The sequence below is a fragment of the Chryseobacterium edaphi genome, assembly GCF_025628985.1.
GTDB classification, from domain to species: Bacteria; Bacteroidota; Bacteroidia; order Flavobacteriales; family Weeksellaceae; genus Chryseobacterium; species Chryseobacterium edaphi.
Genome location: NZ_JAOTEM010000003.1, coordinates 1 through 230686, shown reverse-complemented (window position 1 = coordinate 230686; position 230686 = coordinate 1). Strand labels below are relative to the sequence as shown.

Sequence of the window (230686 nt, the reverse complement as noted above, 5' to 3'; positions counted from 1 at the left end):
CTAAAAGAGATAATTTTATGTTTTCTTTAGACTGCTAATGTACTTTACGGTTTTATTACCGATGTACAATTTTCAATGAAGTAAGGGAATGAGTGATAAGAAAAAAATTGTCTTTTTATAGTTCCAGGAACTTTAGAACCAGTTATTATTTTAAGATTATTATGTCCACCGGATTTGAGATTATAAACAAAAAATATTTCTTCTCCATTATCAGTTAACTTATCAATTTTATTAAAACCTTGTAATGATATATAAATAGATTTTCTTGAATACATTTTTCTTTTACATTATTTTTTGCAACTACCAAAACAGTATCTAACTGGATTGCATAACTCAACAAGTTGTAATTATCCAACTTTTCAGTTTTAAATAATCTTATTGGCGGGTTTTTGACTTTAGTGTCAGAATTGAAATTTGCACATGATAGAACAGTTGTCCAAATTAATACGAATAGCACAGGTTTAATATTCATGAGAATCAGAATTTCATTTTTGAATTACTAAATCTTCAGCAATACAATGTCCATATTCTTACAGAAAATATTTAGTTATATATTATCTCTACATGCGCATTCATGATGCTCATTAATGTATTCGATGGTAGTTTTGCAAATCTTTTCCAAAATATCAATATTGATATCAGATAACTTTTTTACATAAATACAGGCTTTGCCCATTTTGAATTTTCCTAATTCATCCAATAATGGTTTGCTCTCTTCGGTTGGCGAATAGACATATAATGAAAATTCTGCTTTGCGTGGCGAAAACCCAATAATTGGCATATCACCTTCATGTCCGCTTGCATATTTGTAGTGGTAACTGCCAAATCCTATAATAGTTGGTCCCCACATTTTTGGTTCAAATCCTGACCACCCAGTCATCAGTTTTATAAGCTGGAAACTGTCTGCTTTCTTCTGCTCATTTTCAACATAAGAATTAATGAAATCTGTGACTTTGACTTCTGTTTCGGTGGTTTTATTTGCTTTAGCAATGATTATTCATTTTAATTCAAATTTTTTTTAATCAATCTTCAATGGCTTCAATGCCTTGTTCTTTCAGTCTTTCCAAATGATCTCTCATCATTTTAAGTTGTTCAGGTGAATGTCCTTGCCAATCTTTCACTTCTCCTACGACTTTGAAAGGATGTTGCGAACGGTAAGATTTTGTAGGATTTCCCGGGAACTTTTTATCAGTTACATTGGGATCATCTTCTATTGCTCCTGTAGGTTCTACAATGTAGATTTTTTCTTTTCCGTCTCCGAAAGCCAATTCTGCCCCCCAAGTTGCCGCATCCAGAGTCTCGGAAAGATAAATGTATTTTGATTTTCTCTTGGTACCGTAGTTTGAAACGAAGCCGACTTCGATGAGGTCACCTATTTTTAAATCTGCTTTTGTGCCGTGATAGTAGATGGATGTGTGTTGATCTGTAGTTTTCATAACTTGAAATTTTTACTTGAAATATTGTTTTCAGTAGCGCAAAACTTAATTCAGATAAAATTAACAAAAAAACCGCTCTGCAAAACAGAACGGTTTCTAAATTAATAGAATAAGTTATATGGTGACTCCGTAAGCTTCGGTAAAAGCATTTTCGGCGTAGGAAAATGATGCATAAGCAAAACCTCCATCACCCCAAGAATCGTCCCAACTATTTCTTATAATCAATCTTTCCTCAGTATATCCTACAATTGCCACTGCATGACCACCTCTTGTATTACTGGGATCATAAGCATCAAGATTTCCATTTGTTTGTGTTGCATTATCCCAAGTTGCATCAACATCTAATCGCACTAAGATGGGTCCATTGCCATCCGCAATCCAGTTTTTCCATATGCTTACACGATCAGTAATTCCATTAACCAGATTAAAATAATTGGCTATTTTAAAACGCGAAGCCAAAGCATAAAAAGTATTTTCACTGTCATCATACATTAATCTGCTGTTGAAAGGAAGATCAGAATCTTTTACACAGCCATATTTTCTTGCAATGTCTAAGGCTGCCTTTAAACTTGTTCCAGCTTCTTCGATAAATGTTGTAGGTCTGTCTGTGAAGACATCAGTTTCTTTCGAAGCCATCCAGATAAATCTTACAGACAGAAGCTCATCTTTAGTGATAAATTTATTATTTACAAAATGCCATCTTAAAAGGCTGTCTGCCAAAGCCCAACCTAAGCAAGATCCTGTACTTCCTTGATTATTAACTTGCCACCAGCTTTCCCGGAGATCAACACTTGCCGGAATTTGAACTGCATTTACAAAACCGGTTGTCATCGCATCCTTAAATGAAAAATCATTTTGAACATCTTTAGAAGGTAGGCAATTAAGAATGCGATTCGTCTGTTTTTGTTTTGTTTTCATGATTTTGTTTTTTTTGGGGTTATTTTGTTTCATCAAAGTTATTACGTTCAAGATTCCACGTCAATTACTCGTTTGTGTAATTTTTCAGGCAAAAAAACCGTTCTGCAAAACAGAACGGTTAATGTTATAATTAAGAAACCTTTTCTATTCAATCATAAAAGAAAAAACTTCTCTCTTGATCAGAAAGTTCGCACACTGATAAAAGCTGTATCATTTTAAAGATCTGTATAAAGTTGAATTTATCTTAGTATTCATCTTCATCTTACTCTTCGTTATAAAAAAAAGATTGAGGATCAAATAAAAAGCAGTGATCCGAATAATTTTATTGAAATCTAATAAGCTTTGCCTCCAGATATGGTGAGGACGTGTTCAGATTTTATAGAAGGACAGCATCTACCATCATTTTCAGCATATTCGAGTTTTTCCACATGAATTTTTCCATTACTTATTTTATCAAAACCAAACAGGTAATCAGGTTCGTATCCGGCAATTACTTTGACAGTAGTTCCGGTGTTTTGATAGAGTGACAGACCTTGCCCTACAATTGCGTTGCCACCATCCTTTGATGCCAACGAAAAGTATATGGCAACATCTTCAATGCCGTCACCGGTAAAGTCACCGGTATATGACTGTTGTAGATCTAAAATCGCATCATGAGATTTGAGAATATTTGGTAAATATTTTCTGAATTGATCTTCTGCAATTTTGACAGCATCATTTGTCGAATAATAATTTTTATTTGATTCAACTTTTTTCAGATCCAATTCTTTTTCTTTCAGCATCAGCTCTTTCTCTTTTAATTGTAATTCCTTTTCTTTTTGACTGTTTTTTGGGTTGTTACAGCCTGCAAAAGTAACTACGATCAACGCCAATGAAATAAAACTATACTTTGTTCCCATGTCTTATGATTTGGTAGATGTTTGTGTTTAAAGTTTTTTACTTCTTAACGTAAAGTTAAAAATTTTATTTAGGCAAAAATAATTTTACAATCGCATCATTTACACAACTGTCTCAAATTTGTAAAATTTAATTAAAGATCATTCTTTCCATTACGACATAAATTTCCACAAAAGAAAAACTTGAATTTAGTTGTCTGAAGTATATTATTATCTGTATCAACAACCGCCTTTATTGGGAATACGTTTAAAAATCACTTTACGATCCCGTTCCAAAGATCCGCAAGAAATGATAGGATAAGAATACTTCGGTGCGTGAGCTACATAACGGCTTTTTAAAATTATTTTGTCGTTCACTTTGAGGCTTCGCAATTGTTCAAGCTGATATTTTTCTGCATCAAATGTTACAATGTAATCGTCATCATTAATTTTGACCATAACGCCAAAACCCAATTTTGATCCTGGCGGAAGAGAAAGTGAGGTCACCATTCCTTCCATATTGGTATAATTTGTAATGTGCTTCCAAATTTTAGCTTCAGCAGCATACACTTTTTTACCTCTGGGAGATTCTTCCCATTCTTTGAACTTTTTACCACTAGGAGTAGCTTCCCATTTTTTCATTTCGGCATTCCTTTCTGCAGAAGACATTTGCTTTTGGGGTTGCTCCTTTTGAGTTTCAGTTTCAGTTTTGATTTTGCGATTAGCGAATACCAGTCCACTCACCACAATCAGTGGTAGCATCAGCGCAAAAATTACTTTTTTCATAATTTTTTGGATTTTAAATTAAATTTAGATTCTTTTGATACGTCAAATCTGATAAGACCTGCTTTTATTTTTCATAGGCTGATTAAAGTTGACTTAGCGAAAATACTCTGATATTTTACGGATTTTGGGATTTGAATTGTAAATAAAATTGTAAACTTTGTAAATAATAACTTGACACTATGTATTTTAGTCAAAATCTCCTTTCAGGAAAGCGAAAATACCTGTTCGGAGTAATAATACTCTCTTTTATCTTTGTCGTCTGTGCTGCTTTCAATACTGACGACAAAAACGACTTTAACTTTGCCAAAAGGGAAGTATTGCTGCGCAAAATAGGACATGAATTACTTTTACAATCCGGCGACCGCAATTCAAGGGTGTTACCTGTAAAAAAGATTTCAGAAAATGAATACCAAATAAGTTTTGAGAACGAACTTACTTTTCAGCCCGACTCATTGGTGAATCTTACGAAACGTGTGTTGGCAAAAGATCCGCTTGCAAATGATTATATTGTGAATGTTCTGAACTGTGGCAACTCCAGCATAGCTTATGGATATTCTGTCTCAAAGGATAAAAAAGATGATATTGTAGCCTGTTTTGGTCGGCAACAGCCAAAAGCATGTTATGTTATTGATATTAAATTCAAACCTGCAGGACTAAACAATTTAAAGAATGGATATCTTTTGGGTGGGATGTCTTTTTTAGCTTTTATCAGTTTTATTTTTTTAAGATCTAAATCTAAATCTAAATCTAAATCTAAATCTAAATCTGAAAAGTCACAAAAAGTTTTACCTGAAAGTCAGCAAACTGATCTGTTTACTTTGGGTTCGGTATTGTTTGATGCCAAAAACAGAAAGCTCATCATCGATGAAACAATAATTGATCTTACCACAACCGAAAACCGTGTATTAATCATTTTTGCATCTTCTCCAAATGAAATCATCGAGAGAAGCCGACTGCAAAAGGAAATCTGGGAAGATGACGGTGTGATTGTAGGAAGAAGTCTCGATATGTTCATCTCAAAACTCAGAAAAAAACTGGAAATTGATCCGAATATTAAGATTGTTGTGATCCGTGGAAAAGGGTATAGGCTGGAAGTTGGCGCTTAACAAAAATATTTGGCTTTTAATGTTTTTCAGATGTCACTATCAACAATATTCTGGATATTCATCAAATTTGAAATATACTGTAAAGTACTGAAATATAGTAAATTGTACTTGATCGCCTCTTCGAAGTGATTGATTGCCTCTTCGAACTGGTTGATCGGCTCTTCGAAGTGGTTGATTGCCTCTTCGAAGTGGTTGAACGCTTCTTCGAAACACTTGCACGCCTTAACGAAACCCTTGAACGCCTCAACGTAATGCTTGATTGACTCTCCGAAGAAGTTGACAACTTAAACGAATGAGTTGAAAGTTATGTTGAAATGATTGTAGGTCTTATCGAAAAGGTTTTTCTTGGTTTCTTGCTATTTATGACATTTAGGAAGAGACTTTTGTAGCTGTAAAGTCACGGATTACAAATCTGCAACATCGGAGTTTATTTAGCAGAAAGCACTTCTTCGCTAATATCTGCAACCTGAATGCTTTTAATAGATGATTTGGTTGAGGATGCTGTACTTCCGCCTATGATGTATAATTTATTGTTATATATTTCCGCAGCAGCATGTCGTCTGGGAATCATATTGGATGATAACTGATGCAACGTATTGGTTTCTGTATCAAAGTAAGCCAGAAATGATTGATTATTATAACCGCCTGCAATAAAAATCTTATTACCAGATACGGCTAATGAATGACCCGATATCGCAGCAGGCATCGTATATTGCTCAGTCCACTGATTTTTGTTGAGATCAAATACGTTGACCAAGCGGGATGATGTACCGTTAAAACCACCAATAACATAAAGCTTATCATTCACAATTTTGCCCCTTGTTTCTCTGGCTGTTGGCATATTTGGTAATGGATGCCATGTGTCTGAAGCAATATCATAATATTGGAATCTGTCAGAAAATACAGTGATTGCAGCATTGTTTAACCCACTTCCGCCGAAAGTATATATTTTTCCGTTATGAATGGTGGAACCTGCATTTCCTGTATAGGCGCGATTAACAGCTCCCTTCGTTTTTTTATGAGTTTCAAGATCTATAATTTCAAGATGGCTGTTTCCCCAACCATTAAAAATATAAATTTTATTATCGTATGTCTCCGAATTGGCAAATCTTTTAGGAACCAGACTAGAGTTGATAACACTCCAGCGGTTATCTTTAATGCTGTATTTCTCAATAAAATTAGCATAACCATCAGTATCTTTATAACCATTGCTCACATAGATATTGTCACCTGCAATGGAACTGCTTATTGCGCCTCTGCGAACAGACATATCCGAAAGATGTTTAAAATTTAAGGTTTGTGCATTGCTTAAACATAAACCGAAAAGTGAAAGGAGGAATGATTTTGTTTTCAATGGTGGTGAGGTTTGGTTTAATTGATTTTCTGTGTGGTGAAATATGTTTTAAATATAGGGAAAAGTCACGGACTGGAAATTTAGGACATCGGGTTTTCTTTGAAATTTTGACACGAATGCCTGATATTTTTTTTTCTTACTGTAATTATTTAAAAATGAAAACCACTCTTTGGAAGCGGTTTTTTGTTGTTTATGGCTCAAAGTCAGGAGACTTTGCGTAGCGGGGAATTATTTTTCCATTATTTTATGAATCTTTTTTGTTAATTCCACTAAATGTTCATCAATTTCATTTTCAGACATTTTAGAAAATGGCTGAGATGGATTATTTAATGATTGATAACTACCTAATTTGGATTTCTCAAAATAGCAAACTTTTAAAATTATAGGTAATATAACTGTTCCCTTATTCTTTGCATTTTCTAAAATTGGAGGAATTTCCTCCTTATTTATAAAATTTGATGATAAAAAATCAGTTGAAATTAAGAATATAGCAATTCCAGCTTCTTCAAGTGATTGCCTAATTTCTTCTTTCCAAACATCTCCGACCTCTAATTTATTATCATCCCAAACCTCTATATCGATTTCTAAATGATTTTTTAAAACACTTAGGTGATTTCTAACTTTATCAAGCCAAATTGAATCTTTGTGTGAATAACTAATAAATACTTTATTTTTCTTTACAATCTTTTTCATAGTTACTATGTCAGGTTTGTTATGATTTTGAAAAATAAAATCATAATTAAAATCATTAAAATAATTTATAGCGTTCCCCTTTATAGCACATAATTGTTGATATGTTGTGTCAACGTCAAAACTAGTAATAGTTGGGGAAAAAGCGTATAAGCAAATTAACGATTTTGGAATAAAATAAAACTCAGGAAAATAACTTAATGGTAATCCACTAATCCAAAATTTCCGTAAGTTTTTGAGATTAATAAGATTGTTTTCAATTTTATTAATTTTGTTATGACTTATGTTTAATTCTCGTAAATTTTGCAAGCTATAAATTTCTTGAGAAATTTTGGAAATTTTATTATGGGAGATATGTAAGCTTGTTAATTTATTGAGATTTTTTATCTGAATTGGAATTGTCTTAATTCTATTATGATTAAGGTTTAAAATTTTTAAATTTTTAAGAGAACAAATTTTAGCGTAAAAATTTGAAATGCTATTTCCAGATAAATCTAACGTTTGAAGCTTTTTTAGCTTTTCGATTTCTTGAGGAATAACTTTTATATTATTATTTCTTAAAATTAATTTTCGCAGATTTTTTAATTCAAAAATTTCACGCGGAATTTTATCTAAATTCCGATTTGATAAATCAATTTTTGTTGCATTTAAATTTAAAATTTGATTCATTAAAATTAATGTTTAAATTTACAATTCCTTAGGAGGAAAGGATGAAGAAGGGTGATTAGTAGTGGCAGGTCCACAAATTTAATTAAACTTTTTTGCTTCGGCAACCTCACTAAAATAAACTTAAGTTTGTAGTCCCGAGCCGCTGAAGAAGCACTCGGGATTTTTTAGTTAATAGTCTTAGTAAATAATCTACTTTATTTCATATTATTTTTGAATTTTCTCTGACAGACTTTTGATTATATCAACTAAATTTTCAGAAAAATTAGGATCATATGTTTTGGTATCCATTTCATAAAATGAAGATGATTTATCTATATTCCAATTTTGAAATATTTCTGTAATTTCTTTATACGATGATATTTTATCTCCAAAAGCTTTTATGAAGAATTCTCCAAAAGAAATTGCATGTATTCTATCTGAATTCCTAAGAGATTCATGCATAAAAGATTTACCTAAAGTAAAAGTATATTTTGAACAAGCTATTAGTAAGCCTATAATAATTATACTTTTAACAAGAATAATTATTAAATTAGTTAAAGGAAAAGATTTGTCAGCGTTTAAAATATTTTGAGTTTCTGAAAATTTGTATAATCCGTCAATAGAAAAATAAACCCCTGCGGTTAAAGATATAAAACCAGCTAAATAACAGCTATATGCAACATATTTGTTATGTCTTTCTCTAATAGTTAAATTTTTCGTAGCCTCTTTAATGTAATCGGCAGCTTTGGATTCTATCAGTTGTATTTTTTTCTTTCTTTCCTCATCCTTAACAAGCTTATTGTTTTGAAAACTAACTATCGAAGTATCTATCTTTTCAATTGTTAGATCTAAATTATTATCATCTAATCTCAAACAATAAATATCTTTTATAAAATCAGGCACTTCAAAATTACCTTTAATTACGGGAATTAGAAATTTATCATTATCTCCGATAAGCGCTCTCGTAGTTCCAATTTCACTTATTACATACTTCGAATTCAAACTGTTTTCGGTAATTAACACCAATACACCATCTGAATTTTTTAGCTCATTTAATAAATCAGTTCTCCAGTCCCTTCCAACTTTCATAGCGGTTGAGTCCATGACAATTTCATGACCTTTATCAATTAGTTTTTTTGATATTTGTAAAATTAAATCTGTGTCTTGATGTTGATATGAAAGATAGATTTTTGCCATATAATTTAAATATTATTTTTATTTTAAACTTTTACTAATGTAAGATATTTAATCTGTATTTTCTTAGGAAACTACCTATCTAAAAAAACTAAAACCGCTCAGAAAAATCTGAACGGTTTTAAAATTTATATTGTCTCAGCGACACGCTGCTACATCATTCCTGGCATTCCACCTCCCATTGGCATAGCAGGTTCTGCGCTCTTAATTTCAGTGATGACACACTCAGTTGTTAATAGCATTCCAGAAACTGAAGCTGCGTTTTCAAGAGCAACTCTTGTTACTTTCGTAGGGTCGATGATTCCTGCTTCAAGCATGTTTACATACTCGTCAGTTTTAGCATTGTATCCGAAGTCTCCGCTGCCTTCAGCAACTTTAGCTACGATTACAGAACCTTCACCTCCTGCGTTAGCAACGATTTGTCTCAATGGCTCTTCGATCGCTCTTTTTACGATTCTGATCCCTGTAGTTTCGTCAGCATTAATTCCTTCAAGGTTTGCTAAAGCAGAGATTGCTCTTACAAAAGCAACACCACCACCTGCAACGATACCTTCTTCAACAGCTGCTCTCGTAGCGTTCAATGCATCGTCAACTCTGTCTTTTTTCTCTTTCATTTCAACTTCAGAAGCTGCACCTACGTAAAGTACGGCAACACCACCGGCTAATTTAGCCAATCTCTCCTGTAGTTTTTCTCTGTCGTAGTCAGAAGTAGTAGTTTCCATCTGAGCTTTGATCTGGTTTACTCTACCCTTGATCTTGCTTTCTTCACCACCACCGTTTACGATTGTTGTGTTGTCTTTGTCGATAGATACTTTTTCAGCAGTTCCCAACATATCAAGAGATACGTTTTCCATTGTGAAACCTTGCTCTTCAGAAATTACCTGTCCACCAGTTAAGATTGCGATATCTTCCAACATTGCTTTTCTTCTGTCACCAAATCCTGGAGCTTTTACAGCAGCAATTTTAAGAGATCCTCTTAATTTGTTTACTACTAAAGTTGCTAAAGCTTCACCTTCAACTTCTTCAGAAATAATCAATAAAGATTTTCCGCTTTGTGCGATTGGCTCAAGAACAGGAAGCAATTCTTTCATTGAAGAGATTTTTTTCTCAACTAAAAGAATGTATGGGTTTTCTAATTCAACGGTCATTTTTTCAGGGTTCGTCACGAAATATGGAGACTGGTAACCTCTGTCAAACTGCATACCTTCTACAACGTCAACTGTTGTATCGATACCTTTTGCTTCTTCTACAGTGATTACACCTTCTTTCCCAACTTTTCCGAAAGCTTCAGCGATCAAAGATCCGATTGTTTCGTCGTTGTTTGCAGAAACTGAAGCAACCTGCTTTACCATTTCTGTAGAATCTCCAACCTGCTTAGATTGTTCTTTTAGGTTAGCAACAACAGCAGTTACTGCTTTGTCGATCCCTCTTTTTAAATCCATTGGATTTGCACCAGCAGCTACATTCTTAAGACCTTCTCTTACGATAGCCTGTGCCAAAACAGTAGCGGTAGTAGTACCATCTCCTGCAATATCATTGGTTTTGGAAGCAACTTCTTTTACCATTTGCGCTCCCATGTTTTCTACTCTGTCTTCAAGTTCGATTTCTTTTGCTACAGAAACACCGTCTTTAGTTACGTGAGGTGCACCGAAAGATTTTTCGATTACTACGTTTCTACCTTTTGGTCCTAAAGTTACTTTTACTGCATTAGCCAATGCATCAACTCCTCTTTTTAGAGCGTCTCTTGACTCGATATCGAATTTTATTTCTTTTGCCATTTCCTGATGTATTATTGTATTATGTACAATGTAAAATGTACTTTTTGATTTTTAAATTTGATTAGTGATTGCTAAAATACTTTGTACTTTGTACATCGTACTTTTTACAAATCTTACCCGATTACTCCTAAAAGATCAGACTCCTTTACAATTAGGAAATCTTTTCCGTCTAATTTTAATTCAGAACCTGAATATTTTCCATAAAGAACTTTGTCACCTACTTTTACAGTGGTAGGCTCGTCTACTTTTCCTGGACCTACTGCTACTACTGTACCTTCCTGAGGTTTTTCTTTAGCTGTATCCGGGATAATAATACCTGAAGCTGTTTTAGTTTCTGCAGCGATAGGCTCGATAAGCACTCTGTCTGCTAAGGGTTTAAAGTTTACTGACATAATATTTTATTTTTTAATTATTTCTGTGTTGTAATTCTCTAAATCTATGCCATAGGCTTTAATTGGATGAAATGGCAGATTTTTATTCTTAAGATGAAATTTTGGCACTTTTTTATTTTTGATTTTAAGAAATTTGTATATTTGACTCAAAATAACAAATGATGAAATACAAAGTTTTACTGCTCGTGTTATGTCCGCTTATGTTTAGTTCTCAAGTCGGTATCAACACATCTGACCCAAAAGGTATTTTTCACATAGATGGTGGAAAAGATAATTCTTCAACTCCAACTCTTACACAACAATTAAATGACTTTACTGTAAAATCAGATGCAAAGGTTGGGATTGGAACTAATAATCCTACAGAAATGCTTACCATGATTGGCCAAGGAGATGCCGACATAGACATTGCTCTTTTCTCGGGGAGCAATACCGCCCAATCCATAGCATATCATAACATGATGTTTGGAGGAACACCTTTTTTTCCTACAACTGTTGGAAATGGAAGATCAATCGCAGCATTTGAAGGATATGCGTACAATGTTTTTGCTACCGAGCCAAATCTATTGGGGTCTTTCGTGGTAAGAACAGGCAGAACCGGAGGTGGCGAGGTTTGGTTTGGAACTTCACCGACCAATACAAGTAATTATGATAATCATTACAACAGTTCAATTGACAAAAATGGAAATTTTGCCGTTGGAATAGATCCTACTGTAAGAACCGCCAAAACAAAACTTGAAGTGAATGGTGTGATAAGCTCAACGCCTCAGACATTAAACGTAAATGGAGATAATATTACGAGTACGGTTGTAAATGTAAATCCTGCAAATAACGATGATGATTTTTTACTGCCAAATCCGACTTCTGCACCGGGAGCGATTATTTTTGTGAGAAATATTTCCAGCTCAAATACTGCAGAAATTATCACTCCTGTCGGGAATATAATTAATGCATCTAATGTAGGAGGAGCAAGTAATTTTTACATGGTAGGCTTAGATAATCATTCTTCCAAAACCAAAACATTGATGTTCATCAGTGACGGGTCAAATTGGACAGTATTTAAACCAGGCAATTAATCAGAAAATAATTATCATTCGTGAATTTCATGGATGATAATTATTTTATCTAACTATTAAAATTTTGGCAGAAAAAAAGCTTCCAATTTTCAGGAAGCTTTTTTTTATTTTCTGCATTTTTGCTCGTATTCGTCAAGAAGATCTTTATAAGGCATACTTGCATATTCATAGTCAATTTTCATAGCATCAAAACCTTCACCTCTGCTTTTAGCTAGTTTTCTCAGTTCTTTTTTCTTTTCGTAGCCTTCTTTTCTCGAAGTTTTTACATCATCTTCGAATTGCTTTATTCGGGCATCCAGATTTTCTGCAAATGGAGCGCAATCTTTGGTAACTTCATAGATCGCCTTCTTCAGTTTGTCATCAACTTTACCTAAGTTGAAGAAATTAACTCTATTAAGATCTATCACAATATAGCCATACTCTTCGTCGGCTTTTTTCATGTAAGGAAGATAAATGTTGTTTGTGTATCTGTTATTTTGCGTAAAAACGATGTTGATTCCATATAAGTTGGTTTTTCCTTCCTGATCCAAAGGTAAAACTACTGTTTTTTTGACATCTATAATTTCGCCTTTTACATTAATGGTTTTGAGCTTCATTTTATCATAAACAAGTTTCTCAGAGCCATCTTTCCCGAGGATGACAATCCTTTTGAGATCATTAATGCTTATTTTTTCAACGACAGATGACTGTTCTTCTTTAAATTTAAATTCATCAATCTCAAACCTTAGTTTTTTCTCAATATTTCCAAGCAGCAACATATCTGCATCAACGAATTTCGGATTCTGAAAACTTTGTAAAAATCCGGTTTTAATATCTCCATTTTCCATGATTATTTCGGCAGGAACAGATGCTTTTTTACCGAAGTAAACATCTTCCTGAGAGAATATCAGGACTGAAAATAAAACACAAAATAGACCGATTAGTTTTTTCATTAAATTAGAATATTGATTTTACTTTTTACCGGCTTGCATCGGATTTACTTTTCCGTTTGCACCACCTCTTACCGGACCATCTTGTTTCTGTTTGAAAACCTGGAATTTTGAAGTTTCAGCATTTCCGCCGTCGTTACTCCAAAAGTTATTTGATGTATCAATATCTGCTGTTTCCTTCAATGGATCTAGCTGTATTGATTTTAATTTTTTATCGAAATAATAAGTTTTAGAAACTTTTTGTTCGTTTTGTCTCCAGATCTGAGCAGAAGATTTGTCTTTTAATTTTGTTCCGTCCTCGAAAGTGAATTCAAGAATAACCGGCATTACTAAACCTCCTTTGTTGCTGAAATCAATTTGATAAGCTGTCATGTTTTTAAATTTTTCTCTGTCTTTATTGTCCAGATTGGTTGCGCCGTCAGATTTAGAAACATATTCTTTATTGGCATCCACTTTTTCCTGACCTCTGTCGTATCGGTAATAAAAATCCTGAAGATCTTTATCTTTTTCTACCGCAAAAGTGATGCTCTTATCTTCTCTGTTTCTGATTTTAGAAATGTCTTCAAACTCATTTTGCAAAGGTTTGTCAACTTTATATTTTGTTTCTGATGCAGCTTTAGGAACAGCGTCGAAATCAGGATTAGCGATCGTAACTTTATCAATAGCAATATCTACAGGATCAGTTCCGTAAAACCAACCTCTCCAGAACCAATCTAAATCTTCACCGCTTGCATCTTCCATTGTTCTGAATAGATCTGCAGGTTCAGGATGTTTGAATGCCCATCTTTTTGAATAAGTTTTAAATGCTTTATCGAAAAGTTCTCTTCCCATGATCGTTTCACGAAGAATATTCAAACCCGTTGCAGGTTTAGAATAAGCATTAGGACCAAACTGAATGATGTTTTCAGAATTACTCATGATCGGTTCCAACTGGTCTTTTGGAAGTTTCATGTAATCAACGATCGTCCACGCCGGACCACGTTTTGACGGGAATTTATTGTCCCATTTTTCTTCCGTTAAATATTCTGTAAAAGTATTTAAACCTTCATCCATCCAGCTCCATTGTCTTTCGTCTGAATTGATGATCATCGGGAAGAAATTGTGCCCAACTTCATGAATAACAACACCGATCATTCCGTTTTTTGTTCCCTCAGAATAAGTTCCGTCTTTTTCTGTTCTTCCGAAGTTAAAACAGATCATCGGATATTCCATGCCGTTTGCAGCCTCTACAGATTGAGCAACAGGATAAGGATACGGAATCGTAAATTCCGAATATGTTTTTATCGTATGAGCAACCGCTTTGGTTGAATATTTTTTGTACAACGCATAAGCTTCTTTCGGGTAGAAACTCATTGCCATTACTTTATTGTTGTTTTCAGGAATTGTAACACCCATTCCGTCCCAGACAAATTTTCTCGAAGCCGCCCATGCAAAATCTCTCACATCTTTCGCTTCAAAAACCCAAGTTTTTCTTTGTTTTGAATGATTTTTTTCAGCCTTTTTAGCCTCATCTAAAGTCACAATTTCTACAGGCTCGTTTGAGGTTAGAGCTTTCTTATATCTTGATAATTGGTCAGAAGTTAAAACTTGTTCGTAATTTTTACATTCTCCGGTTCCGCCAATGACGTGATCTGCAGGAACGTTCATAGAGACTTTATAATTTCCAAAAACTAAAGCAAATTCGCCTCTTCCGGTGAACTGATGATTTTGCCAACCGTGGAAATCACTGTAAACGCACATTCTCGGGAACCATTGCGTGATAGTATAAACATCGTTTCCGTCTTCGGCAAAGTTTTCATAGCCGCCACGACCACCCATTTTCATTCTGTTGGGAATGTTGTAGTTCCAATCTATTTTAAAAATAAATTGCTCTCCTTTTTTCAGAACTTTTGGCAAATCAATACGCATCATCGTTTTATTGACAGTATATTTCAGAGGATTTCCCGAAAAATCTGTCACTTTTTCCAGATTGACACCGTATCCATTATCTTTTGCAGGTAGATCACTGGTCTTCAGCTGCTGATCGTTAGTAGATTTCGGAAGGGTAGAAGAGAAGGCAAAATCTGCTTTCTTGACAGTTGATTGCTGATTTTCGTCCAACTGAAGCCAGATATAATCCAATTCATCAGGTGAATTGTTGTAATAAGTAACTGTTTCAGAACCTTTAAGGTTTCTTTTATCTTCATCCAGATAAGCTGTGATGTCATAATCGGCTCTGTTTTGCCAATAAGCGTGACCGGGAGATCCGGAAGCTGTTCTGTAAACATTTGGAGTTGGCAAAATGGTGCCCAATTGTTCAAATCTGTTTCCGTGGTTGCTACCGGGATTATTTTGAATGTTTTGAGCGGATAAACCTATATATAGAAATACCGAAAGTGCAGTTACTTTTAGTTTCATGTGTAAAAATTTAAGAATTTTCAAATATAATAATAAGTAGTTGAAAACTTCGAAAAGTTTCATGTGGAGATTTAATTTTTATTTAATTTCATCACATATATTATTTATGTTTAGATTTAAAAATCAACCACAGCTATTTCAAGTTTTTAAAAAGGAATTCTCTCTAATGTCATTTTTAAAGCTAAAGCAAAAACTCCTGATGAAACGAAAAGAATCCAGTCTTTCTTGTTGACTTTAAAAAGATTAAGTAAAATAAAAAGAACAATAAGTATTGCAAAAACAATTACAATCTGTCCTAACTCCAAACCAATATTGAAACCCAAAAGCGGAACGGCAATGCTCTGACTTTTTGCGATCATCACTCTGGCCGTATTGGCAAAGCCTAGTCCGTGAATCAGTCCGAAGAATAGTGCTGAATAATAGTGTGTTTTATCTTGGGTCTGCTTTTTATTTTTCATTAAGATGTTTCCCAACGCGGTCAAAACAATCGTCAAAGGAATTAAAAATTCAATCCAATTTGAAGGTAATCTTACAATATCTATGATGCTTAAAGCCAAAGTTACAGAATGACCAATGGTAAATGCAGTAACAAGAATCAGAATTTTTTTCCATTCTTTGAAAGTGTAAATAGCTATCAATGCCAAAACAAAAAGCTGATGATCAAGTGCATCCAGCGAAATAATATGTTCCCAGCCGAGTTTCAGATAGAAAAGAAAATCCTGCATTTTTTAAATTTTTTTGAAATGCGATGATACAAAATTTATTTTAACTTTGTTGAAAATTAAAGTGATGACTTATATTTTAGAACTTGAAAACAAAGACGATTTACCTAAAGTAAAAAAGCTTTTGGAGCAAATAAAAGGTGCACGTGTTTTTGAAAGCGATGAAGATGAGATTCCAAACGAAATCTATGAAGCTTTAGATCGGTATGCAGATTCTATAAAAGAGGAAGATTGTATTTCTTCCGAAGAATTTTTTGCGAATGCTAGAAAAAAGGTATGCGAGTTATATTCACGAAAGTAGCAGAAAATTCTTATGAGAGAGTTTTGCAGTTTCTTTCTGAAACGTGGACAGAAAAAGAAATTGAAATCTTCGTAAGTGATACGGAAAATATTATTAATCAATTGGAAAAAGGTAAATATTTGATGTTTCAAAAATCACCATTTAAAAGCAGAAGTGCATTAATAGGAAAAAAGCACATTAGAGTTTTTTTCAAAAAAGAAGGAAGAAATTTAATAAAAGTTCTTTTGTTTTTTGACATGCGACAAGATCCAATTAAAATCCTTCAAATTTTAAAATGAAAAAGATAATTCTGGTTTTTTCGATTCTTTTCTTTCTTTTTTCTTTTACTGAAAGGAAACATCCTTATCACGTTGGTTCCTTAGAAATCAACTACAATTCAAAATCAAAAACATTTGAAATTACCGGACGTTTTTTTCTTGATGATCTTGAAAATGGTTTGGGAGAAAAATACGGAAGACCTTTTCATTTTAATGATGAAATATATAAAACTCAGCTCAATATCGCTCTGAAAAATTATTGTACAGAATATTTTAAGCTAAAAGCCAATAATCAATTTGTAAAAGTTAAATATGTCGGTTATGAGGAAGATAGCGAATCTGTGAATGTTTTTTTAGAATCAGAAGTTGTAAATAATCCAAAAAAAGTTGAGGCTGCCGTAAGTTTTCTATATAATTTATATGATGATCAAATCAATATCGTTCACATCATTGTCAATGGAAACCGGAAAAGTGAAAAGCTAAATTATCCGAATCGATATTTATTTCAACAGTTTTAATCTGATTATTTCTGAAGTTGAAGCAATGCATTTTCTGCTTTTGCATGTGCTAGAAGGTCAGGAAAGAAATTGTCATAGCATTTTTGCAAAACATCTTTATTGTCTAGAAATGCCTCAAATACAGGAATATCTTTTTCTAAATATTTAGCTTTATTCAAAACATTTCTCATGCTAAATTTAATATTCTGATCATGTCGGTAATTGTACAGCCAGTTATCCTGTTCCATTCTCGTGAGCATATATCTAAAATTATCCGGTAGATATTTGTAATTCTCATGGAGAACACGATATACTTTCAATGAATGGTCTTTCCAGCCTTTCAATGAATTCAAATGCAGATCATTAGCAACAAAATAATCCAGAGAAACATCCACAAAAGCTCCTGCGTACAATCTTACGAGCGGACTAAAAACTTTTTTCGCCTCATGAATTGCCGGATGAGAATCTGTAAAAGTATCAATCGCACGGTGAAGAGTAATCCCGTCCTGAATGTCTTTCGGGAAAGAATACCGGTCTTTGTTTCGGATGAAATCTTCGAGAAACTGCCCGACAATTTGTCCGTCATTGAAAGTGAGAAAAGAATGAGCGAGAAAGTTCATACTGCAAGTTAAGGCTATAAATTAAAATCCTCCGAATAAATTTAAACTATTCGAAGGACTTTGATGTTATTTTAATAAAAATTTATTTAATGATAAACTTTTTACTTCCTACGAAAGAATTCTTATCAGTATAAACATTCAGAAAATAATCTCCTGAAGGAAGCCCACGAAGATTGATGGTTTTTTTATCAGAGGTAAGAACAATTTGACCTAAAGTATTAATCACTTTAAAAGTGTATTGCTCATCATTTTTGATCCAGATATTGATCTCATCTTTTGTCGGATTTGGGAAGATTGTGAAATCTTTGATGTCTTTATAAAAACTTTCGGTTGTATTGAGCAAAACGGTTGGTGTAAACTGAGCTATAACACAAGCAAAACGTGCAAAACCAAAAGCTTCATTAGACGGATTTGGGTTTCCAATAGCAATTCCTGTCGGTTCAGAATTATAATTTACATTGGGGTTTGCCCATCTGTTAACTCTTGTGCAACCAATTCCTGCTGCAGCGCATTCATCATTATATGCCATTATTGTTCTCCAACGTTGAGAATTTGTACTTGAAGTTCCTAAAGTTACAGCAGTCTGATTGCTGTATCCGTGATGATGTTCGCAGGGAGCAGTTGACTGACTTACAAACCAATCATGATTAAGACCCATATTGTGACCCATTTCGTGAGCCAAAGTGTAGTTCGAAACTACACAACTGTAAATAGAAACCGTAAATGCCGAATTTGCAGAATAATTGGTAGGATTTGAATTTAAATAACCAAGTCCACACGTATTTGTAGGAGTTGAAGTAACAAGAGCACAGAGATCTGCACCGTAAGTTGATCGCAATGTATGTACTTCGTCCATTATACCATCGGTGCTGCTTCTGAAACTTGCAAGATCTGTACTTATATTTCCGGTTTCTGTATAAGAAATTTCACCTGCGTAAACCAAATTAATAGTTACGTTGGTAACTCCTGAATTTTGAAGTGAATTGTTGAAATTGGTAATGGCCGTCGCAATAAATGAGTTACTTTGAGCAATGCCTCCCCAAGCAATTCTTGCTGCATTGGTATAAACCACTAAAACATCAATCGTTGTTGCCGAACAAAAAGGAGTACTGCTTAAGCATACATTTGAATTTACTTTCTGACTGATTGCCGATTCATTTAAAATGTAATCATTTTTAGAATCCTGATTGGCAAGACCACCTTCATTGACTACAGAAACTGCAAAAACACCATTTCCGGTTTGATGAAAAATTATTTTCTCCCCATTATTTGAAGCGTACATTCCTGTAACGATGTTATCATATTGAGAAAAAACCAATTCAGATTTTGGCTCATTTTCTATGGTATAAGTAGATGATTCGCTTTTATTGCTGTAAGAAGATGATTTTGAAAACTTAGCTTTTATTTCCTTATTGTTGGGTAAAACTATCTGAAGATCAGATTTCAGATCAAAAGAAGGCTGTGAATAATATTTTGTCAAAATATAAGTGGAGCCAAGGTTTGTGCTTATTTTTTGCTGACTATTGAGATTGTTGTCGCTTATCTGATTCTGAAAAATCTTATTCTGAGCGAAGAGTAAACTTGTGCAGAGAATAAAAAGAACTGTAAATCTGTTTTTCACGTTTGATCTGGTTAAAGGTTATTCATACACAAATATATACAATTGGGCTCGAAATTTTAAGATTTTTTTAAGACTAAAATAATCGCTCGTGAAAATCCTCAACTTTACTTACTTCCTCAATTTTAATTCCGAATTTTTTCTTCGGAAGTTTATTTAAATTTGAAATAAAAATCTTTTCATAACCCAATTTTTCAGCTTCAGTAATACGCTGTTCAACCTGTGCAATAGGACGGATTTCTCCACTCAAACCGATTTCTCCTGCAAAACAGTAATGTTCTGAAATTGCTATGTCTTCATTTGAAGAAAGAATCGACGCTACAACCGCCAAATCCAAAGCCGGATCATCAGTTTTGATTCCGCCAGTAATATTTAAGAAAACATCTTTTGCGCCTAACTGAAAACCTGCTCTTTTTTCAAGCACAGCCAAAAGCATATTCAGTCTTTTTGAATCAAAACCTGTACAGCTTCTTTGTGGAGTTCCATAAACTGCTGTACTTACCAAAGCCTGAATTTCCAAAAGCATTGGTCGGTTTCCTTCTAGAGTTACTGCAACAGAATTTCCGGATAATTCTTCAAATTTTTTAGTGATTAAAATTTCTGACGGGTTTTTTATTTCTTTTAAACCTTGCGAAACCATTTCGTAAATTCCGATTTCTGCGGTTGATCCGAAACGGTTTTTGTTAGCTCTCAATAATCTGAAAAGATGATTTCTATCTCCGTCAAAATTTAGAACAACGTCGACCATATGCTCCAAAACTTTTGGTCCGGCAATTTGACCGTCTTTGGTAATGTGACCGACTAAAAATACAGGAACATTATATTCTTTGGCATATTTAATAATCTCATTGGAACATTCACGGATTTGCGAAACTGTTCCTGGTGAACTTTCGATCAGTTGCGACTGTAGGGTTTGAATAGAATCGATAATAACAAAATCCGGCTCAAGTTTTTTAGCTTCATGAAGAATTTTTTCTAAAGAAGTTTCCGTGTATAAAAAACAGTTCGGATTTTTTATATCTGCTAAACGATCGGCTCTCATTTTTATCTGAGAAGCACTTTCTTCCCCGGAAACATAGAAAACTTTTTTCTTCATCTTTAATGCAAGTTGAAGGAGTAAGGTTGACTTTCCGATTCCGGGCTCACCGCCGATTAAAGTAACCGAACCCAAAACAATTCCGCCTCCCAAAACACGGTTGAGTTCATCGGAAGGAGTTTTGATACGAGGTTCTTCGATTGCTTCAACTTCAATAATGTTGATGACGCTTTGTTTGGTTTTTGAAGGAGATAAACTTTTTTGCGGAGTTTTTTCTACAATTTCTTCTACCAAAGTATTCCATTCGCCACAGTTTTTACACTGTCCCATCCATTGTGAATACTGCGATCCGCAGTTTTGACAGAAATATGCTGTTCTCAGTTTTGCCATGCCGTAAAATTAAAAAAAATATGTGTCAATTTTTCAGAACTTATCATAGGTCAATGATTCTTAATGAAACTACAACTAAATTTGCATATATAAATAATTAACAAAATGAAAAAAATAATACTAAGTTTTGTATTCGCTTTTGTAAGCATGATCACTTTTGCACAATCTACTTGGACGGTAGATCCTATGCATTCATCTGTGAATTTCAATATCAAACATATGGGAATCAGTTTTGTGCAAGGTAGGTTTGATAAATTTGACGGAACGGTTTCTACTCCGGGAGCGAATTTAGATAATGCAAAATTTAACTTCACGGTACAAACTGAATCCATCAATACAGGAGTTGAGCCAAGAGACAAGCATTTGAAAAGCGCAGATTTCTTTGATGCTGCTCAATTTCCAACGATGAAGTTTGAAAGCACTTCTTTATTAAAAGGAAAAAACAGTGCTTATACTATAAAAGGCAAACTGACTATAAAAGACGTTACAAAAGAAGTAAGCATTCCGGTAACTTTCGGTGGGGTTACAAAAAACCAACAAGGAAAAGAAGTTGCAGGTTTGCAGGCAAAATTTACGGTTAACCGTTTAGATTACAATATTAAATATGATCCAACTGGAGCGGGTGTTGCAAAAGATGTTGAGGTTGTATTGTTTTTTGAATTAGTGAAATAATAATTTTCATATATATAATTTGGTTTAGTAAAGGTTTCTCAGTTTTGGGAAACCTTTTTTAATTTTTAACATTAAATCTTAATTTCAGTGTTCTAAATTATTTATGTAGAGTAAATCAAGGTAGGTTTTTTCTAAGCTTTTATATTCGCATTTCCAATCTGCTTTAGTTTTTTCAATTTTTTCAACCTTAAAATCTAAAATTTCAATTTCTTCGAGATTATCTACTGTGTTTCTATCTTCAATGTGGTCAAAATATTCTGCGTACCAAACATTTAAATACTTATTAGAAATCTCAATATATAATTGTTCGCCAATTAGACTTTTAAAAAGCAAATGGTAATTTAAAATATTTTCTTTAAAATAGATAAAAATACCTTCATAATAATCATGATCACGATCTGTAAAATAAATATTTAAGCTGTTGTTTCTCCAAATTGGTAGGTTGTCAAATTTTAGTAATAACCCGTTTGTAGGTAAAAGTTCAACCTTTTTCAGATAGACAAGTTTATTAAGGATTTCCATTATTGAAAATTTAATTACTAAAATACGCAATCAAATTCAGTTACAAAATTGCTTTGCTTTTGTTTTTCCCCTAACTTTGCACAAACCTAATCTAATGAGTAAAAAGAATACAAAGTACATCTTTGTGACAGGAGGTGTAACTTCATCTTTGGGAAAAGGAATCGTTTCTGCTTCTTTGGGACTATTGTTAAAATCACGCGGATTTAATGTAACGATCCAAAAACTTGATCCTTACATCAATATCGACCCGGGAACGCTGAACCCTTATGAACACGGAGAATGCTATGTAACCGAAGATGGTGCTGAAACGGATCTGGATTTAGGACATTACGAGCGTTATCTTGACTCTCCGACTTCTCAAAACAACAACGTTACCACAGGAAAAATCTACCAGACTGTAATCGAAAAAGAAAGAAAAGGAGACTTCCTTGGAAAAACGGTTCAGGTAATTCCTCACATTACCAACGAAATTAAACGAAGAATTAAAATTCTTTCTAAACAGAACTACGACATCATCATTACTGAGATTGGTGGAACTGTAGGAGATATTGAATCTTTACCTTACATCGAAACTGTACGTCAGTTGAAATGGGAATTGGGTGAGAAAAATTCTATGGTGATTCACCTGACTTTATTGCCATATTTGGCTTCGAGTGGAGAATTAAAAACAAAACCTTCGCAACATTCCGTTCGTCAGTTAATGGAAAGCGGAATTATGGCAGATGTTTTGGTTTGCAGAACGGAACATAAAATTCCGAAAGATCAGAGAGCAAAACTGGCTCAGTTCTGTAACGTTCCTTTAGATAATGTGATTGAGTGCAAAGATTTGGAAACAATCTATGAAGTTCCAATGTATCTTCAAAAACAGAACTTTGATGATGTGGTTCTTAAAGGATTGGATCTTAAAAGTGATAAAGAAGCTGATCTTAAAGACTGGAAAACTTTTGTGAAGAAATTCCAGAATCCAAAAAGAACAGTAGAAATCGCATTGGTTGGAAAATATATTTCTCTTCAGGATTCTTATATTTCAATTGCAGAAGCTTTCAAGCATGCAGGAGCAGATATTGAGACAGAAGTAAAAATCAGATGGGTTTACAGTGGTGATTTAACCAAAGAAAATATCAAAGAAAGTTTAGAAGGAGTTTGTGGTATCTTGGTTGCTCCAGGTTTTGGTGACAGAGGTATTGAAGGAAAAATTCTTACTGCTCAATATGCAAGAGAAAATAAAGTTCCAATGTTGGGAATTTGTTTGGGAATGCAGATCATGACCATAGAATTTGCTAGAAATGTTTTGGGTTATACCAAATCCAATTCAATGGAATTTGATACATCAACAGAACATCCTGTAATTTCTTTAATGGAAGAACAGAAAAATGTAGTTGATAAAGGAGGTACAATGCGTCTTGGAGCATGGAAATGTGCTGTGAAAAACGGCTCGAAATTACATGAAATCTACGGAAGCAAACATATTTCTGAAAGACACCGCCACCGTTACGAATTCAACAGTGATTACATTGAAGAATTTGAAGATAATGGTTTCCTTGCAACAGGTACAAACCCGGAAACAGGTTTGGTAGAGGCTTTAGAAATGCCGGATCACCCATTCTATGTTGGTGTACAATACCACCCGGAATACAAAAGTACGGTTGCAACACCACATCCGTTATTCAGAGCTTTCATAAAGGCTTGTGAAAAGGAAATAAAGTAATTAAAACCAAACATACGATATAAGATGTATTAAGCATCAGGTTTATTTTACCCGATGCTTAATTTTTTAACCATAATATTGTTTCTTCCAAGACTTTTTGCCATTGACTTTCATTTTCTTTTGTAATATTATTAGTTTTTTCAAAATTATGATTGAGAAGTGGGTAAACTTTAAAATTGAAATTTTCCTTATTTTCTTCAATTAATCTTAATCTCATAATATCATTAGTAAAACTAACTCCAATATCATTTGTTCCATAAGCAATTAAAGTTGGGATTTTTATTTTTTCAATCTCATTTATAATGCTTGGGAAAGTGAATGTTTTGTATGATTTTAATGATAAATCTTCGTAGGTGTCTTTAAATTTGTAATTGTTTTTTAACTCACTGAAAGACGTATATTCTTTTTCTATTTCATTTTGAAATGAACTGTCTTGTTTAGAAATTTCCTGATATCTTAATTGGTTGACGCTTTCTTCATATCGACCTAAAAGATTTACTGATAAGATTGCTATTTTTTTTATTTTCTTTTTCCGGATATTTGCAGCAACTCTCCCTCCTTGAGAATGTCCGATTACATAAATGTTTTTAATTCTTTTATCTTTGGAGTATTTTGTTATGAGAAAATTGACCTCATTTGATAAGTAGTCTAAGGTGTTTAATTTCATATAATTAGATAAAGTTTTTTCATCGTCAAACTGAAAATTATCATCTAAATCTTTGAAATGCGTATAAACAGGAATTTTTGGTTTAGAAATGATAACAAAAATATTCTCTTTTGATATTTCTTTTAAATTAAAAGGTAATAATAGAAATTTTCCGTTATCATCTTCTGAAATTAGTGGGGAAGGATAGGAACCCTGTAAAAAAAAGATTAAATCTTTTTTTTCTTTTACAAATGGCATAGTAACTTCTAAAAAATTAATAATATGGTTCTTAGTATTGTAACTTTTGTGAAGATAAATTAAAGAGTCAATTTCATATTTTTTTTCCAATTTTTGAGCATTCATATGGTTTATAAATACTAAAAATAAAATGCTAAAAACTTTCCAAGTACTTATTTTCATTATATGTTTTTTTATTATTCTCTATATCTTCTAATACTTCATCAACGTTTATGGGTTGCAAATTAAGATCTCTATCAGTTTCTTTTGCAATAATATTCTGAACATGGCAAACTAATTTGACAATATCCTGACAGTAAACAGATTCATTATTAAACCCGTTTTTATTACTATATCTATTAATCAAATATCCTCCTGCACAAATGTCTTCCAAAATGCAATCTTTACAAGTTTGTGACAAACGATGGTGTGCAAAATAATATAATTCTGCCAAAGGAATATTTTTTATAGAATCTAAAGCATCATTTTTTATATTGTAATCTGATTTTGTTATTCCTGATTTACAAACTCTCAAAGTGTCATTTGTTTCTATATCTCCATTTGTTTCAATAATCATAGTTCCTCCAAATCCTTTCCCCATAATGTCATTTCCATCAGGAATTGCAAGTATCAGTTTTATCAAGGTAGAGAATAAAGGAATTTCTGGCTTATCATTATCTTTATCAAAAAACCATAAATCAAACATTTCTGTGAGCCATTTACCGATTTTTCCTCTTGTATCATTTAAAAGAATAGTATCGTGGTTTTCATCTGGAAATAGTAGATTAGCATAGTTTACATTTAATGATCTCAAATGAGAGTAAGTATCTATAGGAGTATCTTCTACATTAATTACAGAAAGTATTCCGGCATTTCCAATTATTTCATTGCAAAGATCAATGCCGTTTTTTATCTCGTTATAAGATGATTTATTATTGTGATAAACTCGATATCTAGAATTAGTAGCTTCGGTAGTATCCATACTTATTCCAATACTAATGTCTAATTCGAATAATGCTTGGGTAAATTCTTTATCAAGTAATGTTCCATTTGTTTGCATGACAAAGTTGATAGTTTTTCCTGTAGCAAAAAAAAATTCTTCGTAAGTTCTTATGAAATCCTTATAATATTCTATTCCTGCTAATAAGGGTTCTCCACCATGAAAAACAATTGTGTAAAGATTGATATTGTATTTATTCATATAATCCAATATTCTTTTAAGTAAAATATGGTTTAGCTCAATTGAGAAAATTTTGGGTTTATTTTTATATGTTTCATCGCCCTTATTGTATACATAACAATATGAGCAGTTTAGATTACATCTACTTGCAACTTTAAGAACAATTGTGTTTATTTTCATTTAAATAATATAAAAGCGTTCATTTTCTGAACGCTTAATTGAATTTTAATAATTGACTAAGATTAGCTCTATTTAGGAGCTCTTAGTTTTGCATAAGTTGTTTTTCTATTGTAAGAAGTACTTTCAGCGTAGTTCTTATACATAGAACTTTCATCTGAAAAGTCATCTTCATATTGATCGTCAGATTGTAATAAGCCTCCATTGATTGTAATCATCTGATTATTAGATAAAACTTTTAATGCGTTCTCAATAGCTTGAGAGTTTCCTTTAGTTGCGAAATAATTTGCTTTGTTCTTTTTCATAAAAAAAATTAAGATTAGAAGGCAAATATATGTTTATAATTCTAATTAAAGAGATAAATAAAAGTGAGGTAATTGGCTCGTTGTCTTGATTTTGAGATGGTTTATTTGAGTAATAAATTATAATTTAGAATATCTTACACGTATTGATTTATTATTTTATTTTTAACAATTAGTGAAAGTTAAATATAGAATGATTCTAAGTAAAATCTCATTTGACACGTCAAATAATTTGAGAGATGTAAAAGGCAAAGTTTTGATAAAAAAACAGTATTTTTGTCCACTCAAAAAGCATGGCATTGCTATGTTTGTTTAAATTTAGAAAATTTTAATTAAAATAAAATGCAACAGAACAACGGACTCGATAAAAGCCAGATTATTAGTTTTGCAGTTTTATGTTTGGTACTCTTCGGATTTATGTTTTATTTCCAGAATAAACAGCAGAAGGAAGAAGCCATAACAGCTCAAAAACAGAAAACTGAACAGGCGAAAAACCCTGTAAAACCAACTCCGGCAGCCAATATCAATCCCAATGTAACTCCGAATTCAATTCAGACCGCAAATCTTGCTAACAACCAATTGAAACTTGAGTTTTCAAGTTTAGGAGGGCAGGTTTCAAAAGTGGAGCTTTTAAAATACAAAGCTTATGATCATAAAACCGATAAGGCAGATCTTCCTCTTAATCTGATCACTAAAAATAATTCAAACTATGGTTTTCAGTTTAAAGATAAAACAGGGAAAACAATCAATACGAAAGATTTGGTTTTCTCTCCCGTTGTGAACGGAAACATAGCTACTTTAACTGCCAATTTTAACGGAGCAGCAATTCAGTTTATTTACACTTTAAATAACAATCCAAGAGCAGAACTGAAAGATCAGTATACTTTAGATTTTAAAGTAAAAACTCAAGGTTTAGCAAAAATCACCTCAGATACCAAAGCAGATTTTATTTGGGATTACCAAGTTCGGAATCTTGAAAAAGGTAGAGCCCAAGAGCAGTCTCACTCTGAGTTTTCTTATGCTTTTGATAATTACGACAAGTACGAGTATGATGGTAGAACTACAATGGATGAGCCAGAAGAAACGATTAACTGGATTGGTGTAAAACAACAGTTCTTTGCTTCTGTCATTGAGTCTAAAACAGGTTTTACTCAAAGTAAAGGAAATCAGGAAGCTTTTGAAGAAGGGGAATATTTGAAAAAACTGAATTACGAAGGTTTTGTTCAAATGCAAGGAAGTGAATTGAATCAAGACTTTACCTGGTATTTTATGCCTTTGGATTTACCGTTACTAAAAACTTATGATAAAAACTTTGACGAGATTTTACCATTGGGTTGGTCGTTTATCGGAGGGATGAACCGTTATTTCTTCATGCCAATGTACAATCTTATTGCATCATGGGGAATTACAGCGGGTTGGGTGATTTTCTTAATGACAATTATCGTTAAATTGATTTTATCGCCAATTATGTACAAGCAACATAAGTTGAGTGCGATGATGAAAGTTATACGTCCGGAGATTGATGAAGCAACTGCAAAGTTCAAGGACGCAGATCCGATGAAAAAGCAACAGGCAACAATGGAAATCTACCGAAAAGCAGGAGTAAATCAGATGGCGGGATGTTTACCGGCATTAGTTCAGATTCCTATTTTCTATGCATTGTTCAGATTCTTCCCGAACTTTATTGATTTGAGAGGACAAGGATTTTGGTTTGCAAAAGATCTTACTGCTTATGATGATTTAATTAAATTGCCATTTAAAGTTCCTTTCTTAGGAGATCATTTAAGTGTATTTGCGATTGCTTGTACGATTGTAATCTTAATCTATACCGTAATGACTTCAGGAAATATGCAGCAGCCTCAACAAGAAGGAATGCCGAATATGAAGGTATTGATGTATATTTTCCCAATCACTTTCTTATTCTTCCTGAATACTTCAGCGTCAGGTTTATCTTGGTATTATTTTGTTTCGAATGCGATTAATATTTTAATCATTTTAGTCATAAAATATGTGATTTTAGATGAAAAGAAAATTCATGCACAGATTCAGGCTAACAAAGAGAAGCCAAAAACAGAAGGTAAGTTCCAAAAACGAATGAGAGAGATGATGGAGAAAGCTCAGGAACAACAAAAAACGCAGGAGCCAAGAGGTAAAAAGAAGTAAAAATATCTGATAACGAAAAAGAGAAGCAAATTATTGCTTCTCTTTTTTATGGTAATGTGGTCAAAAATAGTTGGTGTTTTAAATTTTATAATTCACACCTTAGTTTAATTAATCATATTTTAATCTGAAAGATTGTCTGTGATATTTTGTTGAACCGTGCTTTATCAGGGCTTTCTGGTGTTTTTTTGTTGCGTAACCGAAGTTGGTGTTCCATCCATATTCAGGATGTTCTTCATGCAACTCAATCATTAATCTGTCTCTGTAATTTTTAGCTAAAATCGAAGCTGCTGCAATCGATAAAATCTTAGAATCACCTTTAATAATACATTGATGTGGAATGTAATTATAAGGATGAAATTTATTTCCGTCAACTAAAATTAGTTCTGGGCGTATTGTCAATTTATCTAAAGCCTGATGCATTGCATGAATACTGGCATTCAGTATATTATGTTGATCAATAAATGTGGGAGGTAATTCGGCAATCGCATAACTTTTTACATTTTCTTTAATATAAAAATCAAGCTCCAATCTCGTTTTAAAATTTAATTTTTTTGAATCATTTACTAAGTTCTGTTCAAAATTTTCATCAAGAATGACTGCAGCTGCTACAACCGGTCCACTTAGGCATCCTCTTCCCACCTCGTCGCAACCAGCTTCAATATAAAAATTCGACCATTTTTTTAATAATTCCATAAAAATTAGCATGTTTAAAGTGTCAAAATTATAAAAAATAAAATTATTCTAAATCTAAAAATAATATATTTTTTTAACAGTTTTTTAAGGAAATTTTTCACAACTTTGCTCACACAAAATTAATGTATAAATTATGAAGAAATTGACAACGGGTGTTTTAACTTTAGTATTATCTTCATCCTTAGTAGTCGTAAATGCTCAGGAGACGAAAAAAGATACAGTTAGAACACAGAATATTGAAGAAGTAGTTGTTACTGGTGCTCTTGGTATAAAAAAGAAGCAAGATGCAGTAATTGGTAGTAATGCAGTTATTAAAACAGATGAGCTTAAAAAAGCGGGAAATCCAAATGCTGTACTAGCATTAACTGGAAAGGTTTCTGGATTACAGATTAATGTTCCTAACAGTAGCGTAAACTCTCAGGCAACTATTAATCTTCGTGGTCAGAGATCAATTACAGGTGACAATGGCGCGCTTGTTGTAATTGATGGGGCTATTTCAACTGTTGCAATTTTCCAGCAATTGCCACCTGAAGTTATAGAAAGTGTGAATATTATCAAAGGACAACAAGGTGCTGCATTATATGGTTCCCAAGGTAGTAATGGAGCGATTATTGTAACAACAAAAAAAGGAAGTAATTCAGAAAAGATTACATTTACATTAAGTTCTAATATAGATTTTTCATCAATTTATAAGCTACCTAAAGTTCAACAAAGATATGGACAGGGATGGGTAGGTGAACCTGATTTTGATCCTACAGATTATAATGGTACCAATTTTGTTCCTTACGAGAATGGTAGCTGGGGTCCGGAGTATTCTAATCCTGCTATAGCGGGTCAAATTTTACCAATTGGTTTACCTCAGGCTGATGGTAGTTTTATAACTGGCGCTTATGCTCCTATAAAAGATAATTTCAAAAAGTTCTTTAAGACAGGTGTTTTGTACCAAAATGGTATATCGATGAATGTTGGAGGTAGAGATTCTTATGCATTTTTATCACTGAATAGAGTACAGAATGATTTCGTAGTAGATCAGGATCAATTGAAAAGAAATAATATTCTCTTTAAAGCAGGAAAAAAGCTGGGCGATTTTAGGATTGATGGTGTTTTTAATTTAATAGATCAGCGTACTTCTGAAACTGATCCTAACCTTTATAATGAATTATTGAATACACCTACAAACGTAGATGTTACTAAATTTTCTCATTCTGGAGCAATGGGTGCTTGGACGGTATATGGTCATAATGCTAACCCATATTGGCAAATAGAAAATGTAAGATATGATAATAAATCTACAACTTTTGTAGGTAATTTAAAAGCTGAATATGAAATTAATAAAAACATAAGTGTTTCTTATTTAGCAAATATGCGTACTCTTTCTACTTTGGGAGAAAGCCATAACAATGGTTTTTTATATTCTCAAAATAAATGGGCAAATTCAGGAACATTTTTGGATGGTTTAAATCCAACTGATTTTGGTACTGAAGACATAATATCTAATTATTATAAGAGTATAGGTAAAACGTTTGATTATTATGGTGATTTATTAGTTAATTTTAATTATGATTTAACGAATGATATCAATATGAAGTTAAACGTTGGTTTTAATAATACTGATGTTAGCACTTCAGTTGTTACACAAGGTGGTAGTAATTTGCAAATACCAGGTTTCTATCATATTAATAATGTTCAGAATCTTGATACAACCAGTAATTTGGCAAATACACAGTCTAGAAGAAGAACTGTAGCAGGTTTAGCAAACTTAGATTTATCTTATAAAGATTATTTATATGTAAACTCTACATTTAGATACGAAGGAAATTCTGCGACAGCGACTAGACCTACTGGTACTGATGAGTTCAGAACTAAATCTCTTCCTTATTATTCTGTTGGAGCGTCATTTGTACCTACAAAAGCATTTGATGTTTTAAAAAATAATGATGTACTAAATTATGCTAAGATCTCCGTTGGATATACAAAAGTAGGAAGTGCTGCTGCGATTCCAACATATGGAACCGATGAAGTTACAGGTTTAATACCTGCAGGTTTCCCTTTTAACGTATCCTCATTTGCAATAAATAGAAATCCTACAGATCCAGATATTAAACCTGAATTTACTTATTCTAAAGAAGCATCTATACAGTTAGGATTCTTTAAAGATAGAATTTCGTTAGGGGCTGCTGTTTATGATTTAAAGGTAACTGATCTTATTACAAGAAAAACTACTTCTTCTGCTGCTGGTATTTCTACTTTTTTGGGAAATGTTGGAGATATGACTAATAAAGGACAAGAATTCGATCTAGAAATAGTGCCTTTCAGATCTAAAGATTTTGAATGGAAACTAAGTAGTTCTTATTCATCTTATAAATCTAAAGTTACAGCACTTGATGGTGGTGTAGATAGAGTTTCGTTGTTAGCTTATGCTCCTTATGGTGTATATGCTAAAGTTGGTGAGGATTTCCCTTTAATTATGGGGACTACATATCAAAGAGATGACCAAGGTAGAGTGATTGTAGGCGCTAACGGTATTCCTTTAGTAAATTCTGATTTGCAAGTTCTTGGTAAAGTAAATCCTGATTATATTTTAGGTTTTAGTACATCGTTCAGATACAAAGGTTTTACACTTTCTGGTACCGCAGATTATCGTACAGGAAATAGTTTTGTAGCTACGGTTAAGAATGGTATGTCGCAAAATGGTCAGTTAGAAGAATCTGCCAATTTCGATAGATCTCAAGGTTATATCGTGCCTAACTCTGTACAATTAGTTGGTGGAGCTTATGTTACAAATACTACTCCAGTTAATGGTGTAGCAAATTATTCAAGTGTTGTTAATTATTTTGGGGCAAGTTATCCTGCAGTAGGTGAAAACTATATAGTAGATGGTACCGCTCTTAAAATAAGGGAGATTGCCTTAAGCTATACTCTTCCGAAATCTTTATTACAAAATACTTTTGTAAATAGTATGTCTTTTGGTATTTATGCAAGAAATCCTTTTGTTTGGTATGCAGATTCTAATGCAAACTATGCAGATCCTGAAACTACAAGTAATTCTGGTGCTATTAATAAACAACCAGGTCAAGCCTTGGGTACAGGTGGTCCAAATGCTAATGGTATAGCCCAAACTGGGCAGTACCCTACTACTAGAACTTACGGCTTTAGTTTTAGTGCAACCTTTTAAAATTTAAAAATTATGAATAAAATTAAAAGTACAATACTTATATTATCTCTTTCTTTGGGAGTGGTATCTTGTAATGATTATTTAGATATAAACGAAAATCCAAATTCTGCACATATTGAAAATGTTGCACCTAAACTTATTTTCCCGGGTGCTGCCGTTTCTATTCATGCAGTACAAACTGCCGGTGCAGGCTCTATGATGGAACTTGGTGGCACAATGATGAATAGCTGGGCTCTTAATAGCTATTCTTTTACTAGTGGATTTTTTGGAAGAGAATTTACTCTTAATACAGTAGATGGTTCTTTCTATTCAGGTATTTGGTCTACTATATACCTGCAATGTGCGAATTTTAAGCTGATAGAAGATTATAATAATTCAGATCATGCACAAGATAATTATGTTGCTATGGCTAAAATTATGAAGGCTTTTTATATGCAATATATTGTAGATCTTTATGGAGATTCTCCTTATTCTGAAGCTTTCATGAGAGGTTTTAATACTACTCCTAAATATGATGATGATAAGAATATTTATAAAGCTCTAATTTCAGATTTAGATGCTTCAATTGCTCTAATTAATAGTGCTAATTCTAATGCAATTGCACCAGGTGGAGAAGATGTAGTTTTCACTGGTGATATGAATAAGTGGAAAAATTTTGCAAGAACAATCAAATTAAGAATGCTATTAAGAATGTCTAATGTTACTGGTGAGATGGCAACATACAGAGATTCTAAATTGGCAGATTTTAATGGTACTCCTGTTACAGATTTTAATATCGTTAATGTAGTAGTTAATCCTGGTTATAGCAATGCTAATGATGATAAAATGAATCCATTTGTTGCTTCGTACAGAGCAAATTCTGCTGGCTCTACTGCCGCAAGGTACAACTGGATAACAGCATCTGAACATATGGCAATAGCTTTAAATGGTAATAGAGTAGGTAGTGTAACTTCATATTCATCTCTTCCAAGTGATGCTAAATTTAATGGTATTGTAGATCCTAGAAGTTCTAGATTATTTAGTTCAGTAACTTACCAAGGAGTAGCTCAGGTTAAGGGTACAAGACAAGGAGCTTTGCCAGGAGAGCCTGGTGCTCCATTAGATTTGACTACTGTTTCTAAATTTGCTAATGCTACTTTTGCTGGTAGTTTGCCTGGTTCGACAATAGCTCAAACTATTTCATCTTCTAATACTAGAGGTGGTATGATAATGTCTTTAGCAGAGACCAAGTTTTTACTTGCTGAAGCGGCTCTAAGGTATCCAGCAATTTTTGGAGGAGATGTACAAGCAAATAGTTATTTCAATGATGCTATAGATGCCTCTGCGTCATGGCTTGGTGCAACAATAGGTACTTATAAAACAACTATTGCAACTAGAACTGGTTTAGGATGGACAGGCTCATTTAATAACAAATTAGAAGCTATTATGACTCAAAAGTGGATTGGGTTAACCAATGTATCTCCTGTAGAGTCTTATATAGACTATTTAAGAACAGGGTATCCTTTTACTCCTATGGCGGTTACTGCAGCTGTTGCTAATAAACCATATCGTTTAATGTATCCTTCAACTGAAACTGCAGCAAACTCTGCTAATGTACCTAATATTACCAGCCAACAGTTGTTTGTTAAAAACCAATACACTCCATTCTGGAATCAAAATTAATCTATTCAGCTTAGATTAATTATATTACAAACCGCCTTCGGGCGGTTTTTTTATTTCCGTATATTTGTATTTCAAATTAGAATAATGAATATTAAAAATATCATAGAACAAAAACTGGCAGAGGTTATCCTTAATGTCTACCAGCTTAAAGATATACAACTCGAAATTCAGGAGAATAAGACTGAGTTTGAAGGTGATTTTACGATCGTTACTTTTCCTTTAGTGAAACAGTTGAAAAAAAATCCTGAAAGTATTGGAGTTGAAATGGGTGAGGCTTTGACAGAACAAACCGAATTGCTTGAAAGTTTCAAAGTAATTAAAGGTTTTTTAAATGTAAAAGTTAAAAATCAGTTTTTTGTTGATCAGTTTAAAACTGTTGCAGACCAGTTTTCAAATATCGAAAAGAAAAACGAAACGGTTATGGTTGAGTATTCTTCACCCAATACCAATAAACCACTCCATTTAGGACACGTAAGAAACAATTTGTTAGGTTTTTCTGTGGCTCAGATTCTTGAGGAAGCCGGTTATGATGTGATCAAAAGTCAGATTATCAACGACAGAGGAATTCATATTTGTAAGTCAATGTTGGCTTGGGAGAAATTTGGTCAAGGTGAAACTCCGGAAACGGATCATGTGAAAGGTGATAAGTTTGTCGGAAATTATTATGTCAAATTTGATCAGGAATATAAAAGAGAAATTGGCGAGTTAATTGAGCAGGGACTTTCAGAAGATCAGGCTAAAAAAGATGCTCCTTTGATGAAAGAAGCTCAACAAATGCTTCTTGATTGGGAAAATGGTGACGAAAAAGTAAGAAGTCTTTGGAACGAAATGAACTCATGGGTTTACGAAGGTTTCGGTGAAACTTACAAAAGATTGGGGGTGAATTTCGATCAGGTTCAGTATGAAAGCAATACTTATATTTTAGGAAAAGATCTTATTCAGGAAGGTTTGGAAAAGGGCGTTTTGTATCAGAAAGAGGACGGTTCTGTATGGTGTGATTTGACGGATGAAGGTTTAGATCAGAAACTTTTGCTTCGTTCAGACGGAACTTCTGTCTATATGACTCAGGATTTGGGAACGGCTGTACAGCGTTTTAAAGAAAATAATCTTCAGAAACTAATTTACACCGTAGGAAACGAACAGGATTATCACTTCCAGGTATTATTTAAAATTTTAAAGAAACTGGGTTATGAATGGGCAGATCATTTATTCCATTTGTCATATGGAATGGTGGAACTTCCGAATGGAAAAATGAAATCTCGTGAAGGAACTGTTGTAGACGCAGATGAATTGATGCAGGAAATGTATGTAGAAGCAAAAATAAAAGCAACAGAGCAAGGAAGATTAGAAGGTCTTTCAGAGGAAGTAAAAGAAGTATCTTATGAAATTATTGGTCAGGCTGCATTGAAATATTTTATGCTGAAAGTTGATCCGAAGAAAAAAATGCTTTTCAATCCAGAAGAAAGTATCGATTTTAATGGAAATACAGGACCGTTTATTTTATATACCTATGCTCGTATTCAGTCATTATTGAGTAAAGCAAATTACTCAAATAGAGAAATTGCTAAAGTTGAATTAAATGAATATGAAAAGGAAGTAATTATGCAATTGGCAAATTATAAATCTGTTGTTGAAAAATCTGCAGAGAGTTTAAGTCCCGCTTTGGTTGCAAACTATCTCTATGATTTGGTTAAGTCTTACAATTCTTTCTATCAAAACAACCCGATTTTGATTCAGGAAGACGAGAATATTAAGCAATATCGTTTAAATTTATCTGATTTGACTGCGAAGACTATCCAAAAGTCATTACGATTATTGGGAATTGAAACCGTAAACAGAATGTAAAAATTAAAGCCTCTTGAAAAATTTTCAGGAGGCTTTTTTTATAGTAAATTTAAGTGGTGGCATCTTTTTGCTGACTGTCTCTATACAATTTTGCACTGCTCCATTTGGCATGTTTTGAAGGGATAATCTTATATCCTTTTTTCAGGGTATATACTTTCGTAAATTCAGCTCCAAAAAAGACCAGCATACACGAATAGTTGATCCACATCATTATTAAAATCACCGTTCCTGCTGTTCCAAATGCTGAAGTAGGTTTAAATTGCCCAAAGTAAAGACTTAGTAAAAATTTACCTAACGTAAATAATGCTGCCGTCGACAATGCGCCTTTCCAAACTGATTTCCAACTGATTTCTACATCGGGAAGTACTTTAAACATTAAGGCAAAAAGCACAACAACAATTCCGAAACCGATGGCGAAATTGATAAGTTCTACAATGATATAAGTTTCCAAACCAAAATATCTGGTAATGAAATCATTAAATAAACCAATCAAGGAAGATAAAACCATCGTGATCATTAATAAGAATCCTAAAATCAGGATCATTCCTAAAGAATTGGCTCTGTCTAAAAGAAATTTAACCAAAGCTTTTTTGGGTGCAGCTTCCACATCCCAGAGATTATTCAAAGATTTCTGCAATTGGAAAAATAGAGTGGTGGAACCATATACTAATGAACCGATACCTACGATTTTCATGAAAATATTTTCTTTGTCAATCAACGCTCCGGCAATCATATCCTGAATGCTTTTTGCAACATCCTGTCCCATCAATCCGCTTATTTGCGAACTGATTTGTCCACGAATTGCTTCTTCACCAAACACATATCCTGCAATCCAGATAATTATAATCAGCAAACCCGGAATCGAGAAAATTGCATAGTACGCTAAACTCGCCGAGTCGTTGGATGCAGAAGAATTATTCCATTCTGTGTAGGTTTCTTTGACGGTTTCCCAGAAAAATTTTAGTTCTTTTAGCATAAATTCGAATTTAATAGATGTGATTTGATTGTGATTAATATTTTCTTCAATGTGAGATTAAGAAATAAAATTGTTAAACGATTTAACGCAAAGATTATTCCTTAAATGGAATATTGTGAATCTAAAGAAAAATAAATTTGCTTATGAAAGATTAAACAGCCGCTTTATAGATTTTGGCTAAAGCCAATCCGATTATTTAAATAAAAAAAACGGACTAAAGCCCGTTCCCATTGATGTGTAAATCTTTAATATTGTTAAAAGTAAGGCAATCTGCCATTAGAATGGATATCCGATGGCAATATTCAAGATCAGATTGTCTTTTCTCCAGTTTGAATCCCCAAAGTTAATTCTGTCAAGAACCCATCGGTCACTTTTTTCGTAGTAAGGAACTCTCAGAGGCATTGCGAGATCAAGTCTCATAATTAGAATTGAAAAATCTAGTCTCAAACCAACTCCGGCTCCTACAGCAACTTCACTTAAAAAATCTTTAGAAAATTTTCCGCCTGGTCTTGTATTGACACCGTTTTCATCAAGATCATCATTGATTAACCAGATATTTCCAGCATCCACAAACGCAGCGACATTTAAGAATTTGTAAAGATTAGCACGATATTCTGCGTTCAGTTCCAATTTGATATCACCTGCCTGATCAAATACAAAACCACCATTCTGTTGTTGCGGTCTCGGATCATAACTTCCGGGTCCCAAAGTTCTTGCACGGAAAGCTCTGATACTGTTACTTCCCCCTACAAAAAACTGTCTTGAAAACGGAATATATTCTGAATTTCCATAAGGCAAGGCAACTCCGGCAATGAATCTTGAAGCAAAAGATGTTTTTTCTGTAAACTTATGATAGAATCTTAAATCATTTTCAATCTTTGCGTACTGACTGAAAGGAACTCCAAATATTGATTTTTCTTTTCCTTCTTTTACATTAGCTCCGGTTACAAGTCCGGTAATATTTCCTGCCAAATCAAGCATTCCTTTATAATAGAATGTGTTTTTTCGGGGAAGCATTGTGGTGGAATAGGTGTAAGAATAAGTTGGGCCAAAAATAAGTTGCGGTGTAACCACTCTCTCTAAATAAGGGTTTTGTGGATATTTTGCTTCATATTTTGGTGTTACATTTGCCGGATCGATTAATGAAACATCAATCAATTTAAGTTCATGTTCTTTTCTTACATTTTCTTTCCACTGATATCCGAATGATGCATTGAATGTGTTTAAAGTATACAAAGTTGTACGGTTCTGGAATTCATATCCAATCTGAATATTGGTTCTCGGAACAAACGCACTCGACGAATTAAAATTGAACGGTGCGACAATTCTTGGAATTGACAACTGCGCATTTGCACCAGCTCTGAAAATATTTTCTGCATCTGCAGGACCACCGATCTGAACATCGAAAGCACCATAAACAGAAGCTTTAAACTGCTCTGCACCGCGGAAGAAGTTTCTTTGGGTCCAGTTTAAATTTAATTCGCTTCCTGCATAATTTGCAGAATTGGTTCTTCCCAAAGCTTCCAAACGTAAAGATTGTAATTCTCTTGGAGTCAAAATATAATACGCATCAAACTTATGATTTATAGAATCTGAAACTACAAATTCATTTTTTACAAATTTAAAAACACCTAAGCTAATCAGTCGGTTCAGTGATAAATTATGATCTTTTCTGTTGTAAATGTCTCCCTTGTCGAAATACAAAGCACGGTCGAACATTCTCGGTTTAAATTTCTTTTTAGGATCAACTACATAAATATCGTTGTACTCGTAACCTTTCAGAGAATCAGGATTCATCGGGATCTTATACAATCCTTTTTTGGCATCACGAAGATTGTAATTAGGAAAAACAACTACTTTATCAATCGTAAATTGTTCCCTGGCCAGTTTCGGAGTGTTGTCTTTTAGTTTAACAATCATCTCAACTTTATGATCTTTACTTACCGTACTGTCTGCCTGAACGATAATATTGTCGGGATTGAAATAATAAAAACCTTTGTCTTTTAAGCCATCATCAATTCGCTGTCTTTCAGATTTGATGACATCAAGGTCAAAAGGATTTCCTGCTTTTAATAAAGTTTTTTCCTTTAAATTCTGAATTTCCCGATTAACAAGAGAAGAATCCTGAACAAAATTCACATTACTGATTAAATATTGCGCTCCAGGATTTAAAGTGTAAATTACTCTCGCTTTTTTATTTTTTGAAACGGTATCGTACTTTGCTTTGGCGTTGAAATAACCTTTGTTTTCAGAATAATTGACAATAATATCTTTGTTAAATTCTCTGTCGACATCACCTAATAAAACAGGCTCCTCACCAAATTTATATTTCAGCCAATATCTTAAACCCTTTTCTTTTTTCGGTTCTTTTGTAACATTGTAAGCGTAAAGTTTTGGTCTTAAACCAAGAAACGATGAATTTGGTTTTGGCGTTAAATTTTCTTCAAGCGCGGCTTTCAGTTCGTTCTTTTTCTTTTTGGGAAGTGTATCATTTTCAATCTTTACTTCTGCTCCTGTATAAAGCATTTGTCCTTCCTTCAGAAATTTGGTATTGCTACACGAGACAGCCGCAGCAGTGATTCCCGACGCTAGAAAATATTTACAGTATATATTAAATTTGCTTTTCATTTGTAGATTTAGATTTGTTTTTTTTCAAATGGATCGTCAATATTGTATGTTTAAAAAATGTTAATGACGATTTCATTTACTTAAATTCTACGACTTGGTTATTTAGTTTTTTCTTATTCTCTCTGTTTTCCTTATTTCGATTATTTCTAGACTTTCTGAAAATATCTCTGAACTTGTCATAATCTAAGGTGATGATAAATCCAACTCCCGTTTCTACGATCTGACCTTGTAATGCAACCTGATAATCATTTTTACGGTAAGCACGAAGCATATATCTTCCGTCTCTTGAAAGGCTGTAATCTACAGTTACATCACCTGCAATATTGGTCGTATTCTCATTTTGTCTGGCTTCACCTTCCAATCCAAAATTACTTCCAACCGAAACTTTTAGACGATCATTCAGTAATTTTTTACTTAAACCAATGTTAAGATCAGTTCTGGTATTTTGAGTTCCGGTAGAGTAGTCTTCGGTAGATTCCAGATCAAAATTTAAATCAACGCCTTTTATTAAATCAGAAGCTAAATTATTCAACTGTTGAGAAAGAATTTTACTTACACTTTGTCTTGCCATCGTCTCTGCAGAAACTCCTGAGTTACTTTGGAAAGGATTTTCACCAATAAATCGGTTTAATAAAAGTAAAGCAAAAACCTGCTTGTTCATCTCGTTCGGATCTTGTCTTAATTGAGCGAGTTTTCCGTCAATGGTTTCTGTAACCGCAGACGAAACTGCATTGTTTTTCTCATCTGTTGTAATGTCAAAAGTAATTTCAGGCTTCAACAATTCACCTTTCAGAATCAATAATGTATTAAACGGAATTCTCTGTTTGTATTGATTCAAATCTGCATCACCAACTTGTTGCTCGATCAAATCAATTGGAGCGGTTTCGGTTTTATAAATTGCCGTAATATCAAGATTGGCAGTTGTTGGTTCACCTGTCCAGGTAATGGTACTTCCTTTTTGGATGTCAAATTTTCTTTTCAGAACGCTTACAGACATTTCATAACTACCTTTTTCAACCTGATAAACACCTACTAAAGTTGTTTTTCCGGAAGGATCGATTCCACCTGTCAAATCAGCTTGTCCTTGCAGTTTCACAAAATCTCCGGCTGCTTTATCAATCACGATTGACATTTTTGCTTCTTTATCCACTTCGATATTCACGTTCACATCCATTCCTTTGATCGGTGTTTGCGTGTCGATAGAATCTGCTTTAATGGTTTTATTTAAAGCAATTTGATCCTGATCAATAAATTCTACAATCCCGTCTCTTTCCTGCAATGATGGACTTGATTGAGGCAGAACAAATGTAAAGTCGGTGTCTTTAGAAATTGCTAGTTTTCCGTCAACTTTTGGAAGATCAAGATTTCCACGTACCTGTAATGCTGCATCAATAGAAAGAATTCCATAGAGCATTGCATCGTTCGATTTCTCAGAATTCACCACTTTAAAATCTTTGGCGTTCACATCAAGATTAAATGCAAAATCTCTGTAAGTCTGTGTCAGAATCTGTCCGTCAATTTTTAAAGAATTTCCATCTTTGTCATTGATTTTGAAGTCGTCTAATTCAATTCCTCTTCTCGTAAAGTCAATTTCATCATTGATCTTTCTGAAATCACTTCCTGTCTGAGAAATCATCAATCCGACATTATTCATTTTGATTGTACCTAAAATGCTCGGCGCAGTCGTCGTTCCTGTAACTTTCAGATTGCCGGAAAGATAACCTTCCGTATTTGTAATCGCATTCATAGAAAAGCCTTGCAGCGTTTTCATCTGAAGCTGATTCATGGCTAAATCCAGATTGAAAGTACTTGCTGAAGTATTATAATTTCCTGTGATTTTTACATCATTATTGTTTCCAGAAAGTGCAATATCAGCGTTCAGAAGATTGGCTGACTGATTATTAACTTTTATGGCCAAATTCCCGACCGGACTTCCGTAAACGATCAGGTCAGAAACATTGATGTCTGAAGTGAAAGTCATTTTTTTAGTTAAATCTCTCAGTTGCGCCGTTCCATTAATTGTTCCTTTTGCTAAAAGTGAATCTTTTTTAATGATTTCGGTAATTGTTTCAATTTTAAAATCTTTTAATGAAACATTTAAAGGACTGCTTGGAGAACTGCTTTCAGACTGCAAAGAAATCTCGGCTCCTGCATTCGAAAGAGTAAAATTATCTGCAACAATTCCCTGACTGAAAATCTGGATCTTGTTATTTTCGGCGACCGTCCAATCCATATAATTTAGTTTTAAACCATTTGGATTTAATGAAATTTCGGTAATGTCATTCATCGATTTTGCGTTTCCGGCAATCAAAAACTGGGTGACATCTTTATCGTCTTTTGTGGTGATGTTGTAATTGATGATATTGTTGGCAACATCTCCGTTGATATTGACTTTATTTAAAGCAAAACTTTCACTTTTTAAAGCTGCAACACTCAGATCATATTGCAAAGCCTGATTTTCATTGGTTATTTTTAGAGATGTGCTTTCAAGTGTATTGGTTCCATACAAAACCTGTGGAATTTGTGCGTCAACCAAAATTTGCTGAGAATCTGCATTATAATTTCCATTGATATTAATGGTTTCAAAACTTTTCAATTCGGGAACAAATTTTCTGATCAAATCATCATTTTTGATTTTTGCATTGAAAGTGAAAAATTGTCCTGCATCAATCTTCTGAGTTTTCCCCGGCTTCTGAAATTGATAATATTGATTGATGGTTTTCTGTAAAGCTCCGAAGATTTGGGTCAGTTTGTATTTTCCGTTCAGTTCAACATCTGCAATCTGAGAATTGAATTTGATCTTCGTAGAATCCGCAGTAGAAACTGCTACTAAGTTAACTTCCTGAATCGGATAAACTTCTTTGGTATCTGAAATGGCGAAATCTTTAAGATTCAGATATCCGTTTAAATTATCAGGATCAAGACTTTTAAAATCACCGTCAATTGCTCCTGCAATGATCATTGGTGATTTGTAGAATCCTAATTTATTTAAATCTAATTTATTGATATTTCCATTAACTTTTACGGTCGGATTTTTGTCGTCATAAACTCCTGAAGCTGTCAGTTGTAAATTGGCATTCGGATCTTTTGAATTAAGAATTACATTATATGCTCCGCGGTTGATTTTCCCTACCAGATTCATGTTTTGATAACGGTAACCTTTGTAAGTTGCAGATTGTACAAAACCTTTAAGATTGGCATTGGCATTTTTAAAGTCAAAACTTTCTCCTTTCGCTGAAATCTGAGCAGTAACTGATCCTAAATCTTTATTCTGAATGATTTTTCCGATCTGTAAATTCTGAAGATTGGCTTTTACATCATACAATTCACGGTTTTTTCTCCGCATGTCGACCTTCGCAATAATTCCGGCATTTCCAAGAGTTGAAGTAAGGCGTAAATTGGTGTCAACAACTTTTGTTGTTCCTTTTGCGGTTCCTTTTATGGTAAAGAATGATGGTAAAGTGATATTTTTAGGAATCGTATTTTTCGGAACTAAATTATAAATCGTCTTTGCAGATGAAGAAACTTCTGCAATTTTTAAATCATAATACAGATTATCAGGATTCATTGCATTTTTAATTCGTCCTGAAGCCGCAACTTTCAATTGATCCAACCCTGAAACTTTCAGATTCTGAATAGCAAGATCATTAATTGTTCCTTTCAAAATCGCATTCACATTCAAAGTCGCATTCGGATATTTATTGAACGGCGCGGTATTTCGCAAGGTCGGAACCAAATTTAAAATATCTGAAAACCCGATTTTAGAATCACGGATGTCTGCAGAGATTTTCACACCTCCAGGATTTGCAGAAAGCTGTTCGATTGAGTTGTAATTAAGAATAATTTCGTCTCTTAAAACCGTTTTCGGAGTCTGTAAATAAAGATTTTTCAGATAAGCTTGTTCTGCTTCATACACAAAATCAGTATTGAATTTCTGAACATTCAAACCTCTTGCTTCCTGAATCTCGGCAGATTTTACACTTCCCGCAAAACCATTGTTTTCCATTTTGAAGTTTCGAACATCAAGATTTAATTTAGCAAAATTTAAATGGTTAAAATCCATTCCGCTTTTTGTTGGAGCAACTGCGGTGTTGTTGTACGCGACTTTTACATCATCAAAAATCAGTTTTCCTAAAAGAACTTTCATCGCTTTTTCCTTCGCTGAATTTGGTGATGTTGACTTTTCAGGTTTTGTATCTTTAGGATTTGCATTTGCAGTCGGAAGATACAGATTGGCATTAATATTTGCACCTGTCAGATAAACATTTCCGACATTGTAAGATTTATTCTCAAGATCAAGATCATTAATATTGGTGCTCAGTTCTTTAAAAAGAACTTTAGCAAATGTTTTGGTATTGTCGTCACCATAATCAATGTTGAAATTGGTCAGTTTAATTCCGCTTAAGCCCAATTTCATTGGTTTTTTCTGATTAAGAGAATCTACTTTCTGCTCAACATTATCTGCAACTTCTTCTATGAAATCCTGTTTCAGTTTTAATTTTAATCCATCAAGATTAATATCATTAACTGCATAAGAATTATTTTGTAGATCAAACGTTTTTACTCTAGTGTCGAAAGAATTGAAATAAACCTTGATGTCATTTTTTGATTGTTGATCATTGAAGGTCAAACCAATATCTTTCAGTTTAATTTTATCTAAAGAAATAATAAAAGGCTTCGATGTACTTTCTTCTTTGTCTGAAGTTGCGAATGCATCAATGATATAATCAAAATTGAATTTTCCGTCAGGTTTTCTCACGACATTCGCTCTTACACCTTCAAGATCAACCGACGTAATATCCGCTTTTGATTTGATTAGTTTCCACATATCTAAACCAACATCAAACTTTCTTACGGCTAAAAGGGTGTCGATATTCTGACCTTTCAAATACAAATTTTCCATAACAAGACTGTTTGGAAAGCCGATGTAAACTTTTTCAAGACTTACTTTTGTTTTGATCTTTTTCTCAAGATAAACGACAAGTTTATCTTTAACGTAATTCTGAACAGCAGGAATTCTCAGACTGAAAATAGCGAGAATTATAATAACCAGTATCGAAATAATAGTTATAATGATACCTTTAACGATTTTTTTAAAGTTTATTTTTTTTTTCAATTTTCTACGATTTAGAATAACATAAATAATTACTTGTAAGGACGATAGATATTGAGCCTATCTTAATTATAAGTGCTTATATGTTAAGTTTTATCAATTGAAAAATAAGAATATAGGAATGTTTTCATGATTATCTTTTTATGATTTAGTTTAAAAGAAAAACTTTTGATAAAAAATACCTGCAATATGTTTGCCAACCCGCATAAAATCATGTTAAATTCAATAAAATTAAGAGATTAAATCTGCTATGAGAGGTTAAATTATTTCAAATATTAGGATTTAAATACTTTAACCGCTGATGAATTTTTTCACCTAGTATTAATGTGGGTCAAATAAGGATTTGATTGAAGATAACTGGGCAATTATCTGTATTCAGAATATTGTTGTTAATTTAAAGCATAAGACTTTTACGTAAGCAGATTTGCTTTTGTTACCAAGAGAATTTTTTTGGGAAATTTGATTAAAAGTTTTGGAATAAAACTTCAAGTTTGAAAGATTGATGAGATAAAAAAACCATCCTCAGAAAAGGATGGTTTGTAGACCCACAGGGATTCGAACCCCGGATAACGGTACCAAAAACCGGTGTGTTACCACTACACTATGGGTCTGTTTTATTTTGGTGGTGCAAATTTACAGTTTTTTTATTCATTTGCAAGAAATTGTTGATAAAGTTTAAATCGCAACATAATATAAGTGATCAAACTTAAACTTTTACAGAGATTTTTATAAAACAAAAACCATCCTTAAAAAAGGATGGTTTGTAGACCCACAGGGATTCGAACCCCGGATAACGGTACCAAAAACCGGTGTGTTACCACTACACTATAGGTCTGTTTTATTTTGGTGATGCAAATTTACAGTTTTTTTATTTACTTGCAAATCGTTTTTTATTTTTTTTTAAATTTACATGATATTTTTAGCAGCGTAACCATGGTGATTGACTTCAATAATCTCGAAATTAATAATTTACATTCTCAGACAGAATTTGAAAAAAAAGTATTTTTTTTTTTAGAAGAATGGTTATCGGATTCAGAGAAGGTAAATGTTCAAACATCAGGATCGACCGGTATTCCGAAAATTTTTGAAATTGAGAAACAGAAAATGTTGAACTCTGCAAAGATGACCTGTGATTTTTTAGGATTAAGTGAAAATGATAAAGCATTGATCTGTCTTCCTGTAGAATATATTTCAGGGAAAATGATGATTGTAAGATCTTTTGAAAGAAGGTTGAAATTGATTGTTAAAAATCCATCTTTGGAATCTTTAAAAGATTTAGATGAAACTATCGATTTCTGTGCGATGACTCCTTTGCAGGTTGAAAATTCTTTGAACAAAATCCATTTGATTAAAAATCTGATTATCGGTGGTGCAGCAGTTTCGGAATCTTTAAAATCAAAAATTATTGAAGTGCTCAAGCTTTCTGACTCCCAAACTAAAATCTACGAAACGTACGGAATGTCGGAAACGCTTTCTCATATTGCCTTGAAAGAAATTTATCCTCACCAGAATGATTATTTCACAGCTTTTGAAAATGTTTCTATATCAAAAGATGAAAGAGGCTGTCTGAAAATTTCAGCACCAGATCTAAATTCTGAAATTCTGCAAACTAATGATTTAGTCGAAATTAGCAATGACAATCGATTTAGGTTTTTAGGGAGAATTGATAATGTCATCAATTCAGGAGGTGCAAAAATCTTTCCCGAAGAACTCGAAGATTTGGTGAAAAAAGAAATTCCGAATGAAGTTGTTTTTTTAGGATTAAAAGATGAAAGTTTGGGACAGAAATTGATTGCTGTCATTGAAGGTGAAAAATCAGACGATTTAATTAAAAAAATAAGTGAAATTCAGTTTGAAAAAAGTTTTCACAAACCAAAAGAAATTATCTTTGTTGAGGAAATTCCACGAACTCCAAATGGGAAAATAAGCAGAATAGAACTTTTGAAGATGATTGATAATAATTAATTTTTTTAAAGTTGAACTCGCGAACCACCCCGTCTCAATTTTCCAAAGAAAATTGAATCAACCCTCCAAGGGAGGGAAATTTGAACATTGAATAACACTATGAAAGATTTCACAAAAGAGCTCAATTTCAAAACTTCTCGCAGTAGCGGAGCAGGAGGTCAGAATGTGAATAAAGTAGAAACCTCCGTAACTGTAACATGGAAAGTTGATGATTCTGAATTTTTTAACGAAAGACAGAAGAGTTTAATCAGAGAAAAACTTAAAAACAGAATCAATCTTGAGGGATTTTTATTTCTAAGTGTTTCAGAAAGCAGAACGCAGTTTCAAAATAAAAAAATTGCTATCGAAAAAATTCTTGATTTGGTAGATAAATCTTTATTTATTCCAAAATTTAGAGCGAAGACAAAACCTACAAGATCTTCGGTAGAAAAACGGATTCAGCAGAAGAAACAAAATTCAGATAAAAAAGAAAACAGACGTTTCAAGTTTTAATTCTCTGCATTTGGAAAAAAATGTATTTTTGCGGAAAATTAATGATAATGTTTAAAAAACTTTTACTTACGGGAGCATTCGCAATCCCATTCTTTTTCTCAGCACAGGAAACTTCAGAATCCAGAATTTCAGTAATACCTTCGGTTGGTTACGCATGGCGTCTTGCAAAAATGCCTGAAGGAATTTCAAAAGAATCAAGAGATTACATCAAAGGTTTAAAAAGTGGAGTAGATGTAAGTGTTTCTGCTTATTATCACCTTAAAAGCAACAGCGCAGTTGGTTTGAAATATTCAACTTATTTAGCGTCAAGTGATGGAAGAATTGTTGTACAAGGCTCAAATGGTCAAGTTGTTTCGGGATTTGTAAGTACGAAAGATAATATCACTTTTGTTGGTCCGGCTTACATGTTTTCAAATTTCAAAGAAGATACAAAACATAAATTATTTTATGACATTGCTTTGGGCGTGATTACTTACACTACCAAAACCGGTTCTATTACAGGGAAAGGCTCTAACCTTGGTTTGGAAGCCAATTTTGCTTATCAATATGCACTTACTAATCATATTTTTATAGGTCCTAAATTGGGTCTTACTGGTGGAACATTGAGCAAGATGAAATACAATGGTACAACGGTAGATTTCGGTGAGGAAGAAAGAGAAGGATTAAGTAGACTTTCTTTGAGCGCAGCGGCAACTTTCCATTTTTAAATTTTATCTTTGTAAAAAATTAGAAAAATGAGCAAACCGATTACTGAGTTCATAGAAAAATATTATCTGCACTTCAATGCAGCAGCTTTGGTAGACGCATCAAAAGGATATGTTGCGCATCTTAAAGAAGGTGGAAAAATGATGATCACTTTGGCCGGAGCAATGTCTACCGCTGAATTGGGGAAAATTTTAGCTGAAATGATCCGTCAGGACAAAGTTGATTTCATTTCTTGTACAGGAGCAAACCTTGAAGAAGATTTGATGAATTTGGTGGCGCATTCTCACTACGAAAGAGTTCCTCACTACAGAGATTTGACAGCTCAGGACGAATGGGATTTGTTGGAAAGAGGTCTGAACAGAGTTACAGATACCTGTATTCCTGAAGAAGAAGCTTTTAGAAGATTGCAGAAACACATCGTTGAGATCTGGAAAGATGCTGAAGCAAAAGGTGAGAGATATTTTCCGCATGAATTTATGTATAAAATGATTCTTTCTGGTGTTCTTGAGCAGTATTACGAAATTCCTAGAGAAAACTCCTGGATGATCGCTGCAGCAGAGAAAAATCTTCCGATTGTTGTTCCGGGATGGGAAGATTCTACCATGGGAAACATTTTTGCTTCATATTGCATAAAAGGTGAATTGACGGCAACAACAATGAAGTCAGGAATCGAGTACATGACGTATTTGGCAGATTGGTACACTAAAAACTCAGCAGGAAAAGGAGTTGGATTCTTCCAGATTGGTGGAGGTATTGCAGGAGATTTCCCGATTTGCGTTGTTCCGATGTTGTACCAAGATATGGAAATGCACGACATTCCGTTCTGGTCATATTTCTGTCAGATTTCAGATTCTACTACTTCTTACGGTTCGTATTCAGGAGCTGTTCCGAATGAGAAAATTACTTGGGGAAAATTGGATATTACGACACCGAAATTTATCGTTGAAAGTGATGCTACGATTTGTGCACCTTTGATGTTCTCTTATATTTTAGAAAATTAATAAAGTATAAAACTGGAGTCTTAAGCTCTGATATATAAAAAACGTTCCAAATCTTGGGACGTTTTTTTTGACTAAAATTCATTAGTTGACCGCTGTATTGTCGGTAGAAAATATTTATTCTGATAAAATTAAAAATTAATCCATTGAATTAATCAGTACAAAATATCTGTACGCTAAAATTGCTTTCTGAAATTTTGTTAATTTCAAAGGATCTTTAACACTCAATTTTGGTAAAACTTTTTTGTTGATTTTATTTAAAAATCTGAAAACTGACTTTTTCATAATTTTAGATTTTGGTAGAGTGAATGATTCAAAAATTATGCAAACAAAAAATTATAATTTAAATATAAAAAAAAATTGTCCGCTATTTAACGGACAACTAATTTTGCTTATTGCTTATTGCTTATTGCTTATTGCTTATTGCTTATTGCTTACGAGTTTCCATACATATTCGATTCTCCACCATCAATTGCGATTACCTGTCCCGAAACATATCCGTTTTCATCACTTAAAAGATAAGCAACTAAATTTCCGACATCTTTTGGATCACCCAATTTTCTCGTAGGATTTCTTGATGCATATTCAGTTTCTGCCGCTTTCGGATCGCTTGGATTCACCTGTTTAAAAGCTTCTGCAACCATCGGTGTCAAAATTGCACCCGGTGCAATGGCATTTGTCAGAATATTATCTTTTCCGTATTCCAAAGCTGCATTTTTGGTCATTCCGGCTACAGCATGTTTTGTTGCAACATAAGCAGTTTGATTTAAAACTCCTCTGATTCCGCCAACGGAAGCTACGTTTACAATTCTACCGCTTCCATTTTTCTGCATTTCAGGAATTGCATACTTCATTCCGTAGTAAACTCCCAAAAGATTGATGTCGATTACTTTTTTGAAAACGTCAATATCATATTCAACCAACGGAGCCTGTTTTCCTTCGATTCCCGCATTATTATACAATCCGTCAACTTTTCCAAACTCTTTTACAGTTTGATCGACATAGTTTTTTACATTTTCTTCTACCGAAACATCTGCCGTTACCGTAAGAAATTTACTTTCAGGATATTTCGACTGTAAATCAGTTTTGGCTTTTTCAAGTGCTTCAGCGTTAAAATCTACAAGTGTAAGATCTGCACCTTTTGAAGCTAAAGCATCGGCAGCAGCCAGTCCTAATCCCATTGCAGCACCTGTAACGATCACTGCTTTTCCTTTAAAATTTGACATATTATTTTGTTATATATTCAATGCTTCAATTTACAACAATGATGCCTTTTAAATATTAATATATTATAAATTTGTGTTAAACTTCGCAAAATTGTTTTTAAAACTCTTATGAAATCTTGTCAAGATTGTCTAATAACGTTGATGGTAAATTAATGAAACGATTGAGAAATTTGTTAAATTTGGATTATTCAAATCAATAAAATGAACGAACTTTTCAAACAACAGGTCTGGGAAATATCTAAACTTATTCCTAAAGGCAGAGTTTCTTCTTACGGAGCGATAGCAAAAGCCGTTGGATTTCCTAATCATTCGCGCCATGTAGGAAAAGCAATGGGCGGTTGTCCGAAAGACGTTCCGGCGCATCGTGTGATTTCGAGTTCGGGAACTCTGTCAGTTCCGGAATTTCAGGAAAGACTCGAAGCAGAAGGAATTGAAGTAGAAAATTTCAGAATTAAAAACTTCAAAACACTTTTTTGGAACCCTTTGGAAGAATTGTAAGCATTAAGATTGTTAAAATATTCAATTAACTTTTTCGCAAGAAATACTCAATACTAAAAATTGACAGTTGAGTCTTTAAAAAGAACTGTTCGGTGATTTAAATTTTCAAAAAGCAGTTTTCAGTACCTATCTTTACTTCATAATAATAAAAACAACTACTATGAAAGCTAAAGCTGTTATCACTTTTTTATGTATTATTCTTATACAATTTTTTCAAGCTCAGATTGATGATAAATTTTACCAGCCAAGTAAAGAATTAAAGCCTATTGAAAGTTTAAAATATGAAGAAATTGCATTACCTGTTGAGAAGGATACTATTACTGCAATTGTTCTGAAGCCTAATTCTGCTAAACCAAAAGCAACGATTTTATTTTTTCACGGTGCAGGAGGGAATGTTTCTACTTATATATTTATGATCAAACCTTTAGTCGATAACGGTTTTCAGGTTGTTATGGTAGATTTCAGAGGTTATGGAAAGTCAACCGGAACACCTACTCACATCAATATCGCAGAGGACGGACAAAAGTTCTTTGATTTTGTAACCAAAAGAAAAGACGTGAAAAACACAAAAATAATTATTTATGGAGCTTCTTTGGGATCTCAGATTTCAGCACATTTAGCGAGAGCCAATAAAGATAAAATTTCAGGTCTAGTAATTGACGGTGGAATGTCTTCATTCGCAGATATTGCAGCAGTATTTGCTCCTCAATTCAAAGACGCCCTTGCCGAAATGCTGTCATCTGTCTATGCTGCAAAAGAAGATGTGAAATATACAGAAGGTCTTCCGAAACTGTTTGTGTATAGTAAAAATGATAAAACGATTCCTTTTTCTCAAGGAGAAGAACTTTACAAAAATGCTTCTGAGCCGAAACAATTTTTCGAGTTTTCATTTGATCATCTTGAAGCAGTAAATGAAAAACCGGCAGAACTTTTAAAAGCAATTGAGGGTTTGATTAAGTAAATTACTATTACAATATATTGAAAATAGTTTCGGCGGAGCCAAAGGCTCCGCCGAAACTATTTAAGTATTCAACCTTCAAGACCTCAAAGCCTTGAAGGTTTGTTTAATAAAAAAATTACTTCTCAAGTTGCTTATAGCTTCTCTGAATAAAATCTGTCAAATCTTTTCCTTTCAACAAATTCTGAGAAAGTTTAGCTAAATCTAAAGCATATTTAATCTGAGAACTTTTCTCTTCAGCATTTTCATTAGCCAGAATTTTAGTAGCAAACTCACTGTTAGAGTTCACCACCAAATTATACATTTCCGGGAAACCGCCCATTCCAAACATTCCGCCACCGCCGGTTGCCTGCATGTCTTTCATTCTACGCATGAATTCAGGTTGAGTGATTGTGAAAGGAGCATCAGTGCTGTCTAAATCTTCCAACTGAACGGTGAATTTTTTATCATTAATTGACTCTTCAACACTTTTCTTTAAAGCTTCCTTTTCAGTTTCATTTAATTTAGAAATCGCAGGCTCGTCTTTTTTAATCAGATTATTGATGTGATCTGCATCGACTCTTGCAAACGAAATTTTCTCTTTTGAAGTTTCTAATTTCTGAATTAAATGCGGAACAATCGGAGAATCTAAAAGAATAACTTCGTAACCTTTGTCTTTCGCAGACTGAATGTAAGAATGCTGCTCATCAGCATTGGTAGCATAAAGAATAATTAAATTTCCATCTTTATCAGTTTGAGAAGGTTTGATTTTTTCTTCCAGTTCATTCCAAAGGAAATACTTTCCGTCAGTTGTTGGGTACAATGCAAATTTGTCAGATTTTTCGAAGAATTTGTCTTCAGAAATCATTCCGTATTCAATAACGATTTTAATGTCGTTCCATTTTTTATTGTAATCTTCACGGTTTTCATTGATCAGAGAAACCATTTTATCGGCAACTTTCTTCGTGATGTAAGAAGAAATTTTCTTCACAGCCCCGTCAGCTTGCAAATAAGAACGGGAAACATTCAATGGAATATCCGGAGAATCGATCACACCTCTCAACAACATCAAAAAGTCAGGAACAATACCTTTCACCTCATCAGTGACATACACCTGATTTTGGTACAATTGAATTTTATCTTTTTCGATGTTTAAATTGTTCGCCAATTTTGGAAAGAACAAAACTCCTGTTAAATTAAATGGATAATCAACATTCAAATGAATATTAAACAAAGGCTCTTCAAACTGCATTGGGTACAATTCATGATAGAAAGCTTTATAATCTTCATCTTTCAATTCGTTTGGAGCTTTCGTCCAGGCCGGAGTTGGATTATTGACGATATTGTCAATTTCAACAGTTTCTGCCACTGCATCTTCTGCAGATCCTTCCGGTAAAGGAAGCGTTTCAGTTTTTGTTCCGAATTTGATAGGAACAGGCATGAATTTGTTGTATTTCATCAACAGTTCACGGATTCTACTTTCTTCTAAAAATTCTGTAGAATCTTCTGCTATGTGAAGGATAATTTCCGTTCCTCTGTCAGTTTTGTCAGTAGTTTCTTCTAAAGTAAATTCCGGACTTCCGTCGCAAATCCAACGAACTGCAGGATTTTCATCACGATAAGATTTGGTAAGGATCTCAACTTTTTCAGCCACCATAAAAGCGGAGTAGAAGCCTAAACCAAAGTGCCCGATAATACCTGAATCTTTAGCCGAATCTTTATACTTGTCCAAAAATTCTTCAGCTCCGGAAAAAGCTACCTGATTGATGTATTTTTCAACTTCTTCAGCAGTCATTCCCAAACCTTGGTCGATGATGTGAAGTTTCTTATTTTCCTTATCAATTCTTACTTCGATTTTCGGATTTCCGTAGTCTACTTTTGCTTCACCGATATTGGTTAAGTGCTTTAATTTCAAAGTTGCATCAGTTGCATTTGAAATTAATTCTCTTAAAAATATTTCGTGGTCGCTGTATAAAAATTTCTTAATCAACGGAAAAATATTTTCCACCGAAACATTGATATTTCCTTTTGTCATTTTATTTTATTTTTAAATTTGATTTTCAAATCTCAAAAAAAATACCATCGATCGGAAAGTGACAGATTGGCATTTTTATCAATTTATTTTTCTTAAATTATATGTATTGAAACAAAAAAGACAGCTTCTAAAAAAAGCTGTCTTTTCAATTTTATATTTCAGAAATTATTTCTTGTTGTTGATAATCTCTTCTTTTACTTTACCTTCAAGCTCTTCGGCTAATTCAGGATTGTCTTTTAACAAATCTCTTACACCGTCACGACCTTGTCCTAATTTAGTGTCACCGTAGCTAAACCAAGATCCGCTTTTCTTTACGATTCCCAAATCAACCGCAGTATCTAAGATTTCACCCGTTTTAGAAACACCTTCACCGTACATAATGTCAAATTCTGCCATTTTGAAAGGTGGTGCTACTTTGTTTTTTACAATTTTCACTTTTACACGGCTACCAACAGCTTCATCACCATTTTTGATTGGTGCGCTTGCTTTTCTGATGTCTACTCTTACCGAAGCGTAAAACTTCAATGCATTACCACCGGTTGTAGTTTCAGGATTTCCAAACATTACACCAATTTTTTCTCTCAACTGGTTGATGAAAATCACGGTACATTTTGTTCTTGAAATTGTAGCAGTTAGTTTTCTCAAAGCCTGAGACATCAATCTTGCGTGAAGACCCATTTTAGAATCTCCCATTTCACCTTCAATCTCTGCTTTTGGAGTCAATGCGGCAACCGAGTCAATTACTACAATATCAATTGCTCCTGAACGAATCAGGTTGTCAGCAATTTCTAAAGCCTGTTCACCGTTATCCGGTTGAGAAATGATCAGGTTTTCAAGATCGATTCCTAATTTTCCTGCATAACCTCTGTCAAAAGCGTGCTCAGCATCAATGAAAGCAGCGATTCCACCCGCTTTTTGCGCTTCTGCGATTGCATGTAAAGTTAAAGTTGTTTTACCTGAAGATTCAGGTCCGTAGATCTCGATAATTCTTCCTCTCGGATAGCCGCCAACTCCTAAAGCTATGTCTAATCCTAAAGATCCTGAAGGAATAACTTCGATGGTAGTGTCGATTGCACTATCTCCCAACGTCATTACAGTTCCTTTTCCGTATGTTTTATCTAATTTGTCAAGCACCAATGCAAGTGCTTTTTTCTTATCATCTATGTTGCTCATATCGTATTAAAATAATTTATCAAAATTACATAATTTAAATTTCAAAAGCTAATAATATTTGTTGATGGAATTTGTTTTTAACGTTAAAAAATGATAAAATTTTTACATTCAAAATTAAATTGAAGAAAGAGGTTATTGATTAAATTAATTAATGAAAATTAGAATTCTGGGTAATTCTCAAATAGTCTTTCAGTACTTTCATCTGATCTTTATTTCCTTTTTTGATGCGGTTTTCCCGACTTACAGAATTGTCGTAAATTTTATTGAGGAATCTTTTAATGTAAGGAAAACCATTGCGAAATGATACTTTAGGAATCTGAAGTCTTTTGCAAACCTCATCATCAAGAAGATACCAAGTACAGCAAATGTGTAGGTATCTCAAATTTTTTCTCTGAAATTCAAATTTTAAAATAGGATTTTCCAGCGATTCGTTGAGTAAAGAGTGCGCAAGTAAAACAGAATCCTGATCTGATGAAGGCTGAATGGAAGTCCATAAATAAAAATATTCTGTTGCCTGTTTTTTATCGTTAGGTAAAAGTTCTTCAGGAATTCCCAAAAGATAACCCACATATTTCCAAAGGTGAAAATGTCCTTTTTCTTCATCCTCAGAAAACGTGTTTCCTAGTTTGTGAAGACTATGTAGGAAAACCAAACTGAAACCAATATATGTTGCCATCATGTCCCAGGAATTAATCGGTTCACCCCAATTTTCTGTGTCCCAGTTTTTATAATGTTTTTTGATGGAAAGTCTTGCGTAAGAATGAATAAGTCTTGTTTTGATGGCAAATTCATAGCCTTTTTGATGAATTACCAAAGCATCGTATCTTGTTACATTTACCCAAAAATCCAGAGTTTCTGAAAGTCTTTTTACGGCACCTTTTTTAAGAGCTTCTGTAACAATGAGCGGTTTGTTGAGATAAGCGTAATCGTAACCTCCAATAAGACAATAATCGCGCAGTGAAATAAGAGAATCGAGATTTCCGCGCATACAGAGTTCAGCACCTTTTTTCAGTAAATTATAATCTAGCCAATCAGGAATAGTTTGTGTTTGCCGGAATAACTTTTTTACACTTCCTGGAGCTTCATCATTTTCTGAAACGCCATTGCGAATATAGTTTTCAATTTCTCTTGAAGCTTCGCTGTATTTTTTGGTGAAATAGACTTCTTTTACAACTTCATCCCCAATCTCATCCACATGATAAAAGTATTTTGAAAATTTGTCAAAGTCTTTAAAACTCACTTCAGCACCCGAAAAATCAATCAGTTGTTTTCCGTTTCCGTTTGCCCAAAAATCTTTGAAATGTTGTGATTCTTTAAATCTTGGTTGTAATACTGTCCTTTCCATGTGATCATAAAAGTACAAGTTTTGCGCCGAAATTCTTTGTGAGATTTGTCAGCTAAATATTTTGACCGATAAAATTTTAGATTTAATTAAATGATAATTTTTTGAAATGACTTTATTTAATGCTGTCTTTTTTACTAAATAAGGAATCATCCTCAATCTTAGCTTCACCAATAATAAATTGATTGTTTTCCGGAATAGTGTCTTCCTCGATCTTAATTTTACCCATAAGAGGTGGTCTTTCTGTTCCAGATTTTGAACAGCCTGTTAATAATAAAACCAAAGAAAAAATAGTTAATGTAATTCTACTGTTGCGGTAATTAGTAGGAATATTCTTGAAGAATTTATTTTTTAAATTTAAAATTTTTGAATCTTCAGTTTGTAATTGATCATTATAAAATCTGCCGCAAATTTTTTCATTTTTCTTTTCTTCTATAATCTTAATGATTTCATGATGTTTCTTTTGAGTAAAATCGATCACACATTTGTCACAAACCGAACAAAATTTTCCTTTTTCGTGAAAGGACATTGATTCCCATCTTTCAGAACAGGGACTTGGAATTTGTAAGTTTTTCATCAATAATATTTAAGATAAATGTATTAAAAAAACCGTTTCAAAAAATGAAACGGTTTAGATTTATTTAAAAATTTTAGATTTAAGCTAAAACTTCTTTTACTTTGTTTGCAGCTTCTTCTAAAGTAATTGCAGAGTGTACCGGTAAACCAGACTCGTCAATTAATCTTTTAGCTTCTACAGCATTAGTTCCCTGTAATCTTACGATCAATGGAACAGGAAGGCTTCCCATTGCGTGGTAAGCGTCTACAACACCTTGAGCAACTCTGTCGCATCTTACGATACCTCCGAAGATATTGATCAAGATTGCTTTCACATTCTGATCTCTCAAGATAATTTCAAAAGCAGTCTGTACTCTTGCAGCATCTGCAGTACCTCCAACGTCCAGGAAGTTAGCCGGGTTACCTCCAGATAATTTGATGATATCCATAGTAGCCATTGCGAGACCAGCTCCGTTTACCATACAAGCAACGTTACCGTCAAGCTTTACGAAGTTAAGACCAGCTTCACCAGCTTCAACATCCAATGGATCTTCTTCTCTTGTATCTCTGAGTTCAGCCAAATCTTTGTGACGGAATAATGAGTTCCCATCCAAAGTTACTTTAGCATCTACAGCGATAATTTTGTTGTCAGAAGTTTTCAAAACCGGGTTGATTTCGAATAAAGAAGCATCAATTCCTACATATGCATTGTATAAAGAAGTGATGAATTTTGTGAATTCTTTGAACGCATTTCCTTCAAGACCTAAGTTGAAAGCAATTTTTCTAGCTTGGAAACCCTGAAGACCCAAAGTAGGATCGATCAATTCGTTGTGGATCAAGTGAGGTGTTACTTCAGCAACGTGCTCGATGTCCATACCACCTTCAGTAGAATATACGATTGTATTTTTACCTTCAGCTCTGTCTAAAAGAATAGAAACATAAAATTCTTTAGTTTCAGATTCTCCAGGATAATATACATCCTCTGCTACCAATACAGAATTTACCAATTTACCTTCAGCAGAAGTCTGAGGCGTAATCAATTGCATTCCGATGATGTTTTGAGCGTTTTCTTTCAACTTATCCATGTTCGGAGAAAACTTTACACCGCCACCTTTACCACGACCACCTGCGTGAATTTGTGCTTTTACAACCCAAGCCTGAGCTCCGGTTTCAGCAGTAAGTTTTTCAGCAGCAGCTACAGCTTCGTCTACATTATTAGCTACGAAACCACGTTGTATTGCTACTCCGTACTTTGATAAAATCTCTTTTGATTGATACTCGTGAAGATTCATATTATTTTTATTATTATATTTTAATTTTTAAAGGTTGACAAATTTAATAAAAAGACACGGAAGTTCAAGATTATTAGGATAAAAATTAAAAGTCTATTCGTCTTTTTGCATATTCTGACGATGAATGCTTAAACATTAGCGAAGTTTTTTATAAAAATTGAGTTTAAACCAGATAAGTCAGACTTAGTTTTTTTTGACCATTTAGGAAATTTTAGGTGTTGAGTTTTACTAAGAAAGATCAGGTAGATTTTTTAAGCGTTCTGCTTAAAACGAAGCTCAACTTAATTATTCTAAACTTCTTAATAAACCTTAATGGTTCAATTTTTAAATTATTCTTCAGATAATTTCTCCGATTGTGATCCAATAAACGGAATTTTCGGAGCCATAAAATAACCTGTTAAACTCGCAAAAAGTATAGGAACGAAATACGTAAAACCTGTTAAAGTTCCCAAAATAATAGTTGTGCTCATCGGCGTTCTCGTAACACACGCATTAATGGCCGCCATACAGCTAACAATCGCTAAAGTCTTATCAACGTTCGGAAATAAATGATGAATAATCAATCCTAAAGTAGTTCCCACGAAGAACAACGGGATTATAAAACCACCTCTCCAGCCGGAAGTTACGGTAATCGCAATTGCTAAAATTTTGAAAATTAAAATGATGATTAAAAAATTGAGTGTGTAGCTTCCATTAATCAGTTCATTCACTTCGTGATGCCCGAAATATCTTGTCAAAGGAAAATAGAATGCTATAATTCCTAACAAAATTCCGCCCACCAAAGTTTTAATGTAAATTGGAAATTTTCTGTACTCGAAAGCTTTTTTGAAAAATTTAACCACAAAAATAAAGATCCACCCAAACAAAGTTCCTACAATTCCAAAAGCGGTTGCATAAGCAAAATCGTAAACTCCAGTGTAATGATAAGCCTTCAAATCCCAGGTTGCACCGATTCCTAAATGGATAATCAAAGCAAACATCAGGTAGCTGAAACAGCTTGCCACCAAAGCAGGAATAATCGCTCTGTAATATTCTACTGCGTGTTTGTGATGAAGAATTTCCAAAGAAAACAGACTTCCGCCCAGTGGTGCGCCGAAAAGTGCAGTAAAACCTGAAGCCATTCCTGCAATACTTAAAGAACGCAATTCTTCACCTTTCAATCTGAACAATTTCCCCAAATATGTTCCTGTGGAGCCGGTTACCTGAACCAAAGGTGCTTCCGGACCCAAGCTTCCTCCCGACGCTACACAAAAAAGTGACGACAAAATCATGGATGGATTATTTTTCGGCTCGAGTTTTCCTTTGTTGAATCTGATGTTGTTGACGATCAAATGTATTTCTCCCGGATCGCCAATAAAATGAATGACCAAACCCGCCAGAAGACCAGAGATTGCCATCGTTGGAATCACCATCCAACCTTGGAACTGATGTAAAAACTCCGTGAAATGTTCCAGCAAAATCCAGTACAATCCGGCAATAATTCCACCGACTAATCCTGTAATTGCCCACATAAAAAAAGTACGGCTGAATACAAACGGATTGAATCTGATGGGTTGATCTAATAGATTGAAAGTCCGTACTAAGCGACGTCGTCTGTTGATTTTCATTTTAAATTATTTTAAAATTACGATCATCATTTGTTATAATATGTTTGTGTTAAAATTTAGTACTTATCCAAATTCTTTTGAAATATTAAGGTATTAAAGGTTTAAGTTTTTAAGAATCAATTTATTGATTTAAGGATTTCGCTTAACTTTTACTTTAGTAAATCTTAAAAAATAGTTTTCTTTTGATTATTAAAAACTCAACCTTCTAATGGTTTAAAATGCTTAATATGTATTAAATTCGATTTCTCACAAAATAAAAAATCAGCACTCCCCAACTCAAGATCATCAATAATCCACCCAGTGGAGTAATCGGGCCTAAAAATTTCAGGTTTGCTCCCAAATAATCCTGTAAACTCAAACCATAGATACTAAAAGAGAACAACATCGTTCCTACAATCATCAATATGGAAATCCATTTTTGAGATGAAGTATCAAATTTTAAAATGTAACCTGCAATCAGCAAGAAAAATGCTGCGTACATTTGGTATCTTACTCCGGTTTCAAAACTTTCCAGTCTTTCTACAGATAAAATTTTCTTTAAAGCGTGTGCTCCGAAGGCGCCTAAAATTACGGATAACATTCCGAAAGCGGCTCCGAAGACTAAAGTAATTGTTTTCATTTTATAGATTTAATTAAACAGATTTAAGCGAACTGTTGTTATTTATAATTTAAGATCTTAAATATTAATGATACGGCTCCAATTCCGATAAAAACCCATGCGAATTTTCTATTCTGAGCAAGTCTTGGATCTTTAGTCAGCTTCAGAAAAACTCCGAAAGCCAACATAAAAGCTGCGACAATAATTCCAAACATTATTGAGCTCTCAATCTGTTAAACTCATTAATTACTTCATGATGTGTCACCGTTTTATCTTTAAAGTATGTCACAAAATGCTGCTTTTCTTCTTCGGTTGCTCCCATTTGATTTAAAATATTAAATAAATGCATTTTCATATGACCTTTCTGTATTCCTGTCGTAACCAAAGATCTTAGTGCCCCAAAATTCTGAGCCAGTCCTGAAACCGCCAAAATACTCATCAATTCCTGAGCAGATGGTTTTCCGAGAAGTGCTAAAGAAAATTTAACCAAAGGATGTAAATTGGTCAAACCGCCAACAACTCCTACTGAAATAGGAAGATCAATCCAAAATCTGAAAATTCCGTTGTCTGTTGTACAATGTGTCAAAGAAGAATATCTTCCATCTTTTGCTGCGTAAGCGTGTGCGCAAGCTTCGGTCGCTCTAAAGTCGTTTCCGGTTGCAATCACAACGGCGTCGACTCCGTTCATTATTCCCTTGTTATGTGTTGTCGCACGGAAAGGTTCGATCTCAGCAATCGTAACGGCTTGTTTAAACTTTCTTGCAAATTCTTCGTTTGAAATTCCGCTGTCGTCTTTCAGATCTTCAATTTTACAAGAAACTTCCGCTCTTACGATGCAATCCGGAGTAAAATTGGAAAGAATATTCATGACAACCTGCAAAGAATCTTTTTCTTCCTGTGTGAAATCTTGCTCCAAAGAAATTTCTTCTTTTAAAGTTTTACCAAATTGCTCAAGGCAAGAATTGATAAAGTTGGCTCCCATAGAATCTACAGTATCAAAACTTGCTTTCAACTGATAATAATTAGGCATTTCAGCGGTTTTGTCAACGAGTTTTATTTCTAAAATTCCGCCGCCACGATTTCTCATGTTTGCCGTAATGCTTTCTGTAGCTTCAAACAATTTTTTCTTTAATTTAAAATTAAAAAAATGCTGAAGTTTATGAGATTCTGTATTGAAAATGAAATGGGTGTGACCTAATTTTTCTGTATTAATGATCGTGGTTTTAAAACCTCCTTTATCAATCCAGAATTTGGCTGCTTTTGAAGCTGCTGCCACAACTGAACTTTCTTCAACCGCCATTGGTAGAGCAAATAATTTTCCGTCAATTAAAAAATTAGGAGCAATTCCGTAAGGCATATAAAAATTGGAAATTGTATTTTCAGAAAACTCATCATGAAGTTTCTGAAGATCTGCATTATCGTTCCAATATTGATTGAGTATATTTTGATAATCTGAGTTTCCGTCTAGATATTCATTGACAAGCCAGTCAATTTTCCCCTTTTTGGTTAATTTAGAAAAACCTTCGATCGGTGTGTGATTCATAGAGTAATTTTTAATTTTTTAAATATGATAATAATCGACCGTTTACGACTACACGCATAATTTAATGACCGTAAATATAGTAAATTTGTTACTGTCTTTTGTGGATAAGTTGGTTTAAAAAAGAGTGATATTTCTCAATTTTGGACTTATTTTTGAACATCAAAAATGATTCAAACCGCAAACGTCACCAAACTTTTTAAACACATTAGTCATAGCAGTTTTTTGATTCATTGCTAAAATAAGAACACATTAGTTTGTGAAAATCTTGGATTTTCTCTAATGTGATCTGAATATTTCAAGTATTTAAATTTAATCTGATATAGCTTATGTGTTTGAAAACCTTTAATCAAGTAAATATAAATTATGAATTTTGACCGTCTGAAAGAAAAACTGGAAATCCTTGCCGATGCCGCAAAGTATGATGTGTCATGTTCGTCAAGTGGAGGTTCCAGAAAAAATAAAAAAGGTGCTTTGGGAGATAGTTCTGCAAGTGGAATTTGTCATACCTATACCGAAGATGGGCGATGTGTTTCTCTGCTTAAAGTTCTTCTGACCAATCACTGTATTTACGATTGTGCGTATTGTGTTTCACGAAGTTCAAATGATATTAAAAGAGCTGCATTTACGGTTGAAGAAGTGGTGGATTTAACGATCAATTTTTACCGCAGAAATTATATTGAAGGTTTATTTTTAAGTTCGGGAATTTTCAAAAATGCAGATACAACCATGGAACGTTTGGTGCGTGTCGCAAAAAAGCTCCGTCTGGAAGAAAATTTTAACGGATATATTCATTTAAAATCAATTCCCGGTGCAAGTGATATTCTTATGAAGGAAGCGGCTTTATATGCAGATCGATTGTCTATCAATATTGAAATTCCGACTGAAAGTGGTTTGAAATTATTGGCTCCGGAAAAAAACCGACAGGATATGCTCAATCCAATGAAATATATTCAGAGCGGAATTACCCAATATAAAGAAGAAAAGAAAATCTTTAGAAAAGTACCGAAATTTGCACCTGCAGGGCAATCTACGCAGATGATTGTCGGCGCAACTAATGAAAATGATTTACAGATCATCAAAGTTGCCGATCATTTTTATAAAAATTATAATCTTAAAAGAGTTTATTATTCCGGTTACGTTCCGGTTTTAGAAGATAACAGATTACCTGCTTTGACAACGGCAGTTCCGATGCTTCGGGAAAACCGTTTGTATCAGTCGGATTGGCTGATGCGTTTCTATGGATTTAAAGCAGATGAAATTCTAGATCCGCAAATGCCGTTTTTAGATTTAGAAGTTGATCCGAAATTAAGTTGGGTGCTTCGACATCTTGATCAGTTTCCGATCAATCTTCAGAGTGCGGATTATCAGATGATTCTGAGAATTCCAGGAATCGGTGTGAAAACTGCAAAAAAAATTGTTTCAGCGAGACGTTTTCAGGTTCTGACAATTGAAAATTTACAAAAATTAGGCGCAGCTGTAAATCGTGCTAAATATTTTATTGATTTTAATGCAGGAAATGTTTTTCTGAGACATCTGACAGATTTCAATCTGAAAAAACTCTTGATTGGCGGAAGTACTTCTAAATTTCAGGATCAGTTTTCGCAACAATTGACTCTATTTTAAAATTAAATTATCCATATATGCTAAATTTAGACATTGTTTATTAACTTTGTTCTAAAGATTAAAAAATGAATGTTAGTTTCACAAAAAAACAAGTAGATTATATTTCTGAGCAGATAGAATCTGGTGATTTTCAGAATGCTAGTGAGGTGGTACGAGATGCTATACGTCTTCACGAATATTATCGTCATAAAGTGATTGAAGGTCTGAAAGTTGAAGTTGAAAAGGGTTGGGACGGCTTATCAAGTAACCGATCCATAAAAGATATTCTTCGTTCGAAAAAAGAGGAGATGAAAAGCAACAATGACTAGAAGGAGCTATATTCTTTCTGAATTTGCGGATAAAGATCTGGAAGATATTTTTGATTATACTAGACTTAATTTCGGATTCGACCAAGCGGAAAAATATCTACTGGAAATTGAAGATGTTTTTCAAAATTTAGTTGAAAATCCTGAATCCGGCAGAAGAAGGAATGAAATAAAAGAAGGTTTATACAGTTTCCCAAAAGACAATCATGTTATATTTTACCGAATTCTGGATTTACATATTCGAATTGTGAGGGTGCTTCACGGAAGCAGAGATATTCCGAAAATTTTTTAGAAAAATTTGAACAAACTTTCGGAGTAATCATTCTTCATGATTTTTATTTTAAACACATAGAACGAATATTTTCACGAATAAAACAAACTATAATATTGTTTATTTTACAGCTTAATCATTCAAACTAATACTCTACAACTCTCAAACCCTCAAACTTTATAATTCCAACCCAAAATGACTACTTTACTTTACGACGGAAGTTTCGACGGACTTTTTACTGCGATATTCGAAGTTTTCGAGTATAAGTATAAAGATGTAGAAATTGTAAGTAAGGTAAGATTTCATCAGGAAAATATCTTTGCTAAAATTCATGAAGTGATTACTCAGGAAGCAAAATCGGAAAGAGTTTTAAATAAATTGGAAGAAAACATCGGGAAATCGGGGATTCATGAATTGATGAAAGTCTTTTTATCGGAAGAACCGGATTTAGAGCAAATCATTTTGTCTGCAGTAAAACAATCCATTCAATATCCTAAAGAAAATATTCTCCAAAATTATGCAGATCAGGATATTTTAAGAATAGCGAAAATCTGTAAATCTGTAAGCCGCGAACGACACAGGATGACAGCTTTTGTAAGGTTTGAGAAAATGCAGGATGAGGTTTTCTTTGCTAAAATCGATCCGGATTTCAATGTACTGCCATTAATTAGAAAACATTTCAAAGACCGTTATCAGGATCAAAAATGGATGATTTATGACTTACGAAGAAACTACGGACTTCTCTACGATCTCGAAACCTGCGATTTCTTTTATCCTGAAGAAAAACTTGATTTAAATAAATACCAAGAGAAGTTTCATAATGAAGAAAATCAATATCAAAAACTTTGGCAAAGGTATTTTTTCAAAACCAATATTGTTGAAAGGAAAAATTTAAAATTGCACATTCAACATGTTCCTAAAAGATATTGGAAGTATTTAACGGAAAAGAATTGGTAAAATATAGCTTTGAGTTTCATAAATGTAAAAGGTAAATTATTTCTCAAACAATTTGCTTTTAATTTACAGGATACTAAAGGATGAAAAGTATTGTAAAGATACTGCCGTTATCTGAACTTGTTTTTGTAAATTTGTGTTTGAAATTTTTTACTAAATGAAAGAAAGTGCTGTAAAAAAAATTGCAGTTCTTACTTCGGGAGGTGACTCTCCGGGGATGAACGCAGCATTAAGAGCGGTTGTAAGAACTGCCAATTATTATAATATCGAATGTTATGGAGTGAGAGAAGGCTACAATGGTCTTATTCACGATGATTTCCTTAAAATGGGACCTCGTTCTGTAAAAAATATAATCAACCAGGGTGGAACTATTCTAAAATCTGCCAGATCAAAAGAGTTTATGACCAAAGAAGGTCGCCAGAAAGCTTATGACAATTGCATAAAATACGGAATTGAAGCGTTGGTGTGCATTGGTGGAGACGGAACTTTCACGGGAGCTAAAATCTTTAATGAAGAATTCGGAATCAGAGTAATCGGTGTTCCGGGGACGATTGATAATGATATCTTTGGGACAGACAACACGATTGGTTACGACACGGCTTTAAACACCGCAATGGATGCTATTGATAAAATTCGTGATACAGCAACTTCTCACAACAGAGTTTTCTTTGTTGAGGTTATGGGTCGTGACGCAGGTTTTATTGCATTGAACAGTGGATTGGCAACCGGAGCTTTGGATATTCTGATTCCTGAGAAAAAAGACAGTATGGATGAGTTGTTTGCCAACTTCAGAAATGCCGAAAAAACAGGAAAAGCATCAAGTATTGTAGTTGTTGCAGAAGGAGAAAAACTTGCAAATATCTACGAATTGGCCGAACAGACGAAAGTTGAGTTTCCTGATTACGACATCCGAGTAGCGATATTGGGTCACATTCAGAGAGGAGGTTCACCAAGTTGCGCCGACAGAGTTTTGGCAAGCAGATTGGGTTATGGTGCTGTAGTAGGATTGATGGAAGGACAAAATAATGTGATGGCCGGAATGCGTTCCAACGATATTGTATATACAGAAATCGAAGAAGCCATCAAAAAGCACAACGAAATCAATAAAGATCTGTTACTGATTTCAGAAATTTTAGCAATCTAATATTTTATATAATTAAATAAATCAAAACAATTATGTCAACAATTAAAGTAGGTATTAACGGGTTTGGTAGAATCGGTCGTCTTGTTTTCAGAGCAATGACTGAAAGAGACAACATCGAAGTCGTTGGTATCAATGACCTTATCAATGCAGAATACATGGCTTACATGTTAAAGTATGATTCTGTACATGGTATTTTCCCGGGAGAAGTTTCTGTAGAAGGTAACGATCTTGTGGTAAATGGTAAAAAAATCAGAGTTACTGCAGAGAGAGATCCAAATAACTTAAAGTGGAATGAGATCGGTGCTGATTACATCGTAGAATCTACTGGTTTATTTTTAGATAAAGAAAGTGCAACAGCACACATCAACGCTGGTGCAAAGAAAGTAATTCTTTCTGCTCCTTCTAAAGATGATACGCCAATGTTTGTAATGGGTGTAAACCACAAAGAATTGACTGACGATATCAAAATATTATCAAATGCATCTTGTACGACTAACTGTTTAGCTCCTTTAGCTAAAGTAATTCACGATAACTTCGGAATCGTAGAAGGTTTGATGACTACTGTACATGCTACAACTGCAACTCAGAAAACTGTTGACGGACCGTCTGCAAAAGACTGGAGAGGTGGTAGAGCTGCTTTAAACAATATTATTCCTTCTTCTACGGGTGCTGCAAAAGCAGTAGGAAAAGTAATTCCTTCATTGAACGGAAAATTAACAGGTATGTCTTTCAGAGTACCAACTGTTGACGTTTCTGTGGTAGATTTAACAGTAAGAATCGAAAAAGCTGCTTCTTATGACGAAATCTGTGCTGTAATCAAAGCTGCTTCTGAAGGTGAATTGAAAGGTATTCTTGGATACACTGAAGATGCTGTAGTTTCTCAGGATTTCATCGGAGATAAGAGAACTTCAATCTTCGATAAAGACGCTGGAATTATGCTTTCTCCTAACTTTGTGAAATTAGTTTCTTGGTATGACAACGAAATGGGTTACTCAAACAAGTTAGTTGATATGTTGATTCATGCTTCTTCTTTATCTAACTAATAAAGAATTTAGTTTTAAATATGAAACCTTCCTTTTTGGAAGGTTTTTTGTTTTTGTATAAATTGAAATTTATAAATCAGTATTTTCTTTCAGAGGTTCAAGTGTTCCGTTATTGGTAATATTAATACTTGTCGGAGTTACCAAAGGAATTCCGTTTTCATCGAGACTGCTTTTTATTTTCATTAAAATATCACTCTTCACATGTCCAAGATTTTCGCCAACTTTCATCCAGAATTTCACTTGAAGATTGAAAACTCCCTGTTTCAGATTGGTAAATATTACTTCTACTTTATCCTGTTTATCAATATATTCCTGACTTAAAATAACCTGATTGATACTTTCCTGTGCTTTTACAATATCTTCATCCGCAGGAATTTCAAAATCCAAAATAATTCTTCGCTGAGGTGAAGCTGTAATATTATAAAAAGGGGCATTAAAAATTACCTGATTTGGAATATAGGCTTTTTTTCCGTCGTCAGTAATTAGTTTTGTTGTCAAAAAACCAATATCCTGAACCGTTCCGGAGTGATTTCCGATTGATATATAATCTCCGACTTTAAATGCCTTGTCGATTCCGATTAGCATTCCCGAAAATATACTTGAAACTAAATCCTTCAGAGCCACACCCGCAATCACACCTGCAACTCCTAAACTTCCGATAAATTTCCAAAGAAAACCGCTGAATCCCATGATCTCCAAAGCAATGAATGATCCCATCACTATAATAATGAATTTGAAAATTCCTATAATAGTAATGACAGATCCCTCTCTTTTACTTTGAGGGAAAAGCTTATGCATTATTTTTACGGCAAGTATACTCAGGTATTTACTGGTAAATAAGAAAAATAGAAAGACTGCAATTCCCACAACAAGCTTTGGAGTGAGTCTTGCAAAAGCGATGTACCAGTTTTGTAAAACTTTATATACTGTATCAACATAACTTAAACCGTAATCCATAAAAGTATTTTAAAATTTTAAATTAATTTCTAAGCAAAAATTTTGCCAGTAACAAAAAGTCTATTAAATTTGTAGACTAATAAGAACAAAATATTATGTCAATCAAACTAGGAGATACCGCACCCAACTTTCAGGCAGACTCTACTGCCGGAAATATTGATTTTTATGAATATCTAGGAGATTCGTGGGGAATTTTATTTTCTCACCCCGCAGATTATACTCCGGTTTGTACTACTGAATTAGGTTATACCTCAAAACTTAAATCAGAGTTTGACCAAAGAGACACAAAGGTAATCGCTTTAAGCGTTGATAGAGTAGAAGATCATAAAAATTGGATCAAAGATATCAACGAAACTCAGAATACAGATGTTCAGTTTCCGATTATTGCTGATAAAGATAAAAAAGTTTCGGAGCTGTATGATTTTATTCATCCGAATGCTTCTCTCACTGCAACTGTTCGCTCATTATTAATTATTGATCCTGCTAAAAAAGTGAGATTGATTATTACTTATCCGGCTTCAACAGGAAGAAATTTTAATGAAATTCTAAGAGTTTTAGACTCATTGCAGTTGGTAGATTCTCACAAAATCGCGACTCCTGCAAATTGGAACGATGGTGATGATGTGATTATTCCGCCATCGATTACAACTGAAGATGCCAGAAATATTTTCCCGAAAGGAGTCAACGAGATCAAACCATATTTACGTTATACACCTCAACCCAACAAGTAGGCTTAGATTTTTTATTTATTATATATAGTTTAGTTTTAATTTGAAAAAGCGGCTAGGAAATTTTTCCGAGCCGCTTTTGTATGTTGTATGAAATAATTAATTATTTCACATCGTTAGCAATTGCTTTTGCTTTAGATGATGGTAAATAAATACTGAAACCAACATTAAAGCTGATCTGAGAAGTTAATCCTTCATTTCCAAAACCTGTAACGCCGTTGTATTTTACTAAACCTTCAACACCAATGTTTGGAGTAATAAAGTAAGAATAACCAGGACCTACACCAAAATCAAGACCTGTCGTAGAAATTCCGTTTTCAACATTGAATCCTCCAACACCTAAGTTACCTTCTAAGAAGAATCTACCGTGGTTCAAAACATTATCAATACCTTTTTCACCTGGTGAAACGTAATAACGTCCTAAAGCTCCAACTCCGTAATCAAATTGTGTTGATGCTCCTGCACCCGGCTTAGAGAATCCTAAAGTAACGTAACCTCCTAATGCAACGTTATCTTTAATAAAATATGCAGCTCTTGGCTGAAGTTTGATATCGTAACCTGCTCCTGTATTTAAACCAAAGTTGCTAGAAAGTAAGCTACTACCTACCATCCAGTTTCCTTCTTGAATTTGTGCATTTGCTGTAGCCGTCAATCCTGCAACAGCTAATATTCCTGTAAAAATTAGCTTTTTCATAAGTTTAAAATTTAATGTTTATTATTTAATAAACGAGTAAATTCAATAAATGTGCCACGAAAGATATTTAAAAGCAATTTTATGAATACGTGATAAATATCAGAATATAAGATTTAAACTAAAATTATTACAGATATTATAATTAAATGAATAATAGTATAATGGAAATTACCAATCCTGCAATCGCAAATTTTATTCCTCTTTTGAAGGCTTTGGTCTTAGGATTAAACATCCAGAAACTCGAGATCACAAAGAAGAAAAGTGCAAAACCAAAAAATGCATTAAGTGGCGATAATGTATCTTTCGATTGTGATTTGTGAAGCTTCGTCATTTTATCCAACACAAAAGGAAGTTCTTTTTTAGTATATTTTGCCTGTCCTGTTGCCGCATTATATGTTCCTTGTTTGAATTTTAAAATATCACCTTCTCTTTTTTCGACTTCAAAGTTTTTTATCTTCAGTTCTTTACCAAGTTCTTTTTCTGAAAGATTTACTGCAATTTTTTTATCGATTTTGTTTTCTTTTTTTAAGAAGTCTGTATCTCTATAAATTAAAAGCACACCACTTATTGCATAAACTGCCATAATTCCGGCCAGAAAAAAGCCCAAATAACGGTGTGTGATTCTCATAAAACTTCTTGTATCCTTGATCTTATCCATATATTATTTGTTATCGTTTTAAAATTTCAAAAGTGGAAACTGCAAAAATGCAACTTCCACTTTGAATTGAGAAATTATTAATGTTATAAAATTCTAAAGTCTGTATGTTAATGTGAAGTAGTAATTTCTTGGTGTAATAGGATTTACAGAATAGTTTTCGTGCACGTTGTAGTTGACTACATCAAACAGGTTACCCACTTTTCCTTGTAATGAGAATTTTTTCCAGTCGTATCCTAAAGATAAAGAAACGGTTGTGTAATCTTTTAATTCAAAACTTCTGCTAACATCTTTTCTGGTGATATTTGTGGATTTTGAATCATTCCAACCCGCAATTCTATCTCCGATATAGTAAACTCCGATTCCTGCTTTTAATCCTGGAACGTAGTTTGTGAATTTATAAAATACTGATGCATTGGCTGTAGTTGCAGGTGTTCTTACCAATCTTTGTTTTTCTACATATCCTTTTTCCGGTGTATCTAAATAAACTGAATTGTTGTAGGAAAAGCCTCCAATGATCGAAATATTTTCGTTAGGATTTCCTGTAACGTCCACTTCAAAACCACGGCTTCTCATTTTTCCTGCGAATTCCTTTAAGTTTGTATCAGGCGTTTGTACGGAACCTGTATTATCAACATAGAAAAAATTCTGATAAAAGTTATGATATAAAATCTGATATAGAGTGACGTTGACAGCCAAAGCATTGTTCCAGATATTTTTCTTAGCGCCTATTTCATATTGATCTACAGTGGTAGGTTTTATTCCCTGTTTAGGCAAATCATTTACTCTGCTTCTTACTTGTGCTAATGTTCCGGTAGTATTTAAGTTAGCGATCTGATCAGACATATAACCTGCATTGGTTGCAAACGAATTGGTGTATGTTGCAAATGCCGAAAAATTATCATTTGGCATATACACGAATCCCACTTTTGGTGAGAAAGCATTGTCTGAGGTAGATGAGCCTAAAACTTCAGATTTTTCGTTTGCCGTAAAACGGGTTAAAATACTTGGCATATTTTCAATGTATGACCAACGAAGTCCTGCAAGTACTTTAAATTCTTTTGTTAAACTAATAAAATCCTGAGCATAGACACCAATTCTTCTTGCTGTTGTCCTTGTTTTGGTATTTAAGTTTGAGTCAGGCATTGCTAAACTTCCATTATCCCAAGAACTTGGGTCATCCAAATATAATATGTTGGTTGGTGCTTGTAGCAAATTATAAGCATTTGCGTCTGACTGACCATAATCTGCATCTGCACCGATCAATACTTTATGACTGATTTTTCCTGTATTGAATTCTCCGTTTACATTCACCTGTACAGAACCATAATTTTGTTCATTATAAGTTTTGTTCAATGGTGTATTCCAGGATAATCTTGTAGCAGCTGCATTTGCATATGCCCATTGTACACGTTCTGTTGAGAAATAATCTTTAGTGTAATTTTGATATGATGTAGAAGCATTAAATGTCCATTTATCATTGATTTGATGATTAAATGTTACATTCGTTGAAGCTTGTTGAACGTTTTGATATTGCCAGTCGGTACCAAAAAATGTATTTCTGGGTAACCAGTCAATAAGCGAGTAGCTTTGATCTCTGTCGGTAATTGATCCAATACCAAAGTCTGGAGTCAGGTCATTTTTAAGATAATCAGCTTCAACAATCAATTGAGATTTTTCTCCTAAATTGAATAAAAATGAAGGATTAAAATAATATTTTTCAGACTTTACAACATCTCTGAAACTTTCAGCATATTCGTAAGTTCCGTTAATTCTGAAAGCAACATTTTTTGAAATCGGTCCGTAAACATCAACCATTGGCTTGTAAGAATTCCAGCTTCCTGCGTTCATTCCGACACTTCCTCCAAAATTAAATTTAGGCTTTTTTGTTACTAAATTAATGATTCCTCCCGCTGCAGCATTTCCGTAAAGCATTGCAGTAGCTCCTTTCAAAACTTCTACTCTTTCCAGACCGGTGACTTCAGGGAAAACTCCGCTGTTAACTCTTGCTCCGTTTTTATAGATATTATCGTTTCCAAAAATAAAACCACGACCTCCGAAACTGTCCTGAGAACCTCCTCTTGCGGAAGTAAGATACACTCCGTTGACATTCTGAAGAACATCACTCAATTGTTTTGCCTGTTGCTGCTCGATAATCTCATGGGTAACAATAGAAATCGCCTGTGGATTTTCCATAACCGTAAGATTCGATTTTGTCGTTGCTGGCTTTGCAGTATTCGGATTTCCAGTTTTGTGAAGGTTTACATCTTCAATACTTTGAATTCTGATGGTGTCAGATTCGGAAGTTTTTTTCGTTTGTGCACTTACAGATGTTGTAATTGCCAAAAGACTTAACGAGATTAGAGTTCTCTTCATTTTACTTTATTTGGAATGGATTTAAATAATACCGCAAAAGTAAGTAATAGTCTTTTGTTATTTAGAATTAATAAAAATAAATATTCTGATTTTTATCATATACAAAACATAAACTAATATTGGTATTAATGCTGTAATCTGTGAAAAAGAATTTTTTATAAATATATTTGTTTAAAATTAAAAATATGCAATTGGTAAAAGTGGGTCTTTGCGCCTTTGGAATGAGTGGAAAAATTTTTCATGCGCCATTTTTAAATGAACATCCCGGATTTTTTATGTCGGCGATTGTTGAAAGGTCTAAAGAAGAATCAAAAGAAAAATATCCGGATGCTATAATTTATCGTTCAGTAGAAGAAATGCTTCAGAATTCAGATATTGATGTGGTTGTTGTCAATACTCCGGTTCAGACCCATTTTGAATATGCAAAAATGGCTTTGGAAGCAGGAAAAAATATCATTGTAGAAAAACCGTTCACAGTAAATGTTGCAGAAGCTGAAGAATTGGTAAGATTGGCTGAATCTAAAAATCTTTTTCTAAGTGTTTATCAAAACAGAAGATTTGATCGTGATTATCTTCAGGTACAGAAAATTATTTCAGAAGGAAAATTGGGAAATATCAAAGAAGTTGAAATCCGTTTTGACCGATTCAGAACTGAGCCAAGTGCAAAACAACATAAAGAAAATCCCGAATTAAACGGTTCAGGATCAGTTCATGATTTAGGTTCGCATCTGGTAGATCAGGCAACGCAATTTTTTGGTTTTCCTGAAAAACTTTTTGCAGACATATTTTCGATGAAAGGAGAGGAGTTTGCCAATGATTATTTTGAAATTTTACTTTATTATAAAAATGATTTAAGAGTAAGATTAAAATCATCAGTATTCACAAAAGAAGATCATTTTGCCTACAAAATTTTCGGAGATAAAGGAAGCTTTTTGCAAGAACGAACCGATGATCAGGAAAACGAATTGGCAACTGGAGCAATTCCAATTTATGGAAAAGACTGGATGAAACCATTGACGGAATCTGACGGAATTTTAATTTATTCAAATGAAAATTCTAAATCTGAAAGAGTTTTAACCTCAAGCAAACCGGGAAATTATATGAACTATTACCAGCAAATCTATGAGCATATTGTTTTTGGGTATGCTTTACCTTCTTTAGGAAATGAAGTCGTTCAAAACATGAAAATCATCGAAGCAGCTCTGGAAAGTTCTAAAAAAGGAAAAGTTTTAGACTTAAATTAAAAAAAATATGAAAAAAAGAACTTCAAGTTTTACAGTGATCGGTCTTTTGTTTGTAGGAATAGGTCTGACTTTGGTCAATGACAATATGTATCTGAAATATGGTTTTCTTATTTTGGGAACAGCTTTTCTATTGTACAGTATTTCTACAATGATTAAAAATAAATAATTCTTTATGACATCATAAAAAAATAGCTGTTCGGAAATCAAACAGCTATTTTTTTTATAATTAAATTTTGATTAGTCCTGAAGTTCAAGCCATCTCATTTCATGATTTTCGAGTTTTTCAGAAAGACTTTCCAGTTCTGCAGAGAGTTTTGCAATTTTCTCGTATTCTGTTTCGTTGTTTAGTTGCTCTAATATTGCAGCTCTTTTTCCCTCAAATTCAGGAATTTCTTTTTCAATAGTTTCCAATTCGCGCTGTTCTTTGAAAGATAGTTTTTTCTTAGTTGGAAGTGGTATGCTTTGAGATGGGACAACAGCTTCTGCTTTTATAGAAACTTCAGTTTTTTGGTTAGTTGTTTCCTGCTTCTTGCTTCCATCTTCTGACTTTTTATTTCCATCTTCCATCTTCTTATTTTCTCTGTATTCTGAGAAATTTCCGATAAAATCTTTTATTTTTCCTTCACCTTCAAAAGCTAAAATATGGTCAACAATTCTGTCCATAAAATATCTGTCGTGGGAAACGATAATCAAACTTCCCTGAAAGTTTAAAAGGAAATTTTCCAAAACCGTCAAAGTAGGAAGGTCAAGATCGTTTGTAGGCTCATCGAAAATCAAAAAGTTCGGATTTTGATACAGAATATACATCAAATGCAGTCTTCTTTTTTCTCCACCAGAAAGTTTAGAAATCGGCGAATATTGCGTTTGGTCATCAAATAAAAACAATCTTAAAAACTGCGATGCCGAAATTGTTTTTCCGTTCGCTAAAGGAAAGTTTTCAGAAATATCTTTGATGAAATCAATTACTCGTTCTTCCTCTTTATATTTTAAACCTTTCTGAGAAAAATATCCGAATTTGATCGTCTCTCCCGTTTCAATTTCTCCGGAATCTTTCGGCTCAAACCCTTGAATAATATTTAATAAAGTAGATTTTCCAGCTCCGTTTTTTCCTACAATTCCAACTTTTTCACCTCTTTGAAATGAATAACTGAAATCTTTTAGTAATAATTTATCACCGTAACTTTTAGAAATATCTTTCAGCTCAAGAATTTTGTTACCCAATCTTTTCATTTCAAAATCAAGTTCCAAAGTTTCTTTTCGGGTATCGGTTTTGGCTACTTTTTCAGTTTCGTAGAAGTCGTCCTGTCGAGATTTCGATTTGGTAGTTCTCGCTTTCGGCTGTCTGCGCATCCATTCCAATTCTTTTCTGTAAAGATTTTGTGCTTTGTCGATGGTCGAGTTCATATTATCCTCACGAATCATCTTGTTTTCAAGATAAGTAGCATAAGAACCATTGTGGAAATACAGATTCTGATCTTCCATTTCCCAGATAATTCCACAGACTGCATCAAGAAAATAACGGTCGTGAGTTACAAGAAGAAGGGTGATTTTTGCTTTATTTAAATAGCTTTCAAGCCATTCTACCATTTCCACATCAAGGTGGTTGGTTGGCTCATCCATAATCAGAAGTGTGTGACGATGTTCTGCTCTGGTTTCTGTTAAAAGTTTAGCCAATGCAACACGTTTTATTTGTCCACCGGAAAGCATTCCCATTTTGGCGGTCAAGTCTGTAATTTTAAGCTGAGAAAGAATCTGGCTCATTTCATTTTCAAGATCCCATGCTTTGTGAATCTCCATTTCAGCTAATGCAGTTTCCATTTCATCCGGATTTCCCGACAGCAATGCGTGATGATATTTTTTCAAAGCCAAAATGGGAGCAGAATCTAAAGTCATCATAAATTCTTCAATCGTCAGATCAGATTCAAAATCAATTTCCTGATCAAACAAAACCACTTGGATGTCTTTATTAATGATCACAGAGCCGCTGTCTGCAATTTCTTTTCCCATTAAAATTTTCAGCAGAGTAGATTTTCCGCTTCCGTTTTTGGCAACAATGGCAATTTTGTCGCCTTCATTGATGTTGAAAGAAATGTTTTTAAATAAAGTTTTTATCCCGTAAGATTTTGTAAGATTCTCTGCCGCAACGTAATTCATTGATATCCAAATTTTGTGGTGCAAAAATACGAAATATTAAACCTTTTAAGTGATAAATATATAAACGTAAACTTTTTTAATGTAGATTTGAAAACATAAACAAAAAACTAAAATTATGATACAAATTAACTTTTTAGCAATATTATTTGCTGCATTAGTGCCTTTATTGACGGGATTTATTTGGTATAACCCAAAGGTTTTCGGAAAAATTTGGATGAGAGAAGCTGGATTGTCTGAAGATAAAATGAGAGGTGCAAATATGGGATTGATCATCATTTCGTCAATTGTTTTGTCAATTCTGATGGGATTCTTTTTACAGTTTGTTACTATTCATCAGTTTGGAGCAGTAGGAATGGTAGGAGGTGATCCTGATTTGGCAAAACCGTCATTCACTGCATTTATGCACGATTACGGAACTGCTTACAGATCTTTTGGTCATGGTGCTTTGCATTCGTTTATCACAGGAGTTTTCTTTGTGCTTCCTTTAATTTCAATCAATGCCATGTTTGAGAGAAAATCCTGGAAATATGCATTGATTAATGCTGCATATTGGACGTTTACAATTACTATTATGGGAGGAATTATATGCGGTTGGTATGCAATAGATGGTTTCAATTGGGTAACTCAAAAATAAAAAATTTCAAATCTAAATTATAAGGCTACATTTGTGGCCTTTTTTATGTCTTACACTTTCAAAAAATATCAATCTTCGTCACAAATTCCTTCTAATTGGAATGATGTCATCGGACAGCATAATATTATGTTGTCAAAAGAGTATTTCAGGACTTTAGAAACTTCATGTCCCGAAAATATGAAGTGTTTTTACGTGGCATTTTTCTCAGCCGATGAATTGATTGGGGGCGCTTTGTTTCAATATCTAAATTTTATTCAGCATAAAACTTTTCAGAAGGATGAAGCTTTTTGTGACGTGAAAAATTTTGTTGCAAAAAAATTTACTAAAAATGTGATGATTCTGGGAAACAATATGTTAACCGGACAAAACGGATTTTATTTTGATGCCTCGAAAATTACTATTGATCATGTAATTCCGATTTTGGATGAAGCTGTTCAGGAAATGCAGAAGCAGGAAGGTAAAACTTCATTGATTATTTATAAAGATTATCAGGCGAGTTTTGTTAAATATTTTCAGGGAAGAAATCATAAATCATTTTTCAGATTTTCCGTTCAGCCGAATATGATTTTAAGATTAAAAGAAGATTGGCTCACTTTCGAAGATTATCTCAACGCTTTTTCAACTAAATACAGAACAAGGGCCAAATCTGCAAAGAAAAAAATAATCGGAATTGAAAAATCTGAAATGAATTTTGACGACATCCAGAATCATCGGAAAGAAATGAATGTGTTATATCAAAATGTTGCTGAAAATGCTCCTTTTAATACTTTTTTTCTGGCTGAAAACCATTTTGAAAGCATGAAAGAATCTTTAGAAGAAAATTTTAAAGTTTTTGGATATTATCTAAATGAAAAACTCATTGGTTTTTACACTCTAATTCTCAATAACAAAGATATTGATACTTATTTTTTGGGCTATAGCAAAGATCTTCAAAAAGAAAAACAAATCTACCTGAACATGCTTTTGGATATGGTTGCATTTGGAATTAATGAAAAATTTCACCGAATTATTTTTGGAAGAACTGCCCTGGAAATCAAATCGACAATCGGCGCTCAACCGGTCGAAATTTTCGGATTGATTAGACATAATAATTCTCTGATTAATCTTTTCATGGAGAGGATTTTCACCTCTTTAAATCCTGTTGTAGAATGGATTCAGAGAAAACCATTTAAGTGATTTTAATTGAGGTGCTCACTTTGATGTGATTTTTTATAATTTTTAACTAAAGCAGCTTTAAATTTAATAAGATATTAAGACGGTTTTCATATTCAAATAATGATTTTTGCATCAAACTTTTATTATGAAGAAACTCAATATTTTAATTCTGTTACTAATTGCATTTTTACCGTATGCTCAGGTAATTTCCGGAACTGTTCTGTCTAAAGAAGAAAACACGCCGATTCCTTATGTGAAAGTGGGTGTTGAAAAAGAAAATATCGGAATTATCAGTGACGAGAAAGGGAAGTTTTCAATAGATCTTTCCAATGTGAATCCGTCAGCGAAGGTGAAAATAGATGTTGCTGGTTACGAAGCCTACACAGAATCCGTGCAGAATTTCCTGAAACAAAGTGATAAAAACATCTTTTTAAAAGAAAAATTCAAAAATATTCAGGAGGTAAAGATTACACCTAAAAAATTAGTTGATAAAAACTGGGGAGTAAACACGAAAACGAAAAGTGTTATGTATTCGGTAAATCCTTTGTTCAGCAAGGAAGATTTCCTTGGAGAAACAGCTTTAGAATTTAAAGCCAGTAAAAAATCGAAGATTAAAAACATTCACCTGAATATTGCAAGCATCACGGCGGATCGACCAGTAATCATGCGTTATACAATTTATAACGAGAAGAACGGCTTGCCTGGAGAAAGTATCCTTGATGAAGAAATTACTGTTGAACTGACAAAAGATAAAATTGTAGATGACACATTTACTTTAGATGTGAATGACACAAATATTTGGGTTCAAGGTAGATTTTTTGTCGGAATTCAGTTTTTAAAGGAATTTGAGGGAAAGCTGAATATCAGTGCCGCTCTTTTCAGAACAGGTTATCTGAGAAAATTTTACGGTGACTGGAAAAAAATGACCATCGCGGCACCGGCAATCAATATTGATGTAAAAGTCGATAAAAACGGGAAAAATGAAATTCAGGATGATAATGAAGCTGATAATAATCTGTCAAATCTTTTTTACGATGTAAGCAAATATCACATGGAAGCCGAACAATCTATTTATGGGAAAAACGCATCTTCAGGCAAAGTTTTAAAACTGAAAGATGCCGATTTATATTATGAAACTTATGGTGAAGGTGAGCCTTTACTTTTACTCCATGGAAATTCAGGTAGTATCAGAGATTTTTATCAGCAGATTCCTGAGCTTTCGAAGTATTTTAAAGTGATTGTCGTTGATACCAGAGCGCAGGGGAAAAGCATTGATAGAACTCAAAAGGATTTTAATTATAAAATTTTTGCCGATGATATGAAAGCTTTAGTAGATAATTTGGGACTAAAAAAAGTAAATATCGCGGGTTGGAGCGATGGTGGAAATACCGGATTGGAGTTTGCGTTGAAATATCCTGAAAATTTAAATAAATTAATTACTATCGGAGCAAACGCTTTTGTAAATGGAGTAGATGACGAATTAATAAGTAAATTCAAATTAAGTTTGAAAGCAATGCATTTTGAAAATAAACCGGAAAAATTTAATGAAACGAGACTGCTGAAATTAATGCTAAAAGAGCCGAATATTTCAAATAAAGATTTAAACAAAATTCAATCTGAAGTTTTGGTGATTGCCGGAGAGAAAGATGTAATTAAACCTGAACATTCTAAATTATTGGCAACGCAAATTCCAAATGCTAAGCTAAAAATTTACAAAGATGCCACTCACATGATTCCTTTTGAAAATGCAGATGAACTCAATAAAGATATAATTGAATTTCTGAAGAAGTAATCAGTCGATAGTCAAACTTTTCAGAGACCAAAGTCCACCGTTATAAACGTCTAAATCTACTTTGGTATTGATTCCGTAAACGATTCCGTTTTCGCTGAACTGCCAAAAATCCCAATCATCATCTGGAGACGGAGTAGGAACATCATTGTAATTGGCCAGCCAAAGCGGATAATCATCAAATTCACCTTTCAGAAAGTCTTTGTAATAATGGTAATAAGTGTAAATGATTGGTTTTTCGCCATACGTTTCTTCTACAATTTTGCACCAGATTTTCAGATCTTCAACCAGTTTTTTATTCGATTTTCTTCTGGGAATTTTTTCAATATCTAAAATCGGCGGAAGATCACCACTTTCAAGCTTTACGTTTTCAAGGAAATTATTTGCCTGAATGATCGGATCTTCATCTGCTCTGTAAAAATGATAAGCTCCACGAATTAATTTATGTTTCTGTGCCTGTTGCCAGAATTCGTCAAAATGTTTGTCTGCGCTTCGGTTTCCCATTGTTGCCCGCATTACAACAAACTCCAGCGGAATGGTTTTGTTGCCAATGCTCAGACTGTCCCAACTGATATCTTCTTTATTCTGATAATGGGAAATATCAAAACCATATGTTTTATCAAGATTATTGCTTAGAATTTTCTGAATTCTTAAAGTTTCGGTTTCGTTATTATGAAGCTTTTTATGAGAGAATTTATTAAAATATAAAGCATAATAGTAACTGATTGATTGCTTTAAGTATAAACCTGTTCCGATAAGTGCAATGATCAGTATTCCCAAAAGGATTTTGCGACGGAAAAAATAATTCTTGCGTCGTGTTTTATGGATGCTTTTGGCAGTTTTTTTGGTGTACTTTTTCCCGGTCATAAGGTTTTGCAAAACTAACTTTTTAAGCCATAAAATGCTAAATAAAATTTAGAAAAATAGATAATGATTTTTTACCGCAAAAGGTGCAAAAGAAATTATTTAAATAAAAGGAAATCGAAAGTTGGCAAAATGTTGAATCACTAATTTGAATATCCATATTGTTTGCTTTTGAAATTCTTAATAGTTTTATAATCTTTTGTTGCTTTTGCGGTTACATTGTCCTGTACTAATCAATAAAATCAGTAAATTTGTGTATTATGGAAACACGCGAAAAGATCATCATTATCGGAGGAGGTTTTGCGGGGCTGCAGCTTGCGAAAACATTAAACAACAAAAACAAAAAAGTAATTGTTTTAGATAAAGTAAACCATCACATGTTTCAGCCGCTGTTTTACCAGGTTGCTTGTGGTAGAATCGAACCTTCCAATATTTCTTTTCCCTTCCGAAAAATCTTTCAGAATTCCAGAAATACGCAGTTTCGTTTGACGGAAGTTAAAGAGATTATTCCTTCCCAAAATAAAGTTATTACGGACGAGGCAGAATTTACTTATGATAAATTAATTATTGCTACAGGTTGTAAAACCAACTTCTTTGGAAATAAAGATCTTGAAAGTAAAGCTTTCGGGATGAAAAATACGCAGGAAGCGATCGGTATCAGAAACCATGTTTTACTGACTTTTGAAAAATTAATTCTGGAAAAAAGCCGAAGCGACGACGGAAACTGGAATATCGTGATCGTAGGAAGCGGACCAACCGGAGTAGAATTGGCGGGTGCTTTTTCTGAAATGAAAAAAGAAATTCTCCCAAGAGATTATCCTTACATGAATTTTGATAATCTTAAAATCAATCTTGTAAGCTCCACAGAAAAACCTTTGGCGGTAATGAGTCCTGAAGCTCAACAAAAATCTGAACAATATCTGAAAGAACTTGGAGTTAATTTCATGAGTGGAGAATATGTTACAGATTATGACGGTGACAAAGTTTTTCTGAAAAGCGGAAAACAGATTCCATCAAATAACGTAATTTGGGCAGCAGGAGTTGTCGGGAATGTAGTTGATGGTTTTCCTGCCGAAAAATTAATGAAAAACAGATACATTGTTGATCGTTTTAATAAAGTGAAAGGTTATGACAATATTTACGCTTTAGGTGATATTGCTTACATGGAAACTCCGAAATATCCTCAAGGTCATCCGCAGGTTGCCAATGTTGCAATCAATCAGGCAAAAAATTTAGGCAAAAACTTTTTGAAGAAAAACATCAGTGAGTGGGAAGAATATGAGTATAAAGATAAAGGCTCATTAGCAACGATTGGAAAACACAGAGCGGTGGTAGATTTACCTTTTATAAAATTTCAGGGATTTTTAGCTTGGTATTTTTGGATGTTTTTACATTTAATGCTTATTTTGAGCGTTCGAAATAAACTGGCGATATTTTTTAACTGGATGTGGAGTTATTTTAACAAAGATTCATCCTTACGACTGATTATTTCGCCCAATAAGAAAAATAATACGGAACAATGAGAATTGATATAATAAGTGTGTTACCCGAACTGATGGAAAGTCCGTTCAGGACTTCTATTTTGAAAAGAGCAGTTGATAAAGGTTTGGTAGAGGTACACTTTCACCAGTTGAGAGACTGGTCGATCAATAAACACAGGCAAATTGATGACGAACCTTACGGTGGCGGAGCGGGAATGGTAATGATGATTGAGCCTATTGATAAATGTATTTCAGAACTGAAATCTCAGAGAGAATATGATGAGGTCATTTATTTGACGCCGGACGGAGTTACTTTAAACCAGAAAATTGCAAACACACTTTCTATAAAAAATAATTTGATTTTCCTTTGCGGACACTATAAAGGTATTGATCAGAGATTAAGAGATCTGCATATCACAAAAGAAATTTCGATAGGAGATTATGTATTGACGGGGGGTGAATTGGCTGCTTGTGTTTTGGCAGATTCTATCATTCGTTTGCTTCCGGGAGTTTTGAACGACGAACAAAGTGCTTTGACGGATAGTTTTCAGGATGATCTTTTGTCACCACCGATTTATACAAGACCTGAATCTTATAAAGGATTAGAAGTTCCAAAAATTCTTTTAAGCGGAAATTCTGCGAAAATCGAAGAATGGAGACACGATGAAGCGGTGAGAATCACTCAGGAAAAGAGACCTGATTTATTGCATTAAAAGATTATTTATAGTGAAAAAATAACAGATGTAATCGGTTACAAACACGGTATTAGTTGTATTTCACATTGTGATGGGAAAAATTTTTTGTGAAAATAATTTAAAATATATTAAAATTTTGATCAGAATAAATTCACAAGCTTACGATTATGGTAAATTATATGCCTTTTATGTGGAAATTTAATTATTAAATGTAGCGTGGTACTAAAAAAAACGATAAATTTACATTCTGAAATTAAAATTTTAGACTTGTCAATAGAAAAATGTTAGATGGAATTATTTGCTTTTTATAATGTAGAAAACTTATTTTTGCCAGATCCTCCTTCTAATCACAGGCTAGATCCCACAAAATCGGGACTCAGAAACTGGGACGAAAGGAAATACAGAGATAAATTATTTAAGATTTCTCACGTTTTTCAGCTGATGAAGGAAGAGACAGGTATTTTGCCCTGTATGATTGGCCTTTCTGAGATCTCCGGAAGAAAAGTTTTGGAAGATCTTGTGCAGATGAGCCCGTTCAATTCACAATATGGCATTGTACATTACAATTCGATGGACGAAAGAAAAGTAGACGTTGCTCTGTTGTATGACAAATCTAAAATTGAAATTATAGATTCTGAAGCGATCACTTTCTTTTTTGAAATACTGGATAATAATCCCGAAAACTATGACACTACAAGAGATGTTTTGTTTTCAAAAGTAAAATATAAGGAAGAGATCATCAATGTTTTTGTGGCGCATCTTCCTTCAAAAAGGGAGAAAGATATCAATCAGCCAAAACGGAATTATATTTTGGGCGAGATCAGAAACAGGATTCTTCAGATCGTGAATGTAGAGAAAGAAAATGTAATTTTGTGCGGGGATTTTAATGAAAATCCGGATGATGAATATTTAGTGAAGATTCTTTTCGATGATGCACATCAGAAGGTTTTGCAAAACCCTTTTCAAGAGCTTTATTCTACCAAGAATTACTCTGCCTTTCACTACAAATCTGGTCTCTTGTTTGATCAGATCTTATTATCACAGTCTTTTTTTGAACATGACCGTCTTCTGTCTTTTTATGATGCAAGAATCTTCAAACCGGAAAAGTTGAGAAGCCGCAACAAAATGTTTAATGAAAGACCATTCAGAACCTATGCAGGAACCCGCTATTTGGGAGGTTACAGCGATCATTTTCCTGTCTTTGTAGTATTAAAGAAATAAATGACAATATAAAAAGTAATTAATCAACGATGAAAAACTCAACAAGTACAAGCTATCACTTAGACCCATTAGATAAAGAAATTATTTATATGTTGATGGATAATGCCAAAAGTTCATTGGCTTTCATTTCAAAGCAGGTAGGAATTTCAACTACAGCTGTACACCAAAGAATTAAAAAACTGGAACATGCAGGAGTAATAGAAAACTCTATTTCATTCCTTAATCCAAGAAAAATCGGATATAAAGTAGTTTCTTATATCGGAATGTTCCTTGATCAGCCAAGCCATTATAATGATGTCGTAAAATCATTGAAAGAAGTAAATGAAGTGGTAGAAGCCCATTATACCACAGGAAATTACACAATTTTCCTTAAAGTTTTATGCAAAGACAACGATCATTTGATGGAAATTTTAAATAAGCTTCAGAAAATGAAAGGTGTTACAAGAACAGAAACTTTCATTTCTCTTGAACAGGGAATTTACAGACAACTGAAAGTATAAGTTGCCATGAATATTGCTCAATATCTGGATTCAACGTATCTGAAAACACCTTCTCAATCGGGTCTTTCGGAGGAAGAAACTTTACAGACAGACAAAGATCTTGCGCAGGTTGCTATTGATAATAATATTTTTGCAGTGATGATTCGTCCCGATTACGTTTCGGATATCAAGAAATATATTCAGCAAAAAAAATCAAAGGTTGTTGTAGGAACTGTGATTGGTTTTCATGAAGGGACTTATTCTGTTGATGAAAAATTGGCAGAAGCCACGAAAGCCATTAATGACGGTGCAGACGAATTAGATTTCGTAATCAATTATTCTGCGTATCTGAAAGGAAATTTAGATTTAGTAAAAGATGAATTTTTGCGATGCACAAAACTGTGTATGGATCATCATAAAGTTGCCAAATGGATCATTGAGATTGCGGCTTTAAGAGATGAGCAGATTGCGGATTTGACTAAAAATATTTCAACTTGGGCAGAAGAAAATTTTTCTGAAAATGATTTGTCTAAAATTTTCGTGAAATCTTCCACAGGTTTTTACGAAACCGAAGACGGAAAGCCAAACGGAGCAACATTTGAAGGCATTAAAATAATGCTCGACAATGCCGGAAAACTTCCTGTAAAAGCAGCAGGCGGAGTACGAACTCCCGAAGATGCCGAAAAGATGATCAATCTCGGTGTCAAACGGATAGGAACTTCCTCAGCTTTGGCTTTAATTAAAAATGAATCTTCTACGGAAGGATATTAAAATAACAAACCCATCAAAATTCTGATGGGTTTGTTATTTACTATTTTCGATTACTTATGTTCAACCCTGTCGGCGTTTTAAATGCTGGCAGGGTTTTAGTACTATTATTTGAAATAATTTCTAAGCAATCATATTTGATCGGAAAACGAATGTGAAGAATTTGATTTTAAATAGAAAAAGTAATAATTATAATCTAAATTTTTAAATACAATGAAAAAAGTAATTTCAATACTGGCCGTTTTAATGATCTCATTTGCAGCAAGTGCACAAGAAACGCAAACCGTAAAAGAAACAGTAAAACAAGACGCCAAAACTGTAGGAAATACTGCCAAGAAAGGTGCCCAAGCTACTAAAAAAGGCATTCAGAAAGGAGCAAAATGGACAGGGGAAACAGCCAAAAAAGGAGCCAATGCCACTGAAAAAGGTGTTAAACAAGGAGCAAAATGGACTGAAAAAACAGCAAAGAAAGGAGCGAAAGCAGTAGACAAAACATATCAGGATGTGAAAACTGATATTAAAAAATAGTAGTTTTACCAGCCTAAAATAAACAAACCCATCAAAATTTTGATGGGTTTTCTTTTATCTCTGTTTTGAACCATTAAGAATGATTTAAGAAGTTAAGTTTTATTAAGCAAATCAAAAAGATTTAAATTCAGCATGATGCTTAAAGCGAAGCTCAACTTAACTATCCTAAACTTCTTAATAAACCTTAATGTTTAAATTAAACTAAAATCTTATCCTTAACCTCAATATCAAACCTGCGCCTGATATTCCTCGTAAAATCCTTGCGTTTCTTTAATTACTTCGTCCATTTCTACTAAAGAATAAACTTCCAGAAACTTTCTTCTGAAATCTTTAAAGTGCGGAATTCCTCTGAAATAATTGCTGTAATGCTGTCTCATTTCGATTAATCCCAATTTTTCACCTTTCCATTCTGCGCTCCATTCTGCGTGTTGACGAACTGCTAAAAGTCGGTCTGAAATGGTTGGTGCATCCAAATGTTCACCCGTCGCAAAGAAATGTTTGATTTCATTAAAAATCCATGGATAACCGATGGCAGCACGGCCAATCATAATTCCGTCGCAGGCGTATTTATTTTTATATTCTAAAGCTTTTTCCGGCGAATCGATGTCACCGTTTCCAAAGATAGGAATTTCGATATTCGGGTTTTGCTTAATTCTTGAGATGTGTTCCCAGTCGGCTTCACCTTTATACATCTGTCCGCGGGTTCGTGCGTGAATAGTCAGCGCTTTGATACCGGTATCCTGAAGACGTTCTGCCACTTCATCAATGTTGATAGAATTGCTGTCCCATCCCAAGCGGGTTTTTACGGTCACAGGAAGGCTTGTCGAACTTACCACAGCCTTCGTCAGACGAACCATCATATCAACATCTTTCAAAACTCCGGCTCCAGCACCTTTACAAACCACTTTTTTTACAGGACAGCCAAAATTGATATCCACCAAATCAGGGTTTACGGTCTCTACAATTCTTGCAGACATCGCCATTGCTTCCTCGTCGCCACCAAAAATCTGGATTCCTACAGGTCTCTCATAATCGAAAATATCCAGCTTCTTTCTGCTCTTCATCGCATCACGAATCAAACCTTCAGAAGAGATAAATTCTGAATACATCATATCTGCACCATGCAATTTGCACAGTCTTCTGTACGGCGGATCGCTCACATCTTCCATTGGTGCAAGCAAAAGCGGAAATTCCGGCAGTTCTATGTTGCCTATTTTTATCATGGGGCAAATTTACGAAATTCTAAACTTTCAGCATTTTGAAATTATCTATTGCTGTTATCGTTACGAAATCAGCCTGAAATTCTCCACTTTTTTACCTTCCAAATGTTTTTCCCAGCGTTCTAAAACGGGTTGTTCAAGCTTAAATTCACGGTACTCGTCAGGTGACATAATCGGGATTCCGCTGATGATGGGGTAGACTCTTTTACAATTGTCGCAGACCAGTAACCCTTCCATAATATTTTCGGTTTCATCCTGTGAAATGATGGTTAAATTTAAATCTGATTTGTCAAACGGACAGCATAATTTTTCTATGGTTTTTATTCTCATTTTTTTACTTTTTAATTTTTTGTTGATACTTTTTAATAGTTTCTGACGGATTATCTGCACTCATAATTCCTGAAACGACAGCGATTCCGTCATAATCTAATTTGTCTAAATTTTCAATTGTATTTAAATCAATTCCTCCCGCAAGAAAAATTTTCCCGCTAAAAATACTTTTCGCTTTCTGAACAGTTTCAAAATTCACCAGTTCACAGCTGTTAGCTGTTTTTGACGGAAACATTGAGCAGAAAGAGATATAATCCAACTGATGTTTTTCCGCATACTCAATCTTTGCAAGGTCATTATTGCAGGTAATCCCAACGATAAAATCACCATTGATTTCTTTTTTAATCTGATTGAAATTTTCAGGAATTTCATCGAAATGAATTCCGTCCAGAGGAATTTGTTTTAAAATTTTCCAGCGGTTATTGATGAGTAAAGGAATGTTATGTAAAAAAGTTTTTGCATAAATTTTTAAAAGAAGTCCTTCAATATTCTGATTTTCTTTAAAATTGTCCCAAATCTGAATGGCTGCTATTTTTTCATTAACAATTGAATTTAATTTAGAAAAGAGAATTTCCTCATCCATTGAGGGATCAATAATTAAATAAATTCCGGAGTCTATGGTTGATTTTCTCATTATTTCCACCCGTTTTTGTAAGCGTTAAAAAAAGCTTTCCAGTAAGGATCTTCTTCGCAGTAGATTAAGTCATTTGCTTTTTCGTTTTCGATTAATTTAATTCCAAGATTTTTTTCGGTTATCACTCCAACTTCTGTACAGGGAATATGATTCGCTTCCAGTCTCGAAATAATTTCCGAAGTCTTATCTTTTTTACAGGTGATAATCATCGAACCGGCACCAATACAATATCTCGGATCTAACGAAAACAGATTGCAAACCGCAGACTGCACCTCGCCAATCGGAAGTTTTTTATTAAAAATTTCTGCACCGTTTCCTGATGCTATTGCCAGTTCGTAAATCGCTCCCAAAACTCCACCTTCCGTCACATCGTGCATGGCTGTTACACCTGAGTTTTCAGTTTGTACCGCGGTCAAAGCGTCTTTCAAAGATGAGGTTTCATAAAAAGAAGCAGAGGCAGAATAGAAAAACTCTTTCCCGACTTTATTTTTCACCGTTTCCGGGAAACTCATGGCTAAAATGGCTGCTGATGAAAGCGCACTGGTTTTAGTAACTAAAATTACATCGCCAACGTCTGCATATTTTGAAACCAGAATTTCTTCTTTCGGAGCAATGGTTATAAAAGTTCCGCCGCCTGCAATAGTAGAATTCTGTCCTTCAATGAATCCAGTATGACCGCCAGTGATGCTTAAATTAATGTCTCTACAGAACTGGTGAATGTGGTTCCAATAAATTTCAAAATCATTTTTTGAAAGCTGAGCAGGAAGATTTAAAACAAACTGCCCAAACATCGGTGCAAAACCTGTTGTTGCCATATCATTAGCCATCAGATGTACCGACAGCCACGCCGATTCTTCCAAACCCAAAGAGGGAATTAAAGACAGCGGATCACTCGTCAAAGCCATCGCTTTTCCGCCATGGAGATCTACAACGGAAACATCGACGCCAAATTCAGGCCCGACACGGACTTCATCGCGTGCTTTTCCGCAACGCAGTTTCAGAAAATCTTCAAATTGAGAATGATTTATTTTACCTAAAGTATCACTCATTCCACATCATTTAACTGAATATAAAGTCCAAAGAAATCACCGATGGGAACATTCCATTGTTGTACGGGAAACCATTTCGGAAGTCCTGTACAAGTCCATTCGATCGTATATTTTCTTCCGACCAGAGCTCTTTCGATAATTTCAGTCAGCATTTTTGGTGTGTAAAAAGTAGCAGTTACATAAAAAGGATTTTTCCCGAATAACTGCTGCACGCGTCTCCTTGCAACTTTTGGAGAATTTCTGTTCATCATTCCCATCGCAATTCCGTACTTGGCAACGCGTGCCGCCTCGCGAATAACTTTCACAGGGTCTTTGTAATATTCAAATGTGGTGATGAATGCCAGTGAATCGAAAGTATGATCTTTGAAAGGCATAAAGTGCGAATCTGCCATTACCAGATCGCCTTCAAAAAGATGAACTGCCTGCGACAGCATTAAAGGAGAAATATCTCCGCCCGTTGCTTCAATCCCTATGTTTTTCCACCAGCGCGTAAATCGGGTAGTGCCACAACCGAATTCTAATAATGTTTTGACTCTCTGATCTTTGGAGACGAGCTGTTCCATTACTTTTTTCTGCCAGATTTCGGCACGTTTGTACCGGCCTTCATACCATAATTCGTAGGTGTCGGTATGTTCACGATTGAAAAACCATTCGGGTCTTCCTTGCCAGTTTTTGTCTTGTTTTGGGATAAGTTCTCCGGAATACTTTGTTACTTCCATTTTATTTTATGTTGATTTATTCAGTTCAGACCACAGATAAGCATGCGAACGAATAAAGCATAAAATGAAAATATTTTAAGCAGACATCCCTACGTTGGCATTATCCAAATCAGGTCATCGGGTATAATCTCAGCCTTTCGGCACCCCGTGTATTTTATTACTGAACAAATATAGGAAAAATATTAAGTTTTGGAGTGGTGTTTAAAGTTGGAGGGTCTGAGTGTGGGAGAATTGGACAGATTATTGTGTAAAAGGTTTTGACAATTGATTGAAGTAAATTGTATGATTTGTTGTTATTTGTCTTTTAGATTTTACTTATCATAAAAAATATTTAGTTTCTCCGATTTCCTGTTTTGCTCCATTGGAGCAATCTGTTTGTAGTAATAATGTTATGCGCAACAGCGGAGCTCCGTAGGAGCGAAATGTTTGTCCTTCTAGATTTGTTAATGTCCACAGTATTATAACTTAATTATATTTCAATTAAATTATCTGTAAAATTTTAAATTAAGAAAATCAAAAATTAATTTTGACTCTAAAACTCTAAAACTCTAAAACTCTAAAACCCTCCAACTCAAAAACTCGCCTTCACCTGCATACTTCCAATATGAATGGTACGGTCACCCGAATTTCTTCCTTCGTAGTTTAAATTTAACTGTAAGAAAGAATTGATCGCCTGTTGAATAAATACACTCCAGACTTGGTTTTTACCGGGTTTTAAACCGTCGAGCATCTGATTTCCTACGATGCTGAAATTGTTACCTGTGAAATCATTGTTGATAAAAGAGAAATTTCCTCTGATTGACGTTTTTTTACGTTCCCACTGAATTGTTCCGGTGATGTCAAAAGCTTTCAGAAGTTCTTCACCGTCCACTCTTTTCTTTTCACGGTAAGCGGACGAAAATTCAGCCTGTATGGCGTCGGTAAATTTGTAGGTTGCTTTCGGTTTTGTTTCAAAATTATTCAGACGGTAATCTCTCGTAGCAAAAAGTTGGGAAGAGTTTTGCAGATCATGAACAGAGTTTTCCCAATCGACCCTGAATTCTTTATTAAACCAATATCCGAGATTCACAAAATGAGAAGTCTGATTCCGTTCTTCGTTACTGAAATTGGCATTGATGAGGTTTTCGTTGGCGATGAAACGGTAATTGCCATTCCAGCCAGATTTTTCGGTCGGATTAAACTGAACGGAAGCCAAAATATTTTGATTCTTAAGAATCTGGTCATCGCTTTTCTCAAACGGATTTAAAACCAAAACTTTATCTCTTTTAAAATAAGAATTCTGAGAGTTTAATGAAACATTAAAATTCCAACGTTTTAAAAATTTATTTTCAGAATTAAATATTATCGACGGATTAACAAATAACGCTAACTGCAATTTATTTTTGTTGGAAGGAATGTAGCGAACAGAATTGGTGTAAATTCTAATATACTGCGCCAAATCTGAATATTCGGCAATTTCAAATTCGTCCAACTGCTGAGTTCCGTCACCGTTGTAATCGGTCCATTTATAAACTCCCTGTCCATCGGTTACTTTAATATATTGGAATTCACGTTGTGCTTCCTGTCCGTTTCCTAATTCATAAAATGCCTGAAGACGCATTCCGTTTTTAAATAGCTGTTGATTATAAAGAATGTTTCCTACGACAAAATCTTTATTTTGATTCATATCAACATCTTCGTTTTTGTAGAAGAATTTTCTGTAATGAATTAATGCATTTAAGGTTGTCTTTTCTGTTTTGATCAACTGACTTTCTGCCATGAAGCCTAAAATTCTGTTCATGTTCTGAAGCCTATTATCACGCACTGAGTCATTATCTCTCACATAAACTTTAGATAAAAGTTTTGTTCTTGTACTGTCACCGATTTTTTTCTGAACAAACAATTCTTTCCAGCTGAAACTTGTGACATCCATCAATTGGGTGTTATTAAACTTCTTTTCGTTGTGTTCCATGCTTCCGCCAACTGCCCAACTTCCTTTTTTACCTATATATTCTGAAGAGGCTCCTCCACGTATAAATTTAGTATCCTGCAAAGTTGCATTGGTGTCAAGGTAAGATAAGTTTCCTTTGGTTAGGAATTTTCCTTTGATCCAGCTGAAATCCAAGTCGTTTTTGATTCCTTTATAAGAATCCTGTTCGTCAAGATAGTTGAGACGATAATTTAAGACAGATTTGTTATTCCATTTATTAAGGAAGTTGAAAATGAATCTGTTTTGTGTTCTTCCGCTGAATTCCTGGGCTAAGTTGAAATCTCGGGAGAATTCTACATCATTGATACGGTCTAGAATATGAAATTGTTTGTCAATGTACTGATATTCAAAACTTGGGGTTCCTTTCCATGTGTTTTTTGTAAATGTTTTGTTTCCGAAAATTCTGTAGGCATATCCCAAATTCTGGTCAGAATCTTTTGATGAAAATAAATTGAGATCATAGTTGCTTAAAGAAATATCTGCACCAATTTTTCCGTCTTTCAGAAGATATTCGGAATTCACTGTGTAAACCTGCGATTTTTGTGGAGAAGGAAGCTTTCTTACCGCTCTGTAATCTCCTAAATTTTGTCCTACATATTCAAATACACGTCCGTTATTCGTTGTTTGTGTCAGTTTATAATCACCTAAGTTTGCTCCGAAATAAGTAAACGAAACAGTATATAAAGTCTGAGTAACATCTGTTGAAAACTGATAGTGACTTCCGTTTGTATCCTGAACGAGGCTGTACAAAATTTTATTGACGTCATATTCCGTAACAACGCCTGAAGGAGCATACATCAAGTTGGGATCGTTTCCTGCATCTGCTAAAATCTGCTCATCTTCTTTAGATAAATTTAAAGCTAATGGTGCGTTTTTGTTGTCATTTTCCATGAACCAATTAAGACCAATTCTGAATTTCTCACGTTGATGCTGCAGTTTTCCGGTAAATAAATACCTTGAATAATTTCTGTTGGTATAATTAAATGAAATCGTAATAAAATTCTGTTGGAAAATTGGTCGAAAACTGGTGAATGTTACCTCTCCTGTATTGTAATTGATAACATAATCCTGATTTTCACCACGCTTCATCAAAATACCATCAATAAAAACCTGCTCCGAACCTGAGATCAAAGTAATAAATTGTTCGCCATTCTTTCCTGTTAAACGATAGGGTCCCTGATTTCCTTCGACTCCCTGAAAACGGATTCTGTGAAATTCACTTCGAGCCACACCTAATGACACATCTACAAAAGTTTTGTTTTCGGTTCCAAATTGTGTTTGAAACTGAAGTCCCATGCTTCGGCGTTGATATTTAGCAAAATAATTTTTATCATCAACTAAATCCAAATGACCGGCTCTCAGAATAGATTTATCCTTAATATTCAGCTGCATGTAGATTTTGTCAAATTCTTCCAATGTCTGTGTATAACCATCTGCCTGAATCGGTAAGTTATGATCAGAAATACTTGCCAAAATCTTAACGTCTTTTGATAATCTTCCCGAAATCTGAAGATCCATCGAGCTTTGCACAGATTGTCCTTGGTTGTTCCCAAAAGTAATTCCCCGAATAATTGATCCTTTGGAATTTAATTCTCCTAAAAACCTTTTTTTATCATTCTTTGCTAAAACTGCTTCGTCGACAATAATTCTGTTGCTTGTTTTCACGAAATCCATCGTGTCTTTTGCAAAAATGTCCTGTTCAAGCCTAACTGCAAGAATACTGTCTTTCTTTATGCTGTCTTTGGGAATATTAGGATTTTTCCACGAAAAAATTTGGGCGCTATTCAGTGATAAGCCCATCATAAAAAGCAAGAAAATCAGTACTGAATTCCGCAAGATTTTTAAAATAATTGGTAAAAATAACTAAAAAATGTGAACAGTAGGGAGTTTAGTATTATTAACAGAAAATTAACCTTAATATTGTTTTATGTGTAAAAAATGCTTTAATTTTGCAATGTAAATTATTAATAATTAAATTTAAATATTATGAAAAAAATCTTTACAATCTTAGGAATGATTGGTGTTTATGCTTTCGCAAATGCACAAATTGTAATTAATGAAGTCTACGGAGGCGGTGGGAATAGTGGATCTACTTATACAAATGATTTTATTGAATTAAAAAATATTGGATCTACTACCGTAACATTAGCAAATGCCACTATTCAATATGCATCTGCTACGGGAACTTTCAATCAATATCATACATTGCCAACAATTACTCTAACTGCCGGACAAACATATTTAATTCAAGAAGCAGCGGGAACTGGTGGAACTACTGCCTTACCAACGCCTAACTTTACTGCTACTACAGTTGTTAATTTTGATGGATCAACAAATAACAATGTTGGTTTAGCTTTAGCTGCAGCTGCTGGAAAAGTTGTTTTAGCAAATAATTCTGTTCAAGTAACTGCACCTACAAATACTAACGTTGTTGATTTTGTAGGTTTTGGTACTACAGCAAATCAGTATGAAGGTAGTACTGGTCCTGCAGCTGCACCATCTGCTTCTAACTCAACTGCTAGAATATCTGGTGACACAAACAATAATGCTAATGATTTCGCTGCAGGAGCGCCTACTCCTCAACCTACAGGTGGTTCATTAGCTATTTCAGATTTCAACAAGTCAAATTCAAACTTCATCAAAAACACTTTCATTAAAAACGAAGAAATTACTTTCGGAGCTGATGTAAAAGATGTTAAAATCTACACTCTTACAGGTCAGGTTGTAAAAACTGCTTCTGTAAAAGACGGTGCTGCTTTAAACGTTGCTGAATTAGCAAAAGGAAATTACATCGTAACAGGAACTGTGAATAACCAACCGGTTTCTCAAAAGATTTTGAAAGACTAAAACTCTTAAAATTTATAAATATCCAGCCACTTCACTCTGAAGTGGCTTTTTTTATTTAGACAAATTACAGTTTTAGCATATTTTAACAATATTTAATTATTTTTAAGAATATGGTATTGTTTTTGTTGTTTATTTGTTAACAAACCAAAATATTACCGTTATGAAAAAAGTATTTACTTTTATCGGACTAGTTTCGATAGCTGCATTTTCTAATGCCCAGATTGTTATTAATGAAATCTACACCGGAGGCGGAATTCTAGGTGCCGCAATTACCAACGATTTCATAGAATTGAAAAATATAGGGAGTTCTCCGGCTTCTCTCAATGGTGCTACGATACAGTATGCATCTGCTACAGGTGCATTTACTCAGTACAACAACTTGCCAAACATTACTTTGGGTGCCGGACAAACTTATTTGATTCAGCAGGGATCTGATGGATTAGGCGGACTGATTAATTTGATCAATCCGAATCTTATTGTAACTGTTCTTTTGAATCTTGACGGTTCCGTAGGTGTTGGAGTAGGAGTGGGTCTTGCACTTACCTCTGGAAAAGTGGCTTTAGCCAGTAATGCAACACCAGTTACAGGACCTACCGCTTCAAATGTTTTAGATTTTGTAGGATACGGTCTGGTTAATCAGTACGAAGGAACAGGAGCTGCACCTTCACCAACAATTCTTAACTCTATTACAAGAACAAGTGGTGATACGAATAATAATAATGTAGACTTTACCATATCATTGCCAACTCCTCAATCATCAGGAACTTTAGCTGTAAGTGATGTGTCAAATAATTCTCTGAAATCACAATTTATTAAAAATTCATTTGTTAAAAATGAAGAAATAACTTTCGGAGCAGACGTAAAAGATGTCAAAATCTATAGTCTGAACGGGCAACTTGTCAAAACAGCTTCTGTAAAAGGCGGAGCAACTTTGAATATTGCTGAATTACAAAAAGGTAATTACATCGTAACAGGTATGGTAAATAATCAACCTGTTTCTCAAAAAATATTAAAAGATTAATTATTTAAATTTAATCAGAAAAAAGAACAGTTGTCAATTCGGCAACTGTTTTTTTTAATACCAACCTCTTCTTGCAGCATTGATGATTGTGCTTAAATTCAAAATCAGTGTATATCTTATGCGTTTTCCGTAATCTTTAAAGCCGGGTTCAAAACCTAGAGAAGATTGTACCGGGAAGTAAATTTCAAGAAAATCAGGAATTACTCTTACTTTCACTCCACTGTCCCAAATAAATTGAGTAGGATTATTTTTGTTTTTATAAACTCCTGCATCGGCATAAATATGGAAAATTTTCCAGACACTCGTATCAACATTGAATGAGGTAATCCACTGATTCACAGTTCCCGGAATGAAAGATTTGAAACCACCATCTGCTAAAACAAATTGCTGAGACAAAATCCCACCTGTTGCGCTTTGTCCCAAAAGATTATAAGAAAAAGAATAATCGGAAACCCGTGAGATTCCGAAATCGAAAGTATTGTTTCTAGTCTCATTTCTGGCAAAATATCCTCCGAATAATCTTAAGCTCAATTTCTGTCTAGGTGCAAATTCCCATCTGTAAAATGCTTCCGCGGTGATTTTATTAAAGTCCTGCATTCCCTGAGTACTGATGCTGAAGCTTTTCTCATGAATCATCTGATTATCAGCAAATCCGTAACCGAGTGTCCAAAGATTGTATTTTTCATAATCCTGTTCTGCGATCATCTTTGCATTCAGATCTCTTTGGAAATAGTTATACGAAAAACTTGCTCCGCGACTTACAGTACTTCGGGGATTTTTCCTGAATCTGATAGCAGAATATAATGAACCTTTTTGATAAGCCAGATCATAATCATAATGAAAATACGATCCTGAAACTCCAAAAGTCAGACTCTGAATCACGCTTTCCGCTGGAAGAAACGAATATTCAACTGCTCCTGATCCGGTCAATTTTCCTGTTCCAGTACTGAAAGACGGCGTTATAGAGTAGAGGAATTTCTGATCAAAAAGCGATTGATTCTTAAAATTCATCCCGATCAGAAACTTGTCGTATGTATTGGTGAATTTAATTCTCGGGTTGAGGTAAATTTCATTAAACTCAGGATTCGGAATATCCTTGATCAGCTTAATTTTAATTTTTTTTGAATTTGAAAATAATCCTTTTGTGTATAAAAAATTGTCACGATAATTAGCTTCCGGGAAAACATAATCATCATTCAATGTAATCTTGTAAATGTTTTCTGCAGGAAGATTGACGGTTTTCAGCCTTTCATTTTCAGCGGTTTCTATCCAGTAAGATTTTCTTTCACCATCTCGTGTTTGTGTTTCCAGCTTTACAGGTATGGCTTTGTCGGTATTTTTTGCAATTCTGATTTCTAAAGAATCATCTTTAGTTCTAAATTTTTTCAATTTAAAATTAACTCTGTTCTTTTGCTTTAAAAATTCAGTTAAGTAATTTGTTGATGGCTCTTTTTGTGAAAGTTGCTTCAAAAACTCTTCAGGATTGATTTCTTTATCTCTGTTTTCAGCAATATAAGTTTTAAGTAAATTATTGAAATTTTCTTCACCCATTTTATTGGCAGAAAAACTAAAAAGACTTCCCGTTTCAAAGCTGCTGATTGCCATGTCGTTGAAATTACTCAATGCAGAAAAAGGTTCGTCGATTTTCTGGTCGAGATTTTGAGACATGATGTATTGGTAAGCCAAGCCATAACGATCAAGCAATTTAACATCCGAAGCGTGAAACCATTTTAAAGGCTTGATTCCCAGAATACTTGTTTCGGGCAATTTTCCTAAGAGCTTTGTTTCGCCGTAGAATTTTTTTAAATATTGAATTTCAAGATAAGATTTTAGCCCGTTTTTAAACCAATGGTGATCTTCCTTGTTGGTAATGACACTCTGATCGAGAATTTTTTTGGCAATAATTCCAAAATAATCAAGATCAACTTTTTCAGCATCTGTGAAAAGTTTAAATCTGAATTTCCAGAAACTTATATCGTTGTTTCCAAAAAAATCTTCTTTTGCCCTAAATTTATCTGAAATAAAAATTCGTTCCGGGACATAGCCTATTTTTTCTTTGATAAATCTGAGATGAAGAGGAAGAAAAAATTCTAAATTCTGAATTTCCTGCTGACTGATTGCATATCCGAATTTAATTTCGGTTTGAATGTCCTCTAAATTTATTTTGATTGTCTGAAACTGATTTTGAGAAATCACGAATTCAGGATCAGTGTCTAAATATCCGTTAAAAGAATTGATTGAGTTCTGCTGAAGATTTCCTTCTACAAAATAATTTGTCGGAAGATCAAAATTGACTGTCCAGTTGGTATTGAAATTAACAGATTCTTCAGTATCCTGAAAATTTCTTGAAGAAATATTGTCCGGATCAAAATGATCCGGAACAATAAAGAAATATTTTAAAGCAATATTGTTTTCAGAAGTTCCGTATCCTGTGAATCTCTTATCAGGAAGTTGAATCTGATATTGTAATTGCAATTTTATACTTTCACCAAGCTCCAAAGGTTTATTCAAAACAAAGTATAAATTCTCTTCAGATAAATTGTTTTTGGTAATCAGTTGGTTGTCATTATTATTGACTTGTAAATCAAAAACTTTACCTAATAATTCAGGTTTTGCAAAATGGAGACTGTTATTACGATCTTCAAGTTTACGGTAAACCAAAGAAGTTCCTCTTTTGTTGTAAGCTGCTACCCAATTGAGAAGTTTGATACTGTCCAGAGGTTTTTCAGAATAATTATGATAAATAATTTCCTGTTTTACCTCAAGAATCTTTTTGTTCTGAGATAATTTTGCAGCTACAAAAATGCTGTCTTTCTGTGCAGAAACCTGCACAATTCCCCAAAACAGAATAAAACAAATACTAAACTTTTTCAATTTGATGATAAAGCATCAAATATAACTTATTTTAAATATAATTAAGATGATTTTACTGCTGAATCGAATTTTTTTCTAAAGAATTTAAATACGCTTTCCAACCTTCATTTTTATACGTAATTGCAGCTTCAGCCGGATCTTCAGATTTATAAATTCCTCTTCCTACGATAATGAAATCGGTATGAAGGGTTTTAAAGACATGATCCGGAGTGTTATATTGCTGACCTTTTCCATCACCGGAATCTGCCAAATTAACTCCCGGTGTAAACAAAAGCATTTCATCAGGAAGTACATTTTGAGAAACTCCACCAATTACGTTTGGATGCGATTGAGCGACTTTTAAAGCTTCTTCTCTGTAGCTGTTTGTCGTCAAAGCTCCTTTTGAAGACATTCCGATAATTGCCACAACACCAACATTTTTGAAACAGTCTAAAGATTCAAAACCACCGATAACCTGAGAAGTCACAAAATCTGCCCAATCTGTAATTTTGAAAACTCCGCTTGTAAATTGTAGTTCCTGTGTGTTTCCGATGTCGGCAAATTTTCTGTCTTCCATCAACAAAAACTGATGTTTTGAAGCCAGTTCTTTCAGTGGAACGATCGTGTTTTGATAATCAAAATCAGATATAATATCGATGTGAGTTTTTAAAGCAATAATATGTGGACCAACTTTCTCTGCAAGTTCCAGTAATTCCTGAGTTGTAGTAACGTCAGCAGAAGCAATAAGATTAGATTCTTTTGCCAAAGCGATTTCTAATAATTTTTTTGAAACAGAATGTTGTGAAGTTTCAAATTTCTCTTGGTAAGAAAGTCTTGTTTTTTCTTCAAATTGAATGTGGTTTCCGGCAAGAAAATCCTGGATTCTTTTTACTTCGTCGTCAGAAAGTTCGCCTTCTTCCTGAAGAATCGTACAAACTTCTGAAATATTGAAAAGGGTATGAACTCTGTATCCTTTGCTTTCCAAAAGCTGTTTTCCACCTTGTTCTCTGTCAAGAACAACAACAATGTCGGCAACTTTAAGATCTTCCTGCTCAACTTCTGCAATGGTCTCGATTAATGATTTTCCGGAAGTAATGACATCTTCTACCAAAAGACAGTTTTGCCCTTTCTGGTAAATTCCTTCAATCAGTTTTTTTGTACCGTAGTTTTTAGCTTCTTTTCTTTTAATAATTAATGGAATATAGCTTTCCAGAGACATTGCTGTCGCCATCGGAAGTGCAGCATAAGGAACTCCGCAGATCAGATCAAAATTATCCAAAGGAAGCATTTCCAATAAATAATTAGCTAAATTTTTCAAAATTTTAGGATCTGAAGCCAAAGGTCTTAAGTCTACATAAAACGGACTTTCAATTCCGCTTTTTAAGGTAAATCTTCCGAATTTGATGATGCCAAGTTTATAGCACTCTAAAAAGAATTCTTTTTTACTTTCCATTATTTTTTATTAGATATTGCAAATTTAAGGAAATGATGTTAAATGTCAATTGTGAATTTTGCTTTGCAGGTGAAAATGTGATTTTGTATTGAAATTACTTGGGAGCAATGAAGACAATTTACAAAAAAACCATCCCGAAAAGGAATGGTTAAATTTTATTTAATAATTTCGGCATCAATTATCTTAGCGCCATCTGTGCTGTATTTTCGTTCAGCTTCCCAAAGTAAAAATTTATCCACTTCACGGATCAGTTTCGGAATTACTAAAGATAGAACCGCTATGTCATCTAAAACTCCTGCTACAATGATGAAATCAGGAATGATATCTATAGGAGAAATAACATAAAGAAGACCAACTAACGGTAGAATAAGATCTATCGATTTAACTGGATATTCTCCCTTTCTCCACATTTTTACCATTCTGAAAATGTCCGGTATTTTTTTTACGAAGCCTTTGTGGCTGATTGCTTCCTTAGCTAAATTAAGTTTTGAATATTTCATTTTGTGTTCGGCTTTAATATAGTTTCAACTTTCTATATTTCGCAAATACTATACCAACAAAGTATAAACTTAAGTTAAAACTATTTTATAATGTTATCGATAAACTGATGGATTGACTCTGAATCCCAATCTGTTGCTGCATCTTCTTTGATAAGAATTCTTCCGTTTTCATCAAGTAGAAACGTTGTAGGAAACGCTTTCGGGAGAATCTTCTCAGAGATTGGGCTTTGAGCAATGTACACAGGAACGGTATAATTATTTTCTTTAAGGAATTTTCTTACGTTTGCTTCTTCGTCTTCCATTGCGATCAAGACAAAATCTATATGATCTTTTCTTCGGTCATATAGTTTTTGAATCGATGGCCATTCTTTTCTGCAAGGTGGACACCACGTTCCCCAAAAATTTAAAAAAACAGGTTTGTTCCTGAAATTTTTCATGTTGGTACTCGGAGCATTGATTCCCATTAAGTCTATATCATAATCATCGGCTTCAATATGTACGGCATTTTCTATTGTTGCAACGGGAAAAAACATATCTTTCAAAGAATTTCTGATTCCCGGAACAAGAAAGACAGCTCCCAAAACGACAAGAATAACAACGTAAGTGATTAATTTTTTCATAATAATTCTAAGATTTCCTGAACAGCATCTTTGCCTCTATTTTTTGCATAATACAATTGCAAATCATTGTAAAAATGATCTTTTGTGTAATTTTCAGGATCAGCTTTGTATTTCATCAGCAGTTCTTTACCGTATTTTGGACGTGGTCCCCAAGAATTTTTTACGTTAAGATCTTTATCCAGAATAATAACTTTAGGAATAGATTCTGTTCCGTTGGTCAGAAATTGATTGATTAAACTTTTATCACCGTCTCTAAGGAAAATTCTAACCTCATTTTTACCTTCGAAAAATTTTACCAAAGCTGGAACTGTCGCACTTGCATCACCACACCAAACTTCGGAAATAATTAAAATTTTCCCATCAAAGTTTTTAGCTTCCGATTCTTTCAGCTGCTCTTCATTCGGAATGTATTTTTTTAAAGTTCTGTTGATTCTCTGAATTCCCAGTTCATAATATTGCTTATAATCGATTTCCTGCTGATTGGCTGGATTTTCTAATCTTTCCTTTCCGATTTTAAAATATTCTTCGAAAGAGATACTTTTTTTCCAGTAATTTTCCATTACTATTAAATTTAAAATTGATTGATATTTCGCGTTTTATTGATCAGAAAAAGATCTGCCAAAACAAATGCTGCTAAACTTTCGACAACGGGAACAGCTCTCGGAACTACACAAGGATCATGTCTTCCTTTTCCTTCTACAGTAACGGCGTTTCCGTCTCTGTCAACACTTTCCTGAGGTCTTAAAATCGTCGCGACAGGTTTAAAAGCTACCCGGAAATAAATATCCATTCCGTTTGAAATTCCTCCCTGAATTCCTCCGGAAAGATTCGATTTCGTCGTAAAATCTGTGTTGAAAGCATCGTTGTGCTCACTTCCTGTCATCTTTGCGCCACAAAAACCGCTTCCGTATTCAAAACCTTTACAGGCGTTGATATTAAGCATTGCTTTTGCTAATTCTGCCTGTAATTTAGAAAAAACAGGTTCGCCAATTCCTACAGGAACGTTTTTGATCACGCACGTAATTGTTCCGCCAATGGTGTTGCCTTCTTTTTTGATTTCTTTGATTTTTGAAATCATTTTTTCGGCAGTTTCCGTATCGGGACAACGAACTTCATTACTTTCGGTTTTGGAAAAATCTAAAGCCTGATAAGGTTTTTCACAGAAAATTTCGCCAACGGATGATACATAAGCATTGATTTCTATATCTGATAAAAGTTGTTTTGCCAAAGCTCCTGCAACTACCCAATTGATAGTTTCGCGGGCAGAAGATTTTCCTCCTCCACGATAATCTCGGATTCCGAATTTTTGGTCGTAAGTGAAATCGGCATGACTCGGACGATAAGATTGTGCAATGTGATCATAATCTTTCGACTTCTGATTTTCATTTTCAATCATAAAACCAATTGGAGTTCCGGTAGTTTTTCCGTCAAAAATTCCCGAAAGGAATTTCACAGTATCACTCTCTTTTCTTTGAGTTACGATTGCTGACTGACCCGGTTTTCTACGGTCAAGTTCATGCTGAATTTTATCTAAATCGACTTCCAGACCGGCCGGAAAATTATTGATGATTCCGCCATACGCAAGACCATGACTTTCACCAAAAGTCGTCAAACTGAGCAGATTCCCTAAAGTATTGAACATATTACAAAATTACCGATTTTTATTTAGATAATAAAGTCTTTGAATTGATACTATTGATAAGAGTTTTTTATTTTCTCCGTGATTTTTTTGACCTCTTTTTGTTCTTTTAAAGTCATTTTTTTTGAGATAAAACCTTTTCTGATGTCGTTTTTGTCAATCAACTGCGGGAAAATTCCGGCTTTTTGATAATCGAAAACATAACTGTCGGAAATGGCAGGAATCGGAGTGTCATAGTTGAGAGGGTATTTTTCTGAAACATTAAATCTTAAATTTCCGGATTTGAAAGAATGATATTTCTTATATTCATAAGTGGAAGGTTTATAAAATTGTTCAGATTTAAATTTACCCATAAAAGAAGACATTCTGTAGCTCGGAATGAGGTGAGTAATGACTGACGGAAAAGTTATAAAACCGACAAAAAATATCATCAAAGCAAAATAAATAATGAATGATTTCTTTTTATTTAAAAAATTGAAAAGCATCACAAAAATGATGACGAAAAATACATCGATAAAAAACCTGTACTGTGCTGAAAAAAATAATACAAGAATGCTTTTTACAATCAATGAAATGCAAATGAAGGTGATGATTTTATTTTTTTTAATGAAAGTAAAAACTGTGAAAATAATTAAACTTAAAATAAATAAAATATTAATGACTGATTTTATTCCATCAAGAAAAAACCAGTTTTTAATGTAATCAAAGGTTGAAAATTTCTGAATTTCTGCATAAGAATATTGATTGTCGAATGTCTTCAGGATTGCAAATTCCGAAGAAGATTTTAATACTTCCTGATCTGGTTTCCAACTCACATCAAAGTCAATGATTGATATTGGAAAAACAGGATATCCGAATGTCCAGATGTTTTTAAAACAAAATAAAAAGAAGAGTAAAATTCCAGGAGTAAAAATTTTAAATTGAGATTTAATGATAAAAATAGAGTTGAGAAAAGTCAGAATTGGTAACCAGATCATTGTCGGTTTTATCGCAAAAACAAAAACGGAGAATGTGAAAAGAATTGAACTGTTATTGTTATTCGATAAAATTTCATTTAAAACAATTAAAGAAAAAATAATTACCGGTAAATCCGGATTTGGAGATTGTGAAAACAGTAGTAGGACAGGGAGGAAACAAAGTTGAATCCAGTTTTTTTTCTCAATTATATAGATTAAGTAGATAATTATTAAAACCGTATTTAATCTTAAGAAAGGATCAGAGAAATTTGAAAATCCAGCCTGGAAAATATGCCAAATCGACATTTGACCAAGAACGAGATCGAGGTTTGAAATTCCTTTTATCAAGCCATATTCTTTTAGCCATTGAATGCTTGGGAAATAATATCCAAAATGATCTAAAATGTATGGATGAAATGATCCGCAGAATAAAATTATTACAGAACTGATCCCAAAAAGCTGTAAATCTTTCTTAGAAAAACCGATCAGATCTAGATATAGTTTTTTCTTAAAAAAGCAGAACAGACCAACTATGATTGTGGGGATTTCCACATATAAGTTTAGCGGAATGAAAAATGCTGAAATTGTCCAGATGATACTGATTCCAAAAATTCCAAATAGGATTTTCCCTGAAATTCCTGTAAATAACCGTGTCTTAAAAATGGTCTCAAATAATTTTCCCCAACCTACGAGGACGGGAATTATTATAATTATGGAGATTAGAATTAAAAGCATAAAAAAGATTGCCTAAAAATAAGCAATCTTTTATTGTTTTCTGAATGATTTTATTTATTTCGGCTGTACTCGTCCGCTTTTTCTATCCTGTGATCTACCTAAAGTATAACCTGTAGCACCACCAATAATACCACCGACTACGGCACCACCGCCACGGTTTTTCTTATTAACAATTGCTCCCAAAGCAGCTCCACTGACTACTCCAATTGCAGTACCTTTTGCAGCTTCACTGATTCCCTTTTTCTTAGCTGTTGTTCCTTGTGATGAACTTCCACTATTGCTTGCTACACTATTATTTGATGAAGGAGCATCTCTATAAATTGTTTTTGTTTCTCTGATTACCTGAGGTCTTGCTGCGGCTGCAGCCGCTTTTTCTTTTTGAACTTCGGCAATACTGTCCGTTCTTTTCTGCGTTTCGTAAGCAAATCTTTCTTTTTCAATAGCCAATTTTTGCTTTTCTATTTCAAGTTGTCTTGCCTGAAATTCTATTTTTTGTTGTTCGAGCGTCTTTTCTGCAACTTGATCGTCTTTCTTACAGGCGGTCAGTGTAATTACCGACACAAGTCCTGCTAACAATATATTTTTCATAACTCAAATTTTTAAATTTTAAACAAGCTTTTAAAGTCTGATGATGTGGTATGTTCAATTATGAAGCCAAGTTTTAGTTAATGAAATGTTAAAATCAATTTTATTGGTTTATGTATTGTTTAATTTATTAATATTAAATTAATAATTATAATGTTTTTAATTTTAATATAATTTATTCATAAACGATTATTATTGAATTAATAATTAATTATATCTTTATTGTCACTAAATCTTAAATATATGGACTACAATTTAATCTTAGAATCTGCTGTTATTTTTTGCGGAATTATGGCGTTAATCTCAATTATGTATTTTATAGTCGCAAGACGTCATAATAAATCAAGATTTTGGTATTATAATTTTGATCAGCCACATTATAAAAGATACTGTTATCCAAGAAGAATCAAGAACTAAACATCAAAATCGTAATATTTAGAATAAAAAAACTCTAATCAAAAAAGACTAGAGTTTTTGAGGTGCCTAGCGGATTCGAACCGCTGTAGATGGTGTTGCAGACCACTGCCTAGCCGCTCGGCCAAAGCACCGTTTTAAGTGGTGCAAATATACTAAAATTTAAATTTGATCCAAATTTTTTATGCTGTTTCTTTAATTCCGATGTTGTCAATATCGCTTTTACGCTGTCTTTCAGCTTTATAGTTTTTAATATTAATTACTCTTGTGTCGCTCCATGTATCATGCCATCCATTTTCCCCGAAAAAAGAAAGCGCATCGAAAGGAACAATTCTGGAAACTGTTCTGATTAAATATTCCTGAAAAGTAGGATTTGAGCCATCCAAACTCATTACTTTCGTTCCTGTAATATATTTTCCTACTGTTCTTCCTTTTGTAAAATATTCCATTAAAAAAACGTACAAAAGATAAACTGCTGTTGTTATTAGAATATCTTGAAGTCTACTTGCCGTAGCCATTTTATTTGTAATATTTAGAAAAAACTCAATGTTGAAAATTTCATATACTAATAGTGAAAATGCTCCGAAAAGAAAAAATATGATGTAAATAACAATTCTGTCAATTATAAAATTGGCAAACCTAATTCCTTTTGAAGCTTTGTTATCTTCTATAATTTTTAAATGTTTTTTCATAGCTATGTTATTTAATTTTTATTAAAATCCTTTCAGCGTAAATCTCAAATTCGCATTGGTGTCAATTACAGCCGTAATTCCGGAATCATTCAGCAGAATTTGATGCGGCTTCAGATTAGATACTTTGCCTGTCATTTTCAGACCTTTGTAATATTCTTTATTAAATGCTTCTTCAATACTTTTTTTAGATGTAGTTTCCAGTTCAGAGGTAGGAATTCCATATTCGTCTTCGATCATTTTTACGATTTTTCCTTTGAAAAGGGAAGTGGCTAACTTCTGGAGAATGTTGGCTGTTTTAAGCTTAAATTTTGTATCTGAAAGTACAATTTTTCTTTTCATTTCATCATAAACAGGAACTCCTGAAATAAAAGCCGTTCCTTTTACGTAGCCTTCTGTTTCGGCTTCTATCATAATCCGGTTTGCTTCGCCGTATACTTTGATGTCTGTGATTTTTACTTTTGAATCTCTAATGTCAAATTCTTTATTGAGAAAAGTTTTTTTGGCGATATTCGTTGCTTCCGAGAATGGAATGTTTGCGGTTGTCTGTAATACAAACTGATCGGCTAAGAGTGGAATAAAATTAAAATTCATTATTGCTTTTGCAGGCTGCGAAGCTTCTGGTTTTGTTCCAGTATAAGTTTCCGAGAAAATATCAATACCGATATTGGTATCAATTTCATTTCCATAGAATTTTAAAGGACTAATATTGACGTTGATTGGTGTGATTTTCAGCCATGTATTATATTCTTCTGAAATATTAAAAGGTTGCGAAAAAGCATTCCAAGCCAAAACTGCATATTGCTGGAAATTCAACTGTGATGCCATTTGCTGATCGATTGTTTTACAGAAATTATATTGTTGTTCTTTCAGGCTTTTTTCGACTAGAGAAGTAATTGGGATTTGAATTTTGCCAAAATCTAAAACTGGTTTTTTCACCCATTTAAAACCCATCGGCTGAGTAAAAGTACTTACTGTCCAATTGTTCTTAAAATCTAACGTAGTTTTAAAATACATCACCGTTTCAAAAGTAGTTTCCTGATACGAATACACTCCCAGTGTTCCGATGCCTTTCTGTGCCCAGATTTTTAGCGGAACTTCAATGTTCAGACTTTCATTGGAGCTTCCTACCAGACGAATTGGTCTTGTCTTCCAGACTTTTACTTTAAATTGATCATTGTCGTTATCTGAAAAAGAATCATCCTGAAAAATCAAATCTTTCACTGAGGCATTAATCATATTGCTAATTTCCGACAACGGAATAGTGACCGGCATTGTAATGCTCGATTTTATTTTCGGAAAATTATAAATCGCATCTCCGGAAGTTTTGGTTTGACCAAAAATACCAATAGAAATCAATAGAAAGAACATTTTAAATAACTTCACTGTGGTTTGATTTTTTAAAAATGAAAATTACTCATTTTCTGTAGTTCTGCCTAATAAAAAACTTTTCTCCAATTCAATGCTCGCGCCTTTCATTTCACCCTTCATTGGCGGACTGGTTTTGGTAATTCTCAGTTTAATGTAAGAAATCTGATTGAATTTTTCGCTGATTTTCGTAATAATTCTTCCGGCAACATGCTCGAGCAGTTTAGATTTAACCTTCATTTCATCATGAATGATTTCATTGATATCTGCATAGCTGATCGTGTCATTCAAATCATCAGAAACCGCAGCATCCCACAAATCTGTATGAATTTCTGCATTTAAAATATAGTACGTCCCGATAATGTTTTCTTCGGGAAGAACGCCGTGGTAAGCGTAGATTTTTACGTCTTCTAAAAATATTTTGCTCATGATTTTTTTATTTGAAATTCCCAAACTGCTTTTCTGTAATTCATATTAATTGTCATTTGTAGAAATTTAAACAAAACAGTTTAAATTTCTGTCTAGATTCCTACGGAATGACAAAGCAGGCTGGTAAATTTATAATTAAAAAAGCGAGTAAAAAACCCGCTTTGAAATTTATTTGATGCTTTTCGAAAGATCGAGCATTGCCTCAATCGGCTTCAGTGCTCTCAACCGAAGCTCTTCTTCAATGATGATTTCCGGAAGTTCGTATTTCATACACAGGTACAGTTTTTCCATTGTGTTTCTCTTCATGTAAAAACATTCTGAGCAGTTACAGCTTTCGTCGAAAACCAAAGCAGGAATCAGTTCTTTATGTGGTGCACGCTTTCTCATTTCGTGAAGAATTCCTTCCTCAGTTGCGATAATGAATTTCTGACAGTCATCTTGTTCAACAAAATTCAACAAAGCAGACGTCGAACCTATGAAATGAGCCAATTTTAAAACTGCTTCTTCACTTTCCGGGTGTGCAATCATTTTTGCATCAGGATTATCTGCCAATTGCTGTGCGATTCTTTCCATAGAGAAAGCTTCGTGTACAATGCAGCTTCCGTCCCAAAGAATCATATCACGACCAGTTTTTTTAGATAAATATCTTCCTAAATTTTTATCCGGAGCGAAAATAATCGGTCTGTCAGTTGGCAAAGCTTCAATTACAGTTTCAGCGTTTGAACTGGTTACAATGATGTCGCTTTCTGCCTTCGTTTCGGCGTTACAGTTGATGTACGTTGCGATTAAAGCGTTTGGATGCTGCTCACGCATTTTTCTCAAACCTTCACCAGAACATCCGTCTGCCAAAGAACATCCAGCCATTGTATCTGGAAGAACAACTTTCTTCGTCGGATTCAGGATTTTTGCAGCTTCAGCCATAAAATGTACTCCGCAGAATACAATCATGTCGGCGTCGGTATCTTTTGCCTGTCTTGCCAATTGAAGAGAATCTCCCAAGAAATCAGCAATATCCTGAATCTCTCCAGGTTGGTAATAATGCGCTAAAATGACGGCATTTTTTTCTTCTTTCAGTTGGAGAATGGCTTTTACTAAATCTTCTCCTTGAGGAATTGCAATATCTTTTAAATCTAAAAATCCTTTTACAGGAAGTGTAGATTTAGCTTTTTCTAATGTTTCGGTGCTCATGTCGACCTGTGTTTTTATTTTATCAAAATTAAAAGTAAGAAATAAGAGGTTAGTTGTGATTGAATTTGTTTTTTTAACGAATCAAACTTCCATCATCCTTCTTCCAACTTCCAGTCTTTACTTTCCAATAAAACTTTTTATTAAACTTTCTATTTCTATTTTTGCTTGATTCAAATCGCTGTTGATGACGATCTGGTCAAATTCTATTGCGTAGGTAAGCTCTTCTTCGGCTTTTTCCACGCGGGTTTTGATGGTTTCGGCATCATCGGTGTTTCTTGAAATCAATCTCCGTTCCAACTCGGCAATCGAAGGTGGTTCAATGAAAATGGACAATGCTTTTTCACCAAAATATTTTTTTAATGAAATTCCGCCTTTTACGTCTACATCAAAAATAACAACTTTTCCCTGATTCCAGATCTTTTCGACCTCAGATTTCAGAGTTCCGTAATATTTATCGGTGTACACTTCTTCAAATTCCACAAAAGCTTCTTCAGCAATTTTCTGTCTGAATTCATCCGGCGAAATAAAGTGATAATCAATGGCATGAATTTCACTTCCTCTCGGCTGTCTCGTCGTGCAAGAAATGGAAAACTCCAGTTCCGGAATCGCCTCCAGAGAATGTTTTACCAATGTTGTCTTCCCGCTTCCCGACGGCGCTGAAAATATGATAACTCTTTGATTCAAAATTTAAAATTTAAAATTTAAAATTCATCTCAAACTGTAAAATCCAAAGTTGGTTAGACTTGAATTTTAAACCTTGAACCTTGAATTTAAAGTACGTTTAATGTTTGCTCTTTAATTTTTTCCAAATCATCTTTCATCATCACGACTAATTTCTGAATCTCAGCGTGATTGGCTTTTGAACCTAAAGTGTTGATTTCTCTTCCGATTTCCTGCGAAATAAAACCTAGTTTTTTTCCGTTAAAATCTTCATTTTCCATTACTTCAGAATAGTATTTCAGATGTTGTGAAAGTCTCACTTTTTCTTCCTGAATATCTAATTTTTCAGTAAAATAAGCCATTTCCTGATAGAATCTTGTTTCGTCAACGTTCTCAAACTCTTTTAAAGTTTTCATGTAACGTTCTTTCACAGCATCAATTCTCACCTGCTCATAAGGAACAACTTCTGCCAGAGATTTATCAATATTTCTGATGTTTCTTTCCAGTTCTTCATGAAGAATTTTCCCTTCAGTTTTTCTGAAATCCTGAAACTTATCTACCGCATTGTTTACGATTTTCGCCAAAGCTTCCCATTCACCTTCAGTTAATTCGTCTGGTCTTGAAGTGATCGCATCAGGAAGTCTAACTGCCATTTTAAGATATTCAAAATCCGGTCCGTCAGAAGCGATATTTTTAAGCTCATTCATGTAAGAATCGATCAGACTTCTGTTGATTTTCACATCATTCGTTTCTTCAAGATTCTCAATATTGATATAGCAATCTACCTTTCCGCGGATGATTCTATCGTTCAGAATTTTTCTTACTTCAAATTCTTTTTCTTTGTAACGTAAAGGAATTTTGATGTTTAAATCAAAGCTCTTGCTGTTCAGTGATTTAATATCGATCGAAATTTTCTTTCCTTCAAAAACACCTTCGGCTCTACCGAAGCCGGTCATTGATAAAATCATAGTTTTTTATTGTCGTACAAAGATAAACATTTAATTTAGCACATTTAAAAATTGATTCGAAATTTGAGGTTTGAAATTTGAGATTCTTGCTGCAAATTATTCATCATACTCAGACATCTATCATCAAACATCCATCATTCCATGAAAACCCTGATTTCAGTTGTAGGCACCACCGGAATTGGCAAAACCAAACTTGCTATTGAGCTTGCCAAGCATTTTAATACAGAAATTATTTCCTGTGATTCCCGACAGTTTTTCAGTGAAATGAAAATCGGAACGGCTGCACCTTCGGAAGATGAACTTTCGCAGGCAAAACATCATTTTATCGGACAGCTTTCGGTAAAAGATTATTATTCTATCGGTCAGTTTGAGCATGATTCTTTGGAATTATTGGATCGGCTTTTTGAAAAATACGATATTGTCATTATGGTTGGCGGAAGTATGATGTATGAGAAAGCAGTGATTGAAGGATTAAATGATTTGCCTGAAGCTAACGAAGAAAATCAGGAAAAACTGGAAAACATTTGGAAAACTGAAGGAATTGAAAAACTTCAGGAAATGCTGAAAGATTTAGATCCGGAATATTACGAAAACGTAGATATTCACAATCAGAGAAGGTTGTTGCGGGCGATTGATGTTATTTGGCAAACCGGAAAAACATATTCTGAAAATATTTCTCATGACAAAAATCCGAGGAAGTTCAAAACAATAAGAATCGGTATTGAAGCGCCCCGGGAAACGGTTTACGAAAGAATCAATCTGCGTGTTGATAAAATGATGGAAAGTGGCTTGCTCGATGAGGCGAAAAATCTAGATGAATTAAGAAAATCTCAGGAAGGAAGAAATCTGGCGTCACTGAATACGGTCGGTTATTCGGAGCTTTTTAAATATTTTGATGGTGAATGGGATTTGGCTTTTGCGGTTTCTGAAATCAAGAAAAACTCGAGAAGATTTGCGAAACGCCAACTGACTTGGTATAGAAAGGAGGATAATATTCATTATATAGAAGTGGGTTATTCGGAGGAAGATTTTAATGGGTTGATTGAATATCTTGATTCTAAAACTTCAATCTGATTTTTATTTTATCGCAAAGATTTACCTAAAAACTGTATCATTTTTAAGGAGCAAAGAGTGGCGACAAGTCGCCTAAGGCAGTTGCTTCGTCAGAATCAATTTATTGGTTCCAATCTTTGCTCCCTCTTAAAATTACACATCTGTTGATTAAAACTTTGCGTTTAAATTTTAACCATTAAGATTTTTATTAAGAAGTTAAGTTGAATTAAGAAAAAATCAAATAGATTTTTAAAAGCATTGAAACTAAAAGCGTAGCTCAACTTAATATTTCTTAACTCCTTCATTAATCCTTAATGGTTCAAAATTTATTCAAACAAAAAATGCGATCCCTTGAGACCGCACTTCAAACAATATAATTAATTTACTACTTCCATCCGCCACCTAAAGCTCTGTACAAATCGACAATGCTGCTTAATCTCTGTCTTTTTACAGACGCAAGATTCAGTTCAGCCTGTAAAGAATTACCCTGAGCGGTAATCACTTCTAAGTAATTGGCCATACCGCCTTTGTACAGCATTTCGGCACTTTTAATTCCATTTTTTAATGTTGTTACCTGTTCGCTGGCTTTTTGTTCCTGAACTTTTAAGCTTTCGTTGGAAACCAGTGCATCAGAAACTTCGCCTACTGCATTCAAAACAGACTGACGGAACGCCAAAACGTTTTTCTCTCTTTGAATTTTAGCAACATTTAAATCTGTTTTTAACTGTCTTTTCTGGAAAATAGGCTGAGTCAATCCTCCTAAAACAGAACCGAACAATGAAGCCGGAATTGAAAACCAGTTGTCAATTTTAAAAGAATTTACGCCACCGGCAGCTGTAATTTTCAATGAAGGATACATGTTTGCCTGAGCAATTCCTACGATTGAATTGGATTCCAATAAAACCAATTCCTGCTGACGGACATCGGGACGGCGACTCACCATCGCAGCCGGAAGTCCGGCGGAAATATCCTGTGGCAATGAAGTGTCAGACATTTCAATGGTTCTGTCTACTTTATCTGGATTTTCACCAACCAAAATACTCAGCGCATTTTCCTGAATCGCGATATTCTGTTCCAGTTGAGTAATCAAGAGTTCTGTTGATTGCTTTTGAGCGGTTGCCTGCTGAACTCCCAATGAAGTCGTATCACCGCTTTGCCACAATTTTTCTGTGAGAGAAAGCGTGTTGGCGCTTAATTCTAAATTTGATTTTGCAATCTGCAGCTGTTTGTCGAGCATCAACAGATTGTAATAACCCTGAGCAATCGCCGCAACTACCTGTGTCTGAATTGCTTTAGTCGCTTCATAAGTCTGCAGATACTGCATTTTTGAAACTTCCTGCTGGTTTTTTATTTTACCCCAAATATCAGCTTCCCAGGATAAATTGAATGCTGCATTATAATCTTCAACATGACTCTGACCTAAAAATAAATTTAAGCTCTGCCCATTCATACTGTTCTTAGAAGGTTTTGAAATCTGCGCAGAAACTCCGAAACCAATATCAGGATACTGAAGATATTTTGCCTGCTTCAGCCTTTCCTGTGAGGAAGCAACCTGTTTTAAGGCAATCTGTAAATCGTAATTATTTTTAATTCCTTTTTCAATCAAATCCTGTAAAATCGGATCATTGAAAAACTGTTTCCACTGAAGGTTGGCAACACTTGCTGTGTCGGCGGTTGCGGTGTATTTGAAAGTTTCGGGAAGTTCGGGTTTCGTTTCCTGATAGGCCAGTTTCGGCACACAGGAGACGGCACCTAATGCAATCCCAAAAGCGATAATTATATTTTTTACTCGTTTCATAAATAGGATATTTAAATTGATCACAAAACTTTGAGTGTAAGCAAAACTGTCTATAACAGGAGAAAATATTTTGCTTTTACTTTCCCACAGATCTCACAGATTTACACAGATGTTTGCTTTTAAAAACTTATTTGGTCTTTTGTTTTCAAACATTTTAACTTATAGTAATTGTGCAATCTTTTGTGACTTTTGTGGTTAAAACATTCTCAAAGTTTTGTTAATCATTTATTATTAATGTGCTGATGCTAAAAGTTCCTCTTCCAGTTTTTGTCTTTGAATTCTTTTAGTCTTTCTGCTCGGCATTTTTTCATGTAAATACTGGAAGATGACGTACATCACCGGAATGATGAAAATCCCGAAAACAACTCCTGTAAACATTCCACCAACGGTACTGATTCCGATAGAGTGATTTCCTTTTGCTGCGGCACCTTGCGTCCAAACCAATGGAAGCATACCGATAATGAAAGCAAATGAAGTCATCAGAATTGGTCTCAAACGTAATCTTGAAGCCTGTAGAGCAGATTCAATCAATGATTTTCCTGCTTTTCTTCTTTGAACAGCAAACTCGACAATCAGAATCGCATTTTTCGCTAACAATCCGACGAGCATGATTAAACCAACCTGAACGTAAATGTTATTATCAATTCCAGCCAATCCTGTGAAAGCAAATACTCCGAAAATCCCTGTTGGAATGGTCAAAATAACAGCAAACGGAAGGATATAACTTTCATACTGAGCAGCCAGTAAGAAATACACAAACAAAATACTTAGCATAAATACAAAAGCAGTCTGTCCGCCGGTTTTGATTTCTTCACGGGTAATTCCTGTCCATTCATAACCGTATCCACGAGGAAGTGATTTTTGGGCAACTTCTTCTACCGCTTTGATCGCGTCACCGGTACTGTAACCAGGTTTCGGAGTTCCGTTGATGGTCACGGCGTTGAATAAGTTGTTTCTTGAAACCGTTTCCGGTCCGAAAGTTCTTTTTAAAGTAACCAGAGTCTTTACAGGAACCATTTCTCCGGTTTTATTTTTAACATAAATTCCTTCCATTGAATCTGCATCGTTACGGTAAGCAATATCTGCCTGAGCCATTACTCTGTAGTATTTCCCAAATCTGTTGAAATCTGAAACGAAGCTGCTTCCATAATAAATCTGCATGGTCTGCATCAATTCAGTTACAGAAACTCCGAGCTGATTGGCTTTATCTGTATCCACATCAATCGTGTACTGAGGATTTCCTGCTGCGTACGTTGTAAAGGCAAAAGCAATTTCAGGACGTTTCATCAATTCTCCGATAAATGTCTGAGTAGTGGTTCCCAACTGTTCAAAAGAGCCGTTCGTTTTATCCTGAAGCATAAATTCAAACCCTGAAACGTTACCAAAACCCTGTACTGTCGGGAAGTTGAAGAAGAATGCGTTGGCGTCTTTTACCTGAGCTACTTTTCCTGTCAGGGCTGCTGCAATCTGGTCGGGATCTTTTACTTCGCCACGGTCTTCAAAGTCTTTAAGCTTAATAAAACCTGCAGCATAAGGTGATGCGTTTGAATTACTGATAAAATTCATTCCGTCGGCTACCCAAAGGTGATTTTTGGCTTTCTCACCATTGATTATTTTATCAATCTGCTCTGTGGCTCTGTGGGTTCTGTCCAATGAACTTCCAGGAGGCGTATTTACTGCATACAGAACAAACCCCTGATCTTCTGTTGGAATAAATCCTGTCGGCGCTTTATTGATTAAGAAAACACTTGCCGCTGTGATCAATGCAAGACCTGTAACGGCAACCCATTTATTTTTAATTAAAAATTTAAGGCTGTAAATGTATTTTCTGGTCATGTTATTAAAGCTTTTGTTGAAAGCATTGAAAAACTTCGCTCCAAAACCTTTTTTCTGACCATGTTCGCTGTGTTCTCCCTGAGGATCATTTAATAATAAAGCACATAACGCCGGACTTAAAGTCAATGCATTAACGGCTGAAATCAAAATTGCGATCACCAAAGTAAAGGCAAACTGTCTGTAGAAAACTCCCGCCGGACCCTGCATAAAACCAACCGGAATAAACACCGCACACATCACCAGCGTAATCGAAATAATCGCTCCTGAAATTTCGCTCATTGAGTTTGTGGTTGCCTGCTCGACCGGCATTCCTGTCTGTTCCATTTTTGAATGGACGGCTTCCACAACGACAATCGCGTCATCCACCACAATTCCGATGGCTAAAACCAATGCAAACAATGTCAACATGTTGATACTGAAACCAAACATCTGCAGGAAGAAAAATGTGCCGACAATCGCCACCGGAACTGCAATCGCTGGAATTAATGTAGACCTGAAATCCTGAAGAAAAATATACACCACAATAAAAACGAGAATAAATGCAATGACCAGTGTTTCTACAACCTGATGAATTGACGCATCCAAAAAGTCTTTCGAATTGTACATGATGATAGGCTCAACTCCTTTAGGTAAGGTAGTTTTCATTTCTTCAATCTGCTTTTCAATAGCAGTTAAGATTTCATTTGCATTTGAACCTGCTGTCTGTAAAATGGCAAAACCTGCGACAGGTTTACCGTCCATTCTGTTGGCTGCGGTGTAGGTGTAAGAACCGAATTCTACTCTTGCAACATCTTTTAATCTTAAAAACGAACCGTCACTGTTTGATTTGATTGCAATGTTTTCGTAGTCTGCATTTTTGTTTAATTTACCTTTATATTTTAGAATATATTCGTAAGTTTCCTTGCTTCCCTGTCCTAAACGACCAGGAGCAGCTTCAAGATTGTGATCTTTTACCGCTGCCAGAACTTCCTGTGGAGAAAGATTGTTGGCAGCCAAACGGTCTGGCTTCAGCCAAAGTCTCATGGAATAATCTCTCGTTCCGAAAACCTGTGCCTGCGCAACACCCGGAATACGCTGTATTTGAGGAATGACGTTGATTTTCAAATAATTCTGCAGGAAAAGTTCATCGTATTGTTTCGGATCTTCACTTGATAATCCCATAAACATAATCATACTGTTCTGAACTTTCTGCGTGGAAATTCCCGCCTGTACAACCTCCTGCGGAAGCTGACTCATCGCTTTGGAAACACGGTTTTGAACATTCACCGCTGCGTTATCCGGATCTGAACCCTGTTTGAAAAACACACTCAAAGTCATGGATCCGTCGTTACTTGAGTTGGAAGTCATGTACGTCATGTTCTCAACACCGTTCACCGCTTCCTCAATTGGAACGGCCACGGAACGGGCAACAACTTCTGCATTTGCTCCCGGATAAAATGCCGTCACCTGAACGCTCGGCGGTGCAATATCGGGAAACAGCGTTATCGGCAGGTTAAAAACCGACATCGCTCCCAACAGCAATAGTATAATGGAGATAACCGTAGAAAGTACCGGTCTATCTATGAATTTTTTTAACATAAGAAGTTTAATTTTAGGTTGCTAATAGCGATTAGCCTTTGGCCACTGGCTAAAAAAATAATGCTTCAGAAATAATATTATTAAATATTGAATTGAAAGCCAGAAGCAAAAAAGCTGTTTTACAATGGTTTTGCTTTAAGTAAACTGTCAGAAGAAATCGCCTTTGGCTGAATGGTAACCCCATCTTTCAACGCTCCGATTCCTGTGAACACAATTTGGTCACCTGCCACCAGTCCTTCAGAAATAAAATAATAGCTGTCTGTTTTTCCTGAGATGGTGATTGGTTTTCCGGTTACTTTTTTATCTTTTCCAACAACGTAAACGTAGATTTTATCCTGTATTTCGAAAGTAGCTTCCTGTGGAATCACAAGCGTGTTGGCAAATAACTGAGGCATACGGACTCTTCCCGTGTTTCCTGTTCTCAAAGTTCCGTTCGGATTTGGGAAAACTGCACGAACGCTGATGGCTCCTGTGGTTTTGTCAAACTGTCCATCCACAATACTCATTTTTCCTTTTTCGGGATAGGTACTATTGTCGGCGATGACCAAATCTACCATCGGCATATTTTTCAGTTTTTCGCTTAACGTTGCTCCTGGATATTTTTTCTGGAAACCGATAAAATCCAGTTCACTTAAAGAGAAGTAAGCATAAATTTCACTGATGTCTGATAACATGGTCAACGGATTGGCATCTGTTCTTGAAATCAAACTTCCTTTTTTGTAAGGAATTCTTCCAATGTAGCCGCTTACTGGCGCAGTAATGGTTGTAAATCCTACGTTGATTCGGGCTCCGCCAACTGAAGCTTTTGCCTGTGATCCTGCTGCGACTGCTGCTGCATAATTCGCTTTTGCAGTTCTCAGTTGTACATCAGAAACTACTTTTGCAGCTACCAATGGCTGAAGTCTGTCAACTTCCACTTTAGCTTTCTGAATATTGGCATTGGCAACCTGTAAATTGGCATTGGCCATATTCATTTGCTCTCCGTAAGCTCTTGAATCTATTTTGAATAAAGCTTGTCCGGCTCTTACATAAGCACCTTCTTCTACATAAATTCTATCCAAATATCCGTCAACTTGTGATCTTATTTCTACATTATTTTTTCCTTCCAATGCAGTTGGAAATTCCTGATAAACTGTAGCAGGAGAAGTAATTACAGTGTATACTGGTAATTCTGGTGCAGGTGGTGCGGCGTTTGTACCTTCTGCCGCTTTAGTACAACTTTGTAAAAGAATAATACTCGATATAAGTACAATAATCCTTGTTTTTGCTGTTATTTTCATTTTAGTTTATTTTAAAAAAAATGTTAGATTGAGTAATGTTGTTTTTAATTTAATTGATGTAATATTTTCTAACGGTGTTAAGTTTTGGTTAAAAAAATAAAACATTTTTAATGTTGAATTAATGTGTCATTTTCATGGTTACAATTTTTAATATAATTTTGGTTGAGTTGTTTTGCGTGTTATTTTTCTTAACAGTGTTAATGATAAGGAAAAAAAATTGCCAGAAATAATGTAAAGAAGTTATGTTTCATTTTAAAGTTTTTTATTTTTATATTAATTGAATAATGTTAATTATTCTATGTTACTTTTCCTAACGGTGTTAATTTTTAGTTCAAAAAAAATTTACAGAGATTTAATAAAAGCCGAAACCGTTTCGTCCAAAGTTGTTTTATTCATTGTAGAAGGAATATCGTCATTTCTCATCATCATAATTGAAATCAATCCGTGAACTGCTGAAAACAAAGCGTGAGAAGAGTGACAAGCATTGTCTTCATTTGAACCTTTTTTCTTGATAATCTCATAAGTACAGTCAAAAATCATATCCTGGAAAGATGAAAATTCTTCTTTCATCAAACCTTTTCCGCTGCATTGCATTCCCAAACCAAACATCAACTGGTAATATTCTTTGTTTTTGAAAGCAAAATTCCAATAAGCATCTACAATTGCAGTCAGTTGATCTTCTGGAGTTTCGTGTTTTTTTTGTGCTTTTAGTAATTCTATTTGCAGACAGTGAAACCCGTTGATAGAAATTTCATACAAAATAGCTTCTTTATTTTCAAAGTGATCATAAACTACGGGCGCACTGTACTCAATAGCATCTGCAATTTTACGGATAGAAAGCGAAGCCCAACCATCAGTTTTAGCCAAAGTGAATGCTGCCTGCAAAATATTTGCACGGATAGATTCTTTTTCTCTTTGACGACGTTCATGTAAACCCATGATTTTATATTACTAACAGTGTTAGCAAAACTACAAACATTTAACTATACAAAGCAAATAATTTTTGAAATTTAACTTACAATGAAAGACTTTGAAGAGCTAGATACTTTGCCGTTTGCTGACTGCATGGGAGTTCGAGGAAATTATTTTCAATTATAGTAAAAATTAATAGATTAAATAGTCTAACTCAATCAGATTATTGTTTTAGTAACTATTAAAAGAATCTTTATCTTTGTCGACAAAATAAAAAGATATGAATACTCCCTCAAATATGTTGGCATTAGGTACAAAAGCACCTTTTTTTGAACTTCCGAATCCTTCAAAAAGCAATGAAGTTCAGTCATTGGATGATCTGAAAGGCGAAAAAGGTACTTTGGTGATTTTTATGTGCAATCATTGTCCGTTTGTACTTCATGTTATCGATAAGCTGACAGAATTGTATGAAGACTATAATGAAGCAGGGATTGAATTTATTGCGATCAATTCAAATAATGTCGAAAAATATCCTGCAGATTCTCCGGAAAAAATGATTGAGTTTCAGATCGAAAGAAATTTTGATTTTCCTTATTTATACGATGAAAGTCAGGCAATCGCAAAAGCTTATGATGCCGCTTGTACGCCGGATTTCTTTTTCTTTGATGATAAATTAGACCTAATTTACAGAGGTCAGATGGATGATTCAAGACCGGGAAATCATAAAGAAGTGACGGGTGAAGATTTGATTATTGCTTTTGAAAATCTTTTAATAGGTGAGCCACAGGAAGAAATTCAATGTCCAAGTATGGGTTGCAATATTAAATGGAAATGATTTTTAATTATTTAAATATATTAAGCTGTCCACTTTTTGGACAGCTTTTTTTATTCTAAAAATGTAGCTTTAATTTTAGTTTCAACCTTCAATTCTACACTCACTTTCTTGTGGGAGTAATTTTTAATAAACTCTGAAGGTGTTTTCTCAGTATATTTTTTAAACATTCTGTTGAAGTACGTCACATTATTAAAACCACAACTGTAGCTGCATTCGGAGATGGTTTTGTCCTGAGTCATCAAAAGACAGGCTTTATTGATTCTATAACGATTCACAAATTCGGTGAAAGTGATTTGAGTAGCTTTTTTAAAAAAATTGCAAAAGGCGGGTAGAGTCAAATTTGCCAACTTAGCAACATCATCAATATCAATATCTTTATCGTAATTATGCTCAACATAAGTAAAAATATTCTGTAATCTTGTTTTATTTTTTGCAATGATTGTGTAAGGCATGATTTCCTGATTCAGCAGCTCAAACTCTTCACATTTTGAAAGCTCAAAAAGTATTTCCAAAAGCAATAAATACCTTTTATAGCCTTCTGATTTCAGCATTTGTTTTAGCTTTGGAAGAAGCTTAGCCTTAATATCGGTATCATACAAAATTCCAAATTTGGAAAGTTCCAGAAGACTTTTGATAGACCTCGCTTCAGATTCCTGTTCGGGAAACTGTAGAATATCTTCCTTAAACTGTAAAACGATTTCTTCGTGAGGGTCAATCGAATTTAAACCAAATCCTGAATGTGGAATATTTGAACCGATCAATACTAAATCTCCATTGGTATAATTGCTTTTATGATAACCAACATGACGGGTTCCGCTCCCGGAAATCACACAGACAAGCTCAATTTCGGGGTGATAATGATACTCCCATTTGAATTCTGAAATGGGCGCAGTATTGTGGATTGTACGAAAAGAACTCTTTTCATCGGGAATCACTCTCTCAAAAGTAACTTTCATTTAATTAATGTTATTTAAGCCTTAAAAATAGTAATTATATTAATATAGTTCAAATATTGATTTACTATGTTAAATTAACGTTAAGTGAAATGCTTCTATCTTAGACACCAAGAAATTAACTCCATGAAAAATTTCAATATAAAAGCAGTTTTGTTTTTAAATTATTTCGTCTTTGCAATTCTTCTCAATTCTGTTGGGACCGTGATTTTGCAGATGCAGCAAAACTTCGGAATTTCAAAATCTCAGGCAAGTGTTCTGGAAGGTTTTAAAGATCTTCCGATTGCAATTTGCTCATTTATTTTAGCATCTTTCTTACCCAAAATAGGAATTAAAAACTCAATGTTGATCGCACTTTTTCTGGTAAGCTGCATGTGTTTTGTAATGCCATTTGCGAATGAGTTTTGGTTTTTCAAATTATTATTTGCGATCGTCGGGATTTCTTTTGCTTTAATTAAAATTTCAGTTTTTACCTCAATAGGTTTGATTACAGAAACTGACAAAGAACACTCCAGCTTTATGGGATTTCTAGAAGGGTTTTTCATGGTTGGGGTTTTGATGGGAAATGTGCTTTTCAGTCTTTTTATGGACGATAATAATCCTAAATCTACAGAATGGCTGAATGTTTATTGGGTTTTGGGAGGTCTTTCGGTTTTGTCTTTCCTGTTTCTTTTCTTTTCTAAATTGAATGAGAATGAAGCTAAAAGTGAACAGACGAGTTTGCTTGGAGATATTAAAAACAGCATCAGTTTATTCAGCTACAAAAAAGTTTTATTCTTTTTACTGTGTGCTTTCTTATTCGTTTTGGTTGAACAAAGTTTCCAGACCTGGACGCCGACTTTTTATAAAGAAATTCTAAAAGTTCCTACTTCGATGAGCATTCAGGCGGGTGCAGTATTAGCGGGAGCGTTTGCTTTAGGAAGATTCTTGTCAGGGTTTTTCTCAAAGAAATTCAGCTGGATCTACGTTGTTTCCTTTTGTGTAGTTGGTTTTGCAATCAGTATTTTATTGGTTTTACCTTTAACACATAATATTTTAATTAGCGCAGGTACAAACTGGCTAAATGCACCATTGGTTGTTTACCTTTTTCCATTAATGGGAGGTTTGCTGGCGCCAATTTATCCAAGTATCAATTCGGTGATTCTGGCTTCAATTCCGAAATATTTACATAGTGCAATGTCCGGATTGATAGTGGTTTTCTCTGCAATCGGAGGAACAATCGGGTCAATTATTACTGGTTTTGTCTTTCAGGAATTCAGCGGACAAGAGGCGTTTTATCTGTCACTGATTCCTTTGACTTTGCTATTTGTTTCGGCAATTATCATGAGTAAATTAAAAATAAATCCTAAAAAATAATGAGTAATCAATTATATATAAAAGATATTGAGTCTTTGTTTGACGATGTTCAAAGATCAAAAATTTTTGAAGATCAGAAGACGATGACAGATGCGGTTCCTTTATTTCCTATTTCGGAAATCAATGAAAAATATGAGAAAGAAAAAAATAATGAGGATTTTGATCTGAAATCTTTCGTTTTATCAAATTTCGATTTTTTAGGAACTAAAATTACCATCGAAAGATATGAACAATTACCCATTGACCAGCATATTGAAAAACTTTGGGATGAATTGACCAGAACGGCTCCCGAAGAAAAAGGCACGCTTATGAAACTTCCAAAACCATACATCGTTCCCGGAGGTCGTTTTAATGAATTTTTTTATTGGGACAGTTATTATGTAATGCTGGGATTGCAGGTTTCCGGACGAATTAAAATGATGGAAAATATTGTTGAGAATTGCTCATACCTTATTCAGACTTTCGGATTTGTACCGAATGCAAGCAGAACCCATTTTCTGAGCCGCTCACAGCCACCTTACTTTTCTATAATGCTTGATTTACTTGCTGAAAGCACAAATGATGGAGAAATCTACAGTAAGTATTATGACACTCTCGAAAAGGAATATCAATTCTGGATGGATGGAGAAGCAGGCTTAGAAAATGATTCTGCAACCAAAAGAGTTGTCAAAACAAAAGAAGGATCGACTTTAAACAGATATTATGATGCTGAAAACACCCCACGTCCTGAAAGTTATTTAATTGATATTGAAGATTACCAAGAACCCGCAGGTGAAGATTTTTACAGAAATGTAAGAGCTGCATGTGAATCGGGTTGGGATTTTTCTAGCAGATGGTTTGCAGACGGAGAGACAATTCAGACCATTGAAACTTTAAATCTTGCTCAGGTAGATCTGAATTGTCTTTTATGGCATTTGGAAAAAACCTTAGCTAAAACTTCGGAGCTACAAAACCTTTCAGAAAAGCAAGAATATTACAGTCAGAGAGCAGGGAACAGAAAAAAGGGAATCGATCAATATTTTTGGGATGCAGAAGGAAAAATCTACAGAGATTATCATATAAAAAATCATCAGCAAACCTCATCGGAGAGTATTGCTACACTTTACCCTTTATTTTTAAAGTTGGCAAATTTGGGTCAGGCAAAAGCAGTAATAGAAAAGATTGAAGAGAAATTTCTTTACCAGGGAGGAATTGTTACGACAACCAAAAACTCGGGACAGCAATGGGATTTTCCGAATGCATGGGCGCCTTATCAATGGTTAGGATTTCTATCTTCAAAAAATTATGGTTTTGATGATTTAGCTGAAAAAATAAAAAACAACTGGTGCTCAAATGTAGAAAGAGTCTACAATAATACTGGAAAACTGATGGAAAAATATAATGCTCTAGATACAGAAACCATTGCCGGTGGTGGAGAATATCCCAATCAGGACGGGTTTGGCTGGACAAACGGAGTCTATTTAAGATTAAAACAAAACTAACATATAATAAAGTCAAAACGCTATGAAAAAAAAATCAATTCTGTTGCTTACAGGTATTGCAACGTTTTATTTTAACAACACGTATGCTCAGGAAACCGTTCAGGATTCTACAAGAACAGCATCTATTGATCAGGTAGTTATCACGGGTAACTCCCGACCAAAAGCAAAAATTGAATCTAGTACGGCGATTTCAACTTTTACTGCAAAAGAAATTCAGAAACAAAACCCGATCAGTGCCGCTGCGTTATTGCAGAGAGTTCCCGGTTTTGCTGTTGAAACTTCAGGAGGTGAAGTAGGGAATAACCTTTTCGCAAGAGGTATTCCGTCTGCGGGAGCTTACGAATTTGTACAGGTTCAGGAAGATGGTTTGCCGGTTTTTGAAGACGGAGCTTTACAATTCGCAAATGCAGATAATTTCTTTCGTGTAGATAATTCTGTAAGCAGATTAGAAGCTTTGAGAGGTGGTTCAGGTTCTATTTTTGCGACCAATTCTCCTGGAGGTTTAATCAACTTTATTACTAAAGAAGGCGGAAATGATTTCAAAGGAACTGCAAAATTAGAAACAAGTACATATGGTTTGATGCGTACTGATGTGAATCTTGGAGGAGCATTAATTCAGGATAAATTATTCTTCAACGTTGGTGGTTTTTACAGAACGGATGACGGTATCAGAAAAACTGATTTTAAAGCAAATAACGGAGGACAAATAAGAATGAATCTGAAATATGTTTTTGACAAAGGTTATGCTAAAGTATATTACAAAAAGTTGGACGACAGAAATACATTCTATTTACCAATTCCTTTAACACAAAACGGAAATGATTTAAAAGAATTCCCGGGCTTTGATGCAAATTATGGAACATACAGCTACAGAAATATCAGTCAGTTAAATATTCCTCAAGCAGGAGGTGGTTTCTTTAAAAGAAATCTGGAAGACGGAATTCACCCGAAAGTTGATGTTGTAGGTGCAGAATTTAAATATGATTTAGGAGATAATTTCAGTGTTACTAATAAAACTAGATACACAAATATTAATCTAAATTACACAGGTATTTTCCCTGCAGGAGGACCTCAAGCAGGAAATAAATTTGCAAATGACAATGGAATTGCGGGAAATAATTTCCAATATTCTTTAGTGAGCAGCGGACAATTGGTAAATCCTGCTTACGTTCAGGAATTAGGTTTTTGGGCAATTGATAAAAAGATGAATAATTTCGTTAACGATTTACAGTTCAATTACAAGTTTGACAAAGGAACCGTTACAGCAGGTTTTTATAAATCAAACTGGAGATCAAACCAATATTGGAACTGGAGCAATGTTCTTGCAACAGCTACAGATAAACCTGAATTACTTAATTTAGTTGATACTTCTTTAGCTCCAACTTCTACAGGTTACTCTAAGACGTATAATGGTGTTACAGATATGTCTTTCCTGTTAAGAGAATCTCAGGTTCAGGGAAGTTTGAATGATCTTTATGCAAATTTAGATTTAAATATCACCGATAATTTAATCTTGAACGCAGGAATCCGTTACAGCAGAGATTTTTACAAAGGATATTCTGTAAACACAACTACAGGGAATCTTAATAACTCTGGATTGACAACAGACGGAACTCATAGTTTTGCAACAACGACTGCGGATGATAATATGAGCGTTTTGGGAAATAAATATTCTTATTGGAAGTATGATATTGATAAACTTTCTTCCACTTTAGCTGCAAATTACAAGATTAATACAAATAATGCAGTTTATGCACGTTTTTCTCACGGTTTCAGATCTCCGAATGAAGAAGCATACTACAACTACTTTACAACAGTAAATCCTGATCAGCCTTTAAAACCTGTTACCACAAATCAGTTTGAAGTAGGTTATAAATATTACACCCGTAATTTTGATATTGGTGTGATTCCATTCTATTCTACACTTAAAAACCTTTCATTTACAGATGTATTCTCTAACGGATCTTCTGAAAATACATTCGCCGATACCGAAAACTACGGGGTAGAGATCGAAGGATTTGCACGTTTTTTTAATAATCTTGTTGAGGTTAGTTTCAATGGAACTATTCAGAATCCTAAATATACAGGACTTAGCGGTAGTAGTCTTTTGGAAGGAAATACGGTAAGAAGAATGCCAAAATTGTACTTCAATATTTCTCCTGCAGTTAACATAACTAAAGAATGGAGAACTTATGTAAGCTATAATTATTACGGAGAGCGTTTTCAGGACCAGTTAAATGTTCAGACTTTACCTGCATTTAGTGAGTTTGGAGCAGGAACCTCTTATCAGTTAGGGAAAATCAGATTTGCAGTTGATGGAACGAATATCTTCAACACCATCGGAATTACAGAAGGTGATCCAAGAGCAGGATCTCCATCGGGAGACGGAACGATTATGGCAAGACCGATCATGGGTGCAGCTGTGAGAGCTTCAATTACTCTAGACTTCTAAGGGTTAGTATTTTAAATAAATTGATAAAACCGTCAGATTTTTCTGACGGTTTTTGTTTTTAAATTATAATCACTCGCTTTGTTATTCCGGAAGAATCTCAACACGTATTGCTTTTATTATTTTCGAGATTTGGATTCCTCCGGAATGACAAACTTTGTGTTAGAAATCCTATTTTTAAATTTAGAAAAATATCTCCACCATTTACTTTAAAAACGGGTTATACTGCTTCTCAAAACCAATTTTAGTAGGATTTCCGTGTCCTGAAAAAATCTGTGTTTCTTCATCCAAGACAAAAAGTTTTGTTTTGATCCCTTCAATTAATTGCTCGTAATTTCCTTTATATAAATCTGTTCTTCCGATGCTTCCTTCAAATAAAACATCACCAGAAATGATAAATTTCTGATTTTCATTATGGTAAACTACACTTCCCGGAGAATGTCCCGGAACGTGATAAATTTTAAATTTTTCTCCGTCAAAATCCAATATATCACCTTCGTTTACGTATTCTAAATCAACATTGATATGATCGAGATCAAATCCGAATCTCATTCCGCTGATCTGAAACATATCCAAAACTTCTTTATCATCTTCATGCATCGTTACCGGAACTTTATACGTGTCGAAAGCCCATTGTAAGCCTAAAACGTGATCAATATGAGCATGAGTTAAAATAATTTTTACAATTTTTAAATCATTTTCTTTGATGAAATTTGCGATGGCAGTAGTTTCCTGCTCATTCATATTTCCCGGATCGATCAGCCAGGCATTTTTATTTTCATTAAAAAGAACATAAGTATTTTCACTCGCAAAATTGAAGACGAAGGCCTGTATTTGAAACATATTCTGAATATTTTTTTATCAAAAATACAATATTCTTTAGAGATTCGTTATCTTCGTCATAATGAAAACGTTGCAGATATTTTTACTCAGTTTAGGTTCTTTGGCTTTTGCTCAGAACATACAAAGTATTCAGTTGTTTAATCCTCAAACCAATGACGAAACGCCGGTTATCAATATGAATCAGCAATTGGTGTTGAGTTTCGATGATTTAACAAATTCCAGTACTGTTTACCGGTATACTCTGAAACATTACGACAGAAACTGGCAGGATGATAATCTGTTCTTTACAGAGATTGCCAACGGAAGCATGAATGCGCTTTTGGATCAGTTTCAATATTCATTTAATACGATTCAGGCTTATACGCATTACACTTTAAAATTTCCTAATGATAAAATCAAACCGAAAATTTCAGGAAACTTTGAAATCATTATTTATAAAGATTCTGTGGATAAACCACTTTTCACCAAGAGATTTTCTTTGGTAGAAGATCAGGCTAATTTGACTCTCAATATTTCAAGAATTGCGGACGCAAGAAATCCCAATGCCAACCAAAGAGTAGAAGTACAGGTAACTTCAAAAGGTGGAGATCTTTCTTCGAATGTAAATTCTATGACGCTGAACGTCATGCAGAACAATAATCAGAACATGAAGATTACCAATCTGAAACCAAGTTCAACATTAGGAAGTCAGATTTTATTTCAGCAGATGAGTATTGTATTTCCGGGAAATAATGAATTTTATTATTTCGATAATAAAAATATGAATATGCCTGCAGATATGGTATACGAAACAGGATTGAAAGACGGCGTTAATAATACTTATCTTCATCCGGTTTGGGCGTATCCGCTGAATTATCAGTATCAGCCAGACGTGAATGGAGCTTTTTATTATCGAAGAAATGATTTGGGATTAGAAAGAAATGCTGAAAGAGAAGCAGATTATTCATGGGTGTATTTTTCTTTGGATTCTGATCCGATTGAAAAAGAATTGTATGTTTTGGGAGGATTTAATGATTTTAAAGCAAACAAAGAATCTCAGATGCTCTATGATGCAGAACAGAAGAAGTATGTTGCTAAGATTTTCCTGAAACAAGGTTTCTACAATTATATTCTTGCTACAAGAGAAGCGAATGGCGCTTTAAATTTTGGTGAAGTTAACGGGAATTTCTGGCAGACAGAAAATCTTTATCAGGCATTTTTGTACTATAAACCTTTCGGAAGAAATTATGATGGTTTGCTTGGATATGGTGAGTTTAGAACGCCTGTAAGATAGCTAAAGATAAATTTAGTTAAAAAAAAACCTTACAAAATTTTCATTTGTAAGGTTGCTGTTTAAGGTGTACAAGACCTTTACAGATAAAATCAAACTATATAATAATGTCAAAAAAGTCTTAATTAAATCAATTCTTAAAAATCGCGGTAATAAAAAGGCTGTCGTTTTCTTCAAATAAATAATGAATATCAACAGGGAATTTTTCGGTTTTGTAAACCTGTACTTCCTTACTTTTTATATCTAATTTTTCGTAATTGCTAAGAATTGTACTGATAGATTCTTTTAAATCATCTAAAAAATATTTGTCTTTGTTTTGTTCTTCAGCATTGAAAACCCGCATCAACATTCTGATGTCATTTTTTGCAATCGACGACAACAAAACTTTCATTACGCACAGATTTGTTCAAGTTCTGTAATACTCTCAAAAAAATCAAGTTTCGTTTTTGTGTTTTCAGAATGAAACTGAATTCTGTTAAAAACTTCATCCAACTGAAATTGCGGAACATTAGTTTTAGGAGTCGTATCTAAATTGTCCACGATTCTAATGAACGCCTCTGCAAGTTCCGGAGTGAAACTTTCAATTTTTCTTTTTAGAATTTCTATACTTGAGTCCATTATTTCTAATTTTTTAAATTGTCCCTATCTTTTGATAGGGTAAAATTACAAAAAAATATTAAAAAACCAAACTTACCCCCATTAAATTTTAAAATATTATGAAATAAATTTAAATTTATATAATTAGCCCTGTATTTTTGAGGGGTGTTATGGAAAATAAATAAAAAAGGGACATTTGATTGCGCAAATGTCCCTCAATATTTTTTAAAATTTATTTAAACGAAATAAAATTCATTCAGTTTTTCCTCACAGAGTGTTTTTACAACATCAATCCATCGGTCTTCATCGTTAAGGCATGGGATATAATGGAAATTCTCTCCACCACCATGCTCAAACTGATGTTTTCCTTCTACTGAAATCTCTTCTAAAGTTTCCAGACAGTCGGAAACGAAGGCCGGACAAACAATAGCGAGGTTTTTAATTCCTTTTTTGCCAATGGTTTCCAAAGTTTCATCCGTATAAGGTTCCATCCATTTGTCTTTTCCTAATCTTGATTGGAAGGTGACCATCACTTTTTCTTTTGGTAAACCTAATTTCTTAATTACAGAATTGGTCACATCAAAACATTGATGACGATAGCAAAACTGGTGACTCGGATTATTCTCACGGGAACAGCAATCATTCAGATTACAGGTATTTGTAGGATCTGTCTTATATATATGTCTCTCCGGAACGCCATGATAAGAAAATTGTAACGCATCAAAATTTTCAGGAAGTTTTTCTCTGATGCTTTCTGCAAGACAATCAGTGTAAATTTCTCTATTGTAGAAAGGCTGAATGTAATTGATTTTAATACCCGGAAACTTCTTTTTTCTTACTTCTTCTGCTTTATCAATCACAGTTTCAGTTGTACTCATCGCATATTGCGGATACAATGGAAATAAGACAATTTCCGTCACACCCTGATCAACTAACTTTTGAATTCCGGCTTCAATGCTTGGTTGTGCATATCTCATTCCGATTTCTACCGGAACGTCAACCAATTTCTGAAGTTTTTTTTGAATTTTCTGAGTGATGACAATTAAAGGTGAACCTTCATCTGTCCAGACAGTTTTATAGGCTTCAGCTGATTTTGCAGGTCTTGTATTTAAAATGATTCCTTGAACCAAAAGTGCACGGAAGAACCATCGGTAATCAATTACTTTCTCGTCCATCAAAAATTCATCAAGATATTCTCTGACATCGGGCACAGAGGTGGATCTTGGTGAACCTAGATTGACTAATAATATTCCTTTCATTCTATATAGGTAATAATTAATGGGTAATTAGTAATATGACTTAGGTAAAATATTACCTATTACTCATTACTAATATTTAGCCGTTTACTGCTTCTACGTGTTGTACTAAATCTGGAACGAACTGTTTTAAGATATTTTCAATTCCACCTTTTAAGGTTGCAGTAGAACTTGGGCATCCTGAACAAGCGCCCTGTAAAAGCATTTTTGCAGTTTTGTTGGCTTCATCATATTCTATTAATGAAATTTTTCCACCGTCATTTTCTACTGCAGGAGCTACATATTCATTTAAAATATCAGAAATTTTCTGTTCGTTATCTGTGTAATCTCTGTTAATAATATTTTCAACAGGACTTTCGTGTTTTTGAGCAACGATATTTGAAATTTCGCCACCGCTTTGAAGGTATTCGGCAATTAAACCACGAACCGCCATCATTACCTGATGCCATTCCACAGAATTGTCTCTCGTTACTGCCACGAAATTATCTGAAATAAAAACTTCTTTAGCAAAATCAAAATCTTTAAAAATAGCCTGAGCCAAAGGAACTCCTTCTGAGGCTTCTCTCGATTTTACTTCCACAAAACCATCCATCAGAATTTTGCTCGAAACAAATTTCATTACATTGGGATTGGGTGTCATCTCTGCATAAATCTGAATCATTTCCTTTTTCTTCTGAAGATAGATTCTCGGGTTGGCCAAAAGCTCATCCTCAATTACATTTTTCAGATTTTCGGCAATATGTTCCCATTCTACCGTATCCTGTTTAGCCACGGCAACAAAATTAGCAGTAATGAAAATTCTTTCCACAAAAGGATAGTTAAAAACTTCCTGTGCTAAAGGGATTTCTGATATATCTGAATTTCTGTCCAACTCCAAAGACCCGGGAATCAAGTTGTAATCAGCTACAAATTTCATCACTTTTGGGTTTTCAGTTGGCTCTATAAGAATAGTATGCATTTTTTCTTTAAATTTGAGATACAAAAATACGGATAAGAACTGGGAAGTTAGAATTTGGAACTTAGATTTTTGCTATCACTGTAATTTAAAAAAGCAGGATGACAACTTAAATGATTTTCAAATTGACTCATTTTCAAATTTTCAAATTAAAAATATGGCACTTGTAAAAGAACTTTTAGGAAAAGCACCGCAAATCGGAGATAATACTTTTTTGGCAGAAACCGCCACGATTATTGGCGATGTAGTGATGGGAAAAGACTGCAGTATTTGGTATAATGCAGTGATCAGAGGTGATGTAAATTACATCAAAATGGGAGACAAGGTTAATGTGCAGGATAATGCCATGTTACACTGTACCTACGAAAAATTTCCATTGGAAATCGGAAATAATGTGTCTATCGGTCACAACGCCATCGTTCACGGATGCAGAATTAAAGATAATGTTTTGATTGGAATGGGTTCTATCGTAATGGATGACTGTCTGGTTGAGGAGAATTCCATTGTTGGCGCAGGTTCGGTAGTGACTCAGGGAACGCATATTAAATCCGGCGAAGTGTGGGGCGGAGTTCCGGCAAGAAAGATTAAAGATATTTCTTCGGCATTACTGGAGGGAGAAGTGAATCGTATTGCAGATAATTATGTGAAATATTCTTCTTGGTATAAAGAGTAGATGAAAATTACTCAACAGGAACGGGCTTTAGCCCGTTTTCAATAAAGAAAGTAATCCTTTGGCTTTAGCCAAAACTTATTTTCGAATAACGCAAAAATAAAAAGCTCTGACTAAATTTAGTTCAGAGCTTTTATATTTATTTAAAACTATTGATTAAGGATAAATCAAAACTGCTTTTTCTGCTTGACATTTTACACCAGTTGGTTCTGCGGCTAACATACAATCTGAGGTAATGTTATATTTCTTATTAAAATCAGCCATCTTCTGCGTATATTCTTGAATTTTTGGAAGAATGGTCGCTTCATTTTTCTTTGGATAAGCGATGTAAGAAATAGGGCCGCCACAAGCTTTGGTGCCTATGGGAGAGAAAGTCCAGTCTGCCGCATTTGTGCATTTCTCCTTAGCAGCCATAGATTCTATTGACGCTTTTAGTTTATCGAGTTGAGCTTCATCATACTTTTGAGAACTTTCATCCGCAGGTCTTTCTGAAATATCTTTAGGCATTTCCGCTGGATCGTTACTTTGTGCAGATTTGCAGGAAAAAATCGTAAGACTTGCAAATAATACAAGTGCAGATATTTTAATTGACCAGTTTTTCATAGGGAGATTTTTATTTTTTAAGGTCATCAAATTTCGTTCCTTATTTTCATTTTTCGTAATTTTGCAGCGATGAATAATCATTTTTTTGACTTAATAGAACATACCAACCGTAGCGTTTTTCTTACCGGAAAAGCAGGAACGGGAAAGACAACATTCCTTAACGAATTTGTAAAAAAAACACGAAAAAAACACATTGTTGTAGCACCAACCGGGATTGCTGCAATCAATGCAGGTGGCGTAACCATTCACTCAATGTTTGGGTTGCCGTTGCGTACTTTTTTGCCTACAACAGACAGAATTGACGGAAGTTTGGGCAATAACATTGCTGACCTTCAACAACATTTTAAATACAGAAAAGACAAACTCAAGCTTTTGCGTGAGGTTGAGGTTCTGATTATTGATGAGGTTTCAATGTTGCGCGCCGATGTTCTCGATATGATGGATTTTTCCTTGCGATTTATTCGAAGAAATAATCAGCGTTTTGGTGGTGTTCAGATGTTATTCATCGGAGATTTGTATCAGCTTCCACCTGTGGTGCGAGATGAGCATATTTTGAAAATGTTTTATCAGTCGCCTTTCTTTTTCGACAGTCTTGCAATTAAAGATATTCCTTTGCTGACGATTGAACTGACAAAAGTTTACCGTCAGACTGACGAAGAATTTCTAGAAATTTTAAATGCAATTCGTGACGGAGATGTTGCCAATATTGATTTTGAACATTTAAACGAAAGATTCAATCCTGATTTTAATGCAGGTGAAGATTCTTACATTTATCTCTGTTCGCACAATAAGTTGGCCGACGATATCAATCAGCAAAAGTTGGCAGAAATAAAAGTGAGTCCGGCAACTTTTGAGGCAAAACTTTTTGGTGAATTTAAAGAAAACCAATATCCGAATGAGCAGTTTTTAGAATTAAAAATCGGTGCTCAAGTAATGTTTATCAGAAATGATATTTCCGGGGAGAAAAAATATTTTAACGGAAAATTGGGTGAAATTTCTGCATTAGACGAAAAAGAAATCAAAGTTGTTCTCGAAGGCAGTGAACGAGAAATTACTGTAAAAAGAGAAGTCTGGGAACAGAAAAAATATTCTTTAGACGGAGAAAAAAATATTAAAGAAGAGGTTTTAGGAAGCTTCGAACAGTTTCCGATAAAATTAGCTTGGGCAGTGACTATTCATAAAAGTCAGGGTTTAACGTTTGACAAAGTGATTATTGATGCCGGAAAAAGTTTTACGGCAGGTCAGGTTTACGTAGCTTTGTCTCGTTGCCGAACTTTGGAAGGGATTGTTTTAAAATCTAAAATCACTCCTGAAGTGATCTTTAAAGACAACAGAATTCTGCAGTTTCAAGGTGCAACTTTTGCCAATGATAATGTAGAAGAAATTCTGAACAGAGAAAAGTACGATTACAGTATTAGAAAAGTGCTTCGTTCTGTAGATTCTCAATGGCTTTTAAAAGAAGTCGAGCTGTGGAATAATCTTTCGATCACGACCAAAAGCATCGACCACGCAAAATCTAAACAGTTGTATCTTCAATTAAAACGGGATGTTGTTAATCTGGGTAAAATTTTTGAAAAGCTGGAACGAATTATTTTCCAGAAAGTAAATAATTTCATCAACCAAACTGAGGAATGGAGCGAGATTGAAAATAAAACCAAAGGTGCAGTTAATTTCTTTTTCAGCGAAGTGAAAGACAAAATTTTCAGTCCACTGAAAGAATTTTATTCTGAAATTAAAGGCGTAAAAGGTCTGAAAAACTATAACGAAGAATTGAGAAGCTGGCTCGAAGATATTGAAGAATATCTGAATAGTCTGAAGACCGCACATCTTTTGGAAACGAAACTTTTAGACGAAAAAAATGACAAAGAAGTCAGCATGAAGATTGCGAAAGTTCCTTCACAAGTTTTGACTTTCCAATTGTTTGAACAGGGAAAAACCATTTCAGAAATTGCTTTGGAAAGAGGTTTGGTTAAAGAAACGGTGTTGGGACATTTGGCAAGATTTGCCGAACAGGGTTTGCTTGATTTGTCGAGAGTGATTACTTCTGATAAAATTAAAACTTTCGAAAAAGCTTTTAAAACTGACCCCAAAGAAACTTTAAACGAATGGAAAACGGCATTGCCTAATGATTTTGATTTTAATGAAATCAGGATTTTGATTAATCATTTTAATTTTTTGAAAGAGAAAGCGAAATAATATCTGAAAGGTAGTGATTTCTATGATGTAATGTCAATCATTGCCTTTTTAATTATATGAAACTATTTATCTAATAGACCTTGATTAATATGATATCCTACAATCTTAATTTCCCCCTCTTTTTTATTCATTGAGAATGTTTCCTGAGTTTTCCCTTTTTCTCTTTTTACGTCATACGTTAAAACATATTCACTTCTGGGATTACTGCCTTTGACGACAAGAGTTTCCCATTTTACTAAGGTATAATCTTGAACTTGTCCTATTTCATTTTGAGATACAAGATTCATCTGATTGAGTTTATCTTTACTTGTTACTTCAAAAAACTGCTCCCCAAAAAGATTATAAAGATCATCCTGATTTCCTCCAAACGACAATTCCCAATAAAATTTTTTTGAAATTTCTGCTGCTTCATCTCTGTCAGATTCTCTGTTTGAAAATGTTTGATTAAAGGAGCAACTTACAAATAATGTTAAAGTGACGAAGAGTAGAATTTTTTTCATAGAGCATTTAAGTTTTTTTAAAGTTATTAAAGTTTGTGACTAAGATAATAAATTAATAATTTAAAAAATATTTAAACAAAAATATTCTTTCAATAGTTTTCCTACAACACATCAATCAATTCCATCAATTACAAAAAGTAACTAATGCAATTTATTAGCTTTAGATTTGTATTTCAAATTATTATTAAATGAAATCAACAAATGATTGCCTATCACTTTTGAAGAAATAAACAATCCGATATGAAAAACTTTGAAATATCTGTTTTAGACCTCGCTCCCGTAAAGCAGGGTAAAAGCATTAACAATACTTTTCAGGACAGTCTGTCTCTGGCAAACTTTGCTGAAAATTTAAATTATAAAAGATTCTGGCTTGCCGAGCATCACAATATGGAAAGTATTGCCAGTTCTGCAACCTCAGTTCTGATCGGTTTTATCGCCAACGGAACGAAAAAAATAAGAGTTGGATCGGGAGGAATTATGCTTCCCAATCACAGTTCATTAGTAATTGCCGAACAATTCGGAACATTAGAATCACTTTTTCCGGGAAGAATTGATCTTGGTTTGGGAAGAGCTCCGGGAACAGATGGTCTGACGGCTCAAGCTTTAGGAAGAAATCCGGCAATCATCAATGAGCAGTTTCCAAGACAGATTCTTGAACTTCAAAGATATTTTTCAAAAGAAAATTCAGATGCGTTAGTTCGTGCGATTCCCGGTGAAGGTTTAGATATTCCGATGTATATTTTAGGTTCAAGTACAGACAGTGCATGGTTAGCCGCAGAATTGGGTCTTCCGTATGCATTCGCGGGACATTTTGCTCCTGAACAAATGGAAATGGCTTTCAAAATTTACAGAGAGCATTTTGAGCCATCGCAATATTTAGATAAACCCTACATCATTGCCTGCGTGAATGGCGTAGCTGCAGAAACTTCAGAAGAAGCGCATTTGCTTTCTAAGACTTTATTTCAGGCGTTTATCAATATTATCCGAAACGACAGGAAACCTTTTCCGGCACCAGTAGAAGATATGGATGCAATTTGGTCGGCAATGGAAAAATCTATGGTTTTACAAAAATTGAAATTCAATTTTATAGGAGACCAATCTGAAATTGCTGAACAGCTAAAAACCTTTCAGGAAAAATATCAGGTAGATGAATTGATGATTAATTCTCATATTTATGATCACCAAAAAAGATTGCAATCGTATGAGATTATTAAAAGAGCAGTAGACTCGTTATTCTAAGCTTAACAAACCATCTATATTAATTGTTGATGCTTATTTTTATGAGTATCTTTGCGAAAATTAAAGTAAAAATGTCTGATTTTAAATTAAATACTATTCCAGAGGCTATTGAAGACCTTAAAAATGGTAAAATAATCATAGTGGTAGACGATGAAGACAGAGAAAATGAAGGAGATTTTCTTTGTGCTGCCGAACTGACGACTCCTGAGCTCATCAATTTTATGGCGTATCATGGAAGAGGCTTGATCTGTATGCCGCTTCCTGAAAAAAGGTGTGACGAGCTTGGCCTTGATATTATGGTAAGCCGAAGCAGTGATCCTAAAGAGACTGCATTTACTGTATCTGTAGATCTTTTGGGTGACGGAACTTCTACAGGAATCTCTGCAGGGGATAGAGCTAAAACGATTTTAGCTTTAATGGATGAAAAAGCAAAACCTACAGATTTTATGCGTCCTGGTCACATTTTTCCATTACGTGCTAAAAAAGGTGGTGTTTTAAAAAGAGCAGGACATACTGAAGCCGCAATCGATTTGACTTGTTTAGCAGGTTTAAAAGAGGGTGGTGTGATCTGTGAAATTATGAATGAAGACGGAAGCATGTCGCGTTTGCCGGAGCTGTACGCTTTTGCACAAAAACACGATATGAAAATCGTTTCTATCGAAGATTTGATTCATTATCAGCTTAAAAAAGGAAACCTTATCGAAAGAATCGAGGAGAGAGAAGTGAAAACTGCGTATGGCGATTTTGATTTCTTAGCGTTCAGAGAAACTTCTAACGACCAAATCCATTTTGCTTTAACAAAAGGATCTTGGACCGTTGATGAACCAGTTTTGGTCAGAGTACAGTCTTCAGATTCTTATTTTGATGTTTTGACGAGACTAAATAATGGTGAAAAACCACAGTTAGAAAAAGTAACTAACATGATCAATGAAGCCGGAAAAGGAGCGATTATTTTCATTAATAACGTATCCAATTCTGAAAATACATTGAGAAAATTGCAGCAGTTCTTAAATTATCAGGACGGTCAGCAAAAACATCCGACTGCATCTTTCAATTATAGAGATTACGGTATCGGAACGCAGATTTTAAAGAATTTAGGAATTAATAAATTTAAAGTAATCACTCAGAATCCTGACGTAAAGCCTCAAGTTGGAGGTTATGATGTTGAGGTGACGGAAATGGTTCAATTATAAAATGAATGATGAATGGTCAATTTTGCTTCGCAAGTCAATTTTTTAATTCTAACTAGATTGACAGCAAAGCTAATTCACTATTGACAATTGACTTCGAAGAAATAAAAATGGCTTGAGAAATCAAGCCATTTTTATTTCTTCGAAGTTTCTAAATCCGTTGAGGAAATCTTTTACATTCATTCTTTTCTTTCCTTCTAGCTGTAATTCTAAAGGGAAATAAATTCCGTCTTTTGTGTAAATTTTGAATTCATTTTTAGAAATCTTTAAAGTTCCCGCAGTTTTTTCGTAATCAGCAATTTCAAATTTTCCATCGTAGATTTTCAATCCTTTTTCTTCTTCTCCAATTTTTAAAGTTGTGAAAGCTGCCGGATATGGTGACATTCCGAGAATAAACTGATGAACCTCTTTTGAAGTTTTAGAAAAATCTATTCTTGTATCTTCTTTAAAGATTTTAAAGGCATTTTTCGGGTGTTCAACGTGTTGCTGAGATTTTTCTGTGATTGAATTTTCAGATAAGCCATCAAGCGTTTTTATAATTAATTTTGCGCCCATTTCCATGAGTCTGTCATGAAGACTTCCTGCATTTTCATCGTGTAAAATTTCAATTTCTTCCTGAAGTAAAATATTTCCTTCGTCAATTTTTTCATTGATAAAAAATGTCGTGGCTCCGGTTTTTTCTTCACCGTTAATCACTGCATAATTAATCGGTGCCGCACCTCGATAGTCAGGAAGTAAAGAAGCGTGAAGATTGAAAGTTCCCAATTTTGGCATTTCAAATAAAATTTTCGGCATCATTCTAAACGCAACGACAACAAAAACATCGGCGTTTAAACTTCTAATTTCTTCTAAAAATTCAGGATTTCTGAGTTTTTCAGGCTGTAGAACATTAAGATTATTTTCAACAGCATAAACTTTTACGGCAGACTGATTAATTTTTTGTCCGCGTCCGCTCGCTTTATCTGCAACGGTTACGACACCTACAATTTCATGATGAGATTGGTCAATGGCTTCCAAAGCTGTTTTTGCAAACTCAGGCGTACCAAAAAAAACGACTTTCAGTGATTTCATTTTGCAAAGATAATTTTCTTTGATTTATTTAAAAGATTAAAAGATTAAAAGATTAAAAGATTAAAAGATTAAAAGATTAAAAGATTAAAAGATTAAAAGATTAAAAGATTAAAAGATTAAAAGATTAAAAGATTAAAAGATTAAAAGATTAAAAGATTTTAAATATATAACTTTACCTATTACCTATTACCTATTACCTATTACCTATTACCTATTTTATTGCGTATGTTCTAAAATTCAGCATTTTTACTTTTCCTGAATCCAAAAGGAAAATCAGGTTTTCTAAGATATCTTCTTTTGCATGAAAATTTAATTGGATTGAAAGTTCTTCTATGGTTGCCGGCTTTTCAGCAAGTAAATTGACAATTTCCGAAGACATATTTTTTCCAAAAATAGATTTTTTATTCTTTTCACAAACAGTACATTGTCCGCAGTTTTTTGAATTTTTCTCTCCGAAATAAGCAAGAATCAACTTCATTTTACAATAGGTGGAATCTTCGATATAGAATTTCATTTCTTCCCACTTCTGAATCTTATTTTTCTGAATTTGTTCAAATAATTTCCAGTAAATACTGGTTGTCACTCTTTCATCCCTTGGCTTAAGGAATTTCACACTTGCTAAAGCTCCATCAATATATTCAAGATAATTTTTCTGTTGTAATTCTTTTAATCGTTCTTTAATTAAATGAATGCTTACTCCAATTTTGTCGCTTACTTTTTGTTCGCTGAACATTACTTTGTGCGTCGTAATTCCAGAGATGGAACGCAGAAGAAGTTCAATAAAATAAGCATCTTTATTGGGAAGCTGATCAATTTCATCTGCTTTTATAGCAAGTTCTAAAGATGATAAACTTTTATTACTGTTGTAATAAATAATTTCCTGAGTGTGAAGGAAGTTCAGAACGTTTTTAATTTTTGCCGTTGACAGTTTTGTAAAATTCTGAATTCCTGAAATATTTATTTGAAAAACTTTTTCAGGAAGTTCAAATTCTGCAACCTGAAATTTGGAATATAAAAAGGAAATGATTTTCAGAAATTCAGCTTTATTAGGGATTTGATTTCTTAAGATCTGATCAAAATTTAAAATTTCCTGTTGATCCCAAAGCATGAATGCAAAACTTTTTTTTCCATCTCTTCCGGCGCGACCAATTTCCTGATAATAATTTTCAATCGACTGAGAAGGGGAGAAGTGAATAACAAAGCGTACATTGTCTTTGTCGATACCCATCCCAAACGCGTTGGTAGAAATCAATACATTCTGGTCACTGTGATTCCAGAAGTTCTGTCTTTCATTTTTTTCTTTCGTCGTCAAACCTGCATGATAATAATCGACATTGGTGATTTTATTTCGATGAAGATATTCTGTGAGCAACTCCGCATCTTTTCTTGTTCGCACATAGATGATTCCCGATTCTTTAGCATATTTCAAAATATTAAAAATACGTTGGTATTTATCTGAAATTTCTTCTGAAAATATTTTAATATTATCTCTTTTAAAACTTTTTTGAAAGACGTTCGGCTTTTTTAATTCAAGCTTATTTTTTATTTCTTCTAAAACTTTTGGGGTTGCAGTTGCCGTCAAAGCAAGACAAGCAATCTCTGGATTATTTTTTCTGAAATCTTTAATGTTCTGATAACTCGGTCTGAAATCCTGTCCCCATTCCGAAATACAATGCGCTTCATCCACCGCGATAAATGAAAGTTGTATCTCTTCAATCTGTTGGATAAAATGAGAATTAGTCAACCTTTCCGGTGAAACATATAGAAGTTTTGTTAAGCCATCTTTGCAACGATTGTAAATAACTTCCGCATCAAAATCATCCAGTTCTGAAGAAAGATATTCCGCTTCAATTCCTCTGAATTTTAACTGATTAACCTGATCTTTCATTAAAGCCAACAACGGAGAAATAACTAAGCAAACTCCTTCTCTAAGCAAAGCAGGAAGTTGATAACAAAGAGATTTTCCTGCGCCTGTAGGTAAGAGAACCAATGTGTCATTTCCTGTGATCACAGAATCAATGATGTCACCTTGAGAATCTCTAAATGTATCATAACCCCAAAAGTGTTTAAGGGTTTTGTTTTTCAGCTCCTGAAAATCGTGTGAAGAAATCATACTGTAAAAATATAGAAACTAATTTAACAAAAAAAGTCACGCACTGCGTGACTTTTAAAATATATAAAGAGGTTTTTTATTATTTAGCTTCGAAATAAACTCTTCTGTTTGCTCTGTTTTTCCATTCCGGACATTTTGTAGCTGGATCACACTCAGGATATTTAAGGTCTTTTTCACCTCTACCTACTGCGTTGATTTTAGAAGAATCTACACCATTTTTGATCAAATAGTTTTTCACACTGTTTGCTCTTCTTTCAGATAACTTTTGGTTATAAGCGTCAGAAGCTCTGGTATCAGTTGCTCCAATTACGGTGTAAGCACCATTTGAAGAATTGATATAGCTAACAGCATTGTTAAGAATTGGTGTGTTTGAAGGTAAGATTCTGTCAGAATTTAAATCAAATTCAATTCCTTCCATAGTTCTTTCTGTTTCAACTACAGGACCTGTGGTTGCAGTCGGAGTAAGTGGACAACCATCGTTTTCAACTGGACCAGGTACTGTTACACATTTATCGTAAAGATCGATAACACCATCTAAATCTGCATCAAGAGCAACACCTGCACCATCTACTCTTGCACCGGCAGGAGTATCAAGCTGTCTGTCCCAATCGTCACAAACACCATCGTTGTCAGCATCACCTTTTTTACAAACTTCAATATCCTGATTTTTGTTAGCCAAAACATCCAATTTGTAATAGATTTCCTGCAATGGATCATGCCACATTAGGTGAGATTCGTGTTTTCCTAATTTTAAAGATAATCCTACAGTAGCATTGAAGAAATTGTCAGAAACTTGCTCTTCTCTTTTATTAATATTGCTATATTGTGCACCACCACCGTCGAATTCATCGTCTCCAGTGTAAACGTACATTAATCTTGTCTCAAGATCAATTCTTCTGTTAACTTTAAATTTAAGTCCCGCTCCGACTTGACCAAAGAAAGAACCAAATTTGAAAGGCTTAATCTCAGTCATCAATCTCTGACCTGCATCGTCTTTTAAATATGCGCTGTATGCTAAAGTACCAATACCTGCATAACCGTGAAGCGCCCATCTGTAAGTAGATTTATTGTCAACTCTTCTTAAAAGGTTTGAGAAATTAATATCTCCTAAAATCGAAATTGCATTGTACTGAGTTCTCGCACCTTCTTGTCTGTTTGCTGCTGCATTTGCAGGGGCTGCATCCTTAGTGTTAAACCATCCCTGTCTTGTTTCTCCTCTGTCGTATTGAAGATTAATACCAAAAGCATGAGTAATAGCTTTATCAATACTTACAAAAGCTGAATAACCGAAAAGGTTTTTTCCGTTACCGTTTTTGATAGATGTCAAATCTCCTGACTGAAGCAAGGGTACGCCCGCTCCAAAAGAAACTGCCCAATCATTGAATCTTTTTGATTTTTGTGTAAAAGGAGATATATTGGCAGAGCCTGATGAGAATGTATTCGGATATCCTTCATTTGAAACTACCGCTATTGAATCTTGTGCAAACGACACAGTAGGAACTGCTAAAGCCAATGCAACAATTGCTAAACTTAATTTCATAGTGTATTTTTTTTATTTAGTTAATTAAATGATTTGTTTATTTTTTGATAATCTGATTATTTAGGACAACCATTATTATCTGCAGATCCCGCTACAGTAACGCACTTATCATATAAGTCAATTACTCCGTCAAGATCAATATCTAAAGCTACACCTGCACCATCAACTCTCGCTCCGGAAGGTGTATTCAATTGTCTGTCCCAGTCATCACAAACACCGTCATTATCATTGTCACCCTGTGTGCAAACTACAAGTTCGCTTGCGGTATTTTCAAGTAGATAAGTTTTGTAATATACTTCCTGCAATGGATCATGCCAAGTAAGATGAGACATATGTTTTCCTAATTTAAATGAAACACCTAAATTAACTGTTAACATATTGTCTGATCTTTTATCATTGATCATATTGTATTTAGAGTTATTGCTTGTAGGTTCGTAATCTGCAGGACCAGCCAATCCACCGCCATCAAATTCATCATCCCCACTGATAATATACATCGCTTTGGCCTCAATATCAATAAGTCTCGAAACGTTAAATTTAAGACCTGCTCCAAACTGATAATAAAGTGAATTGATATCTAATTTCTGATCAATAAATAAAGGAACACGTTTAGGAGAAGTACTCCATCTGAACTCATCATTATCGTACAATGATGTATTGAAATTTTGTAAACCTAATCCTCCATAACCATGTAATGCCCATCTATAGGGAGATTTGTTATCAACTCTTCTTAAAAGATTTGATAAATTCACGTCTCCTAAAACAGCTATTTGGTTGTATTTCGTTTTTGCAACTCCTACACCAGCTAACAGTCCACGTGCACCTTCCTGCATTCCTTTCTGGTTTGTTTCTCCTCTCTGATAAACAATACTAACTCCGAAAGTATGGGAAATTTGTTTGTCTATACTTACGTAAGTGTTATAACCCCAGTTTACTTTTTCGTCATAAAATGACGTAAGATCTGAATTGAGCATAAATGCAGCACCTCCACCAACAGAAACAGACCAATCATTGAATCGTCTTGCTTTATTATCGAATTTTTGAACATTTGCAGAGCCAGAAGAGAAAGTATTAGGATACTGGTCTGAAGTATTAACGGCGATACTGTCCTGAGCATAAGTAGCAATAGGCAATGTGGCCAATAAGAATAAACCTAGTTTCATACAATATGTTTTATGTTTTTTGATTAAATAAAATCTTTTAATAATATTTTAGAAAATTCCCTTTCGTAAAGATGCTTTTTATGAGGGATCTCCAAACGTTCTGAAGTGAATTTTAAATCATTAAATTTAACGATGTCTATATCTATAATTCTATCTGCATAGCCTCCTGATATTTTAGAATCATTAATTCTCCCCATCTCAGCTTCAATTTTCTTGATGTAATTAAGTAACTGAATCGGTGAAAAATGCGTAAATATTATTGTTGCAATATTACAAAAATTATTGGAACTTACAAATTCTACCGGCGCGGATGTTAAATATTCACTATTTTTTAATATTTCACCTACGTTTTTCAGCTTATCCAAAGCGGCATCAATATTATTTTTTTTATCACCAATATTACTTCCCAGTAACAAAACGACCTTATGTTGCGACATATTGAAAAATGATTATTTTATGAAGAGTTTCTTTAAAAATGTATTGGCAAATATAGTGGCAATTGTGTTGCTGTGTGTTGTGTTTTTCTTCTTTTTTATTGTCATGATTGCATTTGGATCAATGAGTAATGAGAAATCTGTGAGTGTAAAAAAGAATTCTGTTTTGACTATTAACTTTAAAACAGATATTATTGACAGCCCTACAGAAGACCAGCAAAGTATTTTCAATGTAAATAATAAAAATACAAGCATCCTTATATATGATGCTTTAGAGGCGGTAAGAAAAGCGAAAACTGATGATAATATTAAAGGTATAAGTATTGAAGTTGATAATTTAAATGCCGGAATTACACAGATCGATGATCTGAGAGCTGCAATTCAGGATTTTAAAAAGAGCGGAAAATTTGTTTATGCTTATGGAAATACGGTATCACAATCTTCTTATTATTTAGGATCTGTTGCTGATCAGTATTATCTGAACCCATCCGGAGGTATTGAATTGAAAGGTCTTTCTACTGAAGTTACTTTCTTTAAAGATTTTGCTGAAAAATATGGAATCGGTATCGAAGTAATCCGTCACGGAAAATTCAAATCTGCAGTTGAGCCATTTTTAAGAAATGATATTTCTCCTGAAAATAAAGAACAGTTGAGTACTCTTCTAAACGATATTTGGGACAACACTGCTTCAAAAATCGCTGCATCCAGAAAAATGGATGTAAGCCAATTCAAAACTGTTGTCGACAGTTTGTATGGGATGATTCCTGATTTAAGTCTACAGCACAGATTAGCTGACAAACTGATTCAAAAAACTGAGTATGATCAGATGATCAGAACAAAATTGAGCCTAAATGGAGACGATAAATTAAATAAAATTTCTTTAACAAAATATATCGATTCTTTTTCTGATGACGATAAATCTGGTGAGAAGGTAGCCGTACTTTATGCGTCCGGTTCTATCAATAATGGTGACGAGTACAGTGATATTTATGCTGAAAAATATATTAAATATATCAAAGAACTTCAGGATAATGATAAAATTAAAGCGGTAGTTCTAAGAATTAATTCTCCGGGTGGAAGTGCAAATGCTTCTGACGAAATTTTATTTGAACTTCAGCAACTGAAAAAGAAAAAACCTTTAGTAGTTTCTTTTGGTGATTATGCAGCTTCAGGTGGATATTATATCGCAATGGCTGCGGATAAAATTTATTCCGAACCCAATACACTTACAGGATCAATCGGAGTTTTTGGAGTGATGCCTTATTTTAAAGATTTAGCCAACAGAAATGGAGTGCGTTCTGATATTGTTGCTACCAACGCAAATGCTGCATATTACTCTTCATTAAACGGATTAACACCTTACGGAGTAAATTTGATGACCAGAAGTGTTGAAGGAACTTATAAAAGGTTCGTATATTTTGTAACTCAAAACAGAAAAAAATCTTTTGAGCAAATAGATAATATTGGTGGTGGTAGAGTGTGGAGCGGAACCCGTGCAAAACAGATCGGTTTGGTAGACGAATTGGGAAGTCTGGAAGATGCCGTGAAATTTGCCGCACAAAAAGCTAATTTAAAATCTTACAATGTTTCTTCTTATCCAAAGAAAATGACTGCATTTGAGCAGATTTTTTCAGATTTAAATGAAGATGATATTTCCGCAAGAGTGATTAAAAATAAAATTGGTAAAGCAAATTATGAAATTTTAGAACAGATTACAGATAAAAATCTAAAGTCTGAAGTGAAAATGGAAATGCCTTATCAGATTAAAATCAACTAAATTATATGTTCATAAAAAAGCCGGATTTGAAATTTTCAAATCCGGCTTTTTATTTTGTAATAGTTTCTTATTTCTTAGTAACCATCCTGTAGATTGCAAGTAATAAAACTGAACCTCCAATTGCAACAAGGAAACTTGAAAAGTTAAATCCTGTTACGTCAACTCCAAATATCATTGATCCGATCCATCCACCAAGCATACTTCCTAAGATACCGATGATGATCGTTACGATCCAACCTCCGGGATCATTCCCAGGATGAAGTGCTTTTGCGATTGCGCCTGCGATAAGGCCGAAAATGATCCAAGCTAAAATTCCCATAGTTTAAATTTTTTAATGTTAATGAATGTGATTTATTTTCAAGAAATAAAGATTATCTATCTCTTCTTGAAGAATGAGTCTACAAACTCTGTACCATTAAATAATTGAAGGTCTTGCATCTTCTCGCCAACACCGATGTATTTCACAGGAATTTGGAACTGATCAGAAATTCCGATCACTACACCGCCTTTCGCTGTTCCGTCTAACTTTGTAACTGCCAAAGCATTGACTTCAGTTGCTGCCGTAAACTGTTTTGCCTGTTCGAATGCGTTTTGACCAGTCGATCCATCCAAAACTAATAAAATCTCATGTGGAGCGTCAGGAATTACTTTCTGCATCACTCTTTTGATCTTAGAAAGTTCATTCATCAAATTAATTTTATTATGAAGTCTTCCTGCGGTATCAATGATTACTACATCAGCATTTTGTGCAACTGCGCTTTGTACGGTGTCAAAAGCAACAGAAGCCGGGTCAGAACCCATTTCCTGCTTTACAATTGTTACTCCGGCTCTTTCACTCCAGATTGTAAGCTGATCGACGGCAGCAGCACGGAATGTATCACCTGCTCCCAAAACAACCTTTTTTCCATCTGCTTTAAACTGATGAGCTAATTTTCCAATTGTTGTGGTTTTTCCGACACCATTTACTCCTACAACCATAATGACGTAAGGTTTTTTTGAAGTGTCGATGTTTCCTGTGTTCGCCTGCGGATTTTCCAGAAGTAATCCTGAGATTTCCTCGCGCAGAATACGGTCCAATTCGCTTGTATTAACGTATTTGTCTCTTGCGATACGTTCTTCTATTCTCTGAATGATTTTGATGGTGGTAGACGCGCCTACATCGGAAGCGATAAGTATTTCTTCAAGATCATCAAGAACCTCGTCATCTACTTTGCTTTTGCCGACTACGGCTTTTGTCATTTTTTCAAAGAACCCCTGATTAGATTTTTCCAAACCTTTATCTAAAGTTTCTTTTTCTTCTTTTTTAAAAATATTTTTAAACCAACTCATCTTATGAATTATGGAATTTTATTGTTACTGATGGAAGCTGGGTGTTGGAAGTTGGATGTCGGCAATTATGCTTACAATATTTTAACTTCGTGCATCCAGCTTCTGACTTCCAGCCAGATTAAAAGCAAAGATAACAAAAAAACTACCCAAAATATGAGTAGTTTCTGTATTGTAAATAAAGTAACTGATTATTTTTTCAAATAAGCATCCACTTCGTCTGCATTCATTACTTTTTCTTCGAAAACGTAAGCTTCTGATTTAGAAGACTTCACCATTTTCACAACTTTAGTCATTTTTTTTGACTGCCCGCTTTGTAGGGTTGCTACTACTTTCTTTGCCATGGTAAATTATATTTATAAATTACTTGATTTCTTTGTGAAGGGTAGATCTCTTAAGAACAGGATTGTATTTTTTCAATTCCAATCTTTCTGTAGTGTTCTTTTTATTTTTCGTAGAAATGTATCTAGACATTCCCGGCATACCACTTTCTTTGTGCTCTGTACATTCAAGAATTACTTGAACTCTATTTCCTTTTTTTGCCATGATCTTAGTTCTTTTTAATCAATCCTTCTCTGATGCCTCTTTCGATAGCTTCTTCGATTCCAATCTTGTTAATGATTCTCAATCCATGAGCTGAAACTTTAAGCGTAACGTGCTTGTCTTGCTCTGGAAGGTAAAATTTCTTTTCCAATAAGTTAATTTCAAAACGACGCTTCGTTTTGTTATTAGCGTGGGAAACGTTGTTACCAACCATTGCACGCTTTCCTGTTATCTGGCAAATTCTTGACATATCTCGATGTTCTTATTTGTATAATATTTGAGGTTGCAAAATAACGAATAATTTTTTAGACAGACAAGTTTTATGTAAAACTTTTATAATAAATATTTGTCTTTTATTTTTATTCTGCACCAATTTTAATTTAATATATGTTTAGTACAGCGATATTTAGCTATTTCTAATTTTTTCTATTTAATTTATGTCTCAATATTTTTTTTAAAAAAATTAAGCTTTCTTTTTCTCTAATTTATTCTGAAACCATTTAATTAAAAAATAGAAAATCAGAAACCCTAAAGAAAACAGTGAGAATCTGGTTAGTAAATCTCCGGCTTTTACATAAAAAGTTTCGTTGTCATAAAGATTGACTTTAGCAAATAAAGCAGTTTGATCGCCATAAAAAGTATCCTCTAAAACCTCACCTTTAGCATTGATATGGGCAGAGATTCCACTGTTGGCAGATCTTGCGATTTCTCTTCTTGTTTCGATAGCTCTAAGTCTTGCATAAGACAAAAGTTGTTTGTGGCCTTCCGTAACGCCCCACCACGAATCATTGGTGACAATCGCTAGAAAGTTGGCTCCTTTTTTTACATATTCGGTAACAAATTCGCCATAAATACTTTCATAACAGATAATAGGTGCAATTTTTCCTTTGTTATAAGGATTGGAAAAAGCAACACGTTCATCGTCTGTTCCGAGCGATGCTACAGTTCCACCTAAGTTAATCATTGCGTCACCAAGAAGCGGTTTGAAAACACTCATGTAAGGGAATATTTCAACACCCGGAACCAATTTTCCTTTGTGGTAAACTTCTACTTTTTGATTAGGAATAATTTGCACTGCAGAATTATAATTTTCTACCCACAATTGAGGATTTAGCTGATAAGCTTCTTTAGGTAAATTTTCTGCGCTTTTATAAAATCGGTGAGATGAAATTCCTGTTGTGAAAACCGAACCAGGATGTTTTGCTAAAAATCCTTTCACATCATTCAAAAGTCCGCTTTTTTCAAATGCCGTTTCAGAGATCGAACCTCTTCCCGGAATTGCGGTTTCGGGAGCAATATAATAATCGATTTTTCCTTTGGTGTTTTCTTCGGCAAGCGCAAGAAGTTCTTTTACAATAGTGATGCTATCTTTAGAATACTTTTCTGCATAAGGATCAAGGGCAGGTTGCAACATTAAAACGTTAACCTGACCAATTGGTTTTTCATCGTAATTATTAAATTTAATCAAAGAAATAATTATGGGAAGAATTATTAGTAAAGCAACGATAGATGAGTTTCTGATAAGTGCTTTTCTTTTTCGTTCAACTTCAAATACTCTGATCGTATAAAATATTAAGACATTAATCAATAAAATCCAAAAGCTTCCACCGGTTGAGCCTAAAGTATCATACCATTGAATAAACTGCGGATAGTCTGAAAAAACATTTCCCAAATTCAACCAAGGCCATGTAAATTCCCAGTTCAGATGAAATTTCTCAAAGCTCATCCAGATCGCTACAAAAAAAGCCAGTCCCCAATAACTTCCTTGTGCGTTTTTATACCAGTGATAACATTGAAAAACCAAAGAATACAAAAATGAATTTGCTAAAATAGGAAATACCACCGCCATCATTGAGTGGCTTCCATCAGGATTTTTTGCACCGTAAAGCCAACCCGTTGTCACGATATTCCATATGATAAAACAGAGGTAGGAAAGTCCGAAAACCACCCAGCTTTTTCTCTTAAACTGAGAAAATTTTGATACGCCATGTTCCATCATCAAAAGTGGAACGAGTGCGAAAAATATAAAAAACGGAATTCCGTAAGTAGGCCACGAAATGGACAAAAGCATCGCTGAAATGAGCGTAAGTAAAACGTATTTCATTAAATTATTTTAACACAACAAATTTAATGCTTTTGAAATGAATAACTTTGCAAATGATGTTAAAGAAATTTTATAAATTCATCATTTTACCGTACACGATTTTTTTGCTCTATCTCATGTTTTTCGGGATGGGAAGATTTCAGTATGATGATAATATTGTAAGGTTAGAGCCAATAATATCAACGTTTTGGTTTATAAAAGGATCGATAAGTTGGTTTGAAATTATAAAAATCGTACTCGGAAATGTTGTGATGTTTATTCCTTTCGGTTTTTTAGGCTGGGTTTTTCCTCAATTGAAAGACCTGAAAAAATTGATCATAGCCTTTGTTTCCGCAATTGTGATTGTAGAAGCGCTTCAATATTTTTCGAGAATGGGAGTTTTTGATGTAGATGATATTCTCCTCAATACTTTTGGGGTTTATTTGGGATGGCAAATGTGCAAGTTTCTTGAATTGCGTTTCAAGCGTTTCGTAATTTGAATCATCAAAAATTAATATTGCTCCAACTTTAAAATGCTCCAACCCTAAAACGCTCCAACTCTAAAACACTCCAACCCTAAAACACTCCCACACAATTATCCATTCAGTTCTTTCGCTCTTTTTTCTGCATTTAAAATTCCTTTTTGCAAAATTTCCTTGAAATTGTTGTCTTCAAATGTTTTTAAGGCAGCTTCAGTTGTTCCGCCCTTTGAAGCAACATCTTTGATGAGTTCTTCAAGTTTTTTCTCGGAATTATTGATTAAATGATAAGCACCAAGCATGGTTTGTTTTACAAAAAGTTTAGAAAGATTTTCATCAATTCCCATTTGAGTTCCGGCTTTGATCATTGCATCAACAATATAATAAAAATAGGCAGGTCCGCTTCCGGAAAGCGCAGTAACACCGTCGAGTAAATCTTCGTTTTCCAAATAAACTGATCTTCCCGTGCTGTTTAAAAGTCGCTCAATATTCATTAATTCATTGAAAGCAATTCCCTGCGCTGAAGTATAGCCTGTAATTCCCATTCCCAAAAGAGTTGGAGAATTCGGCATTGCTCTAACAACGGATTGATGATTGAGTAGTTTTTGAATTTTAGATATTTTAATTCCTGCCATGATCGAAAGAACCATTTGGTGATCTTTTAATTTAAAATTAAAATTCTCTGCAACATACTGAAAATCCTGCGGTTTTACAGCAATGATAATTAAATCTGCATCTAAATCTTTAACATTATTAAAAATTGAAATCTTGGATTTTGGAAATTCCTCTGATATTTTTGGGATTTTAGATTCGTTTCTTGTGATAAGCTGAAGATTTTCAGGTTTTATCAGTTCGTATTTTAGAAATGATTTTGAGAAAGATAAGCCCATATTTCCGGCTCCGATGATGGCGATTTTCATTTGTGTGTGTTTTAGGATGATTTCTTTCGGCTGTTTTCTGAAAGTTGTAAATTTTTAATTATTAAATGTACTGAATTCAAATTTTAAATAAGAAATTTATTTTTAAATCATATTCACTTCTCTCTCCAACTCAATCCCAAATTTCTCTTTCACAGAATCAATAATCATCGTGGAAAAATCAAAAATTTCTTTTCCTGTTGCATTTCCTGTTGCGTTGATGATGACTAAAGATTGCAATTGGTGAGAAGCTACGTTTCCGATTTGTTTTCCTTTCCATCCGCATTGTTCGATCAGCCAACCAGCTGGAACTTTAACGAAATCTCCATTTGGATAACCTTGAATGTTTTCAAATTTTAATTTTAAATCTTCAAATTGAGCTAAAGGAATTGTTGGGTTTTTGAAAAAACTTCCCGCATTTCCGATAATTTTCGGATCAGGTAATTTGCTTTGTCTGATATTAATTACAGCTTTAGAAACATCCTGAATCGTAGGGTTTTGAATTCCCAGATTTTCCAGCTCTGTTTTGATTGCGCCGTATTCTGTCTTAATGATGTGATTTTCTCTTGTTAGTCTAAAAGTAACTTCCAAAATCACATATTTTCCTTTTCCTTCCTGTTTAAAAATTGAATCTCTGTAACCGAATCTGCATTTATTTAAATCAAATTCTTCAACTTCTAAAGTTTCCAGATTTAAAACTTTACAACTTACAAAAACATCTTTTATTTCTGTTCCGTAAGCTCCGATATTCTGCATTGGCGAAGTTCCTACATTTCCAGGGATTAGGGAAAGGTTTTCAAGTCCGCCATAGTTTTTATTTAAGCAAAATTGTACAAATTCATGCCAGTTTTCCCCTGCATTTGCTGTTACCAAAACTTCGTTTTCATTAATCATTTCTTCTGAAATTCCTTTTAAATTAAGCTGAATAACCAGTCCTTCAAAATCCTTAGTAAATAAAACATTGCTTCCGCCTCCAAGAAAAAGAAGTGGGAGTGTTTGGGAGTTTGAGAGTTTAAGGTTTTCGATCAATTCTTCTACAGAATTTACTTCTGTAAAATATCGGGCTTTTGCATTGACACCGAAAGTGTTGTAAGCTTTTAAAGAAAAATTTTCCTGCATTAAAGAAGATGTGTTTTGAATTTGTTTTTAGCTAGATGGTAAAAAACCTATTGTTGTTTTTGAGGAATTATATTTTCGAGTTTAATTTTAAATTCCTCGAATTGTCTGTAGTGAGTATCGCTGTAAGCATTGACGTAGACGTGAGAATTTTTAGTAGTTTTTATTTGAAAAGTTTCATCCATACCGTCGAGATGCTGAATGCTGGGCGAACTTTCAATTAAACTCAGGTCTTTGATCTTGAAAGAAGAGGTCAGGTTTTTCCAGATTTTCGGAGTGATCGCTTTGTGCCACTCACTATGTTTTTGATTGGCTGTCATTCCCTGTTCAAAGTGGATGGAATCTTTAGTGATTCTGATGTTGCTGTAGCTTCCTAATTCTCCGCCAACATTTGACAATCCGATAAATGTGATTTCTTCGGGGTTTGTTGAATTTATTTTTTCGGTAGATTTTTCGCTGCAAGAAAAAAATATCAACAGTAAAAACATAGAAATGAATGATCTCAAACTAGTTGTTTTTACTGTTGACATGATGTTTCAATTGTATTAATGACGTTTGTCTGAATTGTAATTTTCTAAAGCAGCGTGCAATATCGCAACGCTTTTTCTCAAATCCTGCTCATTAAGTACGTAAGCTATTCTAACCTGTTTTTTTCCTAATTCAGGATTGCTGTAAAATCCTCCGGCAGGAGCAACCATGATGGTTTCGTTATTTAAAGAATATTTTTCTAATAACCATTGTGCAAATACTTCTGTGTCATCAACGGGAAGTTCCGCAACGCAATAAAATGCACCTCTTGGTTTTGGACAAATAACACCAGGAATATCGTTTAGTAAATCTACCAAAACATTTCTTCTGTGGGTGTATTCTTCTCTAACGGCTCTTATGTAAGCTCCGTCATTTTGGTGAGCTGCAGTAGCTGCGATCTGTCCTAAGAGAACTGGGCTTAATCTTGCCTGTGCAAAAAGCATGGCTGCATCATGAATTTTTTTAGAACGTGTGATCATGCATCCGATTCTTACACCACACATAGAATAACGCTTTGATTCTGAATCGATAATAATACAGTTTTCTGCCAATTCAGGAAATGCAAACATTGAAATTTGTTGTTTTCCATCATAAACATATTCTCTGTAAACCTCGTCTGAGATGATAACGATGTCATATTTTAAGGCGATATCTGCTAATTGCTGCAATTCTTCTCTTGTATAAAGGTATCCGGTTGGATTTCCGGGATTGCAAATAATAATCGCTCTTGTTTTTGCACTGATTTTTTTCTCAAATTCTTCGATTGGAGGCAACGCAAATCCTGTGTCAATTGTTGAAGGAACTGCAACCACATTGACATTGAATGTGCTTGTAAATCCGTTATAATTTGCGTAATACGGTTCTGGAATGATTACCTCATCGCCGTCGTCACACAAAGTAGATATTGCGAAATTTAAAGCTTCTGACCCACCATTTGTTACAATGAAGTTATCAGGAGTAAGATCTGTAAAGTCCAGTGAATGGTAATATTCGGTCAGTGCTTTTCTGTATTCGATATTTCCTTCAGAAAGAGCGTATTCCAATACTTTTAAATCAATGTTTTTTAAAGCATTCAAAGCTGTTTCCGGAGTTTCAATATCGGGTTGTCCGATATTTAAATGATAGACTTTCGTTCCTCTTTGCTTTGCTTTCAAGGCAAAAGGAACCAGTTTTCTTACCGGTGAAGGCGGCATTTGTTGTGCTCTGTTTGAGATATTAGGCATTGTTCTAAAATTTGTAAGGCAAAAATAGGATTAAATTCTTAATAAGTAAAAAACTATGTGGTGAATGTTATATTTTGTAGAAATTTAAATTCTCTTTAAAATTTTAACATAATATTTATTTTTTTTTACTGATAAAAATTTTATTAGTAGAATTTTGTTAATATTTTGAATGAATAAAAATTATGTTTTATTCTCAAATATTGAAAATTTAATATTGAATAGATATTTTAAATTGATTTTTATTGATTTTTTATTATTTTAGCAGAGTTAAAATTAATAATATGAAAATAAATCGATTTTTGGGAATTGTTAGTTTGGGTTTATTGCTTTCATCGGCAAGTTTATCGGCACAATACTATTATCCTGTAGCATTATCAGGTGGGTTTAATGGTGATGCAATTGCAAATGGAGTTGGACCGGCAGCATCAAGTACAACTATCCCCATAGACAATGGAGCTTCTACAAGCGAAAATAATGCCTATTTGTCCAAAGATTATCAACCTACAGCTGCAAGTCCGGTACTTACTTTTGGACTTCCAATTAATGGTCAGTTTTGGGGTGCTGTAACAACAACGCAAGGACTTACTTATCAGCTTGCTCCTTACACTGGTCAAAATACTTTAAAATTAAGTGCAACCGGTGATACAGGAACGCTTTCGTTTACGACTGCTACTGCTGCATATAATTTATATCTCTTGACTACTGGTGGTGGTGGATCTGGTGCTTTGAGTGCAGTAGTAAATTTTAGTGATGGTACCACTCAATCATTTACCAACTTAGCTGTTGCAGATTGGTACAATGGGACCGGATTTGCAATACAGGGCATTGGTAGAGTGAAAATCGATACTGATGTAGTCGATCCAGCTTCTGGTACAAATCCTAGGATGTATCAAATTCCTATGGCAATCATTGCTGCAAATCAATCTAAAACTATCACAAGTGTTGCTATAACTAAAACATCTGGTTCCGGTTTACTTAGTATATTTGCTATTTCCGCAGATAAATACAGTTCATGTGTTGCACCAACTGCCACTACAGTATCTGCAATTGCTGCAACTTCTGCCACTGTAAGTTGGACTGCACCGTCAACGCCACCGAGTAATTATGATGTATATTATACTTCTGCCACTGTTGCGCCAAGTAGCACTGCAACACCTTCTGTTGCTGGAGTTACTGGAGTTACAACGCCAATTGGTGGATTATTACCTAATACTCAATACTATGTGTGGGTACGGTCAAAATGTGGTGCCACAACAGGAGAGTGGGCATACGCAACATCTTTTAAATCAGCTTGCGGTGCTGTGACATCACTGTCTGAAAATTTTGATTCTTACGCAGCTGCTGCAGTATTACCTGATTGTTGGGGTAGACTCGTTACTACAGGTACCTTATCTATCAGTAGCACAAGTCCTGCATCAGGAACGAGAAATATTTACCAATACAGTACAACTGCACAGGCGGTAACGACTGCCGTATTGCCAGAATTGAGTAATATTAATGCAGGTACTCATTGGTTGAAATTTAAAGCGAGAATTAGTGCTGCCACAGGAACGTTAAATGTTGGATATCTAACTAATCCTACTGATGCAAGTACTTTCGTTTTATTACAAGCTTTAAGTATTGCAAATACAAGTTATATTACTAATTCTGATTATGGCGTGATTGTGCCTAATACAGTTCCTGCGACTGCAAGATTGGCAATACGTAATACTGCTGATGGAAAAGGTTATTATTATGATGATGTAGTTTGGGAAGCTGTTCCTACATGTTTCCCACCAAGTGCTGTTTCTACTTCTGCTGTGACAGCTAATACTGTGACTGCTTCTTGGACTGCTCCTTCATCTGCTCCGGCAAATGGATATGATTACTATTATTCTACCACCAATACCGCTCCTGTTGCTACAACAACACCTACAGGAACTATTGCTGCAGGTAATGTTTCATCTGTTGTTTCAGGATTTAATCCTGCTACAACTTATTATTTGTGGATGCGTTCTTCATGTAGTGCTACAAGTAAAAGTGTATGGACAAGTCTTGGTTCATTTACTACTTTATGTGCTCCAGTGATTCCGTCATATACTAATGATTTTAGTACAGTTCCTGGGAATTGTTGGTCAAATGCTCTTTCAGGAGGTACACCTGCAACAGGACCAAGTGGAACTAGTCCATATTGGGTATCTGGTGGTTTCCTAAATACTGGGACTGCTAATTCTGTAAGAATGAATATTTATAGTACCGCTAGAACAGGTTGGTTGAAAACTAATGTCTTTAATTTATCAGGCGGAGGTTACAGAGTGAAATTCGATTACGGTTTAACTGGGTATAATAATACATTATCTTCAGCGATGGGATCTGATGACAATGTACAATTGCTTGTTTCGAATGATGGAGGTGCCACATGGACTTCGCTTAAAATCTGGACAGCAGGAAATGAACCTTCCAATACTTCAAGCGTATATTCTTTAGATTTGACAGGATATAACAGTGCCAATACAGTTTTTGCGTTCTATGGGACTTCTGGTTCTGTAGGTGATACTCAGGATTATGATTTCCATATAGATAATTTTACTGTAGAATCTGCTAATTTAGGTACTTCTGAATCTGTTGCAGTGAATAAAAAACTAAGCATTCATCCAAACCCTTTCAAAGATGTCATCTACATTTCTGAAACGAAAGATATCAAATCAGTTACGGTTTATGACGTTGCAGGACGTATCGTAAAACAAATAAATGATTCTTCAAAAGAAGTTCGTTTAGCTGAATTGAAAGAAGGATTGTATATGATTAAAGTAAGCTTTAAAGACGGAACAGAATCTGTTACAAAAGCGATCAAGAAATAACCTTTATTTTGAATTATTTTTTAGCAGCTGTACGAAAGTATGGCTGCTTTTTTATGTAATTTAAATTTTGTTAATTTGAAAACTTAAAACTGTTATGCTATGCAAATTCCTGCAACGTCTGTAGAAGATTACGTCTCCCAGATTCCTGATGAAAGAAAAGATGTTTTTAGACAGCTTTTTGATACCATTTCCGAAAATTTACCTGAAGGCTTTAAAAATGGTGTAAGCAACGGAATGATCGGCTGGAACGTTCCTTTAGAAACTTTTCCGGCAGGTTATCATTGTACTTCGGGTTCGCCATTACCATTTATGGGATTGGCTTCTCAGAAAAATTTCATTGCATTGTATCATATGGGAATGTATGCAAAACCTGAACTCTTAAATTGGTTTGTAGAAGAATTTCCTAAGCATTCTAAAAGAAAATTGGATATGGGTAAATCATGTATCCGTTTTAAGAAAATGGATGAAATTCCTTTTGAATTAATCGCTGAACTGAGTAAAAAAATGACTGTTGAAGAATGGATCAATATTTATGAAAGCAATCTTAAAAAGTAATTTTTTTATTAAAATTTTCGCAATTGCATTCATCTTAATTCTATTTACAGGTTGCAAGAACTCAATTTCATCAGATCTTAAAAACGGCGATTTGTTATTTGTCACAGCAAAGGAAAACGGACTTTCCGGAGCGATCAACAACGTTACCCAAAAACAGAAAAATACTTCGTTCGATCATATCGGAATTTTACAAAAGGATAAAAATGGAGTTTTCGTACTTCATGCAGCTCCGAAAAATGGTTCTCAAAAACAGAATTTAGATGAGTTTCTAAAAGATCAGGCAAACGACGGACAAAAAGTTATTGTTTACAGATTGAAACCTGAATTTCAAAAAACGATTCCGACTGTGATTGAAAAAGCAAATTCAATGGTAGGGAAACCATACAATTTCAATTATATTTTAGACGAAAATTCTTATTACTGTTCAGATTTTATCGAAAGATCGTTTAGGAAAGATCATATTTTTAAACTGGAACCGATGACTTTCATTGATCCCAAAACAGGTAAAACAAATTCTTTTTGGGAAGAGTTTTATACTAAAAAAAATCTCAAAGTTCCGGAAGGCGAACCGGGTTGTAATCCAAACGGACTCGCTGCTTCAGAGAAATTAGAAAGAATTAAAGAACTGTAAAGATCAAGAGAAGGTGAAAACCTTCTCTTTTTTAGTTAAAATTAAAAAATATTACCCTACTAATTTGGTAGACTAATATTTTTTTATACTTTTGTCAGGAATTAATGAGTAAATATTTCAAAAAATGTAATTCAGAAAGTATTGTTTAATCACAAATTGTTTTAGTTATGATTACGCCAAATTTGCAGGCTTTGCCAAAAAATGTACACCTCATCAAAAAAGATTTGATCATCGAAGTAGAACTGAATGGAAAAATGAAGTTTGACCATCTTTTGAATGCGATTTACCAGCAAATGGGAATCTGCTACAAAGTACTGAGCGCAAATGTGGAATACATGAACGGAGCAAATTTCGGATCGTTTCAATTACATATCAAAGCAAGTGCAGAAGAATCTCAGGAACTTGAATTTTTCCTGAATAACAATAAACTCATGAATACGACTGTTGATTATACCTGCAGAAAATATTCATAAGCTGTAAGTCCATATAGTTTGAGGGGCGTTCAATTTATTGAGCGCTTTTTTTGTTTGATATTTCTTTAAAAATAAACTTTCTCTAAATTTATTCTAAAAAATAATTTGATTTATGATTGTAAAGAGACTTAGAAAACGGAGACGTTAAAAACTTTTGAATAATTTTCGTTAAGAAATTTCCACTGTTTGAAGCGCGAGACAATTTTTAAATTGAAAAACTAATTATCAATTCGCGCAAGTTTTGGAAATTTTAGAAAATTATTTAAAAGTTTAGTCGAGTTTTCAGTCTTGAACTTTTGCTACTTTTGCTTCAAGGCAAAAGTAGAATACAAATTTTATTCAATTCTCCGAGAAAAACATTATTTTTAGATAAATTAAATTACAAAATTATGATCAAACTTATTGTTATTCTTGGTATTATAGTAATTGCGGTTTTATACGCAGTTTCTATTTACAATCGTCTCGTAAAACTCAAAAATCTCGTTCAGGAAGCATGGAGCAGTATCGATGTGATGTTGAAAAAGCGTCACGATCTTATCCCCAATTTGGTAGAAACAGTAAAAGGTTACGCAACACATGAGAGAGAAACTTTAGAAAATGTAACGAAAGCCAGAAATCTTGCTGTAGGAGCAGACTCTGTAGAAGGCAAGGAGATTGCAGAAAAAAACCTGAATCAGGCGATGGTGAATTTATTTGCAGTTGCAGAGCAATATCCGGATTTGAAAGCGAATGCCAATTTCCAGCAATTGCAGGCAGAATTGAGTTCTATCGAAAACGACATCGAAAAATCTAGAAGATATTACAACGGAACGGTGAGAGAAAATAATACTCTGGTAGAATCTTTCCCAAGCAATATCGTTGCAAATATGTACAAATTTGAAAAAGCTAAATTCTTTGAACTTGAAAATATTGCAGAGAGAGAAGTTCCAACGGTAAAATTTTAAAGGATGAAAAAGATTTTAGCGTTTCTTTTTCTTATCATATTTTCTTTTAATTATGGTCAGGAAGCGGAAGAAGCAGAAGCTGTAAGTTCAGAATCGATCAATTTTAATGAAGGTTCTGAAAGGATTATTAATTTTCATGCAAATATTGATGTTGATAAAAATTCAGGATTAAACATCACCGAAAAAATAAAAGTTCACAGTCTTGGAGATAAAATTAAAAGAGGGATTTTCCGTTCGCTTCCGCTGACAAGAAATCTTAATAATACCACTCAGAAGGTGCGATATAGTGTGGTTTCTGTAAAGAAAAACGGTGTAGACGAAGATTATCATGAAGAATATGAGGACGGTTTTCTTAAAATTTATGTCGGAAATAAAAATGTCATTCTAAGTCCTGGAGATTACGATTACGAAATACAATACACCACAGAAAAGCAAATCGGTTTTTTCCCAAAGTATGATGAGCTGTATTGGAATGTCAATGGAAATGACTGGGATTTTCCGGTTGACAGTATTTCTGCAACAATCAATCTTCCTCAAGGTGCAGGAATTTTACAGAATTCATGTTATAAAGGAGTTTTGGGAAGTAGTTCCCAGGATTGTACTTCTAGAATTCTATCCGAACATTCGATTGAATGGAGCGCAGAAAATCTCGGTTCAGGTGAAGGTTTAACAGTTGCTGTAGGTTTCAAAAAAGGAGTAATGATTCCGCCGCCGCCGCCAACTTTCCTTGAAAAATTTGGAATTTTGATTGCAGGCATTATTGTCTTTTTAGGCTTATCACTTTACTATTATTCTACATGGAAAAAATATGGGGTCGATCCCGAAAAACCGATTGTCTATCCGCAGTTCAATTCTCCTGACGATCTTTCGCCGGCTTCTTTGGGATATATTCAAAATGAAAATTTTAAAAATAAATTTCTCACAGCATCTTTGGTGAATTTAGCCATAAAAGGTTATGTCCAGATTTTCGAAGGTGAAGATTCGGGCATTTTAGGCTTGTTTAAATCTAAAATGTTTACCGTTAAAAAACTAAAGGAACCTGATCAGACTTTACCGAAAGAAGAAATTGGCTTGATGAATAATCTTTTTTCAAGCGGTAAAGACGCTATAAAATTCGACGGAAAATACAATTCTAAAGTTGAAAATGCGGTTAAAAGCTTTCAGTCTGTCCTTAGATTTGAATATGATTCGTTTTTGAAAGAAGGAAATAATTCCAAAAAATTAGTTCTGCCAATTATCACAATCTTGTTTGTTTATTTTCTCGGACTTTTTGTGAGTTTCAGAATTTTCCCTGAATTCGAAAAAGTCTTTCTGGGAATTTTTATTCTTGCGATTTTAACGGTACTTTTTGCAATTGCTACTGTGTTATTTAAATTTTTTCCGGGTTTATTTAAATTATTTTTGGTTTTTCCCGTCATCGCATTTATAGTTTTAGGAGTGCTGATTCATAACGAAAGCGATTTTACGATTGACAATAATTTCAATGTGTGTTACATTTTTATTATTTTGAGTTCTATGTTTCTGGTGATTTATCAGTTTTTAATTAAACGTCCGTCCGAAGAAAAGCTTAGAAAAAAATCGCTCATTGAAGGTTTTAAAATGTATATGGGAGCAGCAGAAAACGAACAAATTAAATTTCACAATCCACCCGAAATGACTCCGCAGTCTTTCGAAAAATTGTTGCCTTTTGCAATGGTTTTGGGTGTAGATGATATTTGGGGAAAGAAATTCGATGATCTGCTTCAAAAGATGTCTTACGAATACCAGAGCAATTGGTACATTGGTTCATCAATGAATCATTTTGCAATGGCAAGTGTCCTCAATTCAAGTTTAACCAATTCTATACAATCTGCATCAACGCAACCTTCAAGTTCGGGATCAGGAAGCAGTTCCGGTTCAGGATCAGGTGGTGGAGGATTCTCCGGTGGTGGGGGTGGCGGCGGTGGCGGCGGCGGTTGGTAAATCGTTTCCCGAAAATATTAAAGTTCAACACTTTAAATAAACTTAAAAATAAAAAAAGCGTTCAGAAAATAAATTCCGAACGCTTTTTTATTTTAATTAAATCTGCCGTGATTCAAATTGTAATTTTGACCTAAACTTAAATTCTCTCAATATCAGCACCAATTGCTTTCAATCTTCCGTCTATGTTTTCATATCCTCTGTCAATTTGCTCAATATTGTGAATGATTGATTTTCCTTCCGCAGAAAGTGCTGCAATCAGAAGTGCGTTTCCGGCTCTGATGTCCGGAGAAACCATCGTTGTTCCACGAAGCGGTGATTCTTGGTTTAAACCAATTACCGTGGCTCTGTGTGGATCGCATAAGATAATCTGTGCTCCCATATCGATTAATTTATCCACGAAAAATAATCTTGATTCAAACATTTTCTGATGTACCAAAATGCTTCCTTTAGCTTGTGTTGCCACTACCAAAATAATAGAAAGTAAATCAGGAGTAAATCCCGGCCAAGGTGCATCGGAAATCGTAAGGATAGATCCGTCGATAAATTTTTGAATTTTATAATGTTCCTGAGAAGGAATATAAATATCGTCACCACTTTGCTCAAGCTCAATTCCCAGTTTTCTGAATGTATTTGGAATAACGCCAAGCTGGCTCCAATTGACATTTTTGATGGTAATTTCAGATTTTGTCATGGCTGCAAGACCAATCCAAGAACCGATTTCCACCATATCAGGAAGCATTGTGTGTTCTGTACCGTTTAGATGAGTAACTCCTTCAATCGTCAGTAAATTTGAACCGATTCCTGAAATCTGAGCTCCCATTCTATTCAGCATTTTGCAAAGCTGTTGCAGGTAAGGTTCGCATGCTGCGTTGTATATTCTTGTTTTTCCTTTTGCTAAAGCTGCTGCCATCACGATATTGGCAGTTCCTGTTACGGAAGCTTCTTCAAGAAGGATAAATTTCCCGTTAAGTTCTTTAGCTTTTAATGAATAGAAGTATTCGTTCTCATCATAATGAAATTCGGCACCCAATTCAACCAATCCCTGGAAGTGGGTATCTAATCTTCTTCTTCCGATTTTGTCACCTCCCGGAGTCGGCATATAAGCTTCACCGTAACGAGCCAACATGGGTCCCATCAACATAATTGAACCTCTCAGTTTTGCTCCGTCTTTTTTAAATTCGTCAGATTTAATATAATCAAAATTGACACTGTCTGCTTTGAAAGTAAAGTCACCGTGCCCGTTTTTAGTCACTTTTACTCCGAAATCGCCTAAAATCTCAATCAATCTGTTGACATCATGGATATCCGGAATGTTTTTTATTCTTACCTCCTCATCCGTTAACAAAACCGCGCATAAGATTTGGAGAGCTTCATTTTTTGCCCCTTGTGGAGTGATTTCACCTTGCAGTCTTTTTCCTCCTCTTATTTGAAATGTCCCACTCATTATCTTCTATTCTTATTATTGTTGTTATTTGTGAATCTTCTTTTGTTAATATTGTTGTTAGTATTGCTTTGATTTCTATTATTATTGTTCTTGTTGAGATTATTACGGTTTGCGGTTGCGTAATAGATCTTGCTTTTCTCAAGAGATTCAATATTCGTTAAATCAAGTCTGTTGGATGATAATTCTTTCAGATGACGGAAAATCACATCATCGGTAACATGTTCTTTATTATAAACATTATAAGACTTCTTCATGTTGTTGGCAATCACTTCGATCAGAGCTTCTTTTTCGTCTCCCGGTTCCAGTTCGATTGCTTTTTCTATGAGCTGAAGAATACTTTTTCCATAAAATTTAAAATCTCCCTGAAGTTTAGGATATTCCATTCTTTTTGGTTTTTCCTCAAGTTCTTCTTTAGTCGGGAAAGGATAAACAGGATCGATATCCAGATCATGTTTAGCCAAAATATATAAGTGATCCCAAAGTTTATGTTTGTAATTGTCTTCGTCTCGTAGTTGCGGGTTTCTCTGACCCATAAAATCAATGATTGCCATTGCCATTTCGTTTCTTTCTTCTTTTGTAGAAAGCTCTTTGCAACGCTCAACCAGTTGTTGGATAATTCTGCCGTATTCCGGCATATTAAGCTGAGTTCTTTGGGTGTTGTATTCCATAATATGCAAATATATGGATTAATAAAAAAAATGTCCTGAAAAAGTTAAAAGTTTATAGTTTTTTAATAAAAATGCTATAACAATTTACACACCATGTTTAAGGTAAAAGTAAATTATTTTCAGTTTTATGAATTTTATTTCGTAAAAATTGTATTTTAGTTGTTAGTTTAATAATTAAAACCATTCTATATGAAAAAAACACAATTTTTAGTTTCTTTATTGGCTTTAGGCTTTATCAATTCTTGCCAGAACAGTGACGAAACCATCAACGAAACTCCAAAACAATTTGAAGTACATGACAAAACGGTGAATGTCACCACTCATGACGGAAGACCTTTCAGTACGGGCAATGCATCTTCGATCAATGGAAAATTCGTTGCAGGTCCGGGTGGAGGTGTAATGATGCAGGGTTTTTACTGGGACGTTCCGGACGGCGGAACTTGGTGGAATACCGTTAAAGACAAAGTTACCGATTGGTCAAATGCAGGAATGAGTGCAATTTGGCTTCCGCCCGCTTCGAAGGCGCAAAACGGTGCTTACTCAATGGGGTATGATCCTACAGATTACTATGATTTTGGAAATTACAATCAGAACGGAAGCGTAGAAACGCGTTTCGGATCAAGAACTGAATTGGAAGGATTAATAACGAAAGCCCACGCAGAAAACATGCAGGTTTATGCAGATATTGTGATCAATCACAACAGTGGCGGACAATCTCAGGCAAATCCTTTTACCGGAACAAACACATGGACAGATTTTTCCGGTGTTGCTTCTGGGAAATTTCAGAGAGGTTACAATGATTTTTACAAAAACTCTTACGGAAATAATGATGAAGGAGCTTTCGGTGGTTTTCCGGATCTTTGTCATGCAAATCCTTATGTTCAGGATTGGCTTTGGGGAAGAGAATATTCTGTAGGGAAATATTATAAAAATGTAATGAAATTTGACGGTTGGAGATTTGATTACGTAAAAGGTTTTGGGCCATGGGTTGTCAATAACTGGAACTCCAACGTTGGTGGATTTTCTGTAGGTGAATTATGGGATTCAAACGTAAATACTCTGGAATGGTGGGCAAATAATGCAAACAGTTCGGTATTTGACTTTGCTGCGTATTATAAAATGGATGAAGCTTTTGATAATGGAAATTTAAATGCACTAAACGACGACATGATGTGGAAAAGAAATCCTTACAAAGCAGTGACGTTTGTTTCAAATCATGATACCGATATCATTAATAATAAAAATCTGGCTTATGCTTATATTTTAACTCATGAAGGTTATCCTACGATTTTTTATAGAGATTATGAAGAATGGTTGAACAAAGAAAGACTGAATAACCTGATCTGGATTCATAATAATAAAGCAACAGGAAATACTTCTATTCTTTACACCGATAATGACGAATATATCGCAAGAAGAAATGGTTATAATGGAAATCCGGGATTGGTTGTATACATCAACAGTTCATCAAATTGGCAGGAAAGATGGATTCAGACCAACTGGGCGAGTCAGCAAATCAAAGATTTTACAGGTCATTCATCTTGGTATCCGACAACACAGGGAGACAAATGGGTCAAGATTCAGTGTCCGCCGAATAGTTATTCAGTTTGGTCATTAAATCAATAATTGAAGAAGGAGAGCAATTTTGCTCTCCTTTGTTTTTATAATAAGGTTTGTCATATAATTTTAAATCTAATTTAGATTCCTCTGGAATGACAAACTATATAAATAATTTCTTGAAAAATTTTAAGTTTAAATTTCAATAAACTTCTTTCTTTGTTGTGGTGTTGGCAAATAACATTTCTGATTCGCTAGTTTCATCCTGTTTTCTGAAATTTTGTCATAAATTTTATCTCTGAAAAACGAAGGGAATAATTTTCCCATTACAGCAAGTTTATAAATTCCTCCAAGTAAATTGGCAATTTTCAAAACTGCCTGCGATTTTGTTAGATAATAACTTTTAGGCTTCCAAAGATACATGGTGTTAAATTGCTTCGTCTCAAGATCTCTTTCAGAAAGAAATTTTTGTCCAAATTCAGATTGTAGCGAGGCAAACATAAATTGGTCATTTTTATCTCTTTCCAAAATCCATTGCACCCAAAAATTGCAGACTCCGCACTCGCCGTCAAAAAATACAATATGTTTATTGTTCCAGTTTTCCTGCATGATGTTTTTATTGCATTTTTATTTTTGTGTCTTCTATTTGTTTTTTAAAATAAGTAACAAGTTCTTTCCTCTGTTCATCAGTCAGTTTTGCTTCCTGATGTCCGATATAATATGATTCTAAAGGCATTTCTTTCTTTTCAATCATTTCAATACATTCTTCCATTTTGTGTATTTGCCTTTTGGGTTCATACATTGCAAATGTGGAGAAATTTAATTCTCTTCTACCTTCATTGATATGATTTTTTAAAAACCATGACGAAGGTGCAATACTCGAATACCACGGATATTTTGTTTCATTAGAATGACAGTCGTAGCATGAAGTATTGATGATCTTTGCTACATTTTCTGGAGTATTTTTAATTCTTAAAAAATCCATTCCTTTATTTACGGGTGGATTCGTTTTATCAATCGGAAAAAACTGAATAATAACAAATGCAACTAAAATAATAATGATAATTTTTTTCATACGAGTGAAAATTTTGAAAAATAAAAATAAAGTACTGCCTTTTATAAAAACATATCTCGTGCCTAAAGTCTAAAATTAAGAAAAAATATTGAGTATACATTTGTAGACTAGATATTTAGAAAAATCAATTCTCGATTGTTAAATTTTAAAACCTTATCTTTGCAAAAAAAATTGGGCTCCAATAGTTGGAGTAACCCATTGATAATCTGATCCTGAGTACAATCTCAAGGGTTATTAAACATTTTTTATGTCAAATATTGTTGCAATCGTTGGGCGTCCCAACGTAGGAAAATCTACACTTTTTAATCGTTTGCTGGAGAGAAGAGAAGCTATCGTAGATTCCACTTCCGGAGTTACAAGAGACCGTCATTACGGAAAATCTGACTGGAGTGGAGTAGACTTCACCGTAATCGATACAGGCGGTTATGAAGTAAACAGCGAAGACGTTTTCCAGGAAGAAATTTCAAAACAGGTACAGCTGGCTATTGATGAAGCAACTTCAATTATCTTTATGATGAATGTAGAAGAAGGTCTTACAGACACAGATATCGAAATTCATGAGATGTTGAGAAGAGCAAAAAAGCCGGTTTATCATGTGATCAATAAAGTGGATTCTTCTAAAGAGGAATTGGCTGCTACAGAATTCTATCAGTTAGGAATTGAAAAATATTACACTCTATCTTCTGCTACAGGTTCAGGAACAGGAGAAATTTTAGATGATGTCGTTAATGACTTCCCGACTACAGATTATAAAGATCCTTTCGAAGGTCTTCCGAAAATTACGATTGCAGGTCGTCCGAACGTAGGAAAATCTACTTTGACGAATGCTTTGCTTGATGTTGAAAGAAACATTGTAACAGATGTTGCAGGAACAACAAGAGACAGTATTCAGACACTTTACAATAAATTCGGACATGAGTTTGTGTTGGTAGACACTGCGGGAATGCGTCGTAAATCTAAAGTAAATGAAGATCTGGAATTCTATTCTGTAATGAGATCAATCCGTTCAATCGAATTTTCTGACGTTGTCATCATTATGGTTGATGCAACTTTAGGATGGGAATCTCAAGATATGAATATTTTCGGTTTGGCTCAGAAAAACAGAAAAGGGATCGTCATTGTAGTTAACAAATGGGATTTGATTGAAGACAAAACAACCAATACCGTTAGAGATTTCGAACAATCAATCCGAGATAAAATCGGTCAGTTCAGCGATATTCCGATTCTTTTTGTTTCAGCTTTAACGAAGCAGAGAATCCTGAAAGCTGTTGAAATGGCGATGGTTGTTTACGAAGACCGTAAGAAGAAGATCAAAACTTCAAAATTAAATGAAGTAATGCTTCCAATTTTCGAGCGTACACCGCCACCTGCGAACAAAGGAAAGTTTATCAAAATTAAATATTGTGTGCAGCTTCCTACACCGTCTCCACAGTTTGTATTTTTCTGTAATCTTCCACAATACGTGAAAGAAGCCTACAAAAGGTTTACAGAAAACCAATTGCGAAAAGAGTTTGGCTTTACCGGAGTTCCGATTGAAGTGTATTTCAGACAAAAATAAAAAAATAGATCCCTTTTAGATTTTTCTAAAAGGGATTTTTATTTGAATTAATTTTAATATTTTAGATAAAATTTTGTCAGAACAATGAGTACAGTAGTATTATCAGATCAGTTTTCTTTAGTCAATTCATGGATCAATGAGCTTCGAAACGTTGAAACTCAACATGATCGTTTAAGGTTTCGCAGAAATATGGAACGCATCGGTGAAATTGCCGCTTTTGAAATCTCTAAAGATTTAGATACAAAGGAAATTGAAATCCAGACTCCTTTAGATAAAATAAAGGTTCAGGAAATTGCTGTACAACCTGTAATTACAACTATTTTAAGAGCAGGAGTTCCTCTGTTTCAAGGGATTTTAAATTATTTTGACAAAGCAGACTGTGGTTTTGTAGCGGCTTACAGAAAACACGATGCAAATGACTATTTTTCTATCAAACAGGATTATTTAACCTGTCCGAATATTGACGGAAGACCTTTAATCATAGCTGATCCAATGTTGGCAACCGGAGCATCTTTGATTGAAGCCATTAAAGATTTGTTAACCAATGGATCGCCTTCTCAATTACACATCGTTGTGGCTATCGCATCAAAACAAGGTGTTGAAACTATTGAAAAAGAATATCCAAATGCTAAAATCTGGGTGGGAGCGATCGATGAACGATTGACTTCGAAAGGATATATTACTCCAGGTTTGGGTGATGCAGGAGATTTGAGCTATGGTGAGAAGTTGCAGAGATAATTAAGGAAGATTCCAGAAATCTTGCATCAGATTAAGTAATAAATCTGGTTGTACTTTTTCTAGTGGGTGCTTTGTGCCGGGAAGTACGGCCAATTTTCCTTTCGTAAGTCTTCTGTAAACTGCAGTGCTTTCCTCAATCGTAACCATATTGTCCTGATCTCCGACCATAATCTGAACCGGAATTTCTATATTCTTTAAAATTTCATCATGTAACGGCGGATTTTTACCCAAAGAAATCATCATTTCGGCAATAGCAGGAAGTAACTCTTTCCATTTTGAACCATGCTGGAATTCTAATAATTCGGCATATTTTGGAATTTTTTCTATAATAATATCAGGATTCAGCATTTTACTTTCCTTTAATGCCTGTTCTTCTGTCCAGTCAAATTTGGTTGCTAATGTCATGACTGAATTTACTTTTTCAGGATTTTCTAAAGCGTAACAAAGTGCTACATAACCACCCATGCTGTGCCCGAAAATGCAAACATCTTCCAGATTTTTCTCTTTGATAAATTCACTTAATTCCTTAATGTATTTTTCAATCGTAATTCCGTTCGTCGGCAGTTCTGTGTTTCCGTGTCCCGAAAACAATGGGGTATAAACATTGAAAGATTTTGAAAGCGCATCCAGATAAGGATTAAATAAATCACAGTGACCCAAAGCACCGTGTAACAAAATAAGAACTTTCATATAATTAATTTATGGAAAATTACCAAAAATATTTTAATCTAAGCTATTCATCCATCGCCATCACCAATACACTCACTTTGTTATTACTTTCTTTCAAAATTTCCCATGCAATCGTAGCTAAAGTATTGCCTGTGGTAAATACATCATCAATTAATAAAATGTGTTGATTGGAAATGCTTTTAGTTAAAGTGAAAGTATTCTGAGTTTCAAGACGATGTTTTTTATCTTTCAGAGCCTGTGCTTTTGAGTAGTGGTTTCGCCTGATCAAATTATGATCATGAGGAATATTGTAAAAGTCAGATAAATTTTTTGTAAAAAGATGAAGCTGATTGTATCCTCTTTCTTTATGCTTTTTCGGATGTAGAGGAACACTTACCAGCAAATCCGGTCTATCATTTTTAAAATCTAATCTTTCTGTAACCCAATCGGCAAGAACTTTTCCGGTCTTTTCTCTGCTTTTATATTTTAATTCATGAATAATTTTTCTGCTCAGATTTTCTTTTCCAAACTGCATCAAAGCGTAAGCGTTTTCTATGGGGAAAAGCAGTTTGCATTTTTCTTTGAGATTGTTTTCTTGAGAATATTCAAAATGAGTAAAATGAATTTGCTCAAAGCAGATAGTGCAAATTATAAAATGAGAATCAATAATGCAGTTGCAATGTATGCAACGATTTGGGAATAATAAATCTAAAATCATTTGTGTGTTTGAGTAGTAAATTTACTAAAAATTTCAATATGCAACCATGATGACTGATATCCCAATTTTCTAATCAAATTCTATATCTTTGCAACATGATACGTATTACAAAAATTTTTACATTCGAGACTGCTCATGTGTTGTACAATTATGATGGGAAATGTAAAAATATGCACGGACATTCTTACAAACTTTTCGTTACAGTAAAAGGAAAACCAATCAATGATCTGGAAAATCCTAAAAACGGTATGGTGGTAGATTTTGGTGATATTAAAGCAATTGTAAAAGAAGAGATTGTCGATGTTTGGGACCATTCGGTTTTGATCAACGGAGTTTCTCCACATAGAGAAATGGGTGAAGAATTAGAGAATAAAGGTCAGAAAGTGATCTATTGTAACTTTCAGCCGACCTGCGAAAATATGTTGTACGCGATTGCTGCTAAAATAAAATCAAAACTTCCTGTGGATGTTTCTTTAGCCTATTTAAAGCTTCATGAAACGGAAAATTCTTACGGAGAGTGGTTTGCAGAAGATAATCAATAGTATTTTCTGAATTAAAACTGAAAAGGTGCTAAAAACGACCATTAATTTAGAGCCGGGAAAAAAGGTATACTTTGCGTCAGATCAGCACTTTGGTGCACCGGATCCGAAGCAGAGTAAAATTCGTGAAGAAAAATTTATCCGTTGGATGAATGAGATCAAAGAAGATGCTCAGGTTCTGTTTCTGATGGGTGATTTGTTTGATTTTTGGCACGAATGGAAGCATGTGATCCCAAAAGGTTACGTGCGTGTACTGGGAAAAATTGCCGAATTAAAAGACAGTGGAGTTCATGTCTATTTTTTCGTAGGAAATCATGATCTTTGGATGAAAGATTATCTGGAAGAAGAAATTGGCTGTACCGTTTTTTATAAGAAACAATATTTTGAGATTGCCGGAAAACAGTTTCTTTTGGCTCATGGTGACGGTTTGGGACCGGGAGATAAGGGATATAAAAGAATGAAAAAAGTCTTTACAAATCCTATTGCTCAATGGTTTTTCAAATGGCTTCATCCCGATATTGCGATGAAAGTAGCTTTGTATCTTTCTCAGAAAAATAAAATGATTTCCGGAGATGAAGACAAAGCGTTTTTGGGAGAGGATAAAGAATTTCTGATTATTTATTCAAAAGAAAAACTGAAGACAGAGAAAATAGATTACTTTATTTACGGTCACAGGCATTTGCCGATGGTTTTGGATTTGAATTCTCATTCAAAATACATCAATCTCGGAGACTGGATTTCTTATTTCACCTACGGAGTTTTTCAGAATGATTTTGAACTGAAAACTTTCGAACAGAAATAAAAAATTACCTCCGAAGAGGTAATTTCCGAATAACAGTTTCTACGGCTGTTATTTCTAATCCATATTCCGCAGATTGACTTGCAATAACCTGACCAACTTTATAGTTTTAAAATTAATAAAACGTAAAGTTTTCATTTATATTTGCTAAATGATTCATAATGAATCAATAAAGCTTTAAAAAATAATAAAAAAATTGAAAAGTATATTTGACATAAAGACCGAGCAGGAGTTTCTAAATGTGGCACTGACAACTTTTCGCTATCAATATAAAAATATTGACGTCTACAAAAGATTTGTTGACTATCTGAATCTTGATGTTGAGAAAATAAATTCGTTAGATAAAATTCCGTTTTTGCCGATAGAAATGTTTAAAAATCATCAGATTTTGGATAAAAATATTTCAACCGATTTGTATTTTCAAAGTTCTGGCACAACAAAGATGAATTTGTCTAAACATTTTATTGCCAATGAAAATATTTATCAGGAAAGCATCTACAAAAGCTTCGAACAGTTTATCGGAAAGCCAGAAGATTTTATATTTCTAGGTTTGCTTCCAAGTTATCTTGAAAAGCAAAATTCGTCATTGATTTACATGGTAGATTATTTAATGAAGAAATCTGACAAACCTGAAAATGGATACTTTCTTTACAATCATGAAGATTTATTTAAACTGTTAAATGAATTAAAAGATAAAAAAGTAATTCTATTTGGAGTTTCGTTTGCACTGCTGGATTTTTTGGATTTCTGCAACTCAAACGCTCAGACTCTTCAAGCTTCCAAAAATGTAACAATCATTGAGACTGGCGGAATGAAAGGGCGTAAGGAAGAAATGACAAAAGACGAGCTTTTGAAAATTCTTCAGAACGGCTTTGGAACTGAAAAAATATATTCAGAATATTCAATGACAGAACTGCTTTCACAGGCATATTCTTTAGGTGAAAATATTTACGAATGCCCAAATTGGATGAAGGTTTTAGTAAGAAATGTGGAAGATCCTTTCAGTTATGAAACTGCCGGGAAAACCGGAGCGATTAACATCATCGATTTGGCAAATATTCATTCCTGCTCATTTATTGCGACGCAGGATTTAGGTAAATTATTGACAGAAGGTGAAAATAAATTTCAGGTTTTGGGAAGAATTGATCATTCAGATATTCGTGGATGTAGTTTGTTGGTGAGTTAGTGGGTTTGAGAGTAGGAGAGTTTTAGGGTTGAATCCTTTGCTAAGTGAAACGCCTTTGCGAACGAAAAAATATTCTAGATAATTTTAAAATACCTTAACGACCTTTGCGTCAAAAACTAAAGCATCAAAACAGTGTTAAAGATAGAAGAGCTAGTTCACGCTTACATTCATGCAAATTGCGATTTTGAAAAAGAAATTGTATTAAGCAATCACTTTCATTCAGATTGGGAAGCGGATATTTTAATCATCGATTTTGAAGGATTTAGCCATGAAATTGAAATCAAACTTTCAAAAAGCGATTTCAAAAATGATTTTAAAAAGTCATACATCAATGCTAGAACCGGAGAGAAGTTTCTGAAGCATGACAAAATATGTTGTGGTGATTATCCTTGCAATTCATTCAGTTTTTTGCTTCCGATGGGAATGATCGAACATTCTGTAATTCCTGAACACTGCGGAATTATTGAATTTTATCACAACGTCGACAATTGGGAAACTGAATTTTATCTCATTCGACAACCCAAAAAAGTACACGAAGATTCTTACTGGAAACTAAACGATAAAGATCTTTTCATCCGAAAAATGGCTTTGAATTTATTACAACGCAAGTTGGAAATCAAAGGAAAACATGAAGAGCTAATCTTTAAAAATCCTTTTGAAATAAAGAAATTAAAATAGAAAATCCTGCCAAAAGACAGGATTTAGTTATTGGTATAGAATTGTAATTATTATTTTGCCGCTTCAGGTCTTTCCATCAATAAATTGTATGTAAAAGCTGCTGCAATTCCACCTAAAACCGGAGCAACAACAAACAACCACAATTGTGAAAGTGCTGCACCGCCTGCAAAAATTGCCGGACCAATACTTCTTGCCGGGTTTACGGAAACTCCTGTCACTTTAATTCCTACAATGTGAATCAAGACCAAAGAAAAACCAATCGCCAAACCTGCAAAACCACCGTTGATGTTTTTTGTAGAAGTTGATCCCAAAATCACCATCAGGAAAATAAAAGTAAAAATAAATTCTGCAACAAAAGCTGCTGTTGTATTATAAGCATCCAAATATCCTGTTCCCCACCCGTTCGAACCGAGTGCCCATTCTTTCATTTCAGCACCGGGATGATTCATAAAAATCACATAAAGAATTCCTGCTCCGATGATTGCTCCAAGAATCTGCGCAATAACATAACGGATAGCTTCATCCATTTTCATTCTTCCTGCCGCAACCATTGCAATTGAAATGGCAGGATTGATATGACATCCCGATATGTGCCCGATTGCGTAAGCCATTGCGACTACACTAAGACCGAATGCGAAGGAAATTCCCAGAAGTCCGACTCCGGTTGTGCCGTCTGCTCCGGCAATTACTGCGCTTCCGCATCCCATTAGAACAAGTACCATCGTACCAAGCATTTCTGCTACGAATTTTGAAGTTTTTGAAATCATCTTTTAATTGTATTTTAAATTGTGAGGCGAATGTACAAAAATTTATTATTCATAATTTTAGTTAATAAAATAAATTATATATAAAAATTAAATTTAATTATTGTTTATAATTTATTTTTAGCTACTAATTGTTGTTTAGTTTTTAATCATAAAATTTTATGTCATTTTATTAAATTAATATCTTTGGCAATAACAAAATCTGTAATTTTTACGTTTAAAATTTCAAAATAGTTTCTATGAGGAAGTTTCTGTACATTATTCCATTGACTTTTTATCAGTTTGTTTGTAGTCAAACATCAAAAAACGCACTTCCTTGCTATGATTTGACAGAGGTTTTAAAAGTTGAGCCGACTGTATTGTATAAACCGCATTTGGATGCTTCGAGAAGTTTTAATGTCAATATTCTCAAAAATACTTCTCAGGTTCAGAAATATATTAATAAAGGTAAATTTCATACGGTAAAAAAAAATGGGAAAGGTTATAAAGTCCAGAAGTTAGATTACAGTAGACCGTACTTGGTTTCAAAAGCAAAAGCTACTTTAGAAAAGATCGGAGCGAGATTTAGCAAAGAAACAAAAGGGCACACTTTTACGGTTTCTTCCATTACCAGAACGTTGGAAGATCAGTGCAGATTACGAAAAGTTAATGCAAATGCCTCACTCGGAATCAGTTCGCACAATTATGGTAATTCTTTCGATATTTCTTATGTAAGATTTAATAATAAACTAAGACCAGACCTGAAAATGGAGGTTGCGCTGGAAAAAGTTTTAAAATATTATGTTGAAGCAGGACGCATTTTTTACATTAAAGAAAGGCAGCAAAGCTGTTTTCATGTGACAGTCAGGAATTATTAAATTTAAAGTCCTTTATTTTGCGTATTTTTGCACCCGAAAAATATTCAGTACACATTATTCATTATTAATTACTCATAAAGATGCTTTCGGTTCAAGGTTTAGGCTTACATCATTCGGGAAACTACTTGTTTCAAAACGTGAATTTCACCATTAAAAAGGATGATAAAATTGGTTTGGTTGGTAAAAACGGAGCGGGGAAATCCACTTTGTTGAAAATGCTTTCCAAAGAAATTACTTTTTATGAAGGTGTCGTGGTTCCGGAAGGAAATATCACGATCGGTTTCCTGAAGCAGGATCTTGATTTTGTAAAAGGAAGAACAGTTTGGGACGAAACGATGCAGGCTTTTGAGCAGATTAATGCCTGGAAAAATGAGTTGGAAGAAGTCAATCATCAATTGGCAACAAGAACCGACTACGAAAGCGATGCTTATACAGACATCATCAACAAAATGACGGAGCTGAATGATCTTTTGATGCATCATGATGCTTACAATTTGGAAGGTGATATTGAAAAAGTGTTGTTTGGTTTAGGTTTTAAAGCTGATGATTTTCAAAAAATTACGGACGAATTTTCCGGAGGATGGAGAATGAGAATCGAATTGGCAAAATTACTTCTTCAGAAGAATGATTTGATGCTTCTCGATGAGCCTACCAATCACCTGGATATGGAATCGATCATTTGGTTAGAAAACTTTTTGAAAGATTATCCTGGAGCAATCGTTTTGGTAAGTCACGATAAGCAGTTTATGACAGCGGTTTGTAACAGAACTTTTGATGTAAATAACAGAAAAGTAGACGATTATAAAACCAATTATACCAAATATTTGGTCATGCGTGAGGAACGCCGTGAAAAACTGATTCAGGCTAAAAAGAATCAGGATGCGGAGATCAAGCAAATGGAAGATAACATTAATAAGTTCCGTGCAAGTGCTACCAAAGCATCTTTTGCGCAGTCGCTTATTAAAAAATTAGATAAAATTGACCGTATTGAAGTTGATAATGAAGATGTATCTAAATTCAACATTCGTTTTCAACAGTCTGTTGTTCCCGGAAAAGTAATTTTCGAAGCTGAACATTTAGGGAAAGCTTACGGTAAAAAGCAGATTTTCGATGAGGTAGATTTTATTGTTCAGCGTGGAGATAGAATTGCGCTTCTTGGACAAAACGGACAGGGGAAAACGACTTTGGCTAAAATTCTTGCAGGAGATATTAAAGATCATTCAGGTTCTTGGAATTTGGGTCACAACGTAAATATCGGTTACTTTGCTCAAAATCAGGAAGAGGTTTTGACTCCAAATAAAACCGTTTTAGAAGAAGCGGAAGATTCTGCAACTGAAGAAACCAGACCGAGGGTAAGAGATTTGTTAGGATCTTTCTTATTTCAGGGTGAAGCGGTGAATAAAAAGACAAAAGTGCTTTCCGGAGGTGAAAGAAACCGTTTGGCACTTTGTAAATTGTTGCTTCGTCCGTTCAACACGCTGATTATGGATGAGCCTACCAATCACTTGGATATTCAGTCTAAGGAGATTATCAAGTTGGCTTTGCAAAAATTTGAAGGTACTTTGATTGTAATTTCTCACGATAGAGAATTTCTACAAGGACTTTGTGATAAAATTTACGAATTCCGTGACGGAAGAATGAAAGAATTCTTAGGAAGTGTAAATGAATATCTTGAATTCAGACAAAAAGAATCGATCAGAGAGATTTCTGCCGAAAAAGCAAAACTTCATGATGAAGATGTAAAAGTTGTGGAAAAGGCTAAAGCTGAAGAAAAACAAGCCAAAGCTGAAATTAAATCTACTGTAATTGTAAGTAAGGAACAAAAAAATATTCAGAATAAAATCAAAAAAGTAGAAGAAAGAATTTCTGAGCTGGAAACAGCGATAGAAACTATGGAAGCTTCTTTCACTACAGAAAATCCGTCTGAAGAAACTCTGGAAAAGTATAATAAAACGAAAGAAGACCTTGATGCAGCGTTGCAGGAATGGGAATATCTTGGAACTCAGCTTGAGTAATTTTCTTAAAAAAAATATAAATAATTGGGATGGGTTTTAAGCTCATCCTTTTTTTCGTAAAAACTTTAAACATTCAAAATATCATTTTTGAGAAAAATCATCTTCCAAGATTTTCAACTTATGAAGAAAAATAATTTAACGAATAACTTTCAAAGCTTGTTAAGCTTCGTAGAAGCGAAATGTTTGTAGAAAATATACGAAGAATAATCTTGAGCTCCGTAGGAGCGGCACCTCACTATAAACTATTACAACCGTGATTAAATAACCATAATTTAATCTTTATTTAAAATCCTTTAAAATATTATTCTTATTTTTGCTAAATGATTTTTAAAGAAAGCAGAAATCTGAAAAGTTTCGTTTCCAAACTTCTGTTTGGGATCTACTTTTTTGCGTTGTTTTCTTCGAGTTTTCACAATCATGAATCTTCAGATGTTTTTATAGGATTTAATCTTAAAAAAACAGAAAACAACATTTCAAAATCTGAAGCCAAAGAAAAAGCCGGAGACTGTTTGGCATGTCATTTCTTGGCTACAGGAAACACTTTAGTTCCTGAAGAGTTTAATTTCATTTTTGAAAATTACACTCAGGAAGTAAAACAAATTATCACACTACAGGAAAGGATTTGGTCTCAAACCAAATATACTTTTCAACTTCGGGGTCCACCCACAATTTCTTAATTACCGATCTACTTACCGGATTTTTTTGCTTTAAATTTTAAAAATTTGAATATGTTCAAATGCATAGTGTATTTAACTAACATCGCATTTTTTGAACCATTAAGATCAATTAGAAGTTAAGTTGTATTAAGGAAAAATCAAATAGATTTTTTAAGCATTCTCTTAAACGAGGTTCAACTTAATATTCTAAACTCCTTAAAACAAAATCTTAATGGTTCAAAATTAACCTTCAAGGTTATCATTTTTAAACAAAAAAATCCAATCAATTTTTTCACACAAACAAAACTTTACAGGTGTCGCAAATCGCATCATTGTGTAAAGTCAATCAAGCTATTACAATGAAACTAATATATAGTTTATTGCTGATCCTTTGCGGATTGGTAATTACAAACGCACAGAAAACTTTCACTGTTGAAGGGACAGTTCAGGATTTTCACGATAAAACTTCGCTGGAAAACGCAGTGGTGAAAATTGGAGATTTCACTGCTAAAACAGATAAAAGCGGAAAGTTTTCATTCAACAAAATTCCTTCCGGAAATTACACACTCATTGCAAAGCATCCTGATTGTAATGATTATACTGAAAATGTAGGAGTTACACAGGATGTTCACTTGTCAATCACCCTAGAACATCATGTTCAGGATATTGAAACGGTGACCATTCACGGAAATCATGAAAGCAACGGTTCTCTAATCGTAAAAACACTTGACAAATCTGAAATTGAAAGAAATTCTACCGACAATCTGGGAAATTTATTATCGAAGATTTCGGGAGTATCAACATTGAAGACCGGAAATAATATTTCAAAACCTATTATTCATGGACTTTACGGAAGCAGAATCTCTATTTTAAATAACGGAGTGAAACTTGCCGAGCAAGAATGGGGAGTTGAACATGCGCCAAATGTTGATATTAATAATTTTCAACATATTGATGTCATTAAAGGTGCTTCAGCTTTGAAATACGGAAGTGATGCAATAGGCGGAGTTGTCGTCATGGAACCTGAAATTTTCCCTAAAAAAGATACGATCAAAGGTTCAATCGGTCTTTCGGGAATTTCAAACGGAAGAGGTTTGGCTCTTGATGCAGATGTTGCCAAAATCTGGAAAAACGGATGGGCTGTGAAATCAGGGGGAAGCATTAAAAAATTGGGTGATCAAAGTGCTCCAGATTATAACCTGAAGAATACGGGAATGGATTTTTCTTCTTTCAATTTCACGGTTCAGAATAATACCTATGAGAAAGGAATTTCATTTGATTATTATTTAACGAACCAGAATATCGGGATTTTGAGAGATTCTCATGTTTCTACAACAGGTGATTATGACAGAGCGATGACTGCAACTATTCCTGTTTATTCGGGAAACTTCAGTTATGATATTGATAATCCGAGACAGGTTATTGAGCATCATATTGCAAAAGTTTCGGCTTTTAAAAGATTTTCAACGATCGGAAAACTTTCTGCAACGTACAGTTATCAGTACAATCACAGACAGGAATACGACATCAGAAGAGGTGAGTTGAAAGATACACCTTCTCTGGATCTGGAATTGATGACGCATCAGTTTAATCTTAATGATTTATTGGAAAGAGAAAAATGGTCTTTGGAAACAGGGATTGATGGTAGTTTTCAAAACAATTATTCAGATCCTGCGACAAAAGCAAGACGTTTGATTCCTAATTATGACAAATATTCTGCGGGTGCCTATTCAGTTTTTAAATATAAAATTTCGAATCATTTTAATGTTGAAGCCGGAGCGAGATATGATTTCACCCGTTATGATGTCACCAAATGGTATGACAAAAGTGATTGGGAATCGAGATATGCAGATGTTTTTCCGGAGTTTTATGCGAAAACGGATCAAAACAGAATCTTGACGCGTCCTCAATTGAATTATAATAATGCTTCTTTCAATGCAGGTTTGGAATACCGTCCAAGCTCAATGTTTGATCTGAAATTTAATTATGCAAAAGTGGGAAGATCTCCGAATGTAGCAGAGTTATTTTCTGACGGATTGCATCATTCTGCAGGAATCATTGAAACGGGAGATATGGAATTGAAAAACGAACAGGGACATCAGTTCAATCTTACAGTAGATTCAAAGTTCAATGTTTTGAGAGGGTTGAATATTTCTGTGAATCCTTATTTTTTCATTACTAAAAATTTCATTAATGAAGTTCCGGTCGGGATCAAAGGTACGATCAGAGGAGTTTTCCCGGAATGGGCGTATCAACAGATTGATGCAAAAATGTATGGCTTGGATCTGGATGTTAATTTTAAAATTACAGACGATCTTACTTACATTGGAAAAGGAAGCTACGTTTACGGACAGGACGAAACCAACAACGAACCATTAATTTTAATGATGCCTCCGAATTTCTCTAATGCATTGCAATTCAAAAAAGAAAAATGGAATAATTTCTATTTTACAGTTGAGAACCAAACGTTTTTAAAGCAAACTAGATTCCCGATAAGAAATGCTGACTTAGAAATTTATCAAGACGGCGAACTGGTCAATAAAACGATTGATTTCAGCACACCACCAAACGGATATTCGCTTTGGAATATTCAAACTGGGGTTAATATCAGCAAAAATTTTTCTGCAGGTCTTATCGTGAATAATCTCTTCAATACTTCATATAGAGATTATCTGAATCGATTGAGATTCTTTGCAGATGAGGCAGGAAGAAACTTTATTTTAAACTTTAGATATAGGTTCTAAAAAATCATCAAAATCACTTTTCCCTATCCCTAAAAAGATGTGGTTTTGATGGATTTAAAAGAAATTTTCCTCCCTTTAGGGTTGGGGAAAAAGAAAATTTCTAAAAGATTTCAACAAATTATTTAATCAAATTTTACAATTTAAATTTATCAAAATGAACAATTTATTCAATACTAAAAATATTATCAAATTATTAGCTGTTTTATTCATCACAATTACGGTTGTTTCTTGTCAGAGAGACGGTTCGGCAGAAGAAGATGATCTTCCACAGGAAGAACTGACCAATATTATCTTATTGGTAAAAGAAGACGTTCCCGGATCAACAGCAATAGAATATAATTATAGCATCGGTGCAGGAGGAATACCTACAATTCCGCTTACAAACGGAAAAACTTATACGGTTGAAGCAAAATTCAGAAACGGAAATGATGATGCAACTCAGGAAATCATTGATGCTAAAGATGAGCATTTCCTTATTTTTGATTTCCCGAAATCTAATATCAATATTACAAGATTAGACGGAAATGATCTTAGAAATGACGGAAAAAGAGTAGGATTGAGAACAAGATGGGAAGTGGTAAATGTGATAAATTCTCCATCACCATTTTTAAAATTAGATTTAATTCATGCTCCTCAAAGTGTCAACGATGCAAAAGCAGGAACAGCTTGGGGAAGTGTTGTAGGAGGAGAAACCGATGCAGAAGCAACATTTAATCTTACTAATTAATAAAAGTCATTTAAATTAAAATAAAACCACTGAAATTTTCGGTGGTTTTTTATTTATAACATTTCGATGACGAAGAATTTATCTTTAATGGTTCATTTTAATAAAAAATTCATATTTTTGCAACCTAAAATTTTAATCAATAATGAAGGTTACCGCAAAAAACCATGATGATGTAAGTGCATTGCTTACAGTAACATTGGAGAAATCTGACTACAAAGAAAAAGTAGAAAAGCAATTGATTAATTATGCTAAAAACGCACAGGTTCCTGGTTTCAGAAAAGGAAAAGTGCCTTTGAGTATGGTTAGAAAGCAATATGAAGCAGGGATTGCATTCGAAGAAATCAACAAACAAGTTTCTGATGCTTTGAATAACTATATCAACGAAAACAAACTAAGATTGGTTGGTCAGCCAGTTCCTCAACCTGTAAATGATTTCAATCATAACGCAGAGAAGTTGGAAGTTGCTTTCGAAGTAGGTTACGAACCGGAATTTACTATAGATTTAGCTAAATATGAAGCTCCACACTACAAAGTAGAAGCTTCTGAAAAAGAAATCAGCAAAAGCATCGAAAATATGCAGAAACGTTTTGCAGAACAAGTTCCGCAAGACAAAATCACTAAAGATTCTTACATCAACTTAGAGATTTCTCAGGTTGTAGAAGAAGATGCTGAAGGTGAGCACCACCACCATCCAAAAAATGCTACCATCACTGCTGAAAACAAAGATGCTTTCAAATTGGTAAAAGGTCTTAAAATGGATGAGTCTGTAAAAGTTTCTAAAGAAACTTTGGCTTCTGACGAAAACTTAGCTAAAGAATTAGGGTTCACTAAAGAAGAAGCTGAGCATTTACACCACGCTGAAGTTGAAGTGAAAGTAAAAGATTTCTACAGCTTAAACTTAGCAGAACTTAATGAAGAATTATTCAATAAAGTTTACGGAGAAGGAAACATCAAAACTGAAGAAGAACTTAAAGAAAAAGTGAAATCTGAGTTAGATGAATACTTCCAGCAAAATGCTGATGTACATTTCGTAAACAAAGTATTGGAGCAGGTTTCTGAAAAAGAAGAAGTAAAACTTCCTGAATCTTTCCTGACAAAATGGTTAGTATTCTCTAATCAGAACATCCAGACTGAAGAGCAGGCTAAAGAAATTCTTGAAAACGAGAAAACTCAACTTAAATATCAAATCATTGAAGGTAAATTGATGTCTGATAACGACATCCAATTAGATTACGCAGACGTTTTGGCTCAGGCTGAGCAGTTGGTAAGAAATCAATTGGCGATCTACGGAATTCACCATTTAGGAGACGAAGAAATTCAAAAATATGCTGTTGAGATGTTGAAAGACCAAGAGCAGGTAAGACAAATCTCTTCTGAAGTTGCCATGGCAAAATTGAAAGATGTAATTCTTGAAAAAGCGACTAAAAAAGAAACTGCGATCTCTCACGACGAGTTTTTGGAAGAACTTAAAAAGTAATTAGCTTTTTTATATAAAATTAAAACCCACCAAATCGGTGGGTTTTGTTTTTTAGATGACAATATTTTATTTAAATTGAAATAATCTCATATCATTCAATATCCTTATATTTACAGCTTTAAAATAAATATTATACATATGAAAAAGATAATTCTTCTGTTTTTCTGTGCAGTGGTTTTTGCAACACCTGCAATGGCACAAAAAACATCTACAGCTACTGTGAAAACTGCAACTTCTACATCTCAAATTACTCCAAAACAGGTGGTTGATAACTATCTTACAGCTTTAGGAGGTAAGGCAAAATTGGAAGCTGTAAAATCTACAGTTATTGAGAACACCATCACCGCTCAAGGAATGGAGATCAATTCTACAACGAAAAAGATGGGAAATAAGTTCAAATCTGTGCAATCTGTGATGGGGCAGGAGATGACTCAGGTTTTCGACGGTGAAAAAGGATATATGAATCAGATGGGTAATAAAACTGATATTCCTGCAAGTCAGATTGAAGATTTGAAAAACAGCAAAACGATTGATGCTTTAGGGTATGATGCTTCAAAATTCCAGACAGTTACTGTAGAGAAAATTGATGGTAAAGATTACAACGTATTGTCATCAGATAAAGGGAAATTCTACTTTGACGCTGCTACAGGATTGCTTTACAAAGCAGGAACTGCACAAGGTGATGCCATTATGAGAAGCTATATTACAGTTGACGGAATCAAATTCCCGGAATTGATTGAAGCTGAAGGTGGCGGACAAAAAGTAACCATCAAAACAAATAAAGTTACCCTGAATTCGGGTGTAAGCGATGCAGATTTTAAGTAAAACAAATATATTATGTTAAATAGGCCGGATTTATTCCGGCTTTTTTAGTATTATGTACAATTTAGTGTAAATTTTAACTGTAATTTAACTAAAATTTGAGCATTTAAATTTCTTGTAATTGTGAATAATGTATATTTTTATACCGCAAAATTTAAATGCTAACTGTATGAAAAAAATTCTATTGTCATTAGGTGTTGTCTTTATGGCTTCTGCTAATGGATTCGCACAGAATATCCCGATGGATGCTTCTGTAAAAACAGGTACTCTTCCGAATGGTATGAAGTACTACATCAAAAAAAACACATTACCTGAAAAGAAGGTAGATTTCCGTTTAGCGATCAACGCAGGATCTATCCTTGAAGACGAAAACCAAAGAGGTCTTGCTCACTTTATGGAGCACATGAACTTCAACGGAACCAAAAATTTCCCTGACAACAAGTTGGTAGATTTTCTACAATCAATCGGAGTGAAATTCGGGCAACACTTGAATGCTTACACAAGCTTTGACGAAACGGTTTATATGCTTCCTGTACCATTAGACAAGCCGGGTAATCTGGATGCAGGTCTTAAAGTAATGGAAGACTGGGCGTTTAACGCAACACTTACTGATGAGCAGATCAACAAAGAAAGAGGCGTTGTTCTTGAAGAATTAAGATTAGGATTGGGTGCCGACAAAAGAATGTCTGATAAATACTTACCTAAACTTTTGTATAAATCTCAATATGCAGACAGACTTCCGATTGGTAAGAAAGAAGTGCTGGAAAACTTCAAACCGGATGTGATCAGACAATTCCACAAAGATTGGTATAGACCAGATTTGATGGCGATTGTAGTGGTGGGAGATATCAATGTAGATGAGGTTGAGAAAAAAATTAAAGATAATTTCAGCAAATATAAAAACCCATCTAAGCAAAGAGAAAGAAAATCTTTTGATTTACCCAATCACCAGGAAACTCTTGTGGCTATAGAAACTGATCCGGACGCGACGAGTTCTATGGTTCAGTTTATCATGAAAGATTCTGATGCTTACACTCCTGATGTTACGGTAGAGCAATATAATCAAAGCTTGATTGAAAATATTGCAACGACGATGTTAAACAACAGATTAAGAGAATTGGTAAATTCAAATAATCCGCCATTCACTTTCGGATCTGTTTATCATGGTGGAACATATGCAAGAACGAAAGAAGCTTTCCAGGGATTTGCAATGGTAAAAGAAGGAAATCAGTTGAGCGCTTTGAATGTACTTTTAGAAGAAACAGAAAGAGCTAAAAGATTTGGTTTTACTCAAAGTGAATTAGACAGAGCTAAAGCTCAGATTATGTCTAATATGGAAAGATCTTACAACAACCGTGACAAGACAGAAAGCGATATGTTGGTAGATGAGTACGTAAGAAACTTCCTGGAGAAAGAACCAATGCCTGGAATTGCATGGGAATATGAAGATACGAAGAAATTTTTACCATCTGTAACATTGGCTCAAACTAATGAGGTGATTAAAAAAATGGTGAAAGAAGACAGCCGTGTCATTGTACTTACAGGACCTAAAAAAGACAATGTGACAATGCCTACAGAAGCGATGGTTTTAAAGACTTTCGATAATGTAAAAATGGCTGATCTTAAACCTTACGAAGAAAAAGCAGCAATTAAAAATTTGGTTAAACCTTTCAAATCTGAAGGTAAAATTGCTAAAACTGAAACTGATGCTAAATTAGGTACCACAACATGGACTTTAGCAAACGGTGCAAAAGTTACCTTCAAAAAGACCGATTTCAAAGATGATGAGATTGTTTTCACAGCAAGAAGCTTAGGAGGTAATTCAATCATTCCGGATGCGGAATACAACAAAACTCAGTTTGCTTATCAGGCTCTGTCTGAAGCTGGAGTAAATGGTTTTTCAAAGGCTGATCTTACCAATTATCTGGCAGGAAAACAAGCAAGTGTAAATCCTTTTATCGGTGGATTAACTGAGGGGATCAATGGTAGAACCAATCAGAAAGATCTTGGTACTGCGATGGAAATGATCTATGCCTATTTCACAGGATTAAATTACAGTCCGGAAGCATTTAATGCATACAAAACAAAACAGTCTGCAATGCTTGACAATATGCTTTCTAATCCTCAGTTCTATTTTTCAAGTGAACACGCTAAATTTTTGAATCAGAAAAACCCAAGATTCATCGGTTATATTCCTTTAGAAAAAGATTGGGCTGCAACTGATTATAAAAAAGCTTACGATATTTATAAAGAGAAATTTGCGAATGCAGGAAATTTCCACTTCTATTTTGTAGGAAATATTGATGAAGCTAAATTTAAAAATGAAGTTTTGCAATATATCGGCAGTCTTCCATCGACAGGAAAAGAAGCGAAGTATAAAGATACAGGATACAGACAGATGTATGGTGACTTTACCAAAGTTTATAAAAAAGGAAAAGATCCAAAGAGTATGGTGCAGATCGTTTATGCAGGAGAAGCTCCTTACAACGAGAAAGAAGCACTGGCTTTAGAAGCTTTAGGTGAAGTTGCAACTATCAAAGTAATTGAAAAACTAAGAGAAGATGAGAGCGGAATCTACGGTGGTGGAGCAAGAGGTTATATGGGTAAAGTTCCTTACAACAGCTACTCATTCAGCATCAGTTTCCCTTGTGGACCTGAAAATGCAGATAAACTGACCAAAAGTGCCATTGCAGAACTTCAGAAGATTATCGATAAAGGTCCGGATCAAAAAGATCTTGATAAGTATAAGGAAGGAGAGTACAATGATGATAAAACCAATATGAAAGACAATAATTATTGGATGAACGGATTGGCTAAAAACCAGCTTGATGGTAGCGATAAATACGAAATCTTAAACTATCAGGAAAAAGTAAAAGCTCTGACTGTGAAAGATCTTCAAGATGTTGCTAAAAAATATCTGAATAAAAACAGAATTGTTGCCACTCTTATGCCGGAAGACGGTTGGGAAAGCGCACCAAAAAAAGCTGAAAGTGCGACAGTGAAAGCAACTGTAGTAAAATAATTCAATAATCTTAGTCGATTAAATAAAAACCACCGCAGAAATTTTTCTGCGGTGGTTTTGTTTTATAAATTGTTCTCAGATTTCAAACTCAAACCCTCCAATTCTCTCACTCTGTTTCTCTCCAACACATCAACTTCCATACTCCTTCTTCCACTCTTCCGCAACTTCGCTCAAAGTAGTGTAGAAATCTTCTCCGTACTTACGTGTTAAAGGCGTCTTCAGGAACTTATATACCGGAACCTGAAGTTCTTTGCCCAATGTACAGGCATCGTTACAAATTGGCCATTCATGATAGTTTAAAGCTGAGAAAGAAGAATATTCTGTAACTCTTATCGGATATAAGTGACAAGAGATCGGTTTTTGCCAGTCGATAGCACCATCTTCATAAGCTTTTTCGATACCGCATTTTGTAATTCCGCGCTCGTCAAAAGTTACGTAGGCACATTCTGCGTCTTCAATCATGGGAGTTACGTACATTCCGTCCATCGGATCGGTCGTCCAAGTTCCCTGTTCTTCCAAAGCTTTAATTCCGTCTGCAGTAAGGTAAGGCTTAATCTTATCGTAAATATTATCTAAAATTACCAGCTCATCTTTATCCAAGGGAGCACCGACATCACCTTCTACACAACATGCACCTTTACATTTGGTAAGGTTGCAAACAAATTCTTTAGAGAAAATATCTTCAGAAATTAATTTATCGTCTATTTGAATCATAATCTTTTTTTTAAAATAAATTGAAATGAGTACCCGCTTTAAAACCAATCAGACTCGCAATAATCAACCAGAGACTGACTTCCTGCATCCAGTACTTCGGTAAAAATCTCAGCATTCTGCTCAGAATAATTGTTGCAGGAAATGCCAAAAGCAGCAAATATTCATAATTGGTATTCATATACATGACAATACTCACTACCTGTGCAAACGAGAAAACAAGAAGGAAAGTATATTTGTACCTGCTCACAGGACTTTTTTTATTATAATGTTTAAAATGGTCATAGATTGCATAAACCAACATCAGTACGATCGGAATCAGAGGTAAAAGCTCTTTGTAATCTGTAATAAATCTCATTTTTCCGAATGGCAGATAATCAATATTCCAGTCGTTGAATCTCATGAAAAACATCAGAGAAAAATAACTTAGCCCAATCAAAGATATTCCTAAAACAAATCTGAAAATATTAAGCCCGATTCTTTCTGAAGTTACAATCAGGTGAATCAGTACAAAGAAAATCATCGGCCATGTTGTAGGCAGGAAAATAAAATTTAAAGCTAAAATCGCTCCTACCAAAACGTAAGATTTTTTCCTGAGATCTTCATCGGTACTTGTAAGAAGGAGCAAAAGGAAAGAATTGGTAAGCAATGCCACGGCAATTCCGATATCCAATTTACCGGGATAAAGCCCTAAAACAAAAAATGTGTAGAGAAATAATGGCAGGTGCGTTTGATAATTCAGCGCAATTGTGTTAAAACAGAAATAACCAAGTGAAATTCCCAGAAATGTTACGATAGCAATTATCGCTTCATATGTATTGAAATTCAGGCTGTTGATGACAATAACTACTAAAAGAAGAAAACCAATATAAACAGGAATTGAAAAAATATTGCTTTCTTTTGAAAGTAATCTAAACATTTTTTATAAATTTGTGCAAAGTTAATTTAAAAAAGGAAAATAATGACGTCTTTCTTTCTATTCTTAAGTGATGTTTTCAAATGGTCTTTTGGTTTTTTCACAACCTTTGGAAACGTACTCAACTGGATTTTATTCTTCGTTTGTTGCGTACTATTTACATATTGGTGCTATGTCTTGGTGGTAACACTTGGAGGAGACAAAGACAAAGAATATTATTCTCCGACTGAGGGTAAACACCCTTATTACGATCCTACGATCTACAAAAAAGAAGGTTAATTAATTGGTTATATAGTAAAAAGACCGGTCAAAATTTATTTGATCGGTCTTTTTTATATTATTTTAAATATTATCATGAATTGGAAGCACCACAACAGGAATTTTAGAATTCTTGGTAATTCCTTTCGTTAAACTTCCCACGAAGACATCATAAATTCCGCTTCTTCCGTGTGATCCCATCACGATGAAATCTGCATTTTTTGTGTCTGCATATTCCAGGATAATATCTTTAGCGATGCCTTGTTTCAAAAGATGTTCGCAGTCGATATCGTGAGAGAGAATTTTCTGATTTATTTTGTTCAGAAGTACCAATTCTTCTCTGATTTCGTTTTCCTCAATTTCCGGAAAATACTGGTAACCCATATCTCCTATGGCAAAACCTATATCTGTAGGTGCAACGTGGATTAGGCTGATCTTTCCGTTGACCTTCTTTGCAAATTCTATCGCTCCGTCTACAAGTTGGTCTGTTTTATCGCCAAAATCTACTGGCAGAACTATGTTGATCATATTTTCATATTTTAATTTGTCTTTTAAAGATATGAAAAAATTAGAAAAACCGACTATTAAAAACTTATAAAATTCGGATGTCCAACGCTTTTTCTTCCTCAAGATAGGCTTCCAGAATGTCATTCTCGGAAACTTTTCCTACACCTTCCGGAGTTCCTGTGAAGATCAGATCTCCAACTCGCAGTGTGAAATACTGCGAAACAAAAGCGATGATGTCGTCGATTTTAAACATCATATCTTTTGTGTTCCCATGCTGTACTTTTTCTTTGTTTTTAAGAAGTGAAAACTGCAGATTTTCAAGGTCATAATTTTCTTTTTTAGAGAAATTTCCAACTACAGCAGAACCGTCAAAACCTTTTGCCAGTTCCCAAGGCAAACCTTTAGATTTCAAATCGCTTTGGAGATCTCTTGCCGTAAAATCGATTCCTAAACCGATTTCATCATAATGTTTGTTAGCAGTTTCTTTCTGAATGTATTTTCCGCCTTTAGAAATTTTCACGACAACTTCAAGTTCGTAATGTACATCGTTGGAAAATTCAGGAATATAAAAATCATTTCCTTTCAAAACCGCCGTATCCGGTTTCATAAAAATTACAGGCTTGTCAGGAATTGCATTTCCCAATTCTTTTGCGTGTTCACTGTAATTTCTTCCTATGCAGATTATTTTCATAATTATTTATTTAATTTACAATTCCTTTGAAATATCCTTCTCCTTCTTCGAAATATTTTTCCGGACCATATCTTTTCTGAACTCTTAGTTTTGTATATCCAAAAATGCTGTCTCCTTTTTTATAAGAATCTTTATCAAGAATCACTTTACTGTCAATGATTTTATAATATTCTTCATTCATAAAATCAAAAGGTCTATGATTATCTGTGTAGTGATCAGTCGAAATTGTGTATCGGTTATTAATAATATTTATACTGTAACCGCCACCGCTAAATCCATCTCCTGTCGATAGTTTTATTTCCAAAGTAAAGCCATTATAACTAATATTAGAATTATAAGACTCGGTTAAAAGACTGTCGATTTTTACCCGAAAGTTATTGGTTTTAATTTCTTCACTGTCTCCTCCGTCAATATATTGCTGTTTCTGATGATTAAAATCTCTGAATAATGTCTTTTTACTCAGATGATTGTCAATCTCAACTTTATGCCAAAATAAAAAATACTTTCCTAGGATGAAGACGATTCCGATAATTACAGCAACAACTAAGAATTTTCCTAATCTTTTTATTTTACCAATCATAAAAAATTACTCGTGCGTAAACTCATTCTCGCAATAATAACAAACAAATTTATGGCTTGAAATCAAAGAAATTCCGAAAAAACTCGTTGAGCTGTCATCTCGGTAAATATGGTTGGAACCACATTTCGGGCATACAAAATCGAACTTTGGATCTTCAATGGTATGCTCAACCTCAAGAGAAAATTTTTCATTTTCTTTAAAATCAGCTAAGACCTTTTCGGCATTCTCAAAATCATCTTCAAAAACCTGTAATTGAATTCCGCCAACTGCTTGTGAAAGCAACCAATCTGATTGTATAAGCTGCTCGTTCGCAATGAAGCTCTGAATATCGTTTTCAGCTAAGATCTGTTTATCTCTGTTCGCTTCGAGAGCTGTTTCGTAAAATTTGAACTTAACTAAATCACTCATTCTCTTTTAATGTTTGTAACTCCAATATTTGTTCCATAAAGGAAATTAAAATATTTTCTACCAAAAATAAACAGAAGACCAATTGAAAAATATGATTATTAAAAGCTATAAAAATAGGGCTTATACATTTTGCTTGCTTTTGAAAAACTTAGAAAATATTATAATCTTTTGATTCTTTTGCGGTTAAAAAACCGTTTTTTAAAATTTACTTGCTAACTGAATTTTGGTAAACACTTTCTTTGTATACAACGGAAAATCAGCATTCTGCAACCATCCGTAATAGCCAAGATCTTTTTTGAAAACATCTTTCACACCTTGACCTTTATATTTTCCGAAGTTAAAAACCTCAATATTTTTATCATTAAATCCGATAAAACCTGCCAAATCAGCATTTTTATTATGAAAACTAAATTCGCTCAACGCATTGATGTCTTTCGGAACATCATCATATTTTCCAACCTGAGCATCCAAAACTTCAAACGTTGCCAAAACATCAGCTTCTGCAGAATGAGCATTTTCCAAAGTTTTACCACAATAAAAGTTATATGCTGCACCAAGATTTCGAGGTTCCATTTTATGATAAATCGTCTGTGCATCAACTAATTTGAATTTACTCAAATCAAAATCAAAATCTGCACGGAGTAGTTCTTCCGCCAATAAAGGAACATCAAATCGGTTAGAATTAAACCCACCCAAATCTGCGCCAGAAATCATTTCTACTACTTTAGAGGCAATTTCTTTAAAAGTTGGAGCATCTTTCACGTCTTCATCATAAATTCCGTGTACTTCACTGGATTGTAGTGGAATTGGCATTTCAGGATTTACACGCCAGGTTTTGCTTTCTCTTGAAGAGTCCGGATTTACTTTTAAAATACAGATTTCAACAATTCGGTCTTTTCCAACGTTGATTCCCGTTGTTTCAAGATCGAAAATACAAAGAGGTTTATGTAATTTTAAGTTCATTTTTTATTTGAAAGTATGAGGTTGTTTATGTTTAAATTTCACCTTGTCAAGGTTCAAAACCTTGACAAGGTTGAGTGTACTAACGTTGAATCTTTATTTTAACTGTTTCTGAAAGATTAGTGAAATAAAAATATAATAGAGAATCACCAAAGGAATTCCGACTGTTTTAAATATAATTAAAATAAGAATTGCACCAATCAACAAAGCCAATTTCGGATAATTATCCTGCAACTTCATTGATTTGAATTTCATGGCAATCATTTTGATCGGAGAAATTAAAAGCCATGAACTCAAGATGGTTATAGCAAATAAAAATAATTGTAGGTTTTCAAAAATAAAACGTGATAATTCAGATGATTCATTTCCTGTTTTTTCTCCGTAAGTATTTAATAAATAACAAATTCCAAAAATCAAGATTGTATTTGAAGGCGTATTCAACCCTTTAAAATAATATTTCTGGTCTTCATCCAAATTGAAAATCGCCAATCTCAAACATGAAAAAAGAGTGATCAAAAATCCAAAATATTTGATGTCAAAAGGTAGATGAATTCCTAAAATCTCATTGCCAAAAGGTTCAAGCATTTTAAACATTGCTAAACCGGGAATCAAGCCGAAACTCACCATATCTGCCAAAGAATCTAGCTGTGTTCCCAAATTGGAATTGGCTTTCAAAGCTCTTGCAACAAATCCGTCGAAAAAATCCAAAATCAGAGAAAGGATAATGCAGATTGCAGTTGTCTCATAATCGCCTAAAATCAGATGGACAGCTCCGACGCAGCCTGAAAATAAATTTCCGAGTGTGATGGCATTTGCCAGATTATTTTTAATGAAATTCATAAAAGCAAAATTACATTTTTTAAAAATTTTAACCTTAATTAATATGAACTAAAAATTACAATGCTATGAATTTAATGTAAATTTGCATCGCGAAAATCGTCTCAACAAAAGATTTTTTCAAGCGGCGATCATATTTGACCTTTAAAAACATTTAGATATCAATGAAATTTTTTAAAGAATTTAGAAAACAGGAAGTCCTGGCTCTGTGCTACAGGATTTTTTTGGCTTTTGTTTTTTATCAGTTTGTCAGATTCTTATTTTGGTTTTTCAATAAAGATTTAATAAAAATTGACAGCATTAGTGATTATTTCAGCCTTGCCTATCACGGAATTGCGTTTGATACAACGGCCATTTTATACGTCAATGCATTGTTTATTCTTTTAAGTTTAATTCCGATTATCATTAATACCAAAAAAGTTTACCAAAGAATTCTTTTCTGGCTATATTTTATCACCAACGGAATTGCTTATGCCATGAATTTCGGGGATTTTATCTATTATAAATTTTCTCAGACAAGATTGACTTCCGCGGCTTTTCAGGTAGCGCAACACGAAACGAACATTTTTAAAGTATTCACGGTTTCTACCAAAGAACATCCTTTTGTAATCTTCTGGTTTGTGGTTTTAATGGCTTTGTGGGTGTTTCTCTATAAAAAAGTAAAAATAGCTGAGAGAAAACCTGTAAAATTGTTTCCTTATTTTCTATTATCTGTTTTAAGCATTTGTCTGACGGCAGTTTTGGTCGTAGGAGGAATTCGTGGCGATTTCAAACACAGTACAAGACCGATAAATCTGGTTGATGCCAATAGATTTGTGAAAACTCCGCTTCAGGGAAATGTGGTTTTAAACAGTACTTTTTCGTTTTTCAGAACATTAAGAACCAACAATTTTAAAGAAGTTCATTTTGTAGATGAGAAATTTATTGACGAAAATATTCAACCCTATAAAATCTACGACAGACAGATTACAGAGAAACCAAATGTAGTTATTTTTATTGTAGAATCTTTCGGAAGAGAATATTCCGGAGCGTTTAATAAAGATAAAAATATCAAAGATTACGTTTCTTATACTCCTTTCATCGACAGTTTGGCAAATGAAAGCTTGATTTTCCCGAATACTTTTGCCAACGGAAGACAGTCGATTCACGGGATGAGCAGTATTTTGGCGGGAATTCCGAGTTTGACGGATGCTTTTACAAGTTCGCCATATTCCAATCAGAAAATTCAGTCAATTGTTTCGGTTTGTAATGAAATGGGTTACGACACGTCGTTTTATCACGGTGCGCCGAATGGTTCGATGGGATTTTTAGGTTTTGGAAATATTCTTGGGTTTAAACATTATTTCGGTAAAGACGAATACAATCACAATGAAGATTTCGACGGAATGTGGGCAATATGGGACGAACCGTTTTTGCAGTATTTCGCTAAAAACGTTGGGAAAACACAACCTTTTATGGCCACGGTTTTTACTGCATCGTCTCACCATCCTTTTAAAATTCCTGAAAAATATAACGGAAAATTTAAGAAGGGGAAAGTTGAAATGCACGAACCGATGGAATATACCGATTATTCGATCAAAAAATATTTTGAAACGGCTAAGAAGCAACCTTGGTACAATAATACGATTTTCGTTTTCACAGGAGATCATCCCAACCAGATTTATTATTCTGAATATGAAAAAGCAATGAACCGATTTGCTGTTCCGTTGATTTTCTATTCTCCAAATCCGAAATTTAATTTGAAAGGAATTAATAATGAAGTTGCACAGCAGATTGATATTTATCCTACATTGGCAGATTTGATCGGGTACAACAAGAAAATAAGAAGCTGGGGAAGAAGTTTGTTGAGTGATAAGAAGTATTCACCTTTGATAGTTAATTCAGATGGTTCTTCAGAACAGTTCATTATTGGGAATTATATGTATCGTTTTGACGGAAAAGAAATTACAGGGATTTATGATAAGAATGATTTGGGATTTGAAAATAATTTAAACGGTAAAATAAATTCTCCTGAAACTGAAAAAGGGAAACTCATTGCAAAAGCTTGGTATCAGGATTATATGAACAGGGTGATCAATAGAAAACTCAATTAGGTAATATTATTTAATTTAAAAATTTCATAAATCTGTTACTATATATGCAAAGGATAATAAAAATGTTTGCATGTTTAAAATTTATTTCTATTTTTAACTATTGAACAAATTTGTGATCTATTAATAAAATTAAACTAAATTATAATGAAAAAATTATTAGCAACATTCGTACTTTCTTTATTCAGTGTAATGTCATTTGCACAAATTGAAGGAAAATGGAAAACAATTGATGACGAAACAAAGCAGGCGAAATCTATCGTTGAAATCTGGAAAAAATCTGACGGTAAGTATTACGGTAAAGTTTCTCAGTTATTGATCAAACCGGCAAATCCGAATTGTGTAGGATGTAAAGACGACCGTAAAAATAAACCAATCTTAGGAATGGAAATCATCAGAGGTCTTGAAAAAGATGGTGATGAATTTACAGACGGAACAATTACAGATCCTAAAACAGGTAAAACTTACAAATGTACCATTACAAGAACCGGAGATAAACTGAATGTAAGAGGTTATATGGGAGTTTCTCTTTTAGGAAGAACTCAGGTTTGGCAGAAAGTCAACTAATCAGTTAAAAATAATATTAAATTATAGGGCAGCTCAGCAATGAGTTGTCTTTTTTTATGTAATTATCTGTAACGAAAAATAAAATTGTATACATATAAAGTATGAGTTCAGATTTGGAGAAAAAATTTATTGATGTTTTTAAAGAAAATCAAAGAATTGTACATAAAATATGTAGAATTTATACAAATAATTCTGAAGATCACGAGGATCTTTTTCAGGAAATTACGATACAGCTGTGGAAATCTTATTCGGGTTTCAGACGAGAATCTAAATTTTCTACCTGGATGTATCAGGTGGCTTTAAATACAGCAATGACATTATCTAAGAAATCTAAAAAATATCAGTTACAACAAGTTGATATTAGTTTTTCGTCTCTAAAAATAAAAGAAGAATCTTACGAAGATGATGAACATAAACTCAAAGAAATGTATCAGCACATCTATAGGTTATCTGATATTGAAAAAGCATTAATTATGATGTACCTTGACAACAAATCTTTTAAAGAAATCGGTGATATTTTGGGGATTACCGAAGGAAATGCAAGAGTAAAGATGAATAGAGCTAAAAATAATTTGAAATCAAAAATAAACGCAGAATAAGATGGATGAATTAGAACTTTTAAAAGAAGATTGGAATAAAAACAAAAATGAATTTAAAAATTACTCTGCAACAGAAATATATTCAATGATTAAAGAGAAATCTATTTCAGTTACCAAAACTTTACTTATAATTGGCTTGATAGAAGTGATTTTATGGTTTATAATTGGTTATATTGACAGTGAGTTTCCTTATTTAAGAATAGGATTATTTACTGTGTTTTTTATTTTCATTATTTATTCATTCAAAAAAATAAAAGTGAGTCAAAATTCTATTTCGTTGATGAGCAATATTTTAAATTTAAGAAAAATGGTCTTGGGCTATGCGTTAATTTCAATTTTAGTAATTGTTGTTAATAATATTGTTAATTTTAAACACAATACACAGGATTTTATGGCAGGTTATCAAGATGGAAAAAGAAACGGGACTTTTAATGCAACCAATCCTGATTCCTTAACTCCTGAATTAATTAATTATGTTGTTTTTGCAATTGCATTGATTATGGCTATCTTTTTCTTGTATTGGATTTATAAAAATACCTATGGTAAAATTTTGGTTAATCTCAAAAACAATTATCAAGAATTAAAAAAATCTTAAAATCACGAAGATTTATGAAAGCGTTTCTTCAATGAGTTGTCTTTTTTGTGACGTAAATAATAAATAATTACTATTTTTGTACTCTAAATTTTTCAAATAAATATGGCAGAATATACTTTTCGTGAAGTGATTGCGCAGGCAATGAGCGAGGAAATGCGTAAAGACGAATCCATTTTTCTAATGGGAGAAGAGGTAGCAGAATACAACGGTGCTTACAAAGCTTCAAAAGGAATGTTGGATGAGTTTGGTGCTAAACGTGTAATCGATACACCTATTGCTGAACTTGGTTTTACAGGGATCGCTGTGGGTGCTGCAATGAATGGTAACAGACCAATTGTAGAATATATGACGTTCAACTTTGCCCTTGTTGGGATCGATCAGATCATCAACAACGCAGCAAAAATCCGTCAGATGAGTGGTGGTCAGTGGAACTGTCCGATTGTTTTCCGTGGTCCTACAGCTTCTGCAGGTCAGTTGGGAGCAACGCACTCTCAGGCTTTTGAAAACTGGTATGCAAATATTCCTGGTCTTAAAGTAGTGGTTCCTTCAAACCCTTATGATGCGAAAGGATTATTAAAAACTGCAATTCAGGATAACGATCCGGTAATTTTCATGGAATCTGAACAGATGTACGGAGACAAAATGGAAATTCCTGAAGAAGAATATTACTTACCAATAGGAAAAGCAGAAATAAAAAAAGAAGGTACAGATGTAACTTTGGTTTCTTTCGGAAAAATCATGAAATTAGCGATTCAGGCAGCTGAAGATATGGCTAAAGAAGGTATTTCTGTTGAGGTAATCGACTTAAGAACAGTTCGGCCTTTAGATTTCGATACGGTATTAGCTTCAGTAAAGAAAACAAACAGATTGGTAATTTTAGAAGAAGCTTGGCCGTTTGGTTCTGTATCTTCAGAAATTACTTATATGGTACAGCAAAAAGCATTTGATTATTTAGATGCTCCAATTAAGAGAATTACGACTCCTGATGCTCCTGCGCCTTATTCAGCAGCATTATTTGCAGATTGGTTCCCGAAACTTGAAAAAGTAAAAGAGGAAATCAAAAAAGCAATGTACGTTAAATCATAGAAAAAAACTTCCGAAAGGAAGTTTTTTCATTTATACAATGCATGACTATTTTAGTTGAGGGTCATAAATTTAGTATACATTTGCGCTTTCAAAATATTTAGCTGACATGGCAGAAGTTACAGAAGGAGGTCATCATATAGATCTTAAAAAACTTTCATTCGTAGGAGTTCTTGTTTCACTCGGAATCGTTTTCGGTGATATTGGTACATCACCGCTTTACGTAATGAAAGCGATTGTGAATGCAAGAGGAACTGAAAACAGCATGCCTTTTAATGAATACATTGAAGGAGCACTTTCTTGTATCATCTGGACTTTAACTTTACAAACGACGCTAAAATATGTTATCATTGCTTTAAGAGCTGATAACAAAGGTGAAGGTGGGATTTTAGCTCTGTTTTCTTTAGTAAAGAATTTAAAGAAGCGTTGGCTTTATCTCATTGCTATCATCGGAGCAGCAGCATTGATTGCAGATGGTGTCATTACTCCGTCACTTACGGTAATGTCTGCTATTGAAGGACTTGAGATTTATAATCCACATACACCGGTAGTTCCTATTACCATTGCGATATTAATTGTAATATTTGTAGTTCAGCAGTTTGGAACGAGCTTTATTGGTAAGTTTTTCGGACCGATCATGGTCATATGGTTCCTTATTTTAGGAGGTTTGGGTGTTTCTCACCTGAGCGAAAATTTTGAAATTCTAAGGTCTTTTAATCCTTATTATGCTTATAAACTAATCGTCGATTCACCAAGTGCAATTGTTATTTTGGGAGCAGTTTTCCTTTGTACAACAGGAGCTGAAGCATTATATTCAGATTTGGGACATTGTGGAGCAAAAAATATCAGAGTAAGTTGGGCTTTTGTAAAAATCATGTTGATTTTAAATTATTTAGGACAAGGTTCATGGCTTTTAAGTAATTATGGAAAGGAAGGTTTGATAACAATAAATCCTTTTTTCGGAATTATGGAAAGCTGGATGATTTTACCGGGAGTTATTTTGGCGACAGCCGCCGCAATTATTGCAAGTCAGGCGTTAATAACAGGTTCATTTACTATTTTTTCTGAAGCGATGTCGCTTAATTTGTGGCCTAACCAAAAGATTAATTACCCTTCCGGTGTGAAAGGACAAATGTATATTCCGAGAATTAACTGGGGACTTTTGTTTTTGTGCATCATTGTTGTTCTGCACTTTAGAGAATCCGGTAAAATGGAAGCAGCTTATGGTCTTTCAATTACTGTTACAATGTTGATGACTACTATATTGCTTGTATTCTGGCTCCTGAAGAAAAGAGTGAACAAATTGATCATTTTAGTTTTTGCAATGACCTATATGTCAATCGAATTAGGATTTTTCAGTGCAAACATCATTAAGTTTTTTGAAGGAGGATGGATTACCGTAATCTTAGCAGGATTTATCGGAATCTGTATGTACTCTTGGATTAACGGTAGATTAATCAAAGCTAAATTTATTAATTTTGTTAAAATCAGTAAATATGTTGCGATCATTAAAGACATGAAACTGGATGAGACTATTCCTAAATATTGTACCAATCTGGCTTATTTGAGCAGAGCAAAATATAACGATGAAGTTGAGGCGAAAATAATATATTCTATCATTAAAAAACAACCAAAAAGAGCAGATCACTATTTTATTTTAAGTATTGTCAATCAGGAAGATCCTTATACATTTAAGTATACTGTGGATGAGATTTTACCGGGAACAATTTATAAAGTTAATTTCCTTTTAGGATTTAAGATAGACAGAAGAATCAACGATTACTTCAGTATGGTTCTCAAAGATCTTATGGCTGAAGGTACAATTCCTTCACGAAGCAGTCATCCATCATTGAGAGCACACAATATTCCACCTGATCTGAAATATGTGATTATTGATAACACCTATATCAACGATATTCTTTTGACGGTAAAACAAAAAATTACACTCAGTTTATACAACTTTGTGAAGTACATCGGAAGTGATGATTTTAAATCATGGGGAGTTACCATGCACAATGTAGAGGTTGAATCGGCGCCTTTGACTGAGGAAACAATTTCTGCAAACAGGATTCAGCAGTCTAACTTTAAGGGATATAATTTTTAGAATATCAGCTTTATACTCTCTGAAGTGGTACATTGTATTTAAATAAAAATCGATAAATTTGTAGTATAAATTTTTTGATGGATACTTTACAAAAAGAAAAAAATATTACTTTAATAAAAGATGTTTTAAGAAACTATCTTTTAGAAAAAGGATTTCGTAATACACCTGAACGTTATACTATTTTAGAGGAAATCTATAATATGGATCATCACTTCAATGTAGATGACCTATATTTATTGATGATGCAGAAGAAATATCATGTTTCAAAAGCAACAATTTACAATACTATAGAAATCTTTCTTGATGCAGGACTGATCCGTAAGCACCAGTTTGGAGAAAAAACACTTACTTCATCTTCTTATGAGAAGTCTTATTTCGATAAGCAGCATGATCATTTGGTAATTTACAAAAAAGGTTCAGATAAAGAGATTGAAGAAATTATTGAGTTTTGCGATCCTAGAATTCAAGGCATTAAAGAAGCAATTGAAGAGGCTTTTGGCGTAAAAATTGATTCTCATTCGCTGTATTTTTATGGCACAAAGAATGATTAATCAATGAGGATATTTCTTTTTCTGTTTATTTTATTTTCCACTTTAACGTTTGCCCAGGATAAACCTACACCTGTGCAGAGAGATCCTTTTTTACAGAATCCCGTGAAAAATCAGCCACAGAAGTCTAATCTTAATAATAAAGTGAAGATCATTCATGCTGACGAAATTAAAAAAGACACAAAATACGACGGAAACAGATATCTTATCGGTAATGTACAGATAGAACATCAAGGTTCGATTCTTACTGCGGATTTGGTGGTCATGTATGATGAAGAAAATTTTGTAAAAGCAATTGGTAATACAAAACTTCAGAATACTGATGGTTCTGTAATTACTGCTTCAGAAATGGAGTATGATGGAAACACTCAAAAAGGTGTAGCCAGAAAAAATGTAGTGCTGAATGATCCAAAAGGAACAGTTATAAAAACCGAAACCATGTATTATGACCGAGCTTCAAATTTGGCATATTATAATACAGGAGGAACCATCAATGATGGCAAAAGCACCACCTACTCAAAATCTGCAACCTATAATCTGGCCAACCGAACGATCAATCTAACTGACAATGTAAGAATCGAAGACAAAGACTACATTTTAGATGGAATTAATGTCGTTCAGAATCAGAACACCAACATTGTTGACATCAATGGTCCAACTACGATCACCAATAGGAAAAATCCCAAAAACAGAATCTTTACCGAAAAAGGAACCCATAATCTGAACACCAAAGAATCTTTTCTGAATAAAAATTCAAGGATTTATTACAATGATAAAATCCTTACTGGTGATAAGATGTATTATAATCAACTCAGCGGTTTTGGCACAGCTACCGGAAATGTAACTTTGGATGATCCTCTGGAAAAGAGATATTTGAAAGGTGGTTATGGAGAAATTTTTGAAAAGAAAGATTCTGCAATGATGACTAAAGGTCCTTATGCAGTAAAAATTCTTGAAAAAGATTCAATTTATTTCGCTGCTGAGAAAATACTTTCTTACCAAAAACTTGATTCTACAAAAATTAAAAAAAGTTATTTAAGAGCTTTTAAAAAAGCCAGAATCTATAAATCTAATGCACAGGGAAGAGCTGACTCAATCGCTTTTAACGAAACCGACGGAGTCATGCATATGTATAAAGATCCGATTTTATGGAGCGGTGAAAAACAGGTGACAGGGGATAAAGTTGAAGTGTATTCGAATACGCAAACAGAAAATATAGATTCAATCAAAGTAATTGGAAATGGTTTTGCGATCAGCAAAGCAGATTCTTTGAATATGAAAGATGAGTTTAATCAGGTAAAAGGTAAGCTCATGGCTGTATATTACGAGGGAAAAGACATTAAAGAAATAAAAGTGATAGGAAACGCTCAGGCGATTACTTATGATGATGATTTTAATGAAAAAACCAAGCAGAATGAAAGATTGGGCATTACTCTTTCTTCATGTGGAATTATTGGTTCACTTTTCGAACAGCAGCAGTTGCAGATTATTTCCTGCAGTATCGGATCACAATCCTCCACTTATCCAATGAGTAAGATCGGCCCGGATAAAAAGAAGTTCCCTGATTTTAACTGGAATACTAAAGACCGAATCAGAAAGTGGCAGGATATTCTCGTTGACACTCCGAACTACGAAGAGATTAAGTACGAATCTGCAGACACCCTCTTCAATCAGGCTCAGGAAATCATTGATAAGCAAAAAGCTGCAGAAGAAGCCAAAAAACCTAAAAGGGTAAGAAGATAAAATAAAGGACCAGTTGTGAAATTGGTCTTTTTCATGTCAATTTCATCGAAACGTTCTGACGTTTTTTTAAGAATAGTTTTTCGATGTCTGTTGATTATGATAATAATTCTAAAATTGAATATATTTTTCTATTTAAGTTTCAAATTCTAATAGTTTGTATATTTAATGCTTGTATACCTTTATATGAAAAAAGTAGCATTCATAATACTATTGATAATTTTTAATAAAAATTTATTTGGTCAAAAAACAGACGACGAAATAATTAATCTCTTAAAGATTAAATACTCTTTAACACAATATGACAGAGCCGATAAAATAGTAAGATTTAATAATGATACAATTATTGTTTCAGGTTATCTGACAGATTTATCTTCTGCTATTCCAAGATATGAACACGATGTAATTTACAAAACTATTAACGGTGGAAAAGATTGGAAGTCGATAAAATATGGAGGAGATTCATGGATTTATACATGTACAAGTTTTGCAAATGGGAAAGTGTGGATGGGTGGATCTGATAACTTTATATATTACTCGGAAGATTATGGAGAAAAGTGGATGAGATTTTCACCTCCCTTTAATCCTATCAATAGGGTTTTGACAATTTATATGGTTAATGAAAAATTTGGGATTGCTGGTGGACTTTCTAATGGATTGGCTATTACATTTGATAATTGGAAAACTACAAAACAAATTCCAACCCCTTTAGATCAGGATAAATTTAAAATTTCATCTGGTTCTTCACGAGATAGAATTGATGATATAGGAATCATTGATTCACTGATAATAATTAATCAAAATGATTATATATTCTACTCAAATTTAAATGAGATTTCTTGGAAAGAATTTAAAATTCCAACCTCAAGTTTCTCTATTGATAAGGGAAAGAAAACAATTGACCTTGTAAGTAGAGATCGTAAGCACTTTGTTATCGATGCAAATCTTAAACTGATAAGCAAGTACACTTCAAAAAACGACGATGAACTTAATCTTTTAGAGCTAGGAAATATTTCAAATATTAAAGATTTTTTTAACAATCCAATAAGTGATATATCTATTCAGTCTAAAGTATATGAGTTTGAAAAACATGGCCACATGCATGATATTTTTAAAGAAAAATTAGAACAGGCAAATATTAAATTTAAAAATAAAGAATATATTTTCGAATCAGATAATAACAAGAGAAGAAAAGTTGATTTCGTGCAAAAAAAATTTCAGGCAATGATTATGAATGAAAGTTCTAAATCTTTGAATCTATTAAAGTCAAAGTTTACTTTCTCAAATAATGATTTTAAAAATTACAATGATTATTTAATTGATCAATTCCAAAGATTCGCAGAGAGAGATTTGTGGGGAGGAAATCCCACCTATGTAATCAATCCATTGAAAATCAAAGAATATAAAGAGTCTCAAATAGAAAGTATTCTTGAATCCATCGATATTGAAGATTTATATCGTAAAAATTTTAATGTAACCCTTTTTTTACTGACCGATAGGGATAGTATTGAAGTAAGCTTTTGTAATAATGCAAATGAAGAATTGAAAATTTCAAATTATAATTCAATATTTCTTTCTTTGCCTTGGACAATAACTTATAAAAATAAAACATATCGTAGCTATAATCCCGAAATTACATATTTGATGAGGGAAATTATTCCATCAGAATTTTCAAATTATAATATGCTTTTAGGTGGTAATCTGATTTATAAGTTATTTGAACAAGATATATCAAATAAGATTGATTATTAGTAAAGGCCTTATGTATTTCAGAAATGAAATCACATATTATAGTAAACCATTTTTTCTTATTTCAAAATTTTACCATCTAACGAATCTTCTTTAGCTTTGCCTAAATTTTTTATTTATAGAAATGCAAAAAGATTTTTTTAAATATCAGGCACAGACCACGCAATTTGCAGCAGGTTTTGAAGTGGAAAAAGCGGAGGGAAGTTACATTTTCGGAAAAGACGGACGAAAATATCTTGATTTTGTTGCAGGTGTTTCTGCCAATACTTTAGGGCATTCTCATCCAAAGATTGTCAATGCGATCAAAGAACAGGCAGATAAATATCTTCACGTCATGGTGTATGGAGAATATGCTCAGGAAAAACCGGTCGAACTATGCAGATTATTGGCTGAAGCGACACCAGAACCTTTAGAAATAACTTATTTGGTCAACAGTGGAGCAGAAGCGATTGATGGAAGTTTAAAATTGGCCAAAAGATATACAGGAAGAGAAGAAATCGTTTCTTTTAAAAATTCCTACCACGGAAATACACATGGAGCATTAAGTGTTTCAGGAAACGAATTTCACAAAAGAGAATTTCGTCCGTTATTGCCGATGGTTTCTTTTATTGAATTTAATAATGAAAATGATTTCGAGAAAATAACTGAAAAAACTGCTTGTGTCATTCTTGAAACCATTCAAGGAGCAGCAGGATTTTTAGTTCCAAATGAAGATTATTTAATTAAATTAAAAAAGAGATGCAAGGAAGTAGGCGCTCTTTTGATTTTAGATGAAATTCAACCCGGCTTCGGAAGAACTGGGAAACTCTTTTCATTCGAACATTTCGGGATCGTTCCCGACATTTTGGTTATGGGCAAAGGAATGGGTGGCGGAGTTCCTGTAGGAGCTTTTATGAGTTCAAAAAAAATCATGGAAACGCTTTCACATTCACCAAAACTAGGACACATCACAACTTTTGGAGGAAATCCTCTAATCGCAGCGGCTTCTCACGCCACTTTAAAAGAAGTATTGGAAAGTGGGTTGATGGATCAGGTGGCAGAAAAAGAAGAGTTGTTCAGAAAACTTTTAGTACATCCGAAAATTAAAAACATCAACGGAAAAGGTTTGATGCTTGCTGTCAATCTTGGCTCACCGGATTACACGCTTGATGTTGCAAAAAGATGTATGGAGAGAGGTTTAATTGTATTTTGGCAATTGTACAGAAACGAATATTTGAGAATATCACCACCACTTACTATTTCTAAAGACGAGATTGAAGAAGGCTGTCAGATTATTCTCGATGTCTTAAATGCTGATTAAGCATTTTAAAATTCTTAAAAATCTAAATCGGTGATCAATAAAGTGAATAAGTTGGGTAGATTTTAAGATTTTCCTCTCATTAGGGTTGGTGAAAAGAAATTTTATTCGAACAATTTTACAAAACCTCTTGAATAAAGAGGTTTTTTTGTGAAATATCATAAAATTAAAAACAAAAATTAAGATGGAAAAATTTAAATTTATTTTTCTGATAAATATCATTCATAATGCATAAAAATCTATTTACTTTTTTGTGTAATAAAAAAATTAATTTATATATTGCGTGACGTTAAAAATAAGTTATATGGCGAAACATAAAGTCCATTACGAATTCCCAATGCATTGTCTTTCAGAGATTTTGTACGAATATTTGGCTAGTGCTGAGGGATTATCCGAATGGTTTGCAGATGATGTGATAGAGAAAGGTGACGATTTCTATTTTAGTTGGGGTGGAGGTTCTGAAGAAAAAGCGACTTTGATCAGGTATAAGCCTGAAGGTTTCGTACGTTTCAGATGGGAAGAAGATGAAGGTACCAAAAACTTTTTTGAAATGACCATCACGATCGATGATATTACAGAAGATTTAGCTCTCAATATAACAGATTTCTGTGAAGAAGGTGACGAAGAAGAAAATGCTTTGTACTGGGAAAATCTGATCGAAAACCTTAGAATAAAATTAGGTGCTGCTTAATGGTTAAGCGGGACTGACTTAATGGTAAAACTGATGAACGATTTATCGTTCATTATTTTTTTATAATAATCATACTTTGAAATCGCTTTTGATCTTTGTGGAATCATCATTGACTGTGCGATTGTATAGGACATTAAATACAATATAATCTCCGTATGAATAATACATATTTTACTTCAGAAGAGCTCGAGCTTAAAAACAGAGCATTTCTTTTGGGAGATGCTGTGAAAGTTTCATTTTTTGTAAGAAATTCTCAATTGATCATGGACGAAGAGTGCTACTTCTTTCTGATGGCTTCAATGAGAAAAATGAGGATGAATATTCCTTTGACATATACTTTGGAATTTTTTCAGAATCTCTTTAATGAAAAAGTAATTCAGGAAAGAGGAATAACAAACGGAATCATTAATTTCTTGGCATACCGAAATTCTGATGGAATTACATTGTCAAAATCTACCATTTCTTATTTCTATGAAGTTGATGAGATGGATGATATTTTGGCGGTTCATGAAAGACCTTTGGAATTAGATATAATTAAAGAAATCAACGTTAATAATAATCTTTTAAGCAATATCAGAGTACACTGTCCGGAAAACATTTATGCCGGAATTTACGCTCAGGAAAATGATCTGGATGATGTGATACTTTTAAATCCAAATAAAAGAATCGCCCGTTCAACTTCAGGAAATCTTTTGTTCCTGGAAGGAAACATTATTAAAATTCCGAAACATTCAGAAGGAGCATATATCTCGCCACTTTTGGAGAACTTCGTGACGTATCTGCATAAAAATAATCTGGCCGATATTCAGGAGCATGAGATCATTGCTTTTGAATCTCAAAAGGCTGAAGAAATATTAATGATCTCTGACGAAAAAGGAATTTTCTTTGTGAAAAAAATTAGAAATAAAATATTTGAAAACTCCAGATTCTCAGAATTGGTAGAAGGCTGGAAGAATAGTTTTTCAAATTAAATTGACAAACCCGGTAAACAACTGTCACGTCCTTTACCGGGTTTTATTCTGATACAATCAGAAAAATGTGTTTTCTAACTTTATTTTTCGGTAATAATCTCAACGAATTTTTGGGCAATTTCTTTTTGTCCGGTTTCACTTGATAAATATTTTCGATCTTCTGTGTTATTAAGGAAACCTAATTCTACCAATACTGCCGGAGCTTTTGATTCTCTCAAAATGTGGAGATTTTTCTCTCCGATATAACATTCGCCAAACTTGTTAGAAATTTTTGTAGCTAAAGCTTTAGAAGCATCTGAATTTTGAGTAAAGATCTCATGTCCTTTTCTTGCTGATTCTTTTGCAGGACTTCTATTCACATGAAGGGAAATCACCATTTCCGGATTAAGCTTATTAATCATAGCAGTTCTGTCACTCAATGTCGGGAAATTGTCTGAATCTCTTGTAAGAACGATCTCGTAGTTATCCTGAGAATTGTTTAATTTTTTGATATTAGAAGCAACTGCCAAAACGATTTGTTTTTCTGAAATTCCATCGACTATTGCACCCATGTCATTTCCACCATGTCCCGCATCGATTACGATGATTTTTTTGTCAATTGGTTTAAATGAAAAAAATGCTATGGCGAAAAGAGGAGCAATCACTAATTTTTTAATATTCATAACTTTGGTTTTTTAGTTTTTCAAAGAACGTGAAAAGTATGTTAAAAATTATGTAACGAATACTTAAAGTTTGTTAAATGTAAATCGCTTCTTTGTGAAGTAATGATTAATTTAAAGAAATGTCTTCCGGAGCATTTGCCCACAAAAGAAACTCACCACCAAGGTTTTGCATTATTGATTTCCATAAATTCTGATCATTCGGAAGAGTGTAATCAAGATTATAAACATCTACAACAGTCCACATTTTACGGTTGATCTCACTATCAAGCTGCAATGCTCCCCATCCGGAATAGCCTGAAAATATTTTTACATCATCAATGCTTAGTTCTTTACTGAGAACAGAATTAATTACTGTTTCAATATCTTCTGTTACGTAAAATTCAGGATTGATTTCTGTGTAAGTTTCTGAAACTTTTTTTCCTTTAATAATAAAAAATACTTTTTCGTTTTCTACAGGTCCGCCGTCGTAAACCTCTATTTTAAAGTCAAAGAAATTTTTGAATCTACTACTCATTTTTGAATTTTTCTTATTCAATATAAGACCAAAAGCACCATTCTCATCATGTTCGATAATAAGGACTACTGACCTGGAAAAAATATCTCCGGAAATATCGGGCGTGGAAATTAATATTTTACCTTTGTATGAGTAATTCATACTCAAATTTAATAAAAATTATTTATGGAAAACCTTCATGACAAGAGAAAAATCTACGAAAAATCTCAACTTATTGAAAGTGAGATTAAAGAGAATCCGATCGAGCAGTTCAGAGATTGGTTTTTGGATGCATCATCAAATCCGACAGTTTCTGAGGCGAATGCAATGGCAATTTCTACTGTCGAAGACGATGGCTGTCCGAGAACGAGAATGGTTTTGCTGAAAGAATATACTTACGAAGGTTTCATTTTTTACACCAATTACGACAGCAGAAAAGGAAAGTCAATCGAAAAAACACATAAAGCCTGTCTTCATTTTTTCTGGCCGTGTTTAGAAAGACAAATAATTATTAAAGCTGATTTAGAAAAAATTGCTGAAAATCTGAGTGATGGATATTTTCATTCCAGACCGAAAGGAAGTCAGTTGGGAGCAGCAGTTTCTCCGCAAAGTGAAGTGATTCCCAACAGAGAATTTTTAGAAATAAAATTAAATGAATTGGAAGCTAAATTCCAAAATTCTGAAGTTCCAAGACCGGAAAATTGGGGTGGTTATATTGCAAAACCTTACGAAATAGAGTTTTGGCAGGGAAGACCAAACCGATTGCATGACAGAATTATCTATTCACTGAAAGATCTAGACTGGGAAATTTCCAGATTGGCGCCGTAAGAAATTCCTTTTCTTTGGAGAGGTAGATTTTTACAAAGTAAAAAGACGGTAGCTAAATATTTGTCAAAAAAAACCTCATCGAATGATGAGGTTTGCATTTTTATAATCAGGTCAATTATTTCTTTTTAACACCTGAAACAGCAGTTGCCAAATCAGCACCAGCTTTGAATTTAGCTACTTTTTTAGCAGCGATCTTGATCGGCTTTTTGGTTGCAGGGTTGATCCCTTGTCTTGCTGCTCTTTCAGATACTGAGAAAGTACCGAACCCTACTAGAGATACTTTTCCGTCTTTTTCTTTTAGCGTTGTAGAAACGTTAGAAATAAATGATTCTAAGGCAGCTTTTGCCGCAACTTTAGTAATTCCTGCATCTTTCGCAATTGCGTCGATTAATTCAGACTTGTTCATAATTTTTATATTAAAAGTTAGTTAGTAATTGTAGCAAATATAACACAATTTTCAAATTGTGCAAATTTTTTCTAAAAACTTGTGATTATTTTTTGTTTTAGCTCAAAAACAATCAAAATATCATAATTTCAAATTTTACGAAAAATCTACGTTTCGAGATACTAAAATCATGCCAACTGCTTATGTTTATTGACTTTCCGAAAAATTGAATATTAATTTTTACATTTATTAAATCCTAAATTTCATGCTGACTTTTGACTATTTTATTGATTTTGTTGTAAAATATGTAATCGAAAACAAAATACATTATTTTGTTGTGAATTAAATGCCTGTTTTTGTGGTAGTTCTAAAATTTACTTTACCATCATTTTATTAAATATTATTAATAAATTTGCATTATGTTAATAGAAGTATTTAAATCTAAGATTCACAGGGTAAGAGTGACCGCTTCTGACCTTAATTATATAGGAAGTATAACGATTGACGAAGAACTCATCGAAGCAGCCGGTTTGGTTGTAGGAGAAAGAGTTTATATCGTCAACGTCAATAACGGAGAACGCTTTGATACCTATGTGATCAAAGGAAAAAGAAAATCCGGAGAAGTATGCCTGAATGGTCCTGCTGCAAGAAAAGTACAGAGAGATGACATCATCATCATCATTGCTTACGCACAAATGACTCCTGAAGAAGCTAAGGATTTTCAGCCGAAAATTGTTTTCCCGGACGAGAAAACCAACCTTCTTACCTAATTCATGGAAAAAAAATCTAATAATCCTTTAAAATCAATTCTTACCATTGTAATTTCACTTGCTTTTGCAGGCTTTTTTCTATGGTTAGCGTTGAGAGGTTTTGATTTTCCGAAGATTCAGAAATCTTTGTCGAAAGCAAATTATCTTTGGGTAGCATTCGCTGCTGTATTTGGTGTTTTAGCTTATTGGTTCAGAGCGGTTCGCTGGAATTTATTGCTTGAGCCGATGGGACACAGTATTTCAACGTCCAATGCATTTTGGACGATCTCTTTTGGATATTTAATGAATTTAACGATACCAAGAAGTGGAGAAGTTGCTCGTGCGACGGCTTTATATAGCGTAGAAAAAGTTCCTGTAGACAAATCTTTTGGTACTATTATTCTGGAAAGAGTGGTCGATCTGGTTTGTATGATGGGATTTTTGGGATTGACATTAATTTTCAAATACGATGCGATTTTATCTTTCTACGAAAATTCAGATATTAAAATCAATCCCAATAAAGTCATTCTAGTAATTTCTATTTTAGTTATTTGTGCAATATTGTTTTTTGTTTTCAAAAAGAAACTTTCCACAGTTCCTATTTTAGGAAAAATCATAGGTTTTATTGATGGAATTCTTCTAGGTTTGACATCAATATTTAAACTAAAACAAAAAGTAAAATTCATCCTTTACACTTTAGGAATCTGGATTTGCTATTACATGGCTGCTTATCTGGTTTGTTTTGCATTACCAGAAACTTCAGATTTTACCATTGCTGACGGATTTTTCATTATCGTAGTGGGTACTTTAGGAATGATAGTTCCTGCAAGTGGCGGTATCGGAGCCTTTAATCTGGCGATGAAATATGGATTTATGGCATTGTTTATCTCAGTGGGGAAAAGCGCGGAATTTGGGGGTGAAATGGGATTGACGTATTCATTTATCTCACTTCCTTTGCAAATCGTGATTATGCTGACGACAGGTTTATTATCAATTCCAATGTTGGCGAAAGCAAGAAATAAACTTGCTGCTGAGACAGATCTAAAATCTGTTTAATTTTTAAAATCTTAATCAAAATATATAGCCTGATCTTTTTGATCGGGCTTTTTAATGATTTTTTAATCTGATTATTTGGAAAATTGCCAAATCAAAACTATCTTAGGCATACAATACAGAACTATGGCGATTAACTTACAGAAAGGACAGAGAATTGATATCGGGCTTACAAAAATGATGATTGGTCTTGGTTGGGATCCCAATGAAGGAACAGGTTATGATTTTGATCTGGATGCTTCTGCAATTATGATTGACCATCAGAGAAAGTTGGTAAGTGAAGATTATTTTGTCTTTTATAACAATCTGAGTTCTCCTGATGGAGCTTTAGTTCACACCGGCGACGATCCTAGCGGAAAAAATAGTGACGGCGATGATGATGAAGCAATCATGATTGATCTTGAAAAAGTTGATCAGAGAGTGGAAGAAATTCTTTTTGTGGTTACGATTGAAGATTTTGAGAGAAGAAGACAGAATTTTGGACAGGTAAGAAATTCGTACATCAGAATTGTTGATCAGAATAATAATCAAGAGATTGCTAAATATGAGCTTGATGAAGATTTTTCCATCGAAACAGGAATTGAATTCGGGAGATTGTATAAAAAGAACGGCAACTGGAAATTTGAAGCTTCAGGAATCGGCTATCGTGCTGACTTGGGTTTCTTTTTAGAGAAATATTATAAAGGAGAGATTATTAAATAAAAGTAAAAGCTGTTTCAGAATTTCGAAACAGCTTTTTTTTTATGCTAACTTCCGCCACCGGCTCTGCTTGATTCTTCAAACTTCACCTGTTTGGTTGCTCCTTTTACGTTGTTGTTTCCAAATTTGTAAGTGACAGAAAGATAGACATTTCTCGTAATTCCTTTTCCATAATATTCAACATCATAGTTTGGATAATATTCTGTTCCCTTTTCGCGGTTGGTATTCAGTAAATCATTCACATAAAGATTGATCATTAAATTTTTCTGCATCAGGTTTAATTTCACTCCTGAATAAGCTGAAAAATTACCATTAAAGTATGTGTTTCCGCTTCTGTTGGGAATATTGCTCCATAATCCAAGCATGATGGTGACAGTTTTTTCTTTGTTTAAAAAAAAGTTGTTATCAAAATTAAAGTTAGCTCCATATCCTGCTGCAGCTGCAACTGCTTGTGGATCGTAAGATTTCGATTTGGCATAAAAACCGTTCACGAAAATATTTGATTCCAGCCATTTCAATTTATTGTAATTGTATGAAATATTGATTCCAGCCTGATCTTCATTATAAAAGTTCTTTACAATGCTGTATTTCTGGTTTCCTTCAACAACCTGAATCCTGTCTGAATCATCTTTGTTGTAATTGTAATAAGCAGTAATATTAAAATTATTTTTCAAGACATATCCAAACTCAAGATTGTCTGAAAAAGATGGCAATAAATAAGGATTTCCTGTGCTGTATTCAAATTCCGAAATAATATATTTAAACGGATTTAAATTTCCAAAATACGGTCTGCTGATTCTTCTGGAGTAATTTACAGAAAATGTGTTGTTGTCATTTGCTTTGTAACTCAAGTAAGCGGTAGGAAAGAACTTACCATATTTGATGTTTGTGGTAATATTATCGTTGACGGAAATACCTTCAAGATTCGTGTACTCATATCGCAAACCTGCTTTTGCATCCCATTTTTCATTGATTTTAAAATTTGTTGAAGCGTATGCAGCGTAATTCTGTTCATTATAGAAAAAGTCGTTGCTACGAACAGTATTTCTGATATTCTGTCCGTTTTCAATATCAAAAAAATTGAAGTAGGAATTGTTTTTAATGCTTGTGTATTTTAAACCGGCCTCTGTTTTTATTTTTGCAAAATTCTTTTCGAGATCTGCCTGTCCTGAATAGATTTTATATTGACTGATCGGATTGACAAATGATGAGCTTGTAACATCTGTAACCGTATTGTAAAAGTTTTTTGCATTGGCATTATTCAACATTACATTCGCGGAAAGACTTAGTTTGCTACCCAAAGTATCTAATTTAACATCATAAAAAGCCGTCGCATTGTGAACTTTTCTAATATTTCTGTTATCTGAATCCGAATAGAAATTCTGTTGGATATTGTCGGTTTGTCTTTGAGTATAATTTTTTGCCTGCTCGATCGGATTGCTGTACGAATAATTGTAATTGACTCCAATCAAATTTTTATCGTTGATCTTGTATTCACCTTTTACATTTCCGCCTTTGTAGCGGTAATTGTTTGAGCTTCTGCTGTCGGTATTCCAATAATCTGTATTTCCTTTTCCTGTAAGATAATTGTATGATTTCTGTTCCCAAAAATTATCGCCCAAAGACAAGTTGGTGGTAATAGAAAGTTTTTTACCCTGATAATTAAAACTTGCACCGCTTCTTGTAGAAACTGCCGGTCTGTTCCAATAATAACTTCCTGATGTCTGGAGCGATCCGTTCCAGCCGAGACTTGTATTTTTTTTCAACACAATATTAATCAATCCACTTTTTCCTTCCGCTTCGTATTTTGCTGGTGGAGTAGTGATGACCTCGATTTTGGCAATATCGTCTGAACGCAGAGTTTTAAGATAATTGATCATTTCCTGACCCGAAAGATTGAGCAATCTGTCATTTACCATAATGGCAACATTGCTCTTTCCAGCAATGGAAATCGCATCATCGGTCGCGCGAACCATCGGAGTTTTTGCTAAAGCTTCCACGGCATCAATTCCTTGTGAGGCAACAGAATTTTCTACATTGAAAACAAGGCGGTCAACTTTTCTTTCAAAAAGTTTTTTCTTCGCAGTCATTGTAACACCTTCTATTTTCTGTTCTGCAGGTGCTTTTTCTTCTTTTATTTCAACATTTTTAAGGAGACTTCCTTTTATCGTAATATTTTCTGTATTAGTAGTAACGCCGTCTTTGATAATTTGTAAAATATAATTTCCATCTTCTTTCAATGGAATTTTAAATTTTCCTTTTTCGTCCGTGATGGCTGAGAATTTAGAATTTTCTTTGGTTAATAGAATTTCGGTGTCAATTGCGGGTTGATGAGATTTATCGGTGATGGTTCCTTCAATACTTTGTGCAGACATAAATGCTGATGAGGCAATCGCAAAAAGAAGAACGACTTTTTTATTCATGAAGTTTATTTTACTAATAAGACAACCGTCACTGGTGAAATATTACAACATGATGGGAAATAATTTTTAAATGTTTGATTTTGAAAGAGATTAATTTGTTTGAAGAGGTTATGCTATTTGAATTTTACTTCTTTGATTTGCAAGTGCGGTTTCCAGATTTAGTTTTTTCATAACAATAAAAATAGTTTGTTGTGAAATTATTTAATCAGTTTTAAATTTTTATTATACAGCCCAATTAAAATACTGTTACCGTATTGGTCGATTTTTATGCCGCCATATTCTGCTTTCGCATATTTTTCTGCCTGTCCTTCTTCAAAAAAATAGGATTCTGCACCGATATTGACATTCCAGTTATCGGGAGCATTGTATTGTATCAAATGTTCACCAGATCTTAGAGGAGTTTTGTCTTGTTGAAATCTTACCTTTTTTGCGATGCCTTGACTGTCTAATTTCACAATACAATAACCACGCTTTGGAATTTTTTCAGCATCGATATTTTGAGAAATATCATATCGTAAAGTCATGTAATCTCCCTGCATGAGAGAACGTGGATCAACAGGTGCCAATTTTAGCAAAACCAGTTCTCCGTCTTTTAACAATTCTTCTTTTTTAAAAACCGACCAATTAAAGTAAACTAAAAGAAGGATAAGATTTAGCAAAATAATAAGCCACTTATATTTTTTCATGAGATATCAGTTTTTTACGGGTGAAGAAATAAAGAGTCAGGAAAAGAATTCCTGATGAAAATAAAATAATTGATTTTGTCAGCAAAGTGAATTGCAGGTTGTAGTAAAACATCGAAATAAAGTAGACAAATGCAATAATTCCCAACCCAAATCCTGTTTTGTAATTAACCATAAAACTTACTAAAATAATGAGTATTGCACCGGAAATTGCCGGAGAATTTGCCGTCGGAGCAAGCAAAACTGCTGTGGCAATTAATGTGATTGTTTTATGCTGTGTCGTTTTAATATTTAAAATTTTAAAAAGATGATATACAACGTAAAGAATCGACAAAATAATCACTACCGAAGAAGTAATAAAGTAGGCGTAAGAAAAAGAGGAAGATTTCTCATAATTTACAAATATAAAAGTTCCCAAAAATGTAAAGACTAAAGCTGAACGAAGAGGTTCGCAAAGTTTTGAAACGATATTTTTTAATGCAAGTATTTTGGCTTCATTTAGGAAGAGGAATGTAATCAAAACTGCGATCAGCGCGATATAAATATAGATCATTGAAGTCAATTCGTTAAATGTCAATAGTGCAACAGTACATCCGTTGATCATAAGAATGGACACGAACGAGATAATGTAATTTTGAACTACTAATAAAGAACATAGCGCAATAAGCATGAAAATAAAACAGATGATACTTTCGTTATGAATAGAATCACTGAGACCAATTCCTAATAGTACAAAACCAATGAGATAAAAAGTGACACTCATGGTATCAATAATGATTTTGTGAACCGCTTTATTCAATAAAATTGATCCGGCGATGCACAGACCTCCAAAAATCACTAAGCCCTGATTTGATTCAAAAAGTCCTGTCAGGAAAAGAAATCCCACAAAAGCTAATCCGGACATTAATCCTCCAAATACAGATAAGATTTTTATCGCTAAAGACTGATGATCTTCTTTGTTTTGATATGCTTTAAATACATTTTCTCTCTCAAACAAAAGTTCTTGATCACTCTTTTCCTGAAGATAGGAGAGAAGCTCTTCGATATTATCTTTATTTCTCATTTTTCCATTTTTTTTGAAAGGTTAATAAATTCCAGATTACCAAAGTGATGCTTAAAATGATGAAGATACTTACAAGTAAAAAACTGGCTTCATTATCTAAATTTTTAAAAAGCAATGTAGAAACGATGATAATTAAACTAAATGGAATCACCGCAAGATAAAATCCGTTTTTCTCTTTCAAAGAATGCCAGATTCCCAAAGAGAAAAGGATGATTGTAAAAGTAATAAGTACCGGAAAATGAGTTTCATAATCGTCTGTAATCCCAATAACTATACCCATCGTAGCAAAACCGATAGCTGCAAGCGAGACAATATTTAAAAACCATCTCGGAGCATGAATGTTTTGTTTTGATTCTGAAATTATAATTGCGGTGATCAACGCTGCTGCATTCATCAAGAAAAGAAAAGTGCAGACGAAAACTTCAGACCAGTCTTTGGCAACCTGTTGGGTGTAAAGGATAAATGTGGTATTGATCAGCAATAGAAAAATCAGCCAAAGCGGCGCAAAATCTGAAACAATGACCCATAAAGCGATGAAGATCGTCCATCCCAAAAAGAAGTCATAAGCATTGGCTCCGGTTTGATAAATTTGTCCGTATACGGCAAACAGTGCTCCTACCAAAACTGCGCTGCCCGTAAGAATTATGTTTTTTGTGGACTTGCTTATTTTTGCAAATAAAACAACAGAGGTTGTCGCAATAATCAACAATTCTGTCAGACCAATTTTTGCAAATTTATTAAGGTCTGCCCAATTGTAAGCGAAGAAAAAGATAATTCCAGAAACTGTAAAACCGACTCCCAAAGTGATAAAGAACAATCGCAGAAATTTGTGCCATGTTTCTCTAGTATTGTAGATATTTTCTGTGAGAATTTGAGAAATTCCTTTCTCATCTATATTGCTATGCCGGCTGATAATGTGCACGTCTTCCCGTTGGATGTCTTTCATTGAATATAGGTTTGCTGTTTAACTTGTTAAACCAAAAGTATTATTATTTGGAAGTGTAATTTCTAAAATTTATCAGTGCGATGTAGTCAATTTTATAGGGCCATAATTCTGTGTGTCTGGTACCCGGATTTAATGGTGTTACCGAAGTTGCTTCAAATTCCTCTTTGTTCCACACTTTTATTTCAGCATCAAACTGCAATGGAAAGCTGTAATTGTTTTTTGACAGCATCACTGTTTGGAAATCTTTTTCATCTTTACCTTCCTTGTAATATCCAATTCCAAAAATAACCTCGATAGTTTCTTTTTCCGGATTTTTTTCAAATAATTTTTCTGTTTCAAAAATTTTAAATTGCTCTGTAAATTCTGAGTACTTAATTACCTTGTAATCAAAAGAATTCTGAATGTTTTTAACTAATTTCAATGTCAATTTTGAACCCAATTTAAAAGCCATTCCATTAGCAATTGTGTCATTTGCACTCTGTGCAGTTAGTTTGTTTGTAAATAAAAAACTAGAGAAAAATATCAGTGAGTAAAAAAAATATTTCATAAAATTGATTTAAAAGATTGGATAGAATTTATTGGGATAATATTAATTACTGCTGATTGTAATTTTTAAATTCAAAAGGTAAATTAACAATATCAATAACAGTGAAATTTCCACACAAACTCTACAGAAAAGTAATATGAAAATTAAGAAGGGTGGAGAATATTTTGTTCAAAATAGGAGTTTGGTTATATTAAAGTAATTTTCTTCGGAATAGTTTTTACTTAGCCTTTCTAACCGCACGAATCAGTTTTTCGTTTCTCTTTTCAGCTCTTTCATTCTGCAATGATAATGCTGCCCAAATTGCTGCAGGAACCCAGCCGAGAATAGTGATTTGCAAAATAAGACAGATAATCCCGGTGAGAATCTTCCCACGAAGAATGAAAGACAAAAATGGTAGAAGTATAGCGATTAACATTTTTTTATTTTAGAATTAAACTTTTTGATAAATGTGCAAATAATATACGACTTAAAAGTAACAAGTTTGTCAATGAAATTTTGAATTTTTTAGAGACTCCAAAAGTTCTTTACCTTCATTGTCGTCATTTATAAATACAATTATATGCGTTTCATAACCTTTAATTTCCGAAGTATAGACATATAAATAGGATGTTTTTTCTTCTTTTTTTAAAGTTAAAATTGATTTGATAAAGTTTACAGAATCTATTTTTTCATTTTCAGTTTTCTCTTCATATTTTATATTTTTCTCTGTTGTTTTGAAGCTATCAAGAATTGTTTTGTGTTGATCTCCTAAATACTTTTTAAGATCCTTCGGTTGATCTTGAGGTTTTTTCACAAAAAATATTACGGAATTATTGTCCTTATCTCTAAATGAAATAATTGGTTTTCGATTGCTATTTGATTCTGTTATATCTTTGTTTTCTCGTGATTTTTTTTGTTTAGTTTCTTTATAATCTTTAGTGATTACCTTTTGAACTCCAGGTGTATTGAAATTTACAGGAAGAATTACTGCTAAACCAATTTGTTCATTTACATAAATATTGTTGGTTTGACTAAAAACAGAAATATTTAGAAAAAATATTAAAAGGAAAAATAATAATTTCATCTGTGAATAGTTTTAAAGAACTTTTTTAATTTTTTATAAATGTAATTATTTACAGATTAAAAATTTATATTAATTGTAATTTTTTATTTGCACACAAGACACACTTTTAATTTTCACTTTCTTACCAACTTTTTTCAATAAACCTGTTTTAAAATCTCTTTTAAAAACGGTTACATTTCCGCTTCTTGCATTTGTTGTAATCAAAAACTTTCCAGATTCGTCAATGGCAAAAACTCTCGTATGTTTACCCAAAGTTGATTGATAGCCTATCGTTTTTAATGCTCCGTCATTTTGAATTGAAAATATAGCGATATTATCCTCAAAACCACGATTCGAAGCATATAGAAATTTTCCATCAGGAGAAATATGAATGTCTGAACTTTCAAAATCTTCCTTATACTTTTCAGGGTGGGTGTTGATTCTTTGAATACTTTTTAATGTTCCGTCAAAATATTGATAAGCATTTACGGTTCCTGTTAATTCTTCAATACAGTAAGCAAATTTTCCGTTGGGATGAAATGTAAAATGACGCGGTCCACTTCCCAAAGTTGTTTTGGTAAACGGAATTTTACAACTTTCCAACGGTTCATTTTTCTGATCATTAAATTGATAACACCTGATTTTATCTGCTCCCAAATCAGGCATGAAAATATATTGAAAGTCCGGTGAAAAAACAGTTGAATGAATATGCGAACGTTCCTGTCTTCCAGGATCGATGCTTCCTTCGGTAAATTGAAAGTTCTGAATCATCGGTTGAATCCTTCCGTTTTCAGAAATAGGATAAACAGAGGTGCTTCCTTCAGTATAATTTCCATTAATGAGCCATTTTCCGTTTTTATAAGCAGTCAGATAAACCGGATTTTCGCCACCACTTTTTTGACTGTTGATAAAATTCAGCGTTTTATTTTCAGGATTAAATTCAAAACTGCTTACACTTCCAGCGTTCTTTGTTTTACTTTCTGTGCAGGCAAAAACATATTTTCCGTCAGGAGATAATGTCAGATAAGATGGATTGAGGATGTTTTTTACAGTCGTTACTTTTGATAATTTTCCTTTGATGGTATCCAGTTGATAAACAAAAATTCCTTCTGAAGATTTATCACGATTAAAAGAGCCGAAAAAAACATAAGTGTTTTGTGAATATATTGTGATGCAGAAAAAGAGAGTGAGGATGAGGAGAATTTTGTTTTTCAATTTTTATAAATTTCTGATAAAAATATTAAAAAAGTCCCTTAGATTTTTCTAAAGGACTTCAAGATTTTAATTGAATTTTTCTTACCCGAACGCTCTCTTCAGCAAACTCTCCACTTGCGGCTCACTTCCTCTGAAGCTTTTATACAATTCCATCGGATCTTTTGTTCCGCCTGACGAAAGCAGAATTTTATATTTTGCGGCAATTTCCGGATTGAAAATTCCGTTTTCTTTAAAATATTGAAAAGCATCGGCATCCAAAACTTCCGCCCATTTGTAGGAATAATATCCCGCAGAATATCCACCTTGGAAAATATGGGAAAAACTCGGACTCATCGCTGTTTCAGAATTTGAAGGATACAATTGAGTCGCCTTTGTGTAATCATCCTCAAACTCCTTCACACTTTTATTCTCCAAATCTGCAACTTTCATGTGATAATTCATATCCAAAATTCCAAAACCAAGCTGTCTCATCGTCTGATAACCTTCCATAAAGTTTTTAGACAATGCAATCTTCTCGATTTTTTCGTCGGGTAAAACTTCGCCTGTTTTATAATGTTTGGCGAAAGTTTTTAGAAATTCAGGTTCATAACAGAAATTTTCAATGAACTGAGATGGTAATTCCACAAAATCCCATTTAACGGAAGTTCCTGATAAATTTGGATATTCAGTGTTTGCCAACATTCCGTGAAGCGCGTGACCAAACTCGTGGAACAAGGTTGTAACTTCCTGAAAAGTCAATAAACTCGGTGTATCTTTTGTCGGTTTGCTGAAATTACAAACGATAGAAATATGCGGACGAGAATTTTCACCGTCTTTCTGATACTGATTTTTATAACTTGTCATCCAAGCTCCGGCTCTTTTGCCTTTTCTTGGAAAATAGTCAACATATAGTAGAGATTTAAATATTATTTCAGAATTGTCGTTTCCATCTTCCGACTTCCCGCTTCCTTCTTCAAAAACCTCATACACTTTTACATCTTCATGATATTTCGGAACGTCATGACTTTCCACAAAAGTCAACCCGAAAAGTTTATTAGATAGGCCAAAAACCGCTTCCTGAACTTGTTCTAATGGAAAATAAGGTTTCAATTCCTCATCATTAAGATCGTATTTTGCTTTACGAAGTTTTTCGGCGTAAAAAGAGTGATCGTAACCTTGCATTTCTTCGATTCCATCTGCTTTTGCCAAAGATTTTAATTCTTCAATTTCTTTTTCTGCGTAAGGTTTTGCTTTAATTAAAAGTTCGTTCAGAAAATCAATAACTTTCGTTGGAGATTTTGCCATTCTCTCTTCCAAAACGTAATCTGCATAATTTGAATAACCCAACAATTCAGCTTTCTGTTGTTTTAAATTCAAAAGTTCTTTGATGAGGTTCTGATTGTCAAATTCTCCACCGTCGAAAGATTTTTTTCCATTTGCCAAAGCCAGTTCTTTTCTCAGATCACGATTTTCAGCATAGGTCATAAATGGGATGTAGCTTGGATATTGCAAAGTGATAACCCAACCTTCCAGATTTCTTTCTTTGGCTTCTTCAGCGTATTGCTCAACAATAGCTTCGGGAATTCCGGCAAGATCTTCTTTATTGGTGATATGTTTAAAATAAGCATTAGTTGAAGCCAAAACGTTTTGTCCAAATTTTAAGGATTTTAAAGATAAATCCATGCTGATTTTCTTTAATTTTTCCTTGTCTTCTTCATTCAAAAGGGCTCCGCTTCTTACAAAACCTTTGTAAGTTTCATTCAAAAGCATTTGCTGTTCTTCGTTCAGATTGTATTTTTCTTTTTCGTCATAAACTTTTTTAATTCGATTAAATAAAGCTTCGTTTTGAGAAATTTTTGATGAATATTCAGTTAAAATGGGTGAAACTTCTTGTGCGATCTGTTGTAATTCGTCACTTGTTTCGGCTGAATTTAAATTAAAGAAAATATTTGAAGCTCTGTCCAATTGATCTCCTGAAAAAGCTAAAGCTTCGATCGTATTTTCAAAATTAGCTTCGTCCGGATTATTGACAATAGCATCAATTTCTTCCTCAGATTTCTGAATTAATTCTTTAAAAGCAGGCAAATAATCTTCATTTTTAATCTGATCAAATGGTGCTGAATGATATGGTGTGTTGAATTTTTCTGTTAAAATATTCATTGTTGTATTTTTAATTGCTGTAAATTTAATTAATTGATTTGAATCAGATTCTCATGGCTCAAAAACAATGCCTCGACATGAAGATATGACAAAAATGCTTATTGTCGATTTTTTCTTGTCATAAGAAAAGATAAAGTTTCTCCTGAAAGTGTAATTTTGATTTCAGATTTAAATAAAACTAAAACATGTCTCAAAATAAGAAAACTGTCCAGAAATATATGGATTCTTTCCAGGAAACCGATCACGAACAAATTTTAAGCTGCCTTACCGAAGATGTAATCTGGGAAATGCCCGGAGTTTATATTCATCACGGCAAAGAAGAATTTGACAAAGAAATAGAAAACGAAAATTTCACCGGAAAACCAAAAATAACAGTTTTCAGAATGACAGAAGAGAATAATGTAGTAATCGCAGAAGGAAATGTTGTCGCAAGTTTTAAAAGCGGAGATATTCTAAACGCCGATTTCTGCGATGTTTTTGAAATGGAAAATGGACTGATCAAAAAGTTGATTTCTTATTTAATGCAAAAAATAACTAAATAAAGTCATCATGAAAACATTTTTTAAAATTTTAGGAAGCATCTTATTGCTCATTATTGTTTATTCATTAATAGCAATTTTATTTTTTGACACGCATTATCATAAAGAAAAAACGATCGTTATTAATGCTCCTCAAAATAAAGTTTGGCAGCAGGTAAATTCTATGAAAGCCATCAACGATTGGAACCCGTGGAAGAAAATGGATAAAAATCTCGCGGAAGATTATAAAGGAAAAAGTGGTGAAGTAGGAGATTATTACCACTGGAGTGGAAATGATGAGGTAGGAGAGGGTGAACAAAAAATTACAGCTTTAATACCGATGGAAAAAGTATCTACGCAAATGCATTTTATAAGACCTTTCGAAGATGACGCCACTTCAGATATTATTGTAAAACCCGAAGGGAATACTACAAAAGTGACTTGGGGAATAGATTTTGAATTGGAAACCAAAATGAAACCCATGAAACCGATGATGGATTATCAAATGCAGAAATCGTTGGATGAAGGATTAGATAATTTGAGAACGCTCTTAGAAAAATAAAAAAGCCTTGTAAATTTTGTGTTGCAGAGCTTTTAGTTTAAATTAATAAGTTTTTCAGTTAACATCATTAAGAATTATTAATGAAATTTTCAAAATTTATAATCTTTGGTTAAACTTTTAGAATGAATTATTATAAAATATATCTTTGAACAAAATTAAATAATGAGGAAACAATACCTTTTGTTTATGGCGACTTTAATTGGCTTTTTGTTTGCATCTTGCGCATCAAAATCCGGGAAAATGCTTGATAACAATCACCAGAAAAATTATATGGAAGGCAGTCAAAGTGATATTGATAGAAATGTTCAGCAGCTTGAAAAAAGGCGGGAAGCGGATGAGAGGAAAATCGATGTCTCTGATTATGAGCAGAACAAGCCAAAATAAAAATTTGACAACCGTTTCTTTATAGAAGCGGTTTTTTGATTTCATTATTTAAAAAAATATTATCTTTATGTAAAGATTACGATACATGGAGAAGACAGTATTTGAGAAAAACAACATAAGAGATTATGTAAAAAGCGTGATTTCAGAAAAGATTGAAAAACTTAAAAAATTTATAGAATTTACTTTAGAAGCTACCCGCGATATTAAAAAAACTCCGAAATACGACAGTATGCGCGAAGAAATGCAGGAGGAAATTTACCAGATGCAGAGACAGCTCGCAGCGTTGAATGATTTGAAAACCAATATGGCAAGAGTGCTTCCTGCTGCTACAAGCAGAGTACAGTTAGGTTCATTGGTGATTACCAATAAAGCTCGTTTTTATATTTCCGTTTCTTTGGGCGAATTCTTTTTTGAGGGTGATCGTTTCTATGCAATCTCGTCAGAAAGTCCGATGGCAAAAAAAATGATGGGTATGCAATCCGGCGAAGAATTTACCTTAAATAAGATTCATCAGAAAATTGTTGAGGTTCTCTGATTTTTGTCTCAAACCTGATTCTTCTCGCTTCTTGCTTTCATCTTTTTCGTAAATTTGTGTCTATGAATAAAGCAGAAGTTTTAAAAGAAATCATAGAACAAAGAAGAAGTATCTTTCCAAAAGATTATGCTGAAACTGAAATCTCACAGGAAATCATCGACGAGATTTTAAATTCGGCAAAATTTGCTCCCAATCATAAACGTACAAAACCTTGGCGTTTCAAAGTTTTCAAAGGTGAAGAAAAAGCAAAACTGGCTGTAGAAATGCAGGAGATTTACAAGGCTTCACAATCCGAACAACTTTTCTTAGAGAAAAAATATAATGATATTGGTTTTAAAATCAATAAAGCTGATGCTGTAGTTTCAATTGTAGTCAACTTTAGTGGAATGGTTCCTGAGTGGGAAGAAATTGCCGCAGTTTCTATGGCGGTTCAGAATATGTATCTTACCTGTACCGCAAATGGAGTAGGATGTTACTGGAGTTCACCAAAAATTGTTGACCAGCTGAAAGATTCTTTAGCCATCGAAGAAAACCAGAAATGTCTCGGACTTTTCTATATGGGAAATGTTGATTAATGTAGTTATTTTAAACAATAATTTATAACGAAGCACTGATTTAGCCCTGATGGAAACGGCGTCCTTTTTTTGTTGCCTGAGCGCAGTCGAAGGCAATAAAAAAAGATATAGTGGACAGCAGGTTCCCGGCTCCTAAGAAAAATTTAAATGAAGACAATAAGAGAATAGTGCAAAACTTCCAACTTACGGCATCTGACTTCCAACAAATATTTTCAGAATTGAAAATATTTACTATCTTTGCACACTTAAATATTTAATCGGGACGAGTTCCCTTAAAATTCATACATTATGTCAGTAAAAATCAGATTACAAAGACACGGATCAAAAGGGAGACCTTTTTTCCACATCGTGGTTGCAGATGCTAGAGCTAGAAGAGATGGTAGATTCATCGAAAAACTAGGTACTTACAACCCAATTACTAACCCTGCGACTATCGATTTGAACGTTGACGCTGCTGTAAAGTGGTTGAACAACGGTGCTCAACCAACTGATACTGCAAGAGCTATTCTTTCTTATAAAGGTGCACTTTACAAAAAACACTTACAAGGTGGTGTTGCTAAAGGTGCTTTTGATGAGGCTGAAGCTGAAAAAAGATTTGGTGCTTGGTTAGAATCTAAAGAACAAAAAGTACAAGGTAAAGTAGAAGGTTTATCTAAAGCTCAGTTTGACGCTAAGAAAGCTGCTTTGGATGCTGAAGTTAAAGTAAACGAAGCTAGAGTTGCTGCTGCTGCACAAGTAGAAGCTGATGCTAAAGCTGCTGAAGAAGCTGCAAACGCACCTGCTGAAGAAGTTGTTGCTGAAGCTACAGAAGGAGAAGCTCCTGCTGCTGAAACTGAAGAAAACACTGAAGCTTAAAAACAAACCGTCATGCGTAAAGAAGATTGCTATTTTTTAGGAAAAATCACACGCAGACACGGCCTTGCGGGAAACGTCATCCTTAAATTGGATACCGACCAACCCGAGCTTTACAATAAATTGGAATCAATATTCGTTGAAGTCAACGGATTATTGGTTCCTTTTTTTATTGAAAAATCGTCATGGAGCAAACTTGATGCTCTGAATCTTGCTTTTAAAAATTCTTCTGAAGCGTTGGTAGATCAATCTTTAGGTAAAAATGTTTACCTTCCGTTGTCTACTCTGCCAAAACTTACCGGAAATCAGTTTTATTACCATGAAGTAATTGGTTTTGAAATTATGGATCAGGATAATAAAGATTGCGGTGTCATCAGATCTGTAAATGATCAGACTGCGCAAAATTATTTTATCACTAATTTATACGGTAAAGAAGTGGTAATCCCAATGATCAAAGACTGGATTCTTGAGGTCAACCGTGAAGAAAGATATATCAAAATAGAACTTCCGGAAGGTTTGATTGATGTTTTCCTGATTCCTTCTAAGAAAGACGAGTAATTTTCCTCATTATTCCTACAAAAAAAAAGCTGGCTTTCTAACCAACTTTTAATTATTCTTTTATTTTAAATTTTTTATCCTAAAGCTGCTGCTCCTGCAGAAGCAACTTCGTGATCATCATCGACGGTACTTCCGCTTACACCGATCGATCCGATAATATTTCCCGAAGAATCTTTGATCAAAACTCCACCCGGAAAAGTAATCAATCCGTTATTTGAATGTTCGATGTTGTATAAAGATTGTCCCGGTTGAGAAAGCTTTCCGATTTCACCGCTATTCATATTAAAATATCTTGCAGTTTTTGCTTTTTTCTGAGCAATGTCGATTGAGCCGAGCCAAGCATCATCCATTTTTGCGAATGCAACTAAATTTACACCGCTGTCCATCACAGCAATATTCATTTTTACTCCTAATTCTTTTGATTTTTCTAATGCAGCTTCAATAGCTTTCTGAGCCTGTTCTAATGTAATGTTCATAATATTTGGTTTAGTAATACACTTCATCTATATAAAACCATGCCGATTTATTGATTTTATTTATCGAAAGACCGTAATTTACATATAATTAATAATGTCAAACAAATGATTACGATTTTAATTTCTCTGTCAAATCATCAATCTGCTGATACATTTTATTAAAAAACATTCTTCGTTCTCTGTTTCCGGAAGTGTTCAGTGATTTTGAATTTTTAATTTCATGTTCAAAATAAATCAAAGTATCATTACAGGTGTTTTCATCATTCGTCATCATATATCCAAACATATTAAAAGGAATAAAAAACGAAGACTGATATTCATTTTTAAACAAAATATTATTACTTAAAATCACCAAATCGTTCACATAAAAATTAAAGTCAGGTTTATTTTGAATTTTAAATTCAATTTTTTGCAGAACATTTCTCACTTCTTCCAAAATAAGAACAATGTCTTTATATTTTAAAAGTCCCATTTCTGAGTAATAAGAAATCTGCATCAAAATGCTCATAATTGTTGTGTCGTTCCAGACTTCGGTTACATTTTGATTTTCATATAAATCTTTCAGCATTTCATTTTTAGGCGAATGGTATGGAAGATCAAAATCTTCAAATGGACCTAAAAATTTATCTTCGTTCAGCAAATTCATCCAGACATAAAATTTAAAACGTGAAAGAATTGTATTCGAAATTGTATAAAAAAACGGAATATCTTTCGCAGAATAATAGACTTTTGATTGATTAATATTTTGAAAAACGTCTAAAATCTGCAGCGAACTTTCAAAAAAATACAATAAATCTTCCTGAGTTTTTACGGGTTTCGTTCTTTTTACCACCAATTGGTTTTCCGTACCCAAAAACTGATCTAGTGAAATCTGATAATACTTAGCCAATTCTATTGCTTCCTCAAAACTAAATTTCGCTTTCATAGAAGTTCTCCGATGCGCCGCGTCGTAACTGATATTTAAAATATTGGCGATTTCGTCATTCAAAGATTTGTCCCCAATTTTTTTTCTAATCTGCTTCAGTAAAATTTCCTGATTCATAGGATTTGCGATTTTCACAAATTTAGAGATTTATTTTAATTTTTTTCACATTCATGAAAGTGGTTTTCAAAATTAGCTTTGAAGTATAATTTTAAAATAAAATGTTATGAAAACGAAATTATTTTTAGTCATTGCCTTTTTGTCAGGCGGTATACTGTTCGGTCAGGATAGTTTGAAAGTGAATCAGCAAAAAAGAAGATTGATTTCTACTACTCCTCTTAATCCACAAGTTGAAAAAGTAAATGGTCTTGCTGTAGGTTTAGGTTTCGATTCGAAATACTTGGCTAAAGACCAAAATACTGTTAAACTTCAAACTGTAAATGGGCTGAATCTGGAATTGAACCCTTTAGGATTGTTGTTTTGTATGTTTTATGACCCTTCGAAAAGTGCGAATGTAGAATACGTTCAAGTGAATGGACTCAATATTTCTTTGTCAGGATATTTAAGAGGAGTAAGTCACAACGGAGTCAGTGTTTCTCTTTACAATTATGGTCACACGATGAATGGTTTAATGGGATCACTTCTTCATTTCGATACTGAAAAATCTAAAGGAGTTTTTGTAACCGGACTATTTTTCTCTTCCAATGAATTGAAGGGACTAAGTATTTCAGCCTTTAATAACGCCGAAATTTTAAAGGGTGTTCAGCTAGGTTTTGTTAATAGAAATACTGAAGGAAAAGGTTTGCAGATTGGTTTAGTTAATAAATCTAAGAAAATGAAAGGCTTACAGATCGGCTTTTGGAACAGAAACGGAAAACGCACACTACCATTCATTAATTTTAGATCATGAAAACAATTATCATTATCCTATTTTTATATTGCGTGGGGTTTTCTGCACAAAATTTAGAATCAAAAAATCCTAAACATTCTTTGATTGAAACTGGTGTTTTCATGAGTTTTTCTAATTTAAAAGTGAAAGATCACATTGGGTTTTATGGTGGCTATTGGTATCGGTATACTGCGGATGAAACGGATACTCATTTGGAATTAGGGACAAATTTTGGTTATAGCAAAAGTCTCTATGATTTCAATTACGGAAAAAATGGTGAACTTTTCCCCATACGCTCAAAAGAATTTATCTGGAGTTTTGGAGCTCGGATGGTTAAAGAATTTGATTTGAAAAATAATAAAATCGAGTGGATAACAGAATTGAGCATGAAGAATCTTTTCTTCGATGAAGGCGATATACCACAAGATGAACCTCGTAAAACAATGGATCAGGATGATCAAACAATCTATATAGATACTCACACAGCGAGTCTGTCATCTTTAAAAATCGGACAGGGAGTGCGCTTTTGGAAAAACAATATAGGCTTTGGCGTTCAGGCGTCTTATATTCCGTATCGACTTTGGTACAGAGAAACAATACCGAAAGGCGTTAATAGTTTTTCGTTTGAAATGTCTTTCAATATTAAATTCTAATTTAAAATATAGCATCATGAAAAACATACCTTATATATTAATAGCAATTCGCTTTCTCCTCGCACCGGTCATTTTCTTTTTAGCATATTTGAAAGGTGAAGAATCGGGATATTTAATTTTAATATTAATGTTCATTGGATTACTCACAGATATTTTTGACGGAATCATCGCGAGGAAAGTCGGAGTTTCATCAGAAAAACTAAGAAGACTCGACAGTCAGGTAGATTTAGTTTTCTGGCTTTCGCTTGGATTTGCAGCATATTTTCTCAACCCGGAAATGATAAAAAACGAGTGGAAAAATATTACATTAATTTTTGTGTTGGAAGCTCTCTGTTATTTGATAAGTTTCTGGAAATTCGGTAAAGAAACCTGTACTCATGCATTTTTATCTAAAATGTGGGGCTTGAGTTTGCTGATTGCCTTTATTTACTTAATTGGATTTCAACAAACAGGTTGGGCGTTTTACTTGGCAATAATTTTAGGAATCATTTCTCATATTGATGTGATCCTGATTATTTTGATCCTACCAAAGTGGCAGTATGACGTACCAAGCTGTTATCACGCATGGAATATCAGGAAAGGTAAGCAAAGAAAAAAAAGCACACTTTTTAATTAAAAGAAAGTAAATTATCAGAATTAATTGATCATTTTTAAATCAAACAGTCTAATCGTAGAAAAATTACCCTGTTTTTTGTAGATTTGCAGACATTAATTTTTATACAAAAATTTATCAATCAACAAATGAAAAAGCAGACGATTAAAGAAGTCCTACAAGACTACAAAAAAGTATTACATCATGACATTACAGTTTACGGTTGGGTAAGAGCATTCCGTTCAAATCGCTTTATTGCACTAAATGATGGTTCTACAATTAATAATTTGCAAATTGTTGTTGATTTCGAAAATTTCGACGCAGAAATTATCAGTAAAATAAGCACAGCTGCTTCACTGAAAGTTGTGGGAGAGGTGGTTGAAAGCCAGGGAGCCGGACAAACTGTAGAAATTATCGCAAAAAAAATAATTATTTTAGGAGATAACTTTACTGAAGAAAGAGATAAAACGATTCTTCAGCCCAAAAAACATTCATTAGAGGTGTTGAGAGATCAGGCGCATTTAAGATTCAGAACCAATTTGTTTGGCGCGGTTTTCAGGGTACGTCACGCGGTGAGTTTTGCAATTCACTCATTTTTCAACCAAAACCAATTTTTTTACATTAACACTCCGATTGTTACCGGTGCAGATGCAGAAGGAGCGGGTGAAATGTTTGGTGTAACGAATTTTGATTTAAATAATATTCCAAGAGACGAGCAGGGTGATATTGACTTTGCTCAGGATTTCTTTGGGAAAAAGACCAACTTAACGGTTTCCGGTCAGCTAGAAGGAGAAACTGCAGCAATGGGATTGGGAAGAATCTATACTTTCGGACCAACTTTCCGCGCAGAAAACTCAAACACAACGCGTCACCTAGCCGAATTCTGGATGATTGAGCCGGAAGTTGCATTCAACAATCTTGAAGATAACATTGATTTGGCGGAAGATTTCTTGAAATATGTCATTCAATATGTTTTAGATAACTGTAAAGATGATCTTGAATTCTTAGACAAACGTTTTGAAGAAGAGCAAAAATCAAAGCCGGAAAAAGAAAGAGCCAAAGAAGGTTTGATCGAAAAACTTGAAAATGTTATTGCTAAACGTTTTAAAAGAGTTTCTTATACGGAAGCAATTGAGATTTTATTAAATTCAAAGGAAAATAAAAAAGGGAAATTTGTTTATCCAATTGAAGAGTGGGGTGCAGATCTTCAGTCTGAGCACGAAAGATTCTTGGTAGAGAAGCATTTTGAATGCCCGGTTGTTCTTTTTGATTATCCGAAAGAAATTAAAGCATTCTACATGAAGCTGAATGACGATAACAAAACCGTTGCCGCAATGGATGTACTTTTCCCAGGAATTGGTGAAATTATTGGCGGATCAGAGAGAGAAGCAAGATTAGACGTCTTAAAAACAAAAATGGCAGAAATGCATGTTGATCAGCATGAATTGTGGTGGTATTTAGATACTAGAAAATTTGGTTCGGTTCCTCATGCTGGTTTCGGGCTAGGTTTGGAGCGTTTGGTTTTATTTGTGACAGGTATGACAAATATCCGTGATGTGATCCCTTTCCCGAGAACTCCAAAGAATGCAGAATTTTAAAATTATTTTTGAATATTATAGATGCCTCTGAAATTTTCAGGGGCATTTTTATTTAAAGGAACAGTATAACAAGACGATTTTCTCTTAGGAGCTTAATCCCGCTCTCCACTATATCTTTTTTGGCTGCCCGCTGCTTTGCACCGGCCATCAAAAAAAGGATGCCGTTTCGATCGGGGCTATGGGATTTGTCCGCAGATCACGATTTGTCACAAGAGTAAACTTGATCCAATAGTTGTTTGCAGTCATCTAACTTTACCATTATATCGAGCTTAAAAACTTCAATAAATTTTTTCATTCTGGTTTCACTTTAAATTTTCAAAGAAATGAACACTATGATCTGCTTCGTGGTCATAAAATATTTATGAACCAACCGTATATTTTGTCGTACCGAAACTCTGTAGGATTTCCGCATTGTAATAGTCTGGAACAATATTCATCGATTGCCGGAGTATAAATGAGTATAATATTTTTAATAATCACCCCACAAAATCCGTCAAGCTCCGGTGGAGTAGTATCTGTGTAGGCAATAATACTTCTTCCAGACAAACAGCTCCGTAGGAGCGCTATATTTGTAGAGAATATTTATAGTTGGAAAAGAGAGTTCCGTAGGAGCGTTACCTTTGTGAAAATGTAAGAAAATAGAAATTTCCAAACCATGATGCCTTCAGCGACAAAAAAATCCTATGTGAAAATATTTTTTACAAAATCCCGTATATCTTGATTTAAAACTTTTCAATTTTCCAATACTCCGATTTGCAAAAGCCTTTATATCACAGAATCCCATCCCTGCGAAAGCCTCTGCGAAATTTATCAAACTTTAAAACGCTTCGATGCCGACAATTAAACACATTCGCCCAGAAACCATGCTGCAAAACCTTCAATTTTCGAACGCTTCAACTCACTAACCTCAAATTCTCCACGGCTATCACGCTACAAAACTTTCTATGCCCGACTCCTCCGACGCTCTCACACTAAAACCCTCCAACTCTCCAACCCTAAAACTCTCCAACTCTCGAACTCTCGAACCTCCCCATGAATTACCCAACATTAGTTTAAATTTTTGTTTCAGGTTATCAGTGCTTTAGGATTGAATATGAATTTAAATTAAACATTATGTTAAATATATTTGGAAGTAGAGGAGTAAACGTACTACTTTTGCCCCACTGAAAAAC

At 34.0% G+C, this 230686-nt stretch carries 218 protein-coding genes, 3 tRNA genes, 1 pseudogene and 1 riboswitch; of the genes and pseudogenes, 99 read left to right on the top strand and 123 right to left on the bottom strand.

Annotated elements, in window-relative coordinates; genetic code table 11:
- Window positions 1-44: 44 nt before the first annotated feature.
- The 6 genes from NZ698_RS13360 to NZ698_RS13335 form a co-directional block, all read right to left on the bottom strand.
- Window positions 45-275, bottom strand: a complete 231-nt coding sequence (locus tag NZ698_RS13360) for a hypothetical protein (protein WP_263003667.1) — start codon at window positions 273-275, stop codon at window positions 45-47.
- Between the two features lie 272 nt (window positions 276-547).
- Window positions 548-880: a DUF1801 domain-containing protein gene (locus NZ698_RS13355; RefSeq protein ID WP_368407660.1), complete on the bottom strand. Its 333-nt coding sequence runs from the start codon at window positions 878-880 to the stop codon at window positions 548-550.
- A gap of 142 nt (window positions 881-1022) precedes the next feature.
- The gene (gene arr / locus NZ698_RS13350; RefSeq protein WP_263003666.1) at window positions 1023-1436 is read right to left on the bottom strand and encodes an NAD(+)--rifampin ADP-ribosyltransferase; all 414 of its coding nucleotides are present in this window, start codon (window positions 1434-1436) and stop codon (window positions 1023-1025) included.
- Between the two features lie 114 nt (window positions 1437-1550).
- On the bottom strand, window positions 1551-2354 hold the full coding sequence (locus tag NZ698_RS13345; protein ID WP_263003664.1) for a C1 family peptidase: 804 nt from the start codon (window positions 2352-2354) through the stop codon (window positions 1551-1553).
- 332 nt (window positions 2355-2686) lie between these two features.
- Window positions 2687-3253, bottom strand: a complete 567-nt coding sequence (locus NZ698_RS13340; RefSeq protein WP_263003663.1) for a hypothetical protein — start codon at window positions 3251-3253, stop codon at window positions 2687-2689.
- A gap of 216 nt (window positions 3254-3469) precedes the next feature.
- Window positions 3470-4015: a hypothetical protein gene (locus tag NZ698_RS13335; RefSeq protein WP_263003661.1), complete on the bottom strand. Its 546-nt coding sequence runs from the start codon at window positions 4013-4015 to the stop codon at window positions 3470-3472.
- Window positions 4016-4332: 317 nt separating this feature from the next.
- On the opposite strand from NZ698_RS13335, the gene NZ698_RS13330 reads away from it, so the two are divergent.
- Window positions 4333-5121 carry a winged helix-turn-helix domain-containing protein gene (locus NZ698_RS13330; RefSeq protein WP_263003659.1) on the top strand — a complete coding sequence of 263 codons (789 nt, stop codon included), beginning with the start codon at window positions 4333-4335 and terminating at the stop codon, window positions 5119-5121.
- Window positions 5122-5548: 427 nt separating this feature from the next.
- Here the strand turns inward: NZ698_RS13330 and NZ698_RS13325 are convergent, their stop codons facing one another.
- The 5 genes from NZ698_RS13325 to NZ698_RS13305 form a co-directional block, all read right to left on the bottom strand.
- Window positions 5549-6475, bottom strand: coding sequence for a Kelch repeat-containing protein (locus NZ698_RS13325; RefSeq protein WP_263003658.1), 927 nt, complete (start codon window positions 6473-6475; stop codon window positions 5549-5551).
- Window positions 6476-6703: 228 nt separating this feature from the next.
- Window positions 6704-7834, bottom strand: a complete 1131-nt coding sequence (locus tag NZ698_RS13320; protein WP_263003656.1) for a leucine-rich repeat domain-containing protein — start codon at window positions 7832-7834, stop codon at window positions 6704-6706.
- 204 nt (window positions 7835-8038) lie between these two features.
- Window positions 8039-9010, bottom strand: coding sequence for a toll/interleukin-1 receptor domain-containing protein (locus NZ698_RS13315; protein WP_263003654.1), 972 nt, complete (start codon window positions 9008-9010; stop codon window positions 8039-8041).
- A 149-nt stretch (window positions 9011-9159) separates the two neighbouring features.
- Window positions 9160-10785 (bottom strand): chaperonin GroEL, encoded by a 1626-nt coding sequence (gene groL / locus NZ698_RS13310; protein ID WP_047444783.1) that lies wholly within the window; start codon window positions 10783-10785, stop codon window positions 9160-9162.
- A 113-nt stretch (window positions 10786-10898) separates the two neighbouring features.
- Window positions 10899-11177, bottom strand: a complete 279-nt coding sequence (locus tag NZ698_RS13305; RefSeq protein WP_034754036.1) for a co-chaperone GroES — start codon at window positions 11175-11177, stop codon at window positions 10899-10901.
- Window positions 11178-11338: 161 nt separating this feature from the next.
- Here NZ698_RS13305 and NZ698_RS13300 point away from each other — a divergent pair, with 161 nt between their 5' ends.
- Window positions 11339-12250: a hypothetical protein gene (locus tag NZ698_RS13300; protein WP_263003652.1), complete on the top strand. Its 912-nt coding sequence runs from the start codon at window positions 11339-11341 to the stop codon at window positions 12248-12250.
- A 104-nt stretch (window positions 12251-12354) separates the two neighbouring features.
- Here NZ698_RS13300 and NZ698_RS13295 read toward each other — a convergent pair whose 3' ends face one another.
- The 3 genes from NZ698_RS13295 to NZ698_RS13285 all read right to left on the bottom strand — a co-directional run bounded on the left by NZ698_RS13295 (window position 12355) and on the right by NZ698_RS13285 (window position 16301).
- Window positions 12355-13182, bottom strand: coding sequence for a hypothetical protein (locus NZ698_RS13295; protein ID WP_263003651.1), 828 nt, complete (start codon window positions 13180-13182; stop codon window positions 12355-12357).
- Window positions 13183-13200: 18 nt separating this feature from the next.
- Entirely contained in the window at window positions 13201-15576 is a 2376-nt protein-coding gene (locus NZ698_RS13290) for a M1 family metallopeptidase (protein WP_263003650.1), read from the bottom strand.
- 146 nt (window positions 15577-15722) lie between these two features.
- Complete coding sequence (locus tag NZ698_RS13285) at window positions 15723-16301, bottom strand: HupE/UreJ family protein (protein WP_263003649.1); 579 nt, start codon at window positions 16299-16301, stop codon at window positions 15723-15725.
- 64 nt (window positions 16302-16365) lie between these two features.
- Here NZ698_RS13285 and NZ698_RS13280 point away from each other — a divergent pair, with 64 nt between their 5' ends.
- The 3 genes from NZ698_RS13280 to NZ698_RS13270 are packed head-to-tail and all read left to right on the top strand — an operon-like array spanning window position 16366 to window position 17374.
- Window positions 16366-16599, top strand: coding sequence for a hypothetical protein (locus NZ698_RS13280; protein ID WP_263003648.1), 234 nt, complete (start codon window positions 16366-16368; stop codon window positions 16597-16599).
- A complete protein-coding gene (locus tag NZ698_RS13275) occupies window positions 16575-16877 on the top strand; it encodes a hypothetical protein (RefSeq protein WP_263003647.1) in 303 nt (100 codons plus the stop codon). Before NZ698_RS13280 ends, NZ698_RS13275 begins: the two co-directional genes overlap by 25 nt.
- A complete protein-coding gene (locus NZ698_RS13270; RefSeq protein ID WP_263003646.1) occupies window positions 16874-17374 on the top strand; it encodes a DUF6702 family protein in 501 nt (166 codons plus the stop codon). Before NZ698_RS13275 ends, NZ698_RS13270 begins: the two co-directional genes overlap by 4 nt.
- 5 nt (window positions 17375-17379) lie before the next feature.
- On the opposite strand, the gene NZ698_RS13265 is transcribed toward NZ698_RS13270, so the two are convergent.
- The 3 genes from NZ698_RS13265 to radA all read right to left on the bottom strand — a co-directional run bounded on the left by NZ698_RS13265 (window position 17380) and on the right by radA (window position 21017).
- On the bottom strand, window positions 17380-17973 hold the full coding sequence (locus NZ698_RS13265; RefSeq protein WP_263003645.1) for an acyl carrier protein phosphodiesterase: 594 nt from the start codon (window positions 17971-17973) through the stop codon (window positions 17380-17382).
- Between the two features lie 82 nt (window positions 17974-18055).
- A complete protein-coding gene (locus NZ698_RS13260; RefSeq protein ID WP_263003644.1) occupies window positions 18056-19594 on the bottom strand; it encodes a zinc-dependent metalloprotease in 1539 nt (512 codons plus the stop codon).
- A 73-nt stretch (window positions 19595-19667) separates the two neighbouring features.
- On the bottom strand, window positions 19668-21017 hold the full coding sequence (gene radA, locus NZ698_RS13255; RefSeq protein ID WP_263003643.1) for a DNA repair protein RadA: 1350 nt from the start codon (window positions 21015-21017) through the stop codon (window positions 19668-19670).
- 105 nt (window positions 21018-21122) lie between these two features.
- Here radA and NZ698_RS13250 point away from each other — a divergent pair, with 105 nt between their 5' ends.
- Window positions 21123-21689, top strand: coding sequence for a YceI family protein (locus NZ698_RS13250; RefSeq protein WP_263003642.1), 567 nt, complete (start codon window positions 21123-21125; stop codon window positions 21687-21689).
- An 84-nt stretch (window positions 21690-21773) separates the two neighbouring features.
- On the opposite strand, the gene NZ698_RS13245 is transcribed toward NZ698_RS13250, so the two are convergent.
- A complete protein-coding gene (locus NZ698_RS13245) occupies window positions 21774-22211 on the bottom strand; it encodes a hypothetical protein (protein ID WP_263003640.1) in 438 nt (145 codons plus the stop codon).
- A 94-nt stretch (window positions 22212-22305) separates the two neighbouring features.
- Between NZ698_RS13245 and pyrG the strand changes: the two genes are divergently transcribed.
- Window positions 22306-23919: a CTP synthase gene (gene pyrG / locus NZ698_RS13240; RefSeq protein WP_263003639.1), complete on the top strand. Its 1614-nt coding sequence runs from the start codon at window positions 22306-22308 to the stop codon at window positions 23917-23919.
- A gap of 58 nt (window positions 23920-23977) precedes the next feature.
- Here the strand turns inward: pyrG and NZ698_RS13235 are convergent, their stop codons facing one another.
- The 3 genes from NZ698_RS13235 to NZ698_RS13225 form a co-directional block, all read right to left on the bottom strand.
- Window positions 23978-24985: a dienelactone hydrolase family protein gene (locus tag NZ698_RS13235; protein ID WP_263003638.1), complete on the bottom strand. Its 1008-nt coding sequence runs from the start codon at window positions 24983-24985 to the stop codon at window positions 23978-23980.
- A complete protein-coding gene (locus NZ698_RS13230; protein WP_263003637.1) occupies window positions 24957-26162 on the bottom strand; it encodes a radical SAM protein in 1206 nt (401 codons plus the stop codon). Before NZ698_RS13230 ends, NZ698_RS13235 begins: the two co-directional genes overlap by 29 nt.
- A 68-nt stretch (window positions 26163-26230) precedes the next feature.
- Window positions 26231-26464 (bottom strand): hypothetical protein, encoded by a 234-nt coding sequence (locus tag NZ698_RS13225; RefSeq protein ID WP_263003636.1) that lies wholly within the window; start codon window positions 26462-26464, stop codon window positions 26231-26233.
- A gap of 339 nt (window positions 26465-26803) precedes the next feature.
- On the opposite strand from NZ698_RS13225, the gene yidC reads away from it, so the two are divergent.
- Window positions 26804-28624 carry a membrane protein insertase YidC gene (gene yidC / locus NZ698_RS13220; protein WP_263003635.1) on the top strand — a complete coding sequence of 607 codons (1821 nt, stop codon included), beginning with the start codon at window positions 26804-26806 and terminating at the stop codon, window positions 28622-28624.
- Window positions 28625-28732: 108 nt separating this feature from the next.
- Here the strand turns inward: yidC and rnhB are convergent, their stop codons facing one another.
- Window positions 28733-29317, bottom strand: coding sequence for a ribonuclease HII (gene rnhB / locus NZ698_RS13215; RefSeq protein ID WP_263003634.1), 585 nt, complete (start codon window positions 29315-29317; stop codon window positions 28733-28735).
- Window positions 29318-29450: 133 nt separating this feature from the next.
- On the opposite strand from rnhB, the gene NZ698_RS13210 reads away from it, so the two are divergent.
- The 3 genes from NZ698_RS13210 (at window position 29451) to argS (ending at window position 35999) form a co-directional block, all read left to right on the top strand.
- Complete coding sequence (locus NZ698_RS13210; RefSeq protein WP_263003633.1) at window positions 29451-32492, top strand: SusC/RagA family TonB-linked outer membrane protein; 3042 nt, start codon at window positions 29451-29453, stop codon at window positions 32490-32492.
- A gap of 12 nt (window positions 32493-32504) precedes the next feature.
- Complete coding sequence (locus NZ698_RS13205) at window positions 32505-34154, top strand: SusD/RagB family nutrient-binding outer membrane lipoprotein (protein WP_263003632.1); 1650 nt, start codon at window positions 32505-32507, stop codon at window positions 34152-34154.
- A gap of 84 nt (window positions 34155-34238) precedes the next feature.
- On the top strand, window positions 34239-35999 hold the full coding sequence (gene argS, locus NZ698_RS13200; RefSeq protein ID WP_263003631.1) for an arginine--tRNA ligase: 1761 nt from the start codon (window positions 34239-34241) through the stop codon (window positions 35997-35999).
- A 49-nt stretch (window positions 36000-36048) separates the two neighbouring features.
- Here argS and NZ698_RS13195 read toward each other — a convergent pair whose 3' ends face one another.
- The 5 genes from NZ698_RS13195 to NZ698_RS13175 form a co-directional block, all read right to left on the bottom strand.
- The gene (locus tag NZ698_RS13195) at window positions 36049-36975 is read right to left on the bottom strand and encodes a YihY/virulence factor BrkB family protein (RefSeq protein WP_263003630.1); all 927 of its coding nucleotides are present in this window, start codon (window positions 36973-36975) and stop codon (window positions 36049-36051) included.
- A gap of 276 nt (window positions 36976-37251) precedes the next feature.
- Window positions 37252-39603: a translocation and assembly module lipoprotein TamL gene (gene tamL / locus NZ698_RS13190; RefSeq protein ID WP_263003628.1), complete on the bottom strand. Its 2352-nt coding sequence runs from the start codon at window positions 39601-39603 to the stop codon at window positions 37252-37254.
- Between the two features lie 76 nt (window positions 39604-39679).
- Window positions 39680-44719: a translocation/assembly module TamB domain-containing protein gene (locus NZ698_RS13185; protein WP_263003626.1), complete on the bottom strand. Its 5040-nt coding sequence runs from the start codon at window positions 44717-44719 to the stop codon at window positions 39680-39682.
- 537 nt (window positions 44720-45256) lie between these two features.
- Window positions 45257-45327, bottom strand: a tRNA-Gln gene (locus tag NZ698_RS13180).
- A gap of 153 nt (window positions 45328-45480) precedes the next feature.
- Window positions 45481-45551: transfer RNA gene (locus tag NZ698_RS13175), tRNA-Gln, on the bottom strand.
- 98 nt (window positions 45552-45649) lie between these two features.
- On the opposite strand from NZ698_RS13175, the gene NZ698_RS13170 reads away from it, so the two are divergent.
- The 4 genes from NZ698_RS13170 (at window position 45650) to NZ698_RS13155 (ending at window position 48879) form a co-directional block, all read left to right on the top strand.
- Window positions 45650-46681, top strand: a complete 1032-nt coding sequence (locus NZ698_RS13170; RefSeq protein WP_263003625.1) for an AMP-binding protein — start codon at window positions 45650-45652, stop codon at window positions 46679-46681.
- Between the two features lie 99 nt (window positions 46682-46780).
- The gene (gene arfB / locus NZ698_RS13165; protein ID WP_263003624.1) at window positions 46781-47173 is read left to right on the top strand and encodes an alternative ribosome rescue aminoacyl-tRNA hydrolase ArfB; all 393 of its coding nucleotides are present in this window, start codon (window positions 46781-46783) and stop codon (window positions 47171-47173) included.
- A gap of 47 nt (window positions 47174-47220) precedes the next feature.
- Window positions 47221-47880 carry a hypothetical protein gene (locus NZ698_RS13160; protein ID WP_263003623.1) on the top strand — a complete coding sequence of 220 codons (660 nt, stop codon included), beginning with the start codon at window positions 47221-47223 and terminating at the stop codon, window positions 47878-47880.
- A gap of 27 nt (window positions 47881-47907) precedes the next feature.
- On the top strand, window positions 47908-48879 hold the full coding sequence (locus tag NZ698_RS13155; protein ID WP_047444737.1) for a deoxyhypusine synthase family protein: 972 nt from the start codon (window positions 47908-47910) through the stop codon (window positions 48877-48879).
- Window positions 48880-49014: 135 nt separating this feature from the next.
- On the opposite strand, the gene NZ698_RS13150 is transcribed toward NZ698_RS13155, so the two are convergent.
- Together NZ698_RS13150 and NZ698_RS13145 are read right to left on the bottom strand one after the other, a co-directional pair.
- On the bottom strand, window positions 49015-49161 hold the full coding sequence (locus NZ698_RS13150; protein WP_263003622.1) for a hypothetical protein: 147 nt from the start codon (window positions 49159-49161) through the stop codon (window positions 49015-49017).
- A gap of 149 nt (window positions 49162-49310) precedes the next feature.
- Window positions 49311-50102, bottom strand: coding sequence for a glucose 1-dehydrogenase (locus NZ698_RS13145; protein WP_263003621.1), 792 nt, complete (start codon window positions 50100-50102; stop codon window positions 49311-49313).
- A gap of 201 nt (window positions 50103-50303) precedes the next feature.
- On the opposite strand from NZ698_RS13145, the gene NZ698_RS13140 reads away from it, so the two are divergent.
- Both NZ698_RS13140 and NZ698_RS13135 read left to right on the top strand, forming a co-directional pair.
- Window positions 50304-50600: an MGMT family protein gene (locus NZ698_RS13140; protein ID WP_263003620.1), complete on the top strand. Its 297-nt coding sequence runs from the start codon at window positions 50304-50306 to the stop codon at window positions 50598-50600.
- A gap of 160 nt (window positions 50601-50760) precedes the next feature.
- The gene (locus NZ698_RS13135; protein WP_263003619.1) at window positions 50761-51561 is read left to right on the top strand and encodes an alpha/beta hydrolase; all 801 of its coding nucleotides are present in this window, start codon (window positions 50761-50763) and stop codon (window positions 51559-51561) included.
- A gap of 115 nt (window positions 51562-51676) precedes the next feature.
- Here NZ698_RS13135 and htpG read toward each other — a convergent pair whose 3' ends face one another.
- The 9 genes from htpG to NZ698_RS13090 all read right to left on the bottom strand — a co-directional run bounded on the left by htpG (window position 51677) and on the right by NZ698_RS13090 (window position 61682).
- Window positions 51677-53572, bottom strand: coding sequence for a molecular chaperone HtpG (gene htpG / locus NZ698_RS13130; RefSeq protein ID WP_263003618.1), 1896 nt, complete (start codon window positions 53570-53572; stop codon window positions 51677-51679).
- Between the two features lie 165 nt (window positions 53573-53737).
- The gene (gene recA / locus NZ698_RS13125; RefSeq protein ID WP_263003617.1) at window positions 53738-54745 is read right to left on the bottom strand and encodes a recombinase RecA; all 1008 of its coding nucleotides are present in this window, start codon (window positions 54743-54745) and stop codon (window positions 53738-53740) included.
- 148 nt (window positions 54746-54893) lie between these two features.
- Window positions 54894-56090, bottom strand: a complete 1197-nt coding sequence (locus tag NZ698_RS13120) for an oxygenase MpaB family protein (protein WP_263003616.1) — start codon at window positions 56088-56090, stop codon at window positions 54894-54896.
- 112 nt (window positions 56091-56202) lie between these two features.
- Complete coding sequence (locus NZ698_RS13115; protein ID WP_263003615.1) at window positions 56203-56664, bottom strand: HMG-box domain-containing protein; 462 nt, start codon at window positions 56662-56664, stop codon at window positions 56203-56205.
- Window positions 56665-56743: 79 nt separating this feature from the next.
- Window positions 56744-57934 (bottom strand): ADP-forming succinate--CoA ligase subunit beta, encoded by a 1191-nt coding sequence (sucC, locus tag NZ698_RS13110; protein WP_047444718.1) that lies wholly within the window; start codon window positions 57932-57934, stop codon window positions 56744-56746.
- Window positions 57935-58263: 329 nt separating this feature from the next.
- Window positions 58264-59541, bottom strand: a complete 1278-nt coding sequence (locus NZ698_RS13105; RefSeq protein WP_263003614.1) for a chloride channel protein — start codon at window positions 59539-59541, stop codon at window positions 58264-58266.
- Between the two features lie 232 nt (window positions 59542-59773).
- Window positions 59774-60160, bottom strand: coding sequence for a DUF423 domain-containing protein (locus NZ698_RS13100; RefSeq protein ID WP_263003613.1), 387 nt, complete (start codon window positions 60158-60160; stop codon window positions 59774-59776).
- 38 nt (window positions 60161-60198) lie between these two features.
- Window positions 60199-60354 (bottom strand): hypothetical protein, encoded by a 156-nt coding sequence (locus tag NZ698_RS13095; RefSeq protein WP_263003612.1) that lies wholly within the window; start codon window positions 60352-60354, stop codon window positions 60199-60201.
- Window positions 60354-61682 carry a hydroxymethylglutaryl-CoA reductase, degradative gene (locus tag NZ698_RS13090; protein ID WP_263003611.1) on the bottom strand — a complete coding sequence of 443 codons (1329 nt, stop codon included), beginning with the start codon at window positions 61680-61682 and terminating at the stop codon, window positions 60354-60356. The genes NZ698_RS13095 and NZ698_RS13090 overlap by 1 nt, the downstream gene beginning before the upstream one ends.
- A 363-nt stretch (window positions 61683-62045) precedes the next feature.
- Between NZ698_RS13090 and NZ698_RS13085 the strand changes: the two genes are divergently transcribed.
- From NZ698_RS13085 to gap, 6 genes are all read left to right on the top strand, one after another.
- A complete protein-coding gene (locus NZ698_RS13085; protein ID WP_263003609.1) occupies window positions 62046-63305 on the top strand; it encodes a putative DNA modification/repair radical SAM protein in 1260 nt (419 codons plus the stop codon).
- Between the two features lie 65 nt (window positions 63306-63370).
- Window positions 63371-63613: a type II toxin-antitoxin system ParD family antitoxin gene (locus NZ698_RS13080; RefSeq protein WP_263003608.1), complete on the top strand. Its 243-nt coding sequence runs from the start codon at window positions 63371-63373 to the stop codon at window positions 63611-63613.
- On the top strand, window positions 63606-63902 hold the full coding sequence (locus NZ698_RS13075) for a type II toxin-antitoxin system RelE/ParE family toxin (RefSeq protein WP_263003607.1): 297 nt from the start codon (window positions 63606-63608) through the stop codon (window positions 63900-63902). The genes NZ698_RS13080 and NZ698_RS13075 overlap by 8 nt, the downstream gene beginning before the upstream one ends.
- A gap of 174 nt (window positions 63903-64076) precedes the next feature.
- Window positions 64077-64838: a TIGR03915 family putative DNA repair protein gene (locus NZ698_RS13070; RefSeq protein WP_263003606.1), complete on the top strand. Its 762-nt coding sequence runs from the start codon at window positions 64077-64079 to the stop codon at window positions 64836-64838.
- Window positions 64839-64992: 154 nt separating this feature from the next.
- Window positions 64993-65979, top strand: coding sequence for a 6-phosphofructokinase (gene pfkA / locus NZ698_RS13065; protein ID WP_263003605.1), 987 nt, complete (start codon window positions 64993-64995; stop codon window positions 65977-65979).
- A gap of 32 nt (window positions 65980-66011) precedes the next feature.
- Entirely contained in the window at window positions 66012-67022 is a 1011-nt protein-coding gene (gap, locus tag NZ698_RS13060) for a type I glyceraldehyde-3-phosphate dehydrogenase (RefSeq protein ID WP_263003603.1), read from the top strand.
- 69 nt (window positions 67023-67091) lie between these two features.
- Here the strand turns inward: gap and NZ698_RS13055 are convergent, their stop codons facing one another.
- Window positions 67092-67979: a mechanosensitive ion channel family protein gene (locus tag NZ698_RS13055; RefSeq protein ID WP_263003602.1), complete on the bottom strand. Its 888-nt coding sequence runs from the start codon at window positions 67977-67979 to the stop codon at window positions 67092-67094.
- Between the two features lie 95 nt (window positions 67980-68074).
- On the opposite strand from NZ698_RS13055, the gene NZ698_RS13050 reads away from it, so the two are divergent.
- Window positions 68075-68710, top strand: coding sequence for a peroxiredoxin (locus tag NZ698_RS13050; protein ID WP_263003601.1), 636 nt, complete (start codon window positions 68075-68077; stop codon window positions 68708-68710).
- Between the two features lie 100 nt (window positions 68711-68810).
- Here NZ698_RS13050 and NZ698_RS13045 read toward each other — a convergent pair whose 3' ends face one another.
- The 3 genes from NZ698_RS13045 to NZ698_RS13035 all read right to left on the bottom strand — a co-directional run bounded on the left by NZ698_RS13045 (window position 68811) and on the right by NZ698_RS13035 (window position 72432).
- The gene (locus tag NZ698_RS13045) at window positions 68811-69401 is read right to left on the bottom strand and encodes a hypothetical protein (RefSeq protein WP_263003600.1); all 591 of its coding nucleotides are present in this window, start codon (window positions 69399-69401) and stop codon (window positions 68811-68813) included.
- A 142-nt stretch (window positions 69402-69543) separates the two neighbouring features.
- On the bottom strand, window positions 69544-70059 hold the full coding sequence (locus NZ698_RS13040; protein ID WP_263003598.1) for a hypothetical protein: 516 nt from the start codon (window positions 70057-70059) through the stop codon (window positions 69544-69546).
- Window positions 70060-70152: 93 nt separating this feature from the next.
- Complete coding sequence (locus tag NZ698_RS13035; RefSeq protein WP_263003597.1) at window positions 70153-72432, bottom strand: TonB-dependent siderophore receptor; 2280 nt, start codon at window positions 72430-72432, stop codon at window positions 70153-70155.
- A 185-nt stretch (window positions 72433-72617) separates the two neighbouring features.
- Between NZ698_RS13035 and NZ698_RS13030 the strand changes: the two genes are divergently transcribed.
- Window positions 72618-73676 (top strand): Gfo/Idh/MocA family oxidoreductase, encoded by a 1059-nt coding sequence (locus tag NZ698_RS13030; protein ID WP_263003596.1) that lies wholly within the window; start codon window positions 72618-72620, stop codon window positions 73674-73676.
- A gap of 7 nt (window positions 73677-73683) precedes the next feature.
- Complete coding sequence (locus NZ698_RS13025; protein ID WP_263003594.1) at window positions 73684-73842, top strand: hypothetical protein; 159 nt, start codon at window positions 73684-73686, stop codon at window positions 73840-73842.
- 71 nt (window positions 73843-73913) lie between these two features.
- Here the strand turns inward: NZ698_RS13025 and NZ698_RS13020 are convergent, their stop codons facing one another.
- The gene (locus tag NZ698_RS13020) at window positions 73914-75830 is read right to left on the bottom strand and encodes an ABC-F family ATP-binding cassette domain-containing protein (RefSeq protein WP_263003592.1); all 1917 of its coding nucleotides are present in this window, start codon (window positions 75828-75830) and stop codon (window positions 73914-73916) included.
- A 118-nt stretch (window positions 75831-75948) separates the two neighbouring features.
- On the opposite strand from NZ698_RS13020, the gene NZ698_RS13015 reads away from it, so the two are divergent.
- From NZ698_RS13015 to NZ698_RS13005, 3 genes are all read left to right on the top strand, one after another.
- Window positions 75949-76464, top strand: a complete 516-nt coding sequence (locus tag NZ698_RS13015; RefSeq protein WP_263003917.1) for a DUF1761 domain-containing protein — start codon at window positions 75949-75951, stop codon at window positions 76462-76464.
- A 45-nt stretch (window positions 76465-76509) separates the two neighbouring features.
- Entirely contained in the window at window positions 76510-77640 is a 1131-nt protein-coding gene (locus NZ698_RS13010; protein WP_263003590.1) for a peptidogalycan biosysnthesis protein, read from the top strand.
- A 124-nt stretch (window positions 77641-77764) separates the two neighbouring features.
- A complete protein-coding gene (locus tag NZ698_RS13005; protein ID WP_263003589.1) occupies window positions 77765-79411 on the top strand; it encodes an alpha/beta fold hydrolase in 1647 nt (548 codons plus the stop codon).
- On the opposite strand, the gene NZ698_RS13000 is transcribed toward NZ698_RS13005, so the two are convergent.
- A complete protein-coding gene (locus NZ698_RS13000) occupies window positions 79412-80275 on the bottom strand; it encodes a glycoside hydrolase family 25 protein (RefSeq protein WP_263003916.1) in 864 nt (287 codons plus the stop codon). It abuts the gene before it with no gap.
- Window positions 80276-80532: 257 nt separating this feature from the next.
- Between NZ698_RS13000 and NZ698_RS12995 the strand changes: the two genes are divergently transcribed.
- The 6 genes from NZ698_RS12995 to NZ698_RS12970 all read left to right on the top strand — a co-directional run bounded on the left by NZ698_RS12995 (window position 80533) and on the right by NZ698_RS12970 (window position 85444).
- On the top strand, window positions 80533-81795 hold the full coding sequence (locus NZ698_RS12995; protein WP_263003587.1) for an NAD(P)/FAD-dependent oxidoreductase: 1263 nt from the start codon (window positions 80533-80535) through the stop codon (window positions 81793-81795).
- A complete protein-coding gene (gene trmD, locus NZ698_RS12990) occupies window positions 81792-82466 on the top strand; it encodes a tRNA (guanosine(37)-N1)-methyltransferase TrmD (RefSeq protein ID WP_263003586.1) in 675 nt (224 codons plus the stop codon). Before NZ698_RS12995 ends, trmD begins: the two co-directional genes overlap by 4 nt.
- A 270-nt stretch (window positions 82467-82736) precedes the next feature.
- Window positions 82737-83669, top strand: coding sequence for an endonuclease/exonuclease/phosphatase family protein (locus NZ698_RS12985; protein ID WP_263003584.1), 933 nt, complete (start codon window positions 82737-82739; stop codon window positions 83667-83669).
- Window positions 83670-83698: 29 nt separating this feature from the next.
- Window positions 83699-84169 carry an Lrp/AsnC ligand binding domain-containing protein gene (locus NZ698_RS12980; RefSeq protein WP_263003582.1) on the top strand — a complete coding sequence of 157 codons (471 nt, stop codon included), beginning with the start codon at window positions 83699-83701 and terminating at the stop codon, window positions 84167-84169.
- Window positions 84170-84175: 6 nt separating this feature from the next.
- On the top strand, window positions 84176-84919 hold the full coding sequence (deoC, locus tag NZ698_RS12975; RefSeq protein ID WP_263003581.1) for a deoxyribose-phosphate aldolase: 744 nt from the start codon (window positions 84176-84178) through the stop codon (window positions 84917-84919).
- 210 nt (window positions 84920-85129) lie between these two features.
- Window positions 85130-85444, top strand: a complete 315-nt coding sequence (locus NZ698_RS12970; protein ID WP_263003579.1) for a hypothetical protein — start codon at window positions 85130-85132, stop codon at window positions 85442-85444.
- Window positions 85445-85671: 227 nt separating this feature from the next.
- Here NZ698_RS12970 and dusB read toward each other — a convergent pair whose 3' ends face one another.
- The 6 genes from dusB to NZ698_RS12940 all read right to left on the bottom strand — a co-directional run bounded on the left by dusB (window position 85672) and on the right by NZ698_RS12940 (window position 93168).
- On the bottom strand, window positions 85672-86667 hold the full coding sequence (dusB, locus tag NZ698_RS12965) for a tRNA dihydrouridine synthase DusB (protein WP_263003578.1): 996 nt from the start codon (window positions 86665-86667) through the stop codon (window positions 85672-85674).
- Window positions 86668-86727: 60 nt separating this feature from the next.
- On the bottom strand, window positions 86728-86994 hold the full coding sequence (locus tag NZ698_RS12960; protein WP_263003577.1) for a Trm112 family protein: 267 nt from the start codon (window positions 86992-86994) through the stop codon (window positions 86728-86730).
- A 4-nt stretch (window positions 86995-86998) separates the two neighbouring features.
- The gene (locus NZ698_RS12955) at window positions 86999-87628 is read right to left on the bottom strand and encodes a thiamine phosphate synthase (RefSeq protein WP_263003576.1); all 630 of its coding nucleotides are present in this window, start codon (window positions 87626-87628) and stop codon (window positions 86999-87001) included.
- The gene (locus NZ698_RS12950) at window positions 87628-88677 is read right to left on the bottom strand and encodes an AIR synthase family protein (protein WP_263003575.1); all 1050 of its coding nucleotides are present in this window, start codon (window positions 88675-88677) and stop codon (window positions 87628-87630) included. Before NZ698_RS12950 ends, NZ698_RS12955 begins: the two co-directional genes overlap by 1 nt.
- Window positions 88674-89396 (bottom strand): class I SAM-dependent methyltransferase, encoded by a 723-nt coding sequence (locus NZ698_RS12945; protein WP_191737808.1) that lies wholly within the window; start codon window positions 89394-89396, stop codon window positions 88674-88676. Before NZ698_RS12945 ends, NZ698_RS12950 begins: the two co-directional genes overlap by 4 nt.
- 69 nt (window positions 89397-89465) lie before the next feature.
- Window positions 89466-89554: riboswitch (TPP riboswitch) on the bottom strand.
- Between the two features lie 413 nt (window positions 89555-89967).
- Window positions 89968-93168 carry a DUF8818 domain-containing protein gene (locus NZ698_RS12940; RefSeq protein ID WP_438265576.1) on the bottom strand — a complete coding sequence of 1067 codons (3201 nt, stop codon included), beginning with the start codon at window positions 93166-93168 and terminating at the stop codon, window positions 89968-89970.
- Between the two features lie 183 nt (window positions 93169-93351).
- Between NZ698_RS12940 and NZ698_RS12935 the strand changes: the two genes are divergently transcribed.
- Together NZ698_RS12935 and NZ698_RS12930 are read left to right on the top strand one after the other, a co-directional pair.
- A complete protein-coding gene (locus NZ698_RS12935; RefSeq protein WP_263003573.1) occupies window positions 93352-94212 on the top strand; it encodes a lamin tail domain-containing protein in 861 nt (286 codons plus the stop codon).
- Between the two features lie 160 nt (window positions 94213-94372).
- Entirely contained in the window at window positions 94373-95233 is an 861-nt protein-coding gene (locus NZ698_RS12930) for a lamin tail domain-containing protein (RefSeq protein WP_263003572.1), read from the top strand.
- Between the two features lie 54 nt (window positions 95234-95287).
- Here the strand turns inward: NZ698_RS12930 and NZ698_RS12925 are convergent, their stop codons facing one another.
- The 15 genes from NZ698_RS12925 to NZ698_RS12855 form a co-directional block, all read right to left on the bottom strand.
- Window positions 95288-98107 carry a gluzincin family metallopeptidase gene (locus tag NZ698_RS12925; RefSeq protein WP_263003570.1) on the bottom strand — a complete coding sequence of 940 codons (2820 nt, stop codon included), beginning with the start codon at window positions 98105-98107 and terminating at the stop codon, window positions 95288-95290.
- 52 nt (window positions 98108-98159) lie between these two features.
- Window positions 98160-99539: an orotidine-5'-phosphate decarboxylase gene (gene pyrF / locus NZ698_RS12920; RefSeq protein WP_263003569.1), complete on the bottom strand. Its 1380-nt coding sequence runs from the start codon at window positions 99537-99539 to the stop codon at window positions 98160-98162.
- Window positions 99540-99694: 155 nt separating this feature from the next.
- Window positions 99695-100039 (bottom strand): YkvA family protein, encoded by a 345-nt coding sequence (locus tag NZ698_RS12915; protein ID WP_263003567.1) that lies wholly within the window; start codon window positions 100037-100039, stop codon window positions 99695-99697.
- Between the two features lie 80 nt (window positions 100040-100119).
- Window positions 100120-100659: a TlpA family protein disulfide reductase gene (locus NZ698_RS12910; RefSeq protein WP_263003565.1), complete on the bottom strand. Its 540-nt coding sequence runs from the start codon at window positions 100657-100659 to the stop codon at window positions 100120-100122.
- Entirely contained in the window at window positions 100656-101219 is a 564-nt protein-coding gene (locus tag NZ698_RS12905) for a thioredoxin family protein (protein ID WP_263003564.1), read from the bottom strand. The genes NZ698_RS12910 and NZ698_RS12905 overlap by 4 nt, the downstream gene beginning before the upstream one ends.
- A gap of 11 nt (window positions 101220-101230) precedes the next feature.
- Window positions 101231-102301 (bottom strand): chorismate synthase, encoded by a 1071-nt coding sequence (gene aroC / locus NZ698_RS12900; protein ID WP_263003563.1) that lies wholly within the window; start codon window positions 102299-102301, stop codon window positions 101231-101233.
- A 50-nt stretch (window positions 102302-102351) separates the two neighbouring features.
- Window positions 102352-103989 carry an LIC_10190 family membrane protein gene (locus NZ698_RS12895; protein ID WP_263003562.1) on the bottom strand — a complete coding sequence of 546 codons (1638 nt, stop codon included), beginning with the start codon at window positions 103987-103989 and terminating at the stop codon, window positions 102352-102354.
- 54 nt (window positions 103990-104043) lie between these two features.
- Window positions 104044-104577: a glycine zipper family protein gene (locus NZ698_RS12890; protein WP_263003561.1), complete on the bottom strand. Its 534-nt coding sequence runs from the start codon at window positions 104575-104577 to the stop codon at window positions 104044-104046.
- A gap of 474 nt (window positions 104578-105051) precedes the next feature.
- Window positions 105052-105122, bottom strand: a tRNA-Cys gene (locus tag NZ698_RS12885).
- Between the two features lie 48 nt (window positions 105123-105170).
- Window positions 105171-105680 (bottom strand): RDD family protein, encoded by a 510-nt coding sequence (locus tag NZ698_RS12880; RefSeq protein WP_263003559.1) that lies wholly within the window; start codon window positions 105678-105680, stop codon window positions 105171-105173.
- A 21-nt stretch (window positions 105681-105701) separates the two neighbouring features.
- The gene (locus NZ698_RS12875) at window positions 105702-107048 is read right to left on the bottom strand and encodes a DUF4403 family protein (RefSeq protein ID WP_263003557.1); all 1347 of its coding nucleotides are present in this window, start codon (window positions 107046-107048) and stop codon (window positions 105702-105704) included.
- Window positions 107049-107090: 42 nt separating this feature from the next.
- Window positions 107091-107477 carry a dihydroneopterin aldolase gene (gene folB / locus NZ698_RS12870; protein ID WP_263003914.1) on the bottom strand — a complete coding sequence of 129 codons (387 nt, stop codon included), beginning with the start codon at window positions 107475-107477 and terminating at the stop codon, window positions 107091-107093.
- A gap of 165 nt (window positions 107478-107642) precedes the next feature.
- A complete protein-coding gene (gene nadA, locus NZ698_RS12865; RefSeq protein ID WP_263003556.1) occupies window positions 107643-108662 on the bottom strand; it encodes a quinolinate synthase NadA in 1020 nt (339 codons plus the stop codon).
- Window positions 108663-108779: 117 nt separating this feature from the next.
- Window positions 108780-109346: a guanylate kinase gene (gene gmk, locus NZ698_RS12860; RefSeq protein ID WP_263003554.1), complete on the bottom strand. Its 567-nt coding sequence runs from the start codon at window positions 109344-109346 to the stop codon at window positions 108780-108782.
- Between the two features lie 86 nt (window positions 109347-109432).
- Complete coding sequence (locus NZ698_RS12855; RefSeq protein ID WP_263003553.1) at window positions 109433-110290, bottom strand: YicC family protein; 858 nt, start codon at window positions 110288-110290, stop codon at window positions 109433-109435.
- A 141-nt stretch (window positions 110291-110431) separates the two neighbouring features.
- Between NZ698_RS12855 and miaA the strand changes: the two genes are divergently transcribed.
- Window positions 110432-111364 (top strand): tRNA (adenosine(37)-N6)-dimethylallyltransferase MiaA, encoded by a 933-nt coding sequence (gene miaA / locus NZ698_RS12850; protein ID WP_263003551.1) that lies wholly within the window; start codon window positions 110432-110434, stop codon window positions 111362-111364.
- A 364-nt stretch (window positions 111365-111728) separates the two neighbouring features.
- Here miaA and NZ698_RS12845 read toward each other — a convergent pair whose 3' ends face one another.
- The 4 genes from NZ698_RS12845 to NZ698_RS12830 all read right to left on the bottom strand — a co-directional run bounded on the left by NZ698_RS12845 (window position 111729) and on the right by NZ698_RS12830 (window position 118774).
- Entirely contained in the window at window positions 111729-113141 is a 1413-nt protein-coding gene (locus tag NZ698_RS12845) for an efflux transporter outer membrane subunit (protein WP_263003549.1), read from the bottom strand.
- A gap of 231 nt (window positions 113142-113372) precedes the next feature.
- On the bottom strand, window positions 113373-116555 hold the full coding sequence (locus NZ698_RS12840; RefSeq protein WP_263003547.1) for an efflux RND transporter permease subunit: 3183 nt from the start codon (window positions 116553-116555) through the stop codon (window positions 113373-113375).
- Window positions 116556-116674: 119 nt separating this feature from the next.
- Complete coding sequence (locus NZ698_RS12835) at window positions 116675-117835, bottom strand: efflux RND transporter periplasmic adaptor subunit (protein WP_263003545.1); 1161 nt, start codon at window positions 117833-117835, stop codon at window positions 116675-116677.
- A 342-nt stretch (window positions 117836-118177) separates the two neighbouring features.
- Window positions 118178-118774 carry a TetR/AcrR family transcriptional regulator gene (locus NZ698_RS12830; protein WP_263003544.1) on the bottom strand — a complete coding sequence of 199 codons (597 nt, stop codon included), beginning with the start codon at window positions 118772-118774 and terminating at the stop codon, window positions 118178-118180.
- Between the two features lie 253 nt (window positions 118775-119027).
- Between NZ698_RS12830 and NZ698_RS12825 the strand changes: the two genes are divergently transcribed.
- Window positions 119028-119582: a thioredoxin family protein gene (locus NZ698_RS12825; RefSeq protein WP_263003543.1), complete on the top strand. Its 555-nt coding sequence runs from the start codon at window positions 119028-119030 to the stop codon at window positions 119580-119582.
- Between the two features lie 50 nt (window positions 119583-119632).
- Here the strand turns inward: NZ698_RS12825 and NZ698_RS12820 are convergent, their stop codons facing one another.
- Window positions 119633-120538, bottom strand: a complete 906-nt coding sequence (locus tag NZ698_RS12820) for an AraC family transcriptional regulator (RefSeq protein ID WP_263003542.1) — start codon at window positions 120536-120538, stop codon at window positions 119633-119635.
- 123 nt (window positions 120539-120661) lie between these two features.
- Here NZ698_RS12820 and NZ698_RS12815 point away from each other — a divergent pair, with 123 nt between their 5' ends.
- Genes NZ698_RS12815 through NZ698_RS12805 form a run of 3 tightly spaced genes read left to right on the top strand, consistent with a single transcriptional unit; the run spans window position 120662 to window position 125824 of the window.
- The gene (locus NZ698_RS12815; RefSeq protein WP_263003540.1) at window positions 120662-121891 is read left to right on the top strand and encodes an MFS transporter; all 1230 of its coding nucleotides are present in this window, start codon (window positions 120662-120664) and stop codon (window positions 121889-121891) included.
- Window positions 121891-123372, top strand: a complete 1482-nt coding sequence (locus NZ698_RS12810; protein ID WP_263003538.1) for a trehalase family glycosidase — start codon at window positions 121891-121893, stop codon at window positions 123370-123372. Before NZ698_RS12815 ends, NZ698_RS12810 begins: the two co-directional genes overlap by 1 nt.
- A gap of 22 nt (window positions 123373-123394) precedes the next feature.
- Window positions 123395-125824, top strand: coding sequence for a TonB-dependent receptor (locus NZ698_RS12805; protein ID WP_263003536.1), 2430 nt, complete (start codon window positions 123395-123397; stop codon window positions 125822-125824).
- A gap of 201 nt (window positions 125825-126025) precedes the next feature.
- Here the strand turns inward: NZ698_RS12805 and NZ698_RS12800 are convergent, their stop codons facing one another.
- Window positions 126026-126664 (bottom strand): MBL fold metallo-hydrolase, encoded by a 639-nt coding sequence (locus NZ698_RS12800; protein ID WP_263003535.1) that lies wholly within the window; start codon window positions 126662-126664, stop codon window positions 126026-126028.
- A 61-nt stretch (window positions 126665-126725) separates the two neighbouring features.
- Between NZ698_RS12800 and NZ698_RS12795 the strand changes: the two genes are divergently transcribed.
- A complete protein-coding gene (locus NZ698_RS12795; protein ID WP_263003534.1) occupies window positions 126726-127937 on the top strand; it encodes a type IX secretion system plug protein in 1212 nt (403 codons plus the stop codon).
- A gap of 127 nt (window positions 127938-128064) precedes the next feature.
- Here the strand turns inward: NZ698_RS12795 and NZ698_RS12790 are convergent, their stop codons facing one another.
- The 4 genes from NZ698_RS12790 to NZ698_RS12775 all read right to left on the bottom strand — a co-directional run bounded on the left by NZ698_RS12790 (window position 128065) and on the right by NZ698_RS12775 (window position 130745).
- A complete protein-coding gene (locus NZ698_RS12790) occupies window positions 128065-128325 on the bottom strand; it encodes a hypothetical protein (protein WP_263003533.1) in 261 nt (86 codons plus the stop codon).
- The gene (locus tag NZ698_RS12785) at window positions 128325-128552 is read right to left on the bottom strand and encodes a hypothetical protein (RefSeq protein ID WP_263003531.1); all 228 of its coding nucleotides are present in this window, start codon (window positions 128550-128552) and stop codon (window positions 128325-128327) included. Before NZ698_RS12785 ends, NZ698_RS12790 begins: the two co-directional genes overlap by 1 nt.
- 215 nt (window positions 128553-128767) lie before the next feature.
- Window positions 128768-129790 (bottom strand): ferrochelatase, encoded by a 1023-nt coding sequence (hemH, locus tag NZ698_RS12780; RefSeq protein ID WP_263003530.1) that lies wholly within the window; start codon window positions 129788-129790, stop codon window positions 128768-128770.
- Between the two features lie 76 nt (window positions 129791-129866).
- Entirely contained in the window at window positions 129867-130745 is an 879-nt protein-coding gene (locus NZ698_RS12775; protein WP_263003529.1) for a NifU family protein, read from the bottom strand.
- Window positions 130746-130899: 154 nt separating this feature from the next.
- Here NZ698_RS12775 and NZ698_RS12770 point away from each other — a divergent pair, with 154 nt between their 5' ends.
- A complete protein-coding gene (locus NZ698_RS12770) occupies window positions 130900-131415 on the top strand; it encodes a gamma carbonic anhydrase family protein (RefSeq protein ID WP_263003528.1) in 516 nt (171 codons plus the stop codon).
- A gap of 153 nt (window positions 131416-131568) precedes the next feature.
- On the opposite strand, the gene NZ698_RS12765 is transcribed toward NZ698_RS12770, so the two are convergent.
- Window positions 131569-132015, bottom strand: a complete 447-nt coding sequence (locus tag NZ698_RS12765) for a hypothetical protein (protein ID WP_263003527.1) — start codon at window positions 132013-132015, stop codon at window positions 131569-131571.
- Window positions 132016-132084: 69 nt separating this feature from the next.
- Here NZ698_RS12765 and NZ698_RS12760 point away from each other — a divergent pair, with 69 nt between their 5' ends.
- Entirely contained in the window at window positions 132085-134211 is a 2127-nt protein-coding gene (locus NZ698_RS12760) for a helix-turn-helix domain-containing protein (protein WP_263003526.1), read from the top strand.
- 62 nt (window positions 134212-134273) lie between these two features.
- Here the strand turns inward: NZ698_RS12760 and NZ698_RS12755 are convergent, their stop codons facing one another.
- Window positions 134274-134711, bottom strand: a complete 438-nt coding sequence (locus tag NZ698_RS12755) for a hypothetical protein (protein ID WP_263003525.1) — start codon at window positions 134709-134711, stop codon at window positions 134274-134276.
- Window positions 134712-134951: 240 nt separating this feature from the next.
- Between NZ698_RS12755 and NZ698_RS12750 the strand changes: the two genes are divergently transcribed.
- Window positions 134952-135950, top strand: coding sequence for an LLM class flavin-dependent oxidoreductase (locus NZ698_RS12750; RefSeq protein WP_263003524.1), 999 nt, complete (start codon window positions 134952-134954; stop codon window positions 135948-135950).
- A 71-nt stretch (window positions 135951-136021) separates the two neighbouring features.
- The gene (gene ribB, locus NZ698_RS12745) at window positions 136022-137143 is read left to right on the top strand and encodes a 3,4-dihydroxy-2-butanone-4-phosphate synthase (protein WP_263003523.1); all 1122 of its coding nucleotides are present in this window, start codon (window positions 136022-136024) and stop codon (window positions 137141-137143) included.
- Between the two features lie 120 nt (window positions 137144-137263).
- Here ribB and fmt read toward each other — a convergent pair whose 3' ends face one another.
- The 5 genes from fmt to folK all read right to left on the bottom strand — a co-directional run bounded on the left by fmt (window position 137264) and on the right by folK (window position 143464).
- Window positions 137264-138211, bottom strand: coding sequence for a methionyl-tRNA formyltransferase (gene fmt, locus NZ698_RS12740; protein ID WP_263003522.1), 948 nt, complete (start codon window positions 138209-138211; stop codon window positions 137264-137266).
- Window positions 138212-138422: 211 nt separating this feature from the next.
- A complete protein-coding gene (locus NZ698_RS12735; RefSeq protein WP_263003521.1) occupies window positions 138423-140324 on the bottom strand; it encodes a RecQ family ATP-dependent DNA helicase in 1902 nt (633 codons plus the stop codon).
- A 79-nt stretch (window positions 140325-140403) separates the two neighbouring features.
- A complete protein-coding gene (locus NZ698_RS19465) occupies window positions 140404-141864 on the bottom strand; it encodes an OmpA family protein (protein ID WP_303649261.1) in 1461 nt (486 codons plus the stop codon).
- 56 nt (window positions 141865-141920) lie between these two features.
- The gene (locus NZ698_RS12725) at window positions 141921-143027 is read right to left on the bottom strand and encodes an OmpA family protein (protein WP_263003520.1); all 1107 of its coding nucleotides are present in this window, start codon (window positions 143025-143027) and stop codon (window positions 141921-141923) included.
- A gap of 23 nt (window positions 143028-143050) precedes the next feature.
- Window positions 143051-143464: a 2-amino-4-hydroxy-6-hydroxymethyldihydropteridine diphosphokinase gene (gene folK / locus NZ698_RS12720; protein ID WP_263003519.1), complete on the bottom strand. Its 414-nt coding sequence runs from the start codon at window positions 143462-143464 to the stop codon at window positions 143051-143053.
- Between the two features lie 19 nt (window positions 143465-143483).
- On the opposite strand from folK, the gene sppA reads away from it, so the two are divergent.
- Window positions 143484-145238, top strand: a complete 1755-nt coding sequence (sppA, locus tag NZ698_RS12715; RefSeq protein WP_263003517.1) for a signal peptide peptidase SppA — start codon at window positions 143484-143486, stop codon at window positions 145236-145238.
- A gap of 67 nt (window positions 145239-145305) precedes the next feature.
- Here sppA and NZ698_RS12710 read toward each other — a convergent pair whose 3' ends face one another.
- Together NZ698_RS12710 and ftsY are read right to left on the bottom strand one after the other, a co-directional pair.
- A complete protein-coding gene (locus NZ698_RS12710; protein WP_263003515.1) occupies window positions 145306-145557 on the bottom strand; it encodes a GlsB/YeaQ/YmgE family stress response membrane protein in 252 nt (83 codons plus the stop codon).
- A 56-nt stretch (window positions 145558-145613) separates the two neighbouring features.
- Window positions 145614-146567 (bottom strand): signal recognition particle-docking protein FtsY, encoded by a 954-nt coding sequence (ftsY, locus tag NZ698_RS12705; RefSeq protein ID WP_263003514.1) that lies wholly within the window; start codon window positions 146565-146567, stop codon window positions 145614-145616.
- Between the two features lie 3 nt (window positions 146568-146570).
- Here ftsY and NZ698_RS12700 point away from each other — a divergent pair, with 3 nt between their 5' ends.
- Window positions 146571-146771, top strand: coding sequence for a hypothetical protein (locus NZ698_RS12700; protein WP_263003513.1), 201 nt, complete (start codon window positions 146571-146573; stop codon window positions 146769-146771).
- Here NZ698_RS12700 and NZ698_RS12695 read toward each other — a convergent pair.
- From NZ698_RS12695 to lnt, 4 genes are all read right to left on the bottom strand, one after another.
- Window positions 146756-146908, bottom strand: a complete 153-nt coding sequence (locus tag NZ698_RS12695; RefSeq protein WP_082002123.1) for a DUF4295 family protein — start codon at window positions 146906-146908, stop codon at window positions 146756-146758. The genes NZ698_RS12700 and NZ698_RS12695 overlap by 16 nt on opposite strands.
- A 19-nt stretch (window positions 146909-146927) precedes the next feature.
- Window positions 146928-147110 carry a 50S ribosomal protein L33 gene (gene rpmG / locus NZ698_RS12690; RefSeq protein ID WP_027373683.1) on the bottom strand — a complete coding sequence of 61 codons (183 nt, stop codon included), beginning with the start codon at window positions 147108-147110 and terminating at the stop codon, window positions 146928-146930.
- A 4-nt stretch (window positions 147111-147114) separates the two neighbouring features.
- Window positions 147115-147357 carry a 50S ribosomal protein L28 gene (gene rpmB, locus NZ698_RS12685; RefSeq protein ID WP_034760742.1) on the bottom strand — a complete coding sequence of 81 codons (243 nt, stop codon included), beginning with the start codon at window positions 147355-147357 and terminating at the stop codon, window positions 147115-147117.
- Between the two features lie 213 nt (window positions 147358-147570).
- The gene (lnt, locus tag NZ698_RS12680) at window positions 147571-149211 is read right to left on the bottom strand and encodes an apolipoprotein N-acyltransferase (protein ID WP_263003511.1); all 1641 of its coding nucleotides are present in this window, start codon (window positions 149209-149211) and stop codon (window positions 147571-147573) included.
- Between the two features lie 56 nt (window positions 149212-149267).
- Here lnt and NZ698_RS12675 point away from each other — a divergent pair, with 56 nt between their 5' ends.
- The gene (locus tag NZ698_RS12675; protein WP_263003510.1) at window positions 149268-149690 is read left to right on the top strand and encodes a VanZ family protein; all 423 of its coding nucleotides are present in this window, start codon (window positions 149268-149270) and stop codon (window positions 149688-149690) included.
- Window positions 149691-149785: 95 nt separating this feature from the next.
- On the opposite strand, the gene proC is transcribed toward NZ698_RS12675, so the two are convergent.
- The 4 genes from proC to NZ698_RS12655 form a co-directional block, all read right to left on the bottom strand.
- Window positions 149786-150589, bottom strand: coding sequence for a pyrroline-5-carboxylate reductase (gene proC, locus NZ698_RS12670; protein WP_263003508.1), 804 nt, complete (start codon window positions 150587-150589; stop codon window positions 149786-149788).
- Between the two features lie 102 nt (window positions 150590-150691).
- A complete protein-coding gene (gene murB, locus NZ698_RS12665; protein WP_263003506.1) occupies window positions 150692-151705 on the bottom strand; it encodes a UDP-N-acetylmuramate dehydrogenase in 1014 nt (337 codons plus the stop codon).
- A gap of 47 nt (window positions 151706-151752) precedes the next feature.
- Window positions 151753-152232 carry a hypothetical protein gene (locus tag NZ698_RS12660; RefSeq protein ID WP_263003505.1) on the bottom strand — a complete coding sequence of 160 codons (480 nt, stop codon included), beginning with the start codon at window positions 152230-152232 and terminating at the stop codon, window positions 151753-151755.
- A 15-nt stretch (window positions 152233-152247) separates the two neighbouring features.
- A complete protein-coding gene (locus NZ698_RS12655) occupies window positions 152248-153453 on the bottom strand; it encodes a pyridoxal phosphate-dependent aminotransferase (protein WP_263003504.1) in 1206 nt (401 codons plus the stop codon).
- 281 nt (window positions 153454-153734) lie between these two features.
- Between NZ698_RS12655 and NZ698_RS12650 the strand changes: the two genes are divergently transcribed.
- From NZ698_RS12650 to NZ698_RS12625, 6 genes are all read left to right on the top strand, one after another.
- The gene (locus NZ698_RS12650; RefSeq protein ID WP_263003503.1) at window positions 153735-156293 is read left to right on the top strand and encodes a fibronectin type III domain-containing protein; all 2559 of its coding nucleotides are present in this window, start codon (window positions 153735-153737) and stop codon (window positions 156291-156293) included.
- 99 nt (window positions 156294-156392) lie between these two features.
- Complete coding sequence (locus NZ698_RS12645; RefSeq protein ID WP_263003502.1) at window positions 156393-156848, top strand: DUF1801 domain-containing protein; 456 nt, start codon at window positions 156393-156395, stop codon at window positions 156846-156848.
- Entirely contained in the window at window positions 156826-157479 is a 654-nt protein-coding gene (locus NZ698_RS12640; RefSeq protein ID WP_263003501.1) for a YiiX/YebB-like N1pC/P60 family cysteine hydrolase, read from the top strand. The genes NZ698_RS12645 and NZ698_RS12640 overlap by 23 nt, the downstream gene beginning before the upstream one ends.
- 167 nt (window positions 157480-157646) lie before the next feature.
- Window positions 157647-157952, top strand: coding sequence for an NIL domain-containing protein (locus tag NZ698_RS12635; protein ID WP_263003500.1), 306 nt, complete (start codon window positions 157647-157649; stop codon window positions 157950-157952).
- Window positions 157953-158341: 389 nt separating this feature from the next.
- A complete protein-coding gene (locus tag NZ698_RS12630) occupies window positions 158342-158896 on the top strand; it encodes a LemA family protein (protein WP_263003499.1) in 555 nt (184 codons plus the stop codon).
- A 3-nt stretch (window positions 158897-158899) separates the two neighbouring features.
- Window positions 158900-160858: a DUF2207 domain-containing protein gene (locus NZ698_RS12625; RefSeq protein ID WP_263003498.1), complete on the top strand. Its 1959-nt coding sequence runs from the start codon at window positions 158900-158902 to the stop codon at window positions 160856-160858.
- Between the two features lie 136 nt (window positions 160859-160994).
- Here NZ698_RS12625 and murA read toward each other — a convergent pair whose 3' ends face one another.
- A complete protein-coding gene (gene murA, locus NZ698_RS12620) occupies window positions 160995-162302 on the bottom strand; it encodes a UDP-N-acetylglucosamine 1-carboxyvinyltransferase (protein ID WP_263003497.1) in 1308 nt (435 codons plus the stop codon).
- Window positions 162302-162970, bottom strand: coding sequence for a DUF4290 domain-containing protein (locus NZ698_RS12615; protein WP_129536110.1), 669 nt, complete (start codon window positions 162968-162970; stop codon window positions 162302-162304). The genes murA and NZ698_RS12615 overlap by 1 nt, the downstream gene beginning before the upstream one ends.
- Window positions 162971-163159: 189 nt before the next feature.
- Here NZ698_RS12615 and NZ698_RS12610 point away from each other — a divergent pair, with 189 nt between their 5' ends.
- Window positions 163160-164596: an alpha-amylase gene (locus NZ698_RS12610; RefSeq protein WP_263003496.1), complete on the top strand. Its 1437-nt coding sequence runs from the start codon at window positions 163160-163162 to the stop codon at window positions 164594-164596.
- Between the two features lie 126 nt (window positions 164597-164722).
- On the opposite strand, the gene NZ698_RS12605 is transcribed toward NZ698_RS12610, so the two are convergent.
- Window positions 164723-165136, bottom strand: coding sequence for a thiol-disulfide oxidoreductase DCC family protein (locus NZ698_RS12605; RefSeq protein ID WP_263003495.1), 414 nt, complete (start codon window positions 165134-165136; stop codon window positions 164723-164725).
- A 7-nt stretch (window positions 165137-165143) separates the two neighbouring features.
- Window positions 165144-165602, bottom strand: a complete 459-nt coding sequence (locus NZ698_RS12600) for a heme-binding domain-containing protein (protein WP_263003494.1) — start codon at window positions 165600-165602, stop codon at window positions 165144-165146.
- 247 nt (window positions 165603-165849) lie between these two features.
- Here NZ698_RS12600 and der point away from each other — a divergent pair, with 247 nt between their 5' ends.
- Both der and upp read left to right on the top strand, forming a co-directional pair.
- On the top strand, window positions 165850-167160 hold the full coding sequence (gene der, locus NZ698_RS12595; protein ID WP_263003493.1) for a ribosome biogenesis GTPase Der: 1311 nt from the start codon (window positions 165850-165852) through the stop codon (window positions 167158-167160).
- An 84-nt stretch (window positions 167161-167244) separates the two neighbouring features.
- Window positions 167245-167898, top strand: coding sequence for a uracil phosphoribosyltransferase (gene upp, locus NZ698_RS12590; RefSeq protein WP_263003492.1), 654 nt, complete (start codon window positions 167245-167247; stop codon window positions 167896-167898).
- Here the strand turns inward: upp and NZ698_RS12585 are convergent, their stop codons facing one another.
- The 3 genes and pseudogenes from NZ698_RS12585 to NZ698_RS19530 form a co-directional block, all read right to left on the bottom strand.
- On the bottom strand, window positions 167899-168588 hold the full coding sequence (locus tag NZ698_RS12585; protein ID WP_263003491.1) for an alpha/beta fold hydrolase: 690 nt from the start codon (window positions 168586-168588) through the stop codon (window positions 167899-167901).
- Between the two features lie 43 nt (window positions 168589-168631).
- Window positions 168632-169102, bottom strand: a complete 471-nt coding sequence (locus NZ698_RS12580; protein WP_368407661.1) for a ComF family protein — start codon at window positions 169100-169102, stop codon at window positions 168632-168634.
- Between the two features lie 126 nt (window positions 169103-169228).
- Window positions 169229-169285: pseudogene (locus tag NZ698_RS19530) on the bottom strand (hypothetical protein); the annotation flags it as partial.
- Between the two features lie 95 nt (window positions 169286-169380).
- On the opposite strand from NZ698_RS19530, the gene queD reads away from it, so the two are divergent.
- The 4 genes from queD (at window position 169381) to NZ698_RS12560 (ending at window position 172487) form a co-directional block, all read left to right on the top strand.
- Complete coding sequence (queD, locus tag NZ698_RS12575; RefSeq protein WP_263003488.1) at window positions 169381-169827, top strand: 6-carboxytetrahydropterin synthase QueD; 447 nt, start codon at window positions 169381-169383, stop codon at window positions 169825-169827.
- 25 nt (window positions 169828-169852) lie between these two features.
- A complete protein-coding gene (locus NZ698_RS12570; protein ID WP_263003487.1) occupies window positions 169853-170626 on the top strand; it encodes a UDP-2,3-diacylglucosamine diphosphatase in 774 nt (257 codons plus the stop codon).
- A gap of 193 nt (window positions 170627-170819) precedes the next feature.
- Entirely contained in the window at window positions 170820-171809 is a 990-nt protein-coding gene (locus NZ698_RS12565) for a LuxE/PaaK family acyltransferase (protein WP_263003485.1), read from the top strand.
- 132 nt (window positions 171810-171941) lie between these two features.
- On the top strand, window positions 171942-172487 hold the full coding sequence (locus NZ698_RS12560) for a hypothetical protein (RefSeq protein WP_263003484.1): 546 nt from the start codon (window positions 171942-171944) through the stop codon (window positions 172485-172487).
- 50 nt (window positions 172488-172537) lie between these two features.
- On the opposite strand, the gene aqpZ is transcribed toward NZ698_RS12560, so the two are convergent.
- A complete protein-coding gene (aqpZ, locus tag NZ698_RS12555) occupies window positions 172538-173254 on the bottom strand; it encodes an aquaporin Z (protein WP_263003483.1) in 717 nt (238 codons plus the stop codon).
- Window positions 173255-173490: 236 nt separating this feature from the next.
- On the opposite strand from aqpZ, the gene NZ698_RS12550 reads away from it, so the two are divergent.
- The 8 genes from NZ698_RS12550 to NZ698_RS12515 all read left to right on the top strand — a co-directional run bounded on the left by NZ698_RS12550 (window position 173491) and on the right by NZ698_RS12515 (window position 185571).
- Window positions 173491-174108, top strand: coding sequence for a DUF5715 family protein (locus NZ698_RS12550; protein ID WP_263003482.1), 618 nt, complete (start codon window positions 173491-173493; stop codon window positions 174106-174108).
- Between the two features lie 80 nt (window positions 174109-174188).
- Window positions 174189-176123, top strand: coding sequence for an ABC-F family ATP-binding cassette domain-containing protein (locus NZ698_RS12545; RefSeq protein WP_263003481.1), 1935 nt, complete (start codon window positions 174189-174191; stop codon window positions 176121-176123).
- A 320-nt stretch (window positions 176124-176443) separates the two neighbouring features.
- Window positions 176444-176800 carry a hypothetical protein gene (locus NZ698_RS12540; RefSeq protein ID WP_263003480.1) on the top strand — a complete coding sequence of 119 codons (357 nt, stop codon included), beginning with the start codon at window positions 176444-176446 and terminating at the stop codon, window positions 176798-176800.
- Between the two features lie 338 nt (window positions 176801-177138).
- Window positions 177139-179523, top strand: a complete 2385-nt coding sequence (locus NZ698_RS12535) for a TonB-dependent receptor (RefSeq protein ID WP_263003479.1) — start codon at window positions 177139-177141, stop codon at window positions 179521-179523.
- A 154-nt stretch (window positions 179524-179677) separates the two neighbouring features.
- Entirely contained in the window at window positions 179678-180250 is a 573-nt protein-coding gene (locus NZ698_RS12530) for a hypothetical protein (RefSeq protein WP_263003478.1), read from the top strand.
- Window positions 180251-180392: 142 nt separating this feature from the next.
- A complete protein-coding gene (locus NZ698_RS12525) occupies window positions 180393-181727 on the top strand; it encodes a trigger factor (RefSeq protein WP_263003476.1) in 1335 nt (444 codons plus the stop codon).
- Window positions 181728-181865: 138 nt separating this feature from the next.
- Window positions 181866-182552: a hypothetical protein gene (locus NZ698_RS12520; RefSeq protein ID WP_263003474.1), complete on the top strand. Its 687-nt coding sequence runs from the start codon at window positions 181866-181868 to the stop codon at window positions 182550-182552.
- A gap of 166 nt (window positions 182553-182718) precedes the next feature.
- Window positions 182719-185571 (top strand): M16 family metallopeptidase, encoded by a 2853-nt coding sequence (locus NZ698_RS12515; protein WP_263003473.1) that lies wholly within the window; start codon window positions 182719-182721, stop codon window positions 185569-185571.
- A gap of 129 nt (window positions 185572-185700) precedes the next feature.
- Here NZ698_RS12515 and NZ698_RS12510 read toward each other — a convergent pair whose 3' ends face one another.
- Both NZ698_RS12510 and NZ698_RS12505 read right to left on the bottom strand, forming a co-directional pair.
- Window positions 185701-186285, bottom strand: coding sequence for a DUF3109 family protein (locus tag NZ698_RS12510; protein WP_263003471.1), 585 nt, complete (start codon window positions 186283-186285; stop codon window positions 185701-185703).
- Between the two features lie 10 nt (window positions 186286-186295).
- Window positions 186296-187201 (bottom strand): DUF6427 family protein, encoded by a 906-nt coding sequence (locus NZ698_RS12505; RefSeq protein WP_263003470.1) that lies wholly within the window; start codon window positions 187199-187201, stop codon window positions 186296-186298.
- A 42-nt stretch (window positions 187202-187243) separates the two neighbouring features.
- Here NZ698_RS12505 and NZ698_RS12500 point away from each other — a divergent pair, with 42 nt between their 5' ends.
- Window positions 187244-187477, top strand: a complete 234-nt coding sequence (locus tag NZ698_RS12500; RefSeq protein WP_263003469.1) for a DUF6341 family protein — start codon at window positions 187244-187246, stop codon at window positions 187475-187477.
- A 63-nt stretch (window positions 187478-187540) separates the two neighbouring features.
- Here the strand turns inward: NZ698_RS12500 and NZ698_RS12495 are convergent, their stop codons facing one another.
- The 6 genes from NZ698_RS12495 to NZ698_RS12470 form a co-directional block, all read right to left on the bottom strand.
- On the bottom strand, window positions 187541-187984 hold the full coding sequence (locus NZ698_RS12495) for a universal stress protein (RefSeq protein ID WP_263003468.1): 444 nt from the start codon (window positions 187982-187984) through the stop codon (window positions 187541-187543).
- Between the two features lie 64 nt (window positions 187985-188048).
- Entirely contained in the window at window positions 188049-188654 is a 606-nt protein-coding gene (locus tag NZ698_RS12490; RefSeq protein WP_263003467.1) for a fumarylacetoacetate hydrolase family protein, read from the bottom strand.
- 10 nt (window positions 188655-188664) lie between these two features.
- Entirely contained in the window at window positions 188665-189234 is a 570-nt protein-coding gene (locus NZ698_RS12485) for a hypothetical protein (RefSeq protein ID WP_263003466.1), read from the bottom strand.
- 6 nt (window positions 189235-189240) lie between these two features.
- Window positions 189241-189642 (bottom strand): putative signal transducing protein, encoded by a 402-nt coding sequence (locus NZ698_RS12480; protein ID WP_263003465.1) that lies wholly within the window; start codon window positions 189640-189642, stop codon window positions 189241-189243.
- A gap of 198 nt (window positions 189643-189840) precedes the next feature.
- Window positions 189841-190605 carry a 3'-5' exonuclease gene (locus NZ698_RS12475; protein WP_263003464.1) on the bottom strand — a complete coding sequence of 255 codons (765 nt, stop codon included), beginning with the start codon at window positions 190603-190605 and terminating at the stop codon, window positions 189841-189843.
- Window positions 190606-190698: 93 nt separating this feature from the next.
- Entirely contained in the window at window positions 190699-191442 is a 744-nt protein-coding gene (locus tag NZ698_RS12470; protein ID WP_263003463.1) for a CDP-alcohol phosphatidyltransferase family protein, read from the bottom strand.
- A 161-nt stretch (window positions 191443-191603) separates the two neighbouring features.
- On the opposite strand from NZ698_RS12470, the gene NZ698_RS12465 reads away from it, so the two are divergent.
- The 12 genes from NZ698_RS12465 to NZ698_RS12410 all read left to right on the top strand — a co-directional run bounded on the left by NZ698_RS12465 (window position 191604) and on the right by NZ698_RS12410 (window position 205473).
- Window positions 191604-193532: an LTA synthase family protein gene (locus tag NZ698_RS12465; protein WP_263003462.1), complete on the top strand. Its 1929-nt coding sequence runs from the start codon at window positions 191604-191606 to the stop codon at window positions 193530-193532.
- 144 nt (window positions 193533-193676) lie between these two features.
- Complete coding sequence (locus NZ698_RS12460) at window positions 193677-194096, top strand: DUF2147 domain-containing protein (protein WP_263003461.1); 420 nt, start codon at window positions 193677-193679, stop codon at window positions 194094-194096.
- 101 nt (window positions 194097-194197) lie between these two features.
- Entirely contained in the window at window positions 194198-194695 is a 498-nt protein-coding gene (locus NZ698_RS12455; protein ID WP_263003460.1) for an RNA polymerase sigma factor, read from the top strand.
- Between the two features lies 1 nt (window position 194696).
- The gene (locus tag NZ698_RS12450) at window positions 194697-195290 is read left to right on the top strand and encodes a DUF8845 family protein (protein WP_263003459.1); all 594 of its coding nucleotides are present in this window, start codon (window positions 194697-194699) and stop codon (window positions 195288-195290) included.
- 102 nt (window positions 195291-195392) lie between these two features.
- The gene (locus NZ698_RS12445) at window positions 195393-196376 is read left to right on the top strand and encodes a pyruvate dehydrogenase complex E1 component subunit beta (protein ID WP_263003458.1); all 984 of its coding nucleotides are present in this window, start codon (window positions 195393-195395) and stop codon (window positions 196374-196376) included.
- Window positions 196377-196482: 106 nt separating this feature from the next.
- Window positions 196483-198477 carry a KUP/HAK/KT family potassium transporter gene (locus NZ698_RS12440; protein ID WP_263003457.1) on the top strand — a complete coding sequence of 665 codons (1995 nt, stop codon included), beginning with the start codon at window positions 196483-196485 and terminating at the stop codon, window positions 198475-198477.
- Window positions 198478-198554: 77 nt separating this feature from the next.
- Window positions 198555-199028: a Fur family transcriptional regulator gene (locus tag NZ698_RS12435; RefSeq protein WP_047444463.1), complete on the top strand. Its 474-nt coding sequence runs from the start codon at window positions 198555-198557 to the stop codon at window positions 199026-199028.
- A gap of 3 nt (window positions 199029-199031) precedes the next feature.
- Entirely contained in the window at window positions 199032-200768 is a 1737-nt protein-coding gene (locus NZ698_RS12430) for an OstA-like protein (RefSeq protein WP_263003456.1), read from the top strand.
- 183 nt (window positions 200769-200951) lie between these two features.
- Window positions 200952-202517, top strand: coding sequence for a WD40/YVTN/BNR-like repeat-containing protein (locus NZ698_RS12425; protein ID WP_263003455.1), 1566 nt, complete (start codon window positions 200952-200954; stop codon window positions 202515-202517).
- 121 nt (window positions 202518-202638) lie between these two features.
- Complete coding sequence (locus NZ698_RS12420) at window positions 202639-203814, top strand: aspartate aminotransferase family protein (RefSeq protein WP_263003454.1); 1176 nt, start codon at window positions 202639-202641, stop codon at window positions 203812-203814.
- 301 nt (window positions 203815-204115) lie between these two features.
- On the top strand, window positions 204116-204502 hold the full coding sequence (locus NZ698_RS12415) for an START-like domain-containing protein (RefSeq protein ID WP_047444457.1): 387 nt from the start codon (window positions 204116-204118) through the stop codon (window positions 204500-204502).
- 155 nt (window positions 204503-204657) lie between these two features.
- Window positions 204658-205473 carry an aminotransferase class IV gene (locus NZ698_RS12410; protein WP_263003453.1) on the top strand — a complete coding sequence of 272 codons (816 nt, stop codon included), beginning with the start codon at window positions 204658-204660 and terminating at the stop codon, window positions 205471-205473.
- An 80-nt stretch (window positions 205474-205553) separates the two neighbouring features.
- On the opposite strand, the gene NZ698_RS12405 is transcribed toward NZ698_RS12410, so the two are convergent.
- Together NZ698_RS12405 and NZ698_RS12400 are read right to left on the bottom strand one after the other, a co-directional pair.
- Window positions 205554-206135 (bottom strand): N-acetylmuramoyl-L-alanine amidase family protein, encoded by a 582-nt coding sequence (locus NZ698_RS12405; protein ID WP_263003452.1) that lies wholly within the window; start codon window positions 206133-206135, stop codon window positions 205554-205556.
- A 106-nt stretch (window positions 206136-206241) separates the two neighbouring features.
- Window positions 206242-206790 (bottom strand): YqgE/AlgH family protein, encoded by a 549-nt coding sequence (locus tag NZ698_RS12400; protein WP_263003451.1) that lies wholly within the window; start codon window positions 206788-206790, stop codon window positions 206242-206244.
- A 24-nt stretch (window positions 206791-206814) separates the two neighbouring features.
- Between NZ698_RS12400 and pdxH the strand changes: the two genes are divergently transcribed.
- Entirely contained in the window at window positions 206815-207456 is a 642-nt protein-coding gene (gene pdxH, locus NZ698_RS12395; protein ID WP_263003450.1) for a pyridoxamine 5'-phosphate oxidase, read from the top strand.
- Between the two features lie 115 nt (window positions 207457-207571).
- Here the strand turns inward: pdxH and NZ698_RS12390 are convergent, their stop codons facing one another.
- Complete coding sequence (locus NZ698_RS12390; protein WP_263003449.1) at window positions 207572-207862, bottom strand: HU family DNA-binding protein; 291 nt, start codon at window positions 207860-207862, stop codon at window positions 207572-207574.
- A 398-nt stretch (window positions 207863-208260) separates the two neighbouring features.
- Here NZ698_RS12390 and panD point away from each other — a divergent pair, with 398 nt between their 5' ends.
- From panD to NZ698_RS12375, 3 genes are all read left to right on the top strand, one after another.
- A complete protein-coding gene (gene panD, locus NZ698_RS12385; RefSeq protein WP_050379386.1) occupies window positions 208261-208611 on the top strand; it encodes an aspartate 1-decarboxylase in 351 nt (116 codons plus the stop codon).
- 3 nt (window positions 208612-208614) lie between these two features.
- Entirely contained in the window at window positions 208615-209646 is a 1032-nt protein-coding gene (locus tag NZ698_RS12380; RefSeq protein ID WP_263003448.1) for a lysylphosphatidylglycerol synthase transmembrane domain-containing protein, read from the top strand.
- Window positions 209647-209769: 123 nt separating this feature from the next.
- A complete protein-coding gene (locus tag NZ698_RS12375) occupies window positions 209770-210345 on the top strand; it encodes a TerD family protein (RefSeq protein WP_263003447.1) in 576 nt (191 codons plus the stop codon).
- 44 nt (window positions 210346-210389) lie between these two features.
- Here the strand turns inward: NZ698_RS12375 and NZ698_RS12370 are convergent, their stop codons facing one another.
- The 9 genes from NZ698_RS12370 to NZ698_RS12330 form a co-directional block, all read right to left on the bottom strand.
- Window positions 210390-212765: an outer membrane beta-barrel family protein gene (locus NZ698_RS12370; RefSeq protein WP_263003446.1), complete on the bottom strand. Its 2376-nt coding sequence runs from the start codon at window positions 212763-212765 to the stop codon at window positions 210390-210392.
- Between the two features lie 197 nt (window positions 212766-212962).
- On the bottom strand, window positions 212963-213451 hold the full coding sequence (locus NZ698_RS12365; protein ID WP_263003445.1) for a GDYXXLXY domain-containing protein: 489 nt from the start codon (window positions 213449-213451) through the stop codon (window positions 212963-212965).
- Entirely contained in the window at window positions 213438-214511 is a 1074-nt protein-coding gene (locus NZ698_RS12360) for a DUF4401 domain-containing protein (RefSeq protein ID WP_263003443.1), read from the bottom strand. Before NZ698_RS12360 ends, NZ698_RS12365 begins: the two co-directional genes overlap by 14 nt.
- The gene (locus tag NZ698_RS12355) at window positions 214501-215457 is read right to left on the bottom strand and encodes a DUF2157 domain-containing protein (protein ID WP_263003442.1); all 957 of its coding nucleotides are present in this window, start codon (window positions 215455-215457) and stop codon (window positions 214501-214503) included. Before NZ698_RS12355 ends, NZ698_RS12360 begins: the two co-directional genes overlap by 11 nt.
- Window positions 215458-215500: 43 nt before the next feature.
- A complete protein-coding gene (locus tag NZ698_RS12350) occupies window positions 215501-216004 on the bottom strand; it encodes a hypothetical protein (RefSeq protein WP_263003441.1) in 504 nt (167 codons plus the stop codon).
- Window positions 216005-216221: 217 nt separating this feature from the next.
- On the bottom strand, window positions 216222-216419 hold the full coding sequence (locus tag NZ698_RS12345) for a YqaE/Pmp3 family membrane protein (protein ID WP_263003440.1): 198 nt from the start codon (window positions 216417-216419) through the stop codon (window positions 216222-216224).
- A 69-nt stretch (window positions 216420-216488) separates the two neighbouring features.
- Window positions 216489-217067: a hypothetical protein gene (locus NZ698_RS12340; RefSeq protein WP_263003439.1), complete on the bottom strand. Its 579-nt coding sequence runs from the start codon at window positions 217065-217067 to the stop codon at window positions 216489-216491.
- Window positions 217068-217136: 69 nt separating this feature from the next.
- Window positions 217137-218261 (bottom strand): lactonase family protein, encoded by a 1125-nt coding sequence (locus tag NZ698_RS12335; RefSeq protein WP_263003437.1) that lies wholly within the window; start codon window positions 218259-218261, stop codon window positions 217137-217139.
- Window positions 218262-218342: 81 nt separating this feature from the next.
- Window positions 218343-220400 (bottom strand): M3 family metallopeptidase, encoded by a 2058-nt coding sequence (locus tag NZ698_RS12330; RefSeq protein WP_263003436.1) that lies wholly within the window; start codon window positions 220398-220400, stop codon window positions 218343-218345.
- A 185-nt stretch (window positions 220401-220585) separates the two neighbouring features.
- Between NZ698_RS12330 and NZ698_RS12325 the strand changes: the two genes are divergently transcribed.
- The 7 genes from NZ698_RS12325 (at window position 220586) to rimM (ending at window position 224384) form a co-directional block, all read left to right on the top strand.
- The gene (locus tag NZ698_RS12325) at window positions 220586-220942 is read left to right on the top strand and encodes a nuclear transport factor 2 family protein (RefSeq protein WP_263003435.1); all 357 of its coding nucleotides are present in this window, start codon (window positions 220586-220588) and stop codon (window positions 220940-220942) included.
- Window positions 220943-220949: 7 nt separating this feature from the next.
- Complete coding sequence (locus NZ698_RS12320) at window positions 220950-221480, top strand: SRPBCC family protein (RefSeq protein ID WP_263003434.1); 531 nt, start codon at window positions 220950-220952, stop codon at window positions 221478-221480.
- A 162-nt stretch (window positions 221481-221642) separates the two neighbouring features.
- A complete protein-coding gene (locus tag NZ698_RS12315; protein ID WP_263003432.1) occupies window positions 221643-221864 on the top strand; it encodes a hypothetical protein in 222 nt (73 codons plus the stop codon).
- 85 nt (window positions 221865-221949) lie between these two features.
- Complete coding sequence (locus tag NZ698_RS12310; protein ID WP_263003431.1) at window positions 221950-222399, top strand: hypothetical protein; 450 nt, start codon at window positions 221950-221952, stop codon at window positions 222397-222399.
- A gap of 62 nt (window positions 222400-222461) precedes the next feature.
- Window positions 222462-222974 carry a nitroreductase family protein gene (locus NZ698_RS12305; RefSeq protein WP_263003430.1) on the top strand — a complete coding sequence of 171 codons (513 nt, stop codon included), beginning with the start codon at window positions 222462-222464 and terminating at the stop codon, window positions 222972-222974.
- A gap of 288 nt (window positions 222975-223262) precedes the next feature.
- Window positions 223263-223829, top strand: coding sequence for a 30S ribosomal protein S16 (locus NZ698_RS12300; RefSeq protein WP_263003429.1), 567 nt, complete (start codon window positions 223263-223265; stop codon window positions 223827-223829).
- Between the two features lie 12 nt (window positions 223830-223841).
- Window positions 223842-224384, top strand: a complete 543-nt coding sequence (gene rimM / locus NZ698_RS12295) for a ribosome maturation factor RimM (RefSeq protein ID WP_263003428.1) — start codon at window positions 223842-223844, stop codon at window positions 224382-224384.
- A gap of 74 nt (window positions 224385-224458) precedes the next feature.
- Here rimM and NZ698_RS12290 read toward each other — a convergent pair whose 3' ends face one another.
- Together NZ698_RS12290 and NZ698_RS12285 are read right to left on the bottom strand one after the other, a co-directional pair.
- A complete protein-coding gene (locus tag NZ698_RS12290; RefSeq protein ID WP_263003426.1) occupies window positions 224459-224860 on the bottom strand; it encodes a GlcG/HbpS family heme-binding protein in 402 nt (133 codons plus the stop codon).
- A gap of 109 nt (window positions 224861-224969) precedes the next feature.
- Window positions 224970-225902, bottom strand: coding sequence for a helix-turn-helix domain-containing protein (locus tag NZ698_RS12285; RefSeq protein ID WP_263003425.1), 933 nt, complete (start codon window positions 225900-225902; stop codon window positions 224970-224972).
- 106 nt (window positions 225903-226008) lie between these two features.
- Between NZ698_RS12285 and NZ698_RS12280 the strand changes: the two genes are divergently transcribed.
- The 4 genes from NZ698_RS12280 to asnS all read left to right on the top strand — a co-directional run bounded on the left by NZ698_RS12280 (window position 226009) and on the right by asnS (window position 229514).
- Window positions 226009-226692: an LA_2272 family surface repeat-containing protein gene (locus tag NZ698_RS12280; RefSeq protein WP_263003423.1), complete on the top strand. Its 684-nt coding sequence runs from the start codon at window positions 226009-226011 to the stop codon at window positions 226690-226692.
- Entirely contained in the window at window positions 226689-227324 is a 636-nt protein-coding gene (locus NZ698_RS12275) for a hypothetical protein (protein ID WP_263003421.1), read from the top strand. Before NZ698_RS12280 ends, NZ698_RS12275 begins: the two co-directional genes overlap by 4 nt.
- Window positions 227325-227340: 16 nt before the next feature.
- Window positions 227341-227940: a CDP-alcohol phosphatidyltransferase family protein gene (locus NZ698_RS12270; protein ID WP_263003419.1), complete on the top strand. Its 600-nt coding sequence runs from the start codon at window positions 227341-227343 to the stop codon at window positions 227938-227940.
- Window positions 227941-228065: 125 nt separating this feature from the next.
- On the top strand, window positions 228066-229514 hold the full coding sequence (asnS, locus tag NZ698_RS12265; RefSeq protein ID WP_263003418.1) for an asparagine--tRNA ligase: 1449 nt from the start codon (window positions 228066-228068) through the stop codon (window positions 229512-229514).
- 348 nt (window positions 229515-229862) lie between these two features.
- On the opposite strand, the gene NZ698_RS12260 is transcribed toward asnS, so the two are convergent.
- The gene (locus NZ698_RS12260) at window positions 229863-230060 is read right to left on the bottom strand and encodes a hypothetical protein (RefSeq protein ID WP_263003417.1); all 198 of its coding nucleotides are present in this window, start codon (window positions 230058-230060) and stop codon (window positions 229863-229865) included.
- Between the last annotated feature and the right edge of the window lie 626 nt (window positions 230061-230686).

Excerpts from the sequence above, each read along its gene's own strand:
- NZ698_RS13360 (WP_263003667.1), bottom strand. The coding sequence starts at position 275 with ATGTATTCAAGAAAATCTATTTATATATCATTACAAGGTTTTAATAAA.
- NZ698_RS13355 (WP_368407660.1), bottom strand. The coding sequence starts at position 880 with ATGACTGGGTGGTCAGGATTTGAACCAAAAATGTGGGGACCAACTATT.
- arr (WP_263003666.1), bottom strand. The coding sequence starts at position 1,436 with ATGAAAACTACAGATCAACACACATCCATCTACTATCACGGCACAAAA.
- NZ698_RS13345 (WP_263003664.1), bottom strand. The coding sequence starts at position 2,354 with ATGAAAACAAAACAAAAACAGACGAATCGCATTCTTAATTGCCTACCT.
- NZ698_RS13340 (WP_263003663.1), bottom strand. The coding sequence starts at position 3,253 with ATGGGAACAAAGTATAGTTTTATTTCATTGGCGTTGATCGTAGTTACT.
- NZ698_RS13335 (WP_263003661.1), bottom strand. The coding sequence starts at position 4,015 with ATGAAAAAAGTAATTTTTGCGCTGATGCTACCACTGATTGTGGTGAGT.
- NZ698_RS13320 (WP_263003656.1), bottom strand. The coding sequence starts at position 7,834 with ATGAATCAAATTTTAAATTTAAATGCAACAAAAATTGATTTATCAAAT.
- NZ698_RS13315 (WP_263003654.1), bottom strand. The coding sequence starts at position 9,010 with ATGGCAAAAATCTATCTTTCATATCAACATCAAGACACAGATTTAATT.
- groL (WP_047444783.1), bottom strand. The coding sequence starts at position 10,785 with ATGGCAAAAGAAATAAAATTCGATATCGAGTCAAGAGACGCTCTAAAA.
- NZ698_RS13305 (WP_034754036.1), bottom strand. The coding sequence starts at position 11,177 with ATGTCAGTAAACTTTAAACCCTTAGCAGACAGAGTGCTTATCGAGCCT.
- NZ698_RS13300 (WP_263003652.1), top strand. The coding sequence starts at position 11,339 with ATGAAATACAAAGTTTTACTGCTCGTGTTATGTCCGCTTATGTTTAGT.
- NZ698_RS13295 (WP_263003651.1), bottom strand. The coding sequence starts at position 13,182 with ATGAAAAAACTAATCGGTCTATTTTGTGTTTTATTTTCAGTCCTGATA.
- NZ698_RS13290 (WP_263003650.1), bottom strand. The coding sequence starts at position 15,576 with ATGAAACTAAAAGTAACTGCACTTTCGGTATTTCTATATATAGGTTTA.
- NZ698_RS13285 (WP_263003649.1), bottom strand. The coding sequence starts at position 16,301 with ATGCAGGATTTTCTTTTCTATCTGAAACTCGGCTGGGAACATATTATT.
- NZ698_RS13280 (WP_263003648.1), top strand. The coding sequence starts at position 16,366 with ATGACTTATATTTTAGAACTTGAAAACAAAGACGATTTACCTAAAGTA.
- NZ698_RS13275 (WP_263003647.1), top strand. The coding sequence starts at position 16,575 with ATGCGAGTTATATTCACGAAAGTAGCAGAAAATTCTTATGAGAGAGTT.
- NZ698_RS13270 (WP_263003646.1), top strand. The coding sequence starts at position 16,874 with ATGAAAAAGATAATTCTGGTTTTTTCGATTCTTTTCTTTCTTTTTTCT.
- NZ698_RS13265 (WP_263003645.1), bottom strand. The coding sequence starts at position 17,973 with ATGAACTTTCTCGCTCATTCTTTTCTCACTTTCAATGACGGACAAATT.
- radA (WP_263003643.1), bottom strand. The coding sequence starts at position 21,017 with ATGGCAAAACTGAGAACAGCATATTTCTGTCAAAACTGCGGATCGCAG.
- NZ698_RS13250 (WP_263003642.1), top strand. The coding sequence starts at position 21,123 with ATGAAAAAAATAATACTAAGTTTTGTATTCGCTTTTGTAAGCATGATC.
- NZ698_RS13245 (WP_263003640.1), bottom strand. The coding sequence starts at position 22,211 with ATGGAAATCCTTAATAAACTTGTCTATCTGAAAAAGGTTGAACTTTTA.
- pyrG (WP_263003639.1), top strand. The coding sequence starts at position 22,306 with ATGAGTAAAAAGAATACAAAGTACATCTTTGTGACAGGAGGTGTAACT.
- NZ698_RS13235 (WP_263003638.1), bottom strand. The coding sequence starts at position 24,985 with ATGAAAATAAGTACTTGGAAAGTTTTTAGCATTTTATTTTTAGTATTT.
- NZ698_RS13230 (WP_263003637.1), bottom strand. The coding sequence starts at position 26,162 with ATGAAAATAAACACAATTGTTCTTAAAGTTGCAAGTAGATGTAATCTA.
- NZ698_RS13225 (WP_263003636.1), bottom strand. The coding sequence starts at position 26,464 with ATGAAAAAGAACAAAGCAAATTATTTCGCAACTAAAGGAAACTCTCAA.
- yidC (WP_263003635.1), top strand. The coding sequence starts at position 26,804 with ATGCAACAGAACAACGGACTCGATAAAAGCCAGATTATTAGTTTTGCA.
- rnhB (WP_263003634.1), bottom strand. The coding sequence starts at position 29,317 with ATGGAATTATTAAAAAAATGGTCGAATTTTTATATTGAAGCTGGTTGC.
- NZ698_RS13210 (WP_263003633.1), top strand. The coding sequence starts at position 29,451 with ATGAAGAAATTGACAACGGGTGTTTTAACTTTAGTATTATCTTCATCC.
- NZ698_RS13205 (WP_263003632.1), top strand. The coding sequence starts at position 32,505 with ATGAATAAAATTAAAAGTACAATACTTATATTATCTCTTTCTTTGGGA.
- argS (WP_263003631.1), top strand. The coding sequence starts at position 34,239 with ATGAATATTAAAAATATCATAGAACAAAAACTGGCAGAGGTTATCCTT.
- NZ698_RS13195 (WP_263003630.1), bottom strand. The coding sequence starts at position 36,975 with ATGCTAAAAGAACTAAAATTTTTCTGGGAAACCGTCAAAGAAACCTAC.
- tamL (WP_263003628.1), bottom strand. The coding sequence starts at position 39,603 with ATGAAAAGCAAATTTAATATATACTGTAAATATTTTCTAGCGTCGGGA.
- NZ698_RS13170 (WP_263003625.1), top strand. The coding sequence starts at position 45,650 with ATGGTGATTGACTTCAATAATCTCGAAATTAATAATTTACATTCTCAG.
- arfB (WP_263003624.1), top strand. The coding sequence starts at position 46,781 with ATGAAAGATTTCACAAAAGAGCTCAATTTCAAAACTTCTCGCAGTAGC.
- NZ698_RS13160 (WP_263003623.1), top strand. The coding sequence starts at position 47,221 with ATGTTTAAAAAACTTTTACTTACGGGAGCATTCGCAATCCCATTCTTT.
- NZ698_RS13155 (WP_047444737.1), top strand. The coding sequence starts at position 47,908 with ATGAGCAAACCGATTACTGAGTTCATAGAAAAATATTATCTGCACTTC.
- NZ698_RS13150 (WP_263003622.1), bottom strand. The coding sequence starts at position 49,161 with ATGAAAAAGTCAGTTTTCAGATTTTTAAATAAAATCAACAAAAAAGTT.
- NZ698_RS13145 (WP_263003621.1), bottom strand. The coding sequence starts at position 50,102 with ATGTCAAATTTTAAAGGAAAAGCAGTGATCGTTACAGGTGCTGCAATG.
- NZ698_RS13140 (WP_263003620.1), top strand. The coding sequence starts at position 50,304 with ATGAACGAACTTTTCAAACAACAGGTCTGGGAAATATCTAAACTTATT.
- NZ698_RS13135 (WP_263003619.1), top strand. The coding sequence starts at position 50,761 with ATGAAAGCTAAAGCTGTTATCACTTTTTTATGTATTATTCTTATACAA.
- htpG (WP_263003618.1), bottom strand. The coding sequence starts at position 53,572 with ATGACAAAAGGAAATATCAATGTTTCGGTGGAAAATATTTTTCCGTTG.
- recA (WP_263003617.1), bottom strand. The coding sequence starts at position 54,745 with ATGAGCAACATAGATGATAAGAAAAAAGCACTTGCATTGGTGCTTGAC.
- NZ698_RS13120 (WP_263003616.1), bottom strand. The coding sequence starts at position 56,090 with ATGGAAAGGACAGTATTACAACCAAGATTTAAAGAATCACAACATTTC.
- NZ698_RS13115 (WP_263003615.1), bottom strand. The coding sequence starts at position 56,664 with ATGAAAAACTTACAAATTCCAAGTCCCTGTTCTGAAAGATGGGAATCA.
- sucC (WP_047444718.1), bottom strand. The coding sequence starts at position 57,934 with ATGAATCTTCACGAGTATCAATCAAAAGAGATTTTATCAAAGTACGGA.
- NZ698_RS13105 (WP_263003614.1), bottom strand. The coding sequence starts at position 59,541 with ATGAAAATCAACAGACGACGTCGCTTAGTACGGACTTTCAATCTATTA.
- NZ698_RS13100 (WP_263003613.1), bottom strand. The coding sequence starts at position 60,160 with ATGAAAACAATTACTTTAGTCTTCGGAGCCGCTTTCGGAATGTTATCC.
- NZ698_RS13095 (WP_263003612.1), bottom strand. The coding sequence starts at position 60,354 with ATGTTTGGAATTATTGTCGCAGCTTTTATGTTGGCTTTCGGAGTTTTT.
- NZ698_RS13090 (WP_263003611.1), bottom strand. The coding sequence starts at position 61,682 with ATGAATCACACACCGATCGAAGGTTTTTCTAAATTAACCAAAAAGGGG.
- NZ698_RS13085 (WP_263003609.1), top strand. The coding sequence starts at position 62,046 with ATGAATTTTGACCGTCTGAAAGAAAAACTGGAAATCCTTGCCGATGCC.
- NZ698_RS13080 (WP_263003608.1), top strand. The coding sequence starts at position 63,371 with ATGAATGTTAGTTTCACAAAAAAACAAGTAGATTATATTTCTGAGCAG.
- NZ698_RS13075 (WP_263003607.1), top strand. The coding sequence starts at position 63,606 with ATGACTAGAAGGAGCTATATTCTTTCTGAATTTGCGGATAAAGATCTG.
- NZ698_RS13070 (WP_263003606.1), top strand. The coding sequence starts at position 64,077 with ATGACTACTTTACTTTACGACGGAAGTTTCGACGGACTTTTTACTGCG.
- pfkA (WP_263003605.1), top strand. The coding sequence starts at position 64,993 with ATGAAAGAAAGTGCTGTAAAAAAAATTGCAGTTCTTACTTCGGGAGGT.
- gap (WP_263003603.1), top strand. The coding sequence starts at position 66,012 with ATGTCAACAATTAAAGTAGGTATTAACGGGTTTGGTAGAATCGGTCGT.
- NZ698_RS13055 (WP_263003602.1), bottom strand. The coding sequence starts at position 67,979 with ATGGATTACGGTTTAAGTTATGTTGATACAGTATATAAAGTTTTACAA.
- NZ698_RS13050 (WP_263003601.1), top strand. The coding sequence starts at position 68,075 with ATGTCAATCAAACTAGGAGATACCGCACCCAACTTTCAGGCAGACTCT.
- NZ698_RS13045 (WP_263003600.1), bottom strand. The coding sequence starts at position 69,401 with ATGAAAAAGCTAATTTTTACAGGAATATTAGCTGTTGCAGGATTGACG.
- NZ698_RS13040 (WP_263003598.1), bottom strand. The coding sequence starts at position 70,059 with ATGGATAAGATCAAGGATACAAGAAGTTTTATGAGAATCACACACCGT.
- NZ698_RS13035 (WP_263003597.1), bottom strand. The coding sequence starts at position 72,432 with ATGAAGAGAACTCTAATCTCGTTAAGTCTTTTGGCAATTACAACATCT.
- NZ698_RS13030 (WP_263003596.1), top strand. The coding sequence starts at position 72,618 with ATGCAATTGGTAAAAGTGGGTCTTTGCGCCTTTGGAATGAGTGGAAAA.
- NZ698_RS13025 (WP_263003594.1), top strand. The coding sequence starts at position 73,684 with ATGAAAAAAAGAACTTCAAGTTTTACAGTGATCGGTCTTTTGTTTGTA.
- NZ698_RS13020 (WP_263003592.1), bottom strand. The coding sequence starts at position 75,830 with ATGAATTACGTTGCGGCAGAGAATCTTACAAAATCTTACGGGATAAAA.
- NZ698_RS13010 (WP_263003590.1), top strand. The coding sequence starts at position 76,510 with ATGTCTTACACTTTCAAAAAATATCAATCTTCGTCACAAATTCCTTCT.
- NZ698_RS13005 (WP_263003589.1), top strand. The coding sequence starts at position 77,765 with ATGAAGAAACTCAATATTTTAATTCTGTTACTAATTGCATTTTTACCG.
- NZ698_RS13000 (WP_263003916.1), bottom strand. The coding sequence starts at position 80,275 with ATGACCGGGAAAAAGTACACCAAAAAAACTGCCAAAAGCATCCATAAA.
- NZ698_RS12995 (WP_263003587.1), top strand. The coding sequence starts at position 80,533 with ATGGAAACACGCGAAAAGATCATCATTATCGGAGGAGGTTTTGCGGGG.
- trmD (WP_263003586.1), top strand. The coding sequence starts at position 81,792 with ATGAGAATTGATATAATAAGTGTGTTACCCGAACTGATGGAAAGTCCG.
- NZ698_RS12985 (WP_263003584.1), top strand. The coding sequence starts at position 82,737 with ATGGAATTATTTGCTTTTTATAATGTAGAAAACTTATTTTTGCCAGAT.
- NZ698_RS12980 (WP_263003582.1), top strand. The coding sequence starts at position 83,699 with ATGAAAAACTCAACAAGTACAAGCTATCACTTAGACCCATTAGATAAA.
- deoC (WP_263003581.1), top strand. The coding sequence starts at position 84,176 with ATGAATATTGCTCAATATCTGGATTCAACGTATCTGAAAACACCTTCT.
- NZ698_RS12970 (WP_263003579.1), top strand. The coding sequence starts at position 85,130 with ATGAAAAAAGTAATTTCAATACTGGCCGTTTTAATGATCTCATTTGCA.
- dusB (WP_263003578.1), bottom strand. The coding sequence starts at position 86,667 with ATGATAAAAATAGGCAACATAGAACTGCCGGAATTTCCGCTTTTGCTT.
- NZ698_RS12960 (WP_263003577.1), bottom strand. The coding sequence starts at position 86,994 with ATGAGAATAAAAACCATAGAAAAATTATGCTGTCCGTTTGACAAATCA.
- NZ698_RS12955 (WP_263003576.1), bottom strand. The coding sequence starts at position 87,628 with ATGAGAAAATCAACCATAGACTCCGGAATTTATTTAATTATTGATCCC.
- NZ698_RS12950 (WP_263003575.1), bottom strand. The coding sequence starts at position 88,677 with ATGAGTGATACTTTAGGTAAAATAAATCATTCTCAATTTGAAGATTTT.
- NZ698_RS12945 (WP_191737808.1), bottom strand. The coding sequence starts at position 89,396 with ATGGAAGTAACAAAGTATTCCGGAGAACTTATCCCAAAACAAGACAAA.
- NZ698_RS12940 (WP_438265576.1), bottom strand. The coding sequence starts at position 93,168 with ATGATGGGCTTATCACTGAATAGCGCCCAAATTTTTTCGTGGAAAAAT.
- NZ698_RS12935 (WP_263003573.1), top strand. The coding sequence starts at position 93,352 with ATGAAAAAAATCTTTACAATCTTAGGAATGATTGGTGTTTATGCTTTC.
- NZ698_RS12930 (WP_263003572.1), top strand. The coding sequence starts at position 94,373 with ATGAAAAAAGTATTTACTTTTATCGGACTAGTTTCGATAGCTGCATTT.
- pyrF (WP_263003569.1), bottom strand. The coding sequence starts at position 99,539 with ATGGAAAGTAAAAAAGAATTCTTTTTAGAGTGCTATAAACTTGGCATC.
- NZ698_RS12915 (WP_263003567.1), bottom strand. The coding sequence starts at position 100,039 with ATGAAATATTCAAAACTTAATTTAGCTAAGGAAGCAATCAGCCACAAA.
- NZ698_RS12910 (WP_263003565.1), bottom strand. The coding sequence starts at position 100,659 with ATGAAAAAATTAATCACTTACGTTGTTATTCTTGTCGTTTTGGGAGCT.
- NZ698_RS12905 (WP_263003564.1), bottom strand. The coding sequence starts at position 101,219 with ATGGAAAATTACTGGAAAAAAAGTATCTCTTTCGAAGAATATTTTAAA.
- aroC (WP_263003563.1), bottom strand. The coding sequence starts at position 102,301 with ATGTTCAATACTTTAGGGAATCTGCTCAGTTTGACGACTTTTGGTGAA.
- NZ698_RS12895 (WP_263003562.1), bottom strand. The coding sequence starts at position 103,989 with ATGCTTTTAATTCTAATCTCCATAATTATAATAATTCCCGTCCTCGTA.
- NZ698_RS12890 (WP_263003561.1), bottom strand. The coding sequence starts at position 104,577 with ATGAAAAATATATTGTTAGCAGGACTTGTGTCGGTAATTACACTGACC.
- NZ698_RS12880 (WP_263003559.1), bottom strand. The coding sequence starts at position 105,680 with ATGAAAAAACATTTAAAAATTATAGAAGATAACAAAGCTTCAAAAGGA.
- NZ698_RS12875 (WP_263003557.1), bottom strand. The coding sequence starts at position 107,048 with ATGTTCTTTCTATTGATTTCTATTGGTATTTTTGGTCAAACCAAAACT.
- nadA (WP_263003556.1), bottom strand. The coding sequence starts at position 108,662 with ATGAGCACCGAAACATTAGAAAAAGCTAAATCTACACTTCCTGTAAAA.
- NZ698_RS12855 (WP_263003553.1), bottom strand. The coding sequence starts at position 110,290 with ATGATTTTATCAATGACCGGCTTCGGTAGAGCCGAAGGTGTTTTTGAA.
- miaA (WP_263003551.1), top strand. The coding sequence starts at position 110,432 with ATGAAAACCCTGATTTCAGTTGTAGGCACCACCGGAATTGGCAAAACC.
- NZ698_RS12845 (WP_263003549.1), bottom strand. The coding sequence starts at position 113,141 with ATGAAACGAGTAAAAAATATAATTATCGCTTTTGGGATTGCATTAGGT.
- NZ698_RS12840 (WP_263003547.1), bottom strand. The coding sequence starts at position 116,555 with ATGTTAAAAAAATTCATAGATAGACCGGTACTTTCTACGGTTATCTCC.
- NZ698_RS12835 (WP_263003545.1), bottom strand. The coding sequence starts at position 117,835 with ATGAAAATAACAGCAAAAACAAGGATTATTGTACTTATATCGAGTATT.
- NZ698_RS12830 (WP_263003544.1), bottom strand. The coding sequence starts at position 118,774 with ATGGGTTTACATGAACGTCGTCAAAGAGAAAAAGAATCTATCCGTGCA.
- NZ698_RS12825 (WP_263003543.1), top strand. The coding sequence starts at position 119,028 with ATGAATACTCCCTCAAATATGTTGGCATTAGGTACAAAAGCACCTTTT.
- NZ698_RS12820 (WP_263003542.1), bottom strand. The coding sequence starts at position 120,538 with ATGAAAGTTACTTTTGAGAGAGTGATTCCCGATGAAAAGAGTTCTTTT.
- NZ698_RS12815 (WP_263003540.1), top strand. The coding sequence starts at position 120,662 with ATGAAAAATTTCAATATAAAAGCAGTTTTGTTTTTAAATTATTTCGTC.
- NZ698_RS12810 (WP_263003538.1), top strand. The coding sequence starts at position 121,891 with ATGAGTAATCAATTATATATAAAAGATATTGAGTCTTTGTTTGACGAT.
- NZ698_RS12805 (WP_263003536.1), top strand. The coding sequence starts at position 123,395 with ATGAAAAAAAAATCAATTCTGTTGCTTACAGGTATTGCAACGTTTTAT.
- NZ698_RS12800 (WP_263003535.1), bottom strand. The coding sequence starts at position 126,664 with ATGTTTCAAATACAGGCCTTCGTCTTCAATTTTGCGAGTGAAAATACT.
- NZ698_RS12795 (WP_263003534.1), top strand. The coding sequence starts at position 126,726 with ATGAAAACGTTGCAGATATTTTTACTCAGTTTAGGTTCTTTGGCTTTT.
- NZ698_RS12790 (WP_263003533.1), bottom strand. The coding sequence starts at position 128,325 with ATGAAAGTTTTGTTGTCGTCGATTGCAAAAAATGACATCAGAATGTTG.
- NZ698_RS12785 (WP_263003531.1), bottom strand. The coding sequence starts at position 128,552 with ATGGACTCAAGTATAGAAATTCTAAAAAGAAAAATTGAAAGTTTCACT.
- hemH (WP_263003530.1), bottom strand. The coding sequence starts at position 129,790 with ATGAAAGGAATATTATTAGTCAATCTAGGTTCACCAAGATCCACCTCT.
- NZ698_RS12775 (WP_263003529.1), bottom strand. The coding sequence starts at position 130,745 with ATGCATACTATTCTTATAGAGCCAACTGAAAACCCAAAAGTGATGAAA.
- NZ698_RS12770 (WP_263003528.1), top strand. The coding sequence starts at position 130,900 with ATGGCACTTGTAAAAGAACTTTTAGGAAAAGCACCGCAAATCGGAGAT.
- NZ698_RS12765 (WP_263003527.1), bottom strand. The coding sequence starts at position 132,015 with ATGAAAAACTGGTCAATTAAAATATCTGCACTTGTATTATTTGCAAGT.
- NZ698_RS12760 (WP_263003526.1), top strand. The coding sequence starts at position 132,085 with ATGAATAATCATTTTTTTGACTTAATAGAACATACCAACCGTAGCGTT.
- NZ698_RS12755 (WP_263003525.1), bottom strand. The coding sequence starts at position 134,711 with ATGAAAAAAATTCTACTCTTCGTCACTTTAACATTATTTGTAAGTTGC.
- NZ698_RS12750 (WP_263003524.1), top strand. The coding sequence starts at position 134,952 with ATGAAAAACTTTGAAATATCTGTTTTAGACCTCGCTCCCGTAAAGCAG.
- ribB (WP_263003523.1), top strand. The coding sequence starts at position 136,022 with ATGTCTGATTTTAAATTAAATACTATTCCAGAGGCTATTGAAGACCTT.
- fmt (WP_263003522.1), bottom strand. The coding sequence starts at position 138,211 with ATGAAATCACTGAAAGTCGTTTTTTTTGGTACGCCTGAGTTTGCAAAA.
- NZ698_RS12735 (WP_263003521.1), bottom strand. The coding sequence starts at position 140,324 with ATGATTTCTTCACACGATTTTCAGGAGCTGAAAAACAAAACCCTTAAA.
- NZ698_RS19465 (WP_303649261.1), bottom strand. The coding sequence starts at position 141,864 with ATGAAATTAAGTTTAGCAATTGTTGCATTGGCTTTAGCAGTTCCTACT.
- NZ698_RS12725 (WP_263003520.1), bottom strand. The coding sequence starts at position 143,027 with ATGAAACTAGGTTTATTCTTATTGGCCACATTGCCTATTGCTACTTAT.
- folK (WP_263003519.1), bottom strand. The coding sequence starts at position 143,464 with ATGTCGCAACATAAGGTCGTTTTGTTACTGGGAAGTAATATTGGTGAT.
- sppA (WP_263003517.1), top strand. The coding sequence starts at position 143,484 with ATGAAGAGTTTCTTTAAAAATGTATTGGCAAATATAGTGGCAATTGTG.
- NZ698_RS12710 (WP_263003515.1), bottom strand. The coding sequence starts at position 145,557 with ATGGGAATTTTAGCTTGGATCATTTTCGGCCTTATCGCAGGCGCAATC.
- ftsY (WP_263003514.1), bottom strand. The coding sequence starts at position 146,567 with ATGAGTTGGTTTAAAAATATTTTTAAAAAAGAAGAAAAAGAAACTTTA.
- NZ698_RS12700 (WP_263003513.1), top strand. The coding sequence starts at position 146,571 with ATGAATTATGGAATTTTATTGTTACTGATGGAAGCTGGGTGTTGGAAG.
- NZ698_RS12695 (WP_082002123.1), bottom strand. The coding sequence starts at position 146,908 with ATGGCAAAGAAAGTAGTAGCAACCCTACAAAGCGGGCAGTCAAAAAAA.
- rpmG (WP_027373683.1), bottom strand. The coding sequence starts at position 147,110 with ATGGCAAAAAAAGGAAATAGAGTTCAAGTAATTCTTGAATGTACAGAG.
- rpmB (WP_034760742.1), bottom strand. The coding sequence starts at position 147,357 with ATGTCAAGAATTTGCCAGATAACAGGAAAGCGTGCAATGGTTGGTAAC.
- lnt (WP_263003511.1), bottom strand. The coding sequence starts at position 149,211 with ATGAAATACGTTTTACTTACGCTCATTTCAGCGATGCTTTTGTCCATT.
- NZ698_RS12675 (WP_263003510.1), top strand. The coding sequence starts at position 149,268 with ATGTTAAAGAAATTTTATAAATTCATCATTTTACCGTACACGATTTTT.
- proC (WP_263003508.1), bottom strand. The coding sequence starts at position 150,589 with ATGAAAATCGCCATCATCGGAGCCGGAAATATGGGCTTATCTTTCTCA.
- murB (WP_263003506.1), bottom strand. The coding sequence starts at position 151,705 with ATGCAGGAAAATTTTTCTTTAAAAGCTTACAACACTTTCGGTGTCAAT.
- NZ698_RS12660 (WP_263003505.1), bottom strand. The coding sequence starts at position 152,232 with ATGTCAACAGTAAAAACAACTAGTTTGAGATCATTCATTTCTATGTTT.
- NZ698_RS12655 (WP_263003504.1), bottom strand. The coding sequence starts at position 153,453 with ATGCCTAATATCTCAAACAGAGCACAACAAATGCCGCCTTCACCGGTA.
- NZ698_RS12650 (WP_263003503.1), top strand. The coding sequence starts at position 153,735 with ATGAAAATAAATCGATTTTTGGGAATTGTTAGTTTGGGTTTATTGCTT.
- NZ698_RS12645 (WP_263003502.1), top strand. The coding sequence starts at position 156,393 with ATGCAAATTCCTGCAACGTCTGTAGAAGATTACGTCTCCCAGATTCCT.
- NZ698_RS12640 (WP_263003501.1), top strand. The coding sequence starts at position 156,826 with ATGAAAGCAATCTTAAAAAGTAATTTTTTTATTAAAATTTTCGCAATT.
- NZ698_RS12635 (WP_263003500.1), top strand. The coding sequence starts at position 157,647 with ATGATTACGCCAAATTTGCAGGCTTTGCCAAAAAATGTACACCTCATC.
- NZ698_RS12630 (WP_263003499.1), top strand. The coding sequence starts at position 158,342 with ATGATCAAACTTATTGTTATTCTTGGTATTATAGTAATTGCGGTTTTA.
- NZ698_RS12625 (WP_263003498.1), top strand. The coding sequence starts at position 158,900 with ATGAAAAAGATTTTAGCGTTTCTTTTTCTTATCATATTTTCTTTTAAT.
- murA (WP_263003497.1), bottom strand. The coding sequence starts at position 162,302 with ATGAGTGGGACATTTCAAATAAGAGGAGGAAAAAGACTGCAAGGTGAA.
- NZ698_RS12615 (WP_129536110.1), bottom strand. The coding sequence starts at position 162,970 with ATGGAATACAACACCCAAAGAACTCAGCTTAATATGCCGGAATACGGC.
- NZ698_RS12610 (WP_263003496.1), top strand. The coding sequence starts at position 163,160 with ATGAAAAAAACACAATTTTTAGTTTCTTTATTGGCTTTAGGCTTTATC.
- NZ698_RS12605 (WP_263003495.1), bottom strand. The coding sequence starts at position 165,136 with ATGCAGGAAAACTGGAACAATAAACATATTGTATTTTTTGACGGCGAG.
- NZ698_RS12600 (WP_263003494.1), bottom strand. The coding sequence starts at position 165,602 with ATGAAAAAAATTATCATTATTATTTTAGTTGCATTTGTTATTATTCAG.
- der (WP_263003493.1), top strand. The coding sequence starts at position 165,850 with ATGTCAAATATTGTTGCAATCGTTGGGCGTCCCAACGTAGGAAAATCT.
- upp (WP_263003492.1), top strand. The coding sequence starts at position 167,245 with ATGAGTACAGTAGTATTATCAGATCAGTTTTCTTTAGTCAATTCATGG.
- NZ698_RS12585 (WP_263003491.1), bottom strand. The coding sequence starts at position 168,588 with ATGAAAGTTCTTATTTTGTTACACGGTGCTTTGGGTCACTGTGATTTA.
- NZ698_RS12580 (WP_368407661.1), bottom strand. The coding sequence starts at position 169,102 with ATGCAGTTTGGAAAAGAAAATCTGAGCAGAAAAATTATTCATGAATTA.
- queD (WP_263003488.1), top strand. The coding sequence starts at position 169,381 with ATGATACGTATTACAAAAATTTTTACATTCGAGACTGCTCATGTGTTG.
- aqpZ (WP_263003483.1), bottom strand. The coding sequence starts at position 173,254 with ATGATTTCAAAAACTTCAAAATTCGTAGCAGAAATGCTTGGTACGATG.
- NZ698_RS12550 (WP_263003482.1), top strand. The coding sequence starts at position 173,491 with ATGAGGAAGTTTCTGTACATTATTCCATTGACTTTTTATCAGTTTGTT.
- NZ698_RS12545 (WP_263003481.1), top strand. The coding sequence starts at position 174,189 with ATGCTTTCGGTTCAAGGTTTAGGCTTACATCATTCGGGAAACTACTTG.
- NZ698_RS12540 (WP_263003480.1), top strand. The coding sequence starts at position 176,444 with ATGATTTTTAAAGAAAGCAGAAATCTGAAAAGTTTCGTTTCCAAACTT.
- NZ698_RS12535 (WP_263003479.1), top strand. The coding sequence starts at position 177,139 with ATGAAACTAATATATAGTTTATTGCTGATCCTTTGCGGATTGGTAATT.
- NZ698_RS12530 (WP_263003478.1), top strand. The coding sequence starts at position 179,678 with ATGAACAATTTATTCAATACTAAAAATATTATCAAATTATTAGCTGTT.
- NZ698_RS12525 (WP_263003476.1), top strand. The coding sequence starts at position 180,393 with ATGAAGGTTACCGCAAAAAACCATGATGATGTAAGTGCATTGCTTACA.
- NZ698_RS12520 (WP_263003474.1), top strand. The coding sequence starts at position 181,866 with ATGAAAAAGATAATTCTTCTGTTTTTCTGTGCAGTGGTTTTTGCAACA.
- NZ698_RS12515 (WP_263003473.1), top strand. The coding sequence starts at position 182,719 with ATGAAAAAAATTCTATTGTCATTAGGTGTTGTCTTTATGGCTTCTGCT.
- NZ698_RS12510 (WP_263003471.1), bottom strand. The coding sequence starts at position 186,285 with ATGATTCAAATAGACGATAAATTAATTTCTGAAGATATTTTCTCTAAA.
- NZ698_RS12505 (WP_263003470.1), bottom strand. The coding sequence starts at position 187,201 with ATGTTTAGATTACTTTCAAAAGAAAGCAATATTTTTTCAATTCCTGTT.
- NZ698_RS12500 (WP_263003469.1), top strand. The coding sequence starts at position 187,244 with ATGACGTCTTTCTTTCTATTCTTAAGTGATGTTTTCAAATGGTCTTTT.
- NZ698_RS12495 (WP_263003468.1), bottom strand. The coding sequence starts at position 187,984 with ATGATCAACATAGTTCTGCCAGTAGATTTTGGCGATAAAACAGACCAA.
- NZ698_RS12490 (WP_263003467.1), bottom strand. The coding sequence starts at position 188,654 with ATGAAAATAATCTGCATAGGAAGAAATTACAGTGAACACGCAAAAGAA.
- NZ698_RS12485 (WP_263003466.1), bottom strand. The coding sequence starts at position 189,234 with ATGATTGGTAAAATAAAAAGATTAGGAAAATTCTTAGTTGTTGCTGTA.
- NZ698_RS12480 (WP_263003465.1), bottom strand. The coding sequence starts at position 189,642 with ATGAGTGATTTAGTTAAGTTCAAATTTTACGAAACAGCTCTCGAAGCG.
- NZ698_RS12475 (WP_263003464.1), bottom strand. The coding sequence starts at position 190,605 with ATGAACTTAAAATTACATAAACCTCTTTGTATTTTCGATCTTGAAACA.
- NZ698_RS12470 (WP_263003463.1), bottom strand. The coding sequence starts at position 191,442 with ATGAATTTCATTAAAAATAATCTGGCAAATGCCATCACACTCGGAAAT.
- NZ698_RS12465 (WP_263003462.1), top strand. The coding sequence starts at position 191,604 with ATGAAATTTTTTAAAGAATTTAGAAAACAGGAAGTCCTGGCTCTGTGC.
- NZ698_RS12460 (WP_263003461.1), top strand. The coding sequence starts at position 193,677 with ATGAAAAAATTATTAGCAACATTCGTACTTTCTTTATTCAGTGTAATG.
- NZ698_RS12455 (WP_263003460.1), top strand. The coding sequence starts at position 194,198 with ATGAGTTCAGATTTGGAGAAAAAATTTATTGATGTTTTTAAAGAAAAT.
- NZ698_RS12450 (WP_263003459.1), top strand. The coding sequence starts at position 194,697 with ATGGATGAATTAGAACTTTTAAAAGAAGATTGGAATAAAAACAAAAAT.
- NZ698_RS12445 (WP_263003458.1), top strand. The coding sequence starts at position 195,393 with ATGGCAGAATATACTTTTCGTGAAGTGATTGCGCAGGCAATGAGCGAG.
- NZ698_RS12440 (WP_263003457.1), top strand. The coding sequence starts at position 196,483 with ATGGCAGAAGTTACAGAAGGAGGTCATCATATAGATCTTAAAAAACTT.
- NZ698_RS12435 (WP_047444463.1), top strand. The coding sequence starts at position 198,555 with ATGGATACTTTACAAAAAGAAAAAAATATTACTTTAATAAAAGATGTT.
- NZ698_RS12430 (WP_263003456.1), top strand. The coding sequence starts at position 199,032 with ATGAGGATATTTCTTTTTCTGTTTATTTTATTTTCCACTTTAACGTTT.
- NZ698_RS12425 (WP_263003455.1), top strand. The coding sequence starts at position 200,952 with ATGAAAAAAGTAGCATTCATAATACTATTGATAATTTTTAATAAAAAT.
- NZ698_RS12420 (WP_263003454.1), top strand. The coding sequence starts at position 202,639 with ATGCAAAAAGATTTTTTTAAATATCAGGCACAGACCACGCAATTTGCA.
- NZ698_RS12415 (WP_047444457.1), top strand. The coding sequence starts at position 204,116 with ATGGCGAAACATAAAGTCCATTACGAATTCCCAATGCATTGTCTTTCA.
- NZ698_RS12410 (WP_263003453.1), top strand. The coding sequence starts at position 204,658 with ATGAATAATACATATTTTACTTCAGAAGAGCTCGAGCTTAAAAACAGA.
- NZ698_RS12405 (WP_263003452.1), bottom strand. The coding sequence starts at position 206,135 with ATGAATATTAAAAAATTAGTGATTGCTCCTCTTTTCGCCATAGCATTT.
- NZ698_RS12400 (WP_263003451.1), bottom strand. The coding sequence starts at position 206,790 with ATGAATTACTCATACAAAGGTAAAATATTAATTTCCACGCCCGATATT.
- pdxH (WP_263003450.1), top strand. The coding sequence starts at position 206,815 with ATGGAAAACCTTCATGACAAGAGAAAAATCTACGAAAAATCTCAACTT.
- NZ698_RS12390 (WP_263003449.1), bottom strand. The coding sequence starts at position 207,862 with ATGAACAAGTCTGAATTAATCGACGCAATTGCGAAAGATGCAGGAATT.
- panD (WP_050379386.1), top strand. The coding sequence starts at position 208,261 with ATGTTAATAGAAGTATTTAAATCTAAGATTCACAGGGTAAGAGTGACC.
- NZ698_RS12380 (WP_263003448.1), top strand. The coding sequence starts at position 208,615 with ATGGAAAAAAAATCTAATAATCCTTTAAAATCAATTCTTACCATTGTA.
- NZ698_RS12375 (WP_263003447.1), top strand. The coding sequence starts at position 209,770 with ATGGCGATTAACTTACAGAAAGGACAGAGAATTGATATCGGGCTTACA.
- NZ698_RS12370 (WP_263003446.1), bottom strand. The coding sequence starts at position 212,765 with ATGAATAAAAAAGTCGTTCTTCTTTTTGCGATTGCCTCATCAGCATTT.
- NZ698_RS12365 (WP_263003445.1), bottom strand. The coding sequence starts at position 213,451 with ATGAAAAAATATAAGTGGCTTATTATTTTGCTAAATCTTATCCTTCTT.
- NZ698_RS12360 (WP_263003443.1), bottom strand. The coding sequence starts at position 214,511 with ATGAGAAATAAAGATAATATCGAAGAGCTTCTCTCCTATCTTCAGGAA.
- NZ698_RS12355 (WP_263003442.1), bottom strand. The coding sequence starts at position 215,457 with ATGAAAGACATCCAACGGGAAGACGTGCACATTATCAGCCGGCATAGC.
- NZ698_RS12350 (WP_263003441.1), bottom strand. The coding sequence starts at position 216,004 with ATGAAATATTTTTTTTACTCACTGATATTTTTCTCTAGTTTTTTATTT.
- NZ698_RS12345 (WP_263003440.1), bottom strand. The coding sequence starts at position 216,419 with ATGTTAATCGCTATACTTCTACCATTTTTGTCTTTCATTCTTCGTGGG.
- NZ698_RS12340 (WP_263003439.1), bottom strand. The coding sequence starts at position 217,067 with ATGAAATTATTATTTTTCCTTTTAATATTTTTTCTAAATATTTCTGTT.
- NZ698_RS12330 (WP_263003436.1), bottom strand. The coding sequence starts at position 220,400 with ATGAATATTTTAACAGAAAAATTCAACACACCATATCATTCAGCACCA.
- NZ698_RS12325 (WP_263003435.1), top strand. The coding sequence starts at position 220,586 with ATGTCTCAAAATAAGAAAACTGTCCAGAAATATATGGATTCTTTCCAG.
- NZ698_RS12320 (WP_263003434.1), top strand. The coding sequence starts at position 220,950 with ATGAAAACATTTTTTAAAATTTTAGGAAGCATCTTATTGCTCATTATT.
- NZ698_RS12315 (WP_263003432.1), top strand. The coding sequence starts at position 221,643 with ATGAGGAAACAATACCTTTTGTTTATGGCGACTTTAATTGGCTTTTTG.
- NZ698_RS12310 (WP_263003431.1), top strand. The coding sequence starts at position 221,950 with ATGGAGAAGACAGTATTTGAGAAAAACAACATAAGAGATTATGTAAAA.
- NZ698_RS12305 (WP_263003430.1), top strand. The coding sequence starts at position 222,462 with ATGAATAAAGCAGAAGTTTTAAAAGAAATCATAGAACAAAGAAGAAGT.
- NZ698_RS12300 (WP_263003429.1), top strand. The coding sequence starts at position 223,263 with ATGTCAGTAAAAATCAGATTACAAAGACACGGATCAAAAGGGAGACCT.
- rimM (WP_263003428.1), top strand. The coding sequence starts at position 223,842 with ATGCGTAAAGAAGATTGCTATTTTTTAGGAAAAATCACACGCAGACAC.
- NZ698_RS12290 (WP_263003426.1), bottom strand. The coding sequence starts at position 224,860 with ATGAACATTACATTAGAACAGGCTCAGAAAGCTATTGAAGCTGCATTA.
- NZ698_RS12285 (WP_263003425.1), bottom strand. The coding sequence starts at position 225,902 with ATGAATCAGGAAATTTTACTGAAGCAGATTAGAAAAAAAATTGGGGAC.
- NZ698_RS12280 (WP_263003423.1), top strand. The coding sequence starts at position 226,009 with ATGAAAACGAAATTATTTTTAGTCATTGCCTTTTTGTCAGGCGGTATA.
- NZ698_RS12275 (WP_263003421.1), top strand. The coding sequence starts at position 226,689 with ATGAAAACAATTATCATTATCCTATTTTTATATTGCGTGGGGTTTTCT.
- NZ698_RS12270 (WP_263003419.1), top strand. The coding sequence starts at position 227,341 with ATGAAAAACATACCTTATATATTAATAGCAATTCGCTTTCTCCTCGCA.
- asnS (WP_263003418.1), top strand. The coding sequence starts at position 228,066 with ATGAAAAAGCAGACGATTAAAGAAGTCCTACAAGACTACAAAAAAGTA.